This is a genomic window from Psychrobacter raelei, from assembly GCF_022631235.3.
Lineage (GTDB): Bacteria > Pseudomonadota > Gammaproteobacteria > Pseudomonadales > Moraxellaceae > Psychrobacter > Psychrobacter raelei.
The window spans coordinates 1672477-1903162 of record NZ_CP093310.2 but is presented as its reverse complement, the minus strand read 5'-3'; the positions used below and the strand labels follow the sequence as shown (position 1 = coordinate 1903162).

Here is a 230686-nt window from a genome sequence, read left to right as displayed (position 1 = left end):
CTTCGTTGCCGATATTCCTGTTTTAAGCAGTGCTCAATCTGCCATTAGCGGGCTGTGCAAGCGTTTACAAGATCAGCCATTGTCACATGATGCTAAGCAAACAGTAGAGCAAGTTAAGCAGCAATTAGTTGACGAGATGGCACCTAGTTTTGCTGGTCAAGTTAGTGTGTTAAAGCTAATCAGAGACACTTTAGATGATGTCATTATTGTCGGTGATTCTACTCAGCCTGTGTATAGCGGTAATTTGGGTTATGAAGCGGTTAAGCCACGCAAATGGTTCAACTCATCGACAGGTTTCGGTACGTTAGGCTACGGTCTGCCAGCAGCAATTGGTGCTAAGATTGCATCAAGTGCCCCGGTTATTAGCTTAATAGGTGATGGGGGTATTCAGTTTACTATTAGTGAGCTCATTTGTGCAGCTGAGCTAGAGCTACCCTTGATTGTCTTGGTTTGGAATAACCAAGGTTATGGTGAAATTCGTCGTTATATGGAAGAAGGTGGACTGCCACTGATTGGTGTCAATATTAAAACACCAAAGTTTGATTTATTAGCAGAAGGTTTTGGTGCAGATTATCGCCGAATCACCAGTGAGGAGCAGCTTAAAAAAGCTCTACTAGAAGACACGCAAGGCAATAAGCCTGTGGTTTATGAGATTGATGAGTCAGACGCATTCTTATCAGAGCTGGCGCAAGACTTTAAATATTTCTCGTAAATAATGCGGAGTGAATATTGATGACTATGAGCACTCACAACACGCCTGTCAAGAGTGATGCATCAAGTGCTAAGCAATTAGCGCACCTTGTGTCCCAGTTGATAGAGGTTGTGGGTGACACGCAGGTTTTAACGACATTCGGTCAGCAATATGCTTATCTGCAGGGTGCTGGGGAATCCAGTCTGAGTAAGGTACTTGCTGTGGTGATTCCACATGATCTGGTTCAGCTATGGCGTGTGATAACCCTGTGTGCGCAAGCAGACATCATCATTATTGCTCAAGCAGCAAATACAGGATTAACAGGCGGATCAACCCCTTATGGCAGCTACGATAGAGAAGTTGTGGTTATTTCAATGCAGCAGCTTCATGGCGTGCATCTATTAAATGATGCTTCTGAGCTGATTGCGTTGCCTGCAGCTAGCTTACAGCAATTAGAGTCAATTTTAGAGCCGTTAGGTCGTGAGCCACATTCTGTATTGGGTTCAAGCTGTGTTGGCGCCTCAGTAATTGGCGGTATTTGTAATAACTCTGGCGGCATGTTGGTACAACGTGGACCGGCTTATACAGAAATGGCTTTATTTGCTCGAAAAAATAAGCTCGGTCAGTTTGAGCTTATTAATCACTTAGGTATTGAGCTTGGGTCAGACCCAGAGGAGATGCTAGAGAATCTGCAAGCAGGAAAATTTAGCGCTGTAAATAATGAAACACAGCAGACTGAATCACCACGCTTATCTTGTAATGCACAATACCAAACCAAAGTGCGGGATTGTGATGCGAGTACGCCAGCCCGTTTTAATAATGACCCCAGCGGGCTTTATGAGGCATCAGGGTCTGCTGGCCGAGTTATTGTTTTTGCGGTTAGAGTAGCTACGTTTTCTAAACCGTGTAAAGAACGAACTTTTTATATTTCTAGCAATAATGCTGAGGTTTTAACCAAGCTTCGTCAACATTGGCTCAAAAGTGATTTAGAGTTACCTGTTCTAGCAGAGTATATGCATGGTGACTACAACCAGCTAACTATGCGTTATGGTAGAGACACTTGTCTAAGTATGCGAAAACTATCAGCAAAAAAGATAGCGAATTTGTACAAACTTAGAGCTAAGGTCAGCTACTACTTAGGTAAATGGCATTTGCCTAAAACTCTGCCAGATCGTGTATTGCAGGTAGTCTCTATGTTTATGCCTGCATCTTTGCCGAAGAGCCTGCAGCATCAAGCACTGTCATACCGTTATCATTTAATTATTAAAGTAGCAGATGATGAAAGAAGTCATAACGTTGCCAGTGCATCGCGTTTCTTAGAACAGCACATACCTGAATACGAGAGCACTGTTCGTACCTGTTCAGATGAAGAAGCTCAAGCATTGTTGGTGTTTCGTAGTGCAGCCACAGCAGCAATGTTTAGGTATTACGATCTTAATAAATCAAATTTTGGTGAGATGTTATCTACTGATATTGCACTGCCTCGCAATGCAACAGATTGGGATGAAAAGTTACCAGAGCATCTACAAAAGCAGGTGAGTAAGACGCTTTACTTAGGTCACTTCTTTTGCCATGTGCTACATCAAGATTATTTATTAAAACCAGCCGTCAGTTTGAAAGCATTCAAGGATGAACTGTTAACGTTTTATAGCCAGCGAAATATTGAATATCCTGCTGAGCACAACGTTGGCCATATCTATAAAGCAAAACCTGAATTACATCAATTCTATAAAAAACTGGATCCGACCAATTCTTTAAATCCAGGCATTGGTCAAACTACAAAGTTCAAAAATTGGCAATAGATATCTATCAAGGAGGATAGTTATGAAGAAATATATAGAAAAATCCCAAATGCCAGTGTTAGGCAATGAAGGTATTGATTCGATTACTCCCAAGAATGAGCAATGGAAAGCTGCTCTATGGAAGTTCTTAATCTTTTCAGCAATTGGTATTGCGTTATTTATTATTCCTTTTCAATGGGATGGTAAAGTTACAATTTTACTAGGTGTCATGACCGACACATTACAGGCACTTCTAGGCTCGTCAGTTGTATACATTGCCTTAGCTATTGTTACAGTATCTTTTCTAGGCGCTTTAGGAGTTAAACTACTAAAACCTAAAATTACTGAAGACTCGCTAATTACCAAGTTTTTTGATGTCGATTGGTTTTGGTTGACTATCCGTCTTTTAGGAATGGTATTTGTATGGATGATTTATCTTCAAGTAGGTCCTGAGTTTATTATAAGTCGAAATACAGGGGGAGTTATTTTTGAAGATTTAATACCTATTCTAATACCTCTGTTTATTTTTGCTATTTTATCATTACCATTTTTAACAGACTTTGGCTTAATGGAGTTCTTAGGGACTTTATCAAGTAAAATATTTGTTAAACTCTTTAACTTACCTGGGAGAGCTGCTGTTGATGCGATGTCTTCTTGGTTTGGTGCAGCTTCAATTGGCTTACTAGTTACTATGCAGCAGTATGATAAGAGCTTCTATAGTCAGCGAGAGGCAGCCATTATAGCCACGACGTTTTCTGTAACTTCAATTGCCTTCACATACGTAGTGGCTAAAACAATTGGTGTTGATAATAACTTCGTTTTCTTCTATTTAACAATTGCCTTAACTGGTTTTATTGCAGCTATTATTATGCCACGTTTGCCTCCTTTATCTACTAAACCCGATACCTACCACTCAGGTAGTAGTATGCTAGATGAAGAAATACCAAGTAATTATACAACCTATCAGTGGGCAGTAAACCGTGCGGTTACTCGCGCACATTGTATGCCAAGCTTGAGTACAGTCTTTAAACAAAGTTTAGGCAACGTATTCGATATCTACTTTGGCCTGATTCCTGTTATTTTTGTAATCGGTACTATTGGTTTAGGTTTGGCCGAATATACCTCAGTTTTTAATTGGCTAGCAACCCCCTTAGTGCCAATACTTGAGATGTTACATATTCCTGAAGCAGCCAAAGCTGCACCAGCAATGGTTATGGGCTTTGCCGATATGTATCTTCCAGCTCTAGTGGGGAAAAGTATTGAGAGTGAAATGACACGCTTTATTGTGGGAGCAGCATCTATTACCCAGATTATTTATATGTCAGAGGTTGGTGCTCTAATTATTAAGTCAAATATTAAATTAAATGTTTTAGAGCTGTTTGTTATTTTTATGATTCGCACTTTGATTAGTTTGGTAGTGATAACTGCTGCTGCACATCTACTATATTAAAAATTTATGAAAACTAATTTAGTAAGGTAATTACTTCTATGGAAATGACAAAGCAAGATTTTTTGGCTGTACTAAATAATGAAATTAAATTAAATCATGCATTTATTGATGGTTTATGGTGTGATATTGAATCGGATATGGAACATTCGTTAATTGATCCCAGCATAGGACAAGTGATTGCCACCACAAAACTATGTTTAACTAAGCATGTAGATAGTGCTGCCAATGCAGCAAAAGCAGCTTTTGTAGGCTGGTCACAAACGACTAGACAGCAACGTGCAGACTATTTAAATGCTATTGCAAGTGCAATGAGTGCAAGATTTGATACTTTGGTGGGCTTGTCTGTCCTAAATAATGGCAAGCCGATAGAAGAGGCAAAGATTGATGTGTCTGATGCGATTGCTTGTTATCAATACTATGCTGACTTAATTTCACAGCAGCCACAGCGTACCCAAGTGACTACTAAAGAAGAGGGAGTCAAGTTATACAAGGTGCTAGAACCTGTTGGTGTTTGTGCGCTGATAGTTCCTTGGAATTTTCCAATGGTGACAACAGCATGGAAACTGGCACCCGCACTGGCGGCAGGATGTACCGTAATATTGAAGCCATCAGAAATAACACTTATTCCAGAGCTGGTCTTAGGTGATATCTTAATCGAAATTGGTTTGCCAAAAGGAGTTGTAAATATCCTACCAGGTGCGGCTGAAGTGGGTACGGCAATGACTATGCATCCTTTGGTAGATAAGGTATCTTTTACGGGCAGTAATGCTGTGGGTGAAAAAGTCATGAGACAAGCATCATCGAGTATAAAAGATATCAGCCTCGAGCTAGGTGGTAAATCAGCTATCATTGTTTGTGAAGACGCTGATATTAATAGCGCTTGCGATATTATTATTGCTGGTATTTTCTTTAATGCAGGTCAAATCTGTTCTGCAACTTCAAGGCTTTTAGTGCATAAAAATATCGCAGACGACTTATATCAGATACTGCGAAAGAAAACTCAAGAGCTGGTAGTTGGTGATGGCTTTGATTCAGATACCATTATGGGACCTTTAGTAAGTGAGCAGCAGTTAAAACAGGTTCAGCAGTATTTTGGTATTGCAAAGCAAGAAGGCTTGAGCTGCTTAACTGGCGGGAAACTAATGAGAGCTGATGTTAACAATCTTGAAAATAATAAAGGTTATTTCGTTGAGCCAACTGTATATATGAATGTTCCAAGAAGCAGCCGATTATGGAAAGAAGAGGTTTTCGGACCAGTGTTAGTCACGCATGAGTTTAGTACTGATCAAGAAGCGATTATCTTAGCTAATGACAGTAAATACGCATTAGCAGCAACGGTTGTTAGTAGAAATGAGTCTCATGCGATGGAGATGGCATTACAAATTAAAGCCGGTCATATCTGGATTAATGAAATACAAATTGTACTGCCTGAAGCAGGATGGGGTGGATTTAAGCAGAGCGGTATTGGACGTGAACTGGGTGAGGATGGTTTAGCTGCTTATCAACTGAGTAAGCATATCTTATTGACGGGTAGTGAGTAAGTATAGCTATACCTTTATTATAGTGAAGATCAGATAATCAGGGAGTTGATATGTCTGGATTGAAAAAGTCTTTAGGGCGATTTGATATTATTGCTTTGGCATTCGGTGCCATGGTAGGTTGGGGCTGGGTTGTGTTGGCTGGTGGCTGGGTTATTTCGGCTGGCATCTGGGGCGCAGTGCTGGCCTTTTTAATTGGTGGTCTTGCGGTTATCTTTATTGGCTTTGCTTATGCCGAGCTGGCAGCTTCCATGCCCATCACTGGCGGGGAGCATACTTATACTCATAGGGCGCTTGGGGTGCATGTCTCCTTTATCTGCTCATGGAGTATCTTATTTGGTTATCTGTCGGTAGTGGCCTTTGAAGCGGTTGCCTTGCCAACCGTTATTGAATACCTCATTCCAAATTTTAACCAAGGTTTGTTATGGAATGTGGCCGGCTGGGATGTCTATGCCTCATGGGCAGCCGTGGGTATGTTGGGCTCTATATTGGTAACATGGCTAAATATCCGCGGTATGGAAGTCAGTGCTTGGTTCCAAAAACTTGCCGTAGGCGGCATCTTATTTGTGGGTACTTTATTAATATTAGGCGCCATTTTATATAGTCCTGCTGAATCTACTGCGGTACAGGCACCAGCCTTTATTGGTGGTATAGGTGGTATTATGGCGGTTATTGTCATGGTGCCTTTTATGTTCGTCGGCTTTGACGTTATTCCTCAGGCAGCAGAAGAGATTGATTTAACTCGGCCCAAAATTGGCATATTTTTATTGGTATCTTTGGTAGTTGCCGTGGCTTGGTACGCTGGCGTGGCTTGGAGTGTGGGTAAAACATTGCCTTTAATCGAAGCGCAAAACTCAACGCTTGCCACAGCCGATGCCATGACCAATGCTTGGGGCGGAAAATGGGCTGGTGTCTTACTGGTCATGGGCGGTGTATTGGGTATTTTATCCAGTTGGAACGCCTTCTTAGTGGGTGGCAGCCGGTTACTATTTGCCATGGCAAAATCACACATGCTACCAAGCTTTTTAGCCAAGCTGCATCCCAAGTATAATACCCCGGTAAATGCTATCTTACTCATCGGTGGTCTAGCAACCTTTGCTCCTTTATTCGGCCGTAAAATGTTGGTTTGGATCGTGGATGCTGGCGGTTTTGGTATTGTGATTGCCTATACCTGCGTTGCCATCTCCTTCTTAGTATTGCGTTATCGCGAGCCTAATATGGTAAGACCTTTTAGAGTACCTGCGGGCAAATTGGTGGGTCTGATTACTATCGTATTAAGCTTGGGGCTATTATTCTTATACTTACCCGGTATGCCTTCTGCCTTGACTGGTGTTGAATGGGTCATCTTCCTAGGCTGGACGTTATTTGGTATCTTATTGTACTTATACTCGATGTCAAAAAATCCTGGCAAGAGTAAAGCCTATATGGATGCTGAAATCGTTGCTGTAAAAGAGATGAATATTCAGTGGTTAAAAGATAACAAACTCATTTAGCTTCTCGTAAAATCCAATGCTTTTAACACAATACTAAAAAGCTCTGTCAAATTGACAGAGCTTTTTTTATAAAAAATCCGAAGTCAATGGCTGATGGTCTAGCCATAAATCTCCTCTAAACGGATACAAGACACCAAGCGTCCTCTCCATTCACGCAGCTCAGGCTCTACTTGGCTACATTGGGCTGTGGCGTAAGGGCAGCGCTTGTGGAGGGCACAGCCTGAAGGTGGGTTTAGAGGGCTGGGCAGCTCACCTTGTAATTTAAGCTCTTTTTTGGCTTCACCGATACTCGGCGCCGCCGATAATAAAGCAATGGTATAAGGGTGCTGGGGATCATTATAAATGGCTTCTTTGGGGCCGTGCTCGACCACTTTACCTAAATACATCACCATCAAGTCGTCGGCGACATGGCGGACCACAGATAAGTCATGTGAGATAAACACATAGGCGGTCTGATACTCATCTTGCAAATCCATAAACAGGTTTAATACCTGCGCTTGAATAGAGACATCTAGTGCTGAGGTGGGCTCATCGGCCACCACAATCTTTGGATTGAGCATCATCGCCCGTGCCAGAGCAATACGTTGACGCTGGCCACCTGAGAACATATGCGGATAGCGGCCGGCGTGCTCAGGACGCAGCCCCACAAGACGCATCATTTGGTGGACCCGCTCTTTTTTCTCGCTAGCAGACAATTTGGTATGAATATCCAGCGGTTCGGTTAGCTGATAGCCAATGGTATGGCGAGGGTTTAAGCTGCCATAAGGGTTTTGGAACACCATCTGGATTTCGGTACGAAGCTGTTTTAGCTCGCGGCGACTATAACGGGTGGTGCCCTCACCATTGATGTATAGCTCACCTTCAGTGGGCTGCTCAATTAGGGTCAATTGTCGGGCAAGGGTTGATTTGCCGCAGCCAGATTCACCCACCACGGCCAAGGTTTTGCCGGCCTGCAGCTCAAAGGAGATACCATTTAAGGCCTTGACATAACCCTTGGGTTTCCCAATACCTTGCGAGACTGGATAGTGCTTGTGCAGGTTGTCGGCTTTCAGTACTACTTTGGCTTGGGTATTCAAGCTTGCCGTAGTAGCGGTGGAAGTTGCATCAGTCATCATAGTGCGCTCCCCATTGATTCAGAAGAGGGGTTTGAAAAACGGGTAGAGGTACGGGCTGGAAAATCCGTCTGTATGCATCGAACCAGACCATTGGGGGTCGGTAGGATAGGCGGCGGCACATCGCACTTGTCTTGCTTATAAGGGCAGCGCGGTGAGAGCAAACAGCCTTTGGGACGGTCATATTGACTGGGTACCACACCCGGTAAGCTGTTTAAACGCTCTTGGCCTATGGCAAGCTCAGGAATGGCTTGTAAAAGCGCCTCAGTATAAGGGTGTGAGGGTTGTTCAAATATCTCAGGTACCCTGTTGGTCTCTACCATTTGACCGGCATACATAACCGCCACGTCGCGGGCATTTTGTGCCACCAGTCCTAGGTCATGAGTGATTAACACCATAGCCATCTGCTTTTCACGTTGTAGTCGGGCGAGCAGGTCCATGATTTGCGCCTGTACGGTCACATCTAGTGCGGTAGTAGGCTCATCGGCGATCAATAGCTTAGGCTCACAAGCCAGTGCCATAGCAATCATTATGCGCTGACTCATACCGCCTGATAATTGGTGCGGATATACCGATAGTCTGTTTTTGGCATCAGGAATTTCAACCAACTCTAACAGCTCTAAAATACGCTGACGGGCAGCGTCACCTTTGAGGCCTAAATGGGTTTTTAATACTTCTGCCAATTGATATTCAACCGTGAAGCTGGGGTTTAGGCAAGACATGGCATTTTGGAAAATCATGGAGATGTCTTTACCAATAATTTTGCGCCGCTCACGTCCTGATAAGCTCAGCATGTGCTGGCCATCGAAGTCCATTTTGTTGGCAGCCACAGTGGCACTTGAAGGCAATAAGCCCATTAAAGCCATCATGGTTACTGATTTACCAGAGCCAGATTCACCGACGACGGCCAATACCTCACCTTGTCTTAACTGCAGTGATACATCATCAACGGCACGAAAAGCGCGCGCGCCTTTACCAAAGGTGACAGATAAGTTTTCAATATCCAAAAGCAGCGGTGCAGCGTGTTGGCCAGTGGCCTCATTTTGGGTGTTCACAAGGTGATCAGAGCTAAGCGTTGAGGCGGCAGGATTAGAATTTAAAGTTGTCATTAGCTCACCTGCTTTAGTTTAGGATCAAGAGCATCACGTAGCCCATCTCCGGTTAAGTTAATAGATAAAGCGGCTAAGAAAATAGCCAAACCGGGCCAAATGGCAAGCCACACATTGCTTTGAATGTATTGACGAGCGGTACCCAGCATTGCACCCCATTCTGCGTCTGGCGGCTGTACGCCAAAGCCCAAAAATCCAATTGCGCCAGCTTCTAAAATGGCTGAGGAGAATATCATGGTGGCCTGCACAATAAGCGGCGCCATACAATTAGGCAAAATCGTGATAAATAATAGCCTAAGTACACCAGCGCCCATCACCTTAGAGGCTGTGAAGTATTCTCGTTGCAATTCGACCATGGCAGTGGCTCGGGTCAAACGAATAAAAGGTGGGGTACACACCAAGGCAATGGTGATGATGGTATTGGTCATGTTTGGACCTAAAATGGCCGCAATGATAATGGCCAATAATAAGCTTGGATACGACATCAAAATATCGTTAACAAGCATCACAGCCTTACCCCAAACTTTGGGCCAAAAGGCGGCGCTAAGGCCTAGGCTGATGCCAGTAATCATGGCCAAAGTTGTGGCACTTAGACCGATAAATAATGAATAGCGAGCGCCATACATCACCCGAGACAAGGTATCACGGCCGGCATCATCGGTGCCTAAAAAGAACATGGCATCGCCGCCACTCATAAACGACGGTGGGAGCTGCTCTTTTCCTGTAAATAGCTCGTAAGGGTCATGTGGTGCAATGCTGGGCGCAAGCAGTGCCACTATGACCATGAGCATTAATACCAGTAGGCCAAGCACGGCGCCTCGGTTGCGACAGAACGTTGCGACAAACAGCCGCCATGAGGAGGGGGGCGCTGCGGCAAGCTCGATATCTTCGGGAAGTACGTTAGTCTTCATTTGGATTTTCCTATTTTTCTAAGGCGATTTGATAATAAAATTTTTTGGTTATATAGGACGAATAAGCTCATAAATAATGGCTGCATAACAGATAGCCTATGAGGTATGTCTGATACGGGGATTGATTAGCCCGTATAAGATATCGACCAATAGACTGACCAAGATCAGAGCCGTCGCGACCAATAAAATGCCATTTTGAACAATAGGGTAGTCCCGCGTGAAAAACCCATCGAGAAGCCAGTTGCCGACACCTGGCCAGCTGAAGATAGTTTCGGTAATGATTGCACCGGCTAATAAGGTGGCCATTTGTAGTCCGACTACAGTAACCACAGTAATGAGTGCGTTGCGCATAACATGAATTAAAATAACCCGCTTAGGTGATAACCCTTTAGCTCGGGCAGTACGCACATAGTCCTCATCCAACACCTCAAGCATGGCAGAGCGGGTCATCCGTGCAATCATTGCCAAAGGAATGGTAGATAGCGCAATAGAGGGTAAAATAAAGTGCTTCACTACGTTCCAAAAAGCGCCAGGTATCCCTGAAGTTAAGGAGCCGAGTAGCCAAGAGCCATATAAGGGTTTTACGTCCAAAAACTGAGCAACAGAGATGACACCAGACACCGGTAATAGACCCAAATAGTGAGCAAAGATACCGGTTAAAATAGGGCCCAGTAAGTAAATGGGCATAGAGTAGCCGGCTAGGGCGCCGGACATCAGAGTATAATCCAGCCAACTGCCACGCTTTAAGGCGGCTAATATGCCAAGGCTAACGCCGACAATGCTGGCGATAGTAATGGCACAAAGCGCCAGCTCTAACGTGGGCACGAAGTGGGCGAAGAAGTCTTGTAAAACTGGGGTTCGGGTACGAAAAGAAGCCCCAAAGTCACCTTGTAAAATATTGGTTATATAATCCCAATATTGTACAGGCAAGGGCTTATCTAGGCCTAAGCGGGCAAGTGCTTGGGCGTGCATTTGCGGATCGACCATACGCTCCCCCATCATAATCTCTACCGCATCGCCAGGGACGAGTCGAATGAGGGTGAAGGTGGAGAGGGTCAGACCAATATACACAGGGATAAGAATCGAAATTCGACGAAGAATATACAGTAGCATGGGCGCGCTCGATTTTTTAAAACAAAGAGTTTGCTATAACACTAGGATGAAAGGAGATGGCTGAGTCTGAAGTATCAAATAGGGCATCTAATACTAAGTTCAGAGTTGGCTATCCTCAAAATCAAAAAAGGCTGGAACAGAGAGGTTTCTGAACCAGCCGTCTTACCTAAATTATAGAGTTAGGTTGTTTACTGGTATGGAGTAAATCGATTATTCGACATCCACACCATCAAAACGAATTGAGCCTAAAGGACTGATTTTATAATCCTTCACATCCGGTGTGGTTAACACCGTTACTACTGAGTTGGCCACTGTGGTCCAGGGTAGATCTTGTTTGAAAATCTCCTGAGCTTGTTTGTAATTAGCAATGCGCTCTTCTTGGTTGGTGTTAGAGCGGGCATCCATAATCAGCTTATCAAAGTCTTTGTTACACCAGCGGGCATAGTTATTGCCATTGACGGCATCACAAGATAATAAGACGCCCAACCAGTTATCAGGGTCACCATTGTCGCCCGTCCAGCCAGCTAGGATAATGTCGTGTTCCCCTTTGTTGGCACGCTTTAAGTACTCGCCCCATTCAAAGGTTTTTAAATTGGCTTTGACCCCAATTTTTGCCCAGTCAGCTTGAAGCATTTCGGCCATCAGCTTAGCGTTGGGGTTATAAGGACGTTGAACAGGCATATACCACAGATCAATATCAAAGCCTTTAACACCTGCTTCTGCCATTAATGCTTTGGCTTTTTCGGTGTCATAAGGGGCATCTTTTAGCTGATCGTTAAAGCCCCACTGAGTAGGTGGCATAGGATTGGCTGTTTTTACGCCAGCACCTTGATAAACAGCATCGATTAGTGCGTCTTTATTGATTGCCATATCAAGCGCCGCACGTACTTTAGGATCTTTTAGCTCAGGTCGCTCTGTGTTATAGGCAATATAACCTACGTTAAAGCCTGGCTCTTCTAGTACTTTTGCTTTACCTGAGGCTTTAGCAGACTCAACCTCAGAGGGGTTGGCATAGGCGGAAACATGACACTCACCCGCTTGTACTTTTTGAGCACGTACGGCTGAATCTTTGGTGATAACGAAAACTAGGTTATCAATGTGAATGTCGTCTTTATTCCAATAATCTGGGTTTTTGGTATAGCGAATTTGTGAGTCTTTTTGGTATGAATTGAAGATAAACGGACCGGTGCCCACAGGTTTGGTATTTAAGTCAGCTGCTTTACCTGCATCCATTAAAGACTGCGCATATTCAGCAGAGTCAATATAAGCAAACGGCATGGCAAGGTTTTGTAAGAAAGGCGCGTTCACTTCTTTTAAGGTGATTTTTACCGTGTAGTCGTCAATTTTTTCGATATTGGCAATGTTATCAGGAAGGCCCATGTCGACTGAATAAGGAAATTCAGCTGGGTATGCTTTATTAAATTCAAAATTAGGGTCAGTCAGACGCTTTAGGGTAAATACCACATCGTCAGCATTGAAGTCACGGGTAGGGGTGAAGAAGTCAGTCTTACCAAATTTAACCCCTTTACGTAGATGTAGGGTGTAGGTTTTTCCGTCTTCACTGATGTCCCATTTTTCTGCTAGAGCAGGTTGAATCTCTGTTTCACCACGTTTGAATTCAACCAAGCCATTGTAGATAGGATAGGCGCTGGCATCAAAATCGGTGCCGGCAGTATATTGAGCAGGGTCGAAGCCTGCAGGGCTACCCTCAGAGCAGTAGATTAAAGTCTTGCCGCCTTCAGCAGCACCGGCAGATGAGGCCGCTTTATCACCACCACCGCCACAAGCGGTGATACCAATGGTTGCTGCGGCTAATAGGCTAAGCTTAAAAATAGGGTATTTCATAAAAACTTCCTGTGTCGCTAGTTGACTGAATCTCGCGGAGGGTTTATCGAGTCATTCAGCCCAAGCCCGACAGGCTGTCTTTGGGTGCCGCTCAAATCCGTTTATGCAGTCAATTAGTAAGATTGTTGTCTAAAATGGGTCATTAATATAATTACCAACCCTGGTATATTGGCCAGAACGGCCACCCTAAAAAATACGATTTTAACCTACCTGTATGCCCCACTTAACAAATGTATGTTGGGTAAATAAGGTCTCTTAAATATCGAGTATTACGAATATACTATGTAAATACTAAGTTACGCAAGGTATCAAATAGGTAAATATTTTAAACGGTGAGTTCACACTATGGTTTTGAAGCGCTTGAGTGATGGGTTAAGAGCAATAAAAAGGGAGTAATAAGGCTAAATCATTGCATTAATGATAAAAAAATTTAAAAAATACTTGCAAATTAAAAACATATTAATGACAATAATTCCCAAATGATAACGATAATTAACTACAAAAACTAGTTGCAGCCGATTTAGGTAACAAATCTGTTAACTTAAGCACCATTGAGCAAGACTCAAACAGGGCTTGATAAACAATGACCTGAGCGGCTGCTTTTTCGTTACTCATTCAATGATGTGGTTTTCGTTTTATAACCCTTTAAGTGGTTGACGTGATAAGCGCATCATGCCGTTAGCCAAACTTTAAAACTTAGGACTTTAACTTATGCATGATAACCAGTGTGACCGATTAATCATTAATACCAAGACAAAGACAGCCAATAATGCTGTCTTGTGTGCAGCAAAAAAACCTTCTGCAGTTGTTAGTACTCGGAAAAACAGTTTATCTAAATTATTACTTATGGCTTCTGCTGTACCTCTGTCCTCTATGGCTCTGGCAGCAGAGCAATCGAGTACTCAAGCAGACTCACAAACAGAATTGATGAGTACAGTTAGTCCTAATAAGCCTAATTCAGAGCCGCATATCACTTTAGATGCCATCACCGTTAAAGCCTCGCATCCTGCTGAATTCAAAACCGATAAGTTACAAAACCAAAAGTACACTCGGCCGTTAGTCGAGGTACCACAAACGGTAACTGTACTGGGTGATCGTTTAATTGAAGAACAAAAAGCAGGCAGTTTAATCGATGCGCTGCGTAATACTCCAGGTATTACGATGCAAATGGGCGAAAATGCCAATAGTACTGAGGGTGATGCGATTAGTATGCGCGGCTTTTCAGGCAACAGCTTGTTTTTGGTAGATGGCGTGCGTCAAGTAGGCGCGGTTAATCGCGATACATTTAATGTTGAGTCTATCGAGGTGACCAAGGGGCTGGCAGGTGCTGAAATTGGCCGTGGTGCAACCGGCGGGGCCATTAATATCATAACGAAAAAGCCTAAGTCTTATGAGGATTATAAAACAGAAGTCAGCATAGATACCGAAGGTAAAACACGGGCTGTGGCTGATCTAAACCGCCCCTTAAATGATGATTTTAACGGTCGATTAAACCTGATGTTTGAAAAGGGTGATGCGGTAAAACGTGATGAAGTGGATGTTAAGCAGTATGGTATTGCACCGAGTATTACTTGGAATAATGGCGGAGCAACCCGAGTCACTGCTAGCGCTGAGATGTTAAGATCTCGTAATACGCCAGAGACAGGTATTCCATCCATAGGAATGGACGGTTACTTTTATGGTCGTACTGATTATACGGTGGATGACTTTGATTTTTCTGAATTTGATTATTCACGGGTAAATGCCTCAACGCCTGAAGAGGTCGTGGCTGAACTGAATGCGGCTAATGCTGCAAGAAATGCAGCACCCAAAGTCAATGACAAAAACTACTACGGAATGAGCAGTGACTTTGAAGATATCGACAGTGATGTCTATAGCGTGTTTGTTGAGCATGACTTTGATGATGACATTCATCTTACCAACACCACGCGATACTCTAAGACGACCATGGATCGTCGCTCGTCAGCACCCTATATTCCCTTTAATACGCCGATTAATATCCGTCGCGGCAGCAATAAACTTGAAGTCTATGACAAGCTGGTTGATTTAAATGTTGATAAAAATGATCCCAGCACTTGGCGAATTAGTGCGATTAGACAAGGGGTAGATAGAGAAAACACCACTTTAGCGAACATGACTAATATTAATATTTTAGACTTTAAAACAGGAGCATTAAGTCATGACATCAGTACTGGGGTGGAGTTTATTAAAGAAGAACAAAAAAATAATGGATTAACGTACTCTTCATTGGCTAATAACTTCCCAAGTCTATATCAACCAAATCCAAGTGAGCCACAGGAGCCGACTGTTTCAAATGGTGTTAAAACCAATGGTGAAACCAAAACAGTAGCGGCTTATTTATTTGATACTATCGCTTTAAATGAGCAGTGGGATGTGATGCTTGGTGGTCGTGTGGATAAATACAAAACAGACTTTGTTACCCGTAGACCCGATGGCAATTCTAGTAAGCTAAAAGATGACGGTACTTTATACAGTTATAAAAGTGCGCTGGTATTTAAACCTACCAAGCAGTCTAGTATTTATGCCAGCTATGGTCGAACCGAAACCCCACCGGGCAGTGAAAACTTCACCTTTGGTACCACTGGTCGCGATGCGGCTAACCCCAATGCCAACCCAATTTTTGACCCTCAAAAAACCAAAAGCTGGGAGATTGGCTCAAAATGGAATGTGCTTAATGAGCGATTATTGCTTGGTTTAGCCTATTATCATACCACTCATGAAGATGAGCTGGCAGAGCTTGATGAAAACCGAAACTATGTACAGTTTGGTGAACGCCAGATTAAAGGTCTTGAGTTTTCAGCGCAGGGTGAGATCACGCCAGATTGGCGGGTAAACTTAGGCATCCAGACTATGGATACAGATATCAAAAAAGGCAGTGTTAGCGGACCAGGTGCAGTGGGTGCGTCTAGCAGATGGTCACCTGAGCTAACGGGTACCTTGTGGACCAGCTATGATTATAATGACAAAATCACCTTAGGCGGCGGTGTGCGTTATGTGGATGAGCAAAAACGTGAAGCAGATCCTAATGTCGATTTAAGTCAGGTTTCAATGCCGGTTATTCCAGATTACTGGGCTGTTGACTTGTTTGCTTCGTATCGCTTTAATGACGCCTTCTCTGCTGACTTAAACATCAACAATGTGTTTGATAAAGACTATTTAGAGTCAGTCAACATCATGGGCTTGAGAGCGAATAAAGGTGAGCCATTAAATGCGATGTTAACGCTGAAGTATCAGTTTTAAGACGCTAGAACCTTTAAGCGAGCTTGTGTAAATCGCAAGCTTAAACCTATAAAGAGCAAGCCACTTTTGATGACCAGCTATTATCAATGATTGCAAATAGCACAAGTGATACGCTGAGATTTAAAAGTGGCTTTTTCGTCTTTAGTAAGTGATATATTCAATAAGTGATTGACACCGCTGTGAATGGGGAGACCACCATGCTACATATTATTGAAAATCTATTAGATACGGCCCAGCTGTCTCAACTTACAAGCATATTGACGCATCAACATGCGCAGTGGCAAGATGGGAAGCTAACCGCTGGTATCAGTGCACAGCAACAAAAAAACAACTGGCAGTTAAGTCGTCAAGATCCAAGCTATCAAGCCATGGCGAACTTATGTCTTGAGGCGTTGCAGCAGCATCCTGTCTTTATGTCTGCAGCTCTTCCAAAAGTTATCATGCCGCCTTTATTTAGTGCCTATCAGCTGGGGCAAGGCTACGGGATGCATGTTGATAACGCACTACAAATACACCCAGATAGTAAGCAGCTAATGCGTACGGATTTATCATTAACTTTGTTTTTGAATAATCCTGCCGATTATGAAGGTGGTGAGCTGATTATTAGTGATGAATATGGTGAGCACAGCATTAAACTTAGTGCTGGAGATGCGGTGCTGTATCCATCGACCAGCTTACACCGGGTTAATACTGTGACTTCAGGTCAGCGATTGGCCATGGTGACTTGGGTACAAAGCTTGGTGCGCAGCGATGAGCAGCGCCAGATATTACATGATTTAGATGTGAGTCATATTTTGTTAAGGCAGAAGCTGTTGGCCACCAGCGACCAAGCACAAAGCACTCAGGCTCAACGTACTCAGGCTCAACGTGGTCAGCTTAGTGAGCAACATAGTACAGATCAGCAGTTAACCCATCAAGCCATTGAAAAGCTCAATCAAAGTTATCACAATCTGCTAAGGTTATGGGCAGAAAGCTAATCTAACAGCGGCTATAAATTCAACAAAGGCAGTATCTGTCATGAGCGCTTATTTTCAGTCTAGTACGCATCAGCAGCCACATAATCATACATATCAGCAGCGCTGGCAGCCATTATGGTCGCAGATTCCAAATGAACTGGTGACTTTGGCAGACTATGAGCATGCTGCACGTCAGCATTTACCGGTACAGATGCAGGCGTTACTGTTTGAGAACAACCTTACTAGTGATAGCAATAAAGACGCTTTAGATCGTTATCATTGGCTGCCTAGAGTATTAAACTCAAAACCGATTGATACCAGTTGCCATTTATATAATCCGCATAGCGCTGTGCCACTCGATATGCATCTTACTCATCCGCTGTGGCTGTCACCGGTTGCACATCAAGGCTTATATCATCCTCAAGCTGAGCTTGAGACAATGCAAGCGGCGCAAGTAATGAACACACCTGTCGTATTAAGCAGCTTTGGCAATACGCCTTTTAATCAATTATTGCCACAAGCTAATGTCGGTGTGGTGCAGTGGTATTGGCAGGCATTGCCATCCGCACAACAGATAACTGTTCAATCAACTGGCGCACTCACCCAAGCACGGCGTGAATACAACTTACAACTGATTGATGAGCTCATCGAGGGCGGCCTGCAGCTGTTGGTGCTGACCGTCGATGCTCCGCATACAGGGGTGCGTGCAGTCAGTCGGCGTTTGGGCGCACAACTGCCTGATTATTGCCAAGCGGTCAATATGCCCAGTTTTTCGCATCATCATTCATCGCTGAATGTCTCGGAAAATAGCTTAACCCATTTATTAGCGCAAGCACCGACGTGGGAGGATATTATGTGGCTGGTTGCTCGCTGCCGAGTACCCGTGATGCTTAAAGGTATCTTGCATCCCAAAGACGCGCAGCTGGCCAAAGACAGTGGTTGTGCCGGTATTATTGCCTCCAATCATGGTAGGCGGGTACTGGCTGATATTATGCCGGTTGCCAGCTGTTTGCCTAAGCTTCGAGAATACGTAGGTGATGATATGATTATCATCGCTGATGGCGGGGTCAGCTCAGGTAGTGATATGGCCAAACTGATAACTCTTGGCGCTGATGCAGTGGGCATAGGACGCGGCTATATTTATGGACTAGCGTTGGCAGGTGCGCTTGGTGTGGCACATGTCAATAAGCTGCTTTTGGAAGAGCTAGAGGTGACGATGGCCATCTTGGGAGTGGGTAGCTTAAGTGAACTAAGACCTGATTTATTATCTTGCATCAATTAGCGTATGCATGAGAGTCGTTAATTGACTGTATCTGTATTTACGGTTTTTAAGTGATTAATTCAGACAAATAAAACGAGTTATCAAAGCTGTTTATTAAATCTGTTTATTTAAGCTATCGGGCACAAAAAAGCCCAGTTATGAAATCAGCCCCATAAGCTGTGTTCAACTTATGGGGCTGAGTGCATGATTCACAGTGCGCTTTGTGATTGGGTGTGTTGATAATGTATTTACTTATTCACAGGACTATTAGGCTGATAGTTGGTATGTGAAGGTTTGGCAAAGGTTAGCTTAACCACCTGCAATGCCACACAGACAGCACCAGTAATAAAGATGACGTCACCAAAGGTGCGGATCCATCTTAGCGTCACTAGGAAATCTTGTTGTAAGAAGCCTTCGCTACGCGCATACCATAGACCTTCGGTGATTGAAGCATGTGCCTGGAAAATACCAATGGGCAGTAAGCTTGTGGCAATCATCAATACCAACCCCAAGTTTAGCAGCCAAAACCCTGTTTTCATCAGCGTATCACTAAAGACATAATCTGGGCGAATATAGCGCATGACTAGTAATACAAAACCGAGTGCTAAGAAGCCATATACCCCAAATAATGCTGCATGTGAGTGAACTGCTGTGGTGTTCAAGCCTTGCAAATAGAATAAAGACACCGGCGGGTTAATCATAAATCCAAAGACACCTGCGCCAAGCATGTTCCAAAAGGCCACTGCCACAAAGCACATAATCGGCCATTTTAGCTTATGCATCCAAGGCGACTTATGCTGCATAGACCAGTGTTCATAGCCTTCATAACCCAGCACGATTAAAGGAACCACTTCTAGCGCACTAAATGAGGCACCAATGGCCATAATTGGGGTTGTGGTACCTGAAAAATATAAATGATGGAAGGTCCCAGGTACACCGCCTAGTAAGAATAATGCTGCAGAAGCGATAGAGGATGCTGTAGCAATTTTTTTGTTCACTAAGCCTAAATTGTAAAAAATAAAGGCCAATGATACTGTGGCGAATACCTCAAAGAAGCCTTCAACCCATAAGTGAACTACCCACCAGCGCCAGTATTCCATGATGGTCAAGTGAGTGTGCTCGCCGTAAGATAAGCCTGAGCCGTAGAATAGACCCACACACACCACGGAGGCGAAGAAGATGGCCAAAAGGTTGTTATCGCCCTTGTTCTTAAAGGCAGGCAAGATGCCGCGAGACATAAGCACCAACCAGATTAAGATGCCCACCCATTTTAGAATCTGCCAAAAACGACCCAAGTCAATAAATTCATAGCCTTGATGGCCAAACCAGAAGTTATATTTGGCGGGCATGATTTCAGCGATGGAGAAGTATTGACTGATAAAAGAGCCCACACAAACAATGATTAATGCCACCCACAGTACATCAACGCCTAGCTTTTGGAACTTAGGATCTTTACCGCCATTAATGATTGGGGTTAAGAATAAACCGGCCATTAAGAAGGCTGTGGCTATCCAAAATAGGGCGGATTGAATATGCCAAGTACGCACTAAAGAGTAGGGGAAGTAGTCAGCTACAGGGATGCCATAGAAGTTTTGACCCTCGACCGTATAATGAGCGACGAAGCCACCGATAAATACTTGGAAAATAAACAAAGCCACTACCAAGAAGCCATATTTTGCCAAGGCTTTTTGAGAAGGGGTGAGTTGAATTTTGGTAAGAGGGTCTGACTCTGGAGTAACCAGCTTAGGCTCAATATGGTCCTCTTTACGTAAGAAGGCCCAGCCCCAAATCAGTAAACCCACGCCAGCAATCAAGAACACCACACTGGCAACTGACCACATTAGGTTCTCTGTGGTGGGTTTGTTGCCAATAATAGGCTCATGTGGCCAGTTATTGGTATAAGTGGCGGTAGTGCCAGGGCGCTCAGCGGAGGCGACCCAAGCGGTCCAAAAGAAGAAATTGGTTAACTTTTCTCGCGCTTCAACACTGGTGATGGTGTTGTTTTTCATAGCAAAGTTTTCACGTGTTTTTTGAAACTCTGGATCATCACCATAGACGCTCATATAATACGGTGCAATATGATTGATGGCCTCAATACGGGTCTTAGAAAGCACCACTGTATTGTGCTCATCTACCGCACTGCTGCGATATTCTTTTTTGACCTGAGCATCTAATATGGCTTTTTGATCTTCTGTGGCCGCATCATAGTCTACTGCGTATAGCTCATTAGACTTAATATTGCGCCAAGCTACCAACTCTCTATGCAGCCAGTCTGCGGTCCAGTCTGGTGCCTGATAAGCCCCATGGCCTAATACTGAGCCCAACTGCTGGCCACCCGTACGCTGCCAAGCAGATTGACCGGCCATGATATCGTCTTTGGTTACTATCGTCTGACCTTGATTGTCCACAAATCTTTCTGGAATGGGGGGTGCAGTGCGATAAATCTCTACACCGCCCCAGCCTAAGAATGAAAAAGTGACAATAAGAATGGCGATTAAACCCCACCAATACTTTTTATATTCGCCCATCTCTTACTCCTGAATATACCTAGATAAATATAAGATTCATTTAAAATGAATTTTTATGGGTAGAGCAACGGATCTGTGTTGACCCCATAAAAACATGCGGATAACGGTGACTAATTAAATAACAAAATCTAAATGGATACCTTTGCGTAACAATTTTTCAAATTATAACATTCATTTAAAATGAATGTTATAAGAAAATTCTATTTTCACCCAAAATTTTTAGATTTCAGTCTCCTCTTTATCTGATAAATGCCACTGTCATGACCAGAGTGGCATTAATAATGTTAGGCGTTAACCAATATTACCTGAGTGTGTTTGAGGGGTTAAAACCTAGTAAAAAATTATTAAGCCAATTTTTCTATTGAATTAAAAGTCGTAATTGAGTAGTATCTGCAACCGCAATACATAAATGATAATAGTTATTATTAGTATTATTAATACTGATAACTTAACAATGCTCACTGTTAGCTCTTTTTATTCTTAACCTATTTTGTCTATAGCGAGTTCTTATGCGTACCTCATCTTCTAATCGTTTATCTCCGTTATGTTTAGCAGTTGCTTCAGCGCTTGTTGCTCAAGTAGCTAGCGCTCAGACTGACACGCCACGTATGACGGCTCAAACTATCACAGTAACAGCCAACAGCTCAGCCCGTGATAGAGCTCAGAATGATTCGTTATATACTGAAGAGTACACACCTGCTCAGCAAGCTTCCCATTTAAGTGACTTTTTAGAAGTTGTGCCTGGTGTGAGCGTCGGTGGTACCTCATCTGTTAACCAACGTATTCGTGTGCGTAGCTTGGATGATACCAATCTAAAAGTATCCATTGATGGGGCGCGTCAAGAAGGTGCTTTGTTTTACCACATGGGTGATGTGACCATTGACCCAGACCTGTTAAAGCAAACCGAAGTGGCTGTGGGTAATAACTCAGTAACCTTAGGTAATGATGCCTTAGGCGGTGCAGTAGCCTTTAAAACAGTAGATGCTGCTGACTTACTAAAACCAGGCCAAAAAATCGGTGCCAAGCTGCATGCAGGTTATGCCAGCAATAACGATGAGGTATTAACTTCAGCGACTGTCTTTGCTGCTCCAGCTGAAAATGTGGATTTGTTGGCTTACTATGGTAAGCGAGACGTGGAATCTGGTGAAGATGGCGACGGCCGTGAGCTATTTGAGGACAGTAAAGGCGAAAATATTTTATTAAAAGCGGGCGCTACTATCGCTGATGATCATCGTATTGGTGCAAGCTTTAGTCGTACTGAGAAGAAAGGTATTTTTCCATTTCGCCCAGATTTTCCTTCAAGACCTGAAGATCCTATTCCACAGCAAGTTAAGCGCGACACTTACAATGTAGATTATGGCTTTAATCCTGCCAACCCACTTATTGACGTTTCTGCCAATGCCTATCAAACCAAGACCCAGATTTTACGTGATTCAGATGGCAAAGCCGGTTATGAGTTCGATGCGGAAGTAAAAACGACAGGCGCTAAAGTTGAAAATATTAGTATGATTGAGAGCCGTGTTGGCAATCATAAGCTAATCGCTGGTGTGGAGCATTACAAAAAAGAATCAGCAATGAGCCGTGACTTTGCTAAGGCAAGCAATGATGAGGCCAAAAATACTTCCGTATATTTAGAAGATCAATGGCACTTGGACAAACTTACCTTAACGCCTGGTGTTCGTTATGATCGTTATGAGTCACCCAAATTTGTATCAGATGGCAAAACCTATAATAATGTAGTAGGTGCTCTAGCAGCCAGCTATGAAATCGCTCCAAACACACAAGTATTTGCAAGCTATACTCAACTGTTTAATGGCCCAGACTTAAGCCAGACTATCTTTAACTCAGATGGCGCAAATACCTTTGTAAATAGAGGTCTTAAGCCAGAAGAAGGGGATAACTCAGAGGTGGGTATTAGCACCGTATTACGCGGTCTAACTTTAGACAATGATGCGCTGCAATTAAGTGCCAAGTACTTTAAGACCAATATCGAAAACTATCTACAGTTCGTACGTACAGGTGGTGGACGTGAGGGTCTAGACTGTAACACAGGTAGACCAGGCGGCAATTGTCAGGGTTCTGTGAACTCTGATGAAGACTATGAAATCAAAGGGGTAGAGTTAGCAGCTAACTACACCACTAATAATTTTGGTATGGAGTTAAGCTACTCTCGCGCGCGTAGTGAAGGTGATAAAACAGGTAATAGCATTCCTTCTGTCAGTGGCGGCACTGCAGACTCAGGTGACCGTTACATGGTTAACTTAAATTATGATCCCACTAACGAGCTGGGTCTAGGCTGGCGCAGCACCTATGTGGCTTCAATTACGGATAATAACGGCATTACTAAGCCAAGCTACGATGTCCATGATGTCTATATGAGTTATGCACCTCGTCAGTTTAAAGATATAAAAGCCACGCTTGGTGTCTATAATATCTTTGATGAGACCTATGCCAATCACTCTTCACGCTTAAGTGACAGCGATGCAGCAACTGACTTTGAGCCAGGTCGTAATATCAAGGCCTCTTTAACCTACCAGTTCTAACCAATAGACTAGTACTTTTAGATTAGTACCAATAGATTAGTACCTTAGCTAACAATAAAAATCCCGCCATCTTAGATGGCGGGATTTTTATTGTTTAGCGCTGGCTGTTTTTAATCACTTATTATAGCTTGGCATCATCTTTTAAGAAGACTTGACCGGTGAAGGTTTTGTATAGCGCACATACCATAATCACCATGCCCAGTAAGCCTAAGGCTGGATATAGCACGTTAATTAAAGTGCTAAAAGGGAATAGGGAAGCCAGTAGCGACAGAGCCACTAAACTTACGGTCAAGGTGCGAAACTGAGTGGGGTTTTTATGAGAGTCATAAAAACGGATTACGCAGCCGTATAAGTTGGTAACCGCTGTGGTAAAGATAGCAATGACCAAAACCACACTAAACAAGATACCAATTAGAGGGCTGATATTGGTGGCAATTTGTAAAAAAGGAATCTGATATTCAATCACATTGCTCAAGTCTGACAGCAAGGCGACGGTGATGAATAACAAACATAGCCCTAGTGAAAACCCGCCTAATATACCAGCGCTGCGTAGGGTTTTTAGATTGGATTCTTTACCGCCCATCGCCGTTAAAGTAGATGTGGCCAAGCTGACGTTATAGGACACATAGACGATGGCCGAGGTCCACCAGACTGGGGTTGCCAAAGTAGGGGTCAGGCTTTTTAGGCTCTCATCAACCGTACCCAGTTGGTCATAGTGAGTGCTTAGGGTCATGATTGAGATCGCTATCACGCTAAAGATAATAATGGGCGAGACGATACCGAGTGCGCGCACCGAAGAGGAGAAGCCGAATATTACGGTAGCTAAAGTCATGGCTGCGATAATCAGCTTACCGGTCGTCACAGACAATCCCCAGTACTCATGAATGGCCGCCCCGCCGCCTGAGAACATAATGCTGACGCAGCCGAACATAAAAAACAGCAGGACATAGTCCCCTAAAAAGCCAAGCTTATTACCACATAAGTAGTTCAATACATCACGATGACTGCAGGTCTGCAATCGGTTACCCAGCTCCATAAACACTGAGCCGTACCAAATAAATAACAACGTGGTAATAATGGCACCAATGATACCCACTAAGCCATAACCGGCAAAAAACTGCATCACTTCTTGACCACTGGCATAGCCTGCGCCAATGACTGCCCCGACGTAAACCCCTGCGTAGCTAATGGCCCTGATTACTGAACTACTCATAATATTGATATCCCTATTTGAGCACCTGCCGCCTTTAAGCAGCTGGCGCATAACCTTTATTAAGTAGGTTGCTGATGAAAAGACAGTTGCTTTGATAGTTTGATAGGCAACAAATTTTGAGAGGTATCTTAACAATAAGTTATAAGAATACAAGGGGGCAGGCGTGAACGAATTTGTATAAACAAACTTTTTTATGAGTCAAACAATCACTTTTTAATCAATAGTTTATTAAGAAAAAATGAATGTGATATTTTTATATATGGTTTTAAAGCGGCGATGTGGTTGATAAGACTTAGGAATGATAAAAGTAGGGTTTAGTTTTTGTTAAATAGAGGGTTTAATATTATAAGATATTGATTTTAGATTAATTTGATAGAAATTTAATTAAAAAATAAAGTAAAAAACACAAAAAGAGTTCAAGGCGATAAACCTCAAACTCTTTTTAAATGTTTCAAACGCGGTTTAAGCTGGCAAGGCGGCTTGTAATTTTAGCCATAAAAAACGGCGCTTAAGCAGACTTACTTACCCATTTTTGCATCAGATCAATTTCGGCTTGCTGGGCGCTGATAATGTCTTCAGCCAATTTGCGCATGGCTTCATCTTTACCGTATTTTAGCTGAGTTTCGGCCATCGCTATCGCACCTTTGTGATGTGCAAGCATACCTTTGGCAAATGCCATGTCGGCATCTGCATCAAGTAAGCCTTGCATCATCTCATCATGCACGGCATCCATACCACTGCTATAGGTTTGCTGCATCTCTTGATTATAGTCTTGTTCTGTGTTGTCAGGATGGGCGTTAAGCCACGCTTTTATTTGATCAATTTCGGCTTGTTGGGCGCTCATAACGTCTTTAGCTAATTTACGCATGGTGTCGTCTTTGCCATATTTTAACTGAATCTCTGCCATATCTAGGGCGCCTTCATGATGAGCAAGCATGCCTTTGGCAAAAGTGACATCAGCATCATGGCTTTGTAATGCTTCCATCATATCTTCATGCATGTCATCCATCTCGTCCATGTACTCCTTACCAAACTCAGTAGTGGCGGCAGTACTCATATCATGGCCTTCATGGCTATCTTGCATCTGTAGCTCATGCTCATCACTGTCATGATCAGCATCTGTATGCCCCATTTTTTCATGGTCAGTCATTTCCGTACTCTGAGCGTCATTAGAGTCGGTGTTTTCCTGATTTTTCGGCTGACAAGCCGCCAAGGCCAAAACAGAGGTACACAGGGCAGCTAAAGTCAGTTGTTTGGTTTTTAGCATTTTTTTATTGAATGGGTGTGTTTTGATCGTCATCATCTTTCCTCTTATAATTTCAGTGTACGTATGTACCGACATAGTATATCAAGCTTAAGATTTTACACTGTTGTGATTCATTTGCATGATGTAAGTATGTACACACGCATAAATGTTGTTGTGAGTTTAAAAGTGCTTGGTAAGTGGCACAGTCTGGTTGTTAATTTGAGCGGATTTGGGTAAGGTGGTCAACTGTTAAGCCAACGCAATAAAAGACACTAAGGTGAACTATGTATCAACAGATTATCGAATTTTGTTTTCATGAGGCGGGACTGCAGAAGTTTTTTGAAAAAAGTGACGCTTTTGATGCCGTGTTAGCCGAGCGTTTTAGCGGTACGTTAATTCAGGCAGCAGCTGGCGAGTTATTTGCATGGCGGGCGCATCCTGAGGGACGTCTGGCTGAGATTATCGTACTTGATCAATTCTCCCGCAACATCTACCGCGACACGCCGCAAGCCTTTGCTCAAGACCCCATGGCTTTGGCATTGGCTCAAGAAGCTGTGGCGGCTGGCGTGTTGCAACAGCTACACAGTGTAGAGGCGCGTCACTTATTATTAATGCCTTATATGCACAGTGAGTCGAAGCTTATCCATACGCACACAGATAGATTGTTTAAGCAGCACACAGACGAGGGTGTCTACGGTTTTGAGGTGCGGCACAAAGTCATTATTGATAGATTTGGCCGGTATCCGCATCGTAATAAGATCTTGGGGCGCCCCTCGACCCAAGAGGAGCTTGAGTTTTTGACACAACCGGGCTCTTCATTCTAGGGGAGAGGTGCTTTAAGGAGGCGCTTATTTGGCAGGCATCAGCTCACCGGTAATGACAATAGGAATAGTGGTGCCAAAGATGCCTGGAAAGGCAGTCACCCCATAGTCATGGCGGTTAATGGTGGCAGTGGCCTTAAATTTTAAGGCGCTAGGTTGGCTCTTAGAAAGCGTATAAACATCTGTTAAGTTCACTTTAACGGTCATCGGCTTGGTCTGGCCTAGCGCATTGAAGCTGCCATTGACGTAACCCTCTCGAGGATTGTTAAGCTTTACACTTGAAGAGGTGAACTTTAAGGTGGGGTATTGCTTGGTATTGAGCAGCTCTTTTCTGCGGATAAAATAATCTCTTGGCTTTAAGTCAGTATCCACACTATCGGTATACACTGTAAAGCGTATGACGGTATTTTGTGGTCGGCTCTCATCATAATTAATCACGCCCTCTATCTTATGAAAAGTGCCTTCAATGATAGACTTTTTTAAATAAGGTACTGAGAAACCTACTTTGGTCTTTTGCGGGTTAATTTGCCACTTTTGTGGCGTCGCAGCGGTAGCCAGCAGCGGCAAACTTAAAAGCGCACAAGCAGTAACAACGCTCAGAACAGGGGTGGTGGTGATAGGCATAATAAAATCCATTCGGTCAGAAAAATCTTAGCTGTTAGCACAGATAACTTATTGAGCTAAACAGTCAAAATCAGACATTATACCACGCGGCTTTATTGAGAATAACTTCAAAATTACAAATCTTGTTCGGCCTTAATATGCTATGTTATAATATAACAACACTATGTGTTCATATGGTGTTACCAGTCTAATATTTTACAAAACTGAATGCAAATAGTAATAATTCTTATTTACATTGAAGCGGCTTTGTTATACCATTCTTTTTTGAAATAGCATAGCAACCTACGCAGCATAAGTTTCTGCTTTATAACAATAAAAATAAGCAAACTTATCAAGGTGGCGGTGGTATGTAACATTTTATATAGGATATGACACCCTATAAACAAAGTACAAAACACAATGAAACGTAGCAGCGAAAAAGTTTGTCCATTTTCATTGTCCCATTAGGCACTTGGCATCCACTAATAAATTTCACTTTACTTCTATGAATAATAAAACCAGCTCTAGCCCAGTTAAAGTTAATACTGCCACGATTATTGCTGTGTTGGCGCTGCATATGGGGGTGGCTGCAGCATTAGTGGCATTAGATATGCCAAAACCCATGCCAAAAAAGCCAGAGATTGAAAAGCCGATTGAAATTGAGTTATTAACCTTAGCTGAGCAGCCAGAGCCAGAAGTAGTGGAGGTTGCACCGCAGCCAGTCGTCACCCCGCCACCGCAGCAGCCTGTCTCAAAATCTGAGCCACCAAAGCCTGCCCCGGTAAAAAAAGTTGAGCCCAAACCTGAGCCAGCCAAAGTTACCAAGCCCGAACCAAAGCCTGAGCCAAAACCTGTCGAAAAGATTAAAACGCAGCCTGAGCCAAAACCTGAACCAAAACCTGAGCCAAAAATAGAAAAGACCCCCATCGTTAAGCCTGATTCTAAGCCAGTCATTGATAACACTGAGCAGCAACGTCTTATTGACAAGGCCGCTGCTGAAAAGGCTGCCACTGAAAGGGCTGCCGCTGAAAAGGCCGCTGCTGAAAAGGCTGCCGCTGAAAAGGCCGCTGCTGAAAGGGCTGCCGCTGAAAGAGCTGCTGCTGAAAGGGCTGCCGCTGAAAGGGCTGCCGCTGAAAGGGCTGCCGCTGAAAGGGCTGCCGCTGAAAGGGCTGCTGCTGAAAAGGCTGCTGCTGAAAAGGCGGCTGCTGAAAGGGCGGCTGCTGAAAAGGCTGCTGCTGAAAGGGCTGCTGCTGAAAAGGCGGCTGCCGCTGCCAGTAATACTCCGCAGAACTTCTCTGCCAATCAGGCCAGCTGGAGAAGCAAACCAAACTTTTCTATTCCGCCTGCGGTAGTTAGAAAGCTAAATCCAGGAGACAGACTGCGGGTTATGGTCAGATTAACAGTAGATAAGAGCGGCACGGTAACAAGCGCCACCTTAGCCAAGTCTTCAGGCAACACCGCACTAGATAATTACACCGTCAATACCGCAAAAAAAGGTAAATTTAATCCTTTCACTAAAGGCGGTCAGCCTGTGGTCGGGGTGGTGACACTGCCCATAGATTATCAGGTTAACTAGTCCGGATTTGTGTCCTTAGGGGTACATTCTTAGGGGTACACATTATGGCTATGGCTGTTAGAGCCAATAGTTGACATGAGATTTACCCACTAAAGGCGTTAGAAAGATTGCTATCTTAGTAGGCGGTTTTAAATTAAATAATTTTAGATTTAGTTCTAGATTCAATGAATTGATTGAAAGTTAATTTTTTCCCATTTTGTAAGGACTCCCCATGGATTTTGCAGCATATTGGCAATATACCGACATTGTTACTAAGTTTTTGTTCTTTAGCTTGCTAGGCTTATCAATAGCCTCGTGGATTGCAGGCATTTTGCGCCTTTACCAAAGTAGCCAGCTGAAAAGCACAGTGGCCGCAGATTTGACGCAAGCGGTCAGTGCAGAGTCAAAAAACTTGTCAGCACTTGGTAGCTCAGAGCGCAAAACTGTGGTTGAGCAGGTGTTGATGAAAGAGATTGGCCGCTATCGTTATTCGGGTGAAAAGGGTCTGGCTATACTGGGTACCACAGCCGCCATTGCTCCTTTTATTGGGTTGTTCGGGACGGTGTGGGGTATCTTCCATGCTTTACATAGCATTGGTGAGTCAGGTCAAGCCGGTCTTAGTCAAGTGGCAGGTCCTGTAGGTGAGGCACTCATCATGACAGGTCTGGGTCTGGCTGTGGCCATTCCTGCAGTTATTTTTTATAACATCGCCATTCGTATTAATCGCCGCACCTTATTTATTGCCAATGACACCGCTTATGGTCTACTCGGTGACACAGCTAAGCCTATGAATAGCAGCGCCGCTGCTCAGGTAGCGCTAAAGACACAGGCTCAAAGCAGTAAAGATGGCGATTATGCCTCGTTAAATACATCCACTGCCAACACTCACTAGACACGAGCAGTAATCGGTAGGCCAACCAGATAGGAGCGTTATATGGCTTTTCAGTTAGGTGATGACGATATGCAATCTATGAATGAGATTAACCTCATTCCTTTGATTGATATCATGTTGGTATTAATGATTATTTTCTTAGTAACGGCCACCGTGCTAAACCCTACGGTGCCTTTAGACTTGCCAAAGACCAGTGCTAGTGTGCAGCAAACTCCACCAAAAGTGGTGCAAATTAGCATCGATAAAGATGCGGGTGTGTACTGGGACGATCAGCCCATAACTTTGACACAGCTAGAGAGCCGCTTGGCAAGCGAATCACAACAACAGCCGCAGCCGTCTATCCGCTTAAGCGCCGATAAAGATGCGCGCTATGAGACTGTGGCACAAGTATTGGCTCTGGCAAGTCAAGCTCAAATGGATAAGATCGCTTTTGTCAGTCAATAGTCTCAAGATATAAGAGGTTTAAATAGCGGGTTATCGCTATACAGTAGTGACCCGCAGTAAATAGCAACTTTTGTGTTATCTGACCCTAGTAGGCTTCGGCTTAGTAGGGTTATTTTATGCCTGATTTTTGGCAGTAGGTACTAAGAAACTAACCTTTAAGCGTGTTCAGACAATGACTTTATAGCGCCCAGGGACCGGTCTTGGGCATTCATACACCACGGAATTAGATTATTTATGGCAATAAAAATACGTCAAGCTTGTCTTTGGGTTCATCGTTATAGTGGGCTTGTGATGGCCGCTTTCTTATTTATGGCAGGCATTACCGGCGCGTTGCTGGCTTTTCATCAAGAGCTTGATGATGTATTTAATCACAAATTAGCTTATGTGGACGTTGAGCCGCGTCCGCAGCTGCCCATAGCGACTTTGCATGATAAAGTGATTGAGGCTTATCCTGAATATAAGTTCTCTAGTATGCCGGTGATGCTTGAGCCTAATAAGTCAGCAGTGTTCGTGGTAGATAGAGCACGGGGCAAACGCCAGAAAAACAAAAATACGGCGCCCTTTCAAGAGGTCTACGTCAATCCGTATACTGCAGAAATCATCGGCAGTCGTGACAAGGAAGCTTGGGCGTTCAATAACACCATGTGGAAGGTGTTTTGGTTACATCGTGAGCTTTTAATGGGCAAGGTGGGCAACTTAATTTTGGGCATAGTGGCATTGCTGTGGACCATTAACTGCTTTATTGGTATTTACTTGACCTTGCCTCGCGCGACTCAATCTAAAGCGAAAGCCAATCTTAGTAAGAGCGCCGTGCGTAGTCATAACAGAGCCTCTTGGTTTAAGCGCTGGTTGCCTGCTTGGAAAATCCGCCGAAAATCTAATTTTTTTAAGTTTAATTATGATGTGCACCAAGCCTTTGGGTTGTGGCTTTGGGTGATGCTGTTCGTCATTGCTTGGTCGAGCGTTGGCTTTAACTTAAGATCCGTCTATCAGCCCGTTATGCAGGCAGTGGTAGGTTTACAGCCTTTTGAAAAAGGGGGGAGACATAAGCCTGATACAAAGTCTGATACAGAGTCTGATAATCAGGCAGTAGCTAAAGCTCATGATGTGACGCTTAAAATCACCAAAGCTCAAAGTATCGAGTATCTATCTGCTCAAGCACAGAAGGTCAGTTTAGAGCACGGCTTAAAAGTTGAGAAAATATTGGGTCTGCGCTGGGTAGATGAGGATAAACAGTGGCAGATGCGCTTTAAGACCAATAAAGATATCGGTAATAAAGGCGGGGTGTCTTCATTAAATATAGATGCGGTGACAGGACAGGTGGTCAAAATTAACTTAGGTCACCAAAGCCCTACGGGTAATAAAATAAATGAATGGCTCAACAGTCTGCATATGGGCCATATCGGAGGCGATGTGGTACATAGGATTTATCAAGTGTTTTTGGCGCTGATAGGTATAGCGGTATCTGCATTATCATTTACTGGGGTTTATCTGTGGTGGCGCGGCAACAGAGCGCGCAAAACCAAAGCCATGCGCGGTATGTAACCGATCGGTTAGGAGACAAACAGTCGGCCGTTTGGGGTGTCGTAAGTTTCAATTGGCGTCTGATACACCCCGCTTAGACGCTCTTGCGTCATAACGTGCTCAGGTGAGCCATGAGCCACGACGGCACTTTTATCCATTAATACCACATGATCACTATAACGGTAAGCTAGGGTTAAGTCGTGTAGCACCACAAGCAATGTCTTGTGTGCGGTGCTTACGAGCTCTTTAAGATATTGTAATAAGAAGCGTTGATGACGAATGTCTAAATGATTGGTCGGCTCATCGAGCAGCAAGATTTGAGTGTCTTGCATCAAAGCGCGTACCACCGCCAAGCGCTGTTTTTCACCACCGGATAAGCCGGACACGCGTCTGTCTTGCAAATGTATGAGCTCAAACTGATGTAGCAGCTCACGAGCCTTTGTGGTTTGTGCCACGTTTGGGGTTTGATACCACGCAAGCTGCGGGGAGACCCCAAGTAAAGCATACTGCAAAACATTTAAGGGCAGTTCAAACTGCTCATGCTGTCCCACCCACGCAATCTTACCTTGACTAATAAGCGAGTGCGGTGTGTTGCGATGGGGGCTGCCATCAGTGTTAGCCATCACGTAATTGATAGTACCTGTGGTCTTGAGTCTGGTGTGCCCAGTACAATTTAATAAGCTATGTAGCAACGTGCTTTTACCGGCGCCATTGGGACCAATAAATGTGGTCAGCTGTTTCGCGTATAGCTGTAGATGCGGTACATCCAGCAGCTTTTTTTGACCGGCACATACTTGTAAGTTATGGATATGACATAGCTCAGTGGCTTGTGAGCTTTTGGGAGCTAAAGGTGAGGACATTGCGGAGCGCTCTAAGCAAGAAGTGGCCAAGTCTGCGGTCATAACGTACCTATTATTAAAGAAGATAATGGGTTAAAAGTAGGGGGCTTCAGAGAAAAGAGTGCATAATAACTAAGCACAAAAAAACCCGCGGCCCGCCATAAAAAAGACGAGAGCAGCGCTAGCCAGTACAAAAAACTCACTTGGTCAGCTACGGGTGCTGCGAATAAATAACCAAATAAAAAATGGGCCGCCGATTAAGGCCAAAACGATGCCAATGGGCACATCCACGGGGTAGGCCACATGGCGCGCCAGACTGTCTATGACCAATAAAAACAAGGCCCCAAACCAGCCGGACCAAAACATAATGCGCATTCGACCACCGCCAAACAATAGGCTGAGTAAATTGGGAATCATCATTCCAATAAATCCAATCACCCCAGACATAGATACCGCTGCCCCAGTCAGTAGGGCGCACGCAATGATGACCAGTGCCCGAACCTGACCGACTTTTATACCCAAAGACAGTGCGGTGGTTTCCCCCAGCATTAGCCCATCCAATTGCCGTCCGAATGGTAAAATAATGGCCAATCCCAAAGCAATGCTTATCAAGGCATAGCGCAGTGGTACAAAGCCTGCCTCAGCCATACTACCTGCCAGCCAATTGGTGGCACTGCGCAGCACCATGTCATTGGACAAAAACAAAATTAAACTCACCAAAGCGCCACAAAAGGCGCTGATCACAAAGCCTAAGATAAGCAGCCCCATCTGACCACCACCCAAAAATCGGTGACAACCCAGCACCAACAGACATACCACTAAGCTGCCTATGAAGGCGGCCAGTGGCACCCCAATGCCAGAGATGCCCAGAGCCAGTATCAATACCACCCCTAAGGCTGCACCACCAGAGGTACCAATTAAGCTCGGATCGGCCAATGGATTTTCGAATAAAGCTTGTAGTGCAGCGCCACTCACTGACAGGGCTAAGCCCACCAATAAGGCGGTGACTACCCGAGGATAGCGCAGCTGCCATAAGGTGGCATCAAGTTGTGAGGGGCTAGACCATTGACCAAATCCCACGCCCAAGCTCAACCAAATCAATAGGGCAGATACCAAGATAGCAGCGCCATAGCTGATTACGGTTGTAGACAAGAATCGCTTATCTGGGTGCACAAAATTGGACATAATAGATCTCAGTCAAGTTGCTAATTGGCCAGCTTATGTAGCTTATCGACTACTTGAGGTGAGGCGAGTCCGTAGCGTAAGAACTCATCGGCATCCCAAAAGTAGATGTGGTTATTTTTGGCCGCGGGGCTATTGGCCACCTCTGGGCGCTGCCGGAAGCTGGCAATGGAGCCAATGACCGGTTTGTTGTGGTCAGCAATGATAATCACATCAGGCTTAGCTGCCATCCAGCCTTCGCGTGATAAGGGTTTAAGTCCTGAGACATTGGCAGCATTTATCCCACCTGCACGTTTGATCAGCTCATCACCCACAGTACCTGCACCAGCCACAATACGTCCATCATAGCTTAGCAAGTAGCGGGTTTTGGTCGCAGGTTTTGGTGCCATTTTTTGGCTCCAATTGGTCGCCAAACGGTTGGCTTGTGTGCTGCGCTCCAAGTAGCTGCCAATTTGTCTAATACTGTTGGTGTAGCTGGTGATATCTTCTTTTGGTGCCACATTGACCGCTTTGACGTTTAAGCGGTTAAGACGCTGATAAATGCTGGCTGGCTGAGCCATATAACTGCCCAATACCAAGTCAGGCTTGAGCGCCATTATTGGCTCAGCTGTGATGTTGCGGTGGTTGCCGACACTGGCTGCTTTGGCCAAGCGCGGGCTGGTATTAAATTGGTCTTTACCCACTACCTTATTGGCACTGCCCAAAGCGACCACAATATCGGCCACATCAGGGGTAAGCACCACAACGCGCTCGTAAGCCTGTGCCGAAAGACAGGTTAGGGGCAATAATGTGCCAAAAGCGAGGGTATTAAAAAAAAGCTTAGGTCGCATAAAAACATCCTATATAAAGGCCTAGCACAGTGTGGCGCTAGACTATGACTGCTGATATAAAAGGCTATTTGGTAAGCTCAGTGGCGGGTGACTCGATAAGTAGATGCTGCTCAACTAAAGAGGCAGTAAGCTTGCGCCAATAGTCTTTTTCAGGTTCACCCTCTTGACGTTGACCGAAGAAGGTCACGATGGTATTGCCGTAGGCATCGAAGCCTTCAATGCAGGTGACTGTACCGTCCTTGGTCGGTCTTTTTACGCACCATACTTGTGCCAGCGCCTCATCGTTAAGATGTAAGGTAAAGTCAGTGTGCTTTTTATCTAAGATGTTAATCCAGCTGCCCATGCGTTTTACTTGATGTACCACACCAGTTTGGATTTGGACCACGCCGCTGTTACCCACAAAGGTCATGATGGGCTCAGCTTGCTGCTGTGCTAGGGTGAGCAGGCTCTCTATCGCCTTTGGGTCAAGCTGATAGGTGGTGTTCTCAGGTGCTTGTAGGTAGCTACTGGCACGGTCGATACCGAGTTTTTTCAACAAGATATAAAACTGATGGATGTCGGTTAATCCCAGCCATTTTTGCTGCAATTTGGCTTTATCGTCATCATTTAAGGCGTGGTACTGCCAAGGCTCATTAACCGCTGCAGGCTTCAAGTTAACAATCACATTTTGAGGATTGGCTTCAGCTTGAGCGGTATGCTGTGCGATCAGCTCAAACCACTGCGTGATGGCAGCAGGACTGTAATCTCGCAAGAATACTTTGGCAATGGCCGCACCGCTCTCATCAAAAAACTGGATGCTCAAGGAGCCAGGAGAGTTCTCATCCGCCTTCGAATCATCTGTAAAGGCAAGCATGTGCTGCCACTTATGGACAAAAAATCTTAAGTCCAGCCCGCCCACATCAATAGCAAGCCCTGTGTGGCCACTGAGCTTTAGGTTCTTTAGTTGTCCGGTTTTTTCGTGTACCGCAAGCTCATTTCTTACAATACTCTCAAGCTTTTCAAATCCGGTCAGTGCCTGTAGTACGTCAGTGCACTGGGTGCCCATATATTGGCTATAAGGCGAGGCCAATAACAGCTCAAGCTCACTGACCTTTAACTCTTTTGCCGCTTCTAAAGGGAACCACAGCTTGCGTTGGGCCTTTTGATCTACATAGCGATTCCATAGGGCTGTGTCTTTTTGTACTGAGGTATTGTTAGCAAGTTGGCTATCAGAGGGGGCGGGGGTGTCTGCGCTGGCTAGGGTGCTCATAGTGATCCTTATTGGGTTAGCAGATAAATAACATATTAATGAGCCATAAAAATGGCAAATGGCTATTGATTCAAAACAGTTTTTTGTATAACGGCAACATGACCGTAAGGCCAGTTGTTTTAGGGTGAAGAGTATAACCATCAATTATTAATATGTAAATGATAATTGTTATCAATAGGTATTGATTATCATTTACGATTAATATACAGTACGCTACAAATACAGACAAGAGTGAAAGCTGTTTTTCTTTTTGACACAAACTAACTGATAAGGTTTGCTATGACCCAAACGTTTTACGCCACTCACCCCCTAAAGCAAGCTATTTTATTAGCCTTAACGGGTTTATGCGCTGGATATGCCATTAGTGCTCAAGCACAAAATCATACAATTAATGATACCCAAGCAATTAATGACAACACGGACACTCAAAATGCTGCGCTGCAGCATACAAAGTTTGATCCTATTGTTGTGACTGCCACGCGAAGCAATAAGTATTTAAGTGAGACGCCGATACCAGTACAGGTGCTGGATAAAAATAAATTAAAACAAAACCATGCCCAGACCTTAAAGCAAGCACTAGAGCTGCTGCCCAATGTGTATTTGGCCCAGCTGCGCGGCAAAACTGGCTATGAGGTCAGAATGCAGGGCTTATCAGGCGATCAAGTACTGGTACTTATCGATGGTCTGCCAGTATCGGCCAGCACCAGCTCAAGCTTCAATATCGCTCAATACCTCAATACTCAAGTAGAGCAAATCGAGGTCATTCAAGGGGCTGCTTCTGCACAATATGGTAGCTCAGCGATGGGCGGTGTCATCAATATCATTACTAAGCCCATCAGTGACACCCATGCCTCTATTACCGCAGAGCTTGGTACCAATACCTCACAAAACCCTTCAGACAAAAAATTTGATAACAACTATAGCTTCGTAGAGGGCAGTGTCGAGGGTGCTTTATCAGATGACAAGCGTCTAAAAGCGCGCTTATCGGGGGCTTATCGTGATGATAAGGGGCTTAGCGTAGATAATGAGGCTTGGCCTCGTCTAAAAGATGCCACCGAACAAAAACAGGTGCAGGCCAAAATCAGCTTTACTCCTGATATCAATGAAGTGGATACAGCCAACCCCAATAGCCGATACTGGCTAGAGGCGGGATATTATGAAGAAGAGGACAGCAGTCGCTTCAATTATGTTGCCCGTAATGGCGCGGTACAGGCGCAGCAGCGAGATGAGGATATTAAGCGAAAAAGAGTCAGTGCCGGCGGTGAGACTAAGATTTTTGCAGGCAATGCAGAGGGGTACAAGCTATCAGGCTCAGCACTGTATGAGAACTATGACAGTCAGTCGCACAATACGGCCAGTGGCAAAGTCAGTGATGTGCGTGACTTTGATTTAACGACCAATTTAGCACAGCTACAGCTAGATTTTCCGCTTATTTATAGTGGAGAGAACCAGTGGCATGCGCCGCAATTGGGTTTGAAGTATCAAAAAGATAAGCTCGATCAAAAAATAGATGGCGTGTCAGAGTTTATCACCGATAAAGTCGATCGTGATGTACTTGAGACTTATTTTCAAGATGATTGGGCATTAAGTGACAATACTGAGCTGGTGGCGGGCGTGCGCTATCAAGATGACAGTGACTTTGGCAGTCATTTTGCGCCAAAACTTGCCTTAAAACACGACTATTATGATGCCAATAATCGCAAGCATGTGTTTCGTGCTAGTGTCGGTCAAGGCTACCGAGTACCCAATTTAAAAGAGCGATACTATCTATTTGACCACAGCAGGTATGGCTATAAAGTCATGGGCAGCCCTGATTTGAAGCCTGAAGAGTCGATAAGTTATCAGCTGGGCTATCAGACTCAGCTAAACGATAAAGTCGGCGTGAGTGTTAACGGCTTTTATAACGATGTCAAAAACCTGATCCAAACCGATAATAACCATCCGGTAATGGACGGTGGCATAAAGGTATTTAGCTATGACAACGTCGATAAGGCCGAGACCTATGGCGGAGATATAGGGGTCGATTGGCAGCTAAATGATAAAGCGATGCTCAATTTGGGTTATGGCTATTTGCACACCAAAAACAAAACCACAGGTGGCGACCTTACCTATAGTCCTGAGCATAAGGTAACCGCCAATGTACAGTATCAAGTGACCGATAAACTGCAATTTATACAACAAGTACGGTATGAGTCCAAACAGTTAACCGATACCGCTGCCAGTAGCTATTCACCTCACTGGTGGGGGCTTGATAGCCGTTTTAACTACACGGCCAGTCCGAATTTAGATCTATATATGGCAATCAATAACTTACTTGATGAGCAGCGCAGTGCCAGTGATGCCAACGATCAACGGCCTATTGATAACCGTCAGTGGTTAGTGGGTGCCAGTTATCACTGGTAGTAGAGTCGCTGCGCACCCGCGGCTTACGGCTTTATCATTTATATACTACACTGAGGTTGTATGAGATTAACATTCAATAAAAAGCGCTTAACAATGAGCGTACAGCTACTGTTGATGGCTGGCATCAGTCACTATGCGCAGGCGGCGGCAGTTGAAGCGGTCACCAGCTCGACAGAACACGCTACTGATTCACAGCCCACCGCGACATTTGACGCCATCAACGTGTATGCAAATAGCTATCGCACCACGGGCACCAAAACCAATCTGAATCCGCAAGATTCGCCGATGAGTTATGAGCGTATTGACCAACAAGTCTTACAAAGTCGTCAGGCCGATAGCGTCAATGCCGCGTTGCGTTATGATCCCAGCATCACCAGTGAAAGCCGAGGCACAACCACGTTATTTGATGAATACAATATTCGTGGTTTTAAAACCTATTCTAATTTTTATGATGGCATGCGATTGGCTTATGATGGCTTTTGGAACCTGACGCCTCAGGTAGATGTCTATGCAACTGAAGCGGTAGAAGTCGTCAAAGGGCCTGCTTCTTCATTGTATGGGTATGCTTCACCAGGGGGCTTAGTCAATCAAATTGCAAAAACGCCCAGTAGCCAAGAGGCACATGAACTAAAAATTAGAGTCGGCAATCAAGACCTAAAAGAGGTGGCCACAGACCATACAGGCGCTGTTACAGATACCTTAAATTACCGGCTGGTAGCTTTGGCCAGAAAAAAAGAGGGTCAAATGCAGACCACTAAAGAGGAGCGGATTATGATAAATCCCTCTTTGCAGTGGCAGCCCAATGATAAGGTAAGTGTGATTGCCAATATGTTTTATCAAGATGACCCCCACATGCTACCTTCAACGCCGCTGCACTCAGTAGGCACGTTGTATAATTCTAGCTATGGCAAGCTTGATAGTGATGCGTATGCAGGAGATGTATGGGCTAATTATCGTAAAAAAGTATGGATGCCAAGTCTGACCACCAACTGGGATATCAAGGACAACCTGCAATTTAAGAATGTGATTCGTTATACCGATGCGAAGGGTAAGCAGCGTAATATCTACAATCGGGGGCTGGTAGAAGATACCGATAACCTGTTGATCCGCGCCGCTTATACCACAGATGAGGAGATGACCAATTTTACCACCGACAATCAGTTGGCCTATCAGTTTAATAGCGGTGATGTAAGCCATAATCTACTATTGGGGGCAGAGTACCAAACCACCGATAGTAAGGCTCTGTATAAAGATGCAGGTGCTGCAGGAACACCGCTACTTGATATGAGTCATCCAGACTATCATCTTGTCAATCCCGAGACACTGCCTTTAGATAACTATATTGAAACGGCTGATATCAAGCAAAAGCAGCTGGGTCTTTATTTACAAGATGAGATACAGTGGAAGGATTTGACTGTGGTGGCAGGCCTGCGCCATGATGACTTTGACAGTAACAATCATAAAGTGGCCGCTGGTGTGGCATCAACGGTCAACAATAAAGCCAAAAAAACCAGTGGTCGTCTTGCGGCAATTTATAATTTGGACAATGGTTTTTCTCCTTATTTAAGTTACTCCGAATCTTTTGAGCCTGTGGTGGGCAGCAACTTCATTACAGGAGAGGCCTTTGAGCCTACTACCGCGGATCAAATTGAAATAGGTGTTAAATATTTATCTGCCGATTCGAAGACCAAAGCCACCTTGGCCGCCTATGACATTACCAAAAACAATGTGGTAGTCAGCGACTACGTTAATTATCGCAATCAGACCCAAACTGGTGAAATTACATCCAAAGGTTTTGAGGTATCTGGCAGCCGCAAGGTTAATGACTGGATGGATTTATCAGTAGGGTATGGCTTTACCGATGCCGAAATCAGCGAAGATGACATCAATCCTCAATATGTGGGCAATACGCCAGAGCAGGTGGCCAAACATAAAGCCACGTTGTGGTCGACTTTTTATCCTACCGATAAGATAATGCTCAACACCGGCGTACGCTATCAACAAGGCATGCAAGTCGATAGAGAAAACAGTGATGAGTTGCCCAGTGTGACACTGGTGGATATCGGAGGGTCATATCAATTAAATGACAGATGGCGCATAGAGGCAAATATCAGTAACTTATTTGACAAGACCTATGTGGGCAGCTGTTATGATAAGGCAAACTGCTGGATGGGGCCTGAGCGTCAAATGAGCCTAAGTGCTACTGCCAAGTTCTAATACAATCGGTATGGCACCTGATGAGCATCAAAAAAGCTGCGGTTATTCTACATAGCCGCAGCTTTTGTGTTTATCGTCATGAGAAAACAACCTGTATCAAACAGATATTATTTGTTTGGTGATTGTTAGTCTTGACGCCAATAGCCTTTGACTATCATAGCTGAGCGATCTAAGTTTAGTGTTGGTTTTAATAAGGCTCTTAATGCCTTGCTGGTAGAAGTCTCTAGGGCACCCCAAACTTTCTGTATATGAATCGGATTGCTCTTTAGATGCTGAGTTAAGGTATGCGCAATCAGCTCAGCTAAAGGCGCGCCTTGAGCCAAATCAGCATTCATTACAGGCAATACAGTCAAGGCATCATCTATTAGCGGATTGGCTTGTCTGTCTTGTAAGTAGGCCTGGTCAGCGGCTTTTTGAGTGATATAAATGATAAGGGGGGCGATAGGGTTCTGCCATAGCTCAAGCAGTCTTGCCACCGTCGGTATCGAGGTCTCATCTGCTATCAATAAGCTTTGCCCTTGCTGTAAATGGGCGATGTTCTCCGGTACTTCTCGCTTGGTTTTGACCGTATCTTCAGGTGTTAATGCAGCTAGCCACTGAGCGCCCAATGTCTCTCCGTGCAAAAACACATCAACCCAAGCTTCCTCATCCCCTGTTGTTGGGTTTGTAGACACCTTGCGCAGGGTGTAGTAACGATGCGTACGCTGGGCGGCGGCGGTATCGCTATTAGAAGCGGTCTGTAACGATAGGTTGTGGCTTAAATCAAATAAATACGCATACCCTGCTTCAGAGACAGGAAAGCAGCTGTTATCAGAGGCGGCGGCAGGCGCGCTTAGTAGCAAGCGATACATATTATCGGTAACAGCAAAACCTGATTTTACCTGAAACAATTTTTCTGCAAGTATGATGGTCTTTTTTCGAAGCTTTTTATCCGCTTGTTGCTTTAACGCAATGTACTGATACTGTAGCTCATTTAAATGCGCAATGACCTCAGGAAAAGCAATAAAGTAGTGAGTATCGCTTTGGGGGGCATCACTTGCTAAGCTTGGTAGGGCTGAGACTTGAAGGCCAATACCTTGGGCATAAATATCAACTAACCTAACGTCATGTTGCTTAGGGGAGAGGTCGGTCAGCGGCGTGAACGCTTTGATAAATCCAACCAGCTCGCTGAAGTGCTCCTCATTGATATGGTCGATGATACGCTGTTTTTCTTCCCCCTCAAGTGCCGTATATTTTAAATCGTTGGGGGTTAAGTCAGGTTCAGGCATTAAAACAGCAGCCATAAGTCACTCCAATATTTGCTAAACTCACATAAATAATATCTAATGATAATAGTTTTCATTATTATTTGCGAGCAAAATTCAGCTTAATTTTTAGTGCCATTTTTAGTATCAGTACAAGAGCAAGCACCGAGACAAATTTGCCGCTCTTTTACAACATAGAGATGGCATCGGTGCTGGCCTGCTTTCTTTGTTCTGGGTCAAGCTCCACAAGCTTGCCTTGTTTCATAAGTAGTAGGCGGTCGGCATGCTCAAAGTAGCTGTCGTCATGACTGATAATAAATAACGTTTTACCCAAAGCTTTTAGCTCAGGAATTAAGTGTTGATAAAACACTCTGCGAAAGGCTGGGTCTTGATCGGCGGCCCACTCATCGAGTAGCAAAATGTCTTTTTGTTCAGCCACGGTGGTTAGCATGGCCAGACGCTTACGCTGGCCTTGCGACAGCTTATCTGTTGAGAGCTTATCGCCATCGATACTGACTTTGTTTTGTAGTTGCAAGCGGTGCTGCCAGTGCTGTACCAAGTCCATGTCTACGGCGTTGCCGTCTTTGCCAATCAGCTGTTTGAAGATATGCTGATCACTAAAGATGGCTGAAAAAAGCTGGCGATATTGAGCACGGTTGGCCTCGGTGATTAAGCGGCCATCAAGAGTCATTTCGCCACTTGTCGGAGCGAAGATGCCCGTAAGTACTTTGGCCAGTGTGGATTTGCCACTGCCGTTTGAGCCTATCAAAAACACCACATCGCCTTTGTTTAAGGTCAAATTTACCTGCTTTAAAATCAAATCTTGGCTTGAGTACTGATAATCTATATTGCGCAGGGTTAGGGTCTGCCAAGCTTTATTGGCTGTGGGGCTGATAAATTCAGGCTGATATTCAGCCAGTTGTAAAGATTGGATTTTATCAAGCGCCACTTGCGCCGTCTGTAGGGTGGGGTAGGCGCCGACCGCATGCAGAATCGGCGACTGCATAAACAGCAAGGTCAATGCAAAGGTGGTGGCCACCCCAAGCGATAAACCAAGGTAGCTGGCCACAGCGAAGATAACCCCAATGGCTGCAAACATCATGATATTTGACCAATTCACGGCAGATAAATGATAAGTATCGGCCTTGATAATGGTTTTTTTGTAGGCCTTAGCATGGCCAACAAGGTCTTGCGTGTATAACTGCTTGGCGCGCTGCTGGTTGAGCGCCAGCTCCTTGCGCCCTTCAATAACGGACTGATAATCTTGATAAAGCGCGTCATTAATATCGCGAATGTGGGTGAGGTTTTGGTAGACATGTTTTACCAATAAAGTGCTTATCCATATGGTCAAAGCAATCCACAGCATAATAATCAGCAATAAGGGCCAAGACAGACTGCCCAGATATAAAGACACGGCCACTGCCAAAATAATACCCTGTACCAGCTCCGGCATTCTGACAAAGGCTGTGGTTAGGGCTTGGATATCAGTCGATAAGCTGGCCATGAGCCGGGCACTGCCTAAGTTATCTACCTGTGCTACGGGTGTGTCTAAAATTTGCTTAACCAGCTGAGTACGCAACTGATAAACAAACTGATGACCCAAGCAGGTTAGGGCGTATTGCGACGCAAAAGAGGTCAGCAGTAGCAGCAGTACCATGGCCAAAAATTGAGCGAAGCTTTGCCAAGATAATGCCTCAAAAATCTGACCACTTAAAAAGGTGTGATTGATATAAGCAATGATGCCCACACTGACCGCTGCATTTATAAGATTGAGGACAATGACTTTAACAAAACCCAAGCGATATTGAGTCCAGATAAGGGTATACAGGGAGGAGGTGGGCGGTGGTGAGATAGCAGACATAGTAACTCGATAAGTAACTTGTGGGTAACAGAAGGAGGCATAACGCCTATTTAGGCTAGGCATGGGCTTTGTGGTAACAACAGCCCTATATAATCAATACCTATATAATGAATAAAAGGGAGTAGGCGTGACCTAATCCCTTTTATGAAGTGCTCAGTGCGCCGCCTGACACATAAGTCTGGTGCTCATGTGTCTATGGTAGGGCAGCGACCACTAGAAATCAAAAGTCGCTGACACTTTAACTGCGGTAGGCTCGTTAGCACTAAGATAACCCATTTCACTACCTGCATATTTCCCTACCGACCAGTAATCTTCACCCGTCACATTGCTCACCACACCTTTTAATGTCATATCTTGCTTGCCTAACTTAGTGCGGTAGCGGGCACCTAAGTCTAAGGTGGTGTAGCTATCAACTTTTAGGGTGTTGGCCGCATCGGCATAACGGCTGCCGGTATGAATCACATCACCAGTTAAAGTTAAGCCGGAGACAGAGGCAACATCATATTCTAAATTGAAGTTACTTTGAAGCTTAGGAATACCAATCACGCGTTTACCATCGAATACTTGTGAGCCGGTATCAGTCTGTTTAGCGTCTAAGTAGCTCACCCCCGCGTTAAAGCGTAAGTTCTCAGCTGGGCTACCAAACACAGTAAGCTCAACACCTTGATGGCGGTTTTCACCCGCTTCTACAAAGGTATTGGCATCATTCACGTAAGCACGCGGCTGCGTCGTGTGATATATCGCAAGGCTACTGCCCACGGTACCGTTGTCATACTTTAAACCAATCTCAGATTGCTTGGACACATAAGGTGATAAGGCTTCACCAGCATTTGTCACTGGTTTATTTGCTGATTCAGCAGGCGCAGTCTCACCTTTACTTAAGCTTTCGATATAGTTGCCATACACCGACCAGTCTTTATTGGGCTGATAGACTAAGCCAACGCTTGGGGTCCATTCACTGTCATCATAATCTGAAGTTTTGACTTGAGTACTATAGTCATAGCTGCGGGTTTCGATGTTTTGATGGCGCACGCCCAAGGTAGCTTTTAATTTATCATCCATCAAGCTAATGGTGTCTGCTAGCGCCACGCTGGTGAACTGGGTCTCAGAAGCAAGCCTTGGATCACTTAAGTTACCGCCATAGACAGTAGTATCAGTCCAACTATTATCTTTATGAGCGGTCGGACGATACAAGTTGGTGGGCAGTTGATTGCCATAATCAAAGGCATAAGCCCCTTTTTCTTCTTTATCACCGGTCGCTGTAAAACCACCCACTTCAGGGGGTGGATATAAGGCGACACACACTGTCGTGATCAGTACTTAAAGTATTGCAAGTTAAAATTAACCTCGCCATACTAACCCTATGAAAACCCTCAAGCTACGCATCAAAGACAAACATGCAAACCAGCTAAACAAACTAGCTGGGAGTGTTAACTATGCGTGGAACTATGTTAATGCGTTAAGCTTTGAGCATTTAAGACGCACAGGTAAGTACTTTTGGGCCTATGATTTAAGCCAATACACCAAAGGCAGTGGTGAGTATTTAGGCTTGCACTCGCAAACCTTACAAGCTATCAATGAAACTCACGCCAAATCTCGTAAACAGTTTAAAAAAGCCAAACTCAATTGGCGAACCAACCGACCCGATGCCAAACGCAAATCGCTTGGTTGGATACCCTTTAAAAAATCAGCCATCAAGTATCTACATACCAGACAAACAGGTAAAAAAGCACTGAAATCAACCATACAGCTATCGCTCTGTAAAGGTCAAAAGCTTATCATAGACGTATTCGATAGCTATAATCTAAGCCTATATCAAATCAACACGCTTGAGATAGTGCAAGACAGCCGTAATCGTTGGTATGCCTGTATTACCGTCAAAGATTTTCCTAGACAAGCAAGTGGCAAAGGCAGCGTTGGTATTGACTTAGGCTTAAAGGAATCTGCTACCACATCAAACGGTGATAAGCTGACAACTAAACAAACGCAAAAGTGGGCGAATAAATTAGCAGTAGCCCAGGGTGCAAACAATAAAAGCCGGGTAAAGGCAATCCATGCCAAGATCAAAAACTCAAGATTAGATGCCATACACAAATTCACCACCCAATTAGTTAAGGATAATGCCTTGATTGTGGTTGGTGATGTTAAATCACGCTCATTTACCAATTCGATGACCAAACTGGCTAAATCGACATACGATGCAGGATGGTTTGAACTCAAAAGACAACTGGAATACAAATGCAAGCATGCAGGTTGTCAGTTTGAGATGGTAAATGAGAGTTACACTACCCAGACCTGCTCGTGCTGCCTTAAAATAAGCGGTAGTAGTCCAAAAGGTAGAGCAGGTCTTGGAATAAGAGGATGGAGGTGTGCTGAGTGTGGCACATGGCATGATAGAGATATCAATGCTGCTAAGAACATCCTTGCGGTCGGGCTTGACCGTCTAGTTGTAGGAATCCCCTCGGTTTAGCGAGGGGAGGAAGTCAAATACTCATTGGTATAAGCGGTGGTCGAAAAAGGGGTGTCCATGATATCTTGGTTGCCCAGTAGCCCAACACGGCTACCAGTGGCCACTTGTCCACCCTCATAGGCGACGGGTAAGCCTTGTGCCGAAGCGTCAGCGCTCGTAGTAACGACAATAGAGTCAAACATAGCACTTGGTGGCGTCTCAGTAGCTTCATCAGTTTGCGCTAGGGCCAGTGGACTGCCGCCTAGCAAGAATACAGATGCTGATAGACAGTACAAAGGCTTAAAAGAGCCTGCGGTGTAAGTATGATGAATGTGTAATAATGCTGAGGATAGACGAGACAGTTGCATGAAAGTTTCCAGCCTGTTAGTGAAAGTGCTTATTATAATGTGAATGATTTTCATTACAATAAGTTTTACACAGACAAGCTAAAATTTTTTTGTCATTAACTAAGCCGTCATTAAGACAGGTTTCACTGACTTAAAAATAACTAAGATGCCCGTAAAGCGGGGAAGCGCTTAATCATAAATGCTACCAGCAATAAGGCGATTAGACTAATCACCGCGCCAACATAGCCCACACTGGATAACGAGATGTGGGTCACTGCATAACCGCCAAATAAGGCGCCAGTACCAATACCTAAGTTAATAATGCCTGAGAACATAGACATCAACATATCTTGGGCATGCAGATCCACCATAAGTACTTTGGCCTGCATAGAGATGATTAACAGCATTAATGCCGTGCCCCATAACAAGGCATTAAGGCTAAGCGCCCAGATAGAGTTGACCGCCAATAACAAGGTAAGCATAGACACTAGCATGACTATGATAGAGCCCAGCATCAATAAGGTGCTGTGTCTGTCTCCCCAGCGGCTAAATAAGATACTACCGATGATGCCTGCGCCCCCGAATAATAATAATACAAAGGTTGCCAAGTTCTCACTAATTGAGCCAATTTCACGCATAAAAGGTTCGATATATGAATAGGCGGTATAGTGGGCGGTAAATACGGTAAAGATAAGCAAGTACAGACAGACCAAAAGTGGGTTTTTTAGCAGTTCTGGCACTTTTCTAAAAGAGCCTTTAAACATGCTAGGCAATGACGGTAGTAGCTTAGCTTGTAATAAGCAAACCACCAGTGCCACAATGCCTATGCCGCCAAAAGTAGTACGCCAGCCATACCACTGTCCGATTACTCGGCCCAAAGGAACACCCAGTACCATAGCCAAGGAAGTGCCGGTTGCCACCACGCTTAAGGCGAAGGCTTTTTTGCCTTCAGGCGCCACTCGAATGGCAATAGCTGCGGTGATTGACCAGAATATAGCATGAGAAAAAGCGATACCCACTCGGCTAATTAATAAAACATTAAAACTCCAAGCAAATACGGATAGCGCATGACTGACGATAAATAATGCAAAAATACCCAGTAATAGCTTTTTGCGTTCAAGCTTACTGGTGAGTAGCATTAATGGCAGCGACATGGCCGCCACAATCCAGGCATATAAGGTGAGCATCCAGCCGGTTTCGGCGGTGGTGATGGAGAAGTCTTTGGCAATATCGCTTAATAAAGCCACAGGCACGAATTCAGTGGTATTCATAACAAAAGCACTGATGCCCATTAATAGGACTTGAATATATTGAGTTCGGCGAGACAGGGTATCTGCCTGAGAGGTATGTGTCATAAAATCAAATACAAAAAGGGGCCAATTACTAATAATTAGCCTAAAGAAGAATAGTTTTAATTAAGAAAAATGCTGCTAAATCTAACAGATAGAGATGAAGGATGACAAGATAACAAGTTAAGCCCCTAAATTAAAGGGGCTTTTTGCTATCATTGCTCACTCTTTAGGTTTATCACCTATTAAAACAGGCGCAAACACCGTCTAAGATGGGGGCTGTAGTGTCTGCTGGCTGTCATTAAGTGTTTACATTAGTAATTATTTATATATGCTTTCTAAATACTGCTGAAAATATATAGCTTTATATCATACGGAGCAAGTTTTGTTTAATACTCATAGAATATGAAAGTATTGTATCCATAAATATCCTAAATTATAAGATACTAAAAGATTAGATAGGTTAGAGTTTCAATCCACGCACGAGTGATTGGGTGCGAACGCAATAGCTTCTTTCTCTCTAAATCCAGATGGTTTCAATCCACGCACCCGTGATGGGTGCGAAAGTGTAGTTTAGCGTTTTTATAAAGCGTAATTGAGTTTCAGTCCACGCACCCGTGATGGGTGCGAACAATGCAAGTACATTTTTTTAATAGTGAAAACTTAAAGCCTGACTCGTAATTTGAGTTGTCTGAAATGAAAAATACTGGCTACTATAACTAACCCTAAAGGATAAACAAAACTCACGCCTGCAACCTGTAAAACTGCAATTACGATAACCAGCACACTACCAGCAATACATTTAACCCAAAGCTTTTGGGTCAGTACAAATAATGAAGCACCTGCAATACCATATAAAATCAGAAAATTTTGACCTGATAGTGCCATTAATGAGTCCAGATTAGCTACTGTTGATAAGTCTAATAACACCCCAATCAATAAAGCTGTCATAACCACGACTAATGCTCGTCTAGGTATACCATTTTTAATATCAGCTAACACACTCGGTAAAATCGTATCTCTACCCAATGAATAAACCAAACGAGATATTGCCCATATTGCACCGAAAAGATTGGCAAAAACTAATAATGTTGCGACAAAGGCAACTATGACGCTGCCATTACTTCCTAAAACTGGGTAGATAAGCTCTATAAATGGAGACTTAAAGCCTGTTTGCATATGAGAGTTTTGCACCACCCATGCAATCGCCAAGTAAAAAACTGAGGCAATACCAAAAGAGAAAATCATTGCTAAAGGAAAATCGCGCTCAGGGTTTCTGAACTCTTCGGCAGAATGAGATCCCACCTCCCAACCCGTAAACGCAAAGAAAATCATCATAAAGGGAAGAAAGATAATGTCTATATCAAAGCTATTTTGTTCTATAAAGCTATAACCTTCATTAGGGTCAACATTCAAGCCTATAAAAGAGATAATAAGCAATATCAATAAAATTACAATGACACTTGAACCAATGACTCCTAATACTTTGGACACCTTATCTATTGAGATTACGTTAAGCAAGGTCGCTAGAATAATCATACTAGAGGCATAAAAATGCACTGAAAAAGGTAATACTGAATTCAAATAATGACCACCTGTTAAAGCAACAGCGGGTAAGCCTAAAACCACAGCACCTAACAGTAAAAAAGCGGCTACTTTTTGCATCCAACTGCCAAACGCCTTATAAGCGTAATGAGATATACCACCCGCATCGGGATAATATTTGCCCAAAATAATAAATACGGACACCAAAGGTAATGCAACGACAATACACAGTAACCATGTTAATAAAGCACTGATTCCAACTTGTTCAAAAGCCAGTCCTGGTATAACCAATAACCCAGCACCAACAACAATATTTAAAAATAATGCCGTACCTGTAAAGGCATTTAACGTTTGTTTTAATTCACTCATAACCTATCTCATTTGTCGTTTAGATAAATAATAGGTTATTAGACTATGAGATTAAATCTTCAAAACGCATGTTTGGTGGTGCAATAGGTGCAAAGAAGCATGCATTATGTAAAAATATTTACCACCAAGTTGGTTTTAACCATAGCAACTTCTTCTAGTTGACTTAGCGCTTCATGCGCTTGAGAGACTTCTTTTGCATCATCAAAGTCTATATTAATAATTAAATCCAACTCACCACTGATTGAAATGGCAGAATTAAAAAAGTATTCTTTTTCGAAATGCCTAATCACATCTTTGCATCTAAAGCCTTCAGCTACCTTTACAAAAAATAAAACAGGCAATTTTTTTTGTTTCAACTGTACGGTAAATTTACTAATCTCACCACTATTGACCAGCTCATCAATACGCTTAGCGACTACGGTACGAGAACGTCCCACCTTTTGAGCAATTAAGCTGACGGGTATTCTGGAGTTTTCTTTTAATAGCATGATGATGTTTTTATCTATGTCATCCATGTTTAGTCCTAATGGCAAAGTATTTATAGATTACCAAATTATTTATCCACTAAGGATAACTTATTTTACGGTGATAAGAGTAGTTCTTAACTTGATAATTAAGGTACAGGGCAGGATTAATTATTTTGAGCACTAATTGATTAGGTTAACATCTTTTTAATATAAATTTTATTTTTTAGTATAGCTAAAGTGTTTTTTTAGCAATATATTCGGACGGCTTTTAGTTCTCATATTTGAATTAATAGGTTAGTATTAATGAACACCATCCACCCTCATATTTTTCTCAACTTCGGTCAAAAAATGGTCACCCCAGTCTATAAATAGCGTCACCAAGCATTTGATCACCATAGTTTAACTTAATGTATTATTATAAAAATTTAACAGAATTTTATTGCTTAAACCTTCAGTAACTAATACTAAAATTAATTGTGACTGGCTTAAGCTGTGACTTTTATTTTCGTGAAAGTACTGTTAATAAAGGTTTTGAGGCATAGTAGAAGAGCCATCACCAAAAAAAGCCAAACTAGGGGAAGTTTGGGGTTGAAACTTTAGCATTTAATAAACGCCAATTAAGTTTTAAATATGACACAGTGGACAGGACTCGAACTCGCGATTGGGTGCGAAATTAGGCGCTTAGAGGATATAGTATACCGTAACGTTTCTCAGAAAATCCCCTTTAAGGGATTTTCTCTTGCGTGAGCAAGGATAAGCAAGGGTTTGGGAAACCCTTGTCCGAAGCGCAAGGGGAGAGCTATGCTCGAGCTGTAAATTGCAGTGCAATTTTTTAACGCTTCTCACCACGCACCCGTGATGGGTGCGAAAAGGCCACAAGGTTTGGCGAGGGGGCAGACGATGTTTCAGTCCACGCACCCGTGATTGGGTGCGAATAATTGCCGCTGTACACACCATCAATCTCCATTGTTTCAATCCACGCACCCGTGATAGGGTGCGAATTTTTGGGTGACAGAGCTTGGTGATAGAGCTGAGTTTCAATCCACGCACCCGTGATAGGGTGCGAAGACATACGGGCGCAACCCTGTAATTAAGGGCGTGGCAATATATTCTACCTGTTCAGCTTGGAATAAATCTGCTCGGTAGGAGCCAAATAAAGGAGGAATAGAGCCGGCTACTTTGGTGGGTGTATTTTCTAATTCGACAGCAGCGCGGGCCATTTCTCCTGCTGAGGCTGCTAAATCTTGAGCGTGCTTAGCAAAGCGCGCCTCGCCAATATGAAAGAGGACAAGCGCATAGCTATTGGTGGTATAACGCCAGCACCGCTTCGAATAAAGTCACGATGCACATCACGTACAATCTCTGGCGCTTCTATCATAGCCAGTGCTGACCATTCAGGTTGGCGAAATGGTGCGCCGCGTTTGGCAAGCTCTCTGCCCATACCCCCATCAATAATTGTAATTGCCTTAACTGACATCATAATCTCCTTTTTATTATAAATAGTGGAACCTGCGTAGGCGCGGCACTTGATGGTGCCTTAGTGGTAACATGACACAGGAGGCCTTTAATTGTAATCGACTCAAGAAAAAAAATATATTAAGCGTCAAGATACTAGGCGTAATAACAGACAGATGCAACCAAAAATTTACCAAGCTTGCGCTTGGTATTTGATGGCATCATTTTTTATTTTGGCAGCTAGGGAGTGGGGTTGTCGGGGTAGGGAGTGAGACTTGTCGGTTTGGGCAGGTGTCTAATGCTCAGGCAGACTCTCAATAGTATCAAACCCATCTTTAGTACCAAAGTATAAAGCTTGGGTTTGGTTGTCTCTATAAAATCTAAGCTCTTTGCCTTTATGATCGGTCATGGTGAATTCTTGTAATAGCTTTTGCCAGTGTGCCATCTTCTCATCGATATTGTGATTTCTGGCGAAAGTAGGCTTTAGAATATAGGTGATGTCCTCAGCTTGTTCTTGAGATAACAAATTTATTATTGTTTTGTGTTCGGTCAGATGACGGCAGATTCTTTCTACGTCTTCTATAGACTCTTTACTGTCTGTCAATTTAATAATTAACATGGCGGTGTATCCTTATACTTACAGTTTAAAGGCTTGAACTTGTAGATATTATATCATTTGCTCTGAAAAAAGCGTTAAGCGTTACAGGTTAACGCATAAGAAGCTACTAAGGTGCACTTTACTTTAGATTCGACCCGCATCACGGCGGTTATTTCTGAGCTGTATTTTTTTAAATAACAGTTACAACATTAATCGAGATATATTTGAGCCAAGGGTAGACTGACCCCGGTCGTCAAATCCGCACACCTAAATTTGAGAGGTTTTAATTAAGCAGCTTGACGGTAAGGGTGAATTTGGGATCAGTTAGCATAACCAATTTTTAACAACTTTGGTCACAAAATGGTCACCATTTGGTCACTGAGCGATTGGTCACCGTAGACTAGCTTAATTAGTAACTAATAATTAGTAATTAGGATTAATTAACAATCATTTCTTAAACCAAATTCAAGCCAGTACTTACTAAATTAAAAGCGGAGAGAGTTTGTCTGAATCTCTAAAACTACGATGAGACTGTATAGATAAAGGGATGAAAAGAGGTAAGTCTAGAACCAATAAACACAAAAAAACCTCAAGTATAAATACTTGAGGCTGAAACTTTGTTTTAAACACTAAGTTTTAAATATGGCGCAGCGGACGGACTCGAACCCGCGACCCCCGGCGTGACAGGCCGGTATTCTAACCAACTGAACTACCGCTGCTTAGGTCGATTAGCAAGTTTAAACACTAACTAATATAGTGGTGGGTGATGACGGATTCGAACCGCCGACATTCTGCGTGTAAGGCAGACGCTCTACCAACTGAGCTAATCACCCTGAATGTAGGAGCGTATTATATAGAATATTTCCAAGGTGTCAAATATATTTTTTATAGTGATTTTTGTCAGCTAATTTGACCATAAAAAATGCTCGAACAAAAATTAATTTGTACGAGCATCCATAATACTAGCGTCTTCTTTAGTGGGTTAAATAAACTTAGTGGGTTAAAAAACTCGCAAACATAGGCTAAGTTGTTCGATGATAAAATAATTATTGAGCTTTGATAACATCCCAAGCGCCAAATTTACCATCACCATTTTTATCACCTGGCTTGGTATCATTCGCATAGAAGTACAAAGGCTTACCATTCATTGCCCACTGATATTGATCATCATCACGCTTGATTGTGGTCAATTGACCCTTAGTCATTGAAGCTTTAGGCGCTAAAAAGGCAGGCCATGCAACCAGACATACTTTGCCACAATTAGATTTGTTAAGATCGTCTTTGTCATAAGTATATAGGGTCATATGGTTGGTTGAGTCTACTAATACACCATTCATTTTGGTGACAGGAGATGAGTTGTTTTGCATGCTATGTACGTCATGCGTACCTGTTGTGTCTTCACCGGCGACATTTTTTAGAGTAGTACAGCCTGTAAAAGCCATGCTGCCAGCTACCAAAGCGGTAAGTAATAAAGCTTTCATAATGATATCCTTGAATGAATTAAAATTGTTTTACATCCTATAAATGCCGGCATTAAGAATTTAATAATTCAGTTTTTAACGCTGTATTGGAAAGATACCAAATGGCTTTATTGATTTGATAGTACAGGATAAGCAGTTAAGAAAGCGTTAAGTTTTTGTAGGTTTTTAGGTGTGGTTTAAGAGACGCACAGATCACCAACAGATTGCGCCGGCCAACTACGGCTGCTATCTGGTGCGTTTATAGACCACCCTACCAGTTTCAACAGTGGGTTTTGGTTCAGATGTCGTTATTGACCTGTTATGTGTCCATATAGACACTCGTTAGTTTAGCGCTGTGCTTGTATGATAGAGACTCACACTTAATTTAAAAAAAAGAGAAACGACTATGAACCCACAAGCCCTTATCGTTGTAGATATCCAAAATGAGTATTTTGAGCAAGGTAAACTGCCGCTGGTAGGTATCAATGCTGCTGCAGATAAAGCAGCTTTGGTGATTGAGTCTGCCAGACAAAAAGGTCATACCGTTATCCATGTTCGTCATGAGATGCCCTCGGCCGATGCGCCAATTTTTACACCTGGCACTGAGGGTGTGGCCATTAATGACAAGGTAAAGCCTATAGATGGCGAGACGGTTATTGTGAAGCATTACCCCAACTCTTTTCGTGAGACCTCTCTTAAGACTTTGCTAGATGAAGCGGGTATAACGCAGGTAACGGTGATTGGTGCGATGAGTCATATGTGTATTGACGCCACGGTCCGCGCCGCCGTAGATTTTGGTTATACCACCACCACAATCCATGATGCCTGTGCCACCCTTGATCTTGAGTTTAAGGGTACCAAAGTTCCAGCAGCTCAGGCGCATGCCACCATTATGGCTGCTATTGAATTTTTGTATGGTGAAGTGATTGATGCCCAGACCTGGATTGAGCGTTAATTTAACCGGTATGTCAGGGCTGTTTTGGGGTGTCACTTAGGATTATGCACCAAAACAGTGATAGGGTTTGTAACCTAATGAGAATCACTGTATAAAGTAGGGTCTAAAAATAAGAATTGCTTAGACCTTACTGCTGTTTTGATGTGTATCACACAGGCAGTAGGCTAAATAAGCGTTGATGAATATACGTTTTAGGAACAAGGCCATGCTTCGTTTTATTGCGCGTCATAGCACCTTAATTATGCCACTTTGCGCAGTTGTGGGTTTTATTTTCCCAAGTTTATCCAATGCGGTATTGGCCTATTTGCCTGAAGTGTTGTTCTTCTTGATGTTTTTTACGTTGCTGGGTATTGATCAATACGCATTAGTCAAGCGCATTGCAACAAGCTATGTGTGGGGCTTTGCTGTATTTCAAAGTGCGGGCATGAGCCTAATACTGGTGTTCATAAGTTACCTGCTGGGTGTGCGAGGTGATTTGCTGTTGGCCATTGCTGGGCTTGGTGCCACAGCGCCTTTATTTGGCAGTGGCGCACTGGTCAATGCGGTGGGGTTTGATGCTCAGCTGGCTATGGCAAAGACCATTGCCGCTACCTTGGTAATGCCGTGTGCGCTACTGGGTGTATTGTGGGCGTTAGGGGATAAACATGCTCATTTAGATCTGGCGACTTATGTCAAGCGCTTGGTGGTGTATATAATCATGCCGATGGGCTTGGCTGTGCTGGCACGCCGCTTCATTACCCCCACCATTTTATCCCGCTATTATCCCAAAATTGGACAGTTCAATATCTTACTGCTCATGCTTTTTCCGCTGGGGCTCATGGCAGGGTTTCGAGGTACCTTTGATCAAGATCCGTGGCAGGCGCTATCTTTATTAGCGCTTAGCTCTGTATTGGCATTATTGTTTTATTTCAGCGCTTACGTTATCTATCGGCGCTTTGGCTATGAGAATGCCATTGTCGCAGCCATAGTATGTGGTGGGCGTAATGTGTTACTGGCTTATACTATTACCGTTCCGTTTATGGGTGCTTTGTTTTTACCATTATTAGGCGCCTTTCAGTTGCCGGCGTTTTGCTTACCACTGCTTGGTAAATATATGGTCAAGCATCATAAGCAAAACGCGCATTTGCAAGAAAGTAGATAGAGCGTGGCCTTAACGATAAAGATCTGCTTGTGCATCATACCAGTCTGAGAAGACTTTCTTTTTAATGACCTTGCCTTGGGTGTTAAGGGTATAGCGGGTTACAGAGCCATTGTTGCCGACGTTATACATGTTGATAATGCCATTTTCATAAACCCCGCCATCTACATCCATAGCGTCGCCTTCAGGTTCGATATAGGCATTGTCATAAATAGGTGGCACAATTACCTTGCCTGTTTTATTAATAATGCCCCATTTGCCATTTTCATAATCACCGACTCGAACAGCAGCTAAACCTTGCGAAAAAGGCATCGCAGCATCCCATCTAGCACTGACTACCACCTTACCGTTAGTATCGATAAAGCCTGACTTTCCTTGACCCCATGGCTCTGTGCTAAACTTCGCCAAACCATCAGAATAGTCCTCTAGATCATTGAATTTGAAGGGGATAACGGTTTTGCCAGATTTATCAATTACCCCGCATTTGTCATTCTTACAGACGACAGCACGAGCTTTATTAAAGTCGCCAGCTTTTTGATATTGATAAGGAAGAACCAGTTTTCCAGCTTTATTCATATAGCCATATTTACCATCTTCGCCCATAGGCCCGTCTTTATAGACTGCTACTACACCTTCGTGGAAATCTCTAAAGATGATACTTGGATAGAACATCTGGGTATCAAGCTTAACGGGAATGACTAATTTGCCTAACTCATTGATATAGCCGGTATAGTAGGCATCTTTATCAGGGTTGTTCGCAGATTTACCCACGTATGCCATACCGTCTGAGATATCACCACAAAAATCATATTTGGCCGGCACGACCACTTGGCCTTTCTCATTTTTAAAGCCACAAGCATCGTCGTTTGAAAAGGATTTTAATGTGGCAGAAGCTGGGATGGTAAGGCTTAGGCAGGTTAGTGCTAGGGTTAAGGTGGCGGCTTTTTTTATCACAGTATTCATTGGTTATCATCCTTGGACATAATTATGGGAATGTTATTTAAGCTTAGATTTAATATCTATTTAATTATCCATTGTTTTTAGCCGAGATTCAAAAAAAATTTAAGTTTTATCATAAACAATAAAGCTAATGATAATGATTACCATTTGCAATATTACAAAAATGTTGCTAAAGTATGCCTGCTTTATTATCAAACAGTTACCATTTTTTCTGTTCTATACAGTGGGATGGTGGACTGTCTTGAGAAAATTGTGGGTATCAATACGCTATTATTTCAACTGACTTTTACTTATCTTGCTACAGTCTAAGCACAGGGTAAGCGATCGCAATCTAACGGTATTGTTGAAAAGTATTGATAGTATCTAAGTGCGATTAGGATTGTCATTTATGCCAACATTGTCCGCTTTCTTTGAATCAAAAAACCTCTACTTAAAACAACGAGCTCATTTAATTACACCAAAAGCACTGCTTAGCCTGAGTATTGCCTCTATCCTTAGTACCACATCTTATGCGGCTGAAAGCGATAACCTTACGGTGCAGCAAGCTGACGTTCAACAAACCGCTGACGCACAAGACACACCTTCTGCTGAGTTTGACGCTATTGTGGTGAAAGCGGCTCGTGAGGAGCTTGAACAAGCTGCCGGTCTATCCGTTATCAGTGAAGAGGCTATTAAAAAAGCATCAGTCTCTAATGATATCGCAGAAATTGTACGTAAGATGCCGGGCGTTAATCTGTCAGGTTCTTCAACTTCCGGCCAGCGGGGTAACCAGCGCCAGATTGACCTACGCGGTATGGGACCTAACAATACTTTAATTTTGATTGATGGTCGCCCTGTGACTTCTCGCAATGCAGTTCGACCTGGTAGAGCCAGCGAACAAGACACACGCGGTGATTCTCAATGGGTGCCGCCAAGTGCTATCGAACGTATTGAGGTATTACGAGGTCCTGCTGCAGCCAGATATGGGTCTGGTAGTATGGGCGGTGTCGTGAATATCATTACCAAATCTCCCACAAAAAAAGAATTCTCAATCACGGGCCATTACGAGTCTCCAGAGAGTGACTTGGAAGGCAAAGACTGGCGCACCAATATAAATATGGCAGGTCCGTTAAGCGATAAGCTGTCCTTCCGTACCACACTTGGCTACCACGATAGCGACGGGGATGATCCTTATATCAATGCCAAGGATGCACAAATTGTGGAGGGGCGTGATGGGCCATCAGCCTCTGTGGCGGCCGGTGTTGAAGGCGTTGAGAATATAGATGTGCGTCAGCTTTTCGAATATGCCGTAGATGCCATGAATACTGTCGGGGTTGAGGTGAGCTATAGTACTCAAGACAACCACTGGGCAGGTGATTCGCAGTTTCAAAACGTTAATGATACTTTAGTGGATTTATTGGCCGGTGACTCTACCAATAAGATGCGCCGCTATGGTGCAGCCTTCACCCATCGCGGCAATTACGATGATGCCCGTAGCAATAGTTATCTAGAGTTCAGTCGTACCGATAATGAGCGCTTGGCTGAAGGTACTGCAGGTGGTGTTGAAGGACAGATTCAAACGCCGCCTGAGGGAGAGGGCTTTAACTGGAAAAAAGCGACCTATGATACGCTAAATGCCAAATCAGAGTGGGATATCTTTTATGACAACCACACCTTAACTGCAGGCGCTGAATTTCGGGGCGAAAAGCTAAATAACCCCTGGGTATCTGAGCTGACGTTTGATGATGGCTTTGCTTTTGGCGATGTAGAAACCGACCCTGCTAAGCGCGATCCAAAGTCGGATGCTTATTTGATTGGTGCTTATATAGAGGATAACTATCAACTCACTCCAGATTGGTATGTGACTCCTGGACTACGTTATGACTATCATAGTGAGGCCGGTAGCAACTGGTCACCGAGTCTAAATACTACGTGGCATTTTAGCCCCAATTGGTCTGTAAAGGCAGGGATAAGTCGCGCTTTCAAGGCGCCAGATCTATACCGATTAGACCCCAACTATATTTATTATACAAAGGGTAATGGCTGTCCTTCTTGGGTGCCTACCGATCAACGAGGCTGTCAGGTACTGGGTAACTCAGAGCTTGAGCATGAGACCTCTTGGAACAAAGAGCTGACGTTTACTTATGAAGATGGTACAGGTCTCAATGCCGGCTTAACCTATTATCATAACGCTTACGATAACCGTATTGGCGCTGGTATCAACCGAGTAGCAGTAGACTCAGCTACTAAGCGCTCTGTCTTCCAGTGGGAGAACCAAGGAAAGGCGATTATTGAAGGGCTAGAGGGCTTTGTCAAAGTCCCTGTGACAGATAATATCTTATGGTCAACCAACCTAACTGGTAATATTCGCTCAGAGCGTAAAGACAATGGCGAGCCTCTATCGTTAATTCCTAAATATACGGTGAACTCCAATATAAACTGGGACATTACGCCTCGCTGGAATGCTGATTTTGGTGTCAGCTATTATGGCGCTATTGAAGCCCCTGAAGTCTCTGTCACGACAGGCGATGAGCTGACTACCTTGAAGTTAGACCGCGAGCCTTATGCGTTAGCTAACATCAGCACCCGCTATAATTTAACCGATATGATCACCGTGGGTGCAGGCATCAAAAACCTATTTGACAAGCAAATCATGCGTGAGGGCACAGGAACCAATGCCGGTGCTCGAACCTTTAATGAGCCAGGCCGAGCTTATATATTTGATGTCAGTTTTGATTTTTAGTCGTTAAAAGTCAGCTGTTAATGGAATAAAAAGATCTGGACCACGTGTTCAGATCTTTTTTTTATGATAGCAAGAAGGTGTCAAAAGCGCTGTAAGCTGTCAAGCAGGGAGGTGGTAAATAACTCTCCATGCGACTCATTATAAAACTGATAGCTCGCGTTATTTTGAAACATGGTACAGATATTATTGGCAAACTCATTTTTATCTAGGCCACTGACAGCGGCTGTGCTCGCTGTGGAAGTATTAGCGACAGGCGCATCTTGCTGCTGTGATTGACTAAAAGTAAGTCGTAACTGCTTGGTTGTTGAGAGGGTAGATAGCTGCGTTGTAGGCTGGTTTTGAAACGCCTGCCAGTACTGAGTCATCTCACCATCTTGCCACCATAATGAGGGATCTGCACTAAAATACTGCTGGTAAGACTGGGGATGCTTAAATAAGGTATATAACACAAAAAGACCACCATAAGAGTGCCCCCAGATCGCCTCCTGTGTCGGCTTATTGCCCAGCTGCTCATAGACCCAAGGTTTTATCTCTTGTTCAATAAGCTCATAAAACTGCTCTGCACCGCCATTTAATCGCGCTCTACCTTTTTCTTGAAATGCCTTACTGCTATTAGCGCTGCTTTGTTTTTGCTCATGAGTGTCATCAAATAAAGGCGGCGTGTAGTCATAAGCTCGGGCATCCACATCAAACCGATAGGGCGTCTGATAACCAATAAAGACTAAGGCTGGGGCCATATTGCTTGATTGAGCCTGAGATAAAGCGTGCAGTGTCTCTTGGTCTAAATCATCAATAGCAGCATTGCCATCAAGCATATACAGTACTTTGGTCGCGGCGCTTAAACACTCTTGGGAGGGTGACAAGCTTGGTTGGCAAGGAACAGCCAGCCATACTCGATAATGACGAGGCTTGGCATAAGCTTGTATCGCGGCCAAATTATCTTGCTGTGAGGTCTTAGGGGCTACTGCGCTAAAATCACGATAGACAAATTTATATCCTGTATCTTTTGCACTGAGCAGCGTCATATCTGTTGTCTGTGTTAAATCTGGCTTGGCATGGCTGGGCGTCATTGCTGCTCCTAAAACCGCCATCATCATTGCTATCGATCGGTTGGCTTGCGTTGTTGACATGAGTAATCCTTCAAAAGATTTAACCTATCTGGCAACAACCCAGCTATCTAATAAGGTTAGGGGCGCTGACATCCAATAGAGTCAAAAATAATAACTTTAAGCTGCGTAGAGAGTTGACAATCTGTAACATTATAGTAATAATAAAACAAATGATAATAGTTATCAATATCATTTGTTTTGGGACGTTTTTATGTTATAACCCCTTTTTTTATGAGACTAAAATATGTTAACAACACCACACTCAGGTTATCGCAATACGCTACTGTCTGCTGCGTCACTCTTATCTATCGCTTTCTTATCTCTAGGAGCCGCTGGATGTCAAAGTACGACATCCGTAGTGAGCGATGCGCCTGTCGCAACCTCTACGACTATGACCCATGGGATAATGAGTACGCAAAGCAGTTATAAAGACACGCGTTATTTGACCATTGATGGCAAGGATTATCCTGTTTACGAAAACTCTGCCCGTATCGTGGTTAATAAGGCGAAGAACTCACCAGAATTGGTGGCAGATATTTTTGATGGAAAAGCAGAGTCTGCAGTACCAGGCTATAAAGTTATGTTCATAGTGCGAACCAACTCAGTAGCAGCAGAAGGTAGAAAGCTGGATAATGGGCAGGTTATTGAGAATCGAATGATTCACCGTGGTAGCAAGTCCTTGGTGGGTATTCCTGTGGTAGATGGTCAAGCAAAACTTGATCAAGCGCAGTTGTTAGATTTCGATATTATTTATGATGATGTCAATAAGGACTTAGCAGCAGGAGAGGTGGTCAAACCACGCGGCCAAAAACTTACCAAAGCAGATGCGCCAGTTACTAATAAACAAGTAACCATACGCTCATTAACCCTACCCAATATCGCCAGTGGTGAAAGTGCAGGGGGCGGGGTGGACTTTGAGGCCAGTGCTACAGTAGCCGGTAAGCAGATAAAAACTGGGGCAAATAGCGCTTTTAATATCTTCTATACCGTTGACAGTGATAACGCTAGAGGATTCTAGTAATTGATTCGCTCATAAAAGGCTCTGACTTGATTGTATTAGGTCAGAGCTCTTTTTTGGTCCAAAGCATGGTTTAGTTTGACCATGCCAAACTCACTTTTTTATCAAAGCATTCAATCAGTAATTTTCTAAAGTGGGCTCAACGTCAATAAAGCTCATTATATATCCTCTATTATCAAAATATCCTTATGGGTCTTTCTAATATAAATTAGAAAATAAACGACATCTGCTGACGCAAATTTTAAAGATAAACTATTTTATTTTTGCAATTTTTGTTATCTTGAATTATATCATTACATCCTATATGGGTTTTATGACAACGTGTTTTATTTATTCGCTAAATAGTCATATTCTACGATTAAAGTAGCTTATGTCTTACTCATAATCACGGTTAGGATATGTAATATACAATTCATATTATTCTTTAACGTATATTTGAAACCTTGAGCCTGTCATTGTTCTAGCATAGGTAAAGTAAAGAGTGAATTTAAGTTTTTATAAGGATAGTAGAATGCTTCAAGGTGCTCCAAAAGACTTTTTTGATGATCCTGAGAAAAAGAATAAATTGATAGGCAAAATTGATAGTTTAATCAGCTTCAATGACGAGACACATAAGTATCTTATTAATTCTCTGAAGCATAGTAGAAACCCAATTTCTTTTTTTGATTGCCTAAATGATTGCGTAGAAATCTGGAATGATTTGGGCTTGGTGGATGATATCTATAATGCTTTGAAAGAAAGTTTTAGTTTAAGCTTTTTAGATATCTACTTTAATTATCCTTTAAACAACTCGCTAGATGAGTTAATTAGTGACGAGTTTTCTGGTAGTGCTAGCATAGATGAACCAGAGATACGTGAGCTCGATACTAATAAAAAAACATTGGAATCTAACGTATCAAATCAAGATGGCTATCTAGGCAGACTAGGAATCCAGTTAGATTTATTTGCTATTACTGAAAGTGACACTTTACAAGCTGATAATCTGGTTTATGAGGCCAATGAAAATGACTTAGAAGCACAGCCATATCATATAGAAAATGATCTTGAAGATCATGTTGGTAAAGATACTCAAGTATGCGTTGATGATTCTGAGGAAGATAGTGACTTTCAATCTATCTTAGGTTCTTTAGGATCAAAAGTGACTACTAAGAAGATTGAGGGTGTTAACGTTGCTTATAAAAAAAGAAGTTTTGAAAAAACGTGTGACTCTGACAGTTGTAGCAGTGCAGATGCTCATTCTGATCTTGGCTCGATTACCAATACGGAAGAAGATGCTGAGTTAGATCTCGAAGCTTACGATGATTCAATTCCAGAGATATCTGTGTCTGACAGCAATGAAGAAGCTGAGGATGAATTTCTTGATTTCATTAGTGTTGATATTGATGAGGATGAAGACTCGTTTGATGCAGTAGGTTACTTAGATGACAGCGAGAGTGTTAGCGAGTATGAGCATCTGGGAAAGAATAAAGATGACGAGGTTCATGGGATAGATAGCTTTGTTGATGCTGAAGAGCTTGGTTACTTATTTGAAGATGATAGTGACTATGACTTCAATATTGAGCCAGAGTATTTTAAAGATGTTGTTACTTTAGAAGAAAGAGCGAGACAAAAAGCTATTGAGTTTGTTCAACAAGTAGACTGGTGTCCTACAAAAGATCTTAATATGGTTACCACTGTGTTTATAGATTATGGTTGGGGGCCGACTAGGTTTGCCTTAAAGAGACTTATCTCTTATGGCTTAGAACCAGGGGAATTACGCGTTGTATATGACATTAAAAAAATTTGGCAAATCAATGATTACTTTTGGATTTCTTATAATAAAAACTGTGAGGATTTCACGCTAAACCATGAAGTGATGTCTTGGAATGTTGCTTTTCGTATAAGCAGAGCCTTTAAGAGTGATCCAGATGCTGAAGAAATAGAAGAGGTACTAAATCGTCTTTATGAGTTTTGGATGTCTAAGTTGCATCTAAAATTGGCTTATAAAACATTTCTAAAGTTCATCTGGACATGGGCTTTTGAGCCAAAACGGGTACTACCCTCAGAATATACGTACGTTTTTGCACTTAATGAGATGACACCAGATGAATGGCAAGACTCTACAGACATCTTGGGATTAAGGCTACAAGAAGATATCACATACTATGGTCTATATGAGGCTGGAATAGATGACCCCTATGAGTATTGGACAGAAGAGCGTATGCAAGAGCGCCTTAGAGAAATAAATGGTGACTAAATCTAAGTATACATAAAATTAATTAAGCAGATCTATGGATAACTGAAGCTATGGCAAATGATTTGATTCCAGTACCGGGTTGTTTGGTGAAGTATAAGTTAAATGATTCTTATCGATTAGGAAGAGTTAGAAGCAATAAAAATAATGAGGTTATTGTTAAGTGGCAAGATAATGCTCAAACAACGGTTAATCCAAAGGCGCCTGAATTAAGCTCAGGGCTTAAAGTGGGACATGTTGTCTTAGACAGAACCCCAGATATAGGTCATCAATCTTTAGGTCAAGGTACCGTAGTTCAGCAACGTATGCTGGCTGGTTTTGAACAGTTTTTAGTAGACTTTAAGGCTTGCAATCGTAAGGTATGGATGCCGTATCAACATTTGGTGTTAGTAAAAGATGCCAAAACAAGATACAGATTTGGAGACATCAGTCGATCTAATACGGAAGCTGAGAAACTAAGATTAAAAACCTTAGCACATGCCATTGAGCTGTGGAACGAGAATACAGGATCACTTTCACATTTAGATATCGACCCACTACCACATCAAATTAACTTAGTACATCACATCCTATCTTCAGGTAACCTAAACTGGCTGATTGCAGATGATGTGGGTCTAGGTAAGACAATTGAAACGGGCATGATTATCCATGCTCTTAGACAACGAAATGTGGCCAAAAGAATACTATTAATCACACCGGCGGGCTTAGTAAGGCAGTGGCAAGAAGAGCTATATCATAAATTCAATTTGGACGGTTTTGAGATATATGGTGTGGACTTTACAATTCCCCCGGATCAATTACGCAAATGGAAGCTTCATGACTGTGTCATTGGGTCAATAGATAGACTGAAAAGTGATAACCATATTGATCTCTTGTTGGCTGCTGAGCCTTGGGACTTGGTAATATTTGATGAAGGCCATCGTCTTAGTCGTAAGCAAGATGGATTAAGATATAAGGCGTCTGAAAGATTTACATTGGCAAAAAAACTGAGGCATAAAGCCAAATCATTAATTCTATTGAGTGCGACACCACACCAAGGAGAGCAAGACAAGTTTATAGCCTTATTAGAGCTACTGAGACCTGAAAGGCGAGATCAACTAATGTCGTTGAGTATTAATCCTGAAATTATTAGAGATATGGTTTTTAGGAACCATAAAGCAGATGTCACTGATCTTGAAGGAAACTTTATATTTCAAGGTAAAACGGTTAATGCCGTAAGTGTCCCTAGTTCTCCTGAGTTTAAAACTTTTGAAAGACAGCTCGCTCAATACTTTAAGTTAGGATATTCAGCCAGTACAGAGGGTGAAAACCAACAGGCAAGAGCCATTGGCTTCGTGATGACTACCTATAGAAAACTTGCTGCCTCAAGCATAAAAGCCATTCGATCAGCGTTATTAAGACGTATCGCAAAAATAGAAAACCGTAGGGATGAGCTACATGCCATAGTGGACTCATTAACTGAGTTAGAGGCTGATGAACGCTTTGCAGGTGAAAACGAAGAGCGAATGCTAACGCATGCTCATAACCCAGATAGAGAGTTCTTTGATGGAGAGTTACAGTTATTACAAGAGCTTATTATGTCTAGTAATGAGCTATTAAATAACGATAAGAAATTTGAGTATTTCAAATCAGAGGTGATTGACAAGATATTAGCAAATAACCCAGAAGAGAAGGTTTTAATATTTAGTGAATACCGAAATACGCAGGATTATATCAAAGATAATCTTGTGAATACGTTTGGCGATGCGTCAGTGAGTCTTATTAATGGCTCTATGACCCATGATGAAAGAAGAGCAGCGATTGAACATTTTGAGTCAGAAGGATCTTTTTTAATCTCAACAGAGGCAGGTGGCGAGGGGATTAACCTTCAAAAAGCCTGTCATATCATGGTCAATTATGATCTACCATGGAACCCCATGCGACTGGTGCAACGAATCGGTCGTCTGTATCGTTATGGTCAAAAAAAGAGAGTCGCTATTTTTAACTTATTCCAACCTGATAGTTTGGATCAAAAGCTGATTGTTTCGATGTATGACAGGATTGATCGGATCGTAAATGATCTATCAACCTTGCATAAGGGTGAATTTAATGAAGGACTAAAAGATGAAATATTAGGTGAGGTGGCCAATCAAATTGATGTTGAAGAGGTCTTATCAAATCTAAATAAGCTTGGCATCAGCCGCACAGAGCAACGTGTGAGTGAGGCGCTAGATAACGCAAAATCGTCAGTGATAAAGCAAAGAGAAATACTAGACTATGCAGCAACCAGTAGCTCTGATGAGCTACAGTTTGAAGTGACTGTATCACCCAGTCATATTCATAATTTCTTGATAGGTATGCTCGAAATTAACGATATCGAGTATACCAATCATCCAGAGAAAAAAACCATAAGAGTTAGGTTTAATGATAACTATCAGGCTAAGTTTAAATCTATTTTAGGACAAGCCTCAATATTAGAGGCAACGACGGATAGAGTCGTTGCCTCTAATAGAAAAGATACCCACTTACTAGACCTATCATCACCTATTACTCAACACTTCATTAATCAGGCAACAGATTACGATTTTGGTGGGTTATCTGCGGTAGTCAATAATGCTCAAGATAGTCGTTATAGTCAAATCAACACGTCTATAATGAAGTGGCAGGACCTTCAAGGCAATATTATCAAAAAGCAGCTGTGTATCTGCTGCCGGGCAGAGGGTGATGTTAAGGTGAACCCTAAAGGGGCATTGGCGCTATTTTTGGAGAAATCATTAGAGGTGGAACAGTCTTTACCACTTCTTGATAAAGATCAATGCAAGCAAGTGGTGAAAGAAATAGACTCACATTTATCAGAGTATATGGCACTAAACTCAAATAAATATCTGATGCCCTCAGACATAAGCTGGGTAAATATAGCAACTTTAGCATCATTGAAATAATCGGCGTCACTAAAAAAATTTGTTAACCAATTGCTTGATAAAAAGCGTGTGAATCGTGCCTGATATTTAGAGGCATTTCATTATATTTTACAGCTGTAGTTTTTTTGATGGCATAATATAATACATATATTAAATAAGGGTTTAAGCTGATTTATGAGTGTCTGACTTTGAATAGAGTTGCCTTATAGTAGTCAAGCTTGAGTTTGTAGTAGTGCGCGTAATATAAAGCGTAATAAATACCGATAAAGTCAAAAATAAAAAGAGGAAAGCCTATATGTCGCAACGTTATGCGCCCGGTATTCGTGTTGAGATTCGTGATGCCGAATGGCGAATCAAGCGCGTTGATCACACTTCAGATGGGGGTTATCTTCTAACCTGTGAAGGGCTTTCTGAGTTGGTTCGAGGACGTGAAGTCTCTTTTTTGACTAAGATTGAGCCAAGTGTTCGTATATTGGCACCAGAAGATACTCAGCTTGTTGACGACACAAGCAGTAGCTATCGTGCCAGTCGCCTTTATCTCGATACGCTAATAAGACAAGCGCCTCCTATCGATGAAAAGATATATCTGGGCCAACATGCGGCGTTAGATATTATGCCTTTTCAGTTCCGACCAGCCCGTCAGGCCTTGCAACAACCCCGTCAGCGTATCTTGATTGCTGATAGTGTCGGTCTAGGTAAGACGCTTGAGGCAGGTATATTAGTGAGTGAGCTAATAGCCCGAGGAAAAGGTAAGCGCATTTTGGTACTCGCTGTAAAGTCGATGCTGACACAGTTTCAACAAGAGTTTTGGAACCGCTTTAGCATAGGTCTGACTCGCCTAGACTCTCAAGGACTACAACGAGTGCGTAATCGTATTCCGACCAATCACAATCCTTTTCACTATTTTGATCGCTCGATCATCTCGATTGATACCCTCAAGCAGGATATAGACTATCGTCACTATCTAGAGCAGGCGTATTGGGACATCATCATCATTGATGAGGCACATAACGTCGCTGAGCGTAGCAGTCACTCCCAGCGGGCGCGTCTGGCCAAGCTGCTTTCCACACGGTCTGACACCTTAATTATGCTTTCGGCGACACCGCATGATGGTAAGCCTGAGAGCTTCGCTAGTCTTATGAATATGCTAGATCCTACGGCTATCGCCAATCCTTCTGACTATGCCAAAGAGGACTTCCGTGATAAGGGACTTGTCGTGCGCCGCTTCAAGGAGGACATACGCGATCAGCTTAGTAATAGCTTCCCTGATCGAGACATCGATACCTTAAAAACTCCGGCCAGCTTGCAAGAAGAGCAAGCCTATCACAGCTTATTAGATACAGAGTTCAAAACCTTAAAAGGAGCGGGAGCAGGGCAGCTGTTCCGTACTACGCTAACCAAAGCACTATTTTCAAGCCCAGCTGCTTTATTAAGTACCTTAAAAAATAGATCGCAGCGTCTGCAGTCTCGATTAGAAAAAGAGTCATCTGAGGACAAGCGCACCGATATTCAAAGCGACTTAAACCAGATGGATACATTGGCTAAGGCTGTCGAGAATATCGAGATTAAGAGCTTTACCAAATATCAGCAGCTGGTTCGCTTACTCAAAGAGGATACTGCCGAGGGCGAGCAGTTTGCTTGGGACCCAAAGGACCCATCAGATCGTCTGGTCATCTTTACAGAGAGTATTCCTACGCTTGCCTTCCTAGAGCAGAATCTTCCGAAAGACCTTAAGCTCAAAAAAGATCAAGTGCTTATTTTACGGGGAGATATGAGTGATAAAGAGTTGGCGCAAACGGTAGATGCTTTTAACCAACGTAATCATCCTGCAAGATTACTGCTTTGCTCAGATGTGGCCTCAGAGGGTATTAACCTGCATCACTTGAGTCATCGCATGGTGCATTTTGATATTCCTTGGTCATTAATGGTGTTCCAACAACGTAATGGTCGTATTGATCGTTATGGTCAAACTAAGCAGCCGCTAATTCGATATTTGCTGACAGATAGTGCCAACGAAAAAATCAAAGGCGATAACCGTATCTTGGAGGTATTGATCGAAAAAGATGCACAGGCGGGTAAGAACATTGGCGACCCAAGTGAGTTCAGTAAAGAAGAAGGTGAGGCCATTACCGCTGAGCTTATTGAGCGAAATAATGCGGCAGAGGATTTAGATGATCTATTAGCAGACTTCTTTAGTGTTAGTGACGAGAGTGGTGAAGCGCCTGTAGATATACTGGACGCCTTTACACCCACTGCTCAAAACCTAGGGGTTGAGGAAATGCTAGGGAATCGGCCACAAATCTTTAATAGCGATATAGAGTATGCCACCGCTGCGGTTAACTGGCTACAGGAAGAAGCAGGCGTTGCCTTACAAGTAAGTGTGGATGATGACATGTTGCGCTTAACTGCCCCAAGTGATCTGAAGCAGCGCCGCCGTTTTTTGCCAAAAGAAGTGTGGCCAAAAGATGACCGCTTTGTATTGACCAGTGACAGTAACAGAATCAGTGATGAGCTCAAGCGTTGCCGAGAAGAAGATACGCCCTGGCCTGATATTCATTATCTATGGCCGCTTCATCCAGTAGTGCAATGGCTGTATGACCGCTCGCTGAATGCCTTTGGTCGCCATACTGCACCTGTTATTCGTATGCCGCAGCAACTGAGTCAAAATGAGCACTGGGTCTTACTCCATGGTGGATTTCCCAACCGCCGCGGGCAGGTGCATCTACAAAGCTGGTGTGCAGTGCATATCCAAGACAATCAAGTAGTAGACAGCTGTGACCTAAGTGAGTTCTTACAACGAGTGAATCTAAACAGACTGGTTAACCCAGGTCGCAGTAGTGATACCAGTGCCTTATCTAAGCTGTTACCTATATCAATTAATCATGCCAAACAACAGCTGGAACAAGAGCGCATACAGTACGAGCAGAGCAGTAATTCTATCCTAGAGACTCAAATTGATGCCTTAAATGAGCTAAAGAAAAAGCACATCTATCAGCTAGAGCTTGACCTAGAGGGACTGAGCGGCAATCAGCAAGATACGAAGCGTCATAACCGAGAAAGCGAAATCAATCGTATCTTTGACGATTATTTTGAATGGTTAGAGAATACTCAGCTCATAGAAAAACAACCTTACATACAAGTCGCCGCAGTCTTTACCGGCATGCCCCATCAAGAGACAGGAGCAGGGCTATGAACCTAACTGGCATCAGTAACGAAAATGATTTTTATAGTCAGCATTATATGGCTGAGATATTCGCTGGCGATAGTGATGTCAAAGAGCTTCAAGAAAGCTGGCAGCAAAAAGAAACCAATGCTAGAGAGCAGGCGATAACGGAGCAGGACAAAAAAAATGCTTGGCGCACGCCTTGGAATCGCATTGCCCAAAGTGCCCGAGACACCTTATTGCTACTTGATGAGTATGGCCATAAGCAAACAACCCAAGATCAGCTAATATTAGGGCGTGAGATATTAAGAGACTTAATGTCTATCCTTAATCTGCCTTATGCGCCTCGTGCGCAGTACATCGAGCACACTCAAAGCTATCTGCCACTACTGGGTGAGATAAAAAACAGCCAAGGCGAGCCACTGCTATGGATCATAGAAGCTCAAGCATTAGGCGGCGACTATGATACAGACAGTGATCCTTTGGCACTGCCTATTCATGCAGCGCAGTTACAAAGCATGGCTGATTATCCCGCACAAAGCAACGCCTCAGAGCCTATCTTACAAGACAGCTGGCAAAAAGTGATGTCTGATGCGGTATTTAGTCAGACCTTACCGCCGCGTTGGGTAATTCTCGCCAGCCCATATCAGTGGCTATTAATTGACCGTAGTAAATATGCCCAAAACCGCTTAATCCGCTTCGATTGGAAAGAGATTCTGAGTCGTCGTGAGATCGATACCCTAAAGGCAGCCAGTGTGTTGTTACATAAGCAGGCGTTATTGGATGCTAAAGGTCAAACGCTACTGGACACGCTCGATGAGAATGCGCACAAGCATGCTTATGGCGTATCAGAGGATCTAAAGTACGCCCTACGTGAGTGTATCGAGCTATTGGGTAACGAGGCTTCACAGCAGCTAATTGCCCAAGCCAGTCAGAATAAAAAAGGCATCTTTAGTGGTAAAAACCAGCTAGATCCTGATGACTTATCGCGTCAGTGTCTGCGGTATATGTACCGCTTGCTATTTTTGTTTTATATTGAAGCGCGTCCTGAGCTGGGCTATGCGCCAACCGGCAGTGAGGTGTATCTCAAAGGCTACTCGTTAGAGCACTTGCGTGAGCTTGAGCTGATGCCATTGACCAATGAACAAGAGCGTCAAGGTCGCTACTTTAACGACTCGTTGAATATTCTGTTTTCACTGGTATCGGACGGTACGCCTGAGCAGCAGCAGGGCGATATATTTGGTGCCGCGCAGCAGACAGGCCGCGATGCCTTTACCATGACGGCACTCAAGTCGCACTTATTTGACCCCAATAAGACAAATCTACTAAGCAAAGTGGTATTCCCCAACCATCTATTGCAGCGTGTGATCCAGCTGATGTCGTTAAGCCGCCCTGCCAAAGGTAAGCAGCGCCGTGGCCGTATCTCATACGCACAGCTGGGCATTAACCAGTTGGGTGCAGTTTATGAAGCTCTGCTCAGTTATCGCGGCTTCTTCGCTAAGGAAGACTTGTATGAGGTCAAAAAGGCCGGCGATAAATACAACATCCTAGACACCGGCTACTTCGTCAATGCCGAAGCCTTAGAGCAGTATAAAGAAGACGAGAAGGTCTATGAAAAGGAGGCCGCTGACCAATATGGTAATAAGCAGCTAAAAAAATATCCCAAAGGTACGTTTATCTACCGTATGGCTGGCCGTGACCGTGAGAAGTCGGCGTCTTACTATACGCCTGAAGTATTGACCAAGAGCTTGGTGAAATATGCGCTAAAAGAGCTGTACGCACAGCAGCTTGAGCCTTTGGCCAATGATCAAGAGCGGGCAGAGAAGCTACTGCAGTTTACGGTGTGTGAGCCGGCAATGGGGAGCGCAGCGTTCTTAAACGAGGCGATCAACCAGCTTGCTGAGAAGTATCTGGAGCTGATGCAAAGCGCACGAGATGAGCGTATTGCCCAGCAAGACTATGTCAAAGAGCTACAAAAAGTCAAAATGTATCTGGCGGATAACAACGTCTATGGTATTGACTTAAACCCAGTAGCGGTAGAGCTGGCAGAAGTGTCGTTGTGGCTAAACGCCTTGTCGGCGGACCGCTTCGTGCCTTGGTTTGGGATGCAGCTGTATAACGGTAACTCCTTGATTGGGGCGCGCCGTGAAGTGTATAAGTTGACTCAGACTGGTGCTAAGAAGAACGACTCTAAGCAGTGGTTACAAAACGCCCCAGAAGCAGTGCCAATGAACCAGCCACGGGCGGAAGATGAGATTTGGCATTTCTTACTGCCTGCAGAGGGCATGGCCAATTATAAAGATAGGGAAGTAAAGAGCCTATATCCTAAGCAGTTTGACACCATCAAAGACTGGCGCAAAGACTTCTTAAAGCCACTCGATGGTGAGGAGCAGCGCCGTCTGAAGGCGATCAGTGAGAAAGTTGAGGAATTGTGGCAGTTGCACACCAGAGAGCAACGCAACATCCGTCAAAAGACTACTGATCCTTACGATATCTATGGCATGCCCAGTACAGGCCGTACCCAGACCTCACTGGGTTATAAAGATCAGGTGTTGACCCAAGAGCTGTATGCCGAAGGTCTAAGCAACAGTAGCGCCTTTGGTCGTCTCAAGCTGGCGATGGACTATTGGTGTGCGTTATGGTTTTGGCCGATTGAGCAAGCGGATGAGTTGCCAAGTCGTGATGAGTGGTTATTTGAATTAGAAAGCTTACTGCTGGGCGATACCATTGGGGTGCAGACAGGCAGCCAGCAAGACTTGTTTGCAGAGACGCAGAACTTAGAGGAGGGCAAGCGCTTCGTCAGTAAATATGGTGTGGTTGATACTAAGCTACTCAAGCAGGCTTTCCCGCGTTTGGCATTGGTTGAAGAGCTTGCCGATGAGCATAAATTCTTCCACTGGACGCTACAGTTTGCCGATGTGTTTGCGAAAAGTGACGGCTTTGACTTGATGCTGGGAAATCCGCCTTGGTTGCAGATTAACTGGAATTCTAGTGCAGTCTTGGGAGATTTTGAGCCATTATTAGTTTTACGTAAATTCAGTGCCAATAAAGCAAGTAAGTTAAGAGATAATATTTTTGATAAAAATAAGGTTATTAAAATATCTTGGAGAACTGAATATGAACAAAGTTCGGGTTCACAAAGCTTTATTGGTGATATAAGTAACTATCCATTATTAAAAGGACAAAAAGCTAACCTTTATAAGTGCTTTTTACCGCAAGCATGGAACAACACGAGTGAGGAAGGTGTAAGTGGTTTTTTACATCCAGAAGGAGTTTATGATGATCCAAGTGCTAGATCTTTAAGGAGAGAGATATACCTCAGATTATGCCAGCACTTCCAGTTTCACAATGAGCTATCTTTGTTTTCTGAGGTTCATCACGCAACTACATATAGTATTAATATATATGGGAAGGGCAAGAGCACGCCACGCTTTATAAACCTTGCTAATTTATTTCTCCCGAAAACTATAGATGCTTGTTTCTTGCATGATGGCAAAGGAGAAGTACCAGGTTTAAAGGAAGAGGTTGCTACAAATAAGGGTATTGTTAAGTCGTCTTGGAATATAAAAGGACACAAAGACCGTATTATTAATATTACAGAAAATGAGCTATCTTTATTTTCAGAAATCTATGATGAAAGTGGTACCTCTGCACTTGAGGCAAGACTGCCAGCATTACATGCGTACCAATTGCTGGAAGTTCTTAAGAAATTTGCCAAACATCCAAAACGATTAGGTGACTTGCAAGGTAGCTGCTTCTCAACTCAGCATTGGAACGAATCTACAGCACAGGTTGATGGCACGATTCTGCGTGAAACTATATTTCCAGATAGTAATGGCAAATGGATAATGTCAGGGCCACATTTCTTCGTCGGTAATCCTCTTTATAAGTCACCACGTGAAGAGTGCAAACTAAGTAGTGATTATAGTACTGTTGATCTATTAACAATTCCAGATGAATATCTGCCTCGTACTAACTATGTACCAGCATGTACTGAAGATGAATATAGAGCCAGAACCCCAAAAGTAAGTTGGGTTGATACAGGTAATACAGCCTCTTTACCTGTTATCGAGTATTACCGAGTATTGAATAGAGAGATGATAGGGCCATCATCGGAACGAACACTCATTACGGCAATAATACCTAAAAAAATAGCACATATTAATACGTGCCTAGCTACAGCTTTCGCAAGTCTGACAACAATGCTCGATTATTATGTCATGACTTTATCTGTAGCAGTAGATTATCGTGTTAAAAGTACAGGAATGGGACATGCTAATACAACCCTTATAAACCAACTGCCTGTGCTAGCAGATGAAAAGTATAGAGCTGAATTGCATAGTAGAGCATTGATATTAAGTTGTTTAACTAATGGTTATGCTGAGCTTTGGAAGGCCTGCTGGAACCCAAGATTTAATATACAAAGTTGGAGTATCGCCTCTGACAGCGAGCATCCCAGCGCAAATGTATTACCACAAGATTTTTTCAAAAATCTTACCCCTAAATGGCAACGCGACTGTGCGCTGCGTACAGATTATGCCCGCCGGCAAGCACTGGTAGAGATTGATGTGTTAGTAGCACAAGCGCTTGGCATGACACTAGAAGAGTTGTTGACCATTTACCGCGTGCAGTTTCCAGTGATGCGTCAATATGAAGCCGACACTTGGTATGACCAAAACGGTCGAATTGTATTTACCCCAAGTAAAGGTTTAGTCGGTGTAGGCTTACCGCGTACCGCGCGTAATTCAGACTTAAATGATGGTATTAGCTATGCCATTACCCAATATGCTGATACTGAGGATGAGAGTGGTGATAATAAGTCAATCATACGCGAGGATAGCGGTATTGCTTTAGGTTGGAATGACATTCAAGACCTAAAAGCAGGCGATACCGTGAGCAAGACCTATATGGATGACACCCAACCTGGCGGCCCAGTAGAGCGTACTATTGTCTATGAAGCGCCTTTCTTTAAGCCCGACCGTGAAGAAGACTATGCGATTGCATGGACGTTTTTTGAAAACAACAACCAATAAATAAAGACATCGATAAGGAGAGTGTTGTGTTTAATAGTGATTTTAAAAAGGAAGAAATAGCCAAATTAGAAAGTGCTCATAAAAAGTATGAGGCCAGAGCTGAAAAAGTGGCTAAACAGTCTATTGAGCTTATGCAGCTGCGTCATGACAGCTCAGAGACACTCATCACTGAGGTCGAGCAATACATTAATAGCCTAGCCAACTCACCAAAGATGCTGGATAAAAGCTTTGCAGAGTATAAAGCGGAGTTCTCAAGCTTCAGTCAAGTCATTGATGACTTGCGTGAAGATGCCGTCGATGCAAATATTAAGACGGGTCTTAGTGCTGGCGCTGGCGTGGCAGCGGGTGTTGGGGTGGCGGCGTTCGCTCCGACTGCAGCTATGGGCGTGGCGACTACCTTTGGCGTGGCCTCAACCGGTACTGCAATCTCAGCTCTATCAGGTGCGGCAGCGACTAATGCTGCGCTTGCTTGGCTTGGCGGTGGCGCACTGGCGGCAGGTGGTGCTGGTATGGCTGCTGGTCAGACACTACTCGCATTAGCAGGACCAGTGGGCTGGGCGATTGGAGGTATCTCCTTATTGGGTACTGGTGTGTTCTCCGCTCGAAAAAACAAGCAAATTGGCGAAGAGGCCATGGCGAAGCGCAAGGAGATTAAAGTGTTGGACAAGTCGCTAAAAGCGGCTTTGGTTGAAATCAAAGAGCTGTTAGATCTGACCAAGACTCATGTTAATGGCACCAAAGAGCTATTAGATCAACTTGAAGCCATGCCTATTCAAGACTACTCGCAATTCAACGCTGAGCAAAAGCAAAAACTGGGTGCGCTAGTGAATCATATCAACTCGCTATCGGCATTATTGAACAAGAAGGTAGATGCATAATATGTCAGTGACTTACGCCAAGGACCAGACCATTGGCGCCTTTGTGCATAATATCAATGCACAAAGGCGGGCTGATGAAGTCGCGAGCCTATTACAACAGGATTCTCACTTTGCAAAGGCGGTCAATGAAGTCGATAAAGTCAGATTGTTCGTTGGAAGTCCTGAAAATATTTTGGGCAGTGATCGTACCAAGCATGGGGAGATTGCTGAGCAAGTAGAAGTCGGCATTAGAAATGCGCGCTCTTATTTACAGGGCGGCGGGCAAGTAGCGACATTTGATGGTGTGGGTCGTTTAGCGCCTGCAGATTATAAATTGGATAATCTTGAGGTACAGTCTAAGTTCTATAACGGTATCAACAACACTTTAGGTAAAGGCGTTGTGGGTCATTTAGATAAATACCCAGACTTTACCAGTAATAAGGGCTTTTATCACATACCCAAAGACCAGTTCGATGTCATTGATAAAATCTTAAAGGGTGAGCCTGTCGATAACCTCAACGCCAAGACAATTGCGAGCATTAAAAGTTATATTGCGGAGATAGAAAGCCGTACTGGACAAGGTTTTTATGAGGTGGTTAAACCAGGCGTGTCTGATTATGCTGAGATTCAACAAGGCACGGTGCATGGGACGCTTGATACCCATCAACAAGACTTAGAGCAGCAAAATCAGCGAATAAAAGAAGACATCGTTAATGAGCACAAACCAAGTCTTGCAGAAGGTGCTAAAGCGACAGGGATTGCCGCAGCGGTAGGTGCAGGGGTTTCTTTGGGTGCCGGATTTTATAAGCATTACAAAGACGGCAAAAACGTCTTTAAAGGCGAGCTTACGGCAGAGGACTGGAAAGATCTGGGTCTTGATACGGCCAAAGGGGCGGTCATAGGCGGTGTATCAGGTGCTGCTATGTATTCGCTTACCAATTACGCCAGTTTATCAGCTCCCTTTGCTGGTGCTGTGGTCAGTGCCTCTAAAGGCATTGCCTCCTTGTTCAGTGATTATAATAAGGGTGAGATTACCCTAGATGACTTCACGTCAATGGGGCTAATGATTTGTGCTGAGAGCTCTATCGTTGGGTTGGCCACATTTGCTGGACAAACGCTGATACCTGTTCCTGTGTTGGGTGCTGTCATTGGCTCCTTGGCGGGTCAAATGATGGTCAACTTAATGGGTGTTGACTCTGGAGAGACGATAGCTGCTTTAAACAAAAAGATGGCAGCGTTTACGGCCAACTTAGATGCCAAATATCAGCATGTGGTAGCACATATCCTAACAGAGTATAGGAAGCTGGGCGATTTAACCGTGACGGCCTTTGATTTTGATCTGAATGTGAGCCTGTTGACTCGAAGTGTAGATTTGGCTCGGGCCTATGGAGTTGAGGAAGATAAAATCTTAAAAAATGTTGATGATGTCGATGATTACTTCTTGAGCTAAATACTCATGTCGTACTGATTAAATATTGTACGGATTAAATATTGTACGGATTAAATATTGTACGGATTAAATGTCGTACGGATTAAATGTCGTACGGATTAAATGTCGTACGGATTAATCGCTTTGTTGTTGAGCTTGTGCTGACCCACCTATGTAATACTAGATATCAGACTTGGTATCTAAAAAAGGATGTTGTATGTTGCCCTCGTTAATTGCCCGTGAAATAAAGACTGAATTGGAAAACTTCTTATCAAGCAGTTTTCCAATGACCACTGCTGGCTTTCAGGGACGTGGCGATAAGGGGCTTATGGAGCAATTTTTACAAGATCCAGAGCGCCCGAATAATCTGCTCAAAGGCCCTTGGCTTGAAGTGAAGCTACCGTTTCGCACAGCAGATAGCCAAGCGCAGTCTCCATTAACTCAGGTCACGCTTGGCTTTACGCCTTATATGCATCAGCAGCGGGCTTTTGAGCGTTTAGCGACGCTGCATCCACAGTCTACACTGGTTGCCACCGGCACTGGCTCTGGTAAGACTGAGTGCTTTTTGTACCCGATATTAGATTACTGCCTGCAAGAGCGCCGGCGGGGTATTAAAGCTGTTATCATCTATCCAATGAATGCCTTGGCTACAGACCAAGCGCGCCGTTTTGCCAAAGAAGTGTCAGGCTTAACACCAAAGCTGACAGTTGGTCTATTCACGGGTGATGGCGGGTCAGACTCTCGGGTAATGAGCCCTGATCAAGTCATTACCAATCAAGACACCTTACGTGACAATCCACCAGATATCTTATTGACCAACTATAAAATGTTGGACTTCTTACTCATGCGTCCTAAAGATCAGGGGTTATGGAAACATAATCTAAAAACTCAAGATTTGCTGCGCTACCTTGTTGTCGATGAGCTGCATACCTTCGATGGGGCACAAGGCACAGATCTTGCCTGCTTGATTAGACGCCTGCGTGATAAGCTCCACCTTCAAGATAATCTTGCCTGTGTGGGTACTTCAGCGACTATTGGCGGAGAGAGTGCGCGCAAGCAACTGGCGGAATATGCCAGTGAAGTGTTTGCAACAGATTTCGGCTTAGACAGCATTATTTTAGAAGACCGGATTTCGGTTGATGAATACATTGAGCAGTTCAGACGCAACTCACAAATTAGCGCTGAGGACAGACCTCAGCTACTGGCTCATTGGCCGGAGGCTTTTGAAAGAGAGCTACTGCCGGGAGCCTTAACTCAAGGCGTATATCTTAGACGCCAAGCCAAGCTATGGTTTGATGTTGACTTAGCCTTAGATGTTGATGACCGTGACTCCCATGAATATAAGGCCGCTTGTGTGGCGCTGGGTGAATACCTACACCAGCATACTGCCTTTTTGAGTTTATTACGAGCGTCCAACCAGATAGTCGATCTACGTCAGCTGGCGGAGCAGTGGCAAAAAGACTTTAACTTAAGCAGCACTGACTATGCTTTGGCCTTATTAGACAGCCTAACAGCGCTTATTTCTACAGCCCGTGTCTGGAGTGATGCTTCTAAGCAAAAAGTTCGGCCGTTTTTGCAAGTTAGGGTGCAGCTTTGGTTGCGTGAATTAAGGCGTATGTTAGCAAGCGTTAGCCGTGAGCCAAAATTAGTCCATTCAGATGACCTGATTGACTCGACCTCGCCGCTACATTTGCCACTCCTGCATTGCCGAGAATGTCATGCTGCAGCTTGGGGGGCTATTAGACCTCAAGGTGAGCGGGCTATTAACCCTGAGTTACAGCGGTTCTATGCAGGTTGGTTCTCACAATCACCTGATTCAGTCTTACTATATCCGGTCAGCCCAGATGATGATTTCTCTTTTAGAAACAGTGCCATTAGTGAGATTTACAACCTCTGTACCCAATGCTGTGAGCTATATCCCAATAAGCATACTGAGTGTGAGAGCTGTCAGCAGCCAACGCTAAAGGTCTGGGTACCGTATCTGATTAAGCAAGTTGAGCGTGCTGGTCAAACCAAAAATATTCGTACCGATGACTGTCCTCGTTGCTCAGCCAATGGCAGTATGATGATTTTGGGTTCGCGAGCAGCGAGCCTTGCCAGTGTAGCTATTAGCCAGATATATGGTTCGCACTGCAATGATGATCATAAGCTTATTGCTTTCTCAGACTCTGTGCAAGATGCGGCGCATCGGGCCGGCTTCTTTGGTGCGCGTACCTATAATCAGACTGTCCGTCAGGCAATTGCTTATGTTGCACGAGATGAGGGTGATAATATGGCCTTATCGCGCTTTATCGATGAGGTCCCAAGATATTGGCAGCGTAAGATTAATAACGATGCCAACTTTATAGGTACTTTTATTGCCCCAAATATGCAGTGGCAGTCAGGCTATCAAGACCTAATTAATTCACATGGCGCCACCATAGATAAAGATATGGTGCAGCAGGTATCTCAGCGGCTGCGTTGGGAGGCTCTTACTGAGCTAGGGTTACGTTCTAGAATAGGACGCACCTTGGAGCGCTCAGCAGTGGCAGTGATTCAACCTGACCAAGATGCTTTGAATGAATGTGTGGGTGAGTTATTAACACATTGGCAGCAAGAGCTGGGACAGCTTCAGACTCTAACCACTCAGCAAGTCCAAAGATTCTTACTGGGTTTCTTAAATAGACTGCGTCAACAAGGTGCCTTTTATGACCCTATTTTAGAAGGTTATGTGAGTGGAGGCGGTAATACCTATCTATTATCACGTATTCCTTGGCTGCCTGGCTATGGATTCTCGGCAAGGCCTCCAGCGGCATTAACGCTGGTGCCAGTAAGTAGTAACTTCCAAAACCTCATAGGTAGAGGTTCGCAGTCTTATAGTAACTGGTACAACAACTGGTTTAATAAGACCATTGCTGATGGCGATGACGTATTGGCCAGTGCCGAATATGAGCAAGCTGCTTATATCTTAGTAAATGTCTTAAAAAGAAGTAAGTGGCTTATAGAACAAGATACAGCAAAAGGGGAGCGGGCCTGGTTGCTAAATACCGAGCGCTGGCAAGTGGTTAGCTCAGTGGCCGGTATCGCTTGTAATAGATGCGGGAGTCGTCAGACAATCTCGTTACAAAATCAAGCCAACTGGTATGCGATGCCGTGTTTACAAAGTAGCTGCCAAGGTGTTTATGAACCGGTAAATAGTGGACAGCAAGGACAGTTAGCTTACCGGACCTCTCCTAAGCGCTTGGTCACTAGTGAACATACAGGGCTACTAGAGGGTAAGGAGCGCTTAGCCATTGAGCAGTCGTTCATTTATGGCAAAAATGCTTGGGACGTTAATTTGCTTTCTGCCACACCCACGCTAGAGATGGGTATCGATATTGGTGACTTGTCCGCCGTATTACTGTGCTCTGTACCACCGGCTCAAGCTAACTACTTGCAGCGTATTGGTCGTGCTGGACGTAGTAATGGTAATGCATTGGCATTGACCATTGCCAATGGTAATAATCACGATAACTATTTCTATGAAGAGCCACTAGAGATGATTACCGGTGACGTGGCAACACCTGGTATCTTCTTAAACGCTATGGCAGTGCTTGAACGTCAATTAATTGCTTATTGCTTTGATAGATGGGTAGCCACAGGTGTCAATGAAGATGCGATTGCACCTACGATGGGTATGGTCTTAAACAGCTTGCAACACAAGCAAAAGAACGGCACTAATCTTGTTTCTACGCAAAATAGTTTCCCGAATAATATTTTAAGCTTTATTGATGAGCATCAAGAGCAGCTATATGGCCGTTTTGTCCAGTTATTTAAAGAACTTGATGAAGAAGGACAGGCTCATTTAAGGTCTTTTATTGGCTTGCAGGCTAGAGGTGCAACATCAACGTTTAATACCTTATCAGATGAGCAGGCTGCAGAGTACACGCCTTTAAGCTGGCGCATCGTTAATAGGCTTCAAGAGTTATTAGAGGGCCGAGAAAGTCATAAAAAACGTGCCGCTGATCTAAAGAAAAACTTTGAGGTCTTGTCTAAGCAGCCAGAAGATGAAGCACGCAATCAAAGGCTCGAGGATTTAAAACGCGAGCGCTCAGCCTTGCTTTCATTGATCAACAGTATTAACAAACAGCCTACTTTAAGCTTTTTTACTGACGAAGGATTGTTACCTAACTACGCTTTTCCTGAAGAGGGGGTGACGTTAAATTCGGTTATTGTGCGTAAGACAGATCGAAAAGAGGGGATAGGCTCAGATAACGAAGCAGGTAACAGTAGCTACGAGCAAGTATCCTTGAAGTTTCAGCGCTCAGCGCAAGCAGCATTAAATGAGCTGGTACCTGATAATGTGTTTTATGTCTCTGAGCATAAGATTAGCATTGAGCAGGTGGACTTGCGGTTATCAAAGCCGAGCGAATGGCGCCTATGCCCAAGCTGCCATTATAGTGAAGATGTTACTTTATCGGGGGATAAGCACAGTGCATGCCCACGATGTGGAGACCCTTATTGGGGCGATATTCAGCAAAAGCAAAATTTACTTAAGTTGCGTCAAGTCTATGCCCGTGCCAACTCCCGTTATGACCGTATTACCGATGATAGTGATCAGCGAGAGCCTAAGTTTTTCCAGCGTCAGTTACTTATTGATATAGACCCGCGCAATTGTCGCAATGCCATGCGTATTGACAATCCTGAGCTGCCTTTTGGTTTTGAGTACGTCAGTACCGCTACTTTTAGAGAAGTGAACTTTGGCGAACAGTTTGGGGAGTTTAATAGCTTCTCTGTCGCTGGCAAGAACAGCTCACGTAAAGGCTTTCAGATTTGTAGATATTGCGGCATGGTACGCCGCAAGAAGCTTAAGAAAGGTCAGTTTGCTCATGCCTTAGATTGTAAGCTAGCACGTCCAGGTGCTATTGAGTCAGAAAATGACTGGTTTGAAAGCTTATATCTTTATCGTGAGCTGCATTCTGAAGCCATACGCATTTTATTACCCTTAGCTGATGTGGCAGAGTCTGAAACAGCTCGGCTATCCTTTATTGCCGCTATCAATTTAGGTTTAAAAGAGTACTTTCATGGTGCTGTTCAGCATCTTGAAGTCACTGAGATGCGAGAGTCTAGTTTATCGGGTACTAAACAATACTTGGTTATCTATGATCGTATTCCTGGGGGAACAGGCTATCTAAAACAACTGATGGTAAGCCCTACCGCTTTATTTACCATGCTCGAGATGGCGTCACATCATTTAAGTACGTGTAAATGTGTCAACGATGAGCATAAAGATGGGTGTTATAGCTGTATTTTGGCCTATCGCAACAGTCACCATCGTCAAGATATCTCTCGCCAATCTGCTGTGAAGTTATTGACACAAATCTTGTTTAACAAGGACAAGTTAGTACCTATTGAGGCTCTAAATGAAGTGCCAACCAATCATATTTTGGAAAGCGTTCTAGAAGAGCGGTTTGTACAAGCGTTAAGCAAACGGTTTAAGGTTATTAAAGAGCGTGTTAATAATAAGCCGGGTTATTTAATTGATACAGGTTCTAGTATGTGGGTACTGGAGCCACAGGTTGAGTTCGGTAGCGAAGAGGGTGTTTTACAAACGCGTGCAGACTTTGTATTACGTCCGCATAAGCAAGCCGACCGTAATAAGGATAATGAGCTGATTGTCTATACTGATGGTTATGAATATCATAAGGACATTGTGACCGATGATGTGCTTAAACGTCAGAGCTTACTGCGTTCAGGACGCAAGGTCTGGGTGTTAACCTGGGATGACTTAGATCCTGAAAATACCGCCAAAGCTTCCAGTATGCCAAAGCTTTTGTTGGACAGTGCCAAGCCGTCCAGCCCAGGGTATAAGTTATGGGATAACTTTGCCCCCACGCATCAGTGGAGAAGTTTGCAAGAGATTAGAGGACTCTTAGAGCAAGGCAGCTTTGAGTGGCTGTCTGCATGGCTCACCGATACCGAGCAAACGCGCCAAGAGTTAATTCAGTGTGCTTTGTGCATAGCCATCTTGCAGCTGAGCGCGCGACCCCAACTAGATCAGTTCATTACTTCTCAAGTAACCGCTAATAACAATTGGTATGAGGCTGTAGTTAGTGCTATGCCCAATCAAAGTCAAGACTGGAGGCTGGTATCAGATATTAGCGGTCAGCCAAGCGCGTGGTATCTGCTAAGTTATACTGAGGTTGCTAACAGAAAAACATTAACGACTACCAGTCCTATGGTAAGCCTCTTTATCAATATCCAAGACTCTGTATTTAGTGGTCAGCGTATCGAAGACGCAAAAGATAAGTGGCGTGAGATTTGGCAGGCATATAACCTGTTGCAATATGCACCAAGTTTTTATGCAGCTACCCAGACCGGACTGCAGGCAGGATCTTTTGCTCATTTGTTAATACAAGACGATGAGGTGACTCGACAAGCTGATGAGGCACTTGCTATAGATAATGAATGGATAGATGTACGTGAGTTAAGTGAGCTGACGGATGAGGAAATTAAACACCTTCAAGCCTTGATATCAGAAGTTCCGGACGTAGGTATTGATCTAACGGATAATTCAGGCGCCACTATAGGTACCGCAGAGCTTGCATGGCCCAATCATAAAATTGCTCTATTTATAGAGTCTATAGATCAGCTTCCACAGCTCACAGACTGGTTATTTATTTCATTAGATACTGATAATTGGCTAGAGCAATTCAAACTAGCGCTAGATAAGGAGTAAAGTATGGCTAAGGCACAGCCCAAAGTAGCATTAGGTGATGGATTTCTTCAAGCTTTTGCCAATATTCCGCGGACTAAGCAAAAGGCAGTTATGAACTTCGTCAGTAAGTTTCGGGCCAATCCACGTGCGCCTGGTATTAATTATGAAGTCATTCGAAATGCGCGCGATCCCAATTTTCGTTCTGTACGTATTGATTTAGATTATCGCGGTATTGTACTTAGCCCCGATCAGGGTAACGTTTATATTTTACTATGGGTAGATAAGCATGATGATGCTTATACTTGGGCGGTACGTCATCGTTGCCAAATTCACCCGACCACTGGATCTTTGCAGTTATTTGAAGTAGAGCATGAAATAGAGCAGAGAGAGACTGACTCTTCGCCACAAAATATAGCACCCACTCCAGTTGAAGAGCAGAATCAGTCAGACCAACATACGATACCTGCGACGCCTTTGTTTAATCTGGAAGATGATATTTTACTAAGTATAGGAGTGCCACAAGAGCGCTTAGCACTAGTCCACTCTTTAACCAGTGAGGTGGCACTAGAAAAAATAGAACGTCAATTGCCAATTGAAGCATTTGAAGCACTATATTTATTAGCAGCAGGAACACCGCTTGAAGAGATTTTGCAAGAGTACTCATTGTCCAAGGCAACAGAGCCTGTCGATATTGAGGACTTCGAAGCAGCCTTAGATAACCCCGTAACCCAGCGCCGGTTCCATGTTCCCGAAGATGAACAGGAGCTTGGACGTATGTTAAATGCACCTTTAGAACGCTGGCGTGTTTTTTTACATCCCTCACAGCGTCAGTTAGTAGAACGCGATTGGAATGGCCCTGTAAGAGTGTTAGGCGGTGCGGGTACAGGCAAGACAGTGGTTGCCATGCATCGTGCTCGTTGGTTAGTTTCTCAGCCGGACTGGCCAAAAGATGCTCGTCTGCTGTTTACTACGTTTACGAGTAACTTAGCTTTAGATATTGCAGATAATTTACGAAAAATTTGTACGCCCGAACAAGCTCAGCGAATTGAAGTAGTCAACTTAGATGCTTGGGTCAGTCAATTTGTTAAACGTAATGGCTATCAATCGACTATTGTCTATCCTGGAGGTAAGGATAGACACTATGATAACTGTTGGTCTCAAGCAATGGCTTTAGTACCGGGTGAACTTGGATTACCTGATAGTTTTTATAAAGAGGAATGGCAGCGCGTTATCTTATCGCAACAAGTACGCAGCCGCCGTGACTACTTTGCCGCTAGCCGTGTAGGACGAGGTGTTGCCTTAAATAGACGTCAACGTGCGCAAATTTGGCCAGTATTTGAGGAGATGCGTGAGCAATTAGCAAGAGCTGGCTTTGTAACCGTTGAAGATGCTATTCACCATGCGCTCAATTTACTACAAACTGGTAGCGACAAACGTAGCTATCATGCGGTTGTAGTAGATGAAGGACAGGATTTCTCAGCAGAGGCTTTAAGTTTACTACGTGCATTAGTATCGGAACAAAGGAACGATCTATTTATCGTAGGGGATGCACATCAACGTATCTATAAACGTAAAACAAGCTTCAGCCACTGTGGTATCAATATTAGGGGACGTGGTCGGAAGTTAAAAATCAACTACCGTACTACGGAGCTTATTCGTCGTTATGCAACCGCATTATTAGAAGATGTAGAGATTGATGATTTAGACGGTGGTATCGATAGTACTAATGACTATCGCTCTTTGGTATTAGGACAAGAACCCATCATTAAAAACTTCTCAGATATAGGTGGGGAAGTCCAGTGGCTAGTACAGCAAATTGAGCAATTAAAAGTTGAGGATGTGTCTCTTTCAGAGATATGTCTTGTAGCTCGTACGAATAGGCTTTGTGAGGACTATGCCCAGATTCTGCAAAATAATGGAGTGCCTACGCACACACTATCTCGTCAAAAGTCAGATGATAGATCTCAAGAAGGAGTTCGTCTAGCTACTATGCATCGTATCAAAGGCTTGGAGTTTAGATGCGTTATGATGGTAGGGATTAATAAGGGCATTGTACCACTAAGTGTCGCAATCAATTCATCACAAGACGTGGTAGAACGGCGATTATCAGATATTAATGAACGTGCTTTGTTCCATGTGGCGGCTACACGTGCGGTTCGGTATTTATATATTTCTAGTCATGGTGCACCAAGTGAGTATCTGCTTATCAAGAGCTAAGTAAGTCATAATAAGCCATTGATTAAACGTTAGTATTATATGTTTAAACATAAGAAAACCCTTAGCCTGAACAGAACCCCATAAGTTGGACACAACTCATGGGGTGTTTTTATGCATTATTAATGGCAATCATCTCTCGCAAATACTGTAATGGATAAGGCAACACCGTTAGTGCTTTATATTTAATCAAATCGACATCTAATAATGGCAAGAGTTGTTGATGAACAACATCGCTCTTGAGCTCTTTAAGCTGTTTGATGCGTATCATATGAGACCAGCTTTGTTGTAGGGATTGGCTATAATAGCCGACAGAGTACCAAGCGTTTTCATTATCAGTTTTCCCAGTACTGATAATGAATAGATCAGGCATGAAATCAGAAAACTTGCCTTTAGATTTGCTTAAACCGAGAACGTAAATAAGCTTAAATTATCTTATAAAACAGCCTAAATTATTTACAGAATATACTATTATCAGTAATCTATATAAAAGCTACATCCTTTTTAGGCGGAATATTTAATTTTTACTATATATTATCAATTTAGATTAAAATAATTTTGTAGATACAAGACGGTTCCTCTTTAATATCGTTTTGATTTAAATACATATATTATTGATAGGATAATGTTTAAAAAACATAATAAATAAGCTCTAATTAACAACCTGATTTTTTATAGATAGTTAGGACAAAACATGAATGATATACAGCTAATCCAATTGGAAGATAAGCTCGCAACAGTAATGAGGATTGCAACTCAAATTGATAGTTGCAGCCCGGATACCATTGATAAATTAATTGATGCCTACCGTAAAATAAAACTTAGCCGCTTATTACTTAGTGAAACCTTTGTAGCTATAGCAGGAACACAAGGTGCAGGTAAAACCACTCTATTAAGCTCAATATATAATGCCTCTGACTGGCTACAAGCGAATAGTGGTCGAGGTGAGCAGATTCCAGTTTTCGTCTATGAGGATGCCACAATCGATGAAATTAAGGGAGTTCAGGTTATATATAACTCTGAGATTCAGAAAGAGTATGAGAGAGAGTGTAGCAAACAAGATTTTCAAAACTCCATTACATATTGGAACTATAAGCCTAATGAAAACGAGCGTGTTTTATATGTGAAGTTGCGTGTCCCTGTTGTATACAACTTTACATTCAGTTGGGTCTTGTTACCCGGCTATGAGAACGAGAACTATAAAAACTCAGTTTGGCAACGTTTTATGCGCTATGTATTAGCTCACTCAATAGGTGTTGTCTTAGTTACCCGCGAAGAAAGACTTGCTCACAACCAGTCAGATATATTAGAAGACTTAAAAGGCAGCGCTGGTTCTCATAAACCTATCATTGCTATCACAAGATCTGAGGGCATTAGAAATAATGAAGAAAAAAAATCAGACCTCATTAACCGAGCTACAGAGGTCTATGAAGTTGAAGATGACAAAATAGTTTTCACTGGCATAGACTTTGAAAACTGGAAAGATGATTTTTCTGATACTGTCGTCTCTATAATTAAACAAGATCTCCAAGTAGAGCAAGAAAAGCGCAATACTATTCTTGATGTAATCGATGGAGATCTAACGTTTATATCAGATGAGTTGCAAAGTTTAGCTGTTGATAGCGATATACAAAATGACTCTCAGCAAAAAGCTGTTGAAAATATTTTAGATCACTTTAATAAGTCTTCGGCTAAGTACAAAAAAGAACTCGAAGACAAGCTTCTAAGTCATACAAAAGACCTGGTTGATAAAGCTATTACAAATGCTAATAATGACTTTGAGAATGAAGAAACTGGCGTAGCAAACAACGCTAAAATCTTATTAAAAAAAATAACATTTAAAAATAATGAAGTTGACGATAAGCGCAAAAATAGAGTTTTAAAATACTTTCCTTCTGAGGAAATAATGAGGTCTAATTTAAAGGCGATTAATCAGACATCTGAAAGTAGACTAAATCTTAAACTTGATAATCATGCTGAAAAACTGCTGAACTATTCTGATGAAAAGACGGAGGATTTTGAAGATTCAGTCATAGATAATAAGGCCATTATTAATAGTGGCCTCAATACTCTGTTGAGAAGAAACTCACTTTCCAGTCAAGACTCAGCTAAAAATGCTATTATGAAAGCCTTGGACTACTTACCTGCCCTTGCTATGGAATATTCGAGAATAGTACAAGCATCATCCCTTGCTGATTCTGAGGAAAGTAACAAGCTATCAGATAAAATTAAAACTGTTAACTTTAATCACCACGACTTGGAAGATTTATTAAACTATGTAACCAAAGATATTAAAACAACCTCCGAAAGTGCTAAAGCAGTAATGGGTATTGTTGGCTCTTTAGTTGGCTTAGATATGGCAGATGGTAAGCTAGATGGTGAGATTAACTATAAATCGCACAGTGATAATGATACAGATAACGGAGCTAAATCAAAAGATTCTCTAGATTATCTAACGAAGGCATCTGTCTTAGGTACAAGAATGGCCGGTATGGCCGTTGCGATTGGCGCAGTCGCTTATACATCTTATAAAGTATCTAATACCGTTGCCTTAGCAGATAAATCTCATAGAGAGTTTATAGGGTTATATGCCAATCAAATCGGACAACAGAATATTTCAATGGTTTTGCAGCAGTATGATAAGCATATGGAGAAACTATCGGAGTTTTTAAGACAAAACTTAGAAGAGATGTACTGCGTGAATAATACAGACCAGAAGCACCAGCTAATGGTGGCCTTGAAACAACTCAAACTAATTCGTAAAGATGTACGAAGAGCTATCAAAAATGATCAACTCAACTTGGTATAACATTTATCAGCAACGATATGACTGGGCTAAGATAGCTTATTCAAAGTTTATGAGGAATTTTGATAGCCAGCTATATTCATCATCATCGATAAAGGATCAGATTTTTATATCTGTTTACGGTCCTTCTCAGGTTGGAAAAACCTCTTTGATATTGGAGCTAGTAGGTGTGTCAGCTGAGTCATATTACCATGTGGAGAATGTTTTAAGAGGTGAGAGAGGTTACGGTCGTTCTTCAACGTCAACTATTGTAAGGTATCGGGCTTCAGAGAACGACTATTGGTTTATTACTACAGACAGTGACAAGAATAAGGAGCTAATACAACTTAATGATGAGCAGGCGAAAAGCTATTTATCCAGACTGCGTAGTAAAATGGAGAGTTCTGGGAGCAGCTTTAGTATAGAGTCAATAACTATCTTCATACCAAAGAAGTACCTTGTAAAAAAATCAAACAATGATAAAGATATTATTATCAAGGATTTACCTGGCGTTAAGGCAGATAATGACAAAGAACGTGCCTTCGTTTTAAAGGTTATTAAAAAAAATATTGAAATATCAGATCTGGTTTTGATGGTTACGACAATTGATAACTTAGGTTTAATTGTCCAACCTGAAAATCTAGAGCTTGATGAACTCCAGGATTGGATGATTAAGCCACATAGATTTAAAGTCATACTAACAAGATTTTTTAGTGATGCGTCTAGTTATAACTTCTGTGCTACAAGTTTAAATAAAAATGGATCCCTCACAAAGTCTGATATTAGAAAGCATATCAACGATCAGATAAATACTCATGATAACGAATGGGAGTTATCGCAACAGCTTTATGCATTAGAGCTTGGCCAATCCTGGATCAGTTATTTAAACTCTGCTAAAGAAGATACTGTGTTAGAACACATAAAGCTTATTCGAGAAAGTTTTTTCGACGAACTCAAAGAGGTTATATACAGTTCTAATAACCCTATATCTCGTCTTGCTTATGGCTATCAAATTGGTAAAGTTGCAGAAAAAATAAAAGAGATTAAAAATACCAAAGCTGAGAAAGAGATTGTTTCAATAACAGAGCAAATTAAAAAAAATAAAATGAAAATCCAGAAAGACAGTGGATATATTAAAGAAACATATAAACATATTGCAAGGATTAGCCAGAATAATGAAAAAATAATTGATGAGAGGGGTTTCAGCTCCTTAAAGACGGTTATTTATCCTGAGCACATTCACCCCCCAAAAATAGGTAATAATGTCAACGAACTAAAAAACATGCTCACTCATTTAATTATTCATCTTAATGAACAATGGGATATATTGACCCGAAGTTATTCTTCACTTTTCAAACTTCCCGAATTTAGAACTATTGATGAAGTAGTGAGTATTCAAAGCAAACTAGACAGCTACAAACTTTCTTCATACTGGATTCCACAGAATTATGAGGAAGATTTACATCGTGTTATAGAGTCTATTAATAACCAGGTGGATGAATTAAACAAGGTTATTTACCAATACTATAATGGCTATAGATATGGAATTTACCAAAAAAACTTAGATGAGATAAAAACCCTAAATAATAGAATATATCAAGTTAAGCAAAGACAAGAGAAGTATCAAAAAAGGGTCATAAACTTACAATCTGATCTAACATACTGTAAATCAAGCTTAAAAAAATTCAATGAAGAAAGAGACCAAGAGATTGAACATAGCAAAAACTTTACAAAATATATTGAGCCTGAGTTTAAAGACGCTTTAAATCAATTCTCTAAAAAAGCAATGTCTGAAACAGACGAGAAAAAAAGGATTTATTGGATATTACTCCTCAGACTTATAAAAATTGACTTTGAAACTGTTAAAGGTAAATCATGATAGACACTGACGAAAGCTTACAAGCACTTGATGATGCATTAGAAAATATTTTCAACAAGAACTTAAGAAGTATTAGTAAGGAAAATACGGATAAACAGTTAGAGAAGCTAGATAGTCAAGTTCACTTCCTTATCCAGCAATTAGAGCACACTAGCGCTAGACTTAAGAGCTCATTATTAGAAGATATAACTTCCTATCTTTCAGATGAAATTGAAATAGAAGATTACCTTGAAAAAATTACTGATATAAGAAGAAACCTATATGCGCTAAAGCAAACTGTTTCAGACGGTAATAGAGATTTCGTTAGCACCATTAATAATTTATCAGCAAATATATTAAACCAGAGCTTAGAGAACTATAATGAATTATTAGAAGCTATTCTTGAATTACAACGGACTTTAAAGGTAGATTCTGAGAAATTAACGGAACTAAACAAGCTTAGTGAAGCAAATATAACCTCAATATTGACTCATCAAATTAAGCAGCTAAGTACTCTAGTTGAAAATAGAGAAGATAGATTAAATAAAGCGTTTGAATCTAGACATCATCAACTACTAGAACAGACTGATTTAAATCAGCAGGAGCTGATATCTCAGTACGCTCAAAGCACAACGAGTATTGCCAAATCAAATGAGGCTAATGCTCTCACAACTAATAAGCTATTAAACGAGCAGTTTGAGAAACTAACTATTAAAACTGACAATAACCTTAAAGTGACTAAAATTTTATGCGCCTCCAATGTCGTTTTAATTATTATAACATTAGTGCTCTGTTATATAGTGGTCACTCATTAAGAGCTGATTTTTAAACCCTACTTTGTATACCCTCCTGCTGTCAAATCCGTATAGTTAAACTCGGGAGATTTTAATTAAGCAGCTTAACGCTAAGGGCAAATTTGGGATCAGTTAGCATAACCAATTTTTAACAACCTTGGTCGCAAAGTGGTCACCATTTGGTCACTGAGAGATTGGTCACCGTAGAATACCTAAACAATAAGTGTTATAGAATTTAGGAAAAGGGTAAAAAAAGACGAGCAAGAAAATTGCAGCTTGTTGATCAATGCAACATATAACACCCTGCAAAGCCTGATAAATCAACAAGTTATATGAATATACAGATACAAAAAAACCTCAAGTAAATCAATACTTGAGGTTGAAACTGTTAAGCTAAATAAAGCTTATTAAGTTTTAAAATATGGCGCAGCGGACGGGACTCGAACCCGCGACCCCCGGCGTGACAGGCCGGTATTCTAACCAACTGAACTACCGCTGCTTGGGTCGATTAGTAAGTTTAAACACTAACTAATATAGTGGTGGGTGATGACGGATTCGAACCGCCGACATTCTGCGTGTAAGGCAGACGCTCTACCAACTGAGCTAATCACCCTCGCTCTGTGGATGTGTATTATATAGATTTTATGACCCTTGTCAAACCTAAAAACCAATTAATCGGCAGAAAAATAGAACATAAGACAGTTTTTAGGGCCATTTGCGACTTTGTTGGCCAACAGCCTTAGATTTTACACCAACCTAATCTATATGAATAAGTGCTAAGAGCGGCGGACTAGAACTTGTATTGAAGACCTGTGCCAATAGCAAAATAATCTGAGTCACCTTTGGCATACAGAGGGGTTAATTCACCGTTGGCATCCTCTTGTGTGCCAAGATATCCTTCCACATCTTTTGCCTTGTTATAACCCATATAAGCATGGGCAATGACGTTATCTTTAAAGTTATATTCACCACCGATCGCAATCTGATTAGAGTCTGCGCCAGAGATACCATGTAAATCAGTACTTCTATTGTACTGAGCATATACTGAGGCAGGTCTTGCGAGGTTGCTTAAGCCGAGCTTTGCACTAAGTACCATGCCTTTTTCTTTTTCTGAGTAGCCGTCATAATCAGCCACTTGGTATAAGGCGCCTAACGTAACAGGCACGTTAGTGGATTTGGCTAAATCATAGGTAGCGGTACCGCGCACAAGAGACCCTGAGATTTCTAGGTCCTTATCATAAGCAACGCTTGCCACCAAGCCATTATTAGGCTTATAGGTGAGATAGCTGCCAAAGCCTTCGCCATTGTGGTATTCATTATCCTCATCCGCCTGATACATCACAAACAGCTCAAATGGCAAATCCTTACGCTCTGGTGACTGCCAGAAGAGGACATTAGATACCCGAGGTACGGCATCGGTCATGTTTAGTGCGTTAACAGATTGTGTGGTTTTTGACAATTGAGTCGTGCCGTTATTGTCCCAGATGCCTTTAGCAACAACGACATTGTTAATCAAATCCACAGGGGTCCAGTAGCGACCGGCTCTTATTGTGCCCCATGTATCATTTTTTAAGCCTAAATAGTTACTACGATTGGGCAAATCAACACTTGAGCCATTACTTTCGGTCAAATTCACACCAAATTGAAACTGGTAAACCACGTCTGTGGTCGCACTAATAGGTTCTGAACCTCGAAGACCTATTGTTGATTTATAAGTTTTGATATGAAAGTCATCTTCTCCGTATTTACCACTGCCTTGGTAGGTAGGATACTTATCTGCTAACTGCTTTTTATCTGCATCAAAGTTTGCGTCAGAATAATAGCCTTGTACAAACAAGTTGCCGAATAGCTTGGGCGCTTCTGCATAAGCGGCAGGGCAACAAAAATAAAACAAGGCAAGAGGAGCAACGATCTTTTTCATAAATAAAACTCTTTATTGAAGTAAGAATCAGCAGAGATGGCCAAAATTTGGTGACATATGTCAATTAATGTAGAGTTTATATTACAGATATTTATCCATAAGTAAATAGTTTAACCGTTATCTGTGGCTATCTATAATCGCGCCCAGCGCTTCTTTTCATAAAAAAATCGGCCTGCAAGACAGACCGATTTTTAAATATCTAGAGATAAAACTTAGGGATAAGCGCTTGGATCGCCCTATTAAAATATGAATATCATTGGGCTATTTCCAGATTACCGAATGGTCAATACTATTAATGGTGTTGTACCCAGTTAATGTCATTGCCATTTCAAATTCATGTTGTAAGATTTTAAGCGCTTTGGCCACACCCTCTGATCCTGCTGCTCCCAATGCTTGAGCAATCGGTTTACCTAATAGCACTGCGTCAGCGCCTAAAGCCAAAGCCTTTAAGACGTCCGTACCACGGCGGATACCGCCATCGATGAGCACGGGAACTCTATGGTCGACACGCTCAGCTACTCGCTGTAATGCCTCAATGGTTGGCGGCGCGGTATCTAATTTACGCCCTCCGTGGTTAGAAACAATAATACCAGAGGCGCCAATATCAAGGGCTCGTTGTGCATCTTCAGCATTAACGATGCCTTTAATCAGTACCGGCAAGGAAGTATAAGCAATCAGCATTTCCACTTCTTGCCAAGAGACAGGGGCTGGCCGGCCAATCTTATAAGGCATGTTCAAGTCTTTAGACAGCTCAAAGCCGACCTTGTCTTCTTCATTGCGTACAGCCGCGGCAACAGAATCTAGGGTAATACACACCGCTTTGCAGCCGGCCGCTTCTGCTTGTTTTAGCACTTTTTTGGCAAATTCTAAGTCATCTTGGATATACAACTGAAACCAAATCGGCGTGGTCGCAACTTGCTGAATATCTTCTAAAGAGGTGGTGGTAAAGGAGCTAATGACACAAGCTGTTTTGGCCTCTCCAGCGCCTTTGACAGTAGCAAGCTCACCGTCAGGATGCATGGTTTTTTGGAAAGCAAAAGGGTCGACTAAAATTGGATAGGCCAACTCATCACCAAATAAGGTCACTTTAGTATCTAGCTTTTTTGCATCATTTAATACTCTAGGATTTAAGGTGATGTGGTCATAAGCACGGTGGTTATTTTGATGCGTAATTTCATCGCCGGCACCAGTTGAGACGTAGGCAAATGCGCCTTTGCTCATTTTCTTTTTTGCCAATACTTCAAAGTCAAAAAGATTGGTGACTTGCGACAAGTCATTAATCTCATAATCGGCGTTAATGTCTGTGCTGGGGTGAGTCATGTTTATAAAGCTCCTTATATTTATTATTAATAGGTTTTTTAATTGGACAGGTTTAGAGTAATTTCACAGTACGGGGCTTGCCTGTTAATAATATTAAAGCCAATATAGTTTGTTAAATGTAGTGTTGTTGTATTGAAGGTATAAAGAGTCGTAAGGGTGTGGACATAAAAATACCCCATAAATTGTGGTCAAATTATGGGGCGAATATCGGTAAGATTTAATGGCTGGGCTGATTTGTAACAGCTTAAATATAGGCTGGGTTAAAGTCAGCTAGGCTGGCCTTGATAGTCTGCATGATGCGCCACATCACCCAGTACCTTATTGCCGACCACGCCTGCGGTAATCGAGCCGCTAACGTTAACCAAAGTACGCATCATATCGATAAGTGGCTCAATAGAAATCAGCAGGCCAGCCAGCTCCAGTGGCATACCTAATGTGGACAGCACGATAATGGCCGCAAAAGTTGCGCCACCGCCGACACCTGCCACCCCAAATGAGGCAATCATAGAGATGCCCACGACGGAGGCAATAAAACTCATAGACCAAGGGTCAATGCCCATAGTGGGGGCAATCATCATTGCTAACATCGCAGGATACACACCTGCACAGCCATTTTGACCAATGGTTGAACCAAAGGATGCTGAAAAGTTAGCAATTGGCTTGGCAATACCCAGCTCATTGACTTGCGCATCGATACTTAGCGGTATGGTTGCCGCAGAGCTACGTGAGGTAAAGGCAAAGGTCAATACCGGAGCGATTTTCTTAAAGTGGCTAATGGGCGAGCGTCCAGTAAGCGTAATAATCAAGGCGTGCACAATAAGCATAATAAATAGTGCAACATAAGAGGCGATTAAGAATTTGGCCAATTGCCAAATAGCGCCGGCATCAGTAGTGACAATGACTTTAATCATGAGCGCTAAGATACCATAAGGCGTTAGGCGGATGATTAAGCGTACCAACGCCATAACCCAGCTTTGAGCGATATCGATACCTTTGATAATCATGGCACCTTTTTCAGGGTCATTTTTATTAACGGTTAAAGCGGCGATACCCAATAAGCTTGCGATGACCACAGCTGAAATCATTGAGGTGCTTTCAAGACCGGCTAAGGTGCCGCCAATGCTGGTCGGTATAAAGCTTAAAATTAGGCCCGGAATGGTCAAATCGGCCACTTGGCTGCTGCTTTCTATGATATTTTGGCTACGAGCTATCTCTTGCTCACCGGCCACAATAGAGCTGGCATCAAGGTGGAATAAATTGGCAATAATCGCCCCGTCAAAGGCTGCGATACCGGTAGTAATGATTAAGGTGCTGATAATCCAAAAGCTCATCGAACCAATCATAGAGGCTTTTTCTAATCGAGCAATGGCTGCCAAGATGGAGATAAATACCAAAGGCATTGCTATCATTTTTAATAAATTCACATAGCCATTACCAACGATATTTACCCAAGGTAAAAAGCTTTCTGTATCCAATCCTAGGCTCGATATTACCAGCCCATAGATCACCCCAAGAAATAGGCCTAAAAACACACTGCGGCTTAACGAATCGCTTTGACGATGATAACGCCATAGACCGTACAGCAGGCCAACAAAGAGGATCAATAAGACAAAAACAAGCATCTCAAACTCCGCAATCAAAACAAACAGACTATTATCCAGACTTGTAGGATAAGGTCTAGCGCTAAATAGAGGAGTTATTATTCCTTTAGGTTATAAGGGGGTGTATATTTTTGTTTGTAGTTGCGGTGCTGGGTTTACAAGAATTTAGGTCATATTGTGGCTTGACCGGAAGAATAAGTTAATTTAGAATTCGTATCAGTGTACTAGAACACAAAAACACTAAGGCATAGAAAGCATAGATAGGTAGATACAAAGCATTATTTAAATATTTTTTAGAGCAGGCTAGGGGCAAATATGACACAGATAAAAGACAGCTATGGTTTACACGCATCGACACTACCAGACACCCAAGGCCTATATGGCGAGTTTGGGGGAAAAATTAGTCATCCTGAACTGGCACGAGCGCTAGATGAGCTAGAGACTGGATTTCGTGAAATTATTAAAAATGATGATTTTATCGCCGAGATGAAGCGCCTGCGTGAGACCTATGTAGGCAGACCTAGCCCGATTTATCATGCTAAGCGACTGACAGCGCACTGCGGCGGTGCGCAAATTTATCTAAAGCGTGAGGACTTAAACCATACCGGCGCCCACAAAATCAACCACTGCTTAGGTGAGGTGCTACTGGCCAAAAAACTGGGCAAAACCAAGGTAATCGCTGAGACCGGTGCAGGCCAGCATGGGGTAGCATTGGCGACGGCGGCAGCACTTATGGGCGTGGCCTGCGAGATTCATATGGGGGTGGTCGATATCAAAAAAGAGCATCCTAATGTCAGCCGTATGAAAATCTTGGGCGCCAATCTGGTGCCCGTATCACAAGGCGCTGGTACCTTAAAAGAGGCGGTTGATAGTGCTTTTGAGGCGTATTTGGGTGATATTAAAAACAGTATGTTTGCCATTGGCTCAGTGGTTGGTCCCGCGCCTTATCCTGAGATGGTCGGGTACTTTCAATCGGTTATTGGCCATGAAGCGCGCGAGCAGTTCTTACAGGCGACTGGTAGTTTACCTAATAAAGTCGTGGCTTGTGTCGGTGGCGGCTCCAACGCCATGGGTCTATTCAGCGGCTTTATGGAAGATGATGTCGTTGAGAAGATTGGTGTTGAGCCGGCAGGCGAGGGGTTAGATACGCCGAATCATGCGGCCACCATGACTAAAGGTGTCAAAGGTGAGATACAAGGCTTTAAGTGTTATGTGCTACTTAATGACAAAGGCGAGCCGGCACAAGTGCATTCTATCGCTTCAGGGCTAGACTATCCGGGCGTTGGTCCTCAGCACTCTTATTTGCGCGATGCCAATTTGGCCACTTATGAAGCAATCACAGATAAAGAATGTTTAGAGGCGTTCATGGCCTTGTCTCGCCTGGAGGGTATTATCCCAGCACTGGAGTCCTCACATGCGGTGGCTTATGCAATGAAGATTGCCAAAGACATGCCGGCTGATCAAAGCATCTTGGTCAACTTGTCCGGTCGAGGTGATAAAGACATTGACTTTGTATTACAGAAAATTAAGGTATAGTCACAGCTTATCCAAAAGCTGTCTTATCATAAACCAGCGTCAAGCCACTGGGTAACTTGCTGTACCCGTGCTTGACGTGTCCCACCAATGCGTAAAAATGGCTTATTGTGCTCAGTTAAGGCATCGATAAACGCTTGGGTAATCTGCTCTCGCTGCTGGGGCGCGTCACGTAAGTCATCAGCCACCCAAGGCACATCCACCTGCGTTAGCAAGATCAAGTCGTAATGATGGCTCAGTGCTGCAGCCTTAAGCGCGGCTGGACACTCATTATAATACCAATACGCATACACCATAATCTCAAATAAAGCGGTATCACAAAACAGATAGCGATTGGCCACCGCTGCCTGCTGATTTTCGGTCGCAACTTGCCCATAGGCGATCGGCATTAAATCCTGCCATTCACAAACGCTTTGAGTGGTGTCCCATTTGTGCTGCAAATAGGGGCGCATGTACTCAATTACCCACTGAGTCTGATAATGCTGAGCCAAATCTTGGCATAGGGTCGTTTTGCCAGTACTTTCGGCACCAAGGATAAGCACCTTTTTGATACCGGCTGGCGTGTGCTGCTGTAACTCGGCTTCTAAATGAGCTTGTGATACCTTAATAGGCATTTTAAAATAACCTTTTTATATTAATAAACGCTTGTACACTGAAAAATAGCAATTTATAGTTATCAATTGCGCCATAAATAAGCTGAGATAGAAAAAGATAAAGAATTTATCACACTCAGTATTAGGAATAATGACACAAAACAGGCATAATATTAGGCTTGTGCTTAAAATGCCAACCGAGGGTCAAATACTGCAACTTAGTTTTTCAGTCACTTGACACCGCAATAAAAAAAACAGCTTCACCTCTTTGAGCGTGATAACTTTTAGTATGACACATAATTAATTTGCTAAGAATAATAGGAAGCAATATGAAAACATATATTACAGGGACAGGTCTATATATTCCGCCATATAGCATCAGTAATGAAGAGCTTGTTGACTCATTTAATCAGTATGTCGCTAATTATAATACTCAATACGCCAGCGAAATTGAAGCAGGGACCCGTGACGCACTAGAGCCTTCATCGGCTGAGTTCATTGAAAAAGTATCGGGTATTAAGTCGCGATATGTTATGGACAAAAAAGGCATTTTAGACCCTGAAATTATGGCACCTGTATTGCCGGCTCGTAAGCTGGGTGAAGAGCTGTCTTTAATGGCTGAGATGGGGGTAGATGCCCTACAACAAGCTTTAGCAGAAGCCGGCCTTGAGGCCACTGAGCTTGACGGAATTATTGTGGCCTGTTCAAACTTACCCCGCGCTTATCCTGCATTGGCCATTGAGATTCAACATGCCATCGGTATGGTGGGCGGCTTCGCTTATGACATGAACGTGGCTTGTAGCGCCGCAACCTTTGGTATCGCTCAAGCAGTGGGTACGATTAAAGGCGGCTTAGGCACTAAAATTGCTGTGGTAAACGTTGAGATTACTACCTCGCACCTAAACTTCCGTAACCGTGATAGCCACTTTATCTTTGGTGACGTGGCGACGGCCTCTATTATTGAGCAGCTAGATACACCAAAAGGCTATGAGATTTTAGACAGCAAACTGTTTACTCAGTTTTCAATCAATATCAAAAATGAATACAGCTTCTTAGACAGATGCGAGTATTTAGCAGCAGGTACTGAGCTGTATCATGATCTAAAAGAACCGGTAACGGATAAGCTGTTTTTACAAAATGGCCGTAAGGTGTTTCGCGAAGTATGCCCCAAAGTCTCTGAGATGATCAGTGAGCATTTGCAAGAGAACAACTTTAAGCCTGAAGAAGTAAAAATGATGTGGCTACACCAAGCCAACTTAAACATGATCAATCTAATTTTACGCAGTGTGGTCGGCAAAGATGCTGACCCTGCGCTTGCGCCCACTGTGATTGATGAATTTGGTAACACCAGTTCAGCCAGCCCCGTGATTGTATTCCATCGCTTTAAAGATCAGCTGCAATCAGGCGATTTGGGCGTCATGTGCTCCTTTGGTGCCGGTTACTCAATCGGCTCAGTGCTGGTGCGCAAAGTTTAACTCATTGGTTATAAAGTGCATTTTATCTCAGATTAAGCAGGTCATTGGGCCTGCTTAATTCGTTAGGCCATGAATTTAACATCGTGAGTATCGGTATTTTCGCCAAAATTTGTTATAATTAGCCACTTTGTGTAAGTCGCTACATTTTTATAGCGCAAAGCCTATACAAAGCTTCCTCGTATAATTACCGAAATAATTATCAAAAATCAGTAAACTAATGACCCTAATAAGCTTTCAACCTTAAGCTTAACTATCGATAGTTACTGAAGTATGACCCTATATCTCGTTACTAACTTCACTGAAGAAAAGATTACTTATGAAAGACTCGTTAAGAGAACGCTTAGATCAAATGGTAGACCGCTTTGAAGAAGTGACTGCCTTGTTGTCTGATCCTGATACCATCAGCGATAATAATAAATTTCGCGAGTTATCTATGGAGCACAGCGAGCTGTCAGAGATTACCGCTTTGTGGCAGCGCTATCGTCAGGCTGAAATTGATAAAAAAGATGCACAAGAGATGATCAACGACGCATCAGATCCTGATATGAAAGAGATGATGCAAGAGGAGATTGACTCAGCCAGCCGTGATATTGAGGCGATGGAAGAAGAGCTGAACGTCATGATGCTGCCAAAAGATCCTAATGATAAAGTACCTGCCTTCTTAGAAATCCGTGCCGGTACCGGTGGTGATGAAGCGGCTATTTTCTCAGGCGATCTGTTTCGTATGTATGAGCGTTATGCCTCTTCACAAGGCTGGACTATCGAAGTGCTGTCAGCCAACGAAGGCGAGCACGGCGGATATAAAGAGATTATCAGCCGAGTATCAGGTAATGATGTGTATGGCCGCTTAAAGTTTGAATCAGGCGCACACCGAGTACAACGTGTTCCTGAAACAGAAAGCCAAGGCCGTGTTCACACATCAGCGTGTACGGTCGCGGTGATGCCCGAGGTGGAGATTGATGATACGGTAGAGCTAAACCCAGCCGATATTCGTATGGACACCTTCCGCTCAAGCGGTGCCGGTGGTCAGCACGTAAACACCACCGACTCGGCGGTACGTTTGACTCACATTCCAACGGGTGTGGTCGCTGAGTGTCAACAAGAGCGCAGTCAGCATAAAAACCGTGCCAAAGCCATGCAAATGCTAATCGCCCGTATTCAGCAAGCCAAAGTGCAAGAGCAGGTCGATACTGCAGATGCCCTACGCCGCAACTTAGTGGGTAGTGGCGATCGCAGTGAGCGCATTCGTACTTACAACTTTCCACAAGGTCGTATGACCGACCATCGTATCAACTTAACCCTATATAAGTTAGATGCTATTATGGAAGGCGATTTAACAGAGCTACTTGATGCGTTAAATCGTGAACACCAGGCCGATTTAATGGCCAGTATCGGGGGTGGAGACGATTAATTCACCGCTTTGTTATGATGGTGCTTCAGGCTAATTACGCATTTAACGCTTGAAGCACAGCAGCTAAGCGTGTCAAATTAGTCATTTATCCTTATTACCATTTACCTTTTTGAATAACTTTGGAAACTGTAATGTCTAACCAATCAACGAACGATCAAGATCAAATTCCATCAGCAGAAGATACCAATGACTTGATTGCTCAGCGCCAAGCCAAACTTGACGAGATCAGCGCTGCTGGCAAAATCGCTTATCCGAATCAGTTCAAGCGCACTGATTATGCTGAGGATTTACAAAAACAGTTCGAAGGCATTACAAAGCAAGAAATCGAAGAAAATGCCGCCAATGGCGACAAAACTCAGGTGAGCATTGCCGGTCGTGTGATGCTAAACCGCGGCGCCTTTATTGTTATTCAAGACATGACAGGACGTATTCAGCTGTATGTGGCGCGCAAAGAGCTCGATGAAGACAGCCTAGCGTTAATCAAATCCCTAGATTTGGGTGATATTATTGGTGTGAGCGGCTATATTGGCCGTTCGGGTAAAGGTGATTTATATGTTCATATCGAACAAATTACTTTATTAACCAAGTCTTTACGTCCTATGCCAAATAAGTTCCATGGCCTAGCAGACACAGAAGCACGCTATCGCAACCGTCATTTAGACTTAATGACCAACGAATCTAGCCGCAATACGTTTATGATTCGTAGCCAAGTGATTAGTGGTATCCGTAAATTCATGCTCAATGAGCGCTTTATGGAAGTTGAGACCCCAATGATGCATCCCATTCCAGGGGGTGCTGTGGCGCGTCCATTTATTACCCATCACAATGCGTTAGATATGCCATTATATTTACGTATTGCCCCTGAGCTGTATCTAAAGCGTTTGGTTGTGGGCGGCTTTGAGCGGGTATTTGAGATTAACCGTAGCTTCCGTAATGAAGGGGTATCTACCCGCCACAATCCTGAATTCACCATGATTGAATTTTATCAAGCCTATGCCGATTATAAGGACTTGATGGATTTAACTGAGCGTCTATTTAACCAACTGGCGATGGATATTTTAGGGACGACTGAGCTGACCTATCAAGAAGAAACCATCAGTCTCAAAGCACCTTTTGCTCGTTTAAGCATGACAGATGCCATTGCTCAGTATGCTGAAGGCTTCGATATGTCTAAAGTAGCGGACAGAGATTACCTAGCTGACTATGCTCAAAATGTATTAAAGCAGCAAGTCAAAGAAGGCTTCGGTATTGGTAAACTGCAAACCATTATCTTTGAAGAGACTGCTGAGCATAAGCTGCGTCAGCCGACCTTCATTACCCAGTACCCTGCTGAGACCTCACCGCTTGCACGCCGCAACGATGAAAATCCTGAGATTACTGACCGCTTTGAGTTGTTCATTGGCGGTCGTGAGATTGCCAATGGCTTTAGTGAGTTAAATGATCCAGCCGACCAAGCCGAACGCTTCCACAATCAAGTGGCCGAAAAAGACGCAGGTGATGATGAAGCGATGCATTTTGATGCAGACTATGTCGAAGCCTTAGCTTATGGTCTGCCACCGACAGCGGGTGAGGGTATTGGTATCGACCGTTTGGTCATGCTATTTACAGATGCAGCCAGCATCCGTGATGTGATTTTATTCCCGCACCTGCGCATCAAGCACTAAAAGATAAGCGGTAAGTTTGACACTTACCTGCTCAGTGAGTTACTTATCAGACTGACTGAGCACAACCATACAGTGTTTAGTTTAATTAATAGGACTGCTTACTTGGGCAGTCCTATGTTTTTTTAGTAAATAGGTGTCACAAATAGCGAAAACCCTTATCTTCAATAGGATGCAGAGCTTACAGTGGCGCTTATACTTGAGTAAAAAATAGCCCAAAATTGCCATAAATCCATTAACACATGTGCAACAGGAATAAAAAAGCGGTATAGTAATAATCGTTGTCTCTTGATTATATATTCACAGTTTAGGTTAAATGGATGTTATGGCAAATTACTCAGCCCAAAGAATAAAAAGTGTGGCGTTAAATAATGATAAAAGACGCTATGCGAAACAGGATTCAGAAGACGCCCCTGAGCCGATTCAGGCAGTACCCACAGTACCCACGACCCCTCGCAATATGAGCAATAAAAGGCCGTTAATTAATCCATTGTCTGAAGGCGGTGCGCCTAAAGTATCCAAGCCGCAGCCTGAGATGGATATACAATCACTTGCTGTGGCAAGCTTTAATTGGTTACAGATGTTTCACCGTACCTTTTTATCGGTTTACTTAATTGCAGACGATGCTTTAGTCGGTGCAGGAAAATTCGACTTTGCTTTTCAAATTGGCAATCAGCGCTTATATGTGCTCACCCACGAAGAAGTAGAGAAGGTTGAAAGTACCAGTGTGTCCAAATCGTTTATGGCGCAGCTAACTCAGCAAGCCGCCACTTATATTAATAAGCGCTATCAACAAATCAGCAGCCGCTTTGAGCTGCCGGTATCGGGTAATGACGGTTTGGCAAATGTGCACTATGTGGGTCTGACTGCCATTACCCTAAACCATGAAGGTAGGGACTATCAAATAGAGCACGAGTTTGGCAGCACTTTTTTTCAAGAAGACTGCGTGCTAGATTTAGATGATGAAAGCCGAGTGATGCAGCTGTTTAGTTTAAATGGCTTTTATCAGATGATAAAGCTGCTGCAGACGCCGAGTGATTTATTAAGCTTCTTTGATTATCACTTAGAACAGTTGGTGAACTTTCATGATTTTTCGGGTGAATACGCCTTAGCACAGCACTTTTTGGCAAGTCCTGCTTTTTTTAAGCGCGCCGTGGCAGTACAGCAACAACTGGTAGAAATTGGTCTACTATCAAAGGTTGAGACCCGCTTGAGTGATATGGTGGCACAGCCTGATAATGCCCAGATCCCAGCTGAGCTTGAAAAAAAGCATGCCGAATTGTCTCAAAAGCTGCAAAGCTATTCTAGCATCTTTCAAAAGCTGTTAAATGGTACGACTAAGCGCCGTCATGACGCTCAAGATACGCTACCTTTACCACAAGTTAAATTGTTGGTCGCTGAGTCTATGTATACCCGCATGAGTATCATCGAAGAGATGATGGCTTATGAGACCCGGTCACAACAAGAGTGTTTAAACGGCTACTTGTGTCATCAACACTCTTATAATGACTTTGGTCATCATTACGTCATTGTGGTTTATGGGCTTGATGCCAATGCTGAGTATTCTCGTCAGTATATTGAACAAAATCATCAAAACTTACTCATGGATATCAATGCTCAGTTACAAGATCCGGCAATGAAAGAGTATTTTATCCTAGGCTTTGACATGTCAAATCATGATGGCAAAGGCAATGTCACGGTACAGATGGATGTGTTTCATCAGTCAGGCTCAGTGATGTCTGATATTGAAAAAAGATATTATCAGCAGGCCCATGCTTAATTAGTATCAGCGGCTGTATGCTAGTAGTCTGCTTTCAAGGTAATGTATTAAATCAGTGGCAAGTCACCTAGGTGGGCTTGCCACTTTTAATCCACAATTTTTTTAATCGTTATAGGTTTGGTTGTCTATTATGTCGCAGCAATATCAAGTTTTAGCACGTAAGTATCGTCCAAAGAACTTCCACGAGTTGGTTGGGCAGTCACATGTGTCTAAAGCCTTAATTAATGCCATTGATCATAATCGGCTACACCATGCCTACTTATTTACTGGGACTCGCGGAGTGGGTAAGACCACCATCGCCCGTATTTTGTCCAAGTGTCTAAACTGTGAAACTGGGGTAACCAGTACGCCTTGTGGGGTTTGTAGCAGCTGCGTTGCTATTGATCAAGGCCGCTTTATTGACTTAATTGAGATCGACGCCGCCTCTCGCACCAAGGTAGAGGATACGCGTGAGCTTATTGATAATGTGCCTTATGCGCCTACTCAAGGTCGATATAAAGTTTATCTAATCGACGAAGTGCACATGCTCTCAACCCACAGCTTTAATGCTCTATTAAAGACATTAGAAGAGCCGCCAGCGCATGTTAAGTTTTTATTGGCCACCACAGACCCTCAAAAGCTGCCAATCACCATTATCAGTCGCTGCCTACAATTTGTACTGCGACCGTTACCGCAGCAAGCGCTTAGTGACCATATTGCTAATTTGTTGACTCAAGAAAACATTGATTTTACGCAGCCAGCGTTATGGCAGTTGGCCAATGCTGCCAAAGGCTCGGTGCGTGATGCCTTGTCTTTAACCGATCAAGCCATTGCGTTTGGTCAAGGTCGATTGACCGATGAGACGGTTAATGACATGTTGGGGCTTATTGATAGTGCAGACTTAATTAGCCTATTACTGGATATCTATCAAGGTAATGCGCCTGCGCTCTCAGCGCACATTGAGCAGATGCGGGCGCAGTTGGTCGATGCAGGCAGTATGTTTGATGGGCTGGCTGATTTATTGCATCAAATTGCTATGGTGCAGCTGCTGCCTAATGTCTCACTCAACGTCAATGACCTGCAAGCTCAGCAGATTACAGCATTGGCGGCGCAGATTGGTCCGGATGTCTTGCAGCTATATTATCAGATTGTCATTCAAGGCCGTGAGCAGATTAAGCTTGCCAATACACCCTTGCAAGCGCTTGAGATGTGCTTATTAAGATTGCTGGCCTTTAGACCGCTGGCGCTAAATGAAGTGGCGGTGGCGAGCTCAAACACACCTGCCCATAAAGCATCCTCTGACCAGCCGGCGAGTATCGAGATACAGGCACCACATAATAACGCTGACCAGGCTGAAGATTACTTAACTGAGCAGGCCTTATCCGCCACAAGCACTGAGTCTATGGCAGATACAAATATTGAGCCACAATCGCCTAATGTTAATGATGCTGATATTAATAATACAGCAAATATCGATGTTAAAACCCATCAAGACGATTATCAACTGAGCAGTACATCTGGTGCTGATATCAATCCTGCGTCATTGAATGAAACAGATTTTGCCACCCCATTAGCCTCTGAGCCAACGGCTCAAGATACTAGGCTGCAATTAGAGGAGCAAGCTGTTGATATTAAGGAAGATTCTGATTTTGATGGTGACTATCAAAATAATAGTAATTATTTATCAGCTAATACTTCCCTTGAGAGAAAAAGTGATTTAGAATTACGCCTTTCCAAATCGGCGCTCGACTCAGAGCCGCTAATCTCTGTAGACCAGGAAGATCAAGTCAAGACGAAGGACAGTTCATCAGTTACATCATTATCGTCAGCCCAGCCCACTGAAAACTCACACCCGGAAGCCGAACACGCGGCGCCGGTTGATTCAGTGATTTCAAATACTGTTGAACATCAAGATCCGCAGATCACTTTATCTGCTGAGGATCCGCGTAGTCTATTAAAATGCCCGGAGCAAACTTTAGAGGGCGAGTGGACCCCAGATAAATGGGACTATTGGTTACAAACCGCTCGTGAATCAGGTGCCTTGGCGCAGGATCAGCTGGCAATGGCCCGACAAGGGGTTATGACTGGTGAAATTAGTGGCCGTAGCGAGTTTAAAGTTGCCTTTGATACCAAAAACATGCAGAGCATTTTTCAGCATTTGGCCAATCATTTGACGCAGCAGTTTGGGGCACAAGTATCGATTGCCATCGATACCTCATTAAGCTCGGAGCAAGCTGAGCTTTTGCCACAAAGCAGACAAAAAAATCGTGAAATTCAGGCCAAAAATTATGCTCAAGAGCTCATCACTAACAGTCCCGTGATGCAGCGTCTTATCCATGACGCACAAGGGAAAATAACCAGTTTGAAGCTTTTTGAGGTCGAAAAAAACCCACAAAAAAATTATTAATTTGTTCTGAATGCATTCTGTAATAGTCTTACACAAAAAGTAAACCTAAAAAACTAAAAAAGTAGGCATTTGTCTGTAATTTCTCAACAATTGTCTACTTAAATGAGGTATACTGTCTTGCTTAAATTACATAGTTAGGTGTTAAGAATGATGTTAGACAATTTACGAGGAATGGCGGTTTTCGCCAGTGTTGTCGGCCATGGTTCATTTAGTGGAGCCGCTCGACAATTAGGTATCACTACCAGTGCAGTGAGCCAACAAATTCGCTCTCTTGAAAAAGATTTGGGCGTAGTACTGTTACACAGATCGACTCGTAAGCTTAGCTTGACTGAAGCTGGTGCAAGCTTTTATGAGTCAGCCAAAGATGTGGTAACTGCTGCAGACCAAGGGCGTATCAAAGTCAACCAATTGCGTGATGAGCTAGCAGGCAGTCTGCGTATTGCAACGACGCCAGAGTTGGGTGTTAACCACATCCTTCCCGCTCTATCGACTTGGATGTCAGCTCATGATGACTTAAGTATCTACTTCCTAGCAGATAACCATTATATCGATATGATTGATGAGCGCGCGGATATTGCTATTCGTATGAGCCCACAAATCAAAGATAGCTCGGTAGCTACTTATCCATTGGCTGAAGTTAAGCAGATGCTTGTGGCTTCTCCGCACTATCTAAGACAGCACGAAAAAATCACTAAACCAAAAGATCTGGCCAACCATCAGTTAATTAGCATTGACTTGATGAAAGATCCTAATACGCTAGATTTTAGCAGCATCGAAACCGGTAAGAAAAACCGCGTTAAGATCACCTCTAGAATTCAAACCAATAATGTGTTTTTAGCAACAACCTTGGCAAAAGAAGGCCATGGCTTAGTACGTGTGATGTCTTTAGATGTGCAAAAAGAATTGGCTTCTGGTGAGCTAGTAGAAGTCATTCCAGAATACTCACTACCTCATTTCGTTTTATATGCAGTTACTTTAGATCGCGAGCAACAACCGGCAAAAATTACCCGTTGTCTTGAGGTTTTAAAGAAGCATTTTCATGCTGCTGCCTAGTCAATAGACACAGTCAAGCTTAAAAGATAAATCTATATTATATAAAAGGTTCTTTCTTTTTAAGTCTTACGCTATAGTAATGACTTGCGATTATTTATTGTATATCGTAAGTTGTTACTAGAGCGTAATTTTTTTGTCTGTGCGTTTTGTTTTTAGAGTATGCGCTTTCGAGCATGTTGAACGATCCTAAGACGCCAGTGTCATAAAACTTATTCACTTACGTTTTAACCCTCAGTGAGGGATGATGTAACGCTTCTTTTAAGCAGGCTTAGCTTGCTCTCTTTTTTGCAAAATTGAATGTAAATATCTTATGGAAAATAGACTTATAAATCCTGTAGAGCGGGTGGATGATAGCGTAGATAATAATATTCGCCCCAGTACATTGGCAGAATATATTGGTCAGCCGGTGGTGCGTGAGCAGATGGAGGTTTTCATTGAAGCGGCTCGTAGAAGGAATGAGGCGTTAGACCATACGTTAATTTTCGGGCCTCCGGGTCTGGGTAAGACCACTTTGGCCAATATTATTGCGCGTGAAATGGGCGGAAATCTTCGCTCCACTTCAGGTCCGGTACTTGAGCGTGCCGGTGATTTAGCAGCTATGCTCACTAATTTGGAAGAAGGCGATGTGCTTTTTATTGATGAAATCCATCGCTTAAGCCCGGTGATTGAAGAGATCTTGTATCCTGCCATGGAAGACTTCCAGCTTGATATCATGATAGGTGAGGGGCCAGCAGCCCGTTCTATCAAGCTTGATTTGCCCCCCTTTACTTTGGTAGCTGCCACCACACGTGCCGGCCTATTGACCTCGCCGTTAAGAGATCGCTTCGGTATTGTACAGCGCTTAGAGTTTTATAATATTGAAGACTTGACGACTATTGTTAGCCGTTCAGCGCGTCTGATGAATGTGGTGATGACGCCTGAAGGGGCGGTGGAGGTGGCACGTCGTTCACGAGGCACACCGCGTATTGCCAACCGTTTGCTGCGCCGGGTACGTGACTATGCTCAGGTGAAATCAAATGGTGAGGTAACTGGTGAGATTGCAGACAGTGCACTCGATATGCTGGCAGTGGACAGACGCGGTTTAGATCATCTTGATCGCCGCTATATTGAAATGGTACATGCCCGCTTTGATAACGGTCCAGCAGGTGTAGAGGCCATTGCTGCGGCGATGGCTGAAGATAGAGGCACTCTAGAGGATGTGATTGAGCCTTATCTTATCCAACAAGGCTATGTTCTACGTACTGCTCGTGGCCGAGTACTGACTCAAATGGCCATTGATCAGCTCTAAGCGGCAGTCATATCCAGATATAATAAGGACAAGCTGATTAGACTTGTCCTTTTTTATGCCAGGTTACGCAGTGCGTACCGCTATTGAACAACAGTAGAATAAATAGTAGGGGTGCTAATCAGCTGTAGTATCACGTACTTGTATCTGAGTAGAGGGGCTTGGGGTTTGCATCATTTTAGATTTTTTATACTGATATTTTCCCACAGCCATAAGTCCTAAGCCGCCAATTACAATCACCAATAAGATAATCACAGGGTTTTTCCAAAAAGCGGTAGAGGATGTAGGCTCAGTAGAGTTAGAGGCAGAAGCGAAAGCCTTTTCTTCTTTTTCTTTGTCCATAAAAATAAAGTTGACAAAGGGGCGAGAGGGAGGCTGAATCGGTTCAGGCGCAATTTTTAAGCGATTGCGGCTAAGGTAAATTTCTGAGATTTTAGCCAGCTGTAGCATCCAGCGCTGATAAGGCAGGGCGATATTATCCATTGCACAAAAGGTGAGAATATCACTTTTATTAGCAGTATCCACAATAAGCGGCTCATTACTAGGCACAGTAGATGGCTGGGTTGTGCGTCCAATGACCTTGGCATAATGTGGCATCTGATCTAAGCTTAAGGTGGGGGTGGCAGCGGGTAGCTTATAACCGGTGATTGAATGCCAGTCAGGGTCAAAATCTGGTATCTGATAGGCGTAGGTGTCACAGATATGTTGTGCAGAGGCTAGGGCAGCCTGGTCACGCTTTAACCACAAAAACTGCGGCTGCTGCTTAAACCACTGATCGAGATCTGCTGCATCTAGATGAGCAAAATCTGCCAATATGGCAATTTCGCGTAGACACAATACGCTCAGCGCCGACAGTAAAGGTCGAGATTGACCGGGCTTAAGCTGAGCCTGCTCGGCTAATTTGTGACACACAGCGCGCTGGATATCACTTGAGGAAAACAAGGCTTCGCTGACATTTTGGCCGTGTTGCAAAGCGCTTTGCATCGTACGGAAATTAAAAGCATTATACTTGCGCAGCTCTTTGATTTGACTGCGGTTTAACAGTTTTTTTAGAACCGCATCCGCACCTTGTAGTTGGTTATAGGCCAATAAGGCGCTAATCACTGCTTGAATGCCTTGCTCGATAATAATTCGGGCTTGTGGCAAAGAGATCGTACCCAAATCTGCGAATATCGCATCTATAGGCAAGGTGTCTTTAACAAGAAAGTCATAAAGTGATACACGGGTTGGGACAAGTGCTGTCATGAGACCTACAAGTTTGCATAATTTGCAGTTATCATAAGGGGAATTATACTCAGTTACAAGTCCTTATATAAGATGTCAGCTTATCACAATTTTAGTTTTGTAAAGTTTTTATTCTAATAATCAGGTGACCTGTTATGCCTACTTTAAAGATGGTCGAAAAATTTATCCCAAGAATCACGGTCAACATCGCTACGCAGACTTTGGCTTTTTATAACCCAAGCTTTGATGCGGTACGTCCGCAGCGCATATTCTCTGTATCTACTGCCAAAAACGGCATCGGCAGCTTAGAGGGCACAGGATGTACCCCACTTGGTAAGCATTATGTTGCCAGCAAAATTGGCGATAAAATGCCAATCAATAGCGTGTTTGTGGGCCGCTTGCCAACTGGTGAAATTTATCATGAGCAATTGGCACAGCAGCACCCAGATAGAGACTGGATACTGAGCCGCATATTGTGGCTTAGTGGCTGTGAACAAGGGATAAATAAGGGCGACAATGAGCAAGGCTGCTGTGATACCTATCGTCGCTACATTTATATTCATGGGACGCCAGATACTGAGCCAATGGGCGTGCCTATGTCCCATGGCTGTGTACGCATGCGCAATGAGGATGTGATTTGGTTATTCGATCAGGTGCAAGAGGGTATGCCGGTAGATATTATTGCTAAATAATAATGGGTTTTGTCAGCTTATAAAAAATGCTCTTATTGCTGCTAAAGCCTAATAAGAGCATTTGTGGTTTATGCTTATGTTTATGTTTATGTTGAGTGAACTAAGCTAAGCTAGCTTCGCCAACTAGAGCTCTATAAACTACCAAAACTTAGGCGCGTCTTTGATGCTTTTAAGGCTTTGAGCGCATTGATTAGCGGCGTGTACCTCTTGCGCACTAAAGTAGCCCACAGCGAACCAAGCATTGGGGTCTTGCTGTGCCTTTTGACCATAAAAGTATTGTCCCACGATATCATCGTTATACTCTCCCAATATCTCTTGTGCAGGCTCTAGATACTTTAAAAATGCCTTGGACTTTTTGTCCTTATAAAGCGCAGCGGTAAATTCACTGACATAACGCAGGCTTTTTAAGCGCTTTCTGACGTCATGCTGAGCGTCAGTAGATAAACTGGCAAACTGATCGCTTGCTTGGCTAATCTTGGTATATAAGGCCTCTAATAGCTCAGAGGTGGCTTGCTGAGTGCTTAATTTTGCTGGGTTCTTTTTTGCGCCCTTAGTCTTACTGCCCGTCCCACTGTGCTTTATTAGGGGGCGATCTTTTTTGGCAGGACTCATGGTATATTCAATCAGTTCTAACAAGGTAATCTGAAAGTCATTAGCACGTACCGCATCAATGGGTTTAATGCGGATGGCAGCCCGTTCCTCAGACCAATCTACTGCCGGACCGCCTAGTTTTTCAAGCATAGGCTGAGTGCGGGTTTGTAGCAACTCGCGATCTCGATAATCACCCAATAAGCTAAAGGTTTGCTTAAGGATAGGTGCCCACTCAGGGTTAATTTGAGAGGAGAAGTCCTTAAAGAATCTCAAAGCGGTACGCAATCGACGGATACCCACTCTTAACTGGTGTACATGCGCGCCATCGGTACTGCCATCAGCAATAGCACTGGCATTAGGCAGAATTTGGATCATACAGTTATGCACCACAGCACGCAGAAACTGTGGCTGACTCATTTTTTTATGCACAGCTAATTGTCGTAAATCAGCTTTTGTTGCTTCAGCATGCTGCTTGCCGGCCAGCAGCAGTCCACCACGTTCAGCTTTGGTTACCGTTGATAAGCACAGGTTGTAGCGTCGGCACCACGTCTTAGCCGTTTCAAATAAAAAATGCACATCGCCTTCAATCAGCTCAAATTCAATTTCATGGATAGGCTGGCTGATTTGAGAGTCTTCTCCGTGGATCACTCTGCCTTCATCGTAAGCAAGCTCAATGGTGCTGTCGTCTTTTTTGATTAAGCGGGTCGTGCGCTGTACCTCTGTGATGTATTGGCAGGCTAAGGCATCAGCGGTGCGCCGGGTATCGGGGGAAGCTACGAGCTGAGTAATATCTAAGGTATCGTAAAGTGATAAATCAGGAGAGAGGCTATCTGTTGCCAAAGCTTCAGCGACCATTTGACTGTCTAAGACGTTATTTTGCTCACCGCGTGAGGCCATACCATCGCCATTAGACTTTAGAGTCTGCACCCAGCGATCGCCTTCTTTGCGTATTCTTAATGCCATACCATTGGCAGCCAAAACTTGATCTGGCGTGTCAAAATAATGGGCGGCGAGTAAGGAGGTGAGAGAGGATTTAACTTTGGTCTGACGCATTAGGCCGTCTAATCGATATTCTGGCACTAAAAACTTAAGCTCAATTTCTTGCATGATGTGTCCTCGAGTCTAAACTCATAGAAGCAGTTATAAAAATAGTTATATAAGTAATTATTGTGGTTAATAATTTTTGTAAGGGTAGGGCTATAAAAAAGAAGCTATTTATTCAATATCCTAGGATATGTTAGACACAATAACAAGCGGATTAACGTGACAGATTGATGACAATGTCTGTAAGCATCATCATAGCCCAAAAGAGCATAAGAATTTAGACAATGAGGGCAGTTTGCATGTACTTTAAGCGCCTAGGTTCATAAAAAAAGTCGCTCCAACCGAAGTTAGAGCGACTTTTTTTATGATGAACTAAGCGTCTTTTATAAAGAGCTTTGGTCTAAAGAGTTCTTAGAACTGGTTCATTGTGTTTTTCTCGCCGCCAGCTTTAAGTGCGTTGTCACCAGAGAAAATCTCTTTGTGATCATCCCCTAAGTCTGAACCAGCCATTGCTTGGTGCTTAACGCAAGAGATGCCTTCACGGATTTCTTTACGTTGTACGCCAGCTGCATAAGCAAGCATACCGTCTTCACCGAAGTAGCCTTTAGCAAGCTCATGCACGCTAAGCGCTGTGGTGTGGTAAGTTGGTAGCGTGATTAGGTGATGGAATACACCCGCTTCACGTGACGCATCTTTCTGGAAGTTCTTCGCAGCTTGGTCAGCAGCAGCGTCAAGCTCAGTACCATCATAATCAGCACTCATCAAGTTGTTCTTGTCGTATGCTGAGATATCTTTGCCTTCTTCTTCCCACTGAGCAATCACTTGCTTACGGAAGTTTAGCGTCCAGTTGAATGATGGGCTGTTGTTGTATACAAGCTTCGCTTTAGGCTGCTGCTCTTTAATACGGTCAACCATCATTTTGATGTGTGCAACGTCTGGCGTTGGTGTTTCGATCCATAGAAGGTCAGCACCGTTTTCAAGAGCGGTTACACAGTCAAGTACAACGCGGTCGATGTTGGTATCTTCACGGAACTGATATAGACCGTTAGCTAGACGAACTGGGCGAACTAATTTACCATCACGCTTTAATAGTACGTCGTTTTCTTTGGCATCAGCGATGTCGATTTCTTCAACGTCGATGAAGTCGATGTATTTAGAAGCAAGGTCGCCTGGCTCTTCAGATACTGGGATCTTTTGAGTAAGTGAGGCACCTTCAGAGTCGGTACGGGCAACGATAACACCATCATCAACGCCTAGCTCTAAGAATGCATAACGGATAGCGTTAAGCTTAGAGATGAAGTCTTCATGTGGTACAGTTACTTTACCGGCTTGGTGACCACATTGTTTGGCATCAGATACTTGGTTTTCGATCTGGATAGCACAAGCACCCGCTTCGATCATGGCTTTAGTAAGTAAGTAAGTCGCTTCTTCGTTACCAAAACCTGCGTCGATGTCAGCGATGATTGGCACTACGTGTGAATCAAAGTTATTGATTTTTTCTTCGATTTCAGAAGTATCTTGACCGGCTTCTTTAGCAGCGTTAAGCTCACGGAAATAATCGTTTAATACTTTCGCGTCTGCTTGACGTAAGAAGGTGTAGATTTCTTCGATTAGCGCAGGTACCGTTGTTTTTTCGTGCATTGATTGGTCAGGTAATGGACCAAGCTCTGAGCGTAGAGCCGCTACCATCCAGCCTGATAGGTAGATGTAGGTTTTAGCAGTCGTACCGAAGTATTTTTTCTTAGCATACATAGTTTGTTGTGCAACAAAACCATGCCATGCGCCTAGAGACTGAGTGTACTTAGATGTATCTGCATCATACTCTGCCATATCTTTACGCATGATAGCAGCCGTGTATTTAGCGATATCAAGACCGGTTTTGAAGCGGTTTTGAACCATCATACGAGCAGCATCAGATTCGCTGATATTCTGCCAGTTGCCATGCTTTGCTTTAATTTCACGGATATGGTCAATAGCTGATTTATAAGTTGACATCAATTGTCTCCTTGATTGAGGATGGGTTAGGCGAAATAAATACTTCTTACTACTACATGTTGAACGGTTAGATAAAGAAGTTTTATTTAACTCTCTTTAAAATATGAGGTTAAGGCTAATAAGTTAGCAGTAAACCTCGATATGCGGTTATAAAACTTTTAAATGTTTGTTTCTAAAGAAAATCTTTTTATCGTTCTTGAACGTTATTACAGATTATCTGAAGTTGTAGTGGTTAATCACTATGCCCTTAACACTTGATAATCACTATAACCACATTAGGGTAATTTATCTAGTTTATGAAGGTTATCTTGGGTATTTATTTAAATTATAGTACAATGGTAGAAACGGTTTACAGCCGATTTTGAGCTATAATAAAAGGCATTAATAAATGATTGTGCCGCTATTTTTTTATCAATTAACTTAAAAAACCTAAGTTTTGGGCCTGATTATTGCAACCTGTGCCAGTTGACCGTATTGACGTTAAAAAGCTTAAAATTTTCGCCAAAAAGCCTAAAAATCGGCAACCCAAAAGCCAAAACCATACCAATTACAGAGAGTGTTATGAACCTACAAAGAGTCGATTTAAATTTATTGGTAAATTTAGATGTGTTATTGCGTGAAAAGAATGTGACTCGCGCCGCTGAACAACTGGGCATCACGCAGCCTGCCATGAGTAATATCCTACGCCGCTTGCGCAAGCTGTTTAATGATCCACTGTTGGTACGCTCCTCTGAGGGAATGACACCGACTGAACGAGCCTTAGAATTACAGCCCAGAGTGCGTGAAATCTTGGCTGAATTGACCCAGCTTCTTGAGCCGCGTACAGAGTTTCGACCCTATAGTACCTCTCGTGTGTTTCGGATTATGACCTCAGATTATGCTGAGGCGACTTTGGTCCCTCGTCTGGTAAAAGCGCTGCGCTCAGAGGCGCCCAATGTGATTTTGGACTTTTTGACGCCCTCTGATGTCTCTTATCGTGATATGGAGCAAGGCCGTGTGGATCTGGCGATCAACCGTTTTAATGAGATACCGCAAAGCTTCCATCAGGTACTGGTTTGGCGTGATACCTTCAGTTGCTTATTATCAGCTGACAGTCCTTATGCCCAGCGTTTTAATCTAAAAAACTATCTAAAAGCACAGCACGTCTGGGTATCCAAAACAGGTATGGGGGTGGGCTTTGGGGTTAACCCCGATAAGTCAGGTGGTCTAGGCTCTATTGACCAAGCCTTGCAGCGCTTAGGTCAAAAGCGCCAAATCAGTGTCTTTACCCGTCATTATCAGATGCCAGCCATGCTCGCTGCCAATAAAGACTTGATTGCCACTTTGCCAACTCGTGTTGCACGTATGCAAGCCACCAATGACAGTATCGTATTAAAAGAGCCGCCCTTTTTTATACCTGAATTTGAACTAACGATGGCCTGGTCACCTTTATTGCAGCATCATCCTGCGCATCGCTGGTTACGCCAACTTATTATGCATGTGGCGCGTCAAGTAGTGGCCGATGAAGAGGCCAAAGAAGATGATATTCCGATGATTAGTCATTTGTTCTAAATTAGGTTTATGTTTCGGTTAGTTTGATTAACATATCCCACACAGTTATTAACATCCTCATAATGCTGTAAGTCATTGACCCTGTTATGCTATTCAATGCAGTCGGTAAGCGAGAAGCAATCGACGAGCGAAAAGCACATCAGCTGATAATGACAATCGCATAAATATAAAAAGGATAAATAACATGTCAGATATTACAACTATAAACCCAGCCACAGGCGAAGAGATTACCTCATATGACTATATGAATGAGTCGCAAGTTAATGACATTATTGATGCGTCACACGAAGCTTTTTTGAAATGGCGAGAAGTGTCTACACAAGAGCGCGCTAAGGTCATCAACTCTATTGGTGAAAAGCTCAACGAGTATAAAGAAGAGCTGGCAAAGTTAATGACACAGGAGCGAGGTAAGACCTATAAGCACAGCTTACAAGAAATTGATCTGTGTAAGAGTATTTGTGACTTTACATCTGCCCAAGGCGTAGCGGCACTGGCGGATGATGAGCGTGAGCTTGAAGGACTCAAAAAAGGTATCGTTACTTATCAGCCCATTGGTATCATCTATGGTATCCAGCCTTGGAACTATCCTGCTTATCAAGTGTTCCGCTATACCATTGCAAATTTAATGGCAGGTAATAGCATTTTATTAAAACATGCTTCGAATGTCACAGGTTCTGGATTGCTTATTGAAAAAATTATGCATGAATCTGATTTGCCTAAAGACTTATTTAGAACCTTGTTAATTAGCCATGATCAATCTGGCAAAATTATTGAAAATAAAAAAGTTCGTGGTGTCACCCTGACCGGTAGTGACAAAGCAGGTGCTGTCGTGGCTCAGCAAGCTGCAAAAGTGCTTAAGAAAACAGTGATGGAGCTCGGCTCAAACGATGCGTTTATCGTCTTAGATGATGCAGATTTAGATTTAGCAGCCACCACCTGTGCTTATGCAAGACTGTATAACAATGGTGAGACCTGTGTGGCAGCTAAGCGCTTCGTGGTAGTGGATGCTGTGTATGATAAGTTCCGTGAGCTATTGATTGAGAAGTTTAAGGGTTATAGCGTAGGCGATCCTATGCAGGATTCTACGGATGTCGGTCCAATGTCAAGCTCAAGTCAGCGTGACACACTGCAAAAGCAGATGCAAGAGAGTATCGATAAGGGTGCAAAAGTGGCTTATAGCAGCGAGCTCGATGAGAGTCTACCCAAAGAAGGTGCTTATCATCCGCTGGTAATTTTGGAGAATATCTCTGAAGATCAGCCTGCTTATAAAGATGAATTATTTGGTCCTGTGGCCTCGTTAATTCGTGCCAAAGATGAAAAAGATGCTTTTCGTATTGCCAACGACAGCCGTTATGGTCTAGGTGGCGGTGTATTCTCAAAAGATGAAGATAAAGCCATCCGTCTGGCCAGCCAATATTTTGATACAGGTATGGTCTATATCAATGGTTATAGCCTAGTACATCCAGGTCTGCCTTTTGGCGGCGTGAAAGATTCAGGCTTTGGTCGTGAGCACGGCGGCTTTGGTATGAAAGAGTTTGTTAATATCAAAGCGTTACATGTGGTGGGCAAAGCTCCCGCTTAAGTCTAAATAGACCGTCTTTTATTCTTAATGTGTCATCAGGTCCTTGGTAACTGTATTACCAAGGACTTTTTTATGGATTAAGTATTTTTATATTTAAACTTAAAAGCCAATGGCTTAGTCTGATACTATGAATTATTAATGCATCTTACAGCAATTATTTTGCTAGAATTCTAATCGCAATGACATGCCATTTTTTTTGCCTTGATTTTAAGCAAGTTTTTCTTGAGAACCCAGATAATGACACTCAACCAAAGAATATTACTAGTGGGCAAGCAAGCATTGACTCTTATCAAAAGCCACGTGTTAGTGATTTTGATATTGTTGGTGTGGCAACTGTGCGTACAGTTTGAGGTTATTCCAGATTATCTGTTGCCCTCACCCTTACAAATTGTTCAAGCCTTTATTGAGGACTTTGGGTTGTTGATGGAACATGCTAAATATACATTGGCCACAGCCATTATTGGTACCACCATTGGTCTGATTGTAAGTTTTGTACTCTCTATCTGCATGGATTTATCAAAAACCATCAGGGATTTGGTCTATCCGGTGATTTTGCTCAATCAGACCATTCCCACTATTGCCATTGCGCCTTTGCTTATTATTTGGCTTGGCTACGGCATTACCCCTAAAGTGGTGTTGGTCATTTTAGCGGTATTTTTTCCCATAACCATTGCTTTAATTGACGGCTATCAATCGGTGAGCCGTGAGCACTTAAATTTGTTTAAATCGATGCAAGCGTCAACGTATCAGCTATATCGTCATTTAAAAATTCCTTCTGCCATGGGCTCTTTTTTTACCGGCCTAAAAGTGGCGTTATCTTATGCCCTCATCTCAGCGGTGATTGCAGAATGGCTGGGTGGCTATCATGGGCTGGGTGTTTATATGACCCGAGTGCGTAAGTCGTATGATTTAGATAGCATGTTTGCGGTTATTTTTTTGATTAGTTTTCTAACCATTTTATTGATTGCACTGGTTAAATGGTTAGAAAGACGGGTTCTAAGACACAATTTTTTATAATGTTTTTTAATAAAAATGACTTTTAAAAACAATTCAAAGCTTACTGGTAAAGCTACTTAAAGAGGATTTATAGTGTCTATTTTAAGCATAAACGGTTATAAGCAAAGTCGAAGTTACTCAGTGATAGGGCTGATGTTAATGGCAATTATGGCGCTAAGTTTAATGGCCTGCCAGCCAAAAGAGACATCTACAAAGGCAGCTTCAGACACAACAGATGCGCTAACTCAAGTGGTTATCTCATTAGACTGGGTGCCCAATACCAACCATACGGGTCTGTATGTGGCACAAGACAAGGGGTATTTTAAAGAACAAGGTCTTGAGGTCCAAATTGTACAGCCGAGCGAAGACAGTGCTTCAACTTTGGTGGCCAATGACAGAGCCGATTTTGGGATTTATTTTCAGCCCAATATGGTCAGTCGTTTGGAAAAAGGTGTACCCATTACCGCAGTAGCGGCAATACTACAGCATAACCCAGCAGGTTTATTGTCTTTGAAGTCGTTGGGTGCCAAGTCTCCAAAGGACTTAAATGGTAAACGCTATTCTACTTGGGAAGACCCGATTGATGATGCCACCGTGTCGCATATTGTGGGTAACGATTTGGTAAAAATTCCTGGTGAAGCAACCGATGCCACTGTGGCACTTCGTATGAATCAGTTTGACTATATCTTGGCTTATTATGGCTGGGATGGGGTTCATGCCAAGTTAAAAGGTGTGGACACTAACTTTTTCTTCTTAAGAGATTATGAGCCTATCTTTGATTATTATGCGCCTGTGGTAATTACCAATAATAAGCTACTTAACAGCAATCCACAACTGGTTAAAAAGACGCTAGCGGCCATGAAAAAAGGCTATATTTATGCGGCTAAAAACCCAGAAGAGAGCGCCAATATCTTAATAAAATATGCGCCTGAGACTAATAAAGAGCTTGCGCTTGCCAGTCAAAAATACATCTCAAAACAGTATCTAGACGACGAGGGCGACTGGGGTAAGTTTGATTATGATCGCTGGGATAGGTTCTATGACTGGGTGTATAAACAAGGCCTTATTGATAAGCCTCTGCCACCACAGGCAGGTGTCAGTAACGACTATTTATAACTTTGGGTTTGTATGGCTTAGCGCTTAAGCTGCTGTGAGTGACGTATTATGGATAAAGTCTTGGTATTAGAAGGTATTAGCCACAGCTTTGGCGATAAGCCCATTTTTGACAATTTAACGATGTCAGTGGCTAAGAATGATGTGGTGAGTATTGTCGGTGCCAGCGGTGTGGGTAAGACCACTTTGTTTAACATCGCAGCTGGCCTATTGACCCCAAGCTTGGGCAAGGTGTTTATTAATGGGGTGGATACCACAGGGCAGGCGGGTACAGTCGGCTATATGCTACAAAAAGATTTGCTGCTGCCGTTTAAGACGGTGTTTGATAACATTGCTTTGCCTTTGACCTTGAGGGGCTATAGCAAAGACAAGATAAAGCAGATTGTGACACCGCAGTTGGCACGTTTTGGCTTAGAAGGTTTGGGAGATCAGTATCCACAGACCTTATCGGGTGGTCAGCGTCAGCGTGCAGCACTCTTGCGCACTTATTTAAGTGATAACCCAATTATGCTACTCGATGAGCCATTCTCAGCCTTAGATTTTGTGACCAAAGATGAGATGTATCACTGGTTTAGTCAGCTACAAAAACGCTTAGCGTTAACCTGTCTCATCATTACCCATGATATTGATGAGGCGATCTATTTGTCTGATCATCTGTATGTGTTAAAAGGCACGCCGGCTCAGTTAACCGAGCAATTTGCTATTCCTAAGCATGACGGGTTTTTGGACAGCCAAGAGTATTTGATGTTAAAAAAGCAGATTTTAACGGCCATTCAAACCCTCTAAGTTTTGGCGCATGACTTCAAGGTAAACACTGCTTGAGCTCATGCTCTAGGCTCACGGATGAGCCCGTACTTTGTCATACTAAGCTAAAAGGATGTAATAATGTTTGGGATTGAGAATTATTGGGGGTTTTTGGCGGCAGGCTTACTGCTTAACTTGACGCCAGGTGCGGACAGTTTATACATCATCATGCGCAGTATTTCACAGGGGTCTAAGGCCGGCGTCTTTTCAGCCTTGGGTATTACCTCAGGTATCTTGGTACATACCTTATTGGCAGCTTTGGGACTGTCTGTGCTGCTGTCACGCCACCCAATGGCATTTAATATGGTCAAATATATCGGTGCTTTATACTTGTGTTATCTGGGTATCCGATTATTATGGCCCAAAAAGCGTGCACAAGTCGCTGAGCAGTTAGCAGAGGATATACCTAGCCGAAGTAGGGACAGTGTCAATGGTTGGCAAATCTACAAGCAGGGCGTGCTCACCAATGTGTTTAATCCCAAGGTGGCGCTGTTCTTTTTGGCTTTTTTTCCGCAGTTTATCGATGCCAACTATGGGTCTGCTATGTTGTCTTTTTCACTATTGGGGCTAAGCTTTGCTGCCACAAGTTTAGCTTGGTGTATCAGCTTAGCACTGTTGGCCGCAAGATTTAGTGAGCAGTTGCGCCAAAACCCCCGTATCGAAACCGTACTCAATAAGATAAGTGGGGTGGTTTTTATTGGTTTGGGTATCCGACTGATGGGTGCCAAACTTTAAACGCACTGCTTTAACATAACAAGTTTTATATAGGCAGACATAACAAAGCCCAAATCTATAGATTTGGGCTTTGTTGTTATATTGAAGCGGCAAGTTAGCTGTCTAGCCAAAGCTTTAAGGGCAGTTCAGGCAAATAAGCGGTTGCTGCTGTTTGCTCATTGATGGCCTTAATGTCTAACACCCCATGGGCAATCAGTAATATGGTCCAAGGCAAGACTTGATGCTCAAGCTTTTGTACGCGGGCTTGTAGCGCTTGAGCTGACTCACTGTGATCCACAGCCAGCATGGCTTGAGTCAATACTTGACCCGCATCCAATTCAGCCGTTACCACATGAACGCTGCATCCATGATGGACATCGCTTGATTGTAAGACCCGCTGATGGGTATCTAAACCCTTATACTTAGGTAGTAAAGAGGGGTGTAGATTAATCATAGGAGCAGGCGAGCTACTAATGAAGTCATCGCTTAACACACGCATAAAGCCTGCCAGTACCACTAAGTCTGGTTGCCAATCGTTAAGCTGGGCGCTGGCATGACGCTCAAAAGTTTTAATACCCATGCGCTTGCCGGCATTCTCACCTTCAGTAATGTGTGAGAATACCGCTGTGGCGATCCCCGCTTGCTGTGCACGGGTCACCGCATAAGCGTCTTTGACATTACTAATGACACCGACAATCTCGATGGGCAAACTACCGGCCTGCATGGCATCAATCAGGACTTGCAGATTGCTGCCACTGCCTGAGACTAAGACGGCGACTTTTAAGGGGTTGGTAGATACAGTAGATACCGACATATTAGGCGTAAACCACAGCGTCATCTGTACGCTCGATGATGTCACCAAAGATAAAGGCTTTCTCGCCAGCGTCATTTAAAATATCAACGGCTTGATTGGCCACATCTGCAGGTACGACGACCACGAAGCCTACGCCGCAGTTAAAGGTGCGGTACATCTCAGATTGCTCGATATTGCCATGTTGTTGTAGCCAGTTAAATAGCTCAGGCATCTGCCAGCTTTGAGTATCGATTTTTGCGGCTAATGCCTCTGGCAGTACGCGAGGCAAGTTCTCTGTAAAGCCGCCACCAGTGATATGTGACATCGCATGTAGTTTACTATTACCCAGTGCTTTTTGTAGTGCTTGGATAGATTTTACATAGATTTTGGTAGGTGCCATCAGAGCGTCAGCCAGTGGCTTACCGTCTAAAGTCTCATCGGTGTTTTCGATATCCACACCGCTGACTTCAATGACTTTACGAATGAGTGAGTAGCCATTTGAGTGCGCACCGCTTGAAGCAATACCAATCATCACATCGCCCGCTGCTACGTTATCTCCTGTGATTACCTCAGACTCTTCTACCACGCCAACACAAAAACCGGCCAAGTCGTAATCTTCGTCTTGATACATGCCTGGCATTTCAGCCGTCTCGCCACCGATGAGTGCACAGTTTGACTGTTTGCAGCCTTCACCAATACCGCCTACCACAGACGCGGCAGTGTCCACGTCAAGCTTACCTGTGGCATAGTAGTCTAAGAAGAATAAAGGCTCAGCACCGCATACCAATAGGTCATTAACACACATGGCCACCAAGTCGATACCTATGGTGTCATGACGATTTAATTGCAGGGCAAGCTTAAGCTTGGTGCCCACACCATCTGTGCCTGACACCAATAAAGGTGACTTATAGCCTGTAGGGATACGGCACAGTGCGCCAAAACCACCCAAACCGCCGACAACTTCTGGGCGAGTGGTTGACTTGGCAACAGATTTAATGCGTTGTACAAGGGCATCACCTGCATCAATATCTACACCAGCGTCTTTGTAGCTCAGTGAAGTGGGCTTATCTTGAGTGGATGAGTTAGCAGATGCATTAGAATTTGGATGGCTCATGGTAGCAGCAGACCTTAATAAGCGAATGTATGAATAAAAAAATATGAAGGTAGGATAACCAGTTTAACCAATCTGCTCAGCGCATTTTGACAAATACCAATTACCTGGTGGCATTATACGCAAAAACGCAAGGCTGGCAAAATTTAACAGCCCCTAATTGTGATTAAAAACAAAAAATGACCAAAATCTAGTTAATCATTACTCGCTTTAAGATTAATATACAGTTAATTTAACATTGTATCTGGGCCATAGAGTCAAGTTTATCGTGAATAGTTGCGGCAGGTAGGGGGTGATTATACTTTTGCACGTGTTATGCGTTAACCAGTTGGTTATCCCTAGGCTGCCCCTTGATTAAGAGAAGAAAAATTATGCAGGTTGCAAGAGTAGATCCGTTTTTTAGGCGATTATTTATAGTCGTGGCAATGGTTATTGGTTTGGGGTTATTGTATTTGCTCATTCCGGTAATTGTGCCGTTTTTATGTGCGTTTATTCTTGCTTATTTGTTTAACCCTGTCGTGACACGTATGGCGCGCTTTATGCCACGCTGGCTGGCGATTATTTTCGTGTATACAGCGATTATTATGGGTCTTGGTGCGTTGTTATGGTGGTTGCTGCCGACTTTGTGGGAACAGCTTCAGTCTGCTTGGGAGTATTTACCACGTGTTGTGGAGTGGTATAACAGTGATATTCGAGTGTGGGTGAATAACAACAGTCAATTTCATTTGCCGCCGTTAGAGAGTCATATTGTCTCTGAGACGGCGCTTGATTACCTAAATAAGAACTATAATGTGGCGGATGCGCAGTCCTTTTTTATGCAGGTGTTAAATTCAAGTCTGGCAGTGATTAATAGCACCGGTTTGGTGGTCTTAGTGCCTATTTTGACCTTTTATTTCTTATTTAACTGGAATCAGCGCTTACAGACTTGGAAAAAAGCCTTACCAAAAGCCAGTGCCCCTAAAATTATTGAAATCGTGCATGATTGTGATAATGCGTTAATGGCCTTTATTAAGGGTCAACTACTGGTTATGATTTTGCTGGGTGTGGTCTATGCTGTACAGCTGCAGCTGATAGGACTGGATTTGGGTCTGATTATCGGTATGGTGGCTGGTATCGCAAGCTTTGTGCCTTATTTAGGTTTTGGGCTTGGCTTTATCGCCGCTATCATCGCCGGCTTATTCCAGTTTGGGATGGATTGGGTGCATCTTGGCCTAATTGCGGGCGCCTTTATGGTGGGGCAAGCGGTAGAGGGTTATGTATTACAGCCGCTGCTGTTAGGTGATAAAATTGGCCTGTCACCGCTTTGGGTGATTTTTGCGGTATTGGCAGGTGCAAGTTTAATGGGCTTTGTGGGTATGCTGATTGCATTGCCAGTCTCTGCCATCTTAAATGTGTTATTCCATCATGGTTATGAGGCGTATAAACAGACTGATTTTTACAAAGGTCGTAAACAGTATAAGCTGTTTAAATAAGTCCATTTAGAGCACTCAAGCTCACTTAACAAGCTGTTTTTTATCCCAAGCCGCTGTGTGTATCAGCGGTTTGTTACGCTTCACTGGCTTATTGGCAACTAATGCCATATTATTGTTAAGAAAATTGTGGTATAAATAAGCGTTATAAAGTGATATCGAGCCGAGATACTAGCCTGATGACAAATCAATTAAGTTTAAATCTAGAAGTAAGGAAAGATGCTAGCCTAAGTGATTTTGCTGGCCCGGGTTGGTCGACTTTAATAGATGCTGTGCGTCAGATGCATGTGGGTTTGATCGGGCAGATGTATATCTTTGGCAGTGCTGCTACTGGTAAAACCCATTTATTGTCGGCCATTTGTGAGTCTTATATGGAGATGGATAAGTCGGCAATCTGTCTGTCTTTAAAAGAGCTGCTACATACTGATGTGGCGGTATTAGCTTCGTTAGAGAGCTTTGATTTGGTTGCCATTGATGATTTGGAGGCAATTAAAGACAGCCGTGAGTGGCAAGAGGCCATCTTTCACTTGATTAATCGTAGTCGAGAGGGACGTGGTCAGCTTATTTTTGCGGCCAAAACCCCCGCGACCGAGCTGCCTTTTGAGTTGCCTGATTTATTGACCCGTCTCATTCAGTCTCCGGCCTTTAGAGTGCCTGAAGGTCACGATATAGCAGATAGGAAGGCCATGCTTGAGTCAATTATGCGCAGGCGGGGCTGGCAGTTTGATTCACGTATTACAGAGCATTTATTAGAAGAGGGACCACACCGTATCGGTGGTATGCTCGATGTGCTCAACGTAATTCAACCGCTATTTTCTAATCTAAACCGTGCTTATGTCTCAAAATCTGTGATTAGCCAAGCGATTACTATGATTGATGAGCATACCTTAATGGCTGAGCTTGAGGATATTCATCAAGAAGCACAAGAAGACTTTTTATCTAAGTCTGAAGAAAACAGCGCTTACCGCGACAATATGACTTTTAATTTTTAAGCCTAGACTGGTTATTGACAGCTTAGTACAATAAAAGCTTTCATAATGGCTAAGCTGCCGTTAAAATCATCCATTAAAGCCAAGGCGTAACATTGCCCTGTATCCGTCTTGACTCTCTTATTGCCTCTATTATTAAATTATAAACTTTAAGGCCTTTTTATGAATGACTGTCGAAGTAATGCTTTTGTTAAACCGCTAGTTGCACTGGCTGCTTTAGGTATAGGGTCAATGACATTGGCTCATGCTGATGTGACTTTAAAAGTGGACGATAATATTAAGGTAGCCGTATTAAACGGTCAGCAGTACAATACGAGCATATTTCAGCCACTACAGCAGACCTTTGTGTTGCAGCCAGGTAAGCATGTCATTACTGCTAAATACGAACGTCTGTATGATAACTTGCGCGGTGATGATCATGATTACTTACGCTCGGCTAATATAACAGTAACCGCTGATTTGCAAGACAATCAGACCTATCGTTTGGCCATGCCAGGTCAGCCAGAAGAATATGAAGAGGCCAAAAAATACGCTAAAGCGCCTACATTAGCGGTTATGAAAGGCTCAACTGTCTTGGCTGAGTCGAAAGCTCAAGTACAACAAAATGGACTGTTTTCAGGTTTAAGCAGTATTTTTGGTGGTGGTGATTCAGCGCAGGTTGAAAACCAAAAAGCCATTGCTGCTGTTAACAGCTCATCTACCACTCAAGCCAGTTCAAACTCGGCAGCTATCGCGCCTATAAGCACGCCCGTTAGCAGCAGTCAGCAAAATACTGATACGCTAGATAACTTTATGCAGCTGTGGTTACAAGCGACACCAAGTGAGCGTGAAAAAATCCGTCAGTGGATTGAAAAATAATCAAATCACTAAGTAGAGGCGGTATTGAGCATGAAGAGCTTGGCTTAATAAACAGCTAAAAATTGGTTTGATTACGGAGTAAGATTACCCGTCAGTGCGCTGGCGGGTTTTTTTATCGTCTAGCTGTCGCAATCTCCTCGGTTCAGCGAGGGGAGGAGGTCAAGACTAAAGATTAGCAGAAGCGGCTTATTGCAATTATGGGATATCGATATTGGCTTTACAATCTAGCATAGTCTTAGCGGGTTTGTTTTGCTACTATAAACACAGTAGTCCAGTGGCACAGCCCGCTGCGGCGCAGAAGCAAACCAACCAACAATAAATAAGGATTTAGATTATGGCACATTTACGTCTAGGCGATGATGCACCAAATTTCAATGCACCCACTACTGATGGTGATATTAACTTTTATGATTGGGCAGGTGATAACTGGGTGGTTTTCTTCTCCCATCCTGCTGACTTTACGCCAGTATGCACCACTGAATTAGGCCGTGCTGCTGCGTTAAATGGTGAGTTTCAAAAGCGTGGTGTTAAGCCTATCTGTATCTCTGTAGACAATGTAGAAGATCATAAAGCGTGGGCCAGTGACATCGGTGAGACTCAAGGCACCGCATTGAACTTCCCAATTATTGGCGATGAAGATAAAAAAGTTGCTGAGCTATACGACATGATTCATCCAAATGCAGCAACCACTCACACAGTACGTAGTGTGTTTATTATTGATCCCAAAAAGAAAGTACGTCTTGTATTAACTTATCCTGCCAGTGTGGGCCGTAACTTTGATGAGATTTTACGTGCCATTGACGCGCTACAGTTAACCGATGCGTATAATGTGGCCACGCCTGTAGACTGGAAAGATGGCGATGACGTTATCATCCCACCAAGCATTAGAACCCAAGATATCTCAGAAAAAGACTATCCAAAAGGCTTTATTGAAATTAAGCCTTACTTACGTACGACGCCACAGCCAAACAAATAAGCAGTTCGTCTATGGTGCTAAAAAGAGCCTCTGAGCGTGAATAGAAGCACTTAAACGTCGGTACAAGTATGTAACAAGTTTTGTAGCCCTCATGACGTTAAGCCGTGGGGGCTTTTTTTTAGCCGAATTTTTAGTAAATAAATCCAGCAGCATAATAAATATGGTGATGGTGTTTTGGCTATAATTTGGTATGATTAACAAAGATTTAGTCACCTTAGCTAAGCAGTAACCCCACTCAAAAGGAGTTTGAGATGAAAAAATTATATTTAACCCGTAAAGCGCCAAATCCACGCAAAGTGGTACTTTTATTACAAGCCAAAGGCATTGATATCGATGACATTGATGATATCGAAGTAATTGATATTGATATGGCCAAAGGCGAGCATCTGACTGAAGAGTTTGCCAAGATAAACCCGCTTAAACTGCTACCGGTACTGGTACTAGAAGATGGCACTGTGCTAAATGATTCGCAGGCCATTTGTGAGTATATGGATAGGGTATACGGTGAGCGTTCAGTGATGGGTAATGACGTGGTGCAGCGGGCGCAAGTATGTTCAATTCGCCGAGCTGCTGAATTTGAAGTGCTATATAACTTCATGTTGGCTTTTCAGCACAGTCATCCCTCAAAAGCACATCGAGTCGATCAAGTTCCTGAGTTCGCTGCTAAGTCTATTGCGCGCGCAGAAAAAAGCTTGCCTTATTTTGACAATATCTTAACCGAGCATGATTATCTGGTGGGCAACCAGCTAAGTTATGCAGATATTGTGTTATATATAGGATTAGACTTTGGCCGATTGTTAAAGTTCGATCCCACCGCTCATGGTGATGGCATTGCCCGTTTTTACAAAAATATGAATGAGCGCTTTGGGCTAAAAAAATAATTGGTTCAAGGGTCGCGATATCCAAGGGATAGACTATGTTAAAAACACCAGCGCTAAGCTTGGGGTTACTGAGCAGTACGTTACTTTTAACCAGCTGTCAAGGCACGCTTCTTTCTGGTCAAGATAGCAAGGACACAGCAGTTGTGATGCCAGATACCACAGCAGTCGCTACCCTCAAGCACACCGATCTGTCTTATTATCATTGGCAGCTAATTAGTGTGAAAGATGGCAGCGGTTATCCTGTTACTGTGCTTGATGATATTAAACAACAGGTCGCCTTGGACTTTGGTCAGTCACCAGGCGATAGCTGGGTTAGTTTTGGCGTTGGTTGTAACCGCATGGGCGGCAGCTACTCGCTCAATAGCAATGTGCTGGTGGTCACAACGGTTGCAAGCACTGAGATGATGTGTGAGCCCAAGATTAATGATGCTGAGCGGTTACTGGCACAGCTCATGCAGGGTAGCAGTCAGTTGAGTTATAAAAAAGATGCTGCGCCATTATTGACTCAGACCACAGCCAATGGCCACAGCTTAGTATGGCAAGGTGCTCAAACGGCAGAAGCGCGCTATAAACAACACCCTGATATTGTATTTTGGCGTGTGGATCACCATAAGCCGCCCTGTCCTGATGGCAGCACCAAAACTTGCTTAAAAGTACGTCCAGTTATCTACGATGATAAAGGTATCAAGACCGGGGAGGGGCCATGGTCGCTATTTGTGGGTGATATCGAGGGCTATACCCATGACAGCACCGTAAACACAGTGCTGCGTCTCAAGCGCTTTGTGGTGGATCCTGTCGATGTTAAGGGCAAACAGTTTGTTTATGTGTTAGATGCCGTGGTGGAGAGCGCCATTGCTGATACGCCTTAAATGTTTTATTTCAAGCTTGCTAAATCCTCTTCAGTTAAACGCCAGCGGCCCTTCTTCTTAGAGGTGCCGCGGCCACGTAGTGTACTGTTCATCAGTAGCTTATTCATAGAGTGGCTTGAGTGAGCATGACAAATCGCACAAGCAAGACCATCTGCTGCATCTTGTTGAGGGGTCACATCAAGTTTTAGTATACGGCACACCATCTCCTGTACTTGTACCTTATCAGCGGCGCCATAGCCACATACCGACTGCTTAATCTGACGTGCGGTGTATTCTGATACCTCCAAATCCAAGGCGACCAAGGCGGCAATAGCGGCGCCACGTGCTTGGCCAAGTTTTAGGGCAGAGTCGGGGTTTTCGGCCATAAATACCTGTTCAACTGCGGCGTGGATGGGCTCATCTGAGTATTTTAAATGGTACTGAGTGATGCGGGTCAGGCCTTGGAATATTCGCTTTAAGCGCTCTGGCATCTCCTTAGTATCGGTGCGAATGGTGCCTGCATCAAGATAGCGTAGGGTATCGCCTTTTTGATGGATAATGCCATATCCGGTCATTCTTGAGCCGGGGTCAATACCTATGATTATAGCCATATTATTATTTTTAATCCTCAAAAAATAAAAATTATTCTTCGCTCATCTTGTTGACTTTATTTGAGATTTTTTGTGCTAAAGCGCAACAAAACAAGCTTCATATTTGATAGTATAGCAAGCCATCCCCATATACTTAACCACTATACAAAATTTATATTTTGATTGTTTTCGCCATTTAAAATTTTTATTACTTAGATTATTAGCAACTTAAAAAGGACGACACATTATGGGTCAGTTAGTTGGCTTAGCCATCGTATGGTTTATCATTGAAATGCTACTGTGGTATCTGGTTGCCCAGTTCATTAGCGGCTGGTGGGTGTTTATCTGGTTTATCATCGCTGCTGTGATTGGCATAAGCCTAATTCGTCGAGGTATGACGACCCTTAATCCTATGGCGCAGCAAATGAAGGCAGGTGGCATGATGAACCCTGCAATGCGTCCACCAGAGAACACCATTATTAAGACGGTAGCCATGGCTGTCGGCGGTATTTTATTGCTGATACCTGGGTTGTTATCTGACTTATTGGCATTATTGGTGATACTACCACCAGTCCAGAAGAAACTAAAAGACATGGCCAATAACTATGTGATGAATAACCAACAAAAAATGATGGAAATGATGGCCAAACAAATGGGTGGACAAAATCCATTTGGCGGTATGGGCGGTGCTGGTGGCAATCCATTTGGCGGTCCAAACCCTTTCGGTGGTCAATCAGGTCCTAAAGGCGCCAATCCTTTTGGTAATGTCTACAAAAGAAATACCACAGTCGATGGCTCAGCTAAGCCTGTGATAAAAGATGTTAAAAAGCTAAACAAGCCTGCCAATGATGACTAGAATTGTTGGCTAAGTCATCCACCTCTAGTCACGAAAAAGCCCTTTATGCACTGAGCATAAAGGGCTTTTTTTAATGAGGACCGAAGTGCCGCTGTAAGATGGGGACCCATGAACCGTGAAGTTCAGGGCGGATGCGTCATTGCCTCTTAAGGTTTCCTGAGTCACTGCAAGCAGTGCAGGCATACACAATAAGACAATAGATAGCACATCCATTTAGTGCATTATCGGCTCAGGGAATAACATCCACTGGCGAACACTTCAGAGTCTAAAGATTCTAACCAAAAAAGATACGAGTTGCAAATAAAAACGGGGGTAACTTTGTTAACAAAGGTAATAGCTTAAAGACAATTAACCTTAAAGTTAACCCAAAATTTATAAAAAATCTCATAAAAAATTTTAGCAGCACCTAGCTTAAGCTAAATGATCATAAGTGAGCCTCAAGCCTTTAAATAATAAGCGTTCACAATCTTGCATTATAGTTAATGCCGCTTATGTGGTAGAATATGGGCGTTCAAGTTTGATCAAAATTTTGTCAATTTTATAGACTGGCAGGATCAGGTTAGATATAACCTGCCGATAGTCCTTGCCAATAGTTATTTAAAAATAACTGTAATATAACTGGAGAAAAACTAAATGGTAGCAGCAGATAACAATAAAAAAATTCCACACGTTCTGATGATTTTAGATGGCTTTGGGTATCGTGAGGATGAGCAGGACAATGCAGTCGCTGCTGCCAATACACCAAACTTAGACCGTATCAATAAAGCTTATCCGCATGGATTAGTCTCAGGCTCAGGTGAAGATGTTGGCCTACCAGAGGGTCAATTTGGTAACTCGGAAGTGGGTCATATGAATCTGGGTGCTGGCCGTGTGCTATACCAAGATTCTACTCGAATTTCGCGCGATATCAAAAACCGTGACTTCTATAAAAACCCCGCTTTAGTAGATGCGGTAAAAGCGGCGACAGACGCTGGCGGCAATGTACATATCATGGGTCTATTGTCAGATGGCGGTGTGCATGCGCATCAAGATCATATTGAAGCCATGTGTCATGCCGCTGTGGTTCACGGCGCAAAAGGGGTGTATGTACACTGCTTCTTAGATGGCCGTGATACACCACCAAAATCTGCTGATAAATACATCAAGCGCCTAAAAGAATTCTTAGCCAATTTAAACGGGTATTATGAAAGCAATGTACAAATTGCCAGTATCATCGGCCGCTACTTTGCCATGGATCGTGATAATCGCTGGGATAGAGTACAAAAGGCTTATGACTTATTAACGCTGGGTTTGTCTGAGCGTATGGCGACACGGGCTGATGGTGCGGTACAGGCCGCTTACAAATCAAGAGAAACGGACGAGTTTGTTAGCCCTACCAATGTGATTGAGCATGGCGAGACACCAATAACTATCGATGATAATGATGCGGTTATCTTTATGAACTTCCGTGCTGATAGAGCACGTGAGCTGACACAGGCCTTTGTATTACCTGATCATGAGTTTGCAGGCTTTGCGCGACAAAAACAGCCGAACTTATCAGCATTTGTGATGATGACGCATTACTCTGATGAGCTGGCCGCCAATCCTAAGACTTCTGTGGCTTATGCGCCCACTACGCTACACAATACCTTGGGTGAGTATCTACAAGATAACAATAAAACTCAGCTTAGAATTGCAGAAACTGAGAAGTTTGCACACGTCACTTTCTTCTTTAGTGGCGGCCGAGAAGATGAGTACACCGGTGAGTCGCGTATTTTGATCCCATCACCTGATGTAGAAACCTATGACTTAAAACCTGAAATGAGCGCGCCTGAAGTGACCAAAAACTTAGTAGAAGCCATCGAATCGGGTAAATATGATGTGCTAGTGGTTAACTATGCCAATGGCGATATGGTCGGCCATACGGGTAATTTTGAGGCAGCAGTTAAAGCCGTCGAAGCGCTCGATGTGGCTGTAGGCGAAGTAGCCGAAGCGACCATTAAGGCGGGGGGACATCTACTCATTACAGCCGATCATGGCAACTGTGAACAGATGCAAGATTATGAAAGCGGGCAGGTACACACCCAGCATACCACCGAGCATGTGCCTTTAATCTATGTGGGTGACAAAAAGGTAAGCGTACGTGAAGGCGGCAAATTGAGTGACATTGCGCCAACCCTTTTAGGTCTAATGGGGCTAAGCGTGCCGACTGAAATGACTGGTATTAACTTGTTAGAAGCCAAATAAGCTTTTATTTTAACCAACCGTAGAGTATATGATGAGCGTTGAGCCTTCTGAGTGTCGAGCCCGGACCCTACATCAGGGTGTATTAGCGATAAAAGCTGTAATTTATAGCTCAGTGTTGGCCACAGCACTGGCTTTGAGCGGCTGTGCTACTGTCGATGTAGGCTCTGGCAATGATATTGCCACATCAAGTAACCGCTCATCATTATCAACGCCTGCCAAATCAGGTACAGAAGCGGCGGTTAAATTAGGTAATTTGGCTCAAAGCGCACAGCAAACTCAAGCGCTTTGTGGGCAAGAGTGCGATGACATAGATGCCGTCGCCCATCCAGAGGACATCAGTGATGGTGTCAGTGATGATGATATCGATGCGCAGCCCGTACTTGATGACGTCGAATTTGATGAAGAAATGGATGACAACGAGCAACATCGCTTGGGGGTAGAGCATGTGCCTTTAAATGCCATTTCGCCACAAGTTATTCAAACCTTTGTAGAAGTTATCGATGTTATCCGCCACGATTATGTGCGTCCGGTGAATGACGAAACCTTATTTCAACAAGCCATCAGCGGCATGCTAGAGCGACTTGATAAGCATGCGGAGTACCTCACGCCTGAGAACTATGAGCATTTGCGCAGCTTTACGGATGGTGAAATTGGTCAGGTGGGATTGTCAGTTAAATACGATGCGGCCATAAAAAACTGGGTAATCACTAAAGTTGAGGCGCAGTCGTCTGCCAAAGAAGCTGGTATTGCTATCGGCGATAAGCTTTTACGCATAAAAAACGCAGATCTTACCTCAGATATGAGTGAACAAGACATTCAGCAGCTGCTATCAGGCATTGCCGGCTCGCAAGTGCAGATAACGGTGTCCGGACAGCAGGGGCCAAGACGCAATATGTTATTGCAGCGCAATTTGGCCTCAGACAATGAGCTTGGGGTCACCGTGCAAGACAGTATTGCCGTTATTCGCCTGCCTGTGTTTCAAAATGGCTCAAAAGATCAGTTGATTAAAGCCTTAAAGCAGACGGGTGTACCGATAACAGGCGTTGTACTTGATGTGCGTAATAATCCAGGTGGCGTACTGTCATCAGCCATTGACATTGTGAGCTTATTTATGAGCGACGCTGGGCTGATTCAGGTACGCAATAGAACCAATCACAGTCAATTGATTAAGTCTAATGGTACCCCTTATTTGGCGGACCTGCCGGTGGTGGTATTGCAAAATCGCTATTCTGCGTCTGCAGCTGAAGTATTGGCAAGCAGCTTTAAAAGCAATAAACGCGCTAAGATAGTCGGTGAGCAAAGCTTTGGTAAGGGCACGGTACAAGAGGTGGTGCCTTTAGAGGCCGGCGGGGCGTTAAAGCTGACTGTGGCCGAGTATCGCAGTGCCAAAGGTGAGCTTATCGATGGTGTTGGGGTCAAACCTGATGTGGTGTTGCCTCATGATGGTCAAGACTGGCAGCAGCAAGCGGTTAATTTATTGCTGTCGCAAGACAGACCACTTGGTATTAAGTTTGATGATAAATTAAATGGGATCTCCATCACCAATGATTATTAAGCCGCTTACTAGCTTAGATCACCACCAGAAATTATAAGAAAAGCCGCTAATAGATTAGCGGCTTTTGATTATATTGAGGTTTTTATAGGTTTTTAGCCAAAATAGCCACATGGCAGCGTTAAGGGGTAATCAGTCCATGACGCATTGCTAAATGAGTGAGTTTTACATCACTGTCGACACCGACTTTTTCAAAAATTCGGTAGCGATAAGTGTTAACAGTTTTTACGCTCACAAAAAGCTGATCGGCTATTTGCTGCGGGCTTTGACAGTTGACTACCATCATTGCCACTTGTTTTTCGCGCTCGCTTAATCTATCAAAAGGGGATTCTTCATTGTCTGTCAGTAGCATATCGGCCAACTGCTCAGCGACATCACTGCTAAAGTACTTGCTGCCTTGATACACTTTTTTAATGGCTTTAATCATCTCATCAAGTGGTGTACCTTTGGTAATGTAGCCATTAACCCCCGCCTTTAATAACATAGAAGGGTAGGGCTGCGAGGAGACACTACTGACCGCTAATATTTTTACCTTTTCATCAAATTGACGCAAGCGTTTTGTGGTTTCTACACCGCCAATATTAGGCATGTTTACATCTAAGAGTACCACATCTGGGGATAGCGCTTTAACCATTCTAATCGCAGCTTCGCCACTATCAGCCTCACCTATTACTTCAATCTCGGGGTCGTCAGCGAGCATTCTACTAATCCCCATTCTTACGAGGTCATGATCATCAACCACCAAAACTTTAATCATATATACATCCTAAAAAAACTTATAAAGCTATGATACCAGTATTTTTATGTTACTGTAGCGTAAAAGGAATGTTTTGAATTGACAACATACCTTAATCCCAGGCCTAACTTGGGAATTAGTGCTTAACGACATTAACCAATGATGTTAAGATAATTAACACACAGGCTATATTTAGTATTAGTATGGTGTTTAAATTTATGAAATGATATTCAAGTTTGTAAATATCGTTAAGTTTAAAACATAATATGGCTAATTTTGTATAAAAATTTGTGGTACTGGTTGTGATATTAGAAGTTCAATCTTGTTAGGTTGAGTATCATTTTGTACTGATTTTTATTAAAGGTGCTGGCTGAACCAGTGGCGCCTCATACTAATCTGCGTTAATACCTAGCTAAAGCTTTTACACTATAATTTTACGACTCAAGTGGGATGACTTATGAGCATAAATAAATCTTTCAACAAATCTTTTATCTTTGTCTGCATCGCATTGGGTCTGGGTACTTTAAGCTCAGCATCAAATGCTGCACTGACAATAGTTGAGCCAGGTAAGACAGGCAATGCGCAAGTTCAGTGGGGTAACGCAGGCGGCCTCTCTGAAGCCCGCAATATCATGTACTCAAACCCGAATACCTCCTCATACAACAGTACCACCAGTCCTTCTTACTCAAGCAATAACTTTGCCACCAACAGCACAAGCTACTACGATTCACTGCCTATTTCGACCGGCTCGCGCGGTGTTATCGTGCTCGATGTAGAAACAGGCAAGCCTCTTTATCAAAAAAATGCCGATGTGGCACGTCCCATCGCCTCTATCACCAAAATCATGACGGCTATGGTGGTGTTAGATGCCGGCCTTGATATGCGTGAAGAGATTAAACTTGATCCAGAAGATTTTGTGGGCCCTAAGCGTGCCAGCTCACGCTTAAAATCAGGCGACCGCATGAACCGTGCTGAGCTTTTGTTAATGGCCTTGATGAAATCAGAAAACCCAGCAGCAAAATCTTTGGCACGTAACTATCCAGGTGGCTATGATGCGTTTATGCGTGCTATGAATGCCAAAGCACGCTCACTTGGCATGACCAGTGCTTTTTTTGGTGACCCCACTGGACTAGACAAGCGTAACGTTGCCTCTCCGGTAGACTTAGCGAAAATGGTTCAAGCTGCTGGTCAATATGAAGTGATTCGCCGCTTCTCCACCACCAAAAACTATGACTTCTATGTGGCCAACTACTCAGCGGGTAACCGTACGTACCCTGCTAACAACACCAGTAAGTTAGTACGTAGCGGCACCTATCCTATTGGTATCTCAAAGACCGGTTTTATTAATGAAGCGGGTCAGTGTGTGGTGATGGAAACTCGAGTGAATAACAAGCCGGCCATTATCGTAATATTAGGGGCAGATAACTCAAATACCCGCTGGAATGATGCCGAAACCATCTTAACCAACTTAGCCTCACGTCGTACTATTTAATACAGTGATATCTATAAAGCCAATTAGCCGCGGTGGTTGATGATGATCACTGGCTGCTTTACAAAAAAAGATTGCTCTACTTAGTAGGGCAATCTTTTTTTGTATTACTTGGTTTATTATGGAAACTGTAAGCCTAAGAGGCGTGTTGCATACAAAGCGTAGCGTAGGGCACAGCCTCAAGTCTTTTGTCCTCGATATCTTCGCCACAAACCGTACATTCACCATAAGTGCCATTGTCGATACGGCTTAGGGCGTTATTGACGTAAGTTAAGCTTTGCTGAGCCTCTACCAATAAGGTTTTGCGCATTTCGTTTTCACGCATAGAGATGGCTTGGTCATCCCAGTGGCTGTTTAAGTCATCTTGCGGATTGTGAATGTGGTCTTCAATCTTATCGATGCGGTTTTGATATTCTTGTTGCAGCTCTAATAAGCGCTCTTTTGCCTTAGTAAAGTCTCTACTCATGGGTGCTCTCCTTAAATTAGGGTAGATTTATGATTTATTATTTATACTTATTATAGTAGCACTTATTGTCTAATAAGTCTTTAAAAGCGCCTGTTTCAAGCGTTGAGATTGCAGCATACGCCTTGTAATAATCAGACAATAGATTTTGCTGCAACTTGGGCCAAAATTTATAACAAAATATGCTAAAATTGCCACAAATTTATATCAACCTAATCTTTTAAAGCTGTGTAAGCGCACAGCTTTTTCTTTATATTGACACAGGGTAATGACATGAACTTCGCTAGAATGGAAAACCAAGATTTATCAGGCAAAACCGTATTGATCCGTGAAGATTTAAACGTGCCAGTTCAAAATGGCAAAATCTCCAATGATGCCCGTCTACAATCTAGTCTTCCAACCATCAAACTGGCGCTTGAAAAAGGGGCTGCTGTACTGGTTTGTTCGCATCTAGGCCGTCCTACTGAAGGTGACTATGAAGAAAAATACTCATTGCAGCCAGTCGCCGATTATTTAAGCGAGCATCTAAATCAACCTGTGCGTTTGGATAAGACCTATACTGAGCAAGAGGTGACTGTGGCACCAGGTGACGTGGTGTTATTAGAGAATGTCCGCTTTAATGTGGGCGAGAAGAAGAACAGTGACTCTTTGTCACAGCATTATGCCGATCTGTGTGATGTGTTTGTCATGGACGCTTTTGGTACTGCGCATAGAGCACAAGCGTCTACAGAAGGTGTGATTCAGGCCGCTGCTAAAGCAGGTAAAGTGGTGTGTGCCGGTCCATTATTGGCCGCTGAATTAGATGCGTTAGACAAAGCTTTGCACAAACCTAAAAAGCCGCTAGTGGCCATCGTTGGTGGCTCGAAGGTCTCTACCAAACTAGATGTGCTTATCAGCCTTGCCAAAATCTGTGATCAAATTATTGTTGGCGGCGGTATTGCCAACACCTTTATTGCTGCCCAAGGTCACTCAGTAGGTGCGTCATTATATGAAGCTGAAATGATAGATACCGCCAAACAAATTATGCAGCAAACTGACATTTTATTGCCAAAAAATGTTGTAGTGGCTGACAAAAATCAAATTAACTTTGATGACTTCTTAAATTCGTTAGAATCAGCAACCCCTATTCACAGAAGTATTGAGCAAGTGGGCGAAGATGAGATGATTTTAGACATCGCCTCAGAAGGTGCTGAGCATATTTTTGAAGCGGTAAAAAATGCGGCTACTATCTTGTGGAATGGCCCTGTGGGCGTATTTGAAGTAGAAGCGTTTAGTGAAGGTACTCGCTTGTTGTCAGAGGCGGTTAAAGACAGTGCTGGATTTTCTATTGCAGGTGGCGGTGATACATTAGCAGCCATCCATAAATTTAATGTAGAAGATGGTGTGAGCTATATGTCAACCGGCGGTGGTGCATTTTTAGAATTTGTTGAAGGCAAAACCTTGCCAGCAGTGGCTGCGCTAGAAGCCAACCACAGTAAATAGGTTTACAAATTACCTAAATAGCCTCTAATACCCTATTATCAAGGCTAGGCTTAGGCTTACAATAATAGGGTATAACGGCGTGCATTTGGGGCTTGAAATAAACTTCAGTAGACAGCATATCATATAATTGATAAGGTGGTTTTAGGGCTGCCTTATATTTGATTGGTCACTATAATGCCCAATCCATGCTGAATAATTAATGAATTAAGCTCAAGTTATGGCTCTGCTAATCCTAAGCCAATTTAGTTTATCTTAATTCAAGTTTTCGAATTACTACTTGTATTTTGTGGTCATTGTCATTAGAATGCTGCAAAATATCTAATATCACATTTGTGAGGAGTTCACATGTTATACCGTAACCTTTTAGTGGCAACTTTAGTAGCTGGCGCATTTACAATCACAGGTTGTAGCAAAAAGACAGAAGAAGCTGCAGATGCTGGCGCTGTTGAGACTGCTGCTGAAAGCGCAGGCGATGATGCTGTTGACAACGCTAAGACTGCTGGTGCAGTAGCCACAGGCGCTGCTGTGAATGCAGGTGAAGCGATAGCAGAAGGTGCTAACGCGGCCACTGAAGCGACTGCCACTGCTGTTGCTGACGGTGCCACTGCTGTTGCTGAAGGCGCAGACAATATTGCTAACAAAACTACTGATCAAGTAGACCTTCAAGCAGATCCAAACGTAGCTGAAGCCGTTGCTGAAGATCAACAGTACTAATAAGTAAGCCACTAATCAGTGAGTTGACTTTTAAATCATAAAAAATAACTGTCAAAAAAAGCTCTGATATTCTCAGGGCTTTTTTTATGCGTCCAAATTTGGCTCAAGGCTTGGTTAACTTTGTTATAATGGTGGTTATCTTAAATTTTATAATAATATAGAGTGCTATGATTGGACTAATTGAAGGACGTGTGTGTCATTTATCTGCTCCTGTGGCTTGCTTAATGACCGCTTCAGGGGTGGGCTATGAGGTCGAGCTGCCTTTACCTGATTTTTGTCAATTGCAACTGGAGGCCATGGCATCGTTATGGACCCATTTGCATGTGCGAGAAGATGCACAGTTGCTGTATGGATTTTTGCATCCTACTGAGCGCGATGTGTTTCGTCAGCTCATTCGCGTTAATGGGGTAGGTGCGAAGATGGCGCTGGCCATGATGTCGACTTTTTCGGCCACTGAGCTTAAGCACTGTATAGATACCGAAAATGATGCAGCGTTAACCCGAGTGCCTGGCATCGGTAAAAAAACGGCGCAGCGCTTGCTGATTGAATTAAAAGGCAAGTTCGATCATATCCAAAGCGACATGAGTTTGTTAACTGAAGTGGAGCAGCAGATTGGCATCGCGGCCAATAGTGAAGGGGTGATACTCGCTGAGGTAGAGTCAGCACTTATAAGCCTGGGTTACCGTGATAAAGAGGCTCAACAAGCGATTAAAGCGGCACGTGAGACGGATGCCGGCCAGCAGCTTGTTGATACCCAAAGCTTGTTAAAGCTTACCCTTAAACAGCTATCTAATTTTTAAGCAGTGACAAAAATGGCGCTGTGCTATAAAAAGCACAGCGCCATTTTTTATTACCAAAACTCATGTGTTCAAAATAGCCTAAGCATTCATGTGACAGTTAAGCCAGCTTGTTTTTAATCAAGCGTGATAATCGTTCAATAAGCTGGTCACTTTCACTACGGGCTAAATTTAAAGGCGGAAGTAAGCGCACAACGTGGCTGCCAGTAACATTGATAATCAGCTGCTCAGTACGGCGTGCCTCATCGACCAAGGTGCTGCAGTCGGTCGCTTCAGGCAGTACCACACCTATCATCATCCCATAACCGCGGGTACTGACGCCCAATGACTTGAGCTCATCGGTCAAATTATTTTGAATATAATCGCCTTCGATAGCTGCGTTTTGCATGATGTCAGTTTGGCTTAATAGCGTATAAACAGTATGTACCACACGGCTGCCTAAAGGCGTGCCGCCATAGGTTGAGCCATGACTGCCAACTTGGAACAAATCACGCGCTCGGCCACGTACCATACAGGCGCCAATAGGAAAGCCATTGCCCAGACCTTTGGCCGTAGTTAATACATCAGGTTTGGCACTGCTGTGCTGATGCGCAAAGTATTGTCCAGTACGGCCATTACCAGTCTGTACTTCATCTAGCATAAACAGCCAGTCGTTTTGATCACACACCGCCTGTACTTGTTCTAGGTAGCTAAAGCCATCTTTGGCAGTATTAAGGCCGCCCTCACCTTGGATGGGCTCGAGTAATACTGCGGTGATTTGTTGATGCTCTGTAGCGGCCTTTTTGATGGCCTCAATGTCTCCAAAAGGTACCCGGATAAAGTCATCATCTAAGGTAAAGAAACCTTCACGGGCTTTTGGATTGGCTGTGGCCGAAACGCTAAGTAAAGTACGGCCATGGAATGAGCGCTCCATGACAATGACTTTTGGGTGAGGATAGCCTTTGTTATGGCCATACAGACGTGCCATCTTTAGGGCAGCTTCATTGGCCTCAGCACCACTGTTGGCGAAGAACACGCTGTCCATGCCTGCTGCGGTACATAAGGCTTCGGCGGCTTTTTCTTGCCACTCAATCTGGAATAAATTGCTGGTATGCACCAAAGTGGCGGCTTGCTGCTGGATGGCTTCGGTTACTTGAGGGTGGCAGTGACCTAGGCCACAAACAGCAATACCGGTTAACGCATCTAAATAAGGGGTGTTGTCAGCGGTATATAGCCAGCTGCCTTCTCCTCGGCTAAAGCTGATGGGCTGAGGGCTATAAGTGGGCATGATATAAGAGTGGGCGGCAGACACTGACATAATAAATCCTTAAAATAAACCTAAGGCAAAGCCTGAGGCAATGAACTGAGTGAAAGTAAGGGGCTATACATAATGGTGCAGCAAGTCTTGAGCTGACTTAACCATGATAATACAAAATTTATTCTAAATCTTGAGAGAAGGGCGAATCTTGTGCGGGTAATTTATAATCCTCATTGGCCCAAGCGCCCAGATCAATGAGCTTGCAGCGGTCGCTACAAAAGGGCTTATAAGGGTTGTCTTGCCAAACGGTCAACTTCTGACACTGAGGGCAAGGGTAGCTTTTTGGGCGAGAGACCGCTTGAGCGGTTGGGGCAGGCTTACTCATAAGTAACGTCTTATCCTAATAAAGGCAGGTGGTACAGTGTTATAATAGCCAGTGGGTTTCAACTGCTTGATCAGGAAATTATAGCACGAGATGCCAAGGCCTTATATTAAGCCGACTTAAATGTCCTTATTTTTATTATTCACTTAAGTGTTTACCAAAATTATGCCAAGCTCTAATTTATCCGATTCGGTTATACCAAGCCCAGCACCCGATCACCTTGCACTGCAAAGTGAGCCAACTGTTAGTCACCATAAAGCGCGCCAGTTTAAGCCCGAAAAGCTTAAGGCACCTAGAGACTTTGAGGTGCCTATCTTTGTCACACAGCGCTTAAATGCATGCCATAACCTCAATGAAAAAGAGTACCAAGCACTATTAGCGCGACCTTTGGTGGTGGAGATTGGGGCAGGTAAGGGGATGCATGCCTGCTTATATGCCAAGCAGCACGGTGATCATGATCTCATTGCCATTGAGCGCACTCAAAATAAATTTAGTGCCTTTAAGACGCTGGCAAGCTCAGTGAGTAAAGAGGTGGCACTGCTTGATAACTTACTGCCGGTGCATGCCGATGCCATTCCGTATTGTGTGTCTGCGCTACCCGCCCAGAGTGTATCGGTTATTTATCTTCTTTATCCCAATCCAGAGCCTAAAAACCCGAATCAGCAGTGGTTGAACATGCCATTTTTTGAGTTTTTGTTGTCTAGATTGGTGCCTCAAGGTCAGATCATCTTAGCGAGTAATATACCCGAGTATATTGATAACGCTTACCAGCAGTCGCTACAAACTTGGCAGCTGCCTACTGAGCGCACGCTGGTGCCTGTGGACAGTAGACGCACTCACTTTGAAATTAAGTATTTGGCTCGTGGTGAGACTTGCTGGGAGCTACAAATGACAAAACCTAAAGCCTATGTGACCCGCTTTGATAATTGGAACAGTGAGTGGCTTAAATGATAGCTTGCTTTTGATAAAGCGGATAAAAACTGACAAAAAAGCGGCCAAATCTTGTGATCTGGCCGCTTTTTGAATGAGCGATTTAAACTCATATAAGACGACTAAGCGTTAGGGGTACCACTGGCAATCATGTTAATTGGCACAAACTTACTCAAGGTATCATAAGTATTGGTGCGTGCATCTAATACCGTTAAAAAGGTGTAAGCACCGATAAATTTGCGACTAATAAACATAAACTCTTTAGGAGGTAAGCTAAATTCACGAGACTGCATGGCATTGCCTGAGCTTTCCATTAACCGCTTATGTAAGTTGCTTTTGGCCCAATGATAATAGCCTTGGGCATCAACGAGCGAGGGAATGGTCGTCTGCTGCAGGTTAGGCGCTCTAAAAGGCTCGGTGGCCAATAAGAATACATCAGCCATATTGGCTTTAACCTCAGCACTCATACCATCGAAGAACTCATAGCCCTGCATGGCCTGCATCATTTGCGATTTATCATAATTAAAGCCTGCCAGCATTAAGTTACGGGCAATCTTAAGCAGATGCTCATCGAACTGACGCATGGCGCCGAAGTCTAATAAAATCAGTTTGTCTTTGCCATCAGGCTTATCAGCAGGCTCTGAGCGAATCAGATAATTGCCAAAGTTTGGGTCGGTTTGCATCTCGCCCCAAACAAAGATTTCATTGAGCATAATGTCAATGGCAGCTTTGCCTAGCGCGTCACGGCGGGCTTGCGGCAGAGCTTTTAAATTAGCATTGGTGACCGGCACCCCCTCCTCAAAACTTAAGCACAATACGCGGGCAGTAGAATAGGCCTCAATCACCTCTGGCACCACATAGCGCTCATCTTGCTTTAAGCGTGTGTAGAAGCGGATGGTGGTCTGGGCTTCAGCCAGATAGTCCACCTCAACTTTTAGTAGGTCACTGATTTCATTAAACCACTCATCTAATGCTTTAGTCTGTGGCACAGCATTGGTAACTTTTAGCAAATGCTTAAATAAGCTTAAGTCTGAATCAATGGCATCGGCCACACCTGGGTACTGGACTTTGAGCACCACCTGTTTGCCAGTGGCCTTGATAGTGGCACGGTGTACTTGTGCCAATGAGGCGGTACCAATAGGGATGCGGCTAATGTCGAGCTCATTAAGACGCTGCTGACCCAGCTGCTCGATTAATGCACGCTCCACCACCGGCCAAGACAAGCTTGCTGTACTGTCATTGAGACGATGTAGGGCTTCGGTAATCTCAGGATGCAAAAAATGCTCTCCATATAAGGCAAGCATTTGGCCAATTTTCACCACAGAGCCTTTAAGCTTGCCAAGCTCATCTGCCAGATAAGCGGCTTGCTCTTTCATAAAGGCTTGGTTGCGCGAGGCTTTTTCTTCTTTACTTAAAAACAGCCCACTAAAGCTATTACCCGCCCAGCGTCTGCCTAGATTTAACGAGGTTTTGGCCATAGATAGACGACGGTCTAAGCGAGAGGTTTTAAGCTCACTTAGCTCATTTTGGGTAGTGGCTTGTAACTCAGGCTGTGGTGGTATCGAGGATGATGAATTTGCCATGTTTTAACCATATTGGAAACTAAAGCCATCTCGTGGCATGTGCCAATGAGAGGGCAATATAAGTAATTAGGATGGAAGGTTCTAGTAAGACCATGAATGGGCAGTATTTATTATCATGGGTGTTTTAAGCACCAAATACAATCCACGGTCTCTTTGACATAGAGTAACATTGTTAACTTATTGGCGCACTGACCTTTCAGTTTTGGTTACAATTACAATCCCAAAGTCAGTGGCCCTAAGTGTTATCTGAGTCACAGCGTTAGCCTATTTGTGACTACTTTTTATCTAAGATTGATTAGCGGTTAATGGCTCTATATCCGATATCGCGGCGATAATGCGCCCCTTCAAATTCGATAGTCGCTATGGTCGCTAAAGCGGCTTGTTGCGCCTCGCTAATAGTATCGCCTAGCGCCGTCACACATAGTACACGCCCTCCATTGGTCACCACATGTTCGCCGTTTTGCTTGGTGCCGGCGTGGAAGACTTTAACGCTGTTATCTTCGTTCAAAGCAGGCAGACCCGTAATCACATCATCTTTTGATGAGGATTCAGGATAACCTTTTGAGGCCAGTACAATGCCTAAAGCAGCGCGGCTGTCCCATTCAGCAGTCGCAGGTAGCTTACCCTCAACGCCTTGTTGAACCAGTTTGACTAATGAGCTTTTTAGGCGCATTAAGATGGGCTGAGTTTCTGGGTCACCAAAGCGGCAGTTAAATTCAATCACGTAAGGGTCATTGTTGTCATCAATCATAAGACCAGCGTACAAAAACCCAGTGTAAGGGTGACCGGCAGCTTTCATAGCGTGCACCACAGGCTCGATCACTTGGCTTATGACCTTTTGATGCACCTCATCTGTGACCACAGGAGCAGGTGAGTACGCACCCATACCGCCGGTGTTCGGGCCCGTATCACCTTCACCCACACGTTTGTGGTCTTGACTGGTGGCCATAGGTAGGATATTTTCGCCATCAATCATACAAATAAAGCTGGCTTCTTCGCCTTGCAAGAACTGCTCGATAACCACGCGGCTACCAGCATCACCAAACTTGTTATCACCCAGCATGTCTTCAATGGCGTCATGAGCTTGTTCAATGGTTTCAGCGACAATTACCCCTTTACCGGCGGCAAGACCATCGGCTTTGACCACGATAGGTGCGCCATTGTCGATAACATAAGCTTTGGCGGCTTCAATGTCTGTAAACGCCGCATATTTGGCCGTAGGGATGTTATGCGCTTGCATAAACTCTTTGGCAAAAGTTTTTGAGCCCTCAAGCTGGGCACAGTATTGAGTAGGTCCCCAAGTGGCAATGCCTGCGTTACGGCAGTCATCTACTAGGCCGGCGACCAAAGGCGCTTCTGGGCCGACAATAATAAGCTCAATGCTATGTTGACCACAAAAAGAAATCACCGCTTGATGGTCTGTGGTGTCAAGGTCAATATTTTCACATTTTGATTCAAGGGCTGTACCAGCATTGCCATTGGCCACATAGACTGTGGTGACATCGGCATCTTTTGCACATTGCCAGGCCAGTGCATGCTCACGACCACCAGAACCAATAATTAAAATATTCATAAAAAACCCTTGTTTGCTTTATATTGTGTATGTTGATCATTATGGATGCTGATCAATCAGTGTGTTATGGGAGGTTGTTGAAGGCTAAGGCTGCAACAAGCGCAGTCATTTTATCAAAATCTAACAGGTTGGGGCAGGTTTGTTGCGCTTAATTACCAATAAGGGCTAAAACCTGGGTCTTTTTGGCAGTGAGTCGGTGGTTTTTTATCACCGGTCGCCGTAAAACCACCCACTTCAGGGGGTGGATATAAGGCGACACACACTGTCGTGATTAGTACTTAAAGTATTGCAAGTTAAAATTAACCTCGCCATACTAACCCTATGAAAACCCTCAAGCTACGCATCAAAGACAAACATGCAAACCAGCTAAACAAACTAGCTGGGAGTGTTAACTATGCGTGGAACTATGTTAATGCGTTAAGCTTTGAGCATTTAAGACGCACAGGTAAGTACTTTTCGGCCTATGATTTAAGTGAGTATACCAAAGGCAGTGGTGAGTATTTAGGCTTACACTCGCAAACTTTGCAAGCCATCAACGAAACTCATGCCAAATCTCGTAAGCAGTTTAAAAAAGCCAAACTTAATTGGCGTACCAACAGACCCGATGCCAAACGCAAATCGCTTGGTTGGATACCTTTTAAAAAGTCTGCCATAAAGTATCTACATACAAGACAAACAGGTAAAAAAGCACTGAAATCAACCATTCAATTATCGTTATCTAAAGGTCAAAAGCTCATCATTGATATATTTGATAGCTATAATCTAAGCCTATATCAAATCAACACGCTTGAGATAGTGCAAGACAGTCGTAATCGTTGGTATGCCTGTATCACCGTCAAAGATTTTCCTAGACAAGCAAGTGGCAAAGGCAGCGTTGGTATTGACTTAGGCTTAAAGCAGTCTGCTACCACCTCAAACGGTGACAAGCTGACAACCAAACAAACGCAAAAGTGGGCTAAAAAGCTTGCAATAGCTCAAAGAGCGAAAAACAAACAGCGAGTCAAAGCAATCCATGCCAAGATCAAAAACACAAGATTAGACTTAACTCATAAATTCACCACCAAGCTAGTTCAAAATAATGCTTTAATTGTGGTTGGTGATGTTAAATCACGCTCATTCACCAATTCGATGACCAACCTAGCTAAATCGACATACGATGCAGGATGGTTTGAACTCAAAAGACAACTGGACTATAAATGCAAGTATGCAGGTTGTCAGCTTGAGATAGTGAATGAGAGTTACACTACCCAGACCTGCTCGTGCTGCCTTAAAATAAGTGATAGTAGTCCAAAAGGTAGAGCAGGTCTTGGAATAAGAGGATGGAGGTGTGCTGAGTGTGGCACATGGCATGATAGAGATATCAATGCTGCTAAGAACATCCTTGCGGTCGGGCTTGACCGTCTAGTTGTAGGAATCCCCTCACTTTAGCGAGGGGAGGAAGTCAAATCAATCATACGGCATTTACTCAGATACTCAGAGTATTGAGACCTAAGAGACTCAATAATTTAGTAATTATCATGATAAAGTCATGTCAGCAGTATTTAACACAGTATCTAACATATTATTATTTATCATCAACATGAGGTATGGTGAGATGGGCAAAGTATTTATGACGATAGGGTTAATAATAGTCATCATTGGTATCGTATTGACCTTATTTCCGAATGCCTTATCTTGGTTTGGCAAGTTACCTGGCGATATTCGCTATGAGTCGGGCAATACCCGTATTTACTTTCCAATTGTGACCATGATTGTGGTGAGTGTTGTGCTCAGCTTATTACTGTCTATTTTTCGGCGCTAATTTGCAAACTAGAGATTTTAAGCAACGGATATCATTTGACAAGGTGCTTATTCAATAAAAGTAGGCGATATAGAATTACCATATTCCGCTACTGCATGAGTTTATTTTGCATAATTGGATGCCATAAATAGCTCAATATGCTATATTACTGCGCTTTGTAATTTTCATAACAGTGCGTCTCATACTGTATATTTCAATCAACTCCAGTGTGACTTCTTTAGCTGTAAACTCGTAATTCAAGATGACTGCCATGAGCGATATGATTGTTCTAAATCAAGTGTATAAAAAATTCCAGACACAAAAAGATGGCCAAACTCAGTGGTTTACTGCTGTCGAGCCCATATCTTTAACTGTAAAGCAGGGAGAGATATTTGGGTTAATGGGGTATTCCGGGGCAGGTAAATCCACCTTATTACGCTTAATGAACTTGCTAGAGCGGCCTGATGGTGGCACGGTAACTATCGATGGTGATGTACTGACGGATATGAATCCAAAGCAGCTGCGAGTAGCCCGTCATAATGTGGGTATGATTTTTCAGCAGTTTAATCTGATGTCTAACCGAACTGTTTTTGAAAACGTCGCTTTTAATCTTAAAGTATCCGGCTACGCCAAAAATAATATCTATCAGCGGGTGATGGAGTGTCTTGAGATTGTCAATCTAACCGATAGAGCCAATCACTATCCTGCCCAGCTGTCCGGTGGTCAAAAGCAGCGTGTGGGTATTGCCCGTGCTATTGCCCCAAACCCTAAAGTATTATTGGCAGATGAGCCAACCAGTGCGTTAGATCCTTCCACCACCCGTGCATTATTGGCCACTTTACAAGAGGTTAATGAGAAGCTTGGGGTGACCATTGTGATTGTGACCCATGAGATGAGCGTGATTCGCCGTATATGTAATCGAGCCGCTTTGTTGCATGAGGGCCACTTATTGGAAGTGGCGGATATTATCGATGGTCAAATTATCGCCAACACTGAAGTGGGCCGCGGATTGGTTCAGGAGGACTAGACAATGCTAGCAATGACGTTCAATGATGCCACCGCCCGACTATGGGAGTTACGTAGCGAGATTGGGCAAGCTGCGATAGATACCTTAGTCATGATGGGTATCTCTACCACAGCGGCTATTATTATCGGTGGTCTGTTTGGGGTGTTTTTATTCTTAACCAGTGATAAACAGCTGCTGCAAAATAAAAGCCTCTATGCACTACTGGGCGGTATTACCAACTTTATGCGCGCCTTTCCTTTCGTGATCTTAATGATTGCGATGAGTCCGTTTACTAAGTCATTAATTGGTACCAGTATCGGTCCTGTGGCCGCCTCGCTGGTATTGGCGCTGGCAGGCTCGTTTTATTTTGCCCGTTTGGTAGAGCAAAACTTGCGTGAAGTACCCCGTGGTATTGTAGAGGCGACGGACTCAATGGGCGCCAGTCCCATGACCATCATCAAGGTATTATTGACTGAGGCCCGCTCAGGCTTGGTATTATCTGTGACCATTTTATGTATCAGTTTACTGTCCTATTCAGCCGCTGCTGGTATGATTGGTGGTGGCGGTCTAGGTGACTTGGCGATTCGCTATGGTTATTACCGCTATCAAACTGAGGTTATGATCTTTATCGTGATTGTCCTGTCACTTATGGTGGTAGGTATTCAAGGTATCGGTAACTGGTTGGCCGCTAAGCTTGATAAGCGCTAATCAAAGTAGCAATAAAATGCGGATTACTGAATGGCGTACCAGTTGAATAAAAAAAGTTTGCTTAATGAATTTATCTCATAAGTACTGACAAAACTTTCATGAAGCAAAACCAATTAATCAGGTACAATGGCGCTATAACCTGCAGTAACATTTATGCAAACTGTAGTAACATATTTTACTAAGCTGATTTTTCGCCTATTTTATTTTAAATAGTAATTTTTCAATGTTAATAAGGGACGCTCAATGACATTAGTTGATATTCGCAAAAAAATTGTGGCCGCCGCTACCGTCGCTGGTATTTCAGGACTGGTATTGGTGGGCTGTAGCAACAACGCCAATGAAGAAACAGCAAAAGCTGGAGAGGCACCTGCTGCTGAAGACAAAAAGACCATCGTTATCGGTACCACCGAAGGTGACTTCGCTGATATGGTTCGTGATCAAGTAAAAGGTGAATTAGAAGCCAAAGGTTATACCGTTAAGCTGACGACTTTTACTGACTATGTGCGTCCTAACTTGGCTTTGGCTGAAGGCGACTTAGATATCAACATCTTCCAGCATAAGCCTTACTTAGATACCTTTAAAGCTGAAAATAACTTGGATTTAACTGAAGTATTCCAAGTACCTACCGCACCTTTAGGGATCTACAGCGGTAAAAAAACCTCACTTGACCAAGCCTATGATGGCATGAAGGTTTCTGCGCCAAACGATCCGAGTAACTTCGCTCGTGCGTTGGTAATGATGAATGATTTGGGCTGGATTACACTAAAAGACAATGTAGATCCACTAACTGCTTCAAAATCTGATATCGCCACCAACCCAATGAATATTGATATCATTGAGCTTGAAGCCGCTCAGTTGCCACGTGCACGTGATGAAGTTGATTTTGCTGTGATTAACGGCAACTATGCAACCGATTCGGGCATCAAATTAACTGAGGCCTTATATCAAGAAAAAAGCTTTGCTTATATCAACTGGTCAGCCGTTAAGACAGCAGATAAAGACGCAAAATGGGTGCAAGATGTAACCGACGCTTATAACTCAGACAGCTTCAAAGCTTATGCACATAAATCTTTCCCAGGCTACAAATATCCAAAAATCTGGGGTGAAGAGCAGGGAGCGGAAGCAGACACTGCTGCTAAGTAATTGTTTGGCTTAGTTTATTTAAACTAAATGCTATAATAAGTGCTATAAATAACCTGATATCCAATTGTATGACGCAAAAGCGTATATGTGATTGGGTATCGGGTTTTTGTTTGTCTGTTGATTTGGCTTTGCCCTCTAAGATTTTAAGTGAGCGGTTTATTAAGCGGCTAAAATAACATCGAGATGTCCCCCGATTTTTGTTAAACTGCTAAATCATAAATAAGTACCCTTTTTTTTAGCGATTACCTCAAGATTTTGAAATGCTATGACTTTTGCGCCAACCGCTTCCTCTCAAACATCCTCTCATCCTGCTTTAAATGCTATGGCTGGGATAAGAGCGCCTGCACCGGTGTCGCCAATAATGGCACAGCAAAGGCAGATTCTGGGTCTTATGGGCCTAGATATTTGGGTGCAGCGTGACCGTGCTACACTAAGTGTCGACTATGAGGCGCTGAGTCATGCGCTAGATGAACAGCCATTGCTAGGCACTACTCAGCAACAGGCTGCGGATCAGCAGCAACGCAGTGAAGCATCAAAAAATAGCGCTCAGCAACAAAGCGACGCTCAAAGCTATAGCCGTTCTCAGCCCCAGTCCTTACAACCAAAAGATAGCTTAGATACTGCCGATCAGAGCGACGCAACCGCTACGGCGCCTGTATCTGATAATGATGCCTCTGTAGAGAGGACATCGCCGAAACATTCTTTGATAAAAGGTCGCTCGCTAAAGGATCCTATTCAAGCACTCAAGGAGAAGCTTGACGTACATCAAGCGCCGCCAACGGTAGCCAAAGCGGCTTTGACAGATGCTCTGCAACAGGTAGCGCCTTTTGAGATTATGGGGGCTTATTATCGAGATTGGGTACTGCTCGTTGACACTGCTGCTTTTGAAAATGAGTCGGTACGTCAGCTGTGGCAAAGCTTGCTGATCGCATTATCGTTAACTTCGCAAGGGCTAAAGTTCCCAATTTGTACGGGTATCAGTGATAAGGAGTCGGCCAATGCTAGTGTGGCAGGCTTTGTATTTTGCTTGGCCAAAAACAATCATGCTAAAGTTGGGTGTCTGACACGCATGCCTGACGCCATTACCCATCCTTGCTCAGTTGACGTGCCCTCATTGTCACAAATGCTGGCTGATAGTGATAAAAAAAGACAGCTGTGGCAATTGCTTAACCAAAGAGATGACGCCTCTTAAATATAATCGGCCAGTTAACTGTGTTTTTAGCACTGATAATTGTATTATACTTACAAGCTTAGTCTTATAAGCGTTTTATCACCCCTCACATCTTTGTTTTTAGTAGGAATATTATGAACCAGACAACCTCTGCCCAAGTAGATGCAGCCCATACTTTACATCGTTTACATAACTTTTGTGCCGGTCCTGCTTCATTGCCGACCGAAGTGCTGCAAAAAGCCCAAGCTGAGATGCTAGATTGGCAGGGCAAAGGTGTGTCTATTATGGAGATGAGTCACAGAAGTGGCGACTATATTAAGGTGGCAGAAGCTGCTGAGCAGAGCTTGCGCCGCTTGATGAATATTCCTGACAATTACAAAGTGCTGTTTTTGCAGGGTGGGGCAACGCTGCAGTTTTCCGCCATTCCGCTAAACTTATTGTCTGATGGCGATAAGCCAGGCAACGCTGATTATCTCACCACAGGCGCTTGGTCTGGTAAAGCCATTAAAGAGGCCAAGCGTTATGCAGAGCTTGGTCTGGGCGAGATCAATGAAGTGGCCTCTAGCAAAGATTCAAACTTTGCCACTGTGCCAGATCGTAGTGATTGGCAGTTAACTGAAGGCGCTCAGTATTTTCATTACTGTGCTAATGAGACCATCCATGGCGTACAAATTTTTGAGACGCCAGAGGTAGAGGCGCCTATTATTGCCGATATGTCTTCTTGCATCTTGTCTGAACCTATTGATGTTTCTAAATTTGGTATGATTTATGCCGGTGCTCAAAAAAACATCGGTCCTGCCGGTCTGGTTATTGTCATCATCCGTGACGACTTAATTGGCAAAGCCAGCGCTTGGTGTCCCGCTTTGTTAGATTACGCCAGCCAAGCGGATAAAGACTCTATGCTCAACACGCCAGCGACGTATTCTTGGTATTTGGCCGGATTGGTATTTGAGTGGTTAGAGGCGCATGGCGGCTTAGAGGCCATTGCAAAAATCAACCGCCAAAAAGCGCAGCTGTTATATAAAACCATTGATGACAGCCACTTTTATCACAATCCAGTAGAGCCTAAGTATCGCTCAATTATGAATGTGCCTTTTACCCTAAAAGACAGCAGCTTAGATGCCAAATTTTTGGCCGAAGCGGAGCAAGCTGGGCTGTTAAATTTAAAAGGTCACCGTGATGTGGGCGGTATGCGTGCCAGCATCTATAATGCAGTGAGCCTTGAGTCAGTACAAGCGCTGTGTGACTTTATGGTGGCTTTTGCCAACAAGCACGCTTAGATTAGCAGCTTGCACCAACCTTATGCGGAGAGGGTGATGACACAGTTCTCTGAGCATCCAAAGCGTAAATCATGGCAAGTTGTGGCGGTATTAACTGCCGCGCTCAGCTTGGGTCTACCTCATGCTTTAGAGGCTAAGCCCATCACCGTCACCGCCATAGGGCACAATAGCGAGGCACGTTATAGCAAAGCCCCGGCCATGCCCTATGCCAATCCAAGTGCACCTAAGGGAGGGACGCTATCACAAGCTGCAATAGGCACTTTTAATAGTGCCAACCCTTGGATGACCACTGGCATCGCTATGGCCGGTACCGATTATATGTATGATACTTTACTCACCGGCTCCTTAAATGAGGCGTTTGTCATGTATCCGCAGCTGGCGGACAAAATTACTTACGATCCTTATGACACCAGCTGGGTAATTTATCACATCAATCCCAAAGCTCGATTCTGGGATGGTACGCCCGTGACCTCAAAAGATGTGCAAGCCACCTTCGATGCCCTATTAACTAAGGGCTTAATGCAGGTGCGCAGTTATTTATCTGGGGTAGATAAAGTGGAAGCGCTCGATACACATCGAGTAAAGTTTTATTTTAAGTCTGCCGATAATAAAGAGATTTTATTGACAGTTGGTCAGTTTCCTATCTTTCAAAAGGCTGCTGTTGATAAGCATTTTGAGCAGTTAAGCTTAACGCCATTAATGGGTAGTGGGCCTTATAAGCTTGCTAAGGTAGAGCAAGGACGCAGTGTCACTTATCAGCGAGACCCCAATTATTGGGGACAGCAAGTGATGGCCAATAAAGGCCGCTATAACTTTGAGTTTATCAAGTACGTGTATTACGGCAGTGATGAAGTGGCGCTTGAGGGCTTTAAAGTGGGTCAATATCATTTCCGTCAAGAAAGCTCAGCCAGAAAATGGGCCACAGCCTATACCTTCCCCGCCGTCAAAGCAGGCATGATCAAAAAAGAATCTATCGCCAGTAAAAATCCAGTGATGATGCAGGCTTTAGTGATGAACCTGCGTCATAAACTATTTCAAGACATTAGGGTGCGGCAGGCGCTTACGGACGCCTTTGACTTTGAGCTGATGAATAACACTTTATTTTATAATCAGTATGAGCGTCTAGACAGCTACTTTTATGGCTCAGAACTTGCGGCCACTGGCGTACCGACTGAGCAAGAAAAAGCAGTGCTGACGCCTTTATTAGCAAAACTTGAGCCCATTCAGCGGAACGAGGTACTCAAAGAGTGGCAGTTGCCTAAGTCAGATGGCAAAGGCTATAACCGCCAAGCCTTATTAAGTGCGCGCCAAAAGCTGCTACAGGCAGGTTTTTATTATCAAGATATGAAACTTTATCAGCCGGATGGGCAGCCAGCCAAGCTTGAGATACTCATTGCTGATGATAAGATTAGCCGAGTATTGTTGCCTTATGTGCGCAATTTAAAAAAGCTGGGTATTGATGCCTCAATCCGTCAAGTGGATGCGCCACAGTATCTTGAGCGTCTGCGCCGTTTTGATTACGATATGATTATCGCCGGCTACCCACAAAGCTTGTCTCCGGGGGCAGAACAAAGTTATATGTGGGGCAGTGAGGCAGCTGATGAACAGGGCAATCAGAACTATAGTGGTATAAAAAATGAGGCCATTGATGATCTTATCTCTAAAATAATCCTAGCCGATAATAGAGAGCAGATTGTGCTCTACACTAAGGTGCTAGATAGGGTGCTTCGGGCAGGCTATTATATGGTGCCTATGTATGGCTCGACCCAAACCCGTGTCGTGTACTGGGATAAATATCGTCACCATAAACAGTTGCCTGACAATGCGGTGGGGGTTGATTATTGGTGGGTTGATAAATCCGCCGATGCGACCATTGCTAAGTACTTAAAACGCTGATGCCACGTCTTTATAACGCTAAAAAAACGCTGATAAAATCCATTTAATAATAGACCAATAGGAAGCCACATGAGCTTAATTATCACGCCAATTCCAGCCTTTACCGATAATTACATATGGGCACTGGTAAACGACACGAATAAACAAGCCATTGTGATTGATCCCGGTCAAGCTCAGCCGGTAGCGGATTATTTAGAGCAGTATGGCCTTGAGCTGACTGCAATTTGGATCACGCATCATCATCATGACCACGTGGGCGGGGTCGCTGAATTGCGTGAGCTATATCCAATGACGCATGTGGTGGCAAGCGCTGAGCATGGGGTTAAGCCGGATCAAGTCGTCAAAGAGGGCAGCTCGGTCAGCGCATGGGGTTATACCGCACAAGTGTGGGCAGTACCAGGCCATACGCAGTCGCATTTGGCGTATGTGCTGGATAAAGAGGGTCATAAGCAAGTATTTTGTGGTGATACTTTGTTTAGCGCCGGCTGTGGCCGAGTCTTCACCGGTACTATTGAGCAGCTGCATGACAGCTTTAAGCGCTTTAACAAGCTGCCTGATAACACTTTGTTTTATCCGGCGCACGAATACACGGCTGCCAACTTAAAATTTGGCCTAAGCATCGAACCTGATAACGCGGCTATGCAGCAGTGTTTGACTGAAGTTGAGAGCATGACGGCCCTAGGTCAGTCATCACTACCTGTCACATTAGCGCATGAAAAGCAGGTCAATGTGTTTTTGCGTACCCAAGAGCTATCGGTCATTGATGGTGTACAAAATCAGGTCACTTTGGCAGATACCAAGCCGCTTACGGTATTTGCTGCGCTAAGAGCACTTAAGGATGAGTTCTAAGTCGCTTATTCAGTTCATTGACTGTCATATTTGGTCAACTTGCCCCCGCAAAAACTAAGGATTGGCATTATGGGTCGTTATATATTAAAACGTATATTGCTTATTATCCCCACTTTGTTTTTGATTTTGTTGACCAACTTTGTGTTGGTTCAAGCGGCGCCAGGGGGACCGGTTGAGCAGCAAATTGCTCAAATTGAACAGTCAAAAATCCACGCTGAAGCGCCAGGGGCGGCTATGGGCGGCGCAGTTATGTCGGACAACAGCTACCGCGGCTCTCGAGGGCTGTCGCAGGAGATGGTTGAGGCAATAAAAGCTCAATATGGCTTTGATAAACCAGCGACTGAGCGCTTTTGGCTGATGCTAAAAAGCTATGCCCAGCTTGACTTTGGTGAGTCGTTTTTTAAAGGTAAGCCGGTCACAGAGCTGATCATTGAAAAGCTGCCAGTGTCGATATCTTTAGGGCTGTGGAGTACCTTGCTCATTTATCTTATCGCCATTCCTTTGGGTATCTATAAAGCCATGCACAATGGGTCAGGGCTCGATAAGCTGACCGCCCTTATGCTGGCAGTGGGGCATGCTATTCCGGTATTTGTATTCGGGGTTATTCTACTGGTGTTATTTGCAGGCGGTAGCTATTGGCAACTATTTCCTCTGCAAGGCTTGGTATCAGAGAATTTCGATCAATTAAGTGCCCTTGGCAAAATCAAAGACTATTTTTGGCATTTGGCATTACCTTTAGCGGCCAGCACAGTCGGTGGATTTGCCGGCTTAACCTACTTGACCAAGTTTAGCTTTATGGAAGAGCTCTCCAAGCAGTATGTATTAACCGCAAGGGCCAAAGGTTTAACCGGCCATCAAGTGCTCTACGGGCACGTGTTTCGTAATGCCATGCTTATTATCATTGCCGGTATTCCGGCTGCGATTGTTGGTATTTTTTTTACCGGCAACTTCCTAATAGAGATTATCTTTAAACTTGATGGTCTGGGCTTGCTTGGCTTTGAAGCCATTGTGCAGCGTGATTATCCGGTAATCTTTGGTACCTTGTTTATCTTCACTTTAGTGGGATTGGTGTTACAGCTCATCAGTGATATCAGCTACCATCTGATTGACCCTCGCATTGACTTTGAGGGACGTTAAAATGGCACATACTGCTTCAAAAAACCGGCTAAACCCTATTTGGCAAGCACGCCTTAACCGCTTCAAAAAAAATAGACTCGGCGTCTTGGCGCTGGCCCTGTTTTGCATACTGTTTGCTGTGTGTATGGGGGCAAATGTCGTGGCCAATGATAAACCTTTGCTGGTCAAATACGGCGGCGAGTTGTATGTGCCTATTGTTAAAGCTTATCCTGAAACTACTTTTGGCGGAGTATTTGAAACCGAGGCAGATTATAAAGATCCTGCGGTTAAGCACATGATTGAGCAAAACGGTTTTATGATTATGCCGCCTATTGAATTTGCCGATCAGACGCCAAGCGTGGAGATTGCCATGCCGTATCCGGCACCGCCCAATACCAGTAATTGGCTTGGCACTGATGACACCGGCCGAGATGTATTGGCGCGTATCTTGTACGGCATGCGCATTTCGTTATTATTTGGGTTAGCATTAACCTTGGCCGGATCTGTGATCGGTATCGTGGTGGGCGCCATCCAAGGCTATTTTGGAGGCTGGCCAGATTTGATAGGTCAGCGCTTTATGGAAGTATGGGCAGGCTTGCCGCAGCTGTTTATGATTATTATTTTGGTAAGCTTATTTAGCCCCAGTGTCTGGGTACTGTTTGGGCTTATGCTATTGTTTGGCTGGATGAGCTTGGTGGGACTGGTACGGGCAGAGTTTTTGCGGGCGCGTAATTTTGATTATGTGCGTGCAGCGCATAATTTAGGGGTATCAGATTGGCAAATTATGCGGCGCCATATCCTGCCCAATGCACTGGCTTCAAGCTTATCGCAGTTGCCCTTTATTTTGACTGCTAATATCGTGGCCTTAACCTCACTGGATTTCTTAGGTTATGGTCTACCGCCAGGCTCACCGTCATTGGGGGAGCTGATGAACCAAGGTAAAAATAACTTAGATGCGCCTTGGCTGGCATTGTCGGCGTTTTTTAGCCTGACTGTGGTGCTGTCTTTATTGATCTTTATTGGTGAAGCATTGCGAGATGCCTTTGACCCCAGACGTTAATGGCGAGCTGATGTTAGCTATGTAGCCGTCAGCCCGCCAGTTTGAGTGACACCGATCTACGCTACTGACAACGGAAGCTAATGTTATACTCAAAATCATCACTGCGTGATAAGTTGGGTTTGCCTGTTCCGAGCACCACACCGGCAATTGAGCCGACTTGGTCAATCATGCGGCCTGTTTTTTCATCAAAAACACCGTTGTACTTTAATTCATCTTTTACGATGATGGCTTGGCGCATGCCACAGGTTTTTTTGGCGCTGGCTAAGGCATTTTCCTGCGCTTGTACTTTAGTGCTGCCCACACCTGTCGTCTCAAAGGTTGAGTCAGCGCGTTGAATGACCGGTGCTGTCGGGGTGGACTGACAGGCACTAAGGCCTATGGCAGCTGAGGCGAGTACACCTAAAGTGGTTAATTTGGTTATTTTCTTCCAAGCCAATGTTGTCATAAAAACCTCAAATATTTAGCGAAAAAACTATAAATGCTAGAAAGTGAATAGGGGATATTGATTAATTTTTAATCTATCAGCCATTTTCAATGAATTAAAGCCGCACCATTTTTTGAATGAGCAGAGCCCTGACGATAGTATAAGACATCACACTTGCCTAATTACATAGCTATGCATCAAATATGTAGAGCTTGTTGCCTGAGTATTGCAAGTGGGCGTAAAACTTGGGCTATAGATGATAACTAATAGGCTCACAAGCGGCCCATAAGCCTTAAATAAGCAGGACATTAACACAGCCTTACCCACTTTGAAGCCAATTTTTGCTAATATAGAGGCTTTGATTTTAGTAGGTTGTAGCGTGGCTGAAGCGACATTTATGCTAAAGCGCTATATTGGCTACGGCAAGGATCTACACTAATATTATGAAAAAATATCACACTTTGATAATGACAAGATAAAATTATGAAGACAAAATCACAAAAATTATTGATTGATGGCCCAGTTGGTGTGCTTGAAGTAGAAGCACTGTGGCAACATGAGAACCCAGAAGATGCTAACACTAAGGGTGTGGCGTTATTATGTCATCCCAACCCTTTATTCGGTGGTACCATGACCAATAAGGTGGTGACCACTATGTTCAACTTTGCTCGCGATGCTGGTATGCATGTGGTTCGTTTTAATTTTCGCGGTGCCGGTAAGTCCACTGGTGAGCACGATTATGCCAAAGGTGAGATTGAAGATGCCATGGCAGTACTACAGTGGATTAGCCTACAAACCCCTGCGCGCAAGCTATGGCTTGGTGGTTTTTCTTTTGGGGGCTATATTACCGCCCGCGTCGCTGAGCAGCTGATGGTCACCCCGCATATTTGGGGCCTAAGCGATATGGAGCTGGTGAAAGTGGTATTAATGGCGCCCTCTGTAGAGAATAACGACGCCTCTGATGTGCTGTTGCCGACTCAAAAGACCCTCGAGATTTACGGAGAGGCTGATAACGTCATCAAGCCACATCTGATGCAGCAGTTCGCCGATGATAAGCAAATTGCCAGCTATGTGGTAGAAGGGGCAGGTCACTTCTTCCATGGTCGACTGACTGAAATTAGATCTCTACTAGAGCAGCACGCGCTATAACTGACGATAACACGTCGCCTAATTGACAACCCTTTAACACAACTGGTTATGACACTATGAATAAAACCCCCTTACAAAGGTATGAGGCAGCCATTGCCACGGATGAGTTTAACCACGACCCTATTCAGCAAGAGGCCATGACCTATCTTGATGGGGTTTATCATCATTTATTAGAAAATTCACAAGAAAAAAAGGGGCTGTTTGGCTTTTTTAAATCACAGCCTGTGCCGCCCAAAGGCTTGTATATGTGGGGTGGGGTTGGCCGAGGTAAGACTTGGATGATGGATATGTTCTTCGAGTCCGTACCCATTGAGCGTAAAATGCGCATGCATTTTCATCACTTCATGCTACGAGTACACAAAGAGCTTAATAAGCTACAAGGCCACAGTGATCCCCTTGAAAAAGTGGCTGATATTATCCATAGTGAAGCGGTACTGATTTGTTTTGATGAGTTTTTTGTGTCAAACGTATCAGATGCTATGATACTTGGCGACTTATTCACCATGCTATTTAAGCGCGGTATCACGCTGGTGGCAACCTCAAATATTGAGCCAACGGGCCTTTATAAAGATGGTCTGCACCGTGACCGCTTTATGCCGGCCATTGCTGAGCTTGAAAAACACACCACAGTAATGAATATCGACTCAGGCATTGATTATCGTTTGCGCTTATTACAGCAAGCTGAGCTTTATAAGTACCCATTGACCAAAGAAAACAGTCACTGGCTGGCTAACCGCTTTACCTCTTTGGCCAACAATCAAAAAATATCTAAAGAGCCTATTGAGATTAATGGTCGTCAGATTAAAATCAATGCCCGTACCAAAACCGTCTTGTATTGCGACTTTAGACAGCTGTGTATGGAGCCTAGATCGGCCAATGATTTTATTGAAATTGCCAATCACTTTACCACAGTCTTGGTCGATGACGTGCCCGCCTTAAACGACGTGCTGCGTGATCCAACCCGCCGTTTTATCTACTTGGTAGATGAGTTTTATGATCGCCGTGTTAAGTTATTGATTCGAGCTGAACAAAGTATCTTAGAGTTATATCAAGGTGAGAAGCTGGCTTTTGAAATTGAAAGAACACGCTCACGCTTGCTTGAGATGCAATCTGAGGATTACTTAAAGCTTGAGCATCGCCTAGATGTTGATCCTGCAGCGCTACAAGAAGCCTAACTGTAAAATCTAGCCACAAAAAAGGCAGATAACCCATAGCGGCTATCTGCCTTTTTTGCATCGTTGAAGGCGCTTTAATGCACGATGGTATTAAAGGCCACATTGACCGCTTTGCGTGGCGGAATGTATTTGATATCCCAGCGCAAAGACTTATATTCTGACTTAGGAACCTCTACCAATTGACCATCAACCATGCGCATTAGGGGTAAATCTCGATAGTTGTAATAATCAACTGAGGCCTGAGCGCTGGGTGGATATACCTCTCCGGTAAACTCGGTATTGGTGGGGATAGGCAGGGTGACTGTGGTGTTTTGGATCGCTGTGTGTAGCGTATTGCTAAAGGTGGCTTTGTATTGAATGACAGTGCCAACTTTGGCTGTATTTACCGGAATATAATGGGCTTTACCTTGTTTATCCACCACAACCTTGCTTGCAGTCAGGCTCATTTTTAAGGGATCTCTAGGGCTTGCTTGAGCAGGAGTCATCACCAAAAAACACAAGCTGCTTGATAGCATAAACTTTATAAAGCGCTTATAAGATACATAATATGATGAATAATCTAGCGGATGAAAAGCGGCAGGGCGGGCAAAGAATGAAACTGTTCTTGAATTAACTGGGGTCAAGATGAACTCCTTTATGATACTTGCTAAATTGTTTAACTAACAAGCGTCTGTACTTGAAGCTGGTCTGCTAGGACCAAGGCTACAGACTAAAAATCAACTAATCCAATCAGCTTATAAATAACCTCTACGCTGTAAAAATGACGCTGTAGGTTATCCATAACGTGCTAGCTGGCGTGATAGTGGCACCAACTTATTCTTAGGTCACTTTTTTATATGCTCACGACATTGACTATTTTGCTTTTCAGCAAGGGATAGATACGGGTCTCAAGTACCCTTGCTATAATTTTATTACAATCATTGTATTAAAGCGAGAAATGTTAACGAATAAAGTATTTTTACTTATTTTATTTACATATATAATTTAATTGTACTGCAATTGTATTAATTTTCGTATTGTGAACATTTAGTATCTAAATACTATTGCCAAAGCCATTTCTTATAAGGGATAGGTAACAGCCATCAATAGCGTTATACTTAGGGTTGCTACAAGTGTTTACTCATAAGAACACGATAATTGCTATTATTTAACGAAGTGTAGTCAAGTGAATGAGCTATGCTTTCAAATTAAAAACCAGGGACAATAGTCATGAATTATTATAACGATGCTGACCACACCGAAACCCAAGAGTGGCTTGATGCATTTGAGTCAGTTATTAAGCACAGTGATAAAGAGCGGGCACGCTTTTTATTAAAAGCGCTATACAATATGGCGGTGCAAGAAGGCCTACCATTTAACCGCCTAGATACCGCTTATGTGAACACCATTCCGGTAGAAGATGAGCCAACTTACCCAGGTGATTTGGGTATTGAGCGCAAAATCCGCGCTTTAATTCGTTATAACGCCCTAGCGATGGTCATGCGTGCCAACCAAAACGATGATGATTTGGGTGGGCACTTAGCCACTTTTGCGTCTAGTGCGACTTTGTATGAAACTGGCTTTAACCATTTCTTCCGTGCCGCCAGCGATCACTTCGGCGGTGATATGATCTATTATCAAGGTCACTCAGCACCAGGTATCTATGCCCGCTCTTTCTTAGAAGGTCGTTTGACTGAAGAGCAGTTGGAGAACTTCCGACGTGAAGTGGGGGGTAAAGGTCTCTCAAGCTATCCACATCCATACTTAATGCCTGACTACTGGCAGTTCCCAACGGTTTCTATGGGTCTAGGCCCTATCATGTCTATTTATCATGCCCACGTGCACAACTACATGATGAACCGTGGCTTGTTAGAAAAAGAAGACCGTAAAATCTGGGCATTCTTGGGCGATGGCGAGACGGATGAGCCAGAAAGCTTAGGCGCTATCTCGCTTGCAGGTCGTGAAAAGCTAGACAACCTAATTTGGGTGGTTAACTGTAACTTACAGCGTCTAGATGGCCCAGTTCGTGGTAACGGTAAGATTATCCAAGAGCTTGAGTCTGTATTCCGTGGTGCCGGCTGGCGTGTGATTAAAGTTATCTGGGGTGGCCGCTGGGACAGCTTGTTGGATAAAGACCACACTGGCGTACTTAAAAAACGTATGGAAGAAGCGGTTGATGGTGAGTATCAGCTGTATGAAGCCCGTGATGGCGCCTTTACTCGCAAAGAGTTCTTTGGTAAGTACCCAGAGCTTGCAGAGATGGCTGATCAATTAACTGATGATGACATCCGTCATCTAAACCGTGGTGGCCATGATCCTATCAAAGTCTACGCCGCGTTTAGTGAAGCAATGAAGACCAAAGGTCAGCCTACGGTAGTCTTGGTTAAGACCGTTAAAGGATATGGTCTATCTACCCAAGCCCAAGCGGTCAACAAGGCGCACCAAATCAAAAAACTTGATAAAGAAGCCCTAAAATACTTCCGTGACCGCTTTGATCTGCCTTTTAAAGATGAAGATTTAGAGCATCTGCCGTTTTATCGTCCTGATGAAAACTCACCTGAAATGAAGTACCTAAAAGGTCGCCGTGAGTCATTAGGTGGTCATTTGCCTAACCGCCGCAGTGGTCATATTCCGTTAGATATTCCTGATTTATCTATCTTTGATAGAGTGCTAAAAGGCAGTAATGGTAAAGAGCAGTCGACCACTATGGTGTTCGTACGTCTGTTATCAGCAATGCTAAAAGACAAAAATATTCAAGATCGTGTGGTACCTATTGTGCCTGATGAGGCTCGTACCTTTGGCCTAGAGGGGATGTTCCGTCAATTAGGTATTTATTCTTCAGCCGGTCAGACTTATACCCCAGAGGACAGCGAAGCGTTAATGGGCTATAAAGAAGCCAAAGATGGCCACATGCTAGAAGAAGGTATTAACGAAGCAGGCGCTATGAGTGCTTGGATTGCTTTGGCCACCAGTTACTCGGTCAACGCCTTGCCGATGATTCCGTTATACATTTACTACTCAATGTTTGGCTTCCAGCGCGTGGGCGACTTAGCTTGGGCAGCAGGGGATTGTCAGGCACAAGGCTTCTTATTGGGCGGTACTGCAGGCCGTACTACGCTAAACGGTGAAGGTCTACAACACCAAGATGGTCACTCGCACATCCTATTTAGCACCGTACCTAACTGTGTCAGCTATGATCCATGCTACGGTTATGAGCTGGCGGTCATTATGCATGATGGTCTACGCCGCATGTATGGTGAAGGTGAGCGTGTGTACTACTACATTACCTTAATGAATGAAAACTACGATCAACCTGCGATGCCAGAGGGCGCAGAAGAAGGCATCAAACGTGGTATGTATCTGTTAGAAGATAACAGCCAGCTACATGCCAGCGCGCATGTCCAATTACTTGGCTCAGGTACTATCTTACGTGAAGTACAAAAAGCGGCACGTATCTTATATGAAGAGTTCAATGTAAGCGCTAACGTATGGAGCGTGACCAGCTTTAACGAGTTGGCCCGTGAAGGTATGGCATGTGACGATTACAACCGCTTGCATCCTATGGAAGAAGAGAAGGTGCCTTGGGTTACTGAACAATTGGCCCAGCATGAAGGTGTGGTGGTTGCCGCAACTGATTACATGCGCAACTACTCTGAGCAGATCCGTGCTTGGTTACCAGACAACCGTCCTTATGCTACATTAGGTACCGATGGTTATGGCCGCTCTGATAGCCGTGCCCAGTTACGTAACTTCTTCCACGTCAATGCTGAGCACATTGTTGTGGCTACCTTGAAGCGTTTGGCCGATGAAGGGGAAGTTGAGATGCGCTTGGTAAAAGACGCCATTACCAGCTTAGGTATTGACGCCGATCAAGCACCTGCTTGGCAGCCACAGCCACAGTTTGACCACTTCCCAGATGCTCCAGCGCCAGACAACGTAAATCCAAATCCAGTACCAGATTTGGTAGAAGAAGACGATGATGAGATTCGAGATGAAGGGCGTGCAGAGGATCAAGCCGATGCTGCTTTGTTAAATGACGATGATGTCAAAGAGTAGCAAGCCTTAGTTTCTCGTTAAGCCTCATTGGATAAAGCCAAAGCAAACTGGCTTGATATGATCAGTCATCGCTTGAGCTTATCCAATGAGCGCTCATTGTCTAATTATATAAATGCTGGAGAACAGATATGGAAATTAAAGCCCCCGATCTAGGTGTGGATAGTGCCGAAGTAAGCGAGATTATGGTCTCGGTCGGCGATGTCATTACAGAAAATGATAATATTGTCTTATTAGAGTCAGACAAAGCTGCAGTAGAAGTGCCCAGCTCAGCCAGTGGTACTGTGACTAAGATTGTGGTGTCACTTGGTGATACGGTTAGCGAAGGCTCAGTACTTATTGAGATTGAAGCAGACGCTGCACAGACAGACTCACAGCCTAAAGCTGAGCCAGAAGCTGAAGCTGAGCCTGAGCAAGCACCACAAGAAGCATCACAGCCTGAAGCTCAAACTCAAACACAAGCAGCAGATAAGCCGGCTGCTGCCACTTCTCAGACCTATCCGCTACCAGACCTGGGTGTGGATGAAGCTGAGATTGCTGAGATTATGGTCAGCGTCGGTGATAGCGTAGAAGCTGAGCAGTCTTTATTATTGGTAGAATCAGACAAAGCCTCTGTTGAAGTACCATCGCCAGTATCCGGCGTTATCGAGAAGATTTTGGTGGCCGCTGGTGATAAAGTAGCCAACGGTCAAGATTTTATTGTCATTAAGGCAGCAGGTGCGCCAGAAGCTGCTGCAAGCGCCGCGCCGGCTAAGTCAGAAAGCGAGTCGAATAAAGCGGTGCCTCAAGCACAAGATAAGCCTGAGAGCGCCAAGCAAGCCGCACCAAAACCAACAGCGCAAAATCAAAGTCAGGTACCAGCGAAGCTTAGTGAGCAGCAAGTCAATGCCAAGCTTACCGATGTCTATGCAGGACCTGCGGTGCGTAAGCTTGCGCGTCAGCTAGGCGTAGATATCACTCAAGTAGAGGGCACAGCGCTTAATGCACGCATCTTAAAAGAAGATGTGTTTGATTACGTAAAAGCCCATATGCAAACGGGCTCTGCCGCTGCATCTACTGGTGCTGTAGTCAGCTCAGGTCTGCCAAGTTTACCAGACATGAGTAAGACAGATATCTGGGGTGAGATTGAGACCCAAGACTTAAGTCGCCTGCAAAAAGTGTCTATTCCGCAGCTAAATTACAACACTTATTTGCCGCAGGTGACTCAGTTTGACTTATCTGATATTACTGAGACTGAGAAACTGCGTGGTGAGTTAAAAGGTGAATTTAAGGCGCAAGGCATTGGCCTAACAATCCTAGCTTTCATCGTCAAAGCCACCGCCTACGCATTGATGCAGCATCCTAAGTTCAACAGTCACCTAAGTGATGATAATACTCAAATTCATATTAGAAAAACGGTGAATATGGGTATTGCAGTTGCGACAGATGATGGTTTGATTGTGCCGGTCATTAAAGACGCTCAAGACAAAGGCATTAAACAGATCGCCATCGAAATTGGTGAGCTGGCTGCCAAAGCGCGTGATAAGAAGTTGGGTGCCAAAGACTTACAAGGCGCAAGCTTTACCATCTCAAGTCAAGGTAACCTAGGCGGTACTTACTTTACGCCGCTGGTCAACTGGCCACAAGTGGGCATCTTAGGGGTTTCTGAAGCGACCATGCAGCCTCGCTGGAATGAAAAAACACAAAACTTTGAGCCACGCTTAATGCTGCCGCTGTCTTTGTCGTATGATCACCGCGTTATTAATGGTGCAGATGCCGCTGTATTTACCCGCTACATTGCTAAGCTGTTGGCAGACCCAAGACGTATTTTGCTATAGTCACAGCGTATTGCTAAACAATAAGTCACAACAATTGCCTTTGATGGGTTGTCCCATCAAAGGCTTTTTTTTGACTTTGGTAAAGGGTGTTAGTATATCGACAGGCGCTCCTTTATAATATCGGCTGAAGAACGCATTTTTTGTCTTGCTTTTGACCCTCACTCACTGAAGTTTGCTATGTTTACCAATCCGCTATACCTGCAGTTTAGAGAACGAGTTTATAACATTATTGAAAATGAATCCTATCAGACGTCATTGAGCCGTTTCTTTGATCGGTTCTTAATAGTGCTGATTTTACTTAACGTCTCAGCCGTTATCGCTGAGTCAGTTGATGCGTGGTATTTTCCCAATCAAGCTTTGTTTACTGCCTTTGAAAACTTTTCTTTGGTCATTTTCAGTGTAGAGTATTTAATGCGGCTTTGGGCCATTGTCGAGCGCGATAAAGATGCTGATCCTACGCTGTCTCATTGGCGCCGCCGCTGGAACTGGATAAAGAGCCCGGGCGCAATTATTGATTTTGTGTCTATTGCGCCAGCATTTTTAAATTACTTTGTCACCGTAGATTTGCGCTTCTTACGGGTATTAAGACTGTTTAGATTGCTTAAATTGACCCGTTACTTTGCGGCTATGCGCATCTTATTGATTGTGCTACACAAAGAAAAAGAGTCGTTTAAAGCGGTTGTTTTTATTTTGCTGATTATGATTGTCACGGCAGCTAGTGGTATTTATGTCGTCGAAAACCAAGCACAGCCTGAAGTATTTGAGTCTATTCCCAAGTCTATGTGGTGGGCGGTAGTGACCTTAACGACAGTGGGTTATGGTGATGTTATTCCGGTGACCACAGTGGGTAAGTTTTTGGGGGCAGTGATTACCATCTTAGGGGTGGGTTTGGCCGCCTTGCCCGCGGGTATTTTAGCCTCAGGCTTGGCCAGTGAGCTTGAGCAGCGACGCGATCAACTGGAACAAAGATTTCGTGAGCTGTTGTTAGAAGATGAGAGCATGAACCTAATAAAAGATAGGTTTAAAATAGACCAGACCAGGCGTGAGCTGGGACTGAGTAAAGATCAGGCTGAAGAGGTGATATTACAGCTACTGCGTGAAAAAGAATACGAGCACAAAATGGCAGAGCTTGATAAAAAAAACTACTGCCCGCATTGCGGTGAGCATTTGTAATATATCAAGACTTAGTGTCTAACCAGTATCGCAGCGACCAAAGAAAGCAGGCCTAGACATCATATCTAGGCCTGCTTTTTTGAGGGTTAATTTAACCGTAAATACGCGCTAACTCACGGCGCACTTGCTCAGTCATTTTTGGCATGGCGCACTCAGTTAGCGGTAGCTCTTGCTGGGTGTAGCGCCATTCACCCAGCTCTCGGCTCAACACTGCCACACACAAAGCAGCACTGTCACCACTAAGTAAGGTTAGGTCAGTGGTATATATCTCATTGCCCTCATCGTCACTGATGTAGATATTGCCACGCTCCACTTGATTGAGTGGATAGCCATAATAAGAAGACAACAACAGCGCCACGTGATGCACCTCATCAGGCAGGCGAGGCAGTCTTAATTCTATAGTTTCCATATCGACATTGCGGTCAAGCTCAGCGGCTGAGCCTCTGTCCTTACCGTTTAGGCTATCACCTTGGTGACGTATGGCGCTGGAGTTATCGCGCAGCTGTTTGAACCAGACGGTATCGACCAAGTGCAGCCGCTCATCGAACAATAGACAAGACAAATCCAAATCTAAGGTTTGTTTATTGCCCTTAATGCGGTTGATAACCCCTTTTTTGACCACCTGAGTGTATTTAAAGTTAAGTCCAAACAGCAAGGTTGAGCCCTTTATTGGCAGCTCACTTAGCAGGTGTGAGGGAGTGCGGCTATTGGTATCTAATGCGGCAGCTGAGCTTGAAGTACTAAAGGCCAAGTGAAACTCCTGATTGAATTAAGGCAATTAAAAAAAATTAGACCATTTAAAGGCAGTGTCATAAATAAGATTATCGCACTTTGTTGGTTTTTGCTAGCTTTTGAGTCTATCCGCTATTGAGCAGCTTCATCTTGATAAACCGCTTGAGCCAATATCTCAGGTTCAATAGCAATCAGTCGTTTGCCAAAGCCGCGCAGCCACCATACCAGCTGAGAGGTCAAGTTCACAGTGGCCGTGATGGTCTGCGTATTGCTTTGCTCATCATCGACCACTCTTTGATCTTCACTGAGGCGACTTTCAGTCAGGCTGGTGCCGGCTTTGCCATTGAAGACCAGTTTTATCTGAGTGTTTTTACCGTGATTGGGCAGCTCTCTAAATAAGTAGTGCGCAAAGCCCATACCGCCTGAGTCAAGATAGGTGGTTAGGTCAAAGTTGGCAGGAATGACGGCTTGAGTATCTTCTACCTTAACTTCAGTAAAGCGGTGTAGAGCAAAGGTGCGTATCACCTCATCAGGGTCATCGACCTTAGTGGCAAGCAGATAAATCACCACACCGCGCTGCACAATGGCAATGGGGTTGAGATGATACTCACCGGCGGTATCTTTATCACGGCGGGTATAGTGCGCGCTGATTTGACGCTCATAAAAAATGGCTTGATAAATAGAGTCTTTGGATTCGCGGCAAATCTCAGGGGCAATGAGGGGCTGAGTGGCGGGCTCAATGCGGACTCTATCTAGCCAATTGTGGGTAATCTTGCTGTCTTTAAGCTGACGGCGCGCCAAGTCAAACCAAGGGAAAAGCTCATCTAATATGGCCGGTGGTAACAGCTGGGCTAAATTGGCTTCAACCATATTGAACGCCACAGCCTGCGATAAGTTCATGTGCGGTAAGCTTTGTACAGGCGCATCTTCCTTCCAGCGCCAGCCTTGGGGGTTGGCGTTGTTTTTTTCGATAGGAAAGCGTTTGGATAACGCGTTAAGATCACGCTGTACAGTGCGTAGACTGACATCGAAATTGGCCAAGCGCAGCTGCTCATGTAAATGATGGGTGCCCCGCCAGCTCCCACGTTCTAATAGGTTCAGTAACTCCCATTGTCGGGCTGTGGTAGCGGTACTGTTATTGGCAGGCTTGGCTTCTGTCGGACCGCTTTTATCATTGGAGGTGTCCTTACTTAGGCTCATATCTTATGCTCACAAAGGTCATCATCAATTATAGATTGGTTAATAAAACACATACCACCTACCAAAAAATAGCACATTTTAGCAGCAGGTAGTAGGGCTTATACTGGTTACTGGGTTTTATTGGGCTTGGTTGGTTTTTGTTCTCTAGAATTTGACTCATCTTCCATCTCCTCAGGCGGATTGAGCTGCTCTTCCCATTTTTTTAAGTTTTTAATGATTTTGCCAAATAAGCTTGATTTGTGATAACGGCCCTTTTTATTTAAAGTATCCACCGGCATGTCGGCTAAGATGGTCAGTGCGTCACTCAAGCTTTTTACCCCATAGATATGAAATTTTTTGGCGTTTACGGCAGCAATGATATCATCACGTAGCATCAGCTGAGAGATATTGGCATGCGGTAGAATAACGCCTTGATTGCCGGTTAAACCTTGGTGCAGGCAGGCATCGAAGAAGCCGGCAACCTTGGCATTGATACCACCGACCGCTTGTACTCGGCCTAATTGGTTCATTGAGCCGGTGATGCCTAAAGCCTGAGAGATGGGGATGTCTGCCAGCGCAGACAGTAGTGCACAGGCTTCAGCCAAAGTGGCGCTGTCTCCATCAATATGAGCATAGCTTTGCTCAAAGGCCAGTGAAGCGGTGAAATTTAGTGGGTGATAAGGGCTAAATAGCGCGCGCAAATAGCTGTTCATAATCAGCATGCCCTTAGCATGAAGACTGCCGCCAAGCTCCACATCACGCTCAATGTCTAAAATATCGCCGGATGAGCCGACACTGTGTTGCACCACAGCAGTTAGCAGTGCAGGCATACCAAATTCGCTGTCGGCATAGTCAATAATGGTCAGCGCATTGATTTGTCCCACAGCCGTGCCTGAGGTATTAATGAGCTGCTGGCCATCGGTAATTTCTTGCAAATACAGCTCTTTTAGATAACTTGAGCGATAGCTGATGTCTTGTAGCGCCTGCTTGACCTGAGCGGCACCCACCAAAGCTAATTGAGCAAGTTCGGCATGACGATTGGCTTCTAGCAATACTTGAATTAAGCTATCGGTGTGTAAGCTTAGCTTGTTTTGATCCTCACATTGCAAACTTAAATACTCAAGCACGACAGCCTGCGCCTTATTGTCAAAATGCTTGAGCTGATATTTATTAACAATATCAGCCATTTTGCCACTCATGGCGTGCTCATTGTCGGCGGTGCGTCTGATTTCTTCATGAAAGTCCGCGCGCACCTTAAATAGTGCATTAAACTCAGTATCTTGCTCAGCATACTGATCATATAACTCTGAATCGCCCAACAAAATAACTTTGACATTCAAGGCTATGGGGTCGGGGATAAGCGACCACCCACCAATATGATCGCTTTGACGGTAATGGGCCAAATCTAAGCGGCCAGTTTGTAACGCAAGCTTAAGGGCCTGCCATGCCTCTGGATGATTGGCCAGATTTGCCGCCTCAATAAGCAGATAGCCCCCATTTGCTCTGTGCAGCGCGCCTGGCTGAATCAAGCGATGGCTGCTCACATCGCTGCCATGATGGCGGGCTTGATCTATATATCCAAGCAAATTCGATAACTTGGGATAAGGCTCAAATACAATCGGTGCCCCATCCGGTGTGTGCTGCACTAAAGGCTTGGTCAGCGATGGCGTCGATGCTAAGCTTGGGCTGACCATAATCGTCAGGCTGTAGCGCTCCGGTAAGCGCTGTAATGGCCCTACATAAAACCGACTGTCATGGCTTTGGGCTTGGTTGGCAATTTGACTGCAAGCGATGGCTACCGCATTTTGGATCATATCTTGCTTAACCTGAGCCACATAGCGCATAAAAGGCTCGGCAAGCGTTGTGTCATCAGCATACTGATCTAGCAGCGCATCAACGTGCTGTGTGAATAAAGAGGTTAATAGCTTATCTGCGCTTTGTTGCAGCGACGCGGCTAAGACACTACAATGAGCGCTTTGGGCGTTGTGTTGCGCTTGTTGCCACTGATCGGCAAGCGCTTGGCTAAGTGTCTGCCAAATGGTGAGTAACGCTTGCTCGACGACGCGTGCATGCCCAGCTTTTAGCGCCAAGGCACAAGGCTTAGTAGGCTCGATAAAGTTATAAGTATAAATCCAGTCTAAAGGGTCTGTATTTTTTTGACAGTTATGACCTTGGTTTATGAGATACTGAGTAATAAAGGTACGTTTACCCAGACCATTTTCACCCACCGCAAACACATGGTAGCCATTGGCGCAGATATCAAAGGCAGTCTGTAGGGCATGAACGGCCCGCGCTTGACCGAAGCCTAGCTCAAGCTTATTTGCTACTTGGGTAGATGTCGGTAGCTGTGAGGGGTCAGTGTGCTTTTTGAGTTTGTTAGCGGCCACTTTGCAGTGATGCTTAATCTGCGCGACTGTTCGCTCAGTTGGCTTAGATTTGTTGGTACGATTGCCTGATTTATCAAAGCGAGCAGCACCGGAATGACAGTTTAAGCTTGATGGGCTATTTTTTTTATCAGACATTTTTTTGGTAGTAGCTCTCGGCGACTTAGGGGTAGACATAATTGGCTCAAATCAAATAGTAAAACAAAAAGTGAAATATTGCTGAGTATCTCGTAGGATAAATTGGGGATAACATCTAAAAAAATCATGAACGTGTTATAATGCCCCGCTAGGCTGTTTGGCTTTAATTAAACCCAGGGTTTGCCTGTATTATAATACAGTATGGTACTGATAAGATGATGAACACCGCTGAATTTAAAGTGATATTTAATCAATACGATGAGCTTGATACGCTGTTATTAGAGGCGATTACTCAATTAAAAATAGACATTAGCGCTGAACAACGCCGCAAATTATTGCTATATTTAGACAAGCTATTATTTTGGAATAAAGCGTATAATTTGACCGCAATCAAGCAGCCAAAAGAGGCATTGATTAAGCATGTCATTGACTGCTTAGCCATTTTACCGCATCTAAAGCCAGGTAAGCTGTTAGATATTGGTACCGGTGCCGGCTTGCCGGGCGTTATCGTGGCCATTTGTGAGCCTGAGCGACCCATTACTGTACTTGATAGCAATCAAAAAAAGATTCGCTTCATCCGTCAGTCGATAAGCGAGCTGCAAGTGACGAATGTCACACCTGTGGCCAGCCGCATTGAGAACTTTAATCCTGATGAAGGGGATAAATTTGCTGTGGTGACCTCTCGAGCCTTTGCCAGTTTGACAGATTTTGTAGAAGCGGCGGCGCCAAGATTAGCACAAGGCGGTTGGCTACAAGCCATGAAGGGCTTGATACCTGAGCCACAAGAGCTTCAGGTGCTTCAAGATCAATGGCAAATAGATAATATCGCTTTGAGTGTGCCTTATTTGCATGAGACACGGCATTTAACTGAGTTACATAAAATTGTGATCTAAGTATTGGCACCTGTATTTATAGCGCTTGCTTGCAACATCTTAAGTAAAATTTTTAATCTATCGTTTTTATCCTAACATTTAAACCAACCTGCTTTTATTGAGGTAACACGAGTAACCCTATGGAAATTCTGGCAATTGCAAACCAAAAAGGCGGGGTGGGAAAGACCACCACAGCCGTAAACCTAGCGTCAAGCTTGGCAGGCCGCCGCAAAAAAGTATTGCTTATTGATTTAGATCCGCAAGGCAATGCCACATCAGGTACTGGTCTTGAGAAGCGGGCGCTTGAGTTGACCATTGCCGATGTGCTGCTTGATGGGGTTGAGTTAACTGAGGCGGTATACCCAAGCCCTGCCGGCTTTGATGTGGTTGGCTCAAATCGTGATCTGTCAGGTATTGATATCACTTTGATGGGCAAAAGCGACAGTCACTTACTGCTCAGTCAAGCCATGACATCGCTACGAGGCTACGATTATGTGATTATTGACTGTGCGCCAAGTTTAAACTTGCTCACCATTAATGCCATGGTAGCCACTCAAGGGGTTATCATTCCTATGCAGTGTGAGTACTATGCACTAGAGGGCTTGGCTGACTTGTCACAGACCATTGATAGACTCAAAGAGCTTAATCCGCAGCTGCATATCCGTGGCGTGTTGAGAACCTTATTTGATTCACGTAATACCTTGGCCAATGATGTATCGGCTGAGCTTGAAGCACATTTTGGCGATTTAATGTTCAAAACCATTATTCCAAGAAACGTACGTTTGGCCGAAGCGCCGGCTCATGGTATGCCAGTACTAGATTATGAAAAAAGCTCAAAAGGGGCACAGGCTTATCGCAAGCTTGCCACAGAAGTTATTAAGCAATCGCGTCAATTGCAAATAACGCCTGAGTAGTTTTTATACGCCAGTATTTGGTACAGATGGGTAAAATAAATGGGGCAAACACGGCAATAAGTGAGGATTGCCCTTGCAAGCTGCGTACAATTCATTAAAATGAACCCCCCTTAAGTGACGGGGTTTAATATCATTAATCATCTCAGATTTTTGGTTATTTGTCATAAAACGGCTTAAATGATACAGCAGCCAACAAATAACTTCATAGATCAGGTAAGCAGGTAGTAGAGGATAACCAACATGGCAAAAAAGCGTGGATTAGCTGCAAACCGAGGGTTAGATGCTCTACTCGGGTCTATTAAAAAAGAAAAAGCAATCACAGCTGCCGCCTTACGTGACGATAGACAAGTTGAGCGCGAGGCCAAAGAAGCCTTAGCTCAGACAACCCCTTCTGCTGAAAAATTAGTGGCAAGCTTAGGGGCTGATGGTGCCAAAAAAGCGGCACCAAAAAAGAAAATAGCGGGGCCAAAAGCTGCGGCGGTTAGCCCGAAATCTGAGGTGCTGCCCAGTGATGCCGAAGAAGAGATGACTTTGGTGCAGATGGCGGTGGAGCGTCTACAGGCTGGTAAATATCAGCCCAGACGTGATATGAGTGAGACAGCGCTTAGCGAGCTGGCATCTTCTATCAAACAGCATGGCGTGATGCAGCCAATCGTCATTCGCCCGCTTTTGGCCACAGAAGAGAAGGTCTCAGACAGTATCACCCATGAGATCATCGCTGGTGAGCGCCGCTGGCGGGCCGCAAAAATGGCAGGACAGCCGACCATCCCTGCTATTGAACGCGCCTTGTCTGATGAGCTGGCCATTGCGCTGGCGCTTATCGAAAATATTCAACGTGAAGACTTGTCTGTGATAGAACAGGCTGCTGCTTTACAGCGCTTTCATACCGAGTTTGGTATGAGCCATGCCATGATTGCTGACGTGGTTGGAAAGGCGAGAACCACGGTATCAAACTTGCTGCGTCTTAATCACTTGCATGAAGAGGTCAAAACGCATTTAAGCGAAGGCCACTTAGATATGGGGCATGCGCGCGCACTTTTATCACTGTCCTCTGAGCAGCAGCCGATCATCGCTGAGAGGATCATAGAGTCTTCTATGACTGTCCGTGATGCAGAAAAACTTGTAAAGTCTATTTTAAACCCTGAAAAAAGCAGTAAGCCTGCCACACTTGAAGCAGATGCAGAAGTGGAGAAGCTCAGTCAGCAGTTATCAGATTATCTGGGGGCTACCGTAAAATTAAAGCAGAAAAAAGGTGGCAAGGGCAGTATGGAGATATTCTTCCAAAGTCACGAAGAGCTTGAGTCACTGCTACAGCACTTTAAGACATAGTCCAAAAGCTTGAAGGACAGCTTTACTGTTATTATTCAAGCCAGTCAAAGGCGAGCCATATAATATAGTTAGCTTAAAGCTGTCAGCAGTTTTGCTAGCGCTTTAAATTATAATTGATAATAAGGCATATGATGACTAATCCATCGGCTAATCAGGCGTCGTCAACTTCTTCTGGCCAGAGTCACCCGCCAAAGCCTGTCTCTGGCAACCCAGAAACAAAAACCCGTACTCAAACTTATTTGCGTTTAATGCAATATATTAAGCCTTATTGGTGGGCGATTGCCTTAACCATAGTAGGCTTTGCAATCAACTCCGCCACTGAGGTGGGTATTGCTAAGTTAATTCAGTACATCACAGATGCCATTAACCACGGCAATCAGTCGCAGCGCAACTTGTTTCCCTTTTTGATTGTGTTGCTATTTTTTGTGCGGGGATTAGGCTCTTTTTTGGGCAACTATTTCTCAGCTTTAATCTCACGAAACCTCGTCTATAAACTGCGTGTTGAAGTGTTCGATAAGCTGCTGCGGCTACCAAACGCTTTCTTTTTAGCCAATCCCTCAGGCACCATCTCCTCCAAGCTTATCTTTGATGTCGAGCAGGTGACATCTGCCAGTACCGACTCGTTAAAGACCATGCTGCGTGATGGCTTAACGGTGGTCTCTTTATTGGGCTATTTGTTGTACTCCAACTGGCGATTAAGCTTAATCTTATTTGTGGTGCTACCACCGATTTTGTTATTGGTACAAAAGGCGTCTAAGCGCTATCTTAAGCTGTCAAAAGGTATTCAGCAGACCATGGGGGATGTCAGCCACATTACCAATGAGGTTATCACAGGCTATCAGGTGGTCAAAAACTATGGCGGTCAAAGCTACGAGCAAGGCCGCTTTGAAAGAGCCTCGCTAAAAAACCTGAAGCAGGGCATGAAAATTGTGGTGACCAATAGCATTAATACCCCTGCAGTACAGCTGTTAATGGCTTCTGCTTTGGCCGTTGTGATTTGGCTGGCGCTGCGTCCTGATGTCATCTCCAATACCACGGCAGGTGAGTTTATTGCCTATTTGACCGCCGCCGGTCTACTTAGTAAGCCAGTACGTAATCTGACGGATGTCAATGAAAAACTACAGCGTGGTATTGCCGCTGGTGAATCTATCTTTGCGCTTTTAGATGAGCCTGAAGAGCAGGATACAGGAGAGCATTTAGATAAGGCCAAAGGCGAGATTCGCTTTGAGCATGTCTCTATGCAGTATCCTGATGGTACCCAGGCTTTAAAAGACTTTAATCTGACAGTTAACGCTGGTGAGACAGTCGCCTTCGTCGGCAAAAGTGGCGCCGGTAAAACCACCTTGGTCAACTTATTAACACGTACTTTAGACCCCACTGAAGGCACCATCTATTTAGACGGCCTACCTCTAAATCAGATCTCACTAACGGCGCTACGGGCTCAGGTGGGTATGGTCAATCAACAAGTGGTCCTATTTAATGATACAGTGCGCCATAACATTGCTTATGGCGACTTATCGACCAAGACTGATGAGCAAGTGGTAACGGCAGCCAAAGCTGCTTTTGCGCATGACTTTATCATGGCATTGCCGCAAGGCTATGACAGTAATATTGGTGCCGAAGGCCTACAGCTATCTGGCGGTCAGCGTCAGCGTTTATCGATTGCACGCGCCTTGCTAAAAGATGCACCGGTACTGATATTAGATGAGGCCACCAGTGCTTTGGACAACGAGTCTGAGTACTATATTCAGCAGGCATTGGATAACGTGATGCAAGACAGAACCACCTTGGTTATTGCGCACCGTTTAACCACCATTGAGTCCGCTGACAAAATTGTAGTGATGGAAGGTGGGCGCATTATTGAATCAGGCACACATGAGTCTTTGATGGCCTTGTCCGGGCACTATGCGCACATGTATGATAGAGATTTTGCAGAGAGTGAGTTTAATAAAAACCACTGAGGTTATAAATACAGTGATAACCTAACATATGGATTAACATCTAAAATAGCCTAAGCAGTAAAATACACACTTCGTAAGCTACCCTGTTTAAAATGGGCCGTGTTATGAAGCGTATATCTCGTTAATACTCGCTTAGGCATCTTCTCTTTTCTACTTTTGTAGCCTTCATTATGACCACACTGCCATCAAAAAATAATGCCAACCAAACGACGCATGCAGCTAAGGCGCAAGCTGAGAGTCGCGCAGAGAACAGCGCCTCAAATCTTGAGCTTGGGCTGGTTAATGCATGGCAAAAGCAGGCTTGGTGGCTGTGGTTATTATGGCCGATCAGTGGTCTATATGGGGCAGTAACTTATCTTAGACGTAAGCTGTATCAAACAGGGGTATTGTCCTCTTATAAAGCGCCTGTCCCAGTGTTGGTGGTGGGAAACATCACAGTGGGCGGTAGTGGTAAAACGCCATTGATCATCGCACTGGTCAATTATCTAAAACAGCAAGGTATCATTGTCGCAGTGATAAGCCGTGGCTATGGTGGAGATGAGTCAGCGATGCCGCAGGTCGTCACCGTAGACAGTAAGCCTAGTGAGGTGGGCGATGAGCCCTGCTTAATTGTACGTGAGACTCAAGCAGTGGTTGCGGTATGCCCCAATCGTCAGCAGGCCATTGCCAGTATCATGCAATATCAGCCTGCCACCGAGCTTATCATCGCTGATGATGGCTTACAGCACTATAAACTGCAGCGTGATCTTGAGTGGATTGTGGTAGATTGCGCACGTGGCTTTGGTAATAAACAGCTGTTGCCCACTGGGTTTTTGCGTGAGCCGATTCGCCGACTCAGGCAAGGTACGGTGATTTATCATCAGTCGCCCACTAAGTTTAACGCCGATAGCGCGCCCTCAGCGGAGCCCAAGCTCACCATGCATTTGCAGCCGGGTAAGCTTACCCCATTATTAGCCCATCAAGCGGCTATCAATCCTGCTACTGTTAATCAAGTATATGCTGTGAGCGGGATTGGTTATCCACAGCGGTTTTTTAATACCCTAAGCGCACTAGGCTATGAGGTGATTGAAAAACCCATGCCCGACCATCATCAGTTTACTGCTCAAGATTTGGCCAGTTTGACTGAGTACCCGGTAGTTATTACTTCAAAAGATGCGGTAAAAATTGCGCCTTTGGTGGCCTCTAGCCCTGAGTTGCAGCAGTTGTCTATCTGGGTGTTACCGGTACAAGCGGTCTTATCCCAGCCTTGTTATCGCACTTTAATGAGTCAGCTGGCCTCGCTGGGTATTAACAGGTAGACTGCGGGCCTAAGTATATTCAGCTGATATGATTTTATGGATAATTAAAGCCAATAATGTGCAGTGCGGTATGTTTAGCGGTCACTGCTTGCACTAAATAATCTGCTTGCATTAAATAATAAAGAGAGCGTTTATGACCTTAGTATCTGACTTAGCCCTCCCAAAGCCAAAAGTACATATTGTAATTCCAGCCCGCTTTAAGAGCACCCGTTTGCCCGGTAAGCCGCTATTAGAGATTCATGGTAAACCTATGATTCTTTGGGTGGCACAAAAAGCCAGTCAAGCTACCTTTGCGGATGACTTGTGTATTGCCACTGATGATGAGCGCATTGCAGTAGTATGCCAGCAAGCTGGTTATGAGGTAGTGATGACCGATGCCCATCATGCCTCAGGTACCGATAGACTCAGTGAGGTGGCACAAAAAAAAGGCTGGGACGCAGAGGATATCGTGGTCAATATGCAAGGTGATGAGCCTTTGGTGCCGCCACAGCTATTAGAGCAGGTCAAAGACTTGTTAGTAAATAAACCCGATTGCGTGATGGCCACCTTATATGAGCTTATCTTAGATTACCAAGAATTCATGCGTCCTTCGGTCGTCAAAGTGGTGACTGATAACTTAAAGCATGCCCTATACTTTAGTCGTGCGCCTATCCCTTGTGATAGAGATCACGCGATGGCGATGGTGCAGCAGCCTGAGGGATTGCATCAGCCACCGCTCACAGTGCCTAAGCAGGCTTACCGTCATCTAGGTATCTATGCGTATCGTGTAAAACTACTGCAAGACTTTGTGCACTGGTCGCCGGGCATCTTGGAGAGTTTAGAGAGCTTAGAGCAACTGCGGGTGCTTGAAAATGGAGGTAAAATTGCCATCGAAGCTGCCTCGGTTCAGCTGCCGCCAGGAGTAGATCTGCAAGAGGATTTAGACCGTCTTAACGCATTGCCGATTAGCGAGCTACAGTAAGCAGAGGGTTAGATAGGTTTGAGTCTATATTTATCATATTCCACCCATTCTTTATTAGGAAATCTATAAATCATGAGCACTGAGCAGCCGGTCTATTTTGCCCCAGTATTACCTTGGCAGCAAACTGCTTGGGACAACTTGATAGCACGCTATGAGCGTCTACCGCATGGCTTGTTATTTGCTGGGATGCAGGGGATTGGTAAACGTGCTTTTGTATGGCGCTTTGTGGCTTGGCTACTTTGTGATAATCGTGAGCAGCCAAGCTCGCAGCAAGGCGCATGTGGTCAGTGTCAAAGCTGTCAATGGCTCGCCTCTGGGACGCATCCTGATTTGCAGGTGTTGCCCATCAGCAGTTTGCCAAGTTTAGAGGTGGAGGCCGCAACTGCAACCAAAGGCGGTAAATCCAATACCAAAAAAGCGTCTGAGAATGAGGCGGCTAAAGCTTTGGTAAAGCCGTCTATAAAGATTGATGACATTCGAGAGCTGCAGCCTTTTATTAGCCAGGGTAGTAGTGGACGCCGGGTTTGCGTTATTGATTATGCCGATAAGATGACAGTGGCTGCAGCCAATGCGCTGCTTAAAACCTTAGAGGAGCCGCGTGAGGGCATTCATTTGCTGCTGATTAGCGATATGCCTACCAAATTATTGCCCACCATCAGAAGTCGGGTGCAGCAAGTGGCGATGGATCCTATGGCGCATGAACAGGTTTTTGCTTATTTAGAGAATCATGTCTCACAACACACTCAAAACCCCGCTCAATCGGATAATGCAGCGCCTTTATCTGAGCAAGTGGCCCAAGCATTGAAGCTGTCTAATGGCGCGCCGCTGGCTGCCTTAGAGATGCTAAGCAGTGCTTGGTACCAGCAGCGTGGTACTTGGGTTAAGGTTTGGCTGGCACTCAGAGCCGGCAAGCGCAGTGCCATAGCGGCCAGTGATTATTGGCAAAAGCAGCTGTCTTTGGATGACTTTATTAAACTATCAGAATTTATGCTGATGGATTTTAGCCGTCAATGCTTAGGGATGCCCACCTTGCAGCAAGATTTGGCATTGGCGCAATATCAATCTATTACTGAGCTTCAGCTTGAGTCCATCCAAGCGTTAATGACTGTGATTGAGGATGTGAAAATAGCGTGTCAGCAAAACGTCAACGATAAAATGGCTTATGATCAATTATTGGCAGCGTTAGCCTTGTTATAACCGTATAAAAAAAGAGCCTCGATTCATTACCGAGGCTCTTTTTTTTAGCTGTGCTTAACTTATTTTATCTTTATTAAAATAGCTAAGGGCTTATTTTTCTAAAATACAAGTGACACCTTGACCACCTGCTGCACAGATTGAAATCAGTGCACGGCCTGATCCTTTTTGATCCAGTAGCTTAGCAGCAGTGGCTAGGATACGACCACCGGTTGCTGCAAATGGATGGCCTGCAGCCAGTGATGAGCCATTAACGTTTAGTTTACTGCGGTCAATAGACCCTAGTGGGGCATCAAGACCCAAACGCTCCTTACAGAAAGTCTCATCTTCCCAGGCGGCTAGAGTCGACAGTACTTGTGAGGCGAAGGCTTCATGGATTTCATAGAAGTCAAAGTCTTGTAAAGTTAGGCCGGCGCGTGCAAGCATACGAGGTACAGCGTAAGCAGGTGCCATTAACAGACCTTCTTTAGGGCCATTTTTGCCAATAAAATCAACAGCAGCAGTTTCTTGATGGACAATATAAGCCAGTGGTTTTAGGCCATGAGCTTCAGCCCACTCATCTGTACCCAGTAGGACACAAGAAGCACCATCGGTTAGAGGGGTAGAGTTGGCTGCTGTCATGGTTGGGTTAGCGTTACGTTTACCAAATACAGGTTTTAGCGTTGCTAATTTTTCTAGTGAAGAGTCTGGACGTAAGTTGTTATCACGGGTTAAGCCCTTGTATGGGGTAATTAGGTCATCAAAGAAGCCCTCTTCATAGGCACGGGCTAGGTTTTGATGGCTTTTTACTGCCAACTCATCTTGTGCTTCACGGCTGATGTTCCATTCTAAAGCGGTAATGGCCTGGTGATCGCCCATAGATAGACCGGTACGTGGCTCACCATTTTGCGGCGCATCGATAAGCTCTTTTGGATTGATGCTGGTTAGGGCGCTTAGGCGCTGTTTGTTATTGCGAGCGGCGCCCAGTTTGATTAAGGCTTTGCGTAGACCATCACCCACAGCAATAGGGGCATCTGAAGTGGTGTCCACACCACCAGTAATGGCCGAATCGATAATGCCTAGAGCAATTTTATTGCTGGCAGCAAAAGTGGCTTGTAAACCAGTGCCACAGGCTTGAGAGACATCATAGGCAGGCGTTTGTGGGTCAAGAGCGGTATTAAGCGCTGACTCACGGGTTAGGTTTAAGTCACGGCTTAGTTTTAATACCGCACCGGCCACGACTTCACCAACACGCTCACCTTGTAATTCATAACGCTCAACCAGACCGTTTAAAGCGGCGCTTAACATGTCAATGTTGCTGGCGTCAGCATAGGGACCATTAGAGCGTGCAAATGGAATACGGTTACCGCCTAAAATAGCGACGCGGCGAGGAAGATTCGAGGTTTTTGAATTGTCTGACATTGAGCTTTCCTTGTTGGTTTTTGACTTATCAGCAGGTGATTGGTTAGCGGGCTTATCACCAGACTGTTTTTGGGTTTGATTGGTGTTGTCTGAAGCTTCTTGCTTGGGCGCTTCAGCAGTAGATTTGGTGGCTTGTTTTTGCGCTTGTTTAGATTCAGTTTGATTAGACTCTTTTTGAGTTTGAGCGTCGTCAGCTTTATTGTCTTTAACTTGTGTGGCTTCTTGCGCAGGCTCATCGATTTGAGACAGATTGTCTTCTTGTTGTGCTTGTGCTTTGGCTTCGGCAATAATCTTTTGTTTGGCAGCGCGATCTTCGCTGATGACGGTATCTGCCTCAGTTTTTGAGGTGGAGACGACTTCTTGCTGTAATTTTGAGAAGTCTGATGTGGTGTTTGAGTCTTTGGTCGGGGCGGCATTGTTAGTATCGTTTAGTAATGACTCACCCGCTTTGTTCACCACAGTGGATGTCACCGCAGAGGATTTGTCAGCAGATTTATTTGATTGATTAGAATTACTCATTTAACGTCCTTATATTCCAAAAGTTTTATTTACCAAAAGTTTTATTTACCAAAAGTTTTATTTAAAAGCTACCCAATGAGAGTCAAAGACGGTCATTTGCAGGGCCTGTTTGCTTTAGGTGCTTGCTATAATCGTATATAATCCCAGTTCATTGTTATTCAAATTGTTGTTTAGATTACAGCAATATACTTGTTAGGTAAGTAGAGATAATTTTAACATTGTTACTAAAGCATTGTATGGCGTGTTGGTCTATAATAATATAATGTTATCGTTGTTAAGTGCACTCATAACATTAGGTTTTATTTTATCACATCATTAATAATAGGCAATCTTATATCGTTTCTGTTAGTGGGCAACTCGTTACCAGTGTGAAGCGAATGTTGCTAAGATAAAACTTAGATACCCTGCATTTACATGAGGGCCGTATCTCTTTGAGATTAAGGGTTGCACTGATAATCAGCAGTAGTAGTTAGTAAGTTTTAAGGCGTCGTGAGGTGGGTGAGCTGTGCACGATTTGGTAGTAAATATGAACTGATCAGTCGCAGTTTTCTGAGTAATAACCCTTATTAAATCTGAAAATATCACTCATTATCATGACCCTGAATTGCTAAAGCATTCTATTGTTTCATCCATCATATTATAAATTAGGAGATATTATGTCAGATCGCTATGGAGAGTTTGTACAGTCACCGCTAGGAAAAAAAGTGGCTAAAAATTTAGGACTGCCTTTACCGACTAAACTAGATCGTTTTGAGCCGGGTGAAAAAGTCGTCCGTGGTAGCGTATTATTTGGCTCAGCCTCAGGAGACGATAGCCGTCTAAGTGATGCCATCGCCCAAGTGTTAAATTCACTACATGCTGACGTATACGTTGCTGGCGATGATGCACACAAAGACGTTTTGTCAGGCGCAGGTGTAGAAGCCAAAGACAGCGAAGGGCACACTGAAAAATATAAAGTATTGGTTTTTGATGCCAGTAACATTGCTCATGCCCCTGACTTAAAAGAGATGTATGACTTTTTCCATCCTGTGGCACGTCAAGTTGAAAAATCAGGCCGTGTGATCATTATTGGTCGTCCACCAGAAGAGTGCGACCGTATTGGCAAAACATTATCACAGCGCGCCCTAGAAGGCTTTGTAAAGTCTGTCGGTAAAGAGTTCAAAAACGGTATTACCGCGCAGCTTATTTATGTGAGTGAAGGTGAAGAGGCGAATTTAGACTCAACGCTACGCTTCTTTATGTCGGCACGCTCTGCTTATGTTTCAGGTCAAGTGGTTCGTGTGGGTGCAGGCAGTGTGGTCGATGTAGATTGGTCTAAGCCACTGGCTGGCAAGACGGTACTTGTGACCGGCGCAAGCCGTGGTATTGGTGAGTCTATGTCACGCGTATTGGCGCGTGATGGCGCACATGTTATTTGTTTAGATGTGCCGCAGCAGCAAGCCGATTTACAAAAAGTGGCTGGCGAAATTGGTGGCTCAACCCTCGCTCTAGATATCACAGCTGATGATGCTGGCGAGAAGATTGCAGAAGCTGCAGCCAAACGTAATGGTCTAGATGCCATTATTCATAACGCAGGGATAACCCGTGATAAGACACTGGCTAAGATGGATGACAAGCAGTGGGATATGGTGATCAACATCAATTTGCAAAGTATCGCCATGATTAACGATTACCTATTTGATAATGATGTATTGAATGAAAATGCACGTATCGTCTGTGTATCATCAATCTCAGGTATCGCCGGTAACCTAGGTCAAACTAACTATGCCACCTCGAAAGCGGGCGTAATCGGCTTGGTTCAAGCCACCGCTAAGAAGCTAAAAGCTGAAGGTAGAGGCATCACTATTAATGCAGTCGCACCTGGCTTTATCGAAACCCAAATGACAGCCGCCATTCCCTTGACTATCCGTGAAGCGGGCCGTCGTATGAACTCTATGAGTCAAGGTGGTCTACCCATTGATGTGGCAGAAACCACTGCTTGGTTGGCAGCACCTGCTTCAGGCGGCGTAAATGGCAACATCGTACGTGTCTGTGGCCAAAGTCTATTGGGCGCTTAATTGTCTATAAATTTTATTGCTATTTGACATGAACCCAGTCATGCTAGGTGCTAAGCCGTAACTAAATAGCAGTAATTTACCCAAACCTGCCGCTGTATTGTAAAATAGCCATCGAAGTGATGGCTATTTTACAAAGTTGAGATGACATTTTAACAAGGATTTTATATGACAGCCCGTGAATTCAAGAGCTTGCCTGAAGCCAGTAAAACCTATACCAAAATACTAAAATCATTATTACCGGTCATAGGAAAGAGCCATAAGGAAGAACAACAAGCTCTACCAGAAGCCAGCTACAAGGTCGGTGAGTTAATCATTGATCAGTCAAATCTACAAGATTACCGCCGCATTTGTGGCTTTGCCGACAATGGTCAAGTACCGCCCACTTACTTTGCGGTTTTATCTCAAACCTTGCAGATGAACATGATGGTTGATGAAGCCTTCCCATTTGCTATGCTAGGGCTAGTACACGTCACCAACTCAGTGACTCAATATCGCCGCATTGCTGATACCGAAGTGGTCACTATGGAAGTGAGCTTTGCCAATTTACGTGATCATGACAAAGGCAAGCAGTTTGACTTTGTTACCCAAGTTCACAGCGCAGATGAGCTGGTTTGGGAAGGCACCTCTACTTATCTATCCCGCCAAAAGACCAAGGGCGGTAGTCCGACCAAAAAACCAAAGGTCGTGAGCGAAACGCTTGAGGCTCAGCAAAACGATATTCACAGTATCTTTGCCGTGCCAGAAGATATCGGTCGCCGTTATGCTATGGTTTCAGGGGATTTTAACTTAATTCATTTGCATGCTGTGACCGCGAAAGCTTTTGGCTTTCCGAAAGCCATTGCACATGGGATGTGGTCAAAAGCTAAATGCTTAAGCTTTATGGATCTGCCAGAAGCTTATAGTGTGGATGTTACCTTTAAGCTGCCTATCTTCTTGCCATCAGAAGTTGAGCTTATTGGCGACAATGCAGACAACCTAAAAGACTCAGAGCAGGTTGTATTTAATCTATACAATGCTAAAAATAAAAGACCCCATTTAACCGGTGTTATCAAGAAACTGTAAGATGACAGGTACGCTGATGTTTATACCAGACGTTTTATTGGTAATAAAGGCACAGCGGCTGGTATAAAAGAAGCTGTTTAGTCAGCTAGGGAGGGACTCCTTAGCTGAATTTGTTGTGTTTTTAAGGATTTAATATGTCAAAAGATGAGGCAACGTCCGAAAATTTATCTGCTGATACTAAGGATGAAGGTGTCAGTGAGTCTGCTGAGATATCACTTGAAGCTGCTTTAGCCCCAGTATTAGAAAATGCCAAATTCCCCAATGCTCAGACTGTGGTATCAGGCAAGCTGTCTGCTGAACAGGTAGTAAAAGCGGCTGAAGCGGGTATTGAGCATATCATAAACCTACAACCTGAGTCTGAGCTAAGCTTTGATGAGCGAGCGGCGGTAGAGGCTCAGGGCATCAACTATACTCACTTGCCCATTGCTGGCGCAGAGGACTTAAAACAAGTCAATTTATTAGAATTCGATAAAGCCCTGCGCACCCATCATGGCAAAAAAACCTTAATACACTGCGGCTCAGGCAATCGTGTCGGGGCTTGTATGGCGCTGCGAGCGGGCTGGTTAAGAGGTCGCAAGATGGACACTGCCATGCAGCAAGGCAAAGAACATGGGCTAACGGGGCTAGAAGAAGAGGTGCGTATGCGCTTATTGGTACCTCGCTGATTGATTAAGAGCGCTAATAAGCTTAATGCTTTTACCTTTACCACGTTATTTGCCGATACATTGAGTGACTTTATGGATAACTTGCAAAACCAACTGACCCAAATCATGACCCAGCTACAGCTTGAAGATGCCCCTGTTGGCGGCGCTGTGGTGGTCTATCATAAAGGGCAGCTTGTGGCCCAGGCTTCTGTGGGACAAGCGACCCCGCGTTTAAGCTGGAACAAAGACAGATTGGGGCTGAATTTTTCGACTGGGAAAGGCGTATTGGTAACTTTAGTCCATATCTTAGTCTCTAATAAGATTTTGGCTTATGATCAGCCCATTAGCCAGTACTGGCCTGAATTTGCCGCCAATGGCAAGCAACAAATTACCTTGAGACAAGTGCTGACTCACCGCTCAGGACTGTTTAATATTCAAGCCATTACTGACTTTGCCCCAGAGCTGACAGATTGGCAACTGATGCTGCAGCGTGTTGAGCAGATGCCGCCCCAAGCCACCTTTAATGAGCAGGCCGAAAGTGCCTATAGTGCTTTAGTCTCGGGATGGGTGATAGGGGGCTTAATCGAGAAAGCCACTAACTTGTCTCTAAATGAAGCCTTACAGCAGTATTTGACTGAGCCCTTAGGTATCAGTGACAGTATGTATTTTGGGGTGCCGGCCGATAAGATTGGTGAGGTGGGTACGGTGGCTAGCAACTTTGACGACTTTGATACGGTGATGGGCTTAGTAGAAGCTGACGCTATCAATGAAGATGAGGCTGACAAAGCTGTCAAAAAAAGAAGTGCTAAACCCAAGCTGCGCTCTGATTCAGAGGCTACCTTGGCCGCTTATCAAAGCTTGCCAAGCTACAGCTGCTGGCAGCAGCTACTGGGTCAAAAGCAGTCTGATGCACCGCTTAAAACCTTGCAGATTGCCAATTTATACTTTGATATGAGTGGCGTTAAGATGCAAGACTTCAAGTATGCGTTGGTGCCGGCCGGCCGCTCTGAATTTAATTATCATACCCCTGAATCTTTGATGGCAAAAATACCGGCGGCCAATAATGTGGCTTCAGCCGACGCCTTGGCTAAGATGTACGCCATGCTTGCCAATAAAGGGATTTGGCAAGGCAAACGGTTGATTGATGAGTCGGTGTTTGATGAGTTATCGAGTGTTCATGTGGCAGGCAGTGATGCGATTATGCCGGCCACTCATCCTCAAAGCATGCATTGGCGCCTAGGGTATCACCGTATATTTAGCCGCTGTCAGCCTGCTGAGAATCTGCAGTATGCTTTCGGCCATATGGGTTACAACGGCTCTATGGCTTGGTGTGATACCCAAAAACAGCTGGCGGTGGCCTATGTGCACAATTATGATGTTACTATGACCACTGACATTCGTCAGTTCGCTTTAATTGAGGCTATTTTGGCGCACTTTAGCAAGTCAATTGATTAAGCGTAGATTCGTAAATTAAACCTGAAAATAAAACCAGTCAGGTTTAATTTACTTGGCGATTTTACAAGATCTGCTAGAGGTGGGCCGCTTGGCGAGATGCCTTTGCCGTTAGGCAGGTTTATTAGTGCTGCTAGGTTTAGCGTCATCAATAAGTCTGGGTGCCACTATACCGTGCAAAAATATAGAGACAATAATGACGATGCTACAGATAATCCATAAGTCTGTGGCATCATCGAGTGCAAAGACGTCTTGATTTAGAGCATAGGCTAAGTAATAAAAAGATCCGATACCGCGGATGCCTAAGCTTGAGATGACAAAACGCTCCTTATTGGGCAAATTAAGCCCCGCCAGTCCTATCCACCCAGCAGCCGGTCTTACCACGAACAAGAACAGTAAGCTTGTGGCATATACTTGCCAGCTTAAGCTTACATCTGAGCTTAAACCTTGACCCAACGCCATCCCAAATACCACCAATACCAAGGACATAAGCAGCCCCTCTGATTGCTCAGAGAAGTCATGTAATGCGGTATGATAATCATGAGTGTGCTCGCTGTGACGGAAGGTGAAAGCAGCAATAAACACAGAGATAAAGCCGTAGGCATGCACAAATTCTGCCACACCATAAGCCAATAACGTCATCGCAATGACCACATAGCCTTGCGACATAACGGTGTCTTTATTGCTTTTTGAGAAAACCAACTTGCTAAGCAGCTTACCAACCAAGACACCAACGGCGACACCAGCACCGACTTTCCAGAGTACATCTACACTAAGCCAGTCGACTAAAAGAGACAAGGACAGCTCATTTGCCTTACCGTAATACGCCGCAATTTTTATTGCCAGATAGACAAAAGGAAAGGCCAGACCATCATTGAGTCCCGCCTCAGAGGTAAGGGTAAAGCGCGGGGTGTCCTCATTACCAGAGTTAGGCGGGCCTACTTGAATGCTAGAGGCCAATACCGGGTCTGTCGGCGCCAAAATAGCACCCAGTAAGATAGCTGCCGCCAAGCTCAAGCCAAAAATATAATAGCCAAGCGCTGCCATTGCCGCGATACATAAAGGCATGGTGATGAGCAATAGCCGAAAGGTGGGCCGCCAATGCTTATAGCTAAGCGGGGTATCAATTTTTATACCGGCACCAACTAAGGATACCAGTACCACAAGCTCACATACCTTTTCGACCACCTCACCATTGGCGATAGGATTTAAAAAGGGGAGCGCAGACCAAAAATAACCCATGAGTAAGCCAAAGCTTACCTGTAGCATCGGCAAAGATAAGGGCAGACGTTTTAAAAAAACAGGGGATAGGGCACCAAACAAAAAGGCGATGCCACACACTAGAAGAAACTGATTGTAGTTTTCAAGCATCAGAGTATCGATAATTTGAGTTAAGAAGAAAAAACACTGTCAATAGTAGGGCTTAGTATTGGTCAGTAACAGAGATTAATAATGGCGTATCTGCCCGGCATTAAATATTGTTTTTAGGTAATATTTATCGAAAGAAGCCGACTGTCAGTGACGGGTAGTGAGCTTTAAATAGTGACTTATGCTAAGTGACAAGTGCGGGGCATAAGAGGTAAAAAAACGTCTGCCCACAACGCATAGTCTGCCACTGCAGTATATTTTCAACCCCCTGCTGTGGAGATAAGGGGTCTGTCACTCGCCCAGTCGGCCTCAAAAGTATTGTAACAAATAAAGCGGATAAAATAGCGGTTATTATGCGTTACTCTTGTACTAAGTCGATTTGCCAATTGCTGGCTTGAATGATTAGATTTAAGTTACGCAGCTTCATTGCTAAGTCATCTGCTTGTTTTTGAAGTGCGGATACTGAAATCATAACCCGCCATTTGATTTCGCGCGGGCTATAGCGGTCCACCTCATTACTGGCGGCTGCTATGGCCTCGACAAGCAACTTGTGACGCATCTGCAGCATATCGCGCTGTGCCAATAGGCTTAGCATGGACTGACCTTGTTCAGTGGTGGCAATGGCATTAGTGCGATGAATGCGCTCTATTAAATTGGAAAGCTCGCTTATGACTTGATTGGCCTCGACAAGCAACTCTTCAGGTGCTTCATTGGGAGTGTCTCCTTCTTGTACTTTGACATTATTGGCAATTCTGGCGTTAAGCTGAGCCAGTTTTTTTTGTAAGTCACTGCGAATAAGTAAGGCTTCGGCAAGTTTCATAATATCTCAACTTCTCTTTATTTATAGGATTGTAAGATAACCTCTGCCGGTGTTATTGTCTATAAGGATTATGAGAGTCGATAGTGGCATTAAGCATAAACCAACGTAGTTTTATTATTTTTTATACTAAAAAAAAGGGTAATGTGATGGAAAATTATGATGCACAAGCACTACAGAAAAAATATGAGCATTGGCATGATTTGCATCAGCAGATACATGAAGCTCAGGAGAAATGGCGAGAAGCCAGTGCCTTATTGTCTGAATTGCAAACGTATTACCAAAGTGAGCAGTGGCGAAGAGATTATGAAAACAACGTCGCTGTTGAGTGTGCAGATAATGTGCACTCTATCCTCAGCGAAGATGCGCTATGGAGTGCATTAACTGACCATCAAGAGCAGGCCATTCGTTGGATGCGGCTGGGATTAGATGCTATAGACCATTAGCGTCTGGCCTAAAATAAGCTGTGGCCTAACGTGACCTAACACTGTACAAAAAAAGCCAGCATCGGCTGGCTTTTTTTTGAGTTTTTATTCATTTTACAACGTATTAACGTTCAACTTGACTCACATCACGTACCGCACCGGTATCCGCACTGGTGGTCATGGCGGCGTAGGCACGTAGGGCTTGACTGACATGGCGCTCACGACTTTCAGGTTTCCAAGCTTTGCTACCACGTGCTTCCATCTCTTCACGGCGGCGGGCAAGCTCACTGTCAGAGACCTCCAGGTTAATGCTGCGATTTGGAATGTCGATGTGGATGGTATCACCCTCATTTACTAGACCAATAGCGCCACCTTCGGCAGCTTCCGGGCTGGCATGGCCGATTGATAGACCCGAGGTGCCCCCCGAGAAGCGGCCATCGGTTAATAGCGCACACTCTTTACCCAAGCCTTTTGATTTTAAGTAAGAAGTCGGGTAGAGCATCTCTTGCATGCCCGGGCCACCTTTCGGGCCCTCATAACGGATAATGACAATATCACCGGCCACGACTTTGTCCGCCAAGATGGCCTCTACGGCGTCATCTTGTGACTCAAACACACGGGCACGGCCAGTGAAGGTTAGGATGCTGTCATCAACGCCAGCAGTTTTTACCACGCAGCCACGCTCAGCAATGTTACCGAACAATACGGCCAGACCGCCGTCTTTAGAATAAGCATGCTCGGCAGAGCGGATACAGCCAGACTCACGGTTTAGATCCAGATTGGACCAGGCTTTGTTTTGAGAGAAGGCTTGGGTGGTACGTACGCCGCCTGGTGCTGCGATATACAAATCACGTGCCGCTTCATGATTGGGATGATCAGTATTCATCACATCCCACATCTCAAGCGCTTCTTGCAAGGTCTTGGCGTGAACGGTTGGCAAGTTTGTGTGCAATAGACCGGCACGATTTAGCTCAGCCAAAATTGCCAATACCCCGCCGGCACGGTGCACATCTTCCATATGGTATTTTTGGGTAGCAGGCGCCACTTTTGATAAGCAAGGCACGCGGCGACTTAACTGGTCGATATCGGCCATTTTAAAATCAACTTCCGCTTCATGCGCAGCGGCCAATAAATGCAAGATGGTATTGGTTGAGCCGCCCATGGCGATATCAAGGCTCATGGCATTTTCAAAGGCTTCTTTGGTGGCAATAGAGCGTGGCAGGGTCGACTCATCGTCCTGCTCATAGCGGCGTTTTGCTAAATCAACAATACGGCGACCGGCTTCTAAGAAAAGGGCTTCACGCTTGGCATGAGTGGCTAACAACGAACCATTACCTGGTAGTGATAAACCTAAAGCTTCGGTTAAGCAGTTCATTGAGTTGGCGGTGAACATGCCTGAGCATGAGCCGCAGGTTGGGCAAGCGGAGCGCTCAATCTCTAACACGTCCGCATCGCTTACGTTGTCATCAGCGGCGTCAATCATGGCATCCACAAGATCTAGCTTACGGATTTTTTTGCCATCTTCATTGACGGGGGCATCAAGATTATGACTGGGCGCTAAATCTTCAGCCAATACCTTGCCGGCCTCCATAGGGCCACCCGAGACAAAGATAACTGGGATGTTTAGGCGCATGGCTGCCATTAACATACCTGGGGTGATTTTGTCGCAGTTTGAGATACATACTAACGCATCTGCGCAGTGGGCATTGACCATATACTCTACAGAATCTGCGATCAAGTCACGGCTTGGCAAGGAGTACAGCATACCGCTGTGACCCATGGCAATGCCATCATCGACCGCGATGGTGTTAAATTCTTTGGCAACCCCGCCCACACGCTCAATCTCACGGGCAACCAGTTGGCCCATGTCTTTTAGATGGACGTGACCTGGAACAAACTGGGTGAAGGAGTTGGCAATGGCGATAATTGGCTTATCAAAGTCACCATCAGTCATACCTGTGGCACGCCATAATGCACGGGCACCAGCCATATTGCGGCCTGAAGTTGAGGTCTTAGAGCGGTATTGCATATAACATCCTTTTTATCTTAGGTATTGAATTACTCAATAGGTATTGTAACCTATAAACACAGATTTGGTTAAAGCAAAAAATATTGATTAAGTATAAATTAAAATTATGATTTAACTCAAAAAATATTAGACCAAGCGGAGCTCAATGGCCTCTTGTAATTGGGTAAGTTGTGGTTTTTGATCCTCAAGTAATGCCAATATTGTCAGCGCATATTGAGCCGGTAGAGCCTGATAGCCCTCTAAGCGCTCAAGCGCCATCCACTCATCCTCTGCTGTGACTACTAAAGGCTGAGTGCTTTTATTAAGTACAAACACATCGCCATAAAAGTGCCAATCTTGCATAGAGGCTTGTAGGGCCTCGGCTTTATATTGGGTATAAATAGGATCACGATCTTTAGCCGTGTTGGTGAATTTTAGGCGCAGTGCAATTTGCAACCGATCACAAAACATCACTAAGGTGCCGGTGACTTTTACTTGCCAAGGGGTTTTTACCAAGTCCTCACTGATGCCTATAAGTTTGGCCGCGTCTGCGGCAAACATAGGGGTTTGAAACTGTTTTAATAGCTCAGCATTTAGGGGGTGAGCGGACTTAATATCATCGCTTAGCGCATCATAATGATATAAAAATGGCAACTTCTCATCTTGACTGATGCTTTTGTCAATAATTTTGCAATTGTGAATCTGCCACGGCGTATCATTGGTGAGTAAGTCATTGAGTATCAAGGTGTTAGGATCGGCGGTGAGCTTTGGTGCATCCGTTAGGCTCAGATGGGATGCTTGTAAATTAGGGGCGGGGAAATCTGTATTCATAACAGGCTCTCAAAAGTAGCGTAGGATTAAGGAGCAGCGCTGCGCAAAGAAATGGCACCCATATCACGCTGGATAATATTCGTCAGCAGCAGCTTGGTCACCTCAAGCTCAGTGACGGCGTCTGGCAGCACCTCAAAGCCATGATATGGGGAAGTGTCAATGCTATTTAACGCCACAAAATCAGCCAATCTAAGCATTTGCATGCCGGCATAACCACAAGGGTTAATGGCATTAAAGGCACCCAGATCACAAGTGAGGTTTAGGGCAATGCCGTGGTAGCTAAAGCCGTGCTTAATCTTAAAGCCCAATGAGGCAATCTTACCGAGCATCAGCTCATCTTTGTTATAAATATAAACACCGGGCGCATCTTTACGGGCTTTGGCATAAAACTCTGTAGCGGCTGGCTGACGGCTTAATACCGCATTTAACACATCTTCAATGCTTTGCTCTGCATGTGATACCAAGTCTCGCACCGACCAGCCGGCATTATTTAAGTCAATTAGCCAATAAATGACCAATTGCCCTTTGCCATGCCAGGTGACTTGGCCACCACGATCGGTATGGATAATGGGTGTATCACCGCGCTGTAATATGTGCTCTTCTTTGCCGGCTTGACCGAGGGTATAGACATCCTTATGCTCGACAATCCACAGCTCATCGGGGGTGATAATGCCTTGGCGTTTTTGTTCGATACGCTTTAAAGTATGGCTCAGCATAGCAGCGTGCGTCTGCTCATAATCGGCATCAATTAAGGTACGTAACTTAAAAGCGCTTGGCGCTTTGGCGTCGCCTATAGCGTCGCTTTGGGTTTGGTTGTGAGTAGAAATCATAATCAGCTATTGTTTTATTTGGAGGTTATAGCATATCATGGGGTCATCGAGCTCGCCATAGCTGAACACTGCTATATTGATTGCTTTTTTTAAGTGTCGCATAAGCGACCAAAACTTTCATGTTATGACCTTTGTTTGACTTTGCTCTGTATTATTTGTAAACCTGTTGTCTTCCTAATTCTTCTACTTTGTTGTATCGATTCCATGCAGTCGATGCCTTAAAAGGACTTTGTTCAATGAAAAAATCTGCCTTACGTAAAGCTGTAAAAAACAAAAACATCGTAATCACTGGGGGCTCTAGTGGTATTGGCGAGAGCACCGCTTACTTGCTAGCAGAGGCGGGCGCGCATGTGATTTTAATTGCCCGATCTGTCGATAAGCTTGAAGCAGTACAGGCCAAAATTACAGCCTTTGCCGGTAAGGCCAGTATCTATAGCTGTGACTTAACGGACATGGACGCCATTGTAGAGACAGCCCAACAGATTTTAAAAGAGCAAAAGCATGTAGATATCTTAGTCAATAATGCAGGCCGCTCAATCCGCCGCTCTGTTAATGAGTCAATCGATCGCTTTCATGACTTTGAGCGGACCATGAGCATCAACTATTTTGGTGCCGTTAAGTTGGTGTTAGAGTTTATTCCAGGTATGATAAAGCGCAAAAAGGGTCAGATTATTAATATCTCATCGATTGGGGTACTGGCCAATACGCCTCGTTTTTCGGCCTATGTGGCATCAAAAGCTGCCCTTGATGCGTTCAGCCGCTGTGTGGCTGCTGAAGTAAAAGGCAAAAAAATCCATCTGACTTCTATTTATATGCCTCTGGTGCGTACGCCTATGATTGCACCGACCAAGATGTACAACTACATGCCCGCGCTAAGCCCGCAAGAAGCGGCAAACTTGGTGGCCAAGGCCATTATCGAAAAGCCGGTCAGCATCTCAAGCAACATGGGCCGTTTTGCATCAGCCACCTATTCTTTAGTGCCCAAATTTAACTTAGGTATTCAGTCTTTGGGCTATCGCATTTTCCCAGACTTTAAGGCCGCTAAGCAGGAAAATGCGAAGCCCAATGTGCTTCAAAGAGCCTTTGCTCGGATTTTGCCTGGTGAGCCACATTAATAATTTATTACGTTATATGAATGATTTAAAGCAGAATACGACTCTTATTTATGCTATCTTTTTTAGTCATTAGTTTAAGTTAACCTATGTTTAGCTAAAGCTTGGTGTTATTGGCCGGATCATAACGGGTTGTTCACTCTTGGATTATCGCGTTATGCTGCATAAATTTACTCACAACCATCAAAAGGATATTTGAATGAGTCAAAGTATAGTTAAGACCACTGAGCAATTGAACGCTCAATTTGAGCATATGCGTGAGCTGACTCGAAAAAAGCCCATTAACGACTGGTCAGATAGAGAGGCTTTATTAAATAGTTTGTCGGCGATGCTTACCGAAAACAAAAAGCGTTTTGCCGAAGTGATTAGCCAAGATTTTGGCAATCGTAGCCAAGATGAAACTCAGTTTGCAGAGATTTTTCCAAGCTTACAAGGCATCGCGCATGCCAAAAAACATGGCAAGTCTTGGATGAAGACCCGCCGCGTGTCTATTTCTACCTTTTACCGCCCTGCCCATAATGAGCTTCAGCCGCAGCCTTTAGGGTTGGTGGGTATTATGGTGCCTTGGAATTATCCGCTGTTTTTAGCTGTCGGCCCAATGATTGATGCGCTGACTGCAGGCAACCGTATTATGATAAAAATGAGTGAATCGGCGCCGTTATTTGCCGAAACCTTTGCCGAAGCGGTGGCTGAATATTTTCCGTCTGATGTGGTGTCTGTGGCCGTCGGTGAGTTAGATTTGGCAGTGGCCTTTAGTGGCTTGCCATTTGATCATCTGCTCTATACTGGGTCGACCAATGTGGGTAAGCAGGTTATGGCGGCAGCAGCGCCGAATTTAACCCCAGTAACTTTAGAGCTTGGCGGCAAATCTCCAGTTGTGGTACTAGAAGATGCTAATTTAGAGACAGTGGTTAATCGCATTATGATGGGTAAGACGCTTAATGCTGGCCAAACCTGTATTGCGCCGGATTATGTGCTTATTCATTCAAATCTGCACAGCAAGTTTGTGAAGCTTGCTAAAGAGTGGATGATTAACCATTATCCAGATATTGCCAACAATGCTGACTATACACGTATTATTAATGCCAGTCAGTTTAAGCGGGTGCAAGGCTATCTTGAGAAATTGCCACATGAGCAACTGGTCCCGTTAACCGACATCGCGGCCAATGCAGATACCCAGTTTATGCCGCCGGTAGCGGTACTTAATCCAGCCCCTGACAGTGAGGTTATGCAAAATGAGCTGTTTGCACCGATTGTTCCGCTAGTGCATGTCAATGGGGTGCGTGATGCGGTAGAGTTTATCAATAGCCGTCCCAGACCTTTGGCATTATATATCTTTGGCGAGGACAATTCAGATATTGAGTATGTGCGTAATTATACCGTATCGGGCGGTGTGGCCATTAATGAAGTGATTATGCACGTGGCCCAGCATGAGCTGCCCTTTGGTGGTGTGGGTCATTCAGGCATGGGTGCTTATCATGGTCAAGCAGGTTTTGAGCGTCTAAGTCACATGAAGCCGGTGTTTGTGCAATCAAAATTCAATGCGCTAAACATCATGTTGCCGCCTTATAGCGACTTATTTAGAAAAGGGTTGGACTTTTTGTCTAAGTAAAGGTTGTGAATTAACCTAAGAGACTCAAGACAATGACCACACCCAATTTACCAAGTCTATATTAGTCTCATAAAAGGCCCTTCTATCATAGAGGGGCCTTTGTTTTTGGTAGCTATGATCAACACCAAAACCTAACTAAAACAAAGAGATAAAAGGAAATTATGATTGTTATCAATAAACATATTCATTTAACCGACAAAGAGGTCGAGCTTCACCCAATGCGGGCGCAAGGCGCGGGTGGCCAAAATGTGAATAAGGTGTCCTCTGCCATTCATCTGCGCTTTGATATTGCTGCCTCAAGTCTGAGTGATGCTGTCAAGCAGCGGCTGCTTGATAGCAAAGACAGCCGCATTAGCAAAGAGGGCGTGCTTATTATAAAAGCGCAGCAGCACCGTACCCAAGAGCGCAATAAACTTGATGCTATTGAGCGCTTAAAAGACTTTATAAAAAAGGGTACTGAGGTTAGCAAAACTCGAACACCGACCAAGCCTAGCCGCAGTGCTAAACGCAAACGTACCGACAGTAAAGTGCAGCGCGGCAGAACCAAGGCGCTACGTGGTAAGGTCGATTTTGAGTAGGACACAATGCTGGCTTGGGGGGGCAGGCTGTGGCGCAGGCGTTGTTTAGTGATCATCAAGTGTAACGCTACACTCTGTATTGGTAATTTTTAACAGATTACGGTATAAACAATATAGATATTTTTCACAATGATATAAAACAATTTTGATTCCCATAATAAAATAGGTACTCCCTTGCGCCCACTTAACTTGCGTCACCCTCGCTCTATCAAACATTACTCCCTGATGGGCTTGCTGCTACTGTGTCTGTCTATGTGGTCTGCGCCGGTTATGGCCGCTTGTGGTGCAGGCGATGGCAAGCCGGTGAAGTTTGGCTCCTTAACTTGGGAGAGTGGCCAATTTATCTCCTCTGTGCTACAAATCATCGCAGAAGATGGCTATGGCTGTGATACCGATCTGGTGCCGGGTGCAGGCCCTGCGTTAGAGACGGCATTGGCACAAGATGACATACAAGTGATTGGCGAGCAGTGGGTGGGGCGCTCGCCTATTATGGAGGAGGCGATTGCCGCAAATAAGGCTGCCGTCATTGGGGATACCTTACAGGGCGGTGCTACTCAAGGTTGGTATGTACCCAAATACGTCCTTGATGACAATCCTGGGCTAAAAAGCTATCAAGATTTACCTAAATATGCCCATCTATTCACCGATCCTGAAGACCCTACCAATGCGCGCTTTTTAAATTGTCCCACGGGGTGGACTTGTGAGATATTTAATACGCATTTGCTAAAAAACACCGGCTTGACCACACCCAACAGTGAGGGCATAAAATTTAATAATGTCCATCCAGGCACCGGTGCGGCGCTAGATGCTGCGATAGCCTCAGCCTTTGAGCAGCGCAGGCCTTTGTTGTTTTATTACTGGCAGCCAACCGGTCTTATGGCCAAATATGACTTTGCTGAACTTGCTTTTGCCAAACACGATGAGCTGTGTTGGGATAAGCTGCTTGATGCAGAGAGTCAGACCGACTGTGTGTCAGGTTTTCCGGTATCGAATCTAGGAATTGCGGTCTCCACCCCTTTTATAAATACCTATCCACAGCTGGCCACTGCCTTTAAAAAAGTGCAGTTCGCCCCTGATACCCTAAACGGCGCTATTTTGCAGATGAGTGAGAATAAGCGCAGCGGGGAGGCGCAAGCCCGTCTGTTTTTACAACAGAACCCTAAGCTATGGCAGCAATGGGTGACACCTGAAGCAGCACAAAAGTTAGCCACAGCGCTTAACGTATCTTTAGATGGCTCTACAGCTGACATGGGTACTAATATGGGTGCTAACCCTATCAATACTAGTGCGGCAGCTTTTAGCGGGTTTCCTGAGTGGTCATTTGAAAATCAATTAAATAACTCACTTAGCTATGTGGTACAAAACTTTGGCACTGTATTTCGGTCAATTAGCCACGGCACCTTGACCTATTTGTTACTGCCGATAGAAAAGCTTATGCACCTGACGCCGCCGTGGCTGATTATTGGCTTAGTGGCGCTGTTGGGCTGGCTGGCAACCCGAAAGATTTGGTTTGCGGTGAGTTGTGCGCTTGGTTTGTTCTTAATCGGTGCGTTTGGACTGTGGCCTGCTTTGGTGCAGACCATGGCGCTGCTGATTGTGTCGGTAATTGTGACTATGGTCGTGGGTATTCCCATGGGTATCTTAATGGCCGGCAGTAGCAGCTTAAGAAAAGTAGTCACTCCGATGCTCGATGTGATGCAGACCATGCCAAGCTTTGTGTATTTAATTCCAGTGCTCATGCTATTTGGTATTGGTAAAGTACCTGCCTTATTTGCCACCATTATTTATGCCTTACCGCCACTGATTCGTCTGACCATGCTGGGTATTAAGCAAGTGCCACATGAGATGATAGAGGCCGGCCGCTCTTTTGGTAGCAATCACAAACAGCTGCTAATTTGGATCAAATTGCCACAAGCACTACCCAGTATTATGGCCGGCATCAATCAGGCGGTCATGATGTCGCTGTCGATGGTGGTACTGGCCTCTATGATTGGGGCGCCAGGGCTTGGGGAGGATGTGCTGCAATCGATTCAGACACTAAATATCGGTCAAGGTTTGCAGGCAGGCACCGCCATTGTGATTATGGCGATTATTATTGATCGTATCACTCAAGCCTTTGGGCAAGGACGGCGCGCACGTGATGAGCTTCGGCACTCAAACCACAGTCATAAGCTGTCGCCTTAACCCACTTTGTTCGCCCTATTTATTTTTTATTCATTTAGCAAAAGATGACCGCCATGAGCCACATTCAATTACAAAACGTCAGTAAAGTTTTTGATGCCACGCCAAATGAGGCTAAGCAAGTGCTTAGCCTATTACAGCAGGGCATGAGCAGCAGTGAAGTGCGTGAGCAGACCGGATATTCGGTAGGCTTATATGATATTAATTTGAGTATAGAGGCGGGCGAGCTGCACTGTATTATGGGGCTATCAGGCTCCGGTAAGTCCACTTTAATTCGTCATATTAATCGGCTTATTGACCCAACTGACGGCAAAATCTGGATAGACACTCAGCACAGTGTGGGGAGCGCTGATTATTTGGACGGTGCTGAGCATATCTCTGATCAGCCGAAAGTGATTAATGTGTTAAGCCTAAGCGATAAGCCATTACAGCAGTTTCGTCAGAACAATGTCAGCATGGTGTTTCAGCATTTTGGCTTAGTGCCGCACATGACTGTGATTCAAAATGTGGCGTATGGACTGCGGGTACGAAAAATGACCAAGTCCAAGCGTCATGAGATAGCACGTCATTGGTTGCGTGAGGTGGGATTAGAGGGCATAGAGACGAGCTATCCTGATGAGCTATCAGGCGGTATGCAGCAGCGAGTGGGCTTGGCGCGCGCCCTAGCGGTAGATACGCCCATTATCTTAATGGATGAGGCCTTCTCAGCACTTGACCCGTTAATTCGTGGTCAATTGCAAGACCAATTGCTTGAGCTGCAGCATAAGCTTAATAAAACTATCGTATTTATCACCCATGACATTGATGAGGCGATTAGGCTGGGTAGTCGTATCAGTATCTTAAATGGGGGACGTTTGGTACAAACAGGCACACCGCAGCAATTAAAGGCGCATCCTGCCGATGCGTATGTGGAACGCTTTATGGTGGCCAGAGGCTGACCTCTTATGTGGTAGTTATATTGCAGGCTTGTATTTTGCACAAATCAGCCTTTGCAATCTATATCAACAGCCGCCATTATAATGACATAGCCTACAGGTTATCACTATAAATAGCTTAGGTAAAATAGCCTAAGCAAATAAAAAGGTCCTATGCCCATGTCACACTCAGCCACTCAAACACCCGCTGACAAGCGCCCGCAATTAAAGCGCCTTGTCATTCTAACCGGCTTTATAGTCGCCAGTGGCACCTTATTGCCTGCCTGCGGCAAAGTATCTCAAGATAACACGCCCAAACCCACAGCAGAATCTTCGAACACAGGGGTTACTGACAGCCGTGATATGCTGCCAAGCGACGTGCTTAACCAACTAAAGGCTTTGCCACAGCTAACCCAAGGCCTTGGGCGTAATGGGGCTGAGGTCTTGGATCCTAATAAGCCAACTTTGGTGAAGTTTTGGGCAAGTTGGTGTCCGCTTTGTTTAGGGACGCTTGAGGAGACCGAAAGCTGGCGTAAAGATAACGCCTTTGACGGACTCAATGTGGTCACGGTGGCAAGCCCTGGCCATCTGAATGAAAAACAAGCGGCAGAATTTACTCAGTGGTATGCAGGCGTGCAGGCAGATTATCCTAAGTTGCCGGTATTAGCGGACAGCTCGGGCAGCTTAATTAAACAGCTGGGCGTGCAAGTGTATCCAAGCTGGGCTATTTTGGATAAGCGCGGTAATCTGGTGCGCCTGATTAAAGGTAACTTGAGCAAAGAGCAGGCGTATGCGTTAGCTGAAAACGCAGACAATGATTTTGCAGCGCTTAAAAATAGCAAAGCCAAGCCCACTCAAACGGGCGCTGATAGTACAGCAAGCGCTAAGTCTGGTAGTCCTAATAATAAAAACGGGGTGTATTACAATTCAGCTGGCACGCCGATTAATACCAAGACCATTTATTTGGCAGGAGGCTGTTTTTGGGGGCTAGAGGCCTATATGGAGCGAGTTGATGGGGTCGTAGATGCCATCTCTGGCTATGCCAATGGCAACCCAAAAGTGACTGACCCAAGCTACGAGCAAGTGATCGCTGGGTCTGGTCATGCTGAGACAGTCAAAGTAGTCTATGACGCTGATAAAATCGATTTGGAAACGGTTTTAAAGTACTATCTAAGGGTAATTGACCCGACCAGTCTGAACAAACAAGGCAACGACCGTGGTGTGCAATATCGTACCGGTATTTATTATACTGATGCGTCCGATAAAGCAGCAGTTGACAAGGCGTTAGCTTCTATTAAATCTAAATATACTAAGCCAATTGTGGTTGAGCACCAGCCCTTACAAAACTTCTCATTGGCCGAAGAGTATCATCAAGATTACTTGGCTAAAAACCCCAATGGCTATTGTCATATTGATTTAAGTCTAGCGGACGATAAGCTACAGTCAACCAATAAAACGGTCAAGTTGGCGGCGGCCAATACGGTTGCTGAAGCACTTAACCCCAAGCGTTATGCAAATTTTGATAAAGGTGCGTTAAAAAACACCCTAACTAAGGCGCAGTATGACATTACCCAAAAGGCAGGTACTGAGCGCGCTTTTAGTCATGAATACGATCATTTATTTGCGCCAGGTATCTATGTGGATGTGGTGAGCGGTGAGCCCTTGTTCTTATCCACTCATAAGTATGACTCAGGCTGTGGGTGGCCAAGCTTTTGGCAGCCGATTGCCCCTGAAGTAGTTACTGAACATAAGGATATGGCCTTTAATATGGTGCGCACTGAAGTACGTTCGCGCGTGGCTGACTCACATCTGGGTCATGTCTTCAATGATGGCCCAAAAGATAAAACAGGTCTGCGCTACTGTATCAATGGCGGCGCGCTACAGTTTATTCCAGTCGATAAAATGCCGCAGTCAGGCTACGGCGTTTTTGTCGATCAAGTGGCGGTTAAGTAAATACTCGTTTAATTAGTGGCTGATTAGTAGCCCACTACTGCAGCATCTACCTGTCTTGGATCAGTGGCCCCATATTTGCCTTTTGAGGTTACCATGATGGATTGAGTAGAGCCCATGGTCTCTTTTGGAGATATCTTATGGCCCATGGATTCAAGCTTGCGGATGGTGTCCACATTAAGCGCTTTTTCAATACGAATTTCATCCGGCATCCACTGATCATGGATACGCGGAGCATGAGTGGCGTCCGCAATGTTCATGTCATGGTCAATGACGTTGGAGATTATCTGAGTCACTGTGGTGATAATACGGCTACCACCTGGACTGCCAGTCACTATGTAAGGCTGATTGTCTTTAAAGACTATTGTCGGGCTCATAGAGGACAGCGGACGCTTGCTGGCAGCAACAGCATTGGCGTCATTACCCAATAAGCCATAAGCATTTGCGGTACCAGGTTTGGCCGAGAAGTCATCCATTTCGTTGTTTAATAAGATCCCTGTGCCTTCAGCGACTAGGCCGGTGCCATAAGAGAAGTTTAGGGTATAGGTATTGGCCACCGCATTGCCATATTTATCGACAATAGAGAAGTGCGTGGTCTCATCGCTTTCGTAAGGGACAGGGTTGTCCGGCTTAACTTGGCTGGCAGGGGTGGCTTTATTGGGATTAATCTTTGCTCGAAGCTTCTGAGCATAAGCCTTAGAAGTAATACCAGATAGGGGAACATCGATAAAGTCTGAATCACCCAGATACTCTGCACGATCTGCATAGGCCAATTGCATCGCCTCAGACATTAAATGAATGGTCTGGGCACTGTTTTGCCCATAGTCCTTAAGCGGATAACCCTCCAAGATATTAAGAATCTGCACAATGTGGGCACCCCCCGATGATGGTGGTGGCATAGAGGCAATCTCATAGCCGCGGTAGGTACCACGTACAGGCTCACGCATCACCGCTTTGTAATTAGCAAAGTCTTGTAGGCTCATGATACCGCCTGCTTCATTAACTGCTTTGACGATTTGCTGTGCTGTTTTGCTTTTATAAAATCCATCGGCACCTTGTTTGGCAATGAGCTTAAGCGAGGCGGCAAGCTGTGGCTGATACAAACGCTCGCCGACGTCATAAGCACTGCCGTCGGGCTTAAAGAATATCTTAGCCGTACTGGGCCATTTTTTTAGTCTGTCCTCTAAGGCGTTCAATGAATCAGCCAGGCCAGGTGTCACCTCAATGCCATTCTCAGCTAAGTCAATGGCGGGTGCCATGACTTTACTTAGCGGCATACTGCCAAATTGCTCAAGTGCTGTGACCAGGCCTGCCACGGTACCTGGTACGCCAACAGCCAAACCATGATAGCGAGACAGCTCAGCGTCTGCTTCTCCATCTGCGCCCAGATACATGTCCTTGTATGCCTTAATCGGCGCCTTTTCACGATAATCCAGAGCCACAGTTTTACCGGTTTTGGCATCATAAATCATCATAAAGCCACCACCACCGATATTGCCTGCGCGCGGTAAGGTGACTGCCAATGCAAAGCCGACAGCCACGGCGGCATCTACTGCATTGCCGCCATCTTTGAGGATTTGCAAGCCAATCTCTGAAGCCAGTGCTTCTTGAGATGCCACCATGCCATTTTTTGCCCATAGCGGGTGGTGAATGGTATCGGGTGAAAATATAGCAGTGTCATCTAAGCTTGCCGTGGTGCTCGTGGGTTTAAGAGCAGTTGTCTGGCTAGAGGGGGGAAGGGCTTTCAAGGTTTTGGTTTCAAAGATCTGTAGCGCTTGGGTGTCAGCCGCCGCAGTTGAGCCAAATCCGAAACTTAATAAGCTGGATAACGCTAAAGCGGTAACCAGCTTGTGATAAGACGGTAATGGGTGTTTTTTCATCGAACAATCCTCTCTTCCATGAGTGGCTTGATGCGGTCATGCTGGCGCGATATGACACAATGGCAAAGTTGATTAAAAGCTCATTAAACTCTCATTAAAGTTAACCAAACTATAGGTTGAGCTGTTGGCCAATTTTTAAAGTAACCGCTAACTGATAAGCGGTATGTGCCACATTAGAATACGCTTCAGCCATGACTTTATCTAAGCTGTCTAGTTTTTGAATACTGGGCACAACCACATCAAAAGGTAACATGGCAAATGCTTTGGCATTAGAGTCAGCACAAACGCTGGCACTCGGCTTTGAGTGTAACGAATAATGACGATCCACACTACCACAAATTGCCATTACCGGTACATTATGTGCTCGAGCTTGTCTGGCCACGCCACTGGCCACCTTACCCATAGCAGTCTGTGAGTCAAGCTTACCCTCACCGGTAATGGCTAAGCTTGCTGTGGTCAAGTGCTTGTCTAGGGCCACCGCATCAGCAATGGTATCAAAGCCGGATTTTAAGTCAGCGGCACAAAAAGCCATTAGCCCAAAGCCAAGTCCACCTGCTGCACCTGCGCCTGCAGAGACACGGCAGCTATCGGCGCAGATGCTCTGGGTTTGACACACATCAGCAAAATGCGATAAAGCTTGATCTAAGCTTAGCACTTGCTCAGGGGTAGCCCCTTTTTGTGGTGCAAAGACATGACTGGCACCCGTAGAGCCACATAGCGGGCTGGTCACATCGCAGGCGACAGTGATCTTGATATCAGACAATACATGTAGCGCGGTACGGTCAATACTGTGAGTATGAATAAGGCTGGCACCCCCTGGCGGCAACAGCTTGCCATACGCATCTAAGATCTTAACGCCCAAAGCCTGTAGCATACCTGTGCCAGCATCATTGGTCGCACTGCCGCCAAGTCCAATTAAGATCTGCTTTGCCCCTTGGTTAATGGCATCGAGGATCATTTCTCCCACGCCATAACTGCTGGCGATGAGTGGATTTCGCTCATGATCTGCCAATAAATGCAGTCCGCAAGCTTCAGCGATCTCGATAACGGCAGTGGCATCAGCGGTGAGCAAGTATTTGGCGGTAATGGCGCGCATTAACGGATCATGCACGTCAATCTCTCGCCACTGTCCATCGAGTACATAAGACAATACTTCAGAGGTGCCTTCGCCGCCATCGGCTAAAGGTAATAGGGTGTAATTGGCTTCAGGATAAACTTGGCTAAACCCTTCTTGAATAGCACGGCACACACCAATGGCGTCTAAGCTTTCTTTGAATGAGTCAGGGGCAATTAAAATATTCATGGGCAGTGGGGTACTCAAAAGACAAATAGATAATAAAACTTGGTCATGTCGATGACGCTTTTAAAACGACTGATCATCCAATATCGTTGCCCCTTATTCAGCATCCTCCTCAGAAACTTGAGTCTGTACCTCTTGATCTGAGTTTGTCTTTGCATCCGGCTTTAAAGCAGGGTCTGCATTTTTTTGCAAATCAGCGGTTGTCCCATCTTCATCAAAGGCTGCATCAAGTGCTTGCTGTACCGCTTCAATGCGTGCTTGGCATACTTTATAAGCGGCGATAGATTGCTCTACGGTATTCATCAGATTATCAATATCGGGCTCATTTGAGTTTTGCAGCTCTTCGGCATTAATCTTTAGAATTTGATAGGCTTCTTTAAATGTTTTTGGCGTGGTTTTTTTGCGGGTACGTGTGGCCATAATAAAGTCCTTATAGGGGTTGATAGATTTACAATATATTAAGCATTAAGATAAGAGCAAAAGAGTCAATAAGCATCAATTAGCTTTGGTCAGATTCAACATTTGGAAGTGTGGTAACCTCATAGACCACCGCTTTGAGCTCACCGTCACTCATAGCAATCTTCAAAAAGTCACCTTTTTCAACAGTAGCTACCGAGCTTAGGTATTTATTATCCAAGTTTTGGACAAACGCATAGCCTTGGTCAAGTAAGCGGGCTGGGTTCTGAATTAAGACCACTTGTTGGTAATAACGTACTTGCCTTTCAGCATCATCGAGTCGTTTATAACTGCTATTTTTGAGGGCTTGATACAGGCTGTTCATTGACGCATTGGCACGAGATAAATGGCTATAGCTTAGCTGCTGGATACGCTGCATATTGGTTTTGGCCGTCATACTTGCTTCACGAAGCTCAAACTTGGCATGCTGCTTGATGCTATTAAAATGCGAGTCGCTTAAGTGTTGCCAGCGCTGCAGGTTATAGCTGCTTGAATTTTGAATGGTGCTAAACTGACGTTCGGTGGCCATTGCCGCTTGATTAAGCTGCTGCTGGCTGATGTGTTGAATGGCATCGGCATAGTCTTGGGTGCGCTGCATTAGGCTGGCAAGGTGATTGGTGATACCGGCAATGACTTTAGACGGGGTATCAAAGCTGGTGTGCGCTACCTCATCCAAGATGACATTGTCACGCTCGTGACCGATACCGACCCAGACGGGAATGGGCTGCTCAGCAACCAAAGCGGCCAATTCATAATCATTAAGGTAGGCTAAGTCACCAACGGCGCCACCACCACGGATAATGACCATGACATCGGGCAGTCGCTCGTACTGTTTTTTGAAGACAAGCATGCCTTTGGTAATGGCATGGCGGATCTCTTTGGGGGCATGATTGCCTTGGAAAGTGGCGTGATGATAGTGAAAGTGACAGGCACCTGTGTCCTCAAGCCTATTGGCATCAGCTTGAAAATCACCCAGACCGGCGGCCTTTTCAGGGGCGATAACCAGCACATGCTCGATATCAAATGGTGGCGGGACTTGCTTATTTAAATTCAAGAGTCCTTCAGCGCTTAACTGCTCAAGCATGGCGGCATATTGACGCGCCAAATCGCCTAAAGTGTAGCTGGGATCTATATCATTAATGGCTAGCGAAAAGCCATATAAAGGATGGAAGGTGGCGCTCACATTGAGTAAAACAGTGACATCTCTGTCAAGCTTCATGCCGGTGGCGCGCTCGAACTTGGTCAATACTCTGGCCGCTTTAAAACGCCATAAGTTACCGCGGCAACTGGCAATAACTTTGCCCTCGTCATCTTTTTCAGCCAACTCAAAGTAATAATGTCCACCTTTGCTGGATAAATTACGAATCTCAGCTTTGACCCAAACGCTGTGGCGAAACGTTTCTTTAACCACCAGCTCAACGGCTGCTAAATAATCACTGAGCCTAAGCACGGTATTTTCTAATTCATCGTCAATCGGATCGATGAGCATCTCGCTTTTTATGTCTTGGGTATCAAAGTCGATATTGTCCGAGTCTGGTATATCAAGGCGAGATAAGTCTGGCTTAGGCATAATATCAGTCTATATCAAAAAAGAGGTTAAGGTTCAAAACTGTGAAGGCGATACTTGTGAGAAAAACACAGAGGGTATTATAGCCTGATAAATAAGGTATGCCCTAAAGATTTGAACCCAGACTGTTAAAACTGTTAATATATAACCGCAGTAATTCGACAACAAAAACACAAAACCTAAATTGGAGATAAGAATGATTACCCATGTACCTGATGTAACCTTCAAAACTCGTGTCCGTGACGAATCTATCGGTGGAGAAAATCCATTTAAATGGTATGACTTAACCACAGATGAGTTATTTGCCAATAAAAAAGTAGTTGTGTTCTCCTTGCCGGGTGCTTTTACACCAACCTGTTCGACCAGTCACTTACCGCGCTACGAAGAGCTTTACAATGAGTTCAAAGCGTTAGGTGTAGATGAGGTTGTTTGCGTATCAGTAAACGATGCGTTTGTTATGTACCAGTGGGGCTTGAAGCAAGGCCGTGAAAATGTTTTCTTGCTGCCTGATGGTAACGGTGAGTTCACTCGTAAAATGGGTATGTTGGTTGATAAGAGCAACCTAGGCTTTGGTATGCGTTCATGGCGTTATTCGATGTATGTCGATAATAAAGAAATCAAACAAGTATTTATGGAGCCAGGTTTCGATGACAACTGCCCAACTGATCCATTTGAAGTATCAGATGCCGATACTATGTTAGAGTACTTAAAAAGCCAGAAATAAATCACGCTGATTTTTAAGTGACAAAACGCCAAGTGTTATGAAACTGCGTTGTCTTTATTAAGGCAACGCAGTTTTTTTATATTAAACGAATTATAAGCGTTGCAGTACGAGAATATATTAATTAGTAGACGAAGATGTTGTATTGAGAATGGGGTGTTTACAACAGCACCAGCTCGGCACAAGGCTTAAGCTTTGGCAGTCGAACCGGTATCAGTCAGCTTGCCAGTATCTATGTTGGTGACACCCTTAAAGGTCAAACAGACGAAAACGGCAACCCACTTATCACCTTTAATGCCAATGTTGGTGGCAACACCACCTTTGATGCAGGCATCCTGGACAACCAAGGCGGTAGTACCCGTATCAACACCAAAGGAGACACCCACCTTAATGCTGTTAATACTGGCTACCAAACCAATGCTGTCAGTGATGCTAACAACTACTTTAAACAAGGTGAAACCCGTGATATAGGTAGCCGTATCACAGGTACTGACAATGTTACTATTATCTCTGGTGGTAAAAGCACAGGCAAAGCTGTCACTATTAACTCAGATAATGGCACAGTTGGTCTAAAAGCCGGTAAGGACATCACCCTAACCGAAGGACGTCACACCAAAAACCTAAGCACAGCCAATAAGACCACTAACAGAGGCTTCTTAAGTAAAACCACCACCCAAAACCGATTTGACTCTCAAAGCGATACAGCGATTAGCAATGACATCCAAGGCGACAAAATCATCATGGATGCCGATAACAACCTAAGCCTAACCGCCACCAATGCCATCAGTGACCATGGCACCTACCTAAAAGCTGGCAATAATGTTGACATCCTAGCGGCACAAAACACCTCAAGCACAACCAGTGAGAGCAGCACTAAGAAATCAGGCGTCTTTAGCTCAGGCGGGTTTGGCTTAACCCTAGGTAAACAAAAAACAGAAAATGACAACACCCAAACTGCCCTGACCCACACCGCAAGCACCATAGGCGCAATAGACGGCAACCTTATCATAGAAGCGGGTAATCACTACCAACAAACCGGCAGTCATCTCATTGCAGGAATGGGCGAGGACAGTGGTAAAGACATCACTGATAAAGACCGAGGCAACACTGTTATCAAAGCCCGTGACATCGACATTGACAACGTCATGGACGTCTATGCTAACCAAAGCGAACAGAGATTCAAACAAAGCGGTCTTACCGTCTCCGTCTCAAACTCCCTAGTTGATAGTGCTCAAAACATCGACAAGCTTATCGATGCCGCAGGCAATACCAGCAGCCCTCGCATGAAAGGCTTGGCTGCCATCAGTGCAGGACTTAAAGCCGAAGCCTTATATGAACAAGGCAGTCAAGCGCTAAATGCCCTAAGCGAAGGCAACCTAAAAGATGTAGGCAACACACGTATACAAGCCACAATAGGTAGTAGCAAATCACAAGCAAACTCACAAAGCTATAATGAGCAAAGCCAAGGCTCAAGTATCACCACCAATAATCTGGCACTTATCGCAACAGGTGGTGGCAAAGACAGCAATATTAACATTAAGGGCAGTGATATTAGCGTTGCGAACAATGCTTTATTTAAAGCCGACAACGACTTTAATATCAATGGAGTTGCCCAAAACGAGCAGACCCGTAGCAACAACAAAAGCTCAAGCTTTGGAGCGGGTGTATATGCCTCTACCAACCCAAGTGGCGAGGGTGCAAGCTTTGGTATCACCGCCAATGCCAGTGGTGCTAAAGGACATGCCAATAGTGACGGCACTACTTATGCCAATAGCCATATTAATGTTGGAGGCACCACTACCTTTGATATCGGTAATGATGTCAATATAACAGGGGGTGTGCTCACTACTGATGAGCTTACTGGACAAGTTGCTGGCGACTTAAACATGGAGAGTCTACAAGATACCTACGTCTATGATAACAAACAAAAGAACGCAGGGTTTAGTGCAGATATAGACCTATCAGGCAATGCCCAAGCAAACAGCCTATCTATTAATGGCGGTAAGACTAACATTGATGCCGATTATGCCGCAGTCACTGAACAAACGGCTATTTATACGCAGAAAGCAGACTTAAATGTTGGGGGTAAAGGTGTCATTAAAGGAGCTGCATACACCACAGCCAGTGCTGAGGATAACAAATCCGTCTTTGCTCAAGGCATAGAGACCTCAGATATCCAAAACCATATCAACTATGATGCTAAAGCGATAGCTGCTGGTATTAGTATTGGTAAAGCCAAAGATACCAATCCTGAAGCCAGTCTAAACGGTATTGGCTATGGCAGTGATGGTGACAGTCAAACCAGAACAACCAAAGCTGGTGTAACAGGCATGGCAGGGCAGTCTGATGTGACCACTGCAAGCAAAGACAGCTTAAATGAGTCACTTAAAAATAGCTTTGATGCTAATAAAGTGGGTAGTAAAGTCCAAGCAGATCTTGAGATTACGAGAGCTTTTGATCAAGAACGTCGCAAGATAAAGGCTGAGCTTAATAAAAAAGAACAAAAACTTCGTGATGAAGCACAAGAAGCATTAGACAATAAAGATTACGGGAAAGCACGTAAGAAAACATTAGCAGCTGATAAAGTACAAAAAGACTCTTTATTGTTTGATGGTATCAGCAGTGCGTTATATGGGCCGAACACAAATGGTGCAACTGGATATGTCGCCAAAGCAGTAAGCCCACAAGTGGCTAATCAAATTGGACAGTATTTTAAAAAGAATGATCTGGACAATGCTGCCAATAATACAAATCTGGCAGGCGAAGGTAGCCCTGAACATCTATTAGCACACGCACTATTAGGTGCAGCGGTCAGTGCTGCCACAGGTAACGATGCCTTAACAGGTGGCATATCTGCAAGCTCAGGAGAGGTCACTGCTACCCTACTGTCTAAGTATATATATCAAGTAGATAAACCAAGTGAGCTAACCGCTGAGCAGAAGGATACGATTAGCAATATCACTACCTTAGCAGGGGTAGCTATTGGCTCTACCACGGGTGAAGTCACCGATGCAGTGAATGCGGGTGAAACTGCTAAGGTGGCGGTTGAGGATAATCATGATTCTGACTTACGTAGAGGCATGAAGAGAAAGACCAATGCTGAGCTTGCTAGAGAAACGTGGGAGATGAATCATGGACCTCTTGGAAAATTTATAAATAGAAATCAAAAATACATTTTGATTGGAACTGACTTTATTCCTATTATTGGAGATATTAAAGGTTTTTCTGAAGCTAAAAACGTTGGAGATTATATATTCGCCTCTGCTGGACTTGTGCCATTGTTAGGTGATGGTGCTAAGGCTGCGTACAAATCAGCAAAAGCTTCAGGTAACCTGAATCAAATGAAGCAAGTATTACAGAACGCTATTAATACATTGCAATCTAAAGGATTAGTGACTCAAACATCTGGTGCTAATCTAATAAATATGGTCAATAAAGGTGAAGATGTTAAGCCTGTCATAAGTGTTCCAGCAGGATCAAAAGGTAATTGGGATAGGTCTATAAATCAATCAACATTTAAACCGAATAGACAGTATAAACTTTCTAACGGGCATACATATATTACAGATAGTAGAGGTCGAGTGAATAAGGTTGAAGGTGAGCTATCATTAAACAAGATGGACAGGAATACCAATCAGCAAAGAAATACAGGTAAAGCTGAGAATGCAACAGGGGATGATGGTGGTCATTTAATTGCAAGCTCATTAGGCGGTGCAGGTGATAGAATAAATATGGTTCCGCAAGCACGCACATTGAATAGAGGTGATTGGAAAAAAATGGAAAATGAAGTAAGGAATGAGTTGAAAGCAGGTAAGTCTGTATCAATAAAGATTGATTTGGATTATGCTAACTCTAGCTCAAGCAGACCAAGTAAATTCATCGTTAATATTAAAGTAGATGGAAAAGCAAAATCACCATATATTTTTGAACAGTAAAGGAGTCTTTGAATGAGTATATCTAATGAAAATGAGGCATACCATATCTTAGCAAAAGCACTTTTAAAGCATGTTGGTAATGACACTTGGGATAAATTAGTCTTAAATACTGAAATTTTCAATAAAATGTCACGGTCTGAAAAAATCATCTATTCTAGTAAAAAAGTTATTGAAGAATATAGGGAATTACCAAGTGAGATTTTAATATCAGAGCATGATGCTGCAATCTATCTCCGAGATCATTTAATAAATCTTACAGGCGATAGAATATGGGGCTTGACCTTTACTCTATATCCTGATGGAAAGTTCGAAATTGACTATGATTATGATAAACCAGAAGATTATGAAGAAACTGATGAGGTTATTACAGGTGAAGAGATTAATCGGACTTTTCTAAAGTAATGAATTGACTTTTCAATGTTTCTATTACTCAAAAGCTACGACATAGAGTATGTTGTAGCTTTTTTTAGAGCTAGATAAACGCAACGACAGCAAACAAAAGAACGCAGGATTTAGTGCAGATATAGATTTATCAGGCAATGCCCAAGCAAACAGCATATCTATTAATGGCGGTAAGACTAACATAAATGCAAATTATGCAGCAGTCACTGAACAAACGGCTATTTATACTCAGAAAGCTGACTTAAATGTCGGCGGTAAAGGTGTCATTAAAGGAGCTGCATACACCACAGCCAGTGCTGACGATAACAAAACCGTCTTTGCTCAAGGCATAGAGACTTCAGATATCCAAAACCATAGCAACTATGATGCTAAAGCCATAGCTGCTGGTATTAGTATTGGTAAAGCCAAAGATACCAATCCTGAAGCCAGTTTAAACGGTATTGGCTATGGTACAGATAGCGACAATCAAACCAGAACAACCAAAGCTGGTGTAACAGGTATGGCAGGGCATTCTGATGTCACTACAGCTACCAAAGAAAGCTTAAATGAGCCACTTGAAAATAGCTTTGATGCGAGTACCGTTAATGAGGAGCTTGGTGCTCAGGTTGAGATTACGAGGGCTTTTGATCAAGAGCGTCGCAAGATAAAGGCTGAGCTTAATAAAGATGAGCAAGAACTTCGTGATGCAGCTAAAGAGCAAGAAGCATTAGGCAATTTCACAGCAAGAAATGAGCTTTTAAAACAAGCTGACAAAGTACAACAAAAAGCCTTACTCTTTGACGGTATCAGCAGTGCGTTATATGGGCCGAACACAAATGGTGCAACAGGTTATGTTGCCAAAGCGGTAAGTCCACAAGTAGCTTATCAAATTGGACAAGTATTTAAAGAAAATGATCTGGACAATGCTGCAAATAATACAAATCTAGCAGGCGAAGGTAGCCCTGAGCATCTGTTAGCACACGCACTATTAGGTGCAGCGGTCAGTGCTGCCACAGGTAACGATGCCTTAACAGGTGGCATATCTGCAAGCTCAGGAGAGGTCACTGCTACCCTACTGTCTAAGTATATATATCAAGTAGATAAACCAAGTGAGCTAACCGCTGAACAAAAGGATACTATTAGCAATATCACTACCTTAGCAGGGGTGGCTATTGGTTCTACCACTGGAGAAATTACTGATGCAGTGAATGCGGGTGAGACGGCTAAGGTGGCGGTTGAGGATAATGGTTTCTTAGAGGTAATTATGCCTGAAACAATGAGTCATGTAGTTAATGATCCAAACAAAGCTAAAGCACTAAAACAACAGGCAGAATTTAGAAAAATTACTACCACAGGTGTAGTTGTTGCAAGCACTCCTCAAATAGGAGGATTGTTATTAACGGCTCCTTCAACAACTCCATCAGTAGGCGGAGCAGCTATAAAAGGAGCTGCAACTGCAGCTGGAATGGAATATGGACGCCAAAAAATGAACTGTTTAGTATGTAAACCTAATTATGGACCAATTGCAGCTCAAGGTGCTATTGGTGCAGCAACTGGTGCTTATGGAGGGGCAATGAATAAAGCTACGAATTCAAAACCTGTAAGTTTTATGAATTTGCCTAAAAACTTAAAAAATACAACGGGTAATGTTATTTTTATAAACCAAACTATGATGAATCAAGCTGGTAGTAAATCAGTTCAAAAAATAACAGATAAGGATAAATAATATATGGTTACAGTCATAATTATGGTCTGTACAGCAGTTATTATAATGTGGAGAGTTAAAGGCCATCCTTATTTAACTGCTAGTATTAAATGTTTTATATTCGTCTTAGGTATATTTTTAAGTAAGATAGTTTCAGATCAAAAACACAACATGACATTAGAGATTTTAAAACAAGATTTGATATTTTGCTTACTGATATTTTTAGTACTAGTACCAATTATGTTGTTTAGTGTTAAGGTCCGGCAGATTATTAGAGAAGACTTAGACAATCCTAAGTAAATAAAAAATACTATTAGAATAGACAAACTATAATCAATTAAGATTCTTAAAACAATGTACCCTAGCGACTATATGATATTTAGTCGCTACAATTTCTATTTTAACTAAGACCCAACATAGTTGGATTATAAAAGTATTTTAATTCTATATCAGGTGGGGTATGAAATTTTATAAAAATATCAGACCATTAAAATGGATAGTAGTAGTTTTAGGTGCATTATTATTGACAAACCCTAAGTTTTATCATGTCACCTAGATAAAAGTGCAATAAACATAAAAACGCGTAACTCATTCATATTAATGGGCTGCGCGTTTCTTTCATGAATGCTATAAGGTTGAGACAATGATAAAAATTATTTAATTATGCAAATTTAACAACTGTAAAACTAGTGATATTGACACTTAGGTATATTCTATATAACATGAATATAATTCATTAAATATATAGAAATATGAAAAATATTAATTTAAAACCAAGTCAAAAACTTATTGATTTGAGCAAAGTTAAGATTCTTATCCACCCTCATGCTGAAGATGCACTCACTCTATGGCAGAGATTTAAATCCAGAAGTACTCAAATAGACTTTTTCAATTTAGACAAATTTTATCGACCACCTATAAGGCTGATAGCGAGAAGTGATAGCACACTGTATTTTGTTAACGATTTTGCTAGGGTCGATAATATATTGAGATCCAGAAGTTCAGATAAGTATCCTTGTTTAGTTACGCCAGAAAGCATTCAAGACATTCAATTGCTGGCATGGTTGGAAGTAGTAAAGTTAGTATCTTCAAAAGATATGAATCACCCACAGTTATTTAAAGCACTCAAACAGAGGGCTCCAAAATCTGTTATCTGTAAATTGATGGATATTGATAATCTGACGGTCGATAACTATTGCAGCTTTGCTGGTATAACCAAGACCAGTTTTGAATACCAACAATCTAAGACGGCAATTGAAGATAGCTTGGTAGGTCTACCAATGAATATGGACTGGCTGGTGAATTAATGATGACAAGTGTTAACAAGGATAAGTTGAGAACAGCGCTAGATAAACTGATACCTGAGGACGCTCCTGCTAGCCTAAAAATACAGAGCTTGGTTATTTATGCTGTGAGCTTAAACCCAAAATTTGCTTTGAATATTGATTTTATTTCTGAATCAGTTGAAATGGTTTTCGCGGTTAATGAGTGCAATAACATAGCAGATCAGATCGTTAAAGCTAAAAAGATTGAAGAGTGGGCCGTTTCATATATGCTCATACTGTTTTATAAAAAATATGGCGCAGTAGATAGTAAAAGCCGTGCTTGGCAATTTATGAGTGCTTACCTGCAAATTATTTTAAGGATCACACTGCGAGAGGATAAGCACTAGATCGCCTTTTCCAGCTAGATACTTATGTCCATAAGCAAACATTTGATAAATATCACTTTGGCTTATATCGAAGTTATTCTGACTATTTGATGAGTTTATAATCTTCCACTTGGTATCCATCACATAACGTGGCTTGCCCAAATGGTTAATTAATAGGTCAGGCTTTAGCATAAAGCGGTTTTTATGGCTGTCAGAAATATCATCCTTTGCCTCAATCAGATAACGACTAGCCGCCTGAGTTTTTAGTTGTAGAGGTGGTGCTATTCGTTTGTTTAAACATGCGGCCACATGCTCCTCAAATATACGCTCCATAGGAAATAGTAAAGAAATACCTTGGTGTTTGCCTTTTTGAAAGTTTGGATTCATCTTTTCTAAAATTAGTGCGCACCAAGGTTTAATTACTTGATAGTTTTGAAGGGTTTTATTAGTTCCCCACTTAGGCATAAGACTTAGTGGGCGGGCAAGTGGAGTAATAGGCTCTAGAATATGAGATAGCTCATTAGCCAGTCGCCAATTAACATGGCTACGACAATTGGCTTGTATGTAGTCTAAGGCCGACTTAATAAGACGGTTCTCAAGGCGGTTCGGCTGATAAATATCGTGACTGATATGAAATAAATGGTCCCGTCCAGCAGGTTGACGCAGCTGTACGGCCATATTCAATTGTCCTCGAATATATCGACTTTCTTCTTCTATGCGTAAATAGTCAAACCTTAAGCCTGAAGCAACAAGCTTATTTAAATGATTTAGGAATTGGTTGAATATCCACTCATGTATAGGTAAATCCATTCGATTAAGCGTTGCTGAGTGTGCTTCTTTATAAGGTAAATGCAGTGCTGAATAAAGCATCTTACATAATATCGCGCGGCTTTTTTTAGTATCCTGTTTGGTAAAAATGCTAGTTTTAGGAAGTACTTCGATCCCCTCGCCAGTAGGACTTTGTAAATAGCCTACATATGAATGTAGCTTGAGACAATCAGGCTTCTCAAAAGTTATAAAGCGTCCGGATCCTGGCTGTTCACTTAGACTTGCCAGCCAACTAAAGGTGTCACTACTAATGATTCCTAAGTCTAAACTCGAAGTGGCTGAAGTATCTGTAGTAAGCCGCGCATACTCTCTAACTTGAATGATATTAATCATTAGTCAGCCTGAGTATGAGTATCAACGAATACAATGCCAGTATAGGCTTCAGGTAGACTAAAGGCATTTTTATTTATACGATAACGTCTATCCATAACCTGAGCTGTCACACTACTATGAAAGAGCTCTGCGACATTGGGTTGTAAGTTTCCTACCTTAATAAATCTATGTTCAGGTTTTTTAGCAGGATCATTTAAGACCCACCCAATACGCTCCCAGTCAGAGAAAAAGTATTCTTGCAGTAGCGGAATAATGCGATTTTCAAATATATTGGCCAGTTCTATCTCAAGAGCATCATCTGAGTCTAGGTCTTTTAGGGACCAAAAGTAAGCATGACCTATGGTGTGCTCACGGTTTAGCAAGACTTCAATACGTTGGTTCATTATTGTCAGCAAGTCGGAAACATTAATACCAAATATCTCAATATCTGCTAGAAGATTAGGATTTGGCAAAAGCTCAATAAATTCAAAGCGTCGACGCAAAGCAAAGTCGATCTGGGCTAAAGACTTATCAGCCGTATTCATTGTGCCTAGTACATAGAGATTAGAGGGAACTGAAAACTTGTCTTTAGAATAGGGAAGTGTCACCTCACGTGCATCACTACCGCCTTTGCGTTTGTCAGGCTCTAAAAGCGTAATTAGCTCGCCAAAGATACGTGAAACATTACCTCGGTTGATTTCATCAATGATGAGTAGGTGGGGTTTCTCTAAGCTGTCTGTATTTGATTCTACGGTTAGTAGCTCTTTTAATTTATCTCTATTAATGGTGCCATCTTTAAGGTTGTATAGAGACATTTGAGATAAGGATTTCTCAAACAGCTTTTCTTTTGGAAGACTGTTATCATAAATTCGTAACCACTTAACCGGTCTCGACTGTTGATAACCGGTGCTGACTTGGTTTTCCAAGAACTTATAGTCGCCTGTCACCTCAGCGATGGCACGGAACTTATGGTTACCATCTGATATAATGATTAAGTCACCTTCTTTTATAATGTTTTTGAAGGTATTAACCGCGGTGATAAGGTAGTTATAGGGGTCGTCTGCTAAGGAGATATTACGGGCTTTTTCAACCTTAGATATAATTTCTTTTCGAATATCACAGCCTGTGAAATCTATATCATCGCCCCAACCCAGTAGAACGTAATTGTTTTTAAGACAGTCGTTATATACTTCTTCACCCTCGTACTCTAAGGTGTTGCCTAGAGATAGTTTCCATATATTCTTACCCTCAATATCTACAGATTGAGTTGAACCAGTTTGTTCTTTAGCATTCGGACTAGCTAAGCTGCATAATTTTTTAAATATTCCTGGAGTTACTTCATAACTAATGTTTGATTGGTCATCTGTTTCTTTAGTTACAGTAGGTCTAATACCTTCGACGAAGTCTTCATAGGCAAAGCTTTGATGAAATGTGGTGAACGCAATTCGCTCTTTACTGATCAGGTCATCATATTTTTGTTTGATTAATTTACGTTTTTGGTATTCTGGCAAGTCATCTAAAAGCAGTTTCGCATACCATTCTGGTTCTACACATTCTACGGCAAGTTCAGTAGTTGTGTAGGTTTTACCGGTACCAGGTGGGCCATATAGGATGCGGTTTAGGGGAATGGGCGCAAGTTTCTTCTCTTCATATTGAAGATCGTAGTCAGTAGTCACGGATGCAACCATACTGACTTCCTTATCTGTTTGATTTTCTAGCCAGGTTTCATATGAGATTTGATAGAAAGGCTTTCCACTAGTAGCTCGGACCTGCTCCAAGGTTTTTTGATAGGCTCCCCAATTATCAGGCATTTGAATTTTATTGGCTGTAAGCCATGGTTTAGTTTGACTGTCAATTGGTAGGTAACTCTCTGGTTTTACATAAAAAAGACTTTGTGTAAGCTTTGTGAATCCAGTACCTGGTATATCTAGAGTTGAGTCAAATAAATTGGCATCAACATCACCGTCCATTATTTGTTTAAATAGCTTCCATAGTGAAGGGATAGAATGTTCACTTCTTCGATACTTAAAAGGAAAGAACCATAGACCCATAGCCTGGGCAGTTGGAACACCATCGAAATCTTCAGGAATAGGAGCGTCAATATGATACATTTCTATTAAGTTTTTGAAGTAATGTCTACGTCTTACTATCCCAAACTTCATAAATGCTGATAGGAAAGTAAATGGGTCTATTTCAGTTAGCTTAATTCGTTTACCTTCAATAGCTTCATCTTCAAAGCCTTTATCTATGCCAATATTGGCTAGAATATCAACTAATTGCTCTTGTTTATCCTCAAAGTCAACCAACCATTCTGAAATGGCCTTAAATGCTGGTATCCATGTGTATTTAGCTTGATTGTTATTCAAAGTAATTTCCATATCATCAATATTTGATTCAACAAAGTTTAGCTCTTCCATCGCTTCTACAAGCTCATCTCGTAGGGTCCATACAAATAGGTTTTGCTCATTATATTTACCTACCATAACTATACGCCAGTAGATAGAGTTGCCATCCTTGTCTTGAATTTTAAATCTATTAAGATGCATTTGGACATGTTTTGCAAATTGAGAAATGCTGGCATTAAAGAAGTTGTGATGTTTATTGTACTTTTCACTCAAGTTTTTGCAGGTTGACTCATGTCCATCCTCTAAATAAAAAGCAATTAATGAGTCAGTATAATTGCGCCTCATAAGCTCGTTATTAGATAAAATCTGCTTCCATTCCTCTTTTGTTACGAGGGCTGGCGTGTGATAGTCATTTTCTGTGGTTTTTATAACTTGCATGTTAAGTGCTCGAAAATATGATGAACTGATTATTCGGTTTTGTATAAATAAACAAGATAGTAATGTATGACAGGTTCAGCTAATAGTGTAGCCTAAAGCTTTATATTGGCAATAATATATGTCGCTTTTTATGTTCATATGGTACTTGGCATTATCTGTTGAAATTAATTTAGTATTCTTTTAGGATATCTTTCAATTGTATCTGTCTGGCATCGATGGTGCCTAAAAATTAAAAGAGATTAATATGAAAAGATTTGGTTTGATTTTGGCAAGCACTCTGGTTATTCCCTTATTAGTGACTAATGCAAATGCAAAAGTAAAGAAATATGGCGTCACTGTAGATAATTGTGGTTTTGATTATGATGATGAAGATTTCTGCACTGATAAGCGACTAAAAACCTATGCTCAAGTTTTAAAGACACGTAAGCCTAATTTTGATAAAGATAAAATACTTTATATTTTTCAATCAAGCGATCCAGATACGGGGTATAGGATAGTGTTGATGGACACCAAAACTAAAATGGTTTCTCCAATGATGCATAGCTTTTTAAAAGCTAGCGATAGTAGAGGTAATTTGGTAAAAGTTAATAGTAAAGGTGATAATCTCGAGTTTGATTTTAATGTGAATTCAAACAAATTTTGTTTTAAAGGGAATATAAGTGCCTATAGAGATGCGTATGATTATGAAAGTGGACCATTTTGTTATAGATACGATCCTAAATTTAAGGAATTAAGTAGGGATTTTTAAGCCATTCATATGCTCATAAATCATTCTTAGTTTACGCTTGTATTAAATGGCAAATAAAACATTGATAACTAGCAACTTATAGTTTAAAAATAGTTTTGTGAAGATTTCACGCTCATAGCTCTTATACTAATATATGGTATAGGGGCTTTTTTATAACTAAATATACATCCATGAACTTAAATGCGACACTATCTGTCGTATTATCAATACGCTTCATAGGGGCAAAATAACGATATAGACCTAAACTAGGCTCATTAATAATATGCAGTTCGTTAGGAAGAGGCGCTAGTGAAATTAGGTATATTGATAGCACGTCGCTCAGGGAAGGTGAAAAGAATATCATTCATGATCCACAGTCCACCAAACGCTGCATCTTATGTAGTTTAAAGAGATAATGGATATAAATTAGATACTGCATTGGCATACGTCATTGATAAGAATATCACCGCGGGAGTAAGCAAGGTTGAGATCATCTTTGAGGCTGACCTAGCTGTGAAAGTTTCAATTGTAGACAATGGTAATGGAATGAGTAGGGAGGAACTCATTAAAGCCATGATAATTAGAACAAAAAGCCCTCTTGAGTAGTCAGTGCGGTAGTGTTCAAAATTCTGTGTCATTCCCCTAAACTATGTAAAAAATAAGGAATGACACCATGCAAAACTTTGACTTTAACGAAGCCTTAAAAGGCATTCAAGCAGGTAAACCTATCACAGGCAGTGACGGGGTACTAGCTCCACTCATCAAACAGCTCACCGAAGCTGCCTTAAATGCCGAAATACAAAGCCACCTTGAACAAAGTTCTACAAGCAACCGTCGTAACGGTTACAGCAAAAAGACCGTCAAATCAGCGGCAGGCAGCTTCGAGCTTGAAACGCCACGAGATCGTAACGGTGAATATGAGCCTGTGTTGGTCAAGAAACATCAAACTAAACTCACCGCTGAGATCGACAGCCGCATCCTATCGCTATTTTCTCATGGCATGAGTTACCGTGACATACGCCACCACATTGCTGAGATCTACCAACTTGAGGTCTCAGAGGCCACCATCAGTAGCATCACTGATGAGCTGATACCGCAGCTTAAAGCATGGCAATCTCGTCCACTCGACAGCGTTTATCCGTTTGTCTGGCTTGATGCGATTCACTACAAGGTCAAAGACGAAGGACGCTATGTCAGCAAAGCCATTTACACGCTATTGGCACTTAATACCGAAGGCAAAAAAGAACTCATTGGTCTGTACTGCTCTGAAAGCGAAGGGGCAAACTACTGGCTATCTGTGCTCACAGATTTACACAATCGTGGCGTACAAGATATTCTCATCGCTTGTGTGGATGGCCTAAAGGGTTTTCCTGAAGCCATCAATGCCATTTTCCCCAATACAGAAGTACAGCTGTGTGTGATTCACCAAATCCGTAATAGTATCCGTTATGTAGCTAGTCGTGATCAAAAAGCCTTTATGCGCGATTTAAAGCCTGTTTATAAGGCAGTTAATAAGGAGTCAGCTGAACTGGCTCTTGATGATTTAGAGGCTGTTTGGGGCGATCAGTATCCGGCGGTGATTAAGTCTTGGCGGGACAAGTGGCATTTGCTATCTGCCTATTTTAAATATCCTGAAGCAGTCAGAAAGCCTATTTATACCACCAATGAGGTGGAAGCGGTACATCGTCAGTTTCGTAAACTCACTAAAACCAAAGGCGCTTTCCCGAATGAAACCAGCTTGCTCAAATTGTTGTATGTTGGTATGTTAAATGCCAGTGCCAAGTGGACGATGCCGATTAGTAATTGGGGACAGACAATGATGCAGCTGTCTATCTATTTCCCTGGTCGATTAGATTCGGTGATGCGTCTTTAATTTAGTTGACACAGAGTTTTGAACGTCCTCTGGCTATCCAAATTAATAAAAAGAACCTGCCAAAGGCAGGTTCTTTCATTAGTAAGTAACAGATAGATGTTATAAGCTGATGTTTATTTAATTACCTCTTAAGTAGTCTCTTCTTTTTTTAATTGCAATCTCCATAGCTTCTTCAGATTCATAGCCACCGTCAATGACTAACTGTTCCCTTATTTTTTCATGTTCTTCTAATACTTTGTTATGCCTTATTTCATCGCGTTCGAGCATAGCCTCAGTTGATTTATCAATGTCCTTAGCGGCCTGATCTAGCACCGTAGCGGTCTTAGTAAAAAAGCTATCTATTGATTTGAGTATTTTCATTTTTATTTCTCTTTTTCTCTGCACACGACAAAAAAATTATCCCCACCCAATTTTCATAGGTTTAGGGGTTAAAAAGCTAACTAACTGTCGAAGTACAGTCTTATCATTGTTAAAAAACACCAAGCGCAGGCCCTCAATCAACACATCCAGGCCAAGCACAAACAAACTGGCTTGAGGTCGAGCGTTTGACTTCAACTTGCGTTTTAACGGCTTATCTTTGTCTTTATAAATACCGACATGATAAGCCCAACAAAATGCTAAGGCGTTCACTGCGACTAATTTACTGACCCGATCAAGATGGGTTAAGTGGGTATCTTCAAGATTAAAGCCACGCCCCTTTAAACAAGCAAATAAAGTCTCAATCTCCCAACGCTTAGCATAGCTTGTCATCGCATCCACTGTTTCTAGTTGATTGGTTGCGACAATCACTAAACCATAGTCTTTATCACGCTTGGCAAATACTCGAACCAAACAACCATCGACAGTCAGTATTCGCCCATGTCGATATGTTTCTTGATGGCTAACATGGCGCAATAACTCTTTAATCTGTACCAACTTGCCATGATGATTCTTAACTTTACTGTTCTTCTTAATCCGTATGGCAAAGGGTATGTGATTATTGGTGAGCCAGTTAAACCATTTTTCGCCAACAAACTCTCTGTCCGCTACTATCATCTCAAGGTTATCTTTGCCAAATTGTTTGATAAACCGCTCAATAAGTTCACAGCGTTCAAGATGGTTTGTATTACCTCGCTTATCTAGCATTTGCCAGTATAAGGGGATGGCTATCCCTTTATATACCACCCCTAGCATAAAGATGTTGAGGTTACTTTTACCCCATTTCCAGTTGGTGCGGTCAATGGTTAAGGTGACTTTGCCTAGCCCAAATAGTCGATATATCATTAAAGCTAATTGATCGTAGTCTATCCTCGCTTCGGCAAAAAATCGCTGTAGTCTGCGATAGTGGCTGTCGGTCTTGCCACCCTTAGGGAGGTGTCTTGCTATTTTTTTTAAGATTACTGCTTTGAGCAGTAATCAGGGCTATTATCATTAGGCTCAAACATGTGATTCTTGCCTTGTTCATACTCAGGTTTTGGGTTAAAGTTTCACTAAGTCTGTTAAAGTTTGGCATGGTCTGATTCGTCTTAAAAATCACTATTATGCCTTTGCTTTAACAGACTTTTTTGTTTTTTTTGTCGTGTGCAGAGTCTCTTTTTAAATAGTTATTTGAGTCAATCTACAAGTTTTTTAATACGGAATCAGCATAGCAGCTTTTACGAAATGGAATACCAGTATTTAACGTGTATAAAGATGTTTGTTTATCTTCCTGATAAGCAATAAAAAAACCTGCCGGCTGGCAGGTTTTTCGTTATACATTTAGACTGAATTAATTTAAGCAAGCGCTTGATCAACTAAGGCATCGGTCAAATTCACTTGAGTCTGCTGCGATTGCTGTAATTGCTCTTTAAGCTGTTCGCAAATCGCCATTAGTTCATCGACTTTTGCGACAATACGCTTTTGTTCGGCTAATGGGGGAATTATTATAGGAATCTCTTTAAGCTTAGAAGCTTTAATCCCTGTTGCAGTCATACCTGTTGCATTTTCTTTTAATTGTGATTGAAAAGGTGTGGCTAAAAGTTGAATTAGCATAAAGTCATTAATTTGTATTTCATGCCATTGAAAGCAAATTGCTCTTTGAGCTAACGCAAACTTCTCATCAAGATCAATGTTAGCAGCATTGCCTAAAGGAGCTTCTGGTGTGAATAAAGTATCACCTTTGCGAGGGAAGCCTCTAGTCATCCAGTTGATATATTCTTGCTCAGAAACAAACTCTTCTGGATTTAAATCAATATATCCATATCTGATATTTTTAGCAGTAATCAGTCTTATACCTTGATCAATTTTTTGCGGAGTTTTACCTCGATAATCAATAAATTTTGCCAAATTACCCAAACGAATCCATGCCCATCCCAGAGGTTGAGTAATGTATTTCTCATCTTCTTCAATATCAATCTTAGCTTTTGTTCTTAATGACTCTTCTTTGATTAATCTATTTTTCTCTGTCTCAACCTGCTTTAGCAACACCGAAGCAGGCTCATCATCAGGATTTTGCGGTACCAGTTTACCCATTACTGCTAGCTGTAAGATGGTTTGTTTAAGCGCTTCGATACTTTGTTCAGTGGTAAAGATAATATCGAAGTTATCCGCCAGTCTTGCCCAGTTTTGTTTAAGTGAGCTATGCTGAAGAAACCGTAGAGATAAACTTGGTAAACTAAGCACAATAACAGGAGTTTACCATGACTAAGAAAATTAGAACTTACAGCACAGAATTTAAAGCAGAAGCCGTCAAGAAGATAGCAGACAATAACGGCAATATCTCAGCGACTGCAAAGCAGCTTGGCATAGCGATGCAAACCTTATCCAACTGGCATAATAAAGCCAATCAAGGCAAACTCAAAGGCACTAAGCAATACGATCCAGAGCTCGTTTCAGCCCTTGAAGAAATTAAGCGTTTAAAGCGAGAGTTGAAGATTGCACAAGAAGAGCGTGAAATATTAAAAAAGGCCACGGCGTACTTTGCAAGGAACGGTCAGTAAGGTACGCCTTTATTGACCATTACAAGACTCAATTCAGTATCACAGCCATGTGCAAAACATTTGATACCAAACTATCAAGCTACTATGACTGGATCAAGCGTAATATCAGTGCTCAGCAAATACATCGTAATCACTGTGAACTGCTTGTAAAGGCTGCACACAGTGAAACCAAAGAGCGATATGGCTATGAGCGTCTGCATGCTTATTTAAACCAACAAGGGCATGAAGTTAGCAGGTATATGGTACGTAGTATCAAGGAAGAACATGACATAAAATGTAGACGTCATAAGCGCTTTAAAGTGACAACGGACTCAGACCATAACAAGCTAGTTTATCCAAACGTGCTGGATCAAAAGTTTGAAGCCAGTCGACCTAATCAATCTTGGGTCAGTGATATTACTTATATCTGGACAAACGAGGGCTGGCTGTACTTGGCTGGTGTTAAAGACTTGTATACCAAAGAACTGGTCGGCTATGCCATCAACAAACGTATGACTGCGGATCTAGTATGCCGTGCACTCAATATGGCCATTAAGAACAAACGACCCAGCAAAGGGCTAATAGTTCACTCTGATAGAGGTAGCCAGTACTGCAGCCATGCCTATCACAAGATCATCAAGCAGCAGCAATTTACAGGCTCAATGAGTGGCAAAGGTAATTGCTATGACAACGCTCCAATAGAGAGCTTCTGGGGCGTATTAAAGAATGAGCTGGTATATCACCAAGACTACAAAACAAGATTTGCAGCGATCAGCGATATCATTGGCTATATTGAGCTGTATTACAACCAAACGAGGATTCAAAAGAGTTTAGGCTATAAATCGCCAAGACAGGTGTGGTTTAATTATTATCGTCAAGCTGCGTAGTTAAAATCTCCCAAGTTTAATTGTACGGATTTGACAGCAGGGGTCAGTAGGGTTATGGGGTTTTGGGTTGGTACTTAGAAAGTCCTTCAGCTCTCTGCCTTTTAAACTGGCTTTATCTGCTTCCCACTGATTGAGTCGTTCAAGGTAGGTGTTATAGTGCTTATGCTCATTCGCCTTGATCTGATAATGACTTAAGTTCATTGCGAAACTTTTACCACTACCACTTTCACCTTCTGTAATAAGATATAAACTTGCTGGCATATGGGTATGACCTATTGGAGCATCAATGAAGCGTTGGCCCATGTGTGCCAATGCACCCAATATGCATTGTCCTGCCATTGCTGGTGTAACCTGTGCATGGTAAGAAATTTTTTCTATAACCCTTCTAAGCAATCCTTGCCAAGCTTCAATCGGGTAAGGTGTAGGCTCACTTGGATTATTGGCCAGAGATTCAGGATCATCCCAACCTTCGTCCTGCATGTCAATTACAGTAGCCTCGGCCATAACCTCATCTAAGAGCTTGCCTGCCTGAAGTTCTATCAACATATCAAAAGTGGTGAGAATGGCTTTCACATTTTCGCCAGCCAGCTTATCTAGCTTATGTCTTTTATCAACTGTGACGTTAAGATAAACGGTCTGTACCTCAGCAAAATGTTTAACCATTGGCTCAAATTGCCATGTAATTAAATTAACTAATATGGTGGCTGGTTGCATGCTAATAACATTTAGCTGGTGATATAGATTGATACCATCTTCTAAAGTATCAACTGCCCATAACTGTCTATCTTGGCTTATGTCACCGATGACAAAAGCACAAGGCTGGCTTACGTCTGTAATAAGTGGCTTGCTATCTCTGTTAGGGTTAAAGCAAGCAAGACTGGCTGGCTGCTCCTGGTTATCTATCAATACTAACCCTATCATATCTTTAGTCGGCATTATTTCGCCTATATTACGACCGTTAGTTATGCTAATATTGTCATGCAGATAAAGTAGTTTGCTATTAAGCCCTATTGGTTGATCCAAAAAGTATTCTAGGTCATAAAGTTGGTTTAATACTGCATCATCTGCCAGCGATTCGCCTGTCGCTGGTTGGTAGTCTGATAGCTTTGCAATTAAGCCCTTACTGTCGCTAGTAGGGGCTTTTTCACGTGTGCAAGATTTATTCATTTCAATAGTCATTTAATGTTCCTTACCAACCAGCTCAACTGGTTGGCGCTTATTCACTATGTCGTTTGATTAGCTTGGAAAACTCTTAATGAGTTTTACCTACTATGTCTTTCTTACAAATTAGGGTTATAGTCAAAAAGAATGACATGTCTAATACTGACTTGTTTTTCAAGATTTAATGCATTGATAAATTCCACTATTGTTTCAGCTTGCCAATAACGCATAATACTATCGGCGTGCTCAGCTATTAATGGCTCGTCATCTATGTAAATCATGTACCAATCATCTTGATTGATTGCTGTTATTCGCTCTTCTTTAGTTTTCTGAAAATGATCAATAATCATATCCATCTGTCTAGCAGTTTGGTTGTGGCTTATATGTATCATGTTAAGCCCTCTCTAAATCATCATTTGAGACGGTGCTAGGCTTTTGATTCTCAAGCCACTCCAATACATCAGAGTTACGCCAAGCCACCATAGTTGGAGATAGTTTAATGCTGGCAGGAAATAGGCCATTATTGCTCCATTCATGTAAGGTAGTACGACCAAACGGTAGGAAAGGTAGAATGTCTTTAGCTCTGCTCATTCCTTGCGGTGGTAAGTATTTTGCATATTGGCTTGGTGCTGCGTGCTTAATATCTTTAGTAGCGTTTTGATTGAAGTTAATTACTTCAGTATTGATAGAACTAGTCATATCACTTACTCCATAAAATCAGGTTGATTTGAACCGTAACGGCTTTGAATTAAGTGCTACGGTATGGAGTGAATGATAATTAGGGTGCATAAAATAGAAAATCCCCAATACCTAGTGGTAATGGGGATTTACGGGGGAAATAGCGTATCGGGTAATTATTTTTTCATGATTAGGGTAATTTCCTTGGGAGAGTTTTTATTTGGTCTACCTTTCTTTTTCGCATAATCTGGAGCAACACTAGACAACCATGTCTTAATTGTTTCATCTTCACGATGCTTACTCGGATCAATATCGTATAAGATTTTTTTGATTTGTTGCACCATATCCCCAGTTCTTATTTTTTTATCTTTATCCATCGACCATATGTATTTAGCAATAGCTTGACCAGTGCGAATAAACTTATCTCTCTCGAAATTAAAGTTATCTAAGGCTGTTAGCTGTTGATCGGGTAGAGTATGTTGAACGTTGTGAGAATTAGAACTATAGTTGCTCTTTTCAAAATGTAGGAGGTTCTCATCTACTAATGGTGAGAAGGCGAGCAAATCAGATATTTTGAAAAAAGCATGCATGTATTTGTAATTTCCCATACTAGAAATCAATGTTATTTGCATTTGCTCATCTAAAGCCTTTAAACTTTCAGGTCCATAGTAAATCCATTCCTGGTGAGTAATAAATAATGCTTTTTGGATGTCCTCGAGATATTCCTTAATCAGTTCAGGAGAATCTTCGGGAATAACCTTTAAATCCATATCTATATAGTAGAATCCTATATTATATATTTCATAGTGGAGTAAGTATGTCACCACTTCAAACAAAGGCTCTTTGTTAAGAGCAGACAAATGTATCATTAAACTATTGAAGTCTATAAAGTCATTTAACTTATTAGTAAGCTTACTAATTAAAGCCATTAACCACCTTTACTACACCTTTAAACTTAAAAGGGTGCAAGGCGGTGACTGCTTAAAGGTGTCAAGGGCAGTCGTTCGGGTAATTACTCCTAGCCTTGCAATGGGGTTTAGTTAGTTGTATTTTTAGCCGTTCTGTACTTTTTGAGCTTTTGGCATAATGATTAAGTTGTCAGTCTTGCCAGCAAAAGCATCATCAACATAGTTGGCCCACTCATGCATCATTTGAGTGCGGTAGGGCAGGTGTTGAGCACCATTGTATGCCTTACTAATCTTATTCTCTTGCTCATGTGCAAGCTGTAACTCAATAGCCTCATGCATATAGCCTTGCTCATGTAAGGTAGTACTGGCTAAACCTCTAAAGCCATGTCCAGTCATTTTGTACTTATAGCCCATCTGATATAAGGCATTGATAAAAGCGTTTTGGCTGTATGGCTTGCGAGTTGATGGATTAAAAAACACGTACTTATCAGAAAAGCCTAGTTGTTTGATTTGATGCAATATCTGCATTACTTGAGGTGCAAGCGGTACTATATGAGGCCTATCCATCTTCATCTTTTCGGCTGGAATACGCCATACCTTGTCAGTGTAGTCAATTTCTGACCACTCCATAAAACGAATCTCGTTAGTCCTTACGAATGTATAGCATAGAAACCATAAGCCTAGCTTGACAGTCATATGCCCTGTATAACTATCAATATCTGTCAAAAGCTGTGGCAGTTCTTTTGACGTAATACGACTGTGATTTTTTGTTTTGTGGGGCTTAATAGTAGCTGATAGATCAGAGGCTGGGTTGTAGGTAGCTAAACCATTCCTGATAGCATGTTTAAAGATTTGGCCTACTTCTGCCATTATTCGTCTTGCCATTTCATTCGCACCTCTAGCCTCAATTGCTTTACCAATAGCGATAATGTCAGGGGGAGTGATATCATCAATTATTTTATTACCAATAGCAGGTTTAACATCACGCATATAAGCAGAATAGTTACGGCTATAAGTGCTAGGTGCTAGATATGTTTTACGCTCTGCATACCATGCCTGTGCTATCGTATCGAATAACCTTGAACCATCTTGGCTGG

At 43.5% G+C, this 230686-nt stretch carries 170 protein-coding genes, 4 tRNA genes, 1 other RNA gene and 4 pseudogenes (2 of these 179 running past the window's edge); 105 read left to right on the top strand and 74 right to left on the bottom strand.

The features are described 5' to 3' along the window. The 5 genes in view from MN210_RS08015 to MN210_RS07995 are tightly spaced (at most 50 nt apart) and all read left to right on the top strand, a layout consistent with a single transcriptional unit that may run on beyond the window. Positions 1-712, top strand: the final stretch of a protein-coding gene (locus MN210_RS08015) for a 5-guanidino-2-oxopentanoate decarboxylase (RefSeq protein ID WP_155587614.1). The gene continues 962 nt to the left of window position 1, outside the view; 712 of the gene's 1674 nt are visible here — the last part of the coding sequence; the start codon falls outside the window, past its left edge; the stop codon is at positions 710-712. A gap of 26 nt (positions 713-738) precedes the next feature. Continuing rightward, positions 739-2493, top strand: coding sequence for a D-lactate dehydrogenase (gene dld / locus MN210_RS08010; RefSeq protein WP_162522636.1), 1755 nt, complete (start codon positions 739-741; stop codon positions 2491-2493). Positions 2494-2515: 22 nt separating this feature from the next. Then, entirely contained in the window at positions 2516-3922 is a 1407-nt protein-coding gene (locus MN210_RS08005; RefSeq protein WP_338412016.1) for a YjiH family protein, read from the top strand. A gap of 38 nt (positions 3923-3960) precedes the next feature. Beyond that, on the top strand, positions 3961-5463 hold the full coding sequence (locus MN210_RS08000) for an aldehyde dehydrogenase family protein (protein ID WP_338412015.1): 1503 nt from the start codon (positions 3961-3963) through the stop codon (positions 5461-5463). 50 nt (positions 5464-5513) lie between these two features. Further along, the gene (locus MN210_RS07995; protein ID WP_110816702.1) at positions 5514-6953 is read left to right on the top strand and encodes an APC family permease; all 1440 of its coding nucleotides are present in this window, start codon (positions 5514-5516) and stop codon (positions 6951-6953) included. 98 nt (positions 6954-7051) lie between these two features. Here the strand turns inward: MN210_RS07995 and MN210_RS07990 are convergent, their stop codons facing one another. The 5 genes from MN210_RS07990 to MN210_RS07970 form a co-directional block, all read right to left on the bottom strand. After that, a complete protein-coding gene (locus MN210_RS07990; protein WP_275552322.1) occupies positions 7052-8068 on the bottom strand; it encodes a peptide ABC transporter ATP-binding protein in 1017 nt (338 codons plus the stop codon). Then, positions 8065-9174 carry an oligopeptide/dipeptide ABC transporter ATP-binding protein gene (locus tag MN210_RS07985; RefSeq protein WP_011960751.1) on the bottom strand — a complete coding sequence of 370 codons (1110 nt, stop codon included), beginning with the start codon at positions 9172-9174 and terminating at the stop codon, positions 8065-8067. Before MN210_RS07985 ends, MN210_RS07990 begins: the two co-directional genes overlap by 4 nt. Continuing rightward, a complete protein-coding gene (locus MN210_RS07980; protein ID WP_338412014.1) occupies positions 9174-10085 on the bottom strand; it encodes an ABC transporter permease in 912 nt (303 codons plus the stop codon). Before MN210_RS07980 ends, MN210_RS07985 begins: the two co-directional genes overlap by 1 nt. Before the next feature lie 96 nt (positions 10086-10181). After that, the gene (locus MN210_RS07975) at positions 10182-11198 is read right to left on the bottom strand and encodes an ABC transporter permease (RefSeq protein WP_011960749.1); all 1017 of its coding nucleotides are present in this window, start codon (positions 11196-11198) and stop codon (positions 10182-10184) included. A 210-nt stretch (positions 11199-11408) separates the two neighbouring features. Next, positions 11409-13043, bottom strand: coding sequence for an ABC transporter substrate-binding protein (locus tag MN210_RS07970; protein ID WP_338412013.1), 1635 nt, complete (start codon positions 13041-13043; stop codon positions 11409-11411). 711 nt (positions 13044-13754) lie between these two features. On the opposite strand from MN210_RS07970, the gene MN210_RS07965 reads away from it, so the two are divergent. The 3 genes from MN210_RS07965 to MN210_RS07955 all read left to right on the top strand — a co-directional run bounded on the left by MN210_RS07965 (position 13755) and on the right by MN210_RS07955 (position 18542). After that, positions 13755-16304 carry a TonB-dependent siderophore receptor gene (locus MN210_RS07965; protein WP_338412012.1) on the top strand — a complete coding sequence of 850 codons (2550 nt, stop codon included), beginning with the start codon at positions 13755-13757 and terminating at the stop codon, positions 16302-16304. 197 nt (positions 16305-16501) lie between these two features. Then, a complete protein-coding gene (locus tag MN210_RS07960; RefSeq protein WP_241878166.1) occupies positions 16502-17281 on the top strand; it encodes a Fe2+-dependent dioxygenase in 780 nt (259 codons plus the stop codon). A 40-nt stretch (positions 17282-17321) separates the two neighbouring features. Beyond that, on the top strand, positions 17322-18542 hold the full coding sequence (locus MN210_RS07955) for an alpha-hydroxy acid oxidase (protein ID WP_241878165.1): 1221 nt from the start codon (positions 17322-17324) through the stop codon (positions 18540-18542). A gap of 227 nt (positions 18543-18769) precedes the next feature. Here the strand turns inward: MN210_RS07955 and MN210_RS07950 are convergent, their stop codons facing one another. Further along, a complete protein-coding gene (locus MN210_RS07950) occupies positions 18770-21049 on the bottom strand; it encodes a nitric-oxide reductase large subunit (RefSeq protein ID WP_338412011.1) in 2280 nt (759 codons plus the stop codon). Positions 21050-21558: 509 nt separating this feature from the next. Here MN210_RS07950 and MN210_RS07945 point away from each other — a divergent pair. Beyond that, the gene (locus MN210_RS07945; RefSeq protein WP_241878158.1) at positions 21559-23592 is read left to right on the top strand and encodes a TonB-dependent receptor domain-containing protein; all 2034 of its coding nucleotides are present in this window, start codon (positions 21559-21561) and stop codon (positions 23590-23592) included. 121 nt (positions 23593-23713) lie between these two features. Here MN210_RS07945 and MN210_RS07940 read toward each other — a convergent pair whose 3' ends face one another. Next, positions 23714-24805 carry a YkvI family membrane protein gene (locus MN210_RS07940; RefSeq protein WP_011960743.1) on the bottom strand — a complete coding sequence of 364 codons (1092 nt, stop codon included), beginning with the start codon at positions 24803-24805 and terminating at the stop codon, positions 23714-23716. 508 nt (positions 24806-25313) lie between these two features. Next, positions 25314-26108, bottom strand: coding sequence for a CopM family metallochaperone (gene copM, locus MN210_RS07935; RefSeq protein WP_241878155.1), 795 nt, complete (start codon positions 26106-26108; stop codon positions 25314-25316). A gap of 227 nt (positions 26109-26335) precedes the next feature. On the opposite strand from copM, the gene MN210_RS07930 reads away from it, so the two are divergent. Beyond that, a complete protein-coding gene (locus MN210_RS07930; RefSeq protein ID WP_338412010.1) occupies positions 26336-26875 on the top strand; it encodes a DUF924 family protein in 540 nt (179 codons plus the stop codon). Positions 26876-26899: 24 nt separating this feature from the next. On the opposite strand, the gene MN210_RS07925 is transcribed toward MN210_RS07930, so the two are convergent. Then, entirely contained in the window at positions 26900-27496 is a 597-nt protein-coding gene (locus tag MN210_RS07925; RefSeq protein ID WP_227534991.1) for a YceI family protein, read from the bottom strand. Positions 27497-27980: 484 nt separating this feature from the next. On the opposite strand from MN210_RS07925, the gene tolA reads away from it, so the two are divergent. From tolA to MN210_RS07905, 4 genes are all read left to right on the top strand, one after another. Next, positions 27981-29051: a cell envelope integrity protein TolA gene (gene tolA / locus MN210_RS07920; protein ID WP_338412009.1), complete on the top strand. Its 1071-nt coding sequence runs from the start codon at positions 27981-27983 to the stop codon at positions 29049-29051. Between the two features lie 211 nt (positions 29052-29262). After that, a complete protein-coding gene (locus MN210_RS07915; protein WP_338412008.1) occupies positions 29263-29922 on the top strand; it encodes a MotA/TolQ/ExbB proton channel family protein in 660 nt (219 codons plus the stop codon). Positions 29923-29964: 42 nt separating this feature from the next. After that, positions 29965-30366 (top strand): ExbD/TolR family protein, encoded by a 402-nt coding sequence (locus MN210_RS07910; protein ID WP_011960737.1) that lies wholly within the window; start codon positions 29965-29967, stop codon positions 30364-30366. A 234-nt stretch (positions 30367-30600) separates the two neighbouring features. Next, positions 30601-31911, top strand: a complete 1311-nt coding sequence (locus MN210_RS07905) for a PepSY-associated TM helix domain-containing protein (protein WP_338412007.1) — start codon at positions 30601-30603, stop codon at positions 31909-31911. Positions 31912-31919: 8 nt separating this feature from the next. On the opposite strand, the gene MN210_RS07900 is transcribed toward MN210_RS07905, so the two are convergent. From MN210_RS07900 to MN210_RS07885, 4 genes are all read right to left on the bottom strand, one after another. Next, positions 31920-32792, bottom strand: coding sequence for an ABC transporter ATP-binding protein (locus MN210_RS07900; protein ID WP_338412006.1), 873 nt, complete (start codon positions 32790-32792; stop codon positions 31920-31922). A gap of 144 nt (positions 32793-32936) precedes the next feature. Next, positions 32937-33914 carry a FecCD family ABC transporter permease gene (locus MN210_RS07895; protein WP_338412005.1) on the bottom strand — a complete coding sequence of 326 codons (978 nt, stop codon included), beginning with the start codon at positions 33912-33914 and terminating at the stop codon, positions 32937-32939. 20 nt (positions 33915-33934) lie between these two features. Next, positions 33935-34741, bottom strand: coding sequence for an ABC transporter substrate-binding protein (locus tag MN210_RS07890; protein ID WP_011960733.1), 807 nt, complete (start codon positions 34739-34741; stop codon positions 33935-33937). Positions 34742-34805: 64 nt separating this feature from the next. Further along, positions 34806-35990 (bottom strand): ChuX/HutX family heme-like substrate-binding protein, encoded by a 1185-nt coding sequence (locus MN210_RS07885; protein WP_338412004.1) that lies wholly within the window; start codon positions 35988-35990, stop codon positions 34806-34808. 279 nt (positions 35991-36269) lie between these two features. Here MN210_RS07885 and MN210_RS07880 point away from each other — a divergent pair, with 279 nt between their 5' ends. Both MN210_RS07880 and MN210_RS07875 read left to right on the top strand, forming a co-directional pair. Further along, positions 36270-38393 (top strand): TonB-dependent receptor plug domain-containing protein, encoded by a 2124-nt coding sequence (locus tag MN210_RS07880; RefSeq protein ID WP_338412003.1) that lies wholly within the window; start codon positions 36270-36272, stop codon positions 38391-38393. 93 nt (positions 38394-38486) lie between these two features. Next, positions 38487-40610, top strand: a complete 2124-nt coding sequence (locus MN210_RS07875; protein WP_338412002.1) for a TonB-dependent siderophore receptor — start codon at positions 38487-38489, stop codon at positions 40608-40610. Between the two features lie 125 nt (positions 40611-40735). On the opposite strand, the gene MN210_RS07870 is transcribed toward MN210_RS07875, so the two are convergent. From MN210_RS07870 to MN210_RS07860, 3 genes are all read right to left on the bottom strand, one after another. Further along, positions 40736-41893, bottom strand: coding sequence for a siderophore-interacting protein (locus MN210_RS07870; RefSeq protein WP_338412001.1), 1158 nt, complete (start codon positions 41891-41893; stop codon positions 40736-40738). 148 nt (positions 41894-42041) lie between these two features. Beyond that, on the bottom strand, positions 42042-43715 hold the full coding sequence (locus tag MN210_RS07865) for a multidrug ABC transporter permease/ATP-binding protein (RefSeq protein ID WP_338412000.1): 1674 nt from the start codon (positions 43713-43715) through the stop codon (positions 42042-42044). Between the two features lie 213 nt (positions 43716-43928). Beyond that, positions 43929-45020, bottom strand: coding sequence for a TonB-dependent receptor (locus MN210_RS07860; RefSeq protein ID WP_338411999.1), 1092 nt, complete (start codon positions 45018-45020; stop codon positions 43929-43931). 58 nt (positions 45021-45078) lie between these two features. Between MN210_RS07860 and MN210_RS07855 the strand changes: the two genes are divergently transcribed. Further along, a complete protein-coding gene (locus MN210_RS07855) occupies positions 45079-46185 on the top strand; it encodes an RNA-guided endonuclease InsQ/TnpB family protein (protein ID WP_338411998.1) in 1107 nt (368 codons plus the stop codon). A 14-nt stretch (positions 46186-46199) separates the two neighbouring features. Here the strand turns inward: MN210_RS07855 and MN210_RS07850 are convergent. The 10 genes and pseudogenes from MN210_RS07850 to MN210_RS07805 form a co-directional block, all read right to left on the bottom strand. Further along, a pseudogene (locus MN210_RS07850) lies at positions 46200-46532 on the bottom strand (TonB-dependent siderophore receptor); the annotation flags it as partial. Between the two features lie 140 nt (positions 46533-46672). Then, positions 46673-47866, bottom strand: coding sequence for a sugar transporter (locus tag MN210_RS07845; protein ID WP_041773334.1), 1194 nt, complete (start codon positions 47864-47866; stop codon positions 46673-46675). A 597-nt stretch (positions 47867-48463) separates the two neighbouring features. Further along, the gene (locus MN210_RS07840; RefSeq protein WP_338411996.1) at positions 48464-49714 is read right to left on the bottom strand and encodes an APC family permease; all 1251 of its coding nucleotides are present in this window, start codon (positions 49712-49714) and stop codon (positions 48464-48466) included. 104 nt (positions 49715-49818) lie between these two features. After that, positions 49819-50229: an Lrp/AsnC family transcriptional regulator gene (locus MN210_RS07835; protein WP_338411995.1), complete on the bottom strand. Its 411-nt coding sequence runs from the start codon at positions 50227-50229 to the stop codon at positions 49819-49821. Positions 50230-51013: 784 nt separating this feature from the next. Beyond that, positions 51014-51253, bottom strand: a complete 240-nt coding sequence (locus MN210_RS07830) for a hypothetical protein (protein ID WP_338411994.1) — start codon at positions 51251-51253, stop codon at positions 51014-51016. Then, positions 51249-51643: pseudogene (locus MN210_RS07825) on the bottom strand (homocysteine S-methyltransferase family protein); the annotation flags it as partial. The gene MN210_RS07830 and the pseudogene MN210_RS07825, both read right to left, overlap by 5 nt. 288 nt (positions 51644-51931) lie before the next feature. Beyond that, on the bottom strand, positions 51932-52255 hold the full coding sequence (locus MN210_RS07820) for a hypothetical protein (RefSeq protein ID WP_110816685.1): 324 nt from the start codon (positions 52253-52255) through the stop codon (positions 51932-51934). A 622-nt stretch (positions 52256-52877) separates the two neighbouring features. Beyond that, a tRNA-Asp gene (locus MN210_RS07815) sits at positions 52878-52953 on the bottom strand. A gap of 38 nt (positions 52954-52991) precedes the next feature. Then, positions 52992-53067 (bottom strand) — tRNA-Val (locus MN210_RS07810). 213 nt (positions 53068-53280) lie between these two features. Continuing rightward, entirely contained in the window at positions 53281-53715 is a 435-nt protein-coding gene (locus MN210_RS07805) for a COG4315 family predicted lipoprotein (RefSeq protein ID WP_338411993.1), read from the bottom strand. Between the two features lie 385 nt (positions 53716-54100). Here MN210_RS07805 and MN210_RS07800 point away from each other — a divergent pair, with 385 nt between their 5' ends. Continuing rightward, positions 54101-54649 (top strand): cysteine hydrolase family protein, encoded by a 549-nt coding sequence (locus MN210_RS07800; RefSeq protein ID WP_011960720.1) that lies wholly within the window; start codon positions 54101-54103, stop codon positions 54647-54649. A 205-nt stretch (positions 54650-54854) separates the two neighbouring features. After that, on the top strand, positions 54855-55790 hold the full coding sequence (locus MN210_RS07795) for a lantibiotic ABC transporter permease (protein WP_241878138.1): 936 nt from the start codon (positions 54855-54857) through the stop codon (positions 55788-55790). A gap of 9 nt (positions 55791-55799) precedes the next feature. Here the strand turns inward: MN210_RS07795 and MN210_RS07790 are convergent, their stop codons facing one another. Further along, entirely contained in the window at positions 55800-56750 is a 951-nt protein-coding gene (locus tag MN210_RS07790; protein ID WP_338411992.1) for a WG repeat-containing protein, read from the bottom strand. A 385-nt stretch (positions 56751-57135) separates the two neighbouring features. On the opposite strand from MN210_RS07790, the gene MN210_RS07785 reads away from it, so the two are divergent. Continuing rightward, on the top strand, positions 57136-59469 hold the full coding sequence (locus MN210_RS07785) for a TonB-dependent siderophore receptor (RefSeq protein WP_338411991.1): 2334 nt from the start codon (positions 57136-57138) through the stop codon (positions 59467-59469). An 80-nt stretch (positions 59470-59549) separates the two neighbouring features. Here the strand turns inward: MN210_RS07785 and MN210_RS07780 are convergent, their stop codons facing one another. Beyond that, positions 59550-60599, bottom strand: a complete 1050-nt coding sequence (locus tag MN210_RS07780) for an alpha/beta hydrolase (RefSeq protein ID WP_338411990.1) — start codon at positions 60597-60599, stop codon at positions 59550-59552. Between the two features lie 223 nt (positions 60600-60822). Here MN210_RS07780 and MN210_RS07775 point away from each other — a divergent pair, with 223 nt between their 5' ends. From MN210_RS07775 to MN210_RS07735, 9 genes are all read left to right on the top strand, one after another. Beyond that, entirely contained in the window at positions 60823-61596 is a 774-nt protein-coding gene (locus MN210_RS07775) for a hypothetical protein (protein WP_338411989.1), read from the top strand. Between the two features lie 511 nt (positions 61597-62107). Beyond that, positions 62108-63832: a hypothetical protein gene (locus tag MN210_RS07770; protein WP_338411988.1), complete on the top strand. Its 1725-nt coding sequence runs from the start codon at positions 62108-62110 to the stop codon at positions 63830-63832. 50 nt (positions 63833-63882) lie between these two features. Beyond that, positions 63883-66750 (top strand): DEAD/DEAH box helicase, encoded by a 2868-nt coding sequence (locus MN210_RS07765; RefSeq protein WP_338411987.1) that lies wholly within the window; start codon positions 63883-63885, stop codon positions 66748-66750. A 274-nt stretch (positions 66751-67024) separates the two neighbouring features. Next, entirely contained in the window at positions 67025-69922 is a 2898-nt protein-coding gene (locus MN210_RS07760) for a DEAD/DEAH box helicase (protein WP_338411986.1), read from the top strand. After that, positions 69919-74925: a hypothetical protein gene (locus MN210_RS07755; protein WP_338411985.1), complete on the top strand. Its 5007-nt coding sequence runs from the start codon at positions 69919-69921 to the stop codon at positions 74923-74925. The genes MN210_RS07760 and MN210_RS07755 overlap by 4 nt, the downstream gene beginning before the upstream one ends. 26 nt (positions 74926-74951) lie before the next feature. After that, positions 74952-75803: a hypothetical protein gene (locus MN210_RS07750; RefSeq protein ID WP_338411984.1), complete on the top strand. Its 852-nt coding sequence runs from the start codon at positions 74952-74954 to the stop codon at positions 75801-75803. 1 nt (position 75804) lies between these two features. Continuing rightward, complete coding sequence (locus MN210_RS07745) at positions 75805-77232, top strand: hypothetical protein (RefSeq protein WP_338411983.1); 1428 nt, start codon at positions 75805-75807, stop codon at positions 77230-77232. A gap of 196 nt (positions 77233-77428) precedes the next feature. Then, the gene (locus tag MN210_RS07740) at positions 77429-83908 is read left to right on the top strand and encodes a DEAD/DEAH box helicase (protein WP_338411982.1); all 6480 of its coding nucleotides are present in this window, start codon (positions 77429-77431) and stop codon (positions 83906-83908) included. 3 nt (positions 83909-83911) lie between these two features. Next, the gene (locus MN210_RS07735) at positions 83912-86104 is read left to right on the top strand and encodes a 3'-5' exonuclease (protein WP_241878105.1); all 2193 of its coding nucleotides are present in this window, start codon (positions 83912-83914) and stop codon (positions 86102-86104) included. Between the two features lie 109 nt (positions 86105-86213). Here MN210_RS07735 and MN210_RS07730 read toward each other — a convergent pair whose 3' ends face one another. Beyond that, complete coding sequence (locus MN210_RS07730; RefSeq protein ID WP_241878104.1) at positions 86214-86474, bottom strand: hypothetical protein; 261 nt, start codon at positions 86472-86474, stop codon at positions 86214-86216. Positions 86475-86795: 321 nt separating this feature from the next. On the opposite strand from MN210_RS07730, the gene MN210_RS07725 reads away from it, so the two are divergent. The 3 genes from MN210_RS07725 to MN210_RS07715 are packed head-to-tail and all read left to right on the top strand — an operon-like array spanning position 86796 to position 91559. Continuing rightward, positions 86796-88910: a hypothetical protein gene (locus MN210_RS07725; RefSeq protein ID WP_338411981.1), complete on the top strand. Its 2115-nt coding sequence runs from the start codon at positions 86796-86798 to the stop codon at positions 88908-88910. After that, positions 88888-90765: a hypothetical protein gene (locus tag MN210_RS07720; RefSeq protein ID WP_338411980.1), complete on the top strand. Its 1878-nt coding sequence runs from the start codon at positions 88888-88890 to the stop codon at positions 90763-90765. The genes MN210_RS07725 and MN210_RS07720 overlap by 23 nt, the downstream gene beginning before the upstream one ends. Further along, positions 90762-91559 (top strand): coiled-coil domain-containing protein, encoded by a 798-nt coding sequence (locus MN210_RS07715; protein ID WP_338411979.1) that lies wholly within the window; start codon positions 90762-90764, stop codon positions 91557-91559. The genes MN210_RS07720 and MN210_RS07715 overlap by 4 nt, the downstream gene beginning before the upstream one ends. Positions 91560-91960: 401 nt before the next feature. Here the strand turns inward: MN210_RS07715 and MN210_RS07710 are convergent. From MN210_RS07710 to MN210_RS07690, 5 genes are all read right to left on the bottom strand, one after another. Beyond that, a tRNA-Asp gene (locus tag MN210_RS07710) sits at positions 91961-92037 on the bottom strand. 38 nt (positions 92038-92075) lie between these two features. Beyond that, a tRNA-Val gene (locus tag MN210_RS07705) sits at positions 92076-92151 on the bottom strand. A 177-nt stretch (positions 92152-92328) separates the two neighbouring features. Continuing rightward, on the bottom strand, positions 92329-93459 hold the full coding sequence (locus tag MN210_RS07700; RefSeq protein WP_241878096.1) for a porin: 1131 nt from the start codon (positions 93457-93459) through the stop codon (positions 92329-92331). Positions 93460-93720: 261 nt separating this feature from the next. Continuing rightward, the gene (locus MN210_RS07695) at positions 93721-94779 is read right to left on the bottom strand and encodes an alpha-hydroxy acid oxidase (protein ID WP_011960703.1); all 1059 of its coding nucleotides are present in this window, start codon (positions 94777-94779) and stop codon (positions 93721-93723) included. Positions 94780-95045: 266 nt separating this feature from the next. Beyond that, positions 95046-96401 (bottom strand): cation:dicarboxylate symporter family transporter, encoded by a 1356-nt coding sequence (locus MN210_RS07690; protein ID WP_338411978.1) that lies wholly within the window; start codon positions 96399-96401, stop codon positions 95046-95048. A gap of 294 nt (positions 96402-96695) precedes the next feature. Between MN210_RS07690 and trpB the strand changes: the two genes are divergently transcribed. Further along, complete coding sequence (gene trpB / locus MN210_RS07685; RefSeq protein WP_011960701.1) at positions 96696-97916, top strand: tryptophan synthase subunit beta; 1221 nt, start codon at positions 96696-96698, stop codon at positions 97914-97916. A gap of 26 nt (positions 97917-97942) precedes the next feature. Here the strand turns inward: trpB and MN210_RS07680 are convergent, their stop codons facing one another. Continuing rightward, positions 97943-98527: an AAA family ATPase gene (locus tag MN210_RS07680; protein ID WP_011960700.1), complete on the bottom strand. Its 585-nt coding sequence runs from the start codon at positions 98525-98527 to the stop codon at positions 97943-97945. Positions 98528-98835: 308 nt separating this feature from the next. Between MN210_RS07680 and MN210_RS07675 the strand changes: the two genes are divergently transcribed. The 7 genes from MN210_RS07675 to ruvB all read left to right on the top strand — a co-directional run bounded on the left by MN210_RS07675 (position 98836) and on the right by ruvB (position 109560). Continuing rightward, a complete protein-coding gene (locus MN210_RS07675) occupies positions 98836-99981 on the top strand; it encodes a beta-ketoacyl-ACP synthase III (protein WP_011960699.1) in 1146 nt (381 codons plus the stop codon). Positions 99982-100297: 316 nt separating this feature from the next. Further along, complete coding sequence (gene prfA / locus MN210_RS07670; protein WP_011960698.1) at positions 100298-101392, top strand: peptide chain release factor 1; 1095 nt, start codon at positions 100298-100300, stop codon at positions 101390-101392. 131 nt (positions 101393-101523) lie between these two features. Next, positions 101524-103056, top strand: a complete 1533-nt coding sequence (gene lysS / locus MN210_RS07665; RefSeq protein ID WP_338411977.1) for a lysine--tRNA ligase — start codon at positions 101524-101526, stop codon at positions 103054-103056. Between the two features lie 322 nt (positions 103057-103378). Further along, on the top strand, positions 103379-104833 hold the full coding sequence (locus tag MN210_RS07660; RefSeq protein WP_338411976.1) for a hypothetical protein: 1455 nt from the start codon (positions 103379-103381) through the stop codon (positions 104831-104833). 130 nt (positions 104834-104963) lie between these two features. Next, on the top strand, positions 104964-107219 hold the full coding sequence (gene dnaX, locus MN210_RS07655; protein WP_338411975.1) for a DNA polymerase III subunit gamma/tau: 2256 nt from the start codon (positions 104964-104966) through the stop codon (positions 107217-107219). 150 nt (positions 107220-107369) lie between these two features. Then, the gene (locus MN210_RS07650; RefSeq protein ID WP_041773683.1) at positions 107370-108272 is read left to right on the top strand and encodes a LysR family transcriptional regulator; all 903 of its coding nucleotides are present in this window, start codon (positions 107370-107372) and stop codon (positions 108270-108272) included. A gap of 310 nt (positions 108273-108582) precedes the next feature. Next, entirely contained in the window at positions 108583-109560 is a 978-nt protein-coding gene (gene ruvB / locus MN210_RS07645) for a Holliday junction branch migration DNA helicase RuvB (RefSeq protein WP_011960693.1), read from the top strand. Positions 109561-109674: 114 nt separating this feature from the next. Here ruvB and MN210_RS07640 read toward each other — a convergent pair whose 3' ends face one another. Next, positions 109675-110802, bottom strand: coding sequence for a hypothetical protein (locus MN210_RS07640; RefSeq protein WP_338411974.1), 1128 nt, complete (start codon positions 110800-110802; stop codon positions 109675-109677). Between the two features lie 134 nt (positions 110803-110936). Here MN210_RS07640 and MN210_RS07635 point away from each other — a divergent pair, with 134 nt between their 5' ends. Beyond that, positions 110937-111473 carry a L,D-transpeptidase gene (locus MN210_RS07635; protein ID WP_241878087.1) on the top strand — a complete coding sequence of 179 codons (537 nt, stop codon included), beginning with the start codon at positions 110937-110939 and terminating at the stop codon, positions 111471-111473. Positions 111474-111611: 138 nt separating this feature from the next. Here the strand turns inward: MN210_RS07635 and MN210_RS07630 are convergent, their stop codons facing one another. Next, positions 111612-113171, bottom strand: coding sequence for a CYTH and CHAD domain-containing protein (locus MN210_RS07630; protein ID WP_338411973.1), 1560 nt, complete (start codon positions 113169-113171; stop codon positions 111612-111614). A 348-nt stretch (positions 113172-113519) separates the two neighbouring features. Next, the gene (locus MN210_RS07625) at positions 113520-115103 is read right to left on the bottom strand and encodes an isocitrate lyase (RefSeq protein ID WP_011960689.1); all 1584 of its coding nucleotides are present in this window, start codon (positions 115101-115103) and stop codon (positions 113520-113522) included. Between the two features lie 561 nt (positions 115104-115664). Here MN210_RS07625 and MN210_RS07620 point away from each other — a divergent pair. The 6 genes from MN210_RS07620 to MN210_RS07595 all read left to right on the top strand — a co-directional run bounded on the left by MN210_RS07620 (position 115665) and on the right by MN210_RS07595 (position 121884). Then, entirely contained in the window at positions 115665-116654 is a 990-nt protein-coding gene (locus MN210_RS07620) for a LysR family transcriptional regulator (RefSeq protein WP_241878082.1), read from the top strand. A gap of 184 nt (positions 116655-116838) precedes the next feature. Beyond that, positions 116839-118236, top strand: coding sequence for an aldehyde dehydrogenase family protein (locus tag MN210_RS07615; protein ID WP_011960687.1), 1398 nt, complete (start codon positions 116839-116841; stop codon positions 118234-118236). A gap of 237 nt (positions 118237-118473) precedes the next feature. After that, the gene (locus MN210_RS07610) at positions 118474-119253 is read left to right on the top strand and encodes an ABC transporter permease (RefSeq protein WP_338411972.1); all 780 of its coding nucleotides are present in this window, start codon (positions 118474-118476) and stop codon (positions 119251-119253) included. Between the two features lie 138 nt (positions 119254-119391). Further along, complete coding sequence (locus tag MN210_RS07605) at positions 119392-120348, top strand: ABC transporter substrate-binding protein (protein WP_011960685.1); 957 nt, start codon at positions 119392-119394, stop codon at positions 120346-120348. A 48-nt stretch (positions 120349-120396) separates the two neighbouring features. Next, positions 120397-121131, top strand: a complete 735-nt coding sequence (locus tag MN210_RS07600; RefSeq protein WP_241878080.1) for an ABC transporter ATP-binding protein — start codon at positions 120397-120399, stop codon at positions 121129-121131. Between the two features lie 99 nt (positions 121132-121230). Further along, the gene (locus MN210_RS07595) at positions 121231-121884 is read left to right on the top strand and encodes a LysE family translocator (protein ID WP_011960683.1); all 654 of its coding nucleotides are present in this window, start codon (positions 121231-121233) and stop codon (positions 121882-121884) included. A 94-nt stretch (positions 121885-121978) separates the two neighbouring features. On the opposite strand, the gene purN is transcribed toward MN210_RS07595, so the two are convergent. After that, on the bottom strand, positions 121979-122677 hold the full coding sequence (gene purN, locus MN210_RS07590; protein ID WP_110817340.1) for a phosphoribosylglycinamide formyltransferase: 699 nt from the start codon (positions 122675-122677) through the stop codon (positions 121979-121981). A 1-nt stretch (position 122678) separates the two neighbouring features. Next, positions 122679-123770 (bottom strand): phosphoribosylformylglycinamidine cyclo-ligase, encoded by a 1092-nt coding sequence (gene purM / locus MN210_RS07585; RefSeq protein ID WP_110816660.1) that lies wholly within the window; start codon positions 123768-123770, stop codon positions 122679-122681. A gap of 368 nt (positions 123771-124138) precedes the next feature. Here purM and MN210_RS07580 point away from each other — a divergent pair, with 368 nt between their 5' ends. The 6 genes from MN210_RS07580 to MN210_RS07555 all read left to right on the top strand — a co-directional run bounded on the left by MN210_RS07580 (position 124139) and on the right by MN210_RS07555 (position 129809). After that, positions 124139-125239, top strand: coding sequence for an AI-2E family transporter (locus tag MN210_RS07580; RefSeq protein ID WP_338411971.1), 1101 nt, complete (start codon positions 124139-124141; stop codon positions 125237-125239). A gap of 176 nt (positions 125240-125415) precedes the next feature. Further along, a complete protein-coding gene (gene hda / locus MN210_RS07575) occupies positions 125416-126228 on the top strand; it encodes a DnaA regulatory inactivator Hda (RefSeq protein ID WP_011960679.1) in 813 nt (270 codons plus the stop codon). 159 nt (positions 126229-126387) lie between these two features. Next, positions 126388-127083 carry a DUF2057 family protein gene (locus MN210_RS07570; protein ID WP_041773329.1) on the top strand — a complete coding sequence of 232 codons (696 nt, stop codon included), beginning with the start codon at positions 126388-126390 and terminating at the stop codon, positions 127081-127083. Between the two features lie 334 nt (positions 127084-127417). Further along, positions 127418-128059, top strand: coding sequence for a peroxiredoxin (locus MN210_RS07565; protein ID WP_338411970.1), 642 nt, complete (start codon positions 127418-127420; stop codon positions 128057-128059). A gap of 251 nt (positions 128060-128310) precedes the next feature. Next, positions 128311-128940, top strand: a complete 630-nt coding sequence (locus tag MN210_RS07560; protein ID WP_110816657.1) for a glutathione S-transferase family protein — start codon at positions 128311-128313, stop codon at positions 128938-128940. A gap of 35 nt (positions 128941-128975) precedes the next feature. After that, on the top strand, positions 128976-129809 hold the full coding sequence (locus MN210_RS07555) for an META domain-containing protein (protein WP_241878073.1): 834 nt from the start codon (positions 128976-128978) through the stop codon (positions 129807-129809). A 5-nt stretch (positions 129810-129814) separates the two neighbouring features. On the opposite strand, the gene ruvC is transcribed toward MN210_RS07555, so the two are convergent. Beyond that, the gene (ruvC, locus tag MN210_RS07550; RefSeq protein ID WP_011960674.1) at positions 129815-130399 is read right to left on the bottom strand and encodes a crossover junction endodeoxyribonuclease RuvC; all 585 of its coding nucleotides are present in this window, start codon (positions 130397-130399) and stop codon (positions 129815-129817) included. A 226-nt stretch (positions 130400-130625) separates the two neighbouring features. Between ruvC and MN210_RS07545 the strand changes: the two genes are divergently transcribed. Next, a complete protein-coding gene (locus MN210_RS07545) occupies positions 130626-131234 on the top strand; it encodes an FxsA family protein (protein ID WP_011960673.1) in 609 nt (202 codons plus the stop codon). 74 nt (positions 131235-131308) lie between these two features. On the opposite strand, the gene ssrS is transcribed toward MN210_RS07545, so the two are convergent. After that, a non-coding RNA gene (gene ssrS, locus MN210_RS07540) (6S RNA) lies at positions 131309-131502 on the bottom strand. A 365-nt stretch (positions 131503-131867) separates the two neighbouring features. Here ssrS and gpmI point away from each other — a divergent pair. Further along, entirely contained in the window at positions 131868-133460 is a 1593-nt protein-coding gene (gpmI, locus tag MN210_RS07535; RefSeq protein ID WP_338411969.1) for a 2,3-bisphosphoglycerate-independent phosphoglycerate mutase, read from the top strand. Positions 133461-133488: 28 nt separating this feature from the next. Next, positions 133489-135015 carry a S41 family peptidase gene (locus MN210_RS07530; RefSeq protein WP_338411968.1) on the top strand — a complete coding sequence of 509 codons (1527 nt, stop codon included), beginning with the start codon at positions 133489-133491 and terminating at the stop codon, positions 135013-135015. A 118-nt stretch (positions 135016-135133) separates the two neighbouring features. Here the strand turns inward: MN210_RS07530 and MN210_RS07525 are convergent, their stop codons facing one another. Further along, the gene (locus MN210_RS07525) at positions 135134-135769 is read right to left on the bottom strand and encodes a response regulator (RefSeq protein WP_011960670.1); all 636 of its coding nucleotides are present in this window, start codon (positions 135767-135769) and stop codon (positions 135134-135136) included. A gap of 436 nt (positions 135770-136205) precedes the next feature. Between MN210_RS07525 and MN210_RS07520 the strand changes: the two genes are divergently transcribed. Continuing rightward, on the top strand, positions 136206-137240 hold the full coding sequence (locus MN210_RS07520) for a serine hydrolase (RefSeq protein ID WP_110816654.1): 1035 nt from the start codon (positions 136206-136208) through the stop codon (positions 137238-137240). 133 nt (positions 137241-137373) lie between these two features. On the opposite strand, the gene MN210_RS07515 is transcribed toward MN210_RS07520, so the two are convergent. Further along, positions 137374-137703: a TraR/DksA family transcriptional regulator gene (locus MN210_RS07515; RefSeq protein WP_011960668.1), complete on the bottom strand. Its 330-nt coding sequence runs from the start codon at positions 137701-137703 to the stop codon at positions 137374-137376. Between the two features lie 270 nt (positions 137704-137973). Between MN210_RS07515 and MN210_RS07510 the strand changes: the two genes are divergently transcribed. From MN210_RS07510 to ruvA, 3 genes are all read left to right on the top strand, one after another. Next, complete coding sequence (locus MN210_RS07510; RefSeq protein WP_011960667.1) at positions 137974-139182, top strand: phosphoglycerate kinase; 1209 nt, start codon at positions 137974-137976, stop codon at positions 139180-139182. Between the two features lie 345 nt (positions 139183-139527). Then, on the top strand, positions 139528-139896 hold the full coding sequence (locus MN210_RS07505; RefSeq protein ID WP_011960666.1) for a hypothetical protein: 369 nt from the start codon (positions 139528-139530) through the stop codon (positions 139894-139896). Between the two features lie 167 nt (positions 139897-140063). Beyond that, complete coding sequence (gene ruvA, locus MN210_RS07500; RefSeq protein ID WP_011960665.1) at positions 140064-140696, top strand: Holliday junction branch migration protein RuvA; 633 nt, start codon at positions 140064-140066, stop codon at positions 140694-140696. A gap of 97 nt (positions 140697-140793) precedes the next feature. On the opposite strand, the gene MN210_RS07495 is transcribed toward ruvA, so the two are convergent. Together MN210_RS07495 and MN210_RS07490 are read right to left on the bottom strand one after the other, a co-directional pair. Then, positions 140794-141990, bottom strand: a complete 1197-nt coding sequence (locus MN210_RS07495; RefSeq protein ID WP_241878070.1) for an aspartate aminotransferase family protein — start codon at positions 141988-141990, stop codon at positions 140794-140796. Between the two features lie 118 nt (positions 141991-142108). Then, positions 142109-142315 (bottom strand): DNA gyrase inhibitor YacG, encoded by a 207-nt coding sequence (locus MN210_RS07490; RefSeq protein WP_011960663.1) that lies wholly within the window; start codon positions 142313-142315, stop codon positions 142109-142111. 162 nt (positions 142316-142477) lie between these two features. On the opposite strand from MN210_RS07490, the gene MN210_RS07485 reads away from it, so the two are divergent. Then, complete coding sequence (locus MN210_RS07485) at positions 142478-143263, top strand: tRNA (guanine-N(7)-)-methyltransferase (protein WP_241878069.1); 786 nt, start codon at positions 142478-142480, stop codon at positions 143261-143263. A gap of 101 nt (positions 143264-143364) precedes the next feature. Here the strand turns inward: MN210_RS07485 and MN210_RS07480 are convergent, their stop codons facing one another. Together MN210_RS07480 and purD are read right to left on the bottom strand one after the other, a co-directional pair. Next, entirely contained in the window at positions 143365-144825 is a 1461-nt protein-coding gene (locus tag MN210_RS07480; protein WP_338411967.1) for an ABC1 kinase family protein, read from the bottom strand. A 295-nt stretch (positions 144826-145120) separates the two neighbouring features. Beyond that, positions 145121-146398, bottom strand: coding sequence for a phosphoribosylamine--glycine ligase (gene purD / locus MN210_RS07475; RefSeq protein ID WP_011960660.1), 1278 nt, complete (start codon positions 146396-146398; stop codon positions 145121-145123). 321 nt (positions 146399-146719) lie between these two features. On the opposite strand from purD, the gene MN210_RS07470 reads away from it, so the two are divergent. From MN210_RS07470 to MN210_RS07420, 11 genes are all read left to right on the top strand, one after another. Further along, on the top strand, positions 146720-147826 hold the full coding sequence (locus tag MN210_RS07470) for an RNA-guided endonuclease InsQ/TnpB family protein (protein ID WP_338411966.1): 1107 nt from the start codon (positions 146720-146722) through the stop codon (positions 147824-147826). Positions 147827-148007: 181 nt separating this feature from the next. Continuing rightward, entirely contained in the window at positions 148008-148199 is a 192-nt protein-coding gene (locus MN210_RS07465) for a DUF2905 domain-containing protein (protein ID WP_338411965.1), read from the top strand. A gap of 250 nt (positions 148200-148449) precedes the next feature. After that, positions 148450-149205: a methionine ABC transporter ATP-binding protein gene (locus MN210_RS07460; RefSeq protein ID WP_110816651.1), complete on the top strand. Its 756-nt coding sequence runs from the start codon at positions 148450-148452 to the stop codon at positions 149203-149205. A 3-nt stretch (positions 149206-149208) separates the two neighbouring features. After that, a complete protein-coding gene (locus MN210_RS07455) occupies positions 149209-149892 on the top strand; it encodes a methionine ABC transporter permease (RefSeq protein WP_011960657.1) in 684 nt (227 codons plus the stop codon). A 243-nt stretch (positions 149893-150135) separates the two neighbouring features. Beyond that, positions 150136-151035 carry a MetQ/NlpA family ABC transporter substrate-binding protein gene (locus MN210_RS07450; RefSeq protein WP_110816650.1) on the top strand — a complete coding sequence of 300 codons (900 nt, stop codon included), beginning with the start codon at positions 150136-150138 and terminating at the stop codon, positions 151033-151035. Between the two features lie 265 nt (positions 151036-151300). Continuing rightward, on the top strand, positions 151301-152227 hold the full coding sequence (locus MN210_RS07445) for a hypothetical protein (RefSeq protein ID WP_241878068.1): 927 nt from the start codon (positions 151301-151303) through the stop codon (positions 152225-152227). A gap of 113 nt (positions 152228-152340) precedes the next feature. Continuing rightward, the gene (gene serC, locus MN210_RS07440) at positions 152341-153486 is read left to right on the top strand and encodes a 3-phosphoserine/phosphohydroxythreonine transaminase (RefSeq protein ID WP_338411964.1); all 1146 of its coding nucleotides are present in this window, start codon (positions 152341-152343) and stop codon (positions 153484-153486) included. Positions 153487-153522: 36 nt separating this feature from the next. After that, positions 153523-155382, top strand: a complete 1860-nt coding sequence (locus MN210_RS07435) for an extracellular solute-binding protein (RefSeq protein WP_193564709.1) — start codon at positions 153523-153525, stop codon at positions 155380-155382. 69 nt (positions 155383-155451) lie between these two features. Then, entirely contained in the window at positions 155452-156231 is a 780-nt protein-coding gene (gloB, locus tag MN210_RS07430; protein WP_201543528.1) for a hydroxyacylglutathione hydrolase, read from the top strand. Positions 156232-156300: 69 nt separating this feature from the next. Then, positions 156301-157368, top strand: coding sequence for a microcin C ABC transporter permease YejB (locus MN210_RS07425; RefSeq protein ID WP_110816647.1), 1068 nt, complete (start codon positions 156301-156303; stop codon positions 157366-157368). A 1-nt stretch (position 157369) separates the two neighbouring features. Continuing rightward, positions 157370-158407 carry an ABC transporter permease gene (locus MN210_RS07420; protein WP_338411963.1) on the top strand — a complete coding sequence of 346 codons (1038 nt, stop codon included), beginning with the start codon at positions 157370-157372 and terminating at the stop codon, positions 158405-158407. A 61-nt stretch (positions 158408-158468) separates the two neighbouring features. Here the strand turns inward: MN210_RS07420 and MN210_RS07415 are convergent, their stop codons facing one another. Continuing rightward, on the bottom strand, positions 158469-158852 hold the full coding sequence (locus MN210_RS07415; protein ID WP_110816645.1) for a hypothetical protein: 384 nt from the start codon (positions 158850-158852) through the stop codon (positions 158469-158471). A 462-nt stretch (positions 158853-159314) separates the two neighbouring features. Here MN210_RS07415 and MN210_RS07410 point away from each other — a divergent pair, with 462 nt between their 5' ends. Beyond that, entirely contained in the window at positions 159315-159980 is a 666-nt protein-coding gene (locus tag MN210_RS07410; RefSeq protein ID WP_338411962.1) for an alpha/beta hydrolase, read from the top strand. 56 nt (positions 159981-160036) lie between these two features. Then, positions 160037-161155 carry a cell division protein ZapE gene (gene zapE, locus MN210_RS07405; RefSeq protein WP_338411961.1) on the top strand — a complete coding sequence of 373 codons (1119 nt, stop codon included), beginning with the start codon at positions 160037-160039 and terminating at the stop codon, positions 161153-161155. A gap of 74 nt (positions 161156-161229) precedes the next feature. Here the strand turns inward: zapE and MN210_RS07400 are convergent, their stop codons facing one another. Next, positions 161230-161778 (bottom strand): hypothetical protein, encoded by a 549-nt coding sequence (locus MN210_RS07400; protein WP_227675229.1) that lies wholly within the window; start codon positions 161776-161778, stop codon positions 161230-161232. A gap of 586 nt (positions 161779-162364) precedes the next feature. Between MN210_RS07400 and aceE the strand changes: the two genes are divergently transcribed. The 3 genes from aceE to MN210_RS07385 all read left to right on the top strand — a co-directional run bounded on the left by aceE (position 162365) and on the right by MN210_RS07385 (position 168177). After that, positions 162365-165190, top strand: a complete 2826-nt coding sequence (gene aceE, locus MN210_RS07395; protein WP_011960645.1) for a pyruvate dehydrogenase (acetyl-transferring), homodimeric type — start codon at positions 162365-162367, stop codon at positions 165188-165190. Positions 165191-165318: 128 nt separating this feature from the next. Next, entirely contained in the window at positions 165319-167004 is a 1686-nt protein-coding gene (locus tag MN210_RS07390; protein WP_241878066.1) for a 2-oxo acid dehydrogenase subunit E2, read from the top strand. A 177-nt stretch (positions 167005-167181) separates the two neighbouring features. Then, positions 167182-168177, top strand: coding sequence for an ion transporter (locus tag MN210_RS07385; protein ID WP_011960643.1), 996 nt, complete (start codon positions 167182-167184; stop codon positions 168175-168177). 91 nt (positions 168178-168268) lie between these two features. On the opposite strand, the gene MN210_RS07380 is transcribed toward MN210_RS07385, so the two are convergent. From MN210_RS07380 to MN210_RS07370, 3 genes are all read right to left on the bottom strand, one after another. Further along, positions 168269-168928 (bottom strand): TerD family protein, encoded by a 660-nt coding sequence (locus tag MN210_RS07380; RefSeq protein WP_338411960.1) that lies wholly within the window; start codon positions 168926-168928, stop codon positions 168269-168271. A 113-nt stretch (positions 168929-169041) separates the two neighbouring features. Next, positions 169042-170109 (bottom strand): helix-turn-helix transcriptional regulator, encoded by a 1068-nt coding sequence (locus MN210_RS07375; protein ID WP_338411959.1) that lies wholly within the window; start codon positions 170107-170109, stop codon positions 169042-169044. Positions 170110-170216: 107 nt separating this feature from the next. Next, entirely contained in the window at positions 170217-172649 is a 2433-nt protein-coding gene (locus MN210_RS07370) for a Lon protease family protein (protein ID WP_338411958.1), read from the bottom strand. A 176-nt stretch (positions 172650-172825) separates the two neighbouring features. Between MN210_RS07370 and rsmG the strand changes: the two genes are divergently transcribed. The 7 genes from rsmG to MN210_RS07335 all read left to right on the top strand — a co-directional run bounded on the left by rsmG (position 172826) and on the right by MN210_RS07335 (position 181142). Then, positions 172826-173503: a 16S rRNA (guanine(527)-N(7))-methyltransferase RsmG gene (gene rsmG, locus MN210_RS07365; protein ID WP_011960639.1), complete on the top strand. Its 678-nt coding sequence runs from the start codon at positions 172826-172828 to the stop codon at positions 173501-173503. A 119-nt stretch (positions 173504-173622) separates the two neighbouring features. Then, complete coding sequence (locus MN210_RS07360; RefSeq protein ID WP_011960638.1) at positions 173623-174396, top strand: ParA family protein; 774 nt, start codon at positions 173623-173625, stop codon at positions 174394-174396. Positions 174397-174636: 240 nt separating this feature from the next. Beyond that, the gene (locus MN210_RS07355) at positions 174637-175725 is read left to right on the top strand and encodes a ParB/RepB/Spo0J family partition protein (protein WP_338411957.1); all 1089 of its coding nucleotides are present in this window, start codon (positions 174637-174639) and stop codon (positions 175723-175725) included. Between the two features lie 128 nt (positions 175726-175853). Further along, a complete protein-coding gene (gene msbA / locus MN210_RS07350; RefSeq protein ID WP_413775356.1) occupies positions 175854-177686 on the top strand; it encodes a lipid A export permease/ATP-binding protein MsbA in 1833 nt (610 codons plus the stop codon). 170 nt (positions 177687-177856) lie between these two features. Next, positions 177857-178984, top strand: coding sequence for a tetraacyldisaccharide 4'-kinase (lpxK, locus tag MN210_RS07345; protein ID WP_241878062.1), 1128 nt, complete (start codon positions 177857-177859; stop codon positions 178982-178984). A gap of 133 nt (positions 178985-179117) precedes the next feature. Then, positions 179118-179945, top strand: a complete 828-nt coding sequence (kdsB, locus tag MN210_RS07340; RefSeq protein ID WP_338411956.1) for a 3-deoxy-manno-octulosonate cytidylyltransferase — start codon at positions 179118-179120, stop codon at positions 179943-179945. Positions 179946-180014: 69 nt separating this feature from the next. Then, entirely contained in the window at positions 180015-181142 is a 1128-nt protein-coding gene (locus MN210_RS07335; RefSeq protein ID WP_338412836.1) for a DNA polymerase III subunit delta', read from the top strand. A 90-nt stretch (positions 181143-181232) separates the two neighbouring features. Here MN210_RS07335 and MN210_RS07330 read toward each other — a convergent pair whose 3' ends face one another. Further along, a complete protein-coding gene (locus MN210_RS07330) occupies positions 181233-183059 on the bottom strand; it encodes an acetyl-CoA C-acetyltransferase (protein WP_338411955.1) in 1827 nt (608 codons plus the stop codon). A gap of 656 nt (positions 183060-183715) precedes the next feature. Here MN210_RS07330 and MN210_RS07325 point away from each other — a divergent pair. From MN210_RS07325 to MN210_RS07310, 4 genes are all read left to right on the top strand, one after another. After that, positions 183716-185116 carry a 3-oxoacyl-ACP reductase gene (locus tag MN210_RS07325; RefSeq protein WP_110816633.1) on the top strand — a complete coding sequence of 467 codons (1401 nt, stop codon included), beginning with the start codon at positions 183716-183718 and terminating at the stop codon, positions 185114-185116. 165 nt (positions 185117-185281) lie between these two features. Continuing rightward, complete coding sequence (locus MN210_RS07320) at positions 185282-186178, top strand: MaoC family dehydratase (protein ID WP_241878060.1); 897 nt, start codon at positions 185282-185284, stop codon at positions 186176-186178. A gap of 134 nt (positions 186179-186312) precedes the next feature. Continuing rightward, positions 186313-186843, top strand: coding sequence for a protein tyrosine phosphatase family protein (locus MN210_RS07315; RefSeq protein ID WP_011960628.1), 531 nt, complete (start codon positions 186313-186315; stop codon positions 186841-186843). A 72-nt stretch (positions 186844-186915) separates the two neighbouring features. Then, complete coding sequence (locus MN210_RS07310) at positions 186916-188277, top strand: serine hydrolase (RefSeq protein ID WP_011960627.1); 1362 nt, start codon at positions 186916-186918, stop codon at positions 188275-188277. Between the two features lie 108 nt (positions 188278-188385). Here the strand turns inward: MN210_RS07310 and MN210_RS07305 are convergent, their stop codons facing one another. Both MN210_RS07305 and MN210_RS07300 read right to left on the bottom strand, forming a co-directional pair. Next, complete coding sequence (locus MN210_RS07305; RefSeq protein WP_338411954.1) at positions 188386-189645, bottom strand: cation:proton antiporter; 1260 nt, start codon at positions 189643-189645, stop codon at positions 188386-188388. Between the two features lie 355 nt (positions 189646-190000). Beyond that, entirely contained in the window at positions 190001-190462 is a 462-nt protein-coding gene (locus tag MN210_RS07300) for a DIP1984 family protein (protein ID WP_011960625.1), read from the bottom strand. 146 nt (positions 190463-190608) lie between these two features. Here MN210_RS07300 and MN210_RS07295 point away from each other — a divergent pair, with 146 nt between their 5' ends. Further along, on the top strand, positions 190609-190905 hold the full coding sequence (locus tag MN210_RS07295) for a DUF4298 domain-containing protein (protein WP_011960624.1): 297 nt from the start codon (positions 190609-190611) through the stop codon (positions 190903-190905). Positions 190906-191008: 103 nt separating this feature from the next. Here the strand turns inward: MN210_RS07295 and ilvD are convergent, their stop codons facing one another. The 3 genes from ilvD to lipB all read right to left on the bottom strand — a co-directional run bounded on the left by ilvD (position 191009) and on the right by lipB (position 194553). Continuing rightward, positions 191009-192913 (bottom strand): dihydroxy-acid dehydratase, encoded by a 1905-nt coding sequence (ilvD, locus tag MN210_RS07290; protein WP_011960623.1) that lies wholly within the window; start codon positions 192911-192913, stop codon positions 191009-191011. Between the two features lie 126 nt (positions 192914-193039). Continuing rightward, the gene (locus MN210_RS07285; RefSeq protein ID WP_338411953.1) at positions 193040-193723 is read right to left on the bottom strand and encodes a hypothetical protein; all 684 of its coding nucleotides are present in this window, start codon (positions 193721-193723) and stop codon (positions 193040-193042) included. 26 nt (positions 193724-193749) lie between these two features. Continuing rightward, positions 193750-194553, bottom strand: a complete 804-nt coding sequence (gene lipB / locus MN210_RS07280; protein ID WP_413775355.1) for a lipoyl(octanoyl) transferase LipB — start codon at positions 194551-194553, stop codon at positions 193750-193752. A 236-nt stretch (positions 194554-194789) separates the two neighbouring features. Between lipB and MN210_RS07275 the strand changes: the two genes are divergently transcribed. The 6 genes from MN210_RS07275 to msrAB all read left to right on the top strand — a co-directional run bounded on the left by MN210_RS07275 (position 194790) and on the right by msrAB (position 202903). Beyond that, on the top strand, positions 194790-195668 hold the full coding sequence (locus MN210_RS07275; RefSeq protein WP_110816628.1) for an SDR family NAD(P)-dependent oxidoreductase: 879 nt from the start codon (positions 194790-194792) through the stop codon (positions 195666-195668). A 196-nt stretch (positions 195669-195864) separates the two neighbouring features. Beyond that, complete coding sequence (locus MN210_RS07270; protein ID WP_338411952.1) at positions 195865-197277, top strand: coniferyl aldehyde dehydrogenase; 1413 nt, start codon at positions 195865-195867, stop codon at positions 197275-197277. Between the two features lie 161 nt (positions 197278-197438). Then, positions 197439-197855, top strand: a complete 417-nt coding sequence (arfB, locus tag MN210_RS07265) for an alternative ribosome rescue aminoacyl-tRNA hydrolase ArfB (protein WP_241878055.1) — start codon at positions 197439-197441, stop codon at positions 197853-197855. Between the two features lie 225 nt (positions 197856-198080). Continuing rightward, positions 198081-200039, top strand: a complete 1959-nt coding sequence (locus MN210_RS07260) for a glycine betaine ABC transporter substrate-binding protein (RefSeq protein ID WP_338412835.1) — start codon at positions 198081-198083, stop codon at positions 200037-200039. Positions 200040-200092: 53 nt separating this feature from the next. After that, the gene (locus MN210_RS07255) at positions 200093-200974 is read left to right on the top strand and encodes an ATP-binding cassette domain-containing protein (RefSeq protein WP_241878053.1); all 882 of its coding nucleotides are present in this window, start codon (positions 200093-200095) and stop codon (positions 200972-200974) included. Positions 200975-201130: 156 nt separating this feature from the next. Further along, positions 201131-202903 (top strand): bifunctional peptide-methionine (S)-S-oxide reductase MsrA/peptide-methionine (R)-S-oxide reductase MsrB, encoded by a 1773-nt coding sequence (gene msrAB / locus MN210_RS07250; protein ID WP_338411951.1) that lies wholly within the window; start codon positions 201131-201133, stop codon positions 202901-202903. Between the two features lie 23 nt (positions 202904-202926). On the opposite strand, the gene ggt is transcribed toward msrAB, so the two are convergent. The 4 genes and pseudogenes from ggt to xseA all read right to left on the bottom strand — a co-directional run bounded on the left by ggt (position 202927) and on the right by xseA (position 208106). After that, positions 202927-204780, bottom strand: a complete 1854-nt coding sequence (ggt, locus tag MN210_RS07245; protein ID WP_338411950.1) for a gamma-glutamyltransferase — start codon at positions 204778-204780, stop codon at positions 202927-202929. A 109-nt stretch (positions 204781-204889) separates the two neighbouring features. Continuing rightward, the gene (locus MN210_RS07240) at positions 204890-206083 is read right to left on the bottom strand and encodes a glycerate kinase (protein WP_338411949.1); all 1194 of its coding nucleotides are present in this window, start codon (positions 206081-206083) and stop codon (positions 204890-204892) included. Positions 206084-206290: 207 nt separating this feature from the next. Continuing rightward, positions 206291-206500, bottom strand: a pseudogene (gene xseB, locus MN210_RS07235) (exodeoxyribonuclease VII small subunit); the annotation flags it as partial. A gap of 79 nt (positions 206501-206579) precedes the next feature. After that, complete coding sequence (gene xseA, locus MN210_RS07230; protein ID WP_338411948.1) at positions 206580-208106, bottom strand: exodeoxyribonuclease VII large subunit; 1527 nt, start codon at positions 208104-208106, stop codon at positions 206580-206582. A 193-nt stretch (positions 208107-208299) separates the two neighbouring features. On the opposite strand from xseA, the gene MN210_RS07225 reads away from it, so the two are divergent. Then, the gene (locus MN210_RS07225) at positions 208300-208827 is read left to right on the top strand and encodes a peroxiredoxin (RefSeq protein ID WP_011960609.1); all 528 of its coding nucleotides are present in this window, start codon (positions 208300-208302) and stop codon (positions 208825-208827) included. A 185-nt stretch (positions 208828-209012) separates the two neighbouring features. On the opposite strand, the gene MN210_RS07220 is transcribed toward MN210_RS07225, so the two are convergent. Next, on the bottom strand, positions 209013-209276 hold the full coding sequence (locus MN210_RS07220; protein WP_241878051.1) for a hypothetical protein: 264 nt from the start codon (positions 209274-209276) through the stop codon (positions 209013-209015). Between MN210_RS07220 and MN210_RS07215 the strand changes: the two genes are divergently transcribed. The 5 genes from MN210_RS07215 to MN210_RS07195 all read left to right on the top strand — a co-directional run bounded on the left by MN210_RS07215 (position 209157) and on the right by MN210_RS07195 (position 216517). After that, positions 209157-212759, top strand: coding sequence for a hemagglutinin repeat-containing protein (locus MN210_RS07215; protein ID WP_338412834.1), 3603 nt, complete (start codon positions 209157-209159; stop codon positions 212757-212759). The two genes, MN210_RS07220 and MN210_RS07215, sit on opposite strands and share 120 nt — an antisense overlap. A gap of 12 nt (positions 212760-212771) precedes the next feature. Continuing rightward, positions 212772-213161 carry a hypothetical protein gene (locus MN210_RS07210; RefSeq protein WP_241878048.1) on the top strand — a complete coding sequence of 130 codons (390 nt, stop codon included), beginning with the start codon at positions 212772-212774 and terminating at the stop codon, positions 213159-213161. A gap of 499 nt (positions 213162-213660) precedes the next feature. Further along, on the top strand, positions 213661-214866 hold the full coding sequence (locus MN210_RS07205) for a VENN motif pre-toxin domain-containing protein (protein ID WP_338411947.1): 1206 nt from the start codon (positions 213661-213663) through the stop codon (positions 214864-214866). A gap of 731 nt (positions 214867-215597) precedes the next feature. Continuing rightward, on the top strand, positions 215598-216152 hold the full coding sequence (locus MN210_RS07200) for a hypothetical protein (protein WP_241878045.1): 555 nt from the start codon (positions 215598-215600) through the stop codon (positions 216150-216152). A 104-nt stretch (positions 216153-216256) separates the two neighbouring features. Next, a complete protein-coding gene (locus MN210_RS07195; protein ID WP_241878044.1) occupies positions 216257-216517 on the top strand; it encodes a hypothetical protein in 261 nt (86 codons plus the stop codon). Here the strand turns inward: MN210_RS07195 and MN210_RS07190 are convergent. Both MN210_RS07190 and MN210_RS07185 read right to left on the bottom strand, forming a co-directional pair. Continuing rightward, positions 216485-217657 carry an McrC family protein gene (locus tag MN210_RS07190; protein WP_338411946.1) on the bottom strand — a complete coding sequence of 391 codons (1173 nt, stop codon included), beginning with the start codon at positions 217655-217657 and terminating at the stop codon, positions 216485-216487. The two genes, MN210_RS07195 and MN210_RS07190, sit on opposite strands and share 33 nt — an antisense overlap. Then, complete coding sequence (locus tag MN210_RS07185; protein ID WP_338411945.1) at positions 217657-220419, bottom strand: AAA family ATPase; 2763 nt, start codon at positions 220417-220419, stop codon at positions 217657-217659. Before MN210_RS07185 ends, MN210_RS07190 begins: the two co-directional genes overlap by 1 nt. Positions 220420-220663: 244 nt before the next feature. Here MN210_RS07185 and MN210_RS07180 point away from each other — a divergent pair, with 244 nt between their 5' ends. The 3 genes and pseudogenes from MN210_RS07180 to MN210_RS07175 all read left to right on the top strand — a co-directional run bounded on the left by MN210_RS07180 (position 220664) and on the right by MN210_RS07175 (position 223019). After that, positions 220664-221167: a hypothetical protein gene (locus tag MN210_RS07180; RefSeq protein WP_241878041.1), complete on the top strand. Its 504-nt coding sequence runs from the start codon at positions 220664-220666 to the stop codon at positions 221165-221167. A 411-nt stretch (positions 221168-221578) separates the two neighbouring features. Further along, positions 221579-221752, top strand: a pseudogene (locus MN210_RS13315) (ATP-binding protein); the annotation flags it as partial. Positions 221753-221819: 67 nt separating this feature from the next. Further along, positions 221820-223019: an IS256 family transposase gene (locus tag MN210_RS07175; RefSeq protein WP_338411944.1), complete on the top strand. Its 1200-nt coding sequence runs from the start codon at positions 221820-221822 to the stop codon at positions 223017-223019. Between the two features lie 117 nt (positions 223020-223136). Here the strand turns inward: MN210_RS07175 and MN210_RS07170 are convergent, their stop codons facing one another. From MN210_RS07170 to MN210_RS07160, 3 genes are all read right to left on the bottom strand, one after another. Then, entirely contained in the window at positions 223137-223379 is a 243-nt protein-coding gene (locus MN210_RS07170) for a hypothetical protein (protein ID WP_338411943.1), read from the bottom strand. A gap of 36 nt (positions 223380-223415) precedes the next feature. Then, on the bottom strand, positions 223416-224384 hold the full coding sequence (locus MN210_RS07165) for an IS4 family transposase (RefSeq protein ID WP_338412833.1): 969 nt from the start codon (positions 224382-224384) through the stop codon (positions 223416-223418). A gap of 387 nt (positions 224385-224771) precedes the next feature. Next, a complete protein-coding gene (locus tag MN210_RS07160) occupies positions 224772-225659 on the bottom strand; it encodes a restriction endonuclease subunit S (protein ID WP_338411942.1) in 888 nt (295 codons plus the stop codon). Positions 225660-225676: 17 nt separating this feature from the next. Here MN210_RS07160 and MN210_RS07155 point away from each other — a divergent pair. After that, a protein-coding gene (locus MN210_RS07155; protein ID WP_338411941.1) for an IS3 family transposase occupies positions 225677-226842 on the top strand; the annotation gives its coding sequence in 2 pieces (ribosomal slippage) (positions 225677-225935 and positions 225935-226842; 1167 coding nt in all). On the opposite strand, the gene MN210_RS07150 is transcribed toward MN210_RS07155, so the two are convergent. The 5 genes from MN210_RS07150 to MN210_RS07130 all read right to left on the bottom strand — a co-directional run. Next, positions 226843-228021: a DUF3987 domain-containing protein gene (locus MN210_RS07150; RefSeq protein ID WP_338411940.1), complete on the bottom strand. Its 1179-nt coding sequence runs from the start codon at positions 228019-228021 to the stop codon at positions 226843-226845. It lies immediately after the preceding gene. A gap of 101 nt (positions 228022-228122) precedes the next feature. Further along, entirely contained in the window at positions 228123-228395 is a 273-nt protein-coding gene (locus tag MN210_RS07145) for a hypothetical protein (protein ID WP_338411939.1), read from the bottom strand. 1 nt (position 228396) lies between these two features. Continuing rightward, a complete protein-coding gene (locus tag MN210_RS07140) occupies positions 228397-228702 on the bottom strand; it encodes a helix-turn-helix transcriptional regulator (RefSeq protein WP_241878034.1) in 306 nt (101 codons plus the stop codon). A 155-nt stretch (positions 228703-228857) separates the two neighbouring features. Continuing rightward, positions 228858-229610, bottom strand: coding sequence for a hypothetical protein (locus MN210_RS07135; RefSeq protein ID WP_241878033.1), 753 nt, complete (start codon positions 229608-229610; stop codon positions 228858-228860). A gap of 123 nt (positions 229611-229733) precedes the next feature. Next, positions 229734-230686: the 3' portion of a tyrosine-type recombinase/integrase gene (locus MN210_RS07130; RefSeq protein ID WP_338411938.1), read on the bottom strand. Its footprint extends 283 nt past the window's final position; 953 of the gene's 1236 nt are visible here — the last part of the coding sequence; its start codon lies off the right edge, out of view — the gene reads right to left on this strand; its stop codon occupies positions 229734-229736.

Excerpts from the sequence above, each read along its gene's own strand:
- dld (WP_162522636.1), top strand. The coding sequence starts at position 739 with ATGAGCACTCACAACACGCCTGTCAAGAGTGATGCATCAAGTGCTAAG.
- MN210_RS08005 (WP_338412016.1), top strand. The coding sequence starts at position 2,516 with ATGAAGAAATATATAGAAAAATCCCAAATGCCAGTGTTAGGCAATGAA.
- MN210_RS08000 (WP_338412015.1), top strand. The coding sequence starts at position 3,961 with ATGGAAATGACAAAGCAAGATTTTTTGGCTGTACTAAATAATGAAATT.
- MN210_RS07995 (WP_110816702.1), top strand. The coding sequence starts at position 5,514 with ATGTCTGGATTGAAAAAGTCTTTAGGGCGATTTGATATTATTGCTTTG.
- MN210_RS07990 (WP_275552322.1), bottom strand. The coding sequence starts at position 8,068 with ATGATGACTGATGCAACTTCCACCGCTACTACGGCAAGCTTGAATACC.
- MN210_RS07985 (WP_011960751.1), bottom strand. The coding sequence starts at position 9,174 with ATGACAACTTTAAATTCTAATCCTGCCGCCTCAACGCTTAGCTCTGAT.
- MN210_RS07980 (WP_338412014.1), bottom strand. The coding sequence starts at position 10,085 with ATGAAGACTAACGTACTTCCCGAAGATATCGAGCTTGCCGCAGCGCCC.
- MN210_RS07975 (WP_011960749.1), bottom strand. The coding sequence starts at position 11,198 with ATGCTACTGTATATTCTTCGTCGAATTTCGATTCTTATCCCTGTGTAT.
- MN210_RS07970 (WP_338412013.1), bottom strand. The coding sequence starts at position 13,043 with ATGAAATACCCTATTTTTAAGCTTAGCCTATTAGCCGCAGCAACCATT.
- MN210_RS07965 (WP_338412012.1), top strand. The coding sequence starts at position 13,755 with ATGCATGATAACCAGTGTGACCGATTAATCATTAATACCAAGACAAAG.
- MN210_RS07960 (WP_241878166.1), top strand. The coding sequence starts at position 16,502 with ATGCTACATATTATTGAAAATCTATTAGATACGGCCCAGCTGTCTCAA.
- MN210_RS07955 (WP_241878165.1), top strand. The coding sequence starts at position 17,322 with ATGAGCGCTTATTTTCAGTCTAGTACGCATCAGCAGCCACATAATCAT.
- MN210_RS07950 (WP_338412011.1), bottom strand. The coding sequence starts at position 21,049 with ATGGGCGAATATAAAAAGTATTGGTGGGGTTTAATCGCCATTCTTATT.
- MN210_RS07945 (WP_241878158.1), top strand. The coding sequence starts at position 21,559 with ATGCGTACCTCATCTTCTAATCGTTTATCTCCGTTATGTTTAGCAGTT.
- MN210_RS07940 (WP_011960743.1), bottom strand. The coding sequence starts at position 24,805 with ATGAGTAGTTCAGTAATCAGGGCCATTAGCTACGCAGGGGTTTACGTC.
- copM (WP_241878155.1), bottom strand. The coding sequence starts at position 26,108 with ATGATGACGATCAAAACACACCCATTCAATAAAAAAATGCTAAAAACC.
- MN210_RS07930 (WP_338412010.1), top strand. The coding sequence starts at position 26,336 with ATGTATCAACAGATTATCGAATTTTGTTTTCATGAGGCGGGACTGCAG.
- MN210_RS07925 (WP_227534991.1), bottom strand. The coding sequence starts at position 27,496 with ATGCCTATCACCACCACCCCTGTTCTGAGCGTTGTTACTGCTTGTGCG.
- tolA (WP_338412009.1), top strand. The coding sequence starts at position 27,981 with ATGAATAATAAAACCAGCTCTAGCCCAGTTAAAGTTAATACTGCCACG.
- MN210_RS07915 (WP_338412008.1), top strand. The coding sequence starts at position 29,263 with ATGGATTTTGCAGCATATTGGCAATATACCGACATTGTTACTAAGTTT.
- MN210_RS07910 (WP_011960737.1), top strand. The coding sequence starts at position 29,965 with ATGGCTTTTCAGTTAGGTGATGACGATATGCAATCTATGAATGAGATT.
- MN210_RS07905 (WP_338412007.1), top strand. The coding sequence starts at position 30,601 with ATGGCAATAAAAATACGTCAAGCTTGTCTTTGGGTTCATCGTTATAGT.
- MN210_RS07900 (WP_338412006.1), bottom strand. The coding sequence starts at position 32,792 with ATGACCGCAGACTTGGCCACTTCTTGCTTAGAGCGCTCCGCAATGTCC.
- MN210_RS07895 (WP_338412005.1), bottom strand. The coding sequence starts at position 33,914 with ATGTCCAATTTTGTGCACCCAGATAAGCGATTCTTGTCTACAACCGTA.
- MN210_RS07890 (WP_011960733.1), bottom strand. The coding sequence starts at position 34,741 with ATGCGACCTAAGCTTTTTTTTAATACCCTCGCTTTTGGCACATTATTG.
- MN210_RS07885 (WP_338412004.1), bottom strand. The coding sequence starts at position 35,990 with ATGAGCACCCTAGCCAGCGCAGACACCCCCGCCCCCTCTGATAGCCAA.
- MN210_RS07880 (WP_338412003.1), top strand. The coding sequence starts at position 36,270 with ATGACCCAAACGTTTTACGCCACTCACCCCCTAAAGCAAGCTATTTTA.
- MN210_RS07875 (WP_338412002.1), top strand. The coding sequence starts at position 38,487 with ATGAGCGTACAGCTACTGTTGATGGCTGGCATCAGTCACTATGCGCAG.
- MN210_RS07870 (WP_338412001.1), bottom strand. The coding sequence starts at position 41,893 with ATGGCTGCTGTTTTAATGCCTGAACCTGACTTAACCCCCAACGATTTA.
- MN210_RS07865 (WP_338412000.1), bottom strand. The coding sequence starts at position 43,715 with ATGTCTGCTATCTCACCACCGCCCACCTCCTCCCTGTATACCCTTATC.
- MN210_RS07855 (WP_338411998.1), top strand. The coding sequence starts at position 45,079 with ATGAAAACCCTCAAGCTACGCATCAAAGACAAACATGCAAACCAGCTA.
- MN210_RS07845 (WP_041773334.1), bottom strand. The coding sequence starts at position 47,866 with ATGACACATACCTCTCAGGCAGATACCCTGTCTCGCCGAACTCAATAT.
- MN210_RS07840 (WP_338411996.1), bottom strand. The coding sequence starts at position 49,714 with ATGAGTGAATTAAAACAAACGTTAAATGCCTTTACAGGTACGGCATTA.
- MN210_RS07835 (WP_338411995.1), bottom strand. The coding sequence starts at position 50,229 with ATGGATGACATAGATAAAAACATCATCATGCTATTAAAAGAAAACTCC.
- MN210_RS07830 (WP_338411994.1), bottom strand. The coding sequence starts at position 51,253 with ATGTCTTCGCACCCTATCACGGGTGCGTGGATTGAAACTCAGCTCTAT.
- MN210_RS07820 (WP_110816685.1), bottom strand. The coding sequence starts at position 52,255 with ATGTTAATTATTAAATTGACAGACAGTAAAGAGTCTATAGAAGACGTA.
- MN210_RS07805 (WP_338411993.1), bottom strand. The coding sequence starts at position 53,715 with ATGAAAGCTTTATTACTTACCGCTTTGGTAGCTGGCAGCATGGCTTTT.
- MN210_RS07800 (WP_011960720.1), top strand. The coding sequence starts at position 54,101 with ATGAACCCACAAGCCCTTATCGTTGTAGATATCCAAAATGAGTATTTT.
- MN210_RS07795 (WP_241878138.1), top strand. The coding sequence starts at position 54,855 with ATGCTTCGTTTTATTGCGCGTCATAGCACCTTAATTATGCCACTTTGC.
- MN210_RS07790 (WP_338411992.1), bottom strand. The coding sequence starts at position 56,750 with ATGAATACTGTGATAAAAAAAGCCGCCACCTTAACCCTAGCACTAACC.
- MN210_RS07785 (WP_338411991.1), top strand. The coding sequence starts at position 57,136 with ATGCCAACATTGTCCGCTTTCTTTGAATCAAAAAACCTCTACTTAAAA.
- MN210_RS07780 (WP_338411990.1), bottom strand. The coding sequence starts at position 60,599 with ATGTCAACAACGCAAGCCAACCGATCGATAGCAATGATGATGGCGGTT.
- MN210_RS07775 (WP_338411989.1), top strand. The coding sequence starts at position 60,823 with ATGTTAACAACACCACACTCAGGTTATCGCAATACGCTACTGTCTGCT.
- MN210_RS07770 (WP_338411988.1), top strand. The coding sequence starts at position 62,108 with ATGCTTCAAGGTGCTCCAAAAGACTTTTTTGATGATCCTGAGAAAAAG.
- MN210_RS07765 (WP_338411987.1), top strand. The coding sequence starts at position 63,883 with ATGGCAAATGATTTGATTCCAGTACCGGGTTGTTTGGTGAAGTATAAG.
- MN210_RS07760 (WP_338411986.1), top strand. The coding sequence starts at position 67,025 with ATGTCGCAACGTTATGCGCCCGGTATTCGTGTTGAGATTCGTGATGCC.
- MN210_RS07755 (WP_338411985.1), top strand. The coding sequence starts at position 69,919 with ATGAACCTAACTGGCATCAGTAACGAAAATGATTTTTATAGTCAGCAT.
- MN210_RS07745 (WP_338411983.1), top strand. The coding sequence starts at position 75,805 with ATGTCAGTGACTTACGCCAAGGACCAGACCATTGGCGCCTTTGTGCAT.
- MN210_RS07740 (WP_338411982.1), top strand. The coding sequence starts at position 77,429 with ATGTTGCCCTCGTTAATTGCCCGTGAAATAAAGACTGAATTGGAAAAC.
- MN210_RS07735 (WP_241878105.1), top strand. The coding sequence starts at position 83,912 with ATGGCTAAGGCACAGCCCAAAGTAGCATTAGGTGATGGATTTCTTCAA.
- MN210_RS07730 (WP_241878104.1), bottom strand. The coding sequence starts at position 86,474 with ATGCCTGATCTATTCATTATCAGTACTGGGAAAACTGATAATGAAAAC.
- MN210_RS07725 (WP_338411981.1), top strand. The coding sequence starts at position 86,796 with ATGAATGATATACAGCTAATCCAATTGGAAGATAAGCTCGCAACAGTA.
- MN210_RS07720 (WP_338411980.1), top strand. The coding sequence starts at position 88,888 with ATGATCAACTCAACTTGGTATAACATTTATCAGCAACGATATGACTGG.
- MN210_RS07715 (WP_338411979.1), top strand. The coding sequence starts at position 90,762 with ATGATAGACACTGACGAAAGCTTACAAGCACTTGATGATGCATTAGAA.
- MN210_RS07700 (WP_241878096.1), bottom strand. The coding sequence starts at position 93,459 with ATGAAAAAGATCGTTGCTCCTCTTGCCTTGTTTTATTTTTGTTGCCCT.
- MN210_RS07695 (WP_011960703.1), bottom strand. The coding sequence starts at position 94,779 with ATGACTCACCCCAGCACAGACATTAACGCCGATTATGAGATTAATGAC.
- MN210_RS07690 (WP_338411978.1), bottom strand. The coding sequence starts at position 96,401 with ATGCTTGTTTTTGTCTTATTGATCCTCTTTGTTGGCCTGCTGTACGGT.
- trpB (WP_011960701.1), top strand. The coding sequence starts at position 96,696 with ATGACACAGATAAAAGACAGCTATGGTTTACACGCATCGACACTACCA.
- MN210_RS07680 (WP_011960700.1), bottom strand. The coding sequence starts at position 98,527 with ATGCCTATTAAGGTATCACAAGCTCATTTAGAAGCCGAGTTACAGCAG.
- MN210_RS07675 (WP_011960699.1), top strand. The coding sequence starts at position 98,836 with ATGAAAACATATATTACAGGGACAGGTCTATATATTCCGCCATATAGC.
- prfA (WP_011960698.1), top strand. The coding sequence starts at position 100,298 with ATGAAAGACTCGTTAAGAGAACGCTTAGATCAAATGGTAGACCGCTTT.
- lysS (WP_338411977.1), top strand. The coding sequence starts at position 101,524 with ATGTCTAACCAATCAACGAACGATCAAGATCAAATTCCATCAGCAGAA.
- MN210_RS07660 (WP_338411976.1), top strand. The coding sequence starts at position 103,379 with ATGGCAAATTACTCAGCCCAAAGAATAAAAAGTGTGGCGTTAAATAAT.
- dnaX (WP_338411975.1), top strand. The coding sequence starts at position 104,964 with ATGTCGCAGCAATATCAAGTTTTAGCACGTAAGTATCGTCCAAAGAAC.
- MN210_RS07650 (WP_041773683.1), top strand. The coding sequence starts at position 107,370 with ATGTTAGACAATTTACGAGGAATGGCGGTTTTCGCCAGTGTTGTCGGC.
- ruvB (WP_011960693.1), top strand. The coding sequence starts at position 108,583 with ATGGAAAATAGACTTATAAATCCTGTAGAGCGGGTGGATGATAGCGTA.
- MN210_RS07640 (WP_338411974.1), bottom strand. The coding sequence starts at position 110,802 with ATGACAGCACTTGTCCCAACCCGTGTATCACTTTATGACTTTCTTGTT.
- MN210_RS07635 (WP_241878087.1), top strand. The coding sequence starts at position 110,937 with ATGCCTACTTTAAAGATGGTCGAAAAATTTATCCCAAGAATCACGGTC.
- MN210_RS07630 (WP_338411973.1), bottom strand. The coding sequence starts at position 113,171 with ATGCAAGAAATTGAGCTTAAGTTTTTAGTGCCAGAATATCGATTAGAC.
- MN210_RS07625 (WP_011960689.1), bottom strand. The coding sequence starts at position 115,103 with ATGTCAACTTATAAATCAGCTATTGACCATATCCGTGAAATTAAAGCA.
- MN210_RS07620 (WP_241878082.1), top strand. The coding sequence starts at position 115,665 with ATGAACCTACAAAGAGTCGATTTAAATTTATTGGTAAATTTAGATGTG.
- MN210_RS07615 (WP_011960687.1), top strand. The coding sequence starts at position 116,839 with ATGTCAGATATTACAACTATAAACCCAGCCACAGGCGAAGAGATTACC.
- MN210_RS07610 (WP_338411972.1), top strand. The coding sequence starts at position 118,474 with ATGACACTCAACCAAAGAATATTACTAGTGGGCAAGCAAGCATTGACT.
- MN210_RS07605 (WP_011960685.1), top strand. The coding sequence starts at position 119,392 with ATGGCAATTATGGCGCTAAGTTTAATGGCCTGCCAGCCAAAAGAGACA.
- MN210_RS07600 (WP_241878080.1), top strand. The coding sequence starts at position 120,397 with ATGGATAAAGTCTTGGTATTAGAAGGTATTAGCCACAGCTTTGGCGAT.
- MN210_RS07595 (WP_011960683.1), top strand. The coding sequence starts at position 121,231 with ATGTTTGGGATTGAGAATTATTGGGGGTTTTTGGCGGCAGGCTTACTG.
- purN (WP_110817340.1), bottom strand. The coding sequence starts at position 122,677 with ATGTCGGTATCTACTGTATCTACCAACCCCTTAAAAGTCGCCGTCTTA.
- purM (WP_110816660.1), bottom strand. The coding sequence starts at position 123,770 with ATGAGCCATCCAAATTCTAATGCATCTGCTAACTCATCCACTCAAGAT.
- MN210_RS07580 (WP_338411971.1), top strand. The coding sequence starts at position 124,139 with ATGCAGGTTGCAAGAGTAGATCCGTTTTTTAGGCGATTATTTATAGTC.
- hda (WP_011960679.1), top strand. The coding sequence starts at position 125,416 with ATGACAAATCAATTAAGTTTAAATCTAGAAGTAAGGAAAGATGCTAGC.
- MN210_RS07570 (WP_041773329.1), top strand. The coding sequence starts at position 126,388 with ATGAATGACTGTCGAAGTAATGCTTTTGTTAAACCGCTAGTTGCACTG.
- MN210_RS07565 (WP_338411970.1), top strand. The coding sequence starts at position 127,418 with ATGGCACATTTACGTCTAGGCGATGATGCACCAAATTTCAATGCACCC.
- MN210_RS07560 (WP_110816657.1), top strand. The coding sequence starts at position 128,311 with ATGAAAAAATTATATTTAACCCGTAAAGCGCCAAATCCACGCAAAGTG.
- MN210_RS07555 (WP_241878073.1), top strand. The coding sequence starts at position 128,976 with ATGTTAAAAACACCAGCGCTAAGCTTGGGGTTACTGAGCAGTACGTTA.
- ruvC (WP_011960674.1), bottom strand. The coding sequence starts at position 130,399 with ATGGCTATAATCATAGGTATTGACCCCGGCTCAAGAATGACCGGATAT.
- MN210_RS07545 (WP_011960673.1), top strand. The coding sequence starts at position 130,626 with ATGGGTCAGTTAGTTGGCTTAGCCATCGTATGGTTTATCATTGAAATG.
- gpmI (WP_338411969.1), top strand. The coding sequence starts at position 131,868 with ATGGTAGCAGCAGATAACAATAAAAAAATTCCACACGTTCTGATGATT.
- MN210_RS07530 (WP_338411968.1), top strand. The coding sequence starts at position 133,489 with ATGATGAGCGTTGAGCCTTCTGAGTGTCGAGCCCGGACCCTACATCAG.
- MN210_RS07525 (WP_011960670.1), bottom strand. The coding sequence starts at position 135,769 with ATGATTAAAGTTTTGGTGGTTGATGATCATGACCTCGTAAGAATGGGG.
- MN210_RS07520 (WP_110816654.1), top strand. The coding sequence starts at position 136,206 with ATGAGCATAAATAAATCTTTCAACAAATCTTTTATCTTTGTCTGCATC.
- MN210_RS07515 (WP_011960668.1), bottom strand. The coding sequence starts at position 137,703 with ATGAGTAGAGACTTTACTAAGGCAAAAGAGCGCTTATTAGAGCTGCAA.
- MN210_RS07510 (WP_011960667.1), top strand. The coding sequence starts at position 137,974 with ATGAACTTCGCTAGAATGGAAAACCAAGATTTATCAGGCAAAACCGTA.
- MN210_RS07505 (WP_011960666.1), top strand. The coding sequence starts at position 139,528 with ATGTTATACCGTAACCTTTTAGTGGCAACTTTAGTAGCTGGCGCATTT.
- ruvA (WP_011960665.1), top strand. The coding sequence starts at position 140,064 with ATGATTGGACTAATTGAAGGACGTGTGTGTCATTTATCTGCTCCTGTG.
- MN210_RS07495 (WP_241878070.1), bottom strand. The coding sequence starts at position 141,990 with ATGTCAGTGTCTGCCGCCCACTCTTATATCATGCCCACTTATAGCCCT.
- MN210_RS07490 (WP_011960663.1), bottom strand. The coding sequence starts at position 142,315 with ATGAGTAAGCCTGCCCCAACCGCTCAAGCGGTCTCTCGCCCAAAAAGC.
- MN210_RS07485 (WP_241878069.1), top strand. The coding sequence starts at position 142,478 with ATGCCAAGCTCTAATTTATCCGATTCGGTTATACCAAGCCCAGCACCC.
- MN210_RS07480 (WP_338411967.1), bottom strand. The coding sequence starts at position 144,825 with ATGGCAAATTCATCATCCTCGATACCACCACAGCCTGAGTTACAAGCC.
- purD (WP_011960660.1), bottom strand. The coding sequence starts at position 146,398 with ATGAATATTTTAATTATTGGTTCTGGTGGTCGTGAGCATGCACTGGCC.
- MN210_RS07470 (WP_338411966.1), top strand. The coding sequence starts at position 146,720 with ATGAAAACCCTCAAGCTACGCATCAAAGACAAACATGCAAACCAGCTA.
- MN210_RS07465 (WP_338411965.1), top strand. The coding sequence starts at position 148,008 with ATGACGATAGGGTTAATAATAGTCATCATTGGTATCGTATTGACCTTA.
- MN210_RS07460 (WP_110816651.1), top strand. The coding sequence starts at position 148,450 with ATGAGCGATATGATTGTTCTAAATCAAGTGTATAAAAAATTCCAGACA.
- MN210_RS07455 (WP_011960657.1), top strand. The coding sequence starts at position 149,209 with ATGCTAGCAATGACGTTCAATGATGCCACCGCCCGACTATGGGAGTTA.
- MN210_RS07450 (WP_110816650.1), top strand. The coding sequence starts at position 150,136 with ATGACATTAGTTGATATTCGCAAAAAAATTGTGGCCGCCGCTACCGTC.
- MN210_RS07445 (WP_241878068.1), top strand. The coding sequence starts at position 151,301 with ATGACTTTTGCGCCAACCGCTTCCTCTCAAACATCCTCTCATCCTGCT.
- serC (WP_338411964.1), top strand. The coding sequence starts at position 152,341 with ATGAACCAGACAACCTCTGCCCAAGTAGATGCAGCCCATACTTTACAT.
- MN210_RS07435 (WP_193564709.1), top strand. The coding sequence starts at position 153,523 with ATGACACAGTTCTCTGAGCATCCAAAGCGTAAATCATGGCAAGTTGTG.
- gloB (WP_201543528.1), top strand. The coding sequence starts at position 155,452 with ATGAGCTTAATTATCACGCCAATTCCAGCCTTTACCGATAATTACATA.
- MN210_RS07425 (WP_110816647.1), top strand. The coding sequence starts at position 156,301 with ATGGGTCGTTATATATTAAAACGTATATTGCTTATTATCCCCACTTTG.
- MN210_RS07420 (WP_338411963.1), top strand. The coding sequence starts at position 157,370 with ATGGCACATACTGCTTCAAAAAACCGGCTAAACCCTATTTGGCAAGCA.
- MN210_RS07415 (WP_110816645.1), bottom strand. The coding sequence starts at position 158,852 with ATGACAACATTGGCTTGGAAGAAAATAACCAAATTAACCACTTTAGGT.
- MN210_RS07410 (WP_338411962.1), top strand. The coding sequence starts at position 159,315 with ATGAAGACAAAATCACAAAAATTATTGATTGATGGCCCAGTTGGTGTG.
- zapE (WP_338411961.1), top strand. The coding sequence starts at position 160,037 with ATGAATAAAACCCCCTTACAAAGGTATGAGGCAGCCATTGCCACGGAT.
- aceE (WP_011960645.1), top strand. The coding sequence starts at position 162,365 with ATGAATTATTATAACGATGCTGACCACACCGAAACCCAAGAGTGGCTT.
- MN210_RS07390 (WP_241878066.1), top strand. The coding sequence starts at position 165,319 with ATGGAAATTAAAGCCCCCGATCTAGGTGTGGATAGTGCCGAAGTAAGC.
- MN210_RS07385 (WP_011960643.1), top strand. The coding sequence starts at position 167,182 with ATGTTTACCAATCCGCTATACCTGCAGTTTAGAGAACGAGTTTATAAC.
- MN210_RS07375 (WP_338411959.1), bottom strand. The coding sequence starts at position 170,109 with ATGAGCCTAAGTAAGGACACCTCCAATGATAAAAGCGGTCCGACAGAA.
- MN210_RS07370 (WP_338411958.1), bottom strand. The coding sequence starts at position 172,649 with ATGTCTACCCCTAAGTCGCCGAGAGCTACTACCAAAAAAATGTCTGAT.
- rsmG (WP_011960639.1), top strand. The coding sequence starts at position 172,826 with ATGATGAACACCGCTGAATTTAAAGTGATATTTAATCAATACGATGAG.
- MN210_RS07360 (WP_011960638.1), top strand. The coding sequence starts at position 173,623 with ATGGAAATTCTGGCAATTGCAAACCAAAAAGGCGGGGTGGGAAAGACC.
- MN210_RS07355 (WP_338411957.1), top strand. The coding sequence starts at position 174,637 with ATGGCAAAAAAGCGTGGATTAGCTGCAAACCGAGGGTTAGATGCTCTA.
- msbA (WP_413775356.1), top strand. The coding sequence starts at position 175,854 with ATGATGACTAATCCATCGGCTAATCAGGCGTCGTCAACTTCTTCTGGC.
- lpxK (WP_241878062.1), top strand. The coding sequence starts at position 177,857 with ATGACCACACTGCCATCAAAAAATAATGCCAACCAAACGACGCATGCA.
- kdsB (WP_338411956.1), top strand. The coding sequence starts at position 179,118 with ATGACCTTAGTATCTGACTTAGCCCTCCCAAAGCCAAAAGTACATATT.
- MN210_RS07330 (WP_338411955.1), bottom strand. The coding sequence starts at position 183,059 with ATGAGTAATTCTAATCAATCAAATAAATCTGCTGACAAATCCTCTGCG.
- MN210_RS07325 (WP_110816633.1), top strand. The coding sequence starts at position 183,716 with ATGTCAGATCGCTATGGAGAGTTTGTACAGTCACCGCTAGGAAAAAAA.
- MN210_RS07320 (WP_241878060.1), top strand. The coding sequence starts at position 185,282 with ATGACAGCCCGTGAATTCAAGAGCTTGCCTGAAGCCAGTAAAACCTAT.
- MN210_RS07315 (WP_011960628.1), top strand. The coding sequence starts at position 186,313 with ATGTCAAAAGATGAGGCAACGTCCGAAAATTTATCTGCTGATACTAAG.
- MN210_RS07310 (WP_011960627.1), top strand. The coding sequence starts at position 186,916 with ATGGATAACTTGCAAAACCAACTGACCCAAATCATGACCCAGCTACAG.
- MN210_RS07305 (WP_338411954.1), bottom strand. The coding sequence starts at position 189,645 with ATGCTTGAAAACTACAATCAGTTTCTTCTAGTGTGTGGCATCGCCTTT.
- MN210_RS07300 (WP_011960625.1), bottom strand. The coding sequence starts at position 190,462 with ATGAAACTTGCCGAAGCCTTACTTATTCGCAGTGACTTACAAAAAAAA.
- MN210_RS07295 (WP_011960624.1), top strand. The coding sequence starts at position 190,609 with ATGGAAAATTATGATGCACAAGCACTACAGAAAAAATATGAGCATTGG.
- ilvD (WP_011960623.1), bottom strand. The coding sequence starts at position 192,913 with ATGCAATACCGCTCTAAGACCTCAACTTCAGGCCGCAATATGGCTGGT.
- MN210_RS07285 (WP_338411953.1), bottom strand. The coding sequence starts at position 193,723 with ATGAATACAGATTTCCCCGCCCCTAATTTACAAGCATCCCATCTGAGC.
- lipB (WP_413775355.1), bottom strand. The coding sequence starts at position 194,553 with ATGATTTCTACTCACAACCAAACCCAAAGCGACGCTATAGGCGACGCC.
- MN210_RS07275 (WP_110816628.1), top strand. The coding sequence starts at position 194,790 with ATGAAAAAATCTGCCTTACGTAAAGCTGTAAAAAACAAAAACATCGTA.
- MN210_RS07270 (WP_338411952.1), top strand. The coding sequence starts at position 195,865 with ATGAGTCAAAGTATAGTTAAGACCACTGAGCAATTGAACGCTCAATTT.
- arfB (WP_241878055.1), top strand. The coding sequence starts at position 197,439 with ATGATTGTTATCAATAAACATATTCATTTAACCGACAAAGAGGTCGAG.
- MN210_RS07260 (WP_338412835.1), top strand. The coding sequence starts at position 198,081 with ATGGGCTTGCTGCTACTGTGTCTGTCTATGTGGTCTGCGCCGGTTATG.
- MN210_RS07255 (WP_241878053.1), top strand. The coding sequence starts at position 200,093 with ATGAGCCACATTCAATTACAAAACGTCAGTAAAGTTTTTGATGCCACG.
- msrAB (WP_338411951.1), top strand. The coding sequence starts at position 201,131 with ATGTCACACTCAGCCACTCAAACACCCGCTGACAAGCGCCCGCAATTA.
- ggt (WP_338411950.1), bottom strand. The coding sequence starts at position 204,780 with ATGAAAAAACACCCATTACCGTCTTATCACAAGCTGGTTACCGCTTTA.
- MN210_RS07240 (WP_338411949.1), bottom strand. The coding sequence starts at position 206,083 with ATGAATATTTTAATTGCCCCTGACTCATTCAAAGAAAGCTTAGACGCC.
- xseA (WP_338411948.1), bottom strand. The coding sequence starts at position 208,106 with ATGCCTAAGCCAGACTTATCTCGCCTTGATATACCAGACTCGGACAAT.
- MN210_RS07225 (WP_011960609.1), top strand. The coding sequence starts at position 208,300 with ATGATTACCCATGTACCTGATGTAACCTTCAAAACTCGTGTCCGTGAC.
- MN210_RS07210 (WP_241878048.1), top strand. The coding sequence starts at position 212,772 with ATGAGTATATCTAATGAAAATGAGGCATACCATATCTTAGCAAAAGCA.
- MN210_RS07205 (WP_338411947.1), top strand. The coding sequence starts at position 213,661 with ATGGCAGGGCATTCTGATGTCACTACAGCTACCAAAGAAAGCTTAAAT.
- MN210_RS07200 (WP_241878045.1), top strand. The coding sequence starts at position 215,598 with ATGAAAAATATTAATTTAAAACCAAGTCAAAAACTTATTGATTTGAGC.
- MN210_RS07190 (WP_338411946.1), bottom strand. The coding sequence starts at position 217,657 with ATGATTAATATCATTCAAGTTAGAGAGTATGCGCGGCTTACTACAGAT.
- MN210_RS07185 (WP_338411945.1), bottom strand. The coding sequence starts at position 220,419 with ATGCAAGTTATAAAAACCACAGAAAATGACTATCACACGCCAGCCCTC.
- MN210_RS07180 (WP_241878041.1), top strand. The coding sequence starts at position 220,664 with ATGAAAAGATTTGGTTTGATTTTGGCAAGCACTCTGGTTATTCCCTTA.
- MN210_RS07175 (WP_338411944.1), top strand. The coding sequence starts at position 221,820 with ATGCAAAACTTTGACTTTAACGAAGCCTTAAAAGGCATTCAAGCAGGT.
- MN210_RS07170 (WP_338411943.1), bottom strand. The coding sequence starts at position 223,379 with ATGAAAATACTCAAATCAATAGATAGCTTTTTTACTAAGACCGCTACG.
- MN210_RS07150 (WP_338411940.1), bottom strand. The coding sequence starts at position 228,021 with ATGACTATTGAAATGAATAAATCTTGCACACGTGAAAAAGCCCCTACT.
- MN210_RS07145 (WP_338411939.1), bottom strand. The coding sequence starts at position 228,395 with ATGATACATATAAGCCACAACCAAACTGCTAGACAGATGGATATGATT.
- MN210_RS07140 (WP_241878034.1), bottom strand. The coding sequence starts at position 228,702 with ATGACTAGTTCTATCAATACTGAAGTAATTAACTTCAATCAAAACGCT.
- MN210_RS07135 (WP_241878033.1), bottom strand. The coding sequence starts at position 229,610 with ATGGCTTTAATTAGTAAGCTTACTAATAAGTTAAATGACTTTATAGAC.